The 227,249-nt window shown below is 76.1% G+C and carries 227 protein-coding genes, 2 pseudogenes and 1 riboswitch (2 of these 230 cut by a window edge); of the genes and pseudogenes, 136 read left to right on the forward strand and 93 right to left on the reverse strand.

The window, feature by feature from the left end; translation table 11 throughout:
- Positions 1-166, reverse strand: partial view of a class I SAM-dependent methyltransferase gene (locus JD79_RS14435; protein ID WP_170149211.1) — the beginning only. Its footprint begins 497 nt before the window's first position; the window shows 166 of its 663 coding nt (coding positions 1-166); it begins with the start codon at positions 164-166; the stop codon falls past the left edge of the window.
- A gap of 107 nt (positions 167-273) precedes the next feature.
- Between JD79_RS14435 and JD79_RS14440 the strand changes: the two genes are divergently transcribed.
- On the forward strand, positions 274-1,545 hold the full coding sequence (locus JD79_RS14440) for a polysaccharide biosynthesis protein (RefSeq protein WP_146220455.1): 1,272 nt from the start codon (positions 274-276) through the stop codon (positions 1,543-1,545).
- 14 nt (positions 1,546-1,559) lie between these two features.
- Here JD79_RS14440 and pgl read toward each other — a convergent pair whose 3' ends face one another.
- The 5 genes from pgl to tkt all read right to left on the reverse strand — a co-directional run bounded on the left by pgl (position 1,560) and on the right by tkt (position 8,577).
- Positions 1,560-2,384: a 6-phosphogluconolactonase gene (gene pgl, locus JD79_RS14445; protein WP_110006076.1), complete on the reverse strand. Its 825-nt coding sequence runs from the start codon at positions 2,382-2,384 to the stop codon at positions 1,560-1,562.
- Positions 2,381-3,550, reverse strand: a complete 1,170-nt coding sequence (locus JD79_RS14450) for a glucose-6-phosphate dehydrogenase assembly protein OpcA (protein WP_110006077.1) — start codon at positions 3,548-3,550, stop codon at positions 2,381-2,383. Before JD79_RS14450 ends, pgl begins: the two co-directional genes overlap by 4 nt.
- 31 nt (positions 3,551-3,581) lie before the next feature.
- Entirely contained in the window at positions 3,582-5,099 is a 1,518-nt protein-coding gene (gene zwf / locus JD79_RS14455) for a glucose-6-phosphate dehydrogenase (protein ID WP_110006078.1), read from the reverse strand.
- Between the two features lie 115 nt (positions 5,100-5,214).
- Positions 5,215-6,318 carry a transaldolase gene (tal, locus tag JD79_RS14460; protein WP_110006079.1) on the reverse strand — a complete coding sequence of 368 codons (1,104 nt, stop codon included), beginning with the start codon at positions 6,316-6,318 and terminating at the stop codon, positions 5,215-5,217.
- A gap of 33 nt (positions 6,319-6,351) precedes the next feature.
- Positions 6,352-8,577, reverse strand: coding sequence for a transketolase (gene tkt, locus JD79_RS14465; protein ID WP_110006080.1), 2,226 nt, complete (start codon positions 8,575-8,577; stop codon positions 6,352-6,354).
- A 358-nt stretch (positions 8,578-8,935) separates the two neighbouring features.
- On the opposite strand from tkt, the gene JD79_RS14470 reads away from it, so the two are divergent.
- On the forward strand, positions 8,936-9,850 hold the full coding sequence (locus tag JD79_RS14470) for a heme o synthase (RefSeq protein WP_110006081.1): 915 nt from the start codon (positions 8,936-8,938) through the stop codon (positions 9,848-9,850).
- A gap of 125 nt (positions 9,851-9,975) precedes the next feature.
- Here JD79_RS14470 and JD79_RS14475 read toward each other — a convergent pair whose 3' ends face one another.
- Entirely contained in the window at positions 9,976-10,917 is a 942-nt protein-coding gene (locus JD79_RS14475; protein ID WP_245900104.1) for a COX15/CtaA family protein, read from the reverse strand.
- A 217-nt stretch (positions 10,918-11,134) separates the two neighbouring features.
- Here JD79_RS14475 and JD79_RS14480 point away from each other — a divergent pair, with 217 nt between their 5' ends.
- From JD79_RS14480 to JD79_RS14525, 10 genes are all read left to right on the forward strand, one after another.
- Positions 11,135-13,669 carry an ATP-dependent Clp protease ATP-binding subunit gene (locus JD79_RS14480; protein ID WP_110006082.1) on the forward strand — a complete coding sequence of 845 codons (2,535 nt, stop codon included), beginning with the start codon at positions 11,135-11,137 and terminating at the stop codon, positions 13,667-13,669.
- Between the two features lie 107 nt (positions 13,670-13,776).
- Positions 13,777-14,652, forward strand: a complete 876-nt coding sequence (locus JD79_RS14485) for a helix-turn-helix transcriptional regulator (RefSeq protein WP_110006083.1) — start codon at positions 13,777-13,779, stop codon at positions 14,650-14,652.
- On the forward strand, positions 14,649-16,091 hold the full coding sequence (gene sufB / locus JD79_RS14490) for a Fe-S cluster assembly protein SufB (protein WP_110006084.1): 1,443 nt from the start codon (positions 14,649-14,651) through the stop codon (positions 16,089-16,091). The genes JD79_RS14485 and sufB overlap by 4 nt, the downstream gene beginning before the upstream one ends.
- Entirely contained in the window at positions 16,091-17,425 is a 1,335-nt protein-coding gene (sufD, locus tag JD79_RS14495; RefSeq protein ID WP_110006085.1) for a Fe-S cluster assembly protein SufD, read from the forward strand. Before sufB ends, sufD begins: the two co-directional genes overlap by 1 nt.
- A 3-nt stretch (positions 17,426-17,428) precedes the next feature.
- A complete protein-coding gene (locus JD79_RS14500) occupies positions 17,429-17,782 on the forward strand; it encodes a non-heme iron oxygenase ferredoxin subunit (protein WP_110006086.1) in 354 nt (117 codons plus the stop codon).
- 15 nt (positions 17,783-17,797) lie between these two features.
- Complete coding sequence (gene sufC, locus JD79_RS14505) at positions 17,798-18,571, forward strand: Fe-S cluster assembly ATPase SufC (RefSeq protein ID WP_110006087.1); 774 nt, start codon at positions 17,798-17,800, stop codon at positions 18,569-18,571.
- The gene (locus tag JD79_RS14510; protein WP_110006088.1) at positions 18,568-19,893 is read left to right on the forward strand and encodes a cysteine desulfurase; all 1,326 of its coding nucleotides are present in this window, start codon (positions 18,568-18,570) and stop codon (positions 19,891-19,893) included. Before sufC ends, JD79_RS14510 begins: the two co-directional genes overlap by 4 nt.
- The gene (gene sufU / locus JD79_RS14515; protein WP_110006089.1) at positions 19,893-20,360 is read left to right on the forward strand and encodes a Fe-S cluster assembly sulfur transfer protein SufU; all 468 of its coding nucleotides are present in this window, start codon (positions 19,893-19,895) and stop codon (positions 20,358-20,360) included. The genes JD79_RS14510 and sufU overlap by 1 nt, the downstream gene beginning before the upstream one ends.
- Positions 20,357-20,740 carry a metal-sulfur cluster assembly factor gene (locus tag JD79_RS14520; protein WP_110006090.1) on the forward strand — a complete coding sequence of 128 codons (384 nt, stop codon included), beginning with the start codon at positions 20,357-20,359 and terminating at the stop codon, positions 20,738-20,740. The genes sufU and JD79_RS14520 overlap by 4 nt, the downstream gene beginning before the upstream one ends.
- Positions 20,737-21,363, forward strand: coding sequence for a GNAT family N-acetyltransferase (locus JD79_RS14525; protein ID WP_110006091.1), 627 nt, complete (start codon positions 20,737-20,739; stop codon positions 21,361-21,363). Before JD79_RS14520 ends, JD79_RS14525 begins: the two co-directional genes overlap by 4 nt.
- A gap of 18 nt (positions 21,364-21,381) precedes the next feature.
- On the opposite strand, the gene JD79_RS14530 is transcribed toward JD79_RS14525, so the two are convergent.
- From JD79_RS14530 to JD79_RS14540, 3 genes are all read right to left on the reverse strand, one after another.
- Positions 21,382-22,296, reverse strand: coding sequence for an SCO7613 C-terminal domain-containing membrane protein (locus JD79_RS14530; protein ID WP_110006092.1), 915 nt, complete (start codon positions 22,294-22,296; stop codon positions 21,382-21,384).
- Between the two features lie 56 nt (positions 22,297-22,352).
- Positions 22,353-23,114 carry a hypothetical protein gene (locus JD79_RS14535; protein WP_170149212.1) on the reverse strand — a complete coding sequence of 254 codons (762 nt, stop codon included), beginning with the start codon at positions 23,112-23,114 and terminating at the stop codon, positions 22,353-22,355.
- Positions 23,115-23,252: 138 nt separating this feature from the next.
- Complete coding sequence (locus JD79_RS14540) at positions 23,253-25,097, reverse strand: SCO7613 C-terminal domain-containing membrane protein (protein WP_110006094.1); 1,845 nt, start codon at positions 25,095-25,097, stop codon at positions 23,253-23,255.
- Between the two features lie 404 nt (positions 25,098-25,501).
- Between JD79_RS14540 and JD79_RS14545 the strand changes: the two genes are divergently transcribed.
- The 7 genes from JD79_RS14545 (at position 25,502) to JD79_RS14575 (ending at position 32,052) form a co-directional block, all read left to right on the forward strand.
- A complete protein-coding gene (locus JD79_RS14545; RefSeq protein WP_110006095.1) occupies positions 25,502-27,103 on the forward strand; it encodes an ABC-F family ATP-binding cassette domain-containing protein in 1,602 nt (533 codons plus the stop codon).
- 228 nt (positions 27,104-27,331) lie between these two features.
- On the forward strand, positions 27,332-27,559 hold the full coding sequence (locus JD79_RS14550; RefSeq protein WP_093578674.1) for a helix-turn-helix domain-containing protein: 228 nt from the start codon (positions 27,332-27,334) through the stop codon (positions 27,557-27,559).
- A complete protein-coding gene (locus JD79_RS14555; RefSeq protein WP_110006096.1) occupies positions 27,556-28,329 on the forward strand; it encodes an enoyl-CoA hydratase/isomerase family protein in 774 nt (257 codons plus the stop codon). Before JD79_RS14550 ends, JD79_RS14555 begins: the two co-directional genes overlap by 4 nt.
- A gap of 76 nt (positions 28,330-28,405) precedes the next feature.
- Positions 28,406-30,298: an ABC transporter ATP-binding protein gene (locus JD79_RS14560; RefSeq protein ID WP_110006097.1), complete on the forward strand. Its 1,893-nt coding sequence runs from the start codon at positions 28,406-28,408 to the stop codon at positions 30,296-30,298.
- Between the two features lie 43 nt (positions 30,299-30,341).
- Positions 30,342-30,809, forward strand: a complete 468-nt coding sequence (locus JD79_RS14565) for an SgcJ/EcaC family oxidoreductase (protein ID WP_110006098.1) — start codon at positions 30,342-30,344, stop codon at positions 30,807-30,809.
- Positions 30,806-31,627 carry a sulfurtransferase gene (locus tag JD79_RS14570; protein WP_110006099.1) on the forward strand — a complete coding sequence of 274 codons (822 nt, stop codon included), beginning with the start codon at positions 30,806-30,808 and terminating at the stop codon, positions 31,625-31,627. The genes JD79_RS14565 and JD79_RS14570 overlap by 4 nt, the downstream gene beginning before the upstream one ends.
- Positions 31,628-31,677: 50 nt before the next feature.
- The gene (locus JD79_RS14575) at positions 31,678-32,052 is read left to right on the forward strand and encodes a hypothetical protein (protein WP_110006100.1); all 375 of its coding nucleotides are present in this window, start codon (positions 31,678-31,680) and stop codon (positions 32,050-32,052) included.
- A 2-nt stretch (positions 32,053-32,054) separates the two neighbouring features.
- Here JD79_RS14575 and JD79_RS14580 read toward each other — a convergent pair whose 3' ends face one another.
- From JD79_RS14580 to JD79_RS14590, 3 genes are read right to left on the reverse strand one after another with little or no spacing between them, the layout of a single operon-like run.
- The gene (locus tag JD79_RS14580) at positions 32,055-32,798 is read right to left on the reverse strand and encodes a sirohydrochlorin chelatase (protein WP_110006101.1); all 744 of its coding nucleotides are present in this window, start codon (positions 32,796-32,798) and stop codon (positions 32,055-32,057) included.
- Positions 32,795-33,550, reverse strand: coding sequence for an SDR family oxidoreductase (locus tag JD79_RS14585; RefSeq protein WP_110006102.1), 756 nt, complete (start codon positions 33,548-33,550; stop codon positions 32,795-32,797). The genes JD79_RS14580 and JD79_RS14585 overlap by 4 nt, the downstream gene beginning before the upstream one ends.
- Positions 33,551-33,563: 13 nt before the next feature.
- Positions 33,564-36,428, reverse strand: coding sequence for an aconitate hydratase (locus tag JD79_RS14590; RefSeq protein ID WP_245900105.1), 2,865 nt, complete (start codon positions 36,426-36,428; stop codon positions 33,564-33,566).
- 140 nt (positions 36,429-36,568) lie between these two features.
- Between JD79_RS14590 and JD79_RS14595 the strand changes: the two genes are divergently transcribed.
- The 8 genes from JD79_RS14595 (at position 36,569) to JD79_RS14630 (ending at position 44,958) form a co-directional block, all read left to right on the forward strand.
- Complete coding sequence (locus JD79_RS14595) at positions 36,569-37,327, forward strand: SIR2 family NAD-dependent protein deacylase (RefSeq protein WP_110006104.1); 759 nt, start codon at positions 36,569-36,571, stop codon at positions 37,325-37,327.
- A complete protein-coding gene (locus tag JD79_RS14600; protein ID WP_110006105.1) occupies positions 37,324-37,650 on the forward strand; it encodes a hypothetical protein in 327 nt (108 codons plus the stop codon). Before JD79_RS14595 ends, JD79_RS14600 begins: the two co-directional genes overlap by 4 nt.
- Entirely contained in the window at positions 37,647-38,075 is a 429-nt protein-coding gene (locus JD79_RS14605; protein WP_110006106.1) for a DUF1772 domain-containing protein, read from the forward strand. Before JD79_RS14600 ends, JD79_RS14605 begins: the two co-directional genes overlap by 4 nt.
- A gap of 63 nt (positions 38,076-38,138) precedes the next feature.
- Positions 38,139-39,677, forward strand: a complete 1,539-nt coding sequence (locus tag JD79_RS14610; RefSeq protein WP_110006107.1) for an AMP-binding protein — start codon at positions 38,139-38,141, stop codon at positions 39,675-39,677.
- A 156-nt stretch (positions 39,678-39,833) separates the two neighbouring features.
- Positions 39,834-41,285, forward strand: coding sequence for a C40 family peptidase (locus tag JD79_RS14615; protein ID WP_245900106.1), 1,452 nt, complete (start codon positions 39,834-39,836; stop codon positions 41,283-41,285).
- Positions 41,286-41,607: 322 nt separating this feature from the next.
- The gene (locus tag JD79_RS14620) at positions 41,608-42,951 is read left to right on the forward strand and encodes an AAA family ATPase (protein ID WP_245900107.1); all 1,344 of its coding nucleotides are present in this window, start codon (positions 41,608-41,610) and stop codon (positions 42,949-42,951) included.
- On the forward strand, positions 42,948-43,967 hold the full coding sequence (locus tag JD79_RS14625) for a DUF58 domain-containing protein (RefSeq protein WP_110006108.1): 1,020 nt from the start codon (positions 42,948-42,950) through the stop codon (positions 43,965-43,967). The genes JD79_RS14620 and JD79_RS14625 overlap by 4 nt, the downstream gene beginning before the upstream one ends.
- 31 nt (positions 43,968-43,998) lie before the next feature.
- Positions 43,999-44,958 carry a VWA domain-containing protein gene (locus JD79_RS14630; protein ID WP_110006109.1) on the forward strand — a complete coding sequence of 320 codons (960 nt, stop codon included), beginning with the start codon at positions 43,999-44,001 and terminating at the stop codon, positions 44,956-44,958.
- Positions 44,959-44,998: 40 nt separating this feature from the next.
- Here the strand turns inward: JD79_RS14630 and JD79_RS14635 are convergent, their stop codons facing one another.
- A complete protein-coding gene (locus JD79_RS14635) occupies positions 44,999-45,970 on the reverse strand; it encodes a quinone oxidoreductase family protein (protein WP_110006110.1) in 972 nt (323 codons plus the stop codon).
- A gap of 197 nt (positions 45,971-46,167) precedes the next feature.
- Here JD79_RS14635 and JD79_RS14640 point away from each other — a divergent pair, with 197 nt between their 5' ends.
- A complete protein-coding gene (locus JD79_RS14640) occupies positions 46,168-46,698 on the forward strand; it encodes a hypothetical protein (RefSeq protein ID WP_110006111.1) in 531 nt (176 codons plus the stop codon).
- 317 nt (positions 46,699-47,015) lie between these two features.
- Here JD79_RS14640 and JD79_RS14645 read toward each other — a convergent pair whose 3' ends face one another.
- Positions 47,016-47,171 (reverse strand): Zn-dependent oxidoreductase, encoded by a 156-nt coding sequence (locus JD79_RS14645; protein ID WP_110006112.1) that lies wholly within the window; start codon positions 47,169-47,171, stop codon positions 47,016-47,018.
- Between the two features lie 113 nt (positions 47,172-47,284).
- On the opposite strand from JD79_RS14645, the gene JD79_RS14650 reads away from it, so the two are divergent.
- Positions 47,285-47,803, forward strand: coding sequence for a hemerythrin domain-containing protein (locus JD79_RS14650; protein ID WP_170149213.1), 519 nt, complete (start codon positions 47,285-47,287; stop codon positions 47,801-47,803).
- Between the two features lie 188 nt (positions 47,804-47,991).
- Entirely contained in the window at positions 47,992-49,176 is a 1,185-nt protein-coding gene (locus JD79_RS14655; protein WP_170149214.1) for a polysaccharide deacetylase family protein, read from the forward strand.
- Here the strand turns inward: JD79_RS14655 and JD79_RS22705 are convergent.
- Entirely contained in the window at positions 49,157-49,366 is a 210-nt protein-coding gene (locus JD79_RS22705) for a hypothetical protein (RefSeq protein WP_110006115.1), read from the reverse strand. The two genes, JD79_RS14655 and JD79_RS22705, sit on opposite strands and share 20 nt — an antisense overlap.
- Between JD79_RS22705 and JD79_RS14665 the strand changes: the two genes are divergently transcribed.
- From JD79_RS14665 to JD79_RS14680, 3 genes are all read left to right on the forward strand, one after another.
- On the forward strand, positions 49,365-49,874 hold the full coding sequence (locus JD79_RS14665; protein ID WP_110006116.1) for a GNAT family N-acetyltransferase: 510 nt from the start codon (positions 49,365-49,367) through the stop codon (positions 49,872-49,874). The genes JD79_RS22705 and JD79_RS14665 overlap by 2 nt on opposite strands.
- 266 nt (positions 49,875-50,140) lie before the next feature.
- Positions 50,141-51,043 carry a glycerophosphodiester phosphodiesterase gene (locus tag JD79_RS14670; RefSeq protein WP_211307987.1) on the forward strand — a complete coding sequence of 301 codons (903 nt, stop codon included), beginning with the start codon at positions 50,141-50,143 and terminating at the stop codon, positions 51,041-51,043.
- 405 nt (positions 51,044-51,448) lie between these two features.
- Positions 51,449-52,612, forward strand: a complete 1,164-nt coding sequence (locus JD79_RS14680; protein WP_110006118.1) for an MFS transporter — start codon at positions 51,449-51,451, stop codon at positions 52,610-52,612.
- Between the two features lie 24 nt (positions 52,613-52,636).
- Here JD79_RS14680 and zwf (JD79_RS14685) read toward each other — a convergent pair whose 3' ends face one another.
- The gene (gene zwf, locus JD79_RS14685) at positions 52,637-54,127 is read right to left on the reverse strand and encodes a glucose-6-phosphate dehydrogenase (RefSeq protein ID WP_245900108.1); all 1,491 of its coding nucleotides are present in this window, start codon (positions 54,125-54,127) and stop codon (positions 52,637-52,639) included.
- Positions 54,128-54,186: 59 nt separating this feature from the next.
- On the reverse strand, positions 54,187-54,462 hold the full coding sequence (locus JD79_RS14690; protein WP_211307988.1) for a hypothetical protein: 276 nt from the start codon (positions 54,460-54,462) through the stop codon (positions 54,187-54,189).
- Between the two features lie 28 nt (positions 54,463-54,490).
- Between JD79_RS14690 and JD79_RS23095 the strand changes: the two genes are divergently transcribed.
- Positions 54,491-54,817, forward strand: coding sequence for a hypothetical protein (locus tag JD79_RS23095; protein WP_146220456.1), 327 nt, complete (start codon positions 54,491-54,493; stop codon positions 54,815-54,817).
- A gap of 11 nt (positions 54,818-54,828) precedes the next feature.
- Here the strand turns inward: JD79_RS23095 and JD79_RS14700 are convergent, their stop codons facing one another.
- The 5 genes from JD79_RS14700 to JD79_RS14720 all read right to left on the reverse strand — a co-directional run bounded on the left by JD79_RS14700 (position 54,829) and on the right by JD79_RS14720 (position 58,285).
- Positions 54,829-55,203 (reverse strand): hypothetical protein, encoded by a 375-nt coding sequence (locus JD79_RS14700; protein WP_110006121.1) that lies wholly within the window; start codon positions 55,201-55,203, stop codon positions 54,829-54,831.
- Positions 55,200-55,745, reverse strand: a complete 546-nt coding sequence (locus JD79_RS14705; protein ID WP_110006122.1) for a nucleotide excision repair endonuclease — start codon at positions 55,743-55,745, stop codon at positions 55,200-55,202. The genes JD79_RS14700 and JD79_RS14705 overlap by 4 nt, the downstream gene beginning before the upstream one ends.
- 88 nt (positions 55,746-55,833) lie before the next feature.
- Entirely contained in the window at positions 55,834-56,904 is a 1,071-nt protein-coding gene (locus JD79_RS14710; RefSeq protein ID WP_245900109.1) for a DUF2332 domain-containing protein, read from the reverse strand.
- Between the two features lie 73 nt (positions 56,905-56,977).
- Positions 56,978-57,607 (reverse strand): CHAP domain-containing protein, encoded by a 630-nt coding sequence (locus JD79_RS14715; RefSeq protein WP_110006124.1) that lies wholly within the window; start codon positions 57,605-57,607, stop codon positions 56,978-56,980.
- A 276-nt stretch (positions 57,608-57,883) separates the two neighbouring features.
- Positions 57,884-58,285 (reverse strand): DUF4326 domain-containing protein, encoded by a 402-nt coding sequence (locus JD79_RS14720; protein WP_110006125.1) that lies wholly within the window; start codon positions 58,283-58,285, stop codon positions 57,884-57,886.
- A 167-nt stretch (positions 58,286-58,452) separates the two neighbouring features.
- Between JD79_RS14720 and JD79_RS14725 the strand changes: the two genes are divergently transcribed.
- Positions 58,453-59,598 carry a 3-deoxy-7-phosphoheptulonate synthase gene (locus JD79_RS14725; RefSeq protein ID WP_245900110.1) on the forward strand — a complete coding sequence of 382 codons (1,146 nt, stop codon included), beginning with the start codon at positions 58,453-58,455 and terminating at the stop codon, positions 59,596-59,598.
- Positions 59,599-59,637: 39 nt separating this feature from the next.
- Here JD79_RS14725 and JD79_RS14730 read toward each other — a convergent pair whose 3' ends face one another.
- A complete protein-coding gene (locus JD79_RS14730) occupies positions 59,638-59,868 on the reverse strand; it encodes a hypothetical protein (protein ID WP_110006127.1) in 231 nt (76 codons plus the stop codon).
- Positions 59,869-60,068: 200 nt separating this feature from the next.
- On the opposite strand from JD79_RS14730, the gene JD79_RS14735 reads away from it, so the two are divergent.
- From JD79_RS14735 to JD79_RS14745, 3 genes are read left to right on the forward strand one after another with little or no spacing between them, the layout of a single operon-like run.
- A complete protein-coding gene (locus tag JD79_RS14735; protein WP_110006128.1) occupies positions 60,069-60,566 on the forward strand; it encodes a hypothetical protein in 498 nt (165 codons plus the stop codon).
- Positions 60,563-60,772: a ferredoxin gene (locus JD79_RS14740; protein WP_110006129.1), complete on the forward strand. Its 210-nt coding sequence runs from the start codon at positions 60,563-60,565 to the stop codon at positions 60,770-60,772. Before JD79_RS14735 ends, JD79_RS14740 begins: the two co-directional genes overlap by 4 nt.
- A complete protein-coding gene (locus tag JD79_RS14745; RefSeq protein WP_110006130.1) occupies positions 60,769-62,067 on the forward strand; it encodes a cytochrome P450 in 1,299 nt (432 codons plus the stop codon). Before JD79_RS14740 ends, JD79_RS14745 begins: the two co-directional genes overlap by 4 nt.
- A 3-nt stretch (positions 62,068-62,070) precedes the next feature.
- Here JD79_RS14745 and JD79_RS14750 read toward each other — a convergent pair whose 3' ends face one another.
- Positions 62,071-62,274, reverse strand: coding sequence for a zinc-ribbon domain-containing protein (locus JD79_RS14750; protein ID WP_110006131.1), 204 nt, complete (start codon positions 62,272-62,274; stop codon positions 62,071-62,073).
- A gap of 75 nt (positions 62,275-62,349) precedes the next feature.
- Between JD79_RS14750 and JD79_RS14755 the strand changes: the two genes are divergently transcribed.
- The 5 genes from JD79_RS14755 (at position 62,350) to JD79_RS14775 (ending at position 66,960) form a co-directional block, all read left to right on the forward strand.
- Positions 62,350-63,321, forward strand: a complete 972-nt coding sequence (locus JD79_RS14755; RefSeq protein ID WP_245900111.1) for a patatin-like phospholipase family protein — start codon at positions 62,350-62,352, stop codon at positions 63,319-63,321.
- A 60-nt stretch (positions 63,322-63,381) separates the two neighbouring features.
- Positions 63,382-64,086, forward strand: a complete 705-nt coding sequence (gene fabG, locus JD79_RS14760) for a 3-oxoacyl-[acyl-carrier-protein] reductase (protein WP_110006133.1) — start codon at positions 63,382-63,384, stop codon at positions 64,084-64,086.
- Positions 64,086-64,859, forward strand: a complete 774-nt coding sequence (gene fabI, locus JD79_RS14765; RefSeq protein ID WP_110006134.1) for an enoyl-ACP reductase FabI — start codon at positions 64,086-64,088, stop codon at positions 64,857-64,859. Before fabG (JD79_RS14760) ends, fabI begins: the two co-directional genes overlap by 1 nt.
- A 52-nt stretch (positions 64,860-64,911) precedes the next feature.
- A complete protein-coding gene (locus JD79_RS14770) occupies positions 64,912-66,045 on the forward strand; it encodes a ferrochelatase (protein ID WP_110006135.1) in 1,134 nt (377 codons plus the stop codon).
- Between the two features lie 63 nt (positions 66,046-66,108).
- A complete protein-coding gene (locus JD79_RS14775; RefSeq protein ID WP_110006136.1) occupies positions 66,109-66,960 on the forward strand; it encodes a class I SAM-dependent methyltransferase in 852 nt (283 codons plus the stop codon).
- On the opposite strand, the gene JD79_RS14780 is transcribed toward JD79_RS14775, so the two are convergent.
- Together JD79_RS14780 and JD79_RS14785 are read right to left on the reverse strand one after the other, a co-directional pair.
- A complete protein-coding gene (locus JD79_RS14780; RefSeq protein WP_110006137.1) occupies positions 66,957-67,601 on the reverse strand; it encodes a hemerythrin domain-containing protein in 645 nt (214 codons plus the stop codon). The two genes, JD79_RS14775 and JD79_RS14780, sit on opposite strands and share 4 nt — an antisense overlap.
- 55 nt (positions 67,602-67,656) lie before the next feature.
- Complete coding sequence (locus JD79_RS14785; RefSeq protein WP_110006138.1) at positions 67,657-68,394, reverse strand: hypothetical protein; 738 nt, start codon at positions 68,392-68,394, stop codon at positions 67,657-67,659.
- Positions 68,395-68,489: 95 nt separating this feature from the next.
- Here JD79_RS14785 and JD79_RS14790 point away from each other — a divergent pair, with 95 nt between their 5' ends.
- Together JD79_RS14790 and JD79_RS14795 are read left to right on the forward strand one after the other, a co-directional pair.
- Positions 68,490-68,930 carry an NfeD family protein gene (locus JD79_RS14790; RefSeq protein ID WP_110006139.1) on the forward strand — a complete coding sequence of 147 codons (441 nt, stop codon included), beginning with the start codon at positions 68,490-68,492 and terminating at the stop codon, positions 68,928-68,930.
- A gap of 77 nt (positions 68,931-69,007) precedes the next feature.
- The gene (locus JD79_RS14795) at positions 69,008-70,171 is read left to right on the forward strand and encodes an SPFH domain-containing protein (RefSeq protein ID WP_110006140.1); all 1,164 of its coding nucleotides are present in this window, start codon (positions 69,008-69,010) and stop codon (positions 70,169-70,171) included.
- Between the two features lie 43 nt (positions 70,172-70,214).
- Here the strand turns inward: JD79_RS14795 and JD79_RS14800 are convergent, their stop codons facing one another.
- Together JD79_RS14800 and JD79_RS14805 are read right to left on the reverse strand one after the other, a co-directional pair.
- On the reverse strand, positions 70,215-71,216 hold the full coding sequence (locus JD79_RS14800) for an RNA polymerase sigma factor SigF (protein WP_110006141.1): 1,002 nt from the start codon (positions 71,214-71,216) through the stop codon (positions 70,215-70,217).
- Positions 71,213-71,710, reverse strand: coding sequence for an ATP-binding protein (locus JD79_RS14805; protein ID WP_110006142.1), 498 nt, complete (start codon positions 71,708-71,710; stop codon positions 71,213-71,215). The genes JD79_RS14800 and JD79_RS14805 overlap by 4 nt, the downstream gene beginning before the upstream one ends.
- Positions 71,711-71,950: 240 nt before the next feature.
- Between JD79_RS14805 and JD79_RS14810 the strand changes: the two genes are divergently transcribed.
- Both JD79_RS14810 and JD79_RS14815 read left to right on the forward strand, forming a co-directional pair.
- Positions 71,951-73,810: a SpoIIE family protein phosphatase gene (locus tag JD79_RS14810; protein ID WP_110006143.1), complete on the forward strand. Its 1,860-nt coding sequence runs from the start codon at positions 71,951-71,953 to the stop codon at positions 73,808-73,810.
- Positions 73,811-73,881: 71 nt separating this feature from the next.
- Complete coding sequence (locus tag JD79_RS14815) at positions 73,882-74,892, forward strand: DNA topoisomerase IB (RefSeq protein ID WP_245900112.1); 1,011 nt, start codon at positions 73,882-73,884, stop codon at positions 74,890-74,892.
- Positions 74,893-74,979: 87 nt separating this feature from the next.
- Here JD79_RS14815 and JD79_RS14820 read toward each other — a convergent pair whose 3' ends face one another.
- Positions 74,980-75,378 (reverse strand): STAS domain-containing protein, encoded by a 399-nt coding sequence (locus JD79_RS14820; RefSeq protein WP_110006145.1) that lies wholly within the window; start codon positions 75,376-75,378, stop codon positions 74,980-74,982.
- A gap of 283 nt (positions 75,379-75,661) precedes the next feature.
- Positions 75,662-76,186, reverse strand: a complete 525-nt coding sequence (locus JD79_RS14825; RefSeq protein WP_110006146.1) for a hypothetical protein — start codon at positions 76,184-76,186, stop codon at positions 75,662-75,664.
- A gap of 153 nt (positions 76,187-76,339) precedes the next feature.
- On the opposite strand from JD79_RS14825, the gene JD79_RS14830 reads away from it, so the two are divergent.
- From JD79_RS14830 to JD79_RS14865, 8 genes are all read left to right on the forward strand, one after another.
- Positions 76,340-76,951, forward strand: coding sequence for a DUF1360 domain-containing protein (locus JD79_RS14830; RefSeq protein ID WP_110006147.1), 612 nt, complete (start codon positions 76,340-76,342; stop codon positions 76,949-76,951).
- Between the two features lie 127 nt (positions 76,952-77,078).
- Entirely contained in the window at positions 77,079-78,086 is a 1,008-nt protein-coding gene (ku, locus tag JD79_RS14835) for a non-homologous end joining protein Ku (RefSeq protein WP_110006148.1), read from the forward strand.
- Between the two features lie 3 nt (positions 78,087-78,089).
- Positions 78,090-79,079, forward strand: a complete 990-nt coding sequence (gene ligD, locus JD79_RS14840; RefSeq protein WP_245900113.1) for a non-homologous end-joining DNA ligase — start codon at positions 78,090-78,092, stop codon at positions 79,077-79,079.
- A 10-nt stretch (positions 79,080-79,089) separates the two neighbouring features.
- Positions 79,090-80,007 carry a non-homologous end-joining DNA ligase gene (gene ligD / locus JD79_RS14845; RefSeq protein ID WP_245900114.1) on the forward strand — a complete coding sequence of 306 codons (918 nt, stop codon included), beginning with the start codon at positions 79,090-79,092 and terminating at the stop codon, positions 80,005-80,007.
- A 50-nt stretch (positions 80,008-80,057) separates the two neighbouring features.
- Positions 80,058-80,942 (forward strand): formyltetrahydrofolate deformylase, encoded by an 885-nt coding sequence (gene purU / locus JD79_RS14850; protein WP_110006150.1) that lies wholly within the window; start codon positions 80,058-80,060, stop codon positions 80,940-80,942.
- Positions 80,943-80,999: 57 nt separating this feature from the next.
- Positions 81,000-81,473, forward strand: a complete 474-nt coding sequence (locus JD79_RS14855) for a Fur family transcriptional regulator (RefSeq protein ID WP_110006151.1) — start codon at positions 81,000-81,002, stop codon at positions 81,471-81,473.
- Entirely contained in the window at positions 81,470-83,128 is a 1,659-nt protein-coding gene (locus JD79_RS14860; protein WP_110006152.1) for a catalase, read from the forward strand. The genes JD79_RS14855 and JD79_RS14860 overlap by 4 nt, the downstream gene beginning before the upstream one ends.
- Positions 83,129-83,310: 182 nt before the next feature.
- On the forward strand, positions 83,311-84,630 hold the full coding sequence (locus tag JD79_RS14865) for an MFS transporter (protein ID WP_110007739.1): 1,320 nt from the start codon (positions 83,311-83,313) through the stop codon (positions 84,628-84,630).
- 8 nt (positions 84,631-84,638) lie between these two features.
- On the opposite strand, the gene JD79_RS14870 is transcribed toward JD79_RS14865, so the two are convergent.
- Both JD79_RS14870 and JD79_RS14875 read right to left on the reverse strand, forming a co-directional pair.
- On the reverse strand, positions 84,639-85,586 hold the full coding sequence (locus tag JD79_RS14870; protein WP_110006153.1) for a proteasome assembly chaperone family protein: 948 nt from the start codon (positions 85,584-85,586) through the stop codon (positions 84,639-84,641).
- A 69-nt stretch (positions 85,587-85,655) separates the two neighbouring features.
- Entirely contained in the window at positions 85,656-86,714 is a 1,059-nt protein-coding gene (locus JD79_RS14875) for an AI-2E family transporter (RefSeq protein ID WP_245900115.1), read from the reverse strand.
- Positions 86,715-87,163: 449 nt separating this feature from the next.
- Here JD79_RS14875 and JD79_RS14880 point away from each other — a divergent pair, with 449 nt between their 5' ends.
- The 12 genes from JD79_RS14880 (at position 87,164) to JD79_RS14935 (ending at position 94,794) form a co-directional block, all read left to right on the forward strand.
- Entirely contained in the window at positions 87,164-87,433 is a 270-nt protein-coding gene (locus JD79_RS14880; protein ID WP_110006154.1) for a hypothetical protein, read from the forward strand.
- A gap of 54 nt (positions 87,434-87,487) precedes the next feature.
- Positions 87,488-87,952: a PPOX class F420-dependent oxidoreductase gene (locus JD79_RS14885; protein WP_110006155.1), complete on the forward strand. Its 465-nt coding sequence runs from the start codon at positions 87,488-87,490 to the stop codon at positions 87,950-87,952.
- A 61-nt stretch (positions 87,953-88,013) separates the two neighbouring features.
- Complete coding sequence (locus tag JD79_RS14890; protein WP_146220457.1) at positions 88,014-88,559, forward strand: hypothetical protein; 546 nt, start codon at positions 88,014-88,016, stop codon at positions 88,557-88,559.
- Between the two features lie 70 nt (positions 88,560-88,629).
- On the forward strand, positions 88,630-89,169 hold the full coding sequence (locus JD79_RS14895) for a hypothetical protein (RefSeq protein WP_110006157.1): 540 nt from the start codon (positions 88,630-88,632) through the stop codon (positions 89,167-89,169).
- Between the two features lie 80 nt (positions 89,170-89,249).
- The gene (locus JD79_RS14900; protein WP_110006158.1) at positions 89,250-90,017 is read left to right on the forward strand and encodes a dienelactone hydrolase family protein; all 768 of its coding nucleotides are present in this window, start codon (positions 89,250-89,252) and stop codon (positions 90,015-90,017) included.
- Positions 90,014-90,412 (forward strand): ankyrin repeat domain-containing protein, encoded by a 399-nt coding sequence (locus JD79_RS14905; RefSeq protein WP_110006159.1) that lies wholly within the window; start codon positions 90,014-90,016, stop codon positions 90,410-90,412. The genes JD79_RS14900 and JD79_RS14905 overlap by 4 nt, the downstream gene beginning before the upstream one ends.
- Positions 90,413-90,483: 71 nt before the next feature.
- A complete protein-coding gene (locus JD79_RS14910; RefSeq protein WP_211307989.1) occupies positions 90,484-91,809 on the forward strand; it encodes an AI-2E family transporter in 1,326 nt (441 codons plus the stop codon).
- A 97-nt stretch (positions 91,810-91,906) separates the two neighbouring features.
- Entirely contained in the window at positions 91,907-92,170 is a 264-nt protein-coding gene (locus tag JD79_RS14915) for a hypothetical protein (RefSeq protein WP_110006160.1), read from the forward strand.
- A complete protein-coding gene (locus tag JD79_RS14920) occupies positions 92,167-92,682 on the forward strand; it encodes an ATP-binding protein (protein ID WP_245900116.1) in 516 nt (171 codons plus the stop codon). Before JD79_RS14915 ends, JD79_RS14920 begins: the two co-directional genes overlap by 4 nt.
- A gap of 87 nt (positions 92,683-92,769) precedes the next feature.
- Positions 92,770-93,189 carry a DUF350 domain-containing protein gene (locus JD79_RS14925; protein WP_110006161.1) on the forward strand — a complete coding sequence of 140 codons (420 nt, stop codon included), beginning with the start codon at positions 92,770-92,772 and terminating at the stop codon, positions 93,187-93,189.
- Positions 93,190-93,340: 151 nt separating this feature from the next.
- Positions 93,341-94,102: a 3-oxoacyl-ACP reductase FabG gene (fabG, locus tag JD79_RS14930; RefSeq protein ID WP_110006162.1), complete on the forward strand. Its 762-nt coding sequence runs from the start codon at positions 93,341-93,343 to the stop codon at positions 94,100-94,102.
- Positions 94,103-94,173: 71 nt separating this feature from the next.
- The gene (locus JD79_RS14935) at positions 94,174-94,794 is read left to right on the forward strand and encodes an SGNH/GDSL hydrolase family protein (RefSeq protein WP_245900117.1); all 621 of its coding nucleotides are present in this window, start codon (positions 94,174-94,176) and stop codon (positions 94,792-94,794) included.
- Between the two features lie 21 nt (positions 94,795-94,815).
- Here JD79_RS14935 and JD79_RS14940 read toward each other — a convergent pair whose 3' ends face one another.
- Genes JD79_RS14940 through JD79_RS14950 form a run of 3 tightly spaced genes read right to left on the reverse strand, consistent with a single transcriptional unit; the run spans position 94,816 to position 98,810 of the window.
- Positions 94,816-95,481, reverse strand: a complete 666-nt coding sequence (locus tag JD79_RS14940) for an NADPH-dependent F420 reductase (RefSeq protein WP_110006164.1) — start codon at positions 95,479-95,481, stop codon at positions 94,816-94,818.
- Between the two features lie 28 nt (positions 95,482-95,509).
- On the reverse strand, positions 95,510-98,350 hold the full coding sequence (locus tag JD79_RS14945; RefSeq protein ID WP_110006165.1) for an FAD-binding and (Fe-S)-binding domain-containing protein: 2,841 nt from the start codon (positions 98,348-98,350) through the stop codon (positions 95,510-95,512).
- 55 nt (positions 98,351-98,405) lie between these two features.
- Positions 98,406-98,810 (reverse strand): cupin domain-containing protein, encoded by a 405-nt coding sequence (locus JD79_RS14950; protein ID WP_110006166.1) that lies wholly within the window; start codon positions 98,808-98,810, stop codon positions 98,406-98,408.
- A gap of 215 nt (positions 98,811-99,025) precedes the next feature.
- Between JD79_RS14950 and JD79_RS14955 the strand changes: the two genes are divergently transcribed.
- From JD79_RS14955 to JD79_RS14975, 7 genes and pseudogenes are all read left to right on the forward strand, one after another.
- Complete coding sequence (locus JD79_RS14955; RefSeq protein WP_170149215.1) at positions 99,026-100,435, forward strand: MFS transporter; 1,410 nt, start codon at positions 99,026-99,028, stop codon at positions 100,433-100,435.
- Positions 100,436-100,708: 273 nt separating this feature from the next.
- Positions 100,709-102,040 carry an MFS transporter gene (locus JD79_RS14960; protein ID WP_110006168.1) on the forward strand — a complete coding sequence of 444 codons (1,332 nt, stop codon included), beginning with the start codon at positions 100,709-100,711 and terminating at the stop codon, positions 102,038-102,040.
- 40 nt (positions 102,041-102,080) lie between these two features.
- A complete protein-coding gene (locus JD79_RS22715) occupies positions 102,081-102,242 on the forward strand; it encodes a hypothetical protein (protein WP_170149216.1) in 162 nt (53 codons plus the stop codon).
- 41 nt (positions 102,243-102,283) lie between these two features.
- Positions 102,284-102,967 (forward strand): annotated as a pseudogene (locus JD79_RS23835) (FGGY family carbohydrate kinase); the annotation flags it as partial.
- A 233-nt stretch (positions 102,968-103,200) separates the two neighbouring features.
- On the forward strand, positions 103,201-103,827 hold the full coding sequence (locus JD79_RS23840) for an FGGY-family carbohydrate kinase (RefSeq protein ID WP_245900118.1): 627 nt from the start codon (positions 103,201-103,203) through the stop codon (positions 103,825-103,827).
- A gap of 18 nt (positions 103,828-103,845) precedes the next feature.
- On the forward strand, positions 103,846-105,309 hold the full coding sequence (locus JD79_RS14970; RefSeq protein WP_110006169.1) for a GntP family permease: 1,464 nt from the start codon (positions 103,846-103,848) through the stop codon (positions 105,307-105,309).
- A gap of 101 nt (positions 105,310-105,410) precedes the next feature.
- Complete coding sequence (locus JD79_RS14975; protein WP_110006170.1) at positions 105,411-106,985, forward strand: FMN-binding glutamate synthase family protein; 1,575 nt, start codon at positions 105,411-105,413, stop codon at positions 106,983-106,985.
- A gap of 38 nt (positions 106,986-107,023) precedes the next feature.
- On the opposite strand, the gene JD79_RS22720 is transcribed toward JD79_RS14975, so the two are convergent.
- From JD79_RS22720 to JD79_RS14985, 3 genes are all read right to left on the reverse strand, one after another.
- Positions 107,024-107,194, reverse strand: coding sequence for a hypothetical protein (locus tag JD79_RS22720; RefSeq protein WP_170149217.1), 171 nt, complete (start codon positions 107,192-107,194; stop codon positions 107,024-107,026).
- Positions 107,195-107,278: 84 nt separating this feature from the next.
- Positions 107,279-107,917, reverse strand: coding sequence for an FMN reductase (locus tag JD79_RS14980; protein ID WP_110006171.1), 639 nt, complete (start codon positions 107,915-107,917; stop codon positions 107,279-107,281).
- The gene (locus tag JD79_RS14985) at positions 107,914-109,011 is read right to left on the reverse strand and encodes an LLM class flavin-dependent oxidoreductase (RefSeq protein WP_110006172.1); all 1,098 of its coding nucleotides are present in this window, start codon (positions 109,009-109,011) and stop codon (positions 107,914-107,916) included. The genes JD79_RS14980 and JD79_RS14985 overlap by 4 nt, the downstream gene beginning before the upstream one ends.
- Positions 109,012-109,283: 272 nt before the next feature.
- Between JD79_RS14985 and JD79_RS14990 the strand changes: the two genes are divergently transcribed.
- The 8 genes from JD79_RS14990 (at position 109,284) to JD79_RS15025 (ending at position 116,770) form a co-directional block, all read left to right on the forward strand.
- Positions 109,284-110,177, forward strand: a complete 894-nt coding sequence (locus JD79_RS14990; protein WP_110006173.1) for a DivIVA domain-containing protein — start codon at positions 109,284-109,286, stop codon at positions 110,175-110,177.
- Positions 110,178-110,328: 151 nt separating this feature from the next.
- Positions 110,329-110,488: riboswitch (cyclic di-AMP (ydaO/yuaA leader) on the forward strand.
- A gap of 235 nt (positions 110,489-110,723) precedes the next feature.
- Positions 110,724-111,692, forward strand: coding sequence for an aggregation-promoting factor C-terminal-like domain-containing protein (locus tag JD79_RS24285; protein WP_110006174.1), 969 nt, complete (start codon positions 110,724-110,726; stop codon positions 111,690-111,692).
- Between the two features lie 88 nt (positions 111,693-111,780).
- Entirely contained in the window at positions 111,781-112,425 is a 645-nt protein-coding gene (locus JD79_RS15000) for a class I SAM-dependent methyltransferase (RefSeq protein WP_110006175.1), read from the forward strand.
- Positions 112,426-112,460: 35 nt separating this feature from the next.
- Entirely contained in the window at positions 112,461-113,126 is a 666-nt protein-coding gene (locus JD79_RS15005; protein WP_110006176.1) for a TetR/AcrR family transcriptional regulator, read from the forward strand.
- Positions 113,127-113,200: 74 nt separating this feature from the next.
- Complete coding sequence (locus JD79_RS15010) at positions 113,201-114,721, forward strand: flavin-containing monooxygenase (protein ID WP_110006177.1); 1,521 nt, start codon at positions 113,201-113,203, stop codon at positions 114,719-114,721.
- Positions 114,721-115,563, forward strand: coding sequence for an SDR family NAD(P)-dependent oxidoreductase (locus JD79_RS15015; RefSeq protein ID WP_110006178.1), 843 nt, complete (start codon positions 114,721-114,723; stop codon positions 115,561-115,563). The genes JD79_RS15010 and JD79_RS15015 overlap by 1 nt, the downstream gene beginning before the upstream one ends.
- Positions 115,564-115,579: 16 nt before the next feature.
- Positions 115,580-116,305, forward strand: coding sequence for a DUF72 domain-containing protein (locus tag JD79_RS15020; protein WP_110006179.1), 726 nt, complete (start codon positions 115,580-115,582; stop codon positions 116,303-116,305).
- A 75-nt stretch (positions 116,306-116,380) separates the two neighbouring features.
- Positions 116,381-116,770, forward strand: coding sequence for a hypothetical protein (locus JD79_RS15025; protein ID WP_110006180.1), 390 nt, complete (start codon positions 116,381-116,383; stop codon positions 116,768-116,770).
- On the opposite strand, the gene JD79_RS15030 is transcribed toward JD79_RS15025, so the two are convergent.
- Complete coding sequence (locus tag JD79_RS15030) at positions 116,758-118,041, reverse strand: M18 family aminopeptidase (protein ID WP_110006181.1); 1,284 nt, start codon at positions 118,039-118,041, stop codon at positions 116,758-116,760. The two genes, JD79_RS15025 and JD79_RS15030, sit on opposite strands and share 13 nt — an antisense overlap.
- A gap of 83 nt (positions 118,042-118,124) precedes the next feature.
- Here JD79_RS15030 and argG point away from each other — a divergent pair, with 83 nt between their 5' ends.
- On the forward strand, positions 118,125-119,576 hold the full coding sequence (gene argG, locus JD79_RS15035) for an argininosuccinate synthase (RefSeq protein WP_110006182.1): 1,452 nt from the start codon (positions 118,125-118,127) through the stop codon (positions 119,574-119,576).
- A gap of 883 nt (positions 119,577-120,459) precedes the next feature.
- On the opposite strand, the gene JD79_RS15045 is transcribed toward argG, so the two are convergent.
- Positions 120,460-121,083 (reverse strand): N-acyl homoserine lactonase family protein, encoded by a 624-nt coding sequence (locus JD79_RS15045; RefSeq protein WP_245900119.1) that lies wholly within the window; start codon positions 121,081-121,083, stop codon positions 120,460-120,462.
- A gap of 203 nt (positions 121,084-121,286) precedes the next feature.
- A complete protein-coding gene (locus JD79_RS15050) occupies positions 121,287-121,676 on the reverse strand; it encodes a VOC family protein (RefSeq protein ID WP_110006184.1) in 390 nt (129 codons plus the stop codon).
- A gap of 22 nt (positions 121,677-121,698) precedes the next feature.
- Between JD79_RS15050 and JD79_RS15055 the strand changes: the two genes are divergently transcribed.
- The gene (locus tag JD79_RS15055) at positions 121,699-122,574 is read left to right on the forward strand and encodes a pentapeptide repeat-containing protein (protein WP_245900120.1); all 876 of its coding nucleotides are present in this window, start codon (positions 121,699-121,701) and stop codon (positions 122,572-122,574) included.
- Here the strand turns inward: JD79_RS15055 and JD79_RS15060 are convergent.
- The 4 genes from JD79_RS15060 to JD79_RS15075 are packed head-to-tail and all read right to left on the reverse strand — an operon-like array spanning position 122,519 to position 126,367.
- A complete protein-coding gene (locus JD79_RS15060; RefSeq protein ID WP_110006186.1) occupies positions 122,519-122,953 on the reverse strand; it encodes a hypothetical protein in 435 nt (144 codons plus the stop codon). The two genes, JD79_RS15055 and JD79_RS15060, sit on opposite strands and share 56 nt — an antisense overlap.
- Before the next feature lie 56 nt (positions 122,954-123,009).
- Positions 123,010-123,402, reverse strand: a complete 393-nt coding sequence (locus JD79_RS15065; protein ID WP_110006187.1) for a hypothetical protein — start codon at positions 123,400-123,402, stop codon at positions 123,010-123,012.
- Between the two features lie 10 nt (positions 123,403-123,412).
- Positions 123,413-124,822 (reverse strand): Re/Si-specific NAD(P)(+) transhydrogenase subunit beta, encoded by a 1,410-nt coding sequence (gene pntB, locus JD79_RS15070; protein WP_110006188.1) that lies wholly within the window; start codon positions 124,820-124,822, stop codon positions 123,413-123,415.
- 3 nt (positions 124,823-124,825) lie between these two features.
- Positions 124,826-126,367, reverse strand: a complete 1,542-nt coding sequence (locus JD79_RS15075) for a Re/Si-specific NAD(P)(+) transhydrogenase subunit alpha (protein ID WP_170149220.1) — start codon at positions 126,365-126,367, stop codon at positions 124,826-124,828.
- 288 nt (positions 126,368-126,655) lie between these two features.
- Here JD79_RS15075 and JD79_RS15080 point away from each other — a divergent pair, with 288 nt between their 5' ends.
- Together JD79_RS15080 and JD79_RS15085 are read left to right on the forward strand one after the other, a co-directional pair.
- Complete coding sequence (locus JD79_RS15080; RefSeq protein ID WP_245900121.1) at positions 126,656-128,713, forward strand: putative bifunctional diguanylate cyclase/phosphodiesterase; 2,058 nt, start codon at positions 126,656-126,658, stop codon at positions 128,711-128,713.
- The gene (locus tag JD79_RS15085) at positions 128,710-129,534 is read left to right on the forward strand and encodes an HDOD domain-containing protein (RefSeq protein WP_110006190.1); all 825 of its coding nucleotides are present in this window, start codon (positions 128,710-128,712) and stop codon (positions 129,532-129,534) included. Before JD79_RS15080 ends, JD79_RS15085 begins: the two co-directional genes overlap by 4 nt.
- Positions 129,535-129,648: 114 nt before the next feature.
- Here JD79_RS15085 and JD79_RS15090 read toward each other — a convergent pair whose 3' ends face one another.
- The 3 genes from JD79_RS15090 to JD79_RS15100 all read right to left on the reverse strand — a co-directional run bounded on the left by JD79_RS15090 (position 129,649) and on the right by JD79_RS15100 (position 133,812).
- A complete protein-coding gene (locus tag JD79_RS15090) occupies positions 129,649-130,800 on the reverse strand; it encodes an acyl-CoA dehydrogenase family protein (RefSeq protein WP_110006191.1) in 1,152 nt (383 codons plus the stop codon).
- Positions 130,801-130,807: 7 nt separating this feature from the next.
- Complete coding sequence (locus JD79_RS15095) at positions 130,808-131,983, reverse strand: acyl-CoA dehydrogenase family protein (RefSeq protein ID WP_110006192.1); 1,176 nt, start codon at positions 131,981-131,983, stop codon at positions 130,808-130,810.
- Positions 131,984-132,147: 164 nt separating this feature from the next.
- Complete coding sequence (locus JD79_RS15100) at positions 132,148-133,812, reverse strand: carboxylesterase/lipase family protein (RefSeq protein ID WP_170149221.1); 1,665 nt, start codon at positions 133,810-133,812, stop codon at positions 132,148-132,150.
- Between the two features lie 139 nt (positions 133,813-133,951).
- On the opposite strand from JD79_RS15100, the gene JD79_RS15105 reads away from it, so the two are divergent.
- A complete protein-coding gene (locus JD79_RS15105; protein ID WP_110007744.1) occupies positions 133,952-135,118 on the forward strand; it encodes an MFS transporter in 1,167 nt (388 codons plus the stop codon).
- Positions 135,119-135,143: 25 nt separating this feature from the next.
- Here JD79_RS15105 and JD79_RS15110 read toward each other — a convergent pair whose 3' ends face one another.
- On the reverse strand, positions 135,144-136,196 hold the full coding sequence (locus tag JD79_RS15110) for a DUF3616 domain-containing protein (RefSeq protein WP_245900122.1): 1,053 nt from the start codon (positions 136,194-136,196) through the stop codon (positions 135,144-135,146).
- A 96-nt stretch (positions 136,197-136,292) separates the two neighbouring features.
- Between JD79_RS15110 and JD79_RS15115 the strand changes: the two genes are divergently transcribed.
- Genes JD79_RS15115 through JD79_RS15130 form a run of 4 tightly spaced genes read left to right on the forward strand, consistent with a single transcriptional unit; the run spans position 136,293 to position 140,110 of the window.
- Positions 136,293-136,709, forward strand: coding sequence for a TFIIB-type zinc ribbon-containing protein (locus tag JD79_RS15115; RefSeq protein WP_110006195.1), 417 nt, complete (start codon positions 136,293-136,295; stop codon positions 136,707-136,709).
- Positions 136,710-136,729: 20 nt separating this feature from the next.
- Complete coding sequence (locus JD79_RS15120) at positions 136,730-137,677, forward strand: ribonuclease Z (protein ID WP_110006196.1); 948 nt, start codon at positions 136,730-136,732, stop codon at positions 137,675-137,677.
- A gap of 30 nt (positions 137,678-137,707) precedes the next feature.
- On the forward strand, positions 137,708-139,189 hold the full coding sequence (locus JD79_RS15125) for a mannitol dehydrogenase family protein (RefSeq protein WP_110006197.1): 1,482 nt from the start codon (positions 137,708-137,710) through the stop codon (positions 139,187-139,189).
- 51 nt (positions 139,190-139,240) lie between these two features.
- A complete protein-coding gene (locus JD79_RS15130; RefSeq protein ID WP_245900123.1) occupies positions 139,241-140,110 on the forward strand; it encodes a hypothetical protein in 870 nt (289 codons plus the stop codon).
- Here JD79_RS15130 and JD79_RS15135 read toward each other — a convergent pair.
- Both JD79_RS15135 and JD79_RS15140 read right to left on the reverse strand, forming a co-directional pair.
- Complete coding sequence (locus tag JD79_RS15135) at positions 140,103-141,272, reverse strand: 4-hydroxybenzoate 3-monooxygenase (protein WP_110006198.1); 1,170 nt, start codon at positions 141,270-141,272, stop codon at positions 140,103-140,105. The two genes, JD79_RS15130 and JD79_RS15135, sit on opposite strands and share 8 nt — an antisense overlap.
- A 51-nt stretch (positions 141,273-141,323) precedes the next feature.
- A complete protein-coding gene (locus JD79_RS15140; RefSeq protein WP_245900124.1) occupies positions 141,324-142,067 on the reverse strand; it encodes an IclR family transcriptional regulator in 744 nt (247 codons plus the stop codon).
- A 131-nt stretch (positions 142,068-142,198) separates the two neighbouring features.
- Here JD79_RS15140 and JD79_RS15145 point away from each other — a divergent pair, with 131 nt between their 5' ends.
- Positions 142,199-143,044, forward strand: coding sequence for an acetoacetate decarboxylase family protein (locus JD79_RS15145; RefSeq protein ID WP_110006200.1), 846 nt, complete (start codon positions 142,199-142,201; stop codon positions 143,042-143,044).
- A gap of 19 nt (positions 143,045-143,063) precedes the next feature.
- Here JD79_RS15145 and JD79_RS15150 read toward each other — a convergent pair whose 3' ends face one another.
- Complete coding sequence (locus JD79_RS15150; RefSeq protein WP_170149222.1) at positions 143,064-145,622, reverse strand: ATP-binding protein; 2,559 nt, start codon at positions 145,620-145,622, stop codon at positions 143,064-143,066.
- A gap of 155 nt (positions 145,623-145,777) precedes the next feature.
- Here JD79_RS15150 and JD79_RS15155 point away from each other — a divergent pair, with 155 nt between their 5' ends.
- The 6 genes from JD79_RS15155 (at position 145,778) to pcaC (ending at position 151,570) form a co-directional block, all read left to right on the forward strand.
- Positions 145,778-147,484: an NAD(P)/FAD-dependent oxidoreductase gene (locus tag JD79_RS15155; RefSeq protein WP_110006202.1), complete on the forward strand. Its 1,707-nt coding sequence runs from the start codon at positions 145,778-145,780 to the stop codon at positions 147,482-147,484.
- Positions 147,485-147,553: 69 nt separating this feature from the next.
- Positions 147,554-148,309: a protocatechuate 3,4-dioxygenase subunit beta gene (pcaH, locus tag JD79_RS15160; RefSeq protein ID WP_110006203.1), complete on the forward strand. Its 756-nt coding sequence runs from the start codon at positions 147,554-147,556 to the stop codon at positions 148,307-148,309.
- Positions 148,306-148,956, forward strand: a complete 651-nt coding sequence (gene pcaG, locus JD79_RS15165) for a protocatechuate 3,4-dioxygenase subunit alpha (RefSeq protein ID WP_110006204.1) — start codon at positions 148,306-148,308, stop codon at positions 148,954-148,956. The genes pcaH and pcaG overlap by 4 nt, the downstream gene beginning before the upstream one ends.
- A 114-nt stretch (positions 148,957-149,070) precedes the next feature.
- Positions 149,071-150,399 (forward strand): 3-carboxy-cis,cis-muconate cycloisomerase, encoded by a 1,329-nt coding sequence (gene pcaB, locus JD79_RS15170; RefSeq protein WP_245900125.1) that lies wholly within the window; start codon positions 149,071-149,073, stop codon positions 150,397-150,399.
- The gene (gene pcaD, locus JD79_RS15175; protein WP_110006206.1) at positions 150,396-151,175 is read left to right on the forward strand and encodes a 3-oxoadipate enol-lactonase; all 780 of its coding nucleotides are present in this window, start codon (positions 150,396-150,398) and stop codon (positions 151,173-151,175) included. The genes pcaB and pcaD overlap by 4 nt, the downstream gene beginning before the upstream one ends.
- Entirely contained in the window at positions 151,172-151,570 is a 399-nt protein-coding gene (gene pcaC, locus JD79_RS15180) for a 4-carboxymuconolactone decarboxylase (protein ID WP_211307990.1), read from the forward strand. Before pcaD ends, pcaC begins: the two co-directional genes overlap by 4 nt.
- A gap of 7 nt (positions 151,571-151,577) precedes the next feature.
- On the opposite strand, the gene JD79_RS22255 is transcribed toward pcaC, so the two are convergent.
- Both JD79_RS22255 and JD79_RS15185 read right to left on the reverse strand, forming a co-directional pair.
- Positions 151,578-151,769: a hypothetical protein gene (locus JD79_RS22255; RefSeq protein WP_146220459.1), complete on the reverse strand. Its 192-nt coding sequence runs from the start codon at positions 151,767-151,769 to the stop codon at positions 151,578-151,580.
- Positions 151,770-151,869: 100 nt separating this feature from the next.
- Positions 151,870-153,057: an HNH endonuclease signature motif containing protein gene (locus JD79_RS15185; protein ID WP_110006207.1), complete on the reverse strand. Its 1,188-nt coding sequence runs from the start codon at positions 153,055-153,057 to the stop codon at positions 151,870-151,872.
- Between the two features lie 149 nt (positions 153,058-153,206).
- On the opposite strand from JD79_RS15185, the gene JD79_RS15190 reads away from it, so the two are divergent.
- Complete coding sequence (locus JD79_RS15190) at positions 153,207-154,667, forward strand: benzaldehyde dehydrogenase (RefSeq protein ID WP_110006208.1); 1,461 nt, start codon at positions 153,207-153,209, stop codon at positions 154,665-154,667.
- Here JD79_RS15190 and JD79_RS15195 read toward each other — a convergent pair.
- The 5 genes from JD79_RS15195 to JD79_RS15215 all read right to left on the reverse strand — a co-directional run bounded on the left by JD79_RS15195 (position 154,630) and on the right by JD79_RS15215 (position 159,193).
- Positions 154,630-155,511, reverse strand: a complete 882-nt coding sequence (locus JD79_RS15195; protein WP_211307991.1) for a 5-oxoprolinase subunit C family protein — start codon at positions 155,509-155,511, stop codon at positions 154,630-154,632. The genes JD79_RS15190 and JD79_RS15195 overlap by 38 nt on opposite strands.
- 11 nt (positions 155,512-155,522) lie before the next feature.
- Positions 155,523-156,134 (reverse strand): 5-oxoprolinase subunit B family protein, encoded by a 612-nt coding sequence (locus JD79_RS15200; protein WP_110007747.1) that lies wholly within the window; start codon positions 156,132-156,134, stop codon positions 155,523-155,525.
- The gene (locus JD79_RS15205; RefSeq protein ID WP_245900126.1) at positions 156,134-156,901 is read right to left on the reverse strand and encodes a LamB/YcsF family protein; all 768 of its coding nucleotides are present in this window, start codon (positions 156,899-156,901) and stop codon (positions 156,134-156,136) included. Before JD79_RS15205 ends, JD79_RS15200 begins: the two co-directional genes overlap by 1 nt.
- 16 nt (positions 156,902-156,917) lie before the next feature.
- Positions 156,918-158,174, reverse strand: a complete 1,257-nt coding sequence (locus JD79_RS15210) for an NRAMP family divalent metal transporter (RefSeq protein ID WP_110006211.1) — start codon at positions 158,172-158,174, stop codon at positions 156,918-156,920.
- A gap of 119 nt (positions 158,175-158,293) precedes the next feature.
- Entirely contained in the window at positions 158,294-159,193 is a 900-nt protein-coding gene (locus JD79_RS15215; RefSeq protein ID WP_110006212.1) for an EamA family transporter, read from the reverse strand.
- Positions 159,194-159,283: 90 nt separating this feature from the next.
- Between JD79_RS15215 and JD79_RS23100 the strand changes: the two genes are divergently transcribed.
- Complete coding sequence (locus tag JD79_RS23100; RefSeq protein ID WP_211307992.1) at positions 159,284-159,547, forward strand: hypothetical protein; 264 nt, start codon at positions 159,284-159,286, stop codon at positions 159,545-159,547.
- Positions 159,526-159,789 (forward strand): helix-turn-helix domain-containing protein, encoded by a 264-nt coding sequence (locus JD79_RS23105; RefSeq protein WP_245900127.1) that lies wholly within the window; start codon positions 159,526-159,528, stop codon positions 159,787-159,789. The genes JD79_RS23100 and JD79_RS23105 overlap by 22 nt, the downstream gene beginning before the upstream one ends.
- A gap of 14 nt (positions 159,790-159,803) precedes the next feature.
- Here the strand turns inward: JD79_RS23105 and JD79_RS15225 are convergent, their stop codons facing one another.
- From JD79_RS15225 to JD79_RS15250, 6 genes are all read right to left on the reverse strand, one after another.
- On the reverse strand, positions 159,804-161,288 hold the full coding sequence (locus tag JD79_RS15225; RefSeq protein ID WP_110006213.1) for an amino acid permease: 1,485 nt from the start codon (positions 161,286-161,288) through the stop codon (positions 159,804-159,806).
- Positions 161,289-161,336: 48 nt separating this feature from the next.
- Positions 161,337-162,326, reverse strand: coding sequence for an IS481 family transposase (locus JD79_RS15230; RefSeq protein ID WP_110007748.1), 990 nt, complete (start codon positions 162,324-162,326; stop codon positions 161,337-161,339).
- A 130-nt stretch (positions 162,327-162,456) separates the two neighbouring features.
- On the reverse strand, positions 162,457-163,308 hold the full coding sequence (gene pdxY, locus JD79_RS15235; protein WP_211307994.1) for a pyridoxal kinase PdxY: 852 nt from the start codon (positions 163,306-163,308) through the stop codon (positions 162,457-162,459).
- Complete coding sequence (locus tag JD79_RS15240) at positions 163,302-164,264, reverse strand: Brp/Blh family beta-carotene 15,15'-dioxygenase (RefSeq protein WP_170149223.1); 963 nt, start codon at positions 164,262-164,264, stop codon at positions 163,302-163,304. Before JD79_RS15240 ends, pdxY begins: the two co-directional genes overlap by 7 nt.
- Before the next feature lie 40 nt (positions 164,265-164,304).
- Entirely contained in the window at positions 164,305-165,228 is a 924-nt protein-coding gene (locus JD79_RS15245) for a bacteriorhodopsin (protein WP_245900128.1), read from the reverse strand.
- Between the two features lie 81 nt (positions 165,229-165,309).
- Positions 165,310-165,822, reverse strand: coding sequence for a phage holin family protein (locus JD79_RS15250; RefSeq protein WP_170149224.1), 513 nt, complete (start codon positions 165,820-165,822; stop codon positions 165,310-165,312).
- Positions 165,823-165,988: 166 nt separating this feature from the next.
- Between JD79_RS15250 and JD79_RS23850 the strand changes: the two genes are divergently transcribed.
- Both JD79_RS23850 and JD79_RS15260 read left to right on the forward strand, forming a co-directional pair.
- Positions 165,989-168,430, forward strand: a complete 2,442-nt coding sequence (locus JD79_RS23850) for a molybdopterin oxidoreductase family protein (protein ID WP_110006216.1) — start codon at positions 165,989-165,991, stop codon at positions 168,428-168,430.
- Positions 168,427-168,909, forward strand: coding sequence for a hypothetical protein (locus JD79_RS15260; protein ID WP_110006217.1), 483 nt, complete (start codon positions 168,427-168,429; stop codon positions 168,907-168,909). Before JD79_RS23850 ends, JD79_RS15260 begins: the two co-directional genes overlap by 4 nt.
- Here JD79_RS15260 and JD79_RS22725 read toward each other — a convergent pair.
- From JD79_RS22725 to JD79_RS15275, 3 genes are all read right to left on the reverse strand, one after another.
- A complete protein-coding gene (locus JD79_RS22725; protein WP_170149225.1) occupies positions 168,899-169,045 on the reverse strand; it encodes a hypothetical protein in 147 nt (48 codons plus the stop codon). The genes JD79_RS15260 and JD79_RS22725 overlap by 11 nt on opposite strands.
- Positions 169,046-170,606: 1,561 nt before the next feature.
- Positions 170,607-172,394, reverse strand: a complete 1,788-nt coding sequence (locus JD79_RS15270) for a glycosyltransferase family 2 protein (protein ID WP_110006219.1) — start codon at positions 172,392-172,394, stop codon at positions 170,607-170,609.
- On the reverse strand, positions 172,391-173,644 hold the full coding sequence (locus JD79_RS15275) for a glycosyltransferase (RefSeq protein ID WP_110006220.1): 1,254 nt from the start codon (positions 173,642-173,644) through the stop codon (positions 172,391-172,393). The genes JD79_RS15270 and JD79_RS15275 overlap by 4 nt, the downstream gene beginning before the upstream one ends.
- Positions 173,645-173,750: 106 nt before the next feature.
- Here JD79_RS15275 and JD79_RS15280 point away from each other — a divergent pair, with 106 nt between their 5' ends.
- From JD79_RS15280 to JD79_RS22730, 3 genes are read left to right on the forward strand one after another with little or no spacing between them, the layout of a single operon-like run.
- The gene (locus JD79_RS15280) at positions 173,751-174,812 is read left to right on the forward strand and encodes a glycosyltransferase family 9 protein (RefSeq protein ID WP_110006221.1); all 1,062 of its coding nucleotides are present in this window, start codon (positions 173,751-173,753) and stop codon (positions 174,810-174,812) included.
- The gene (locus JD79_RS15285; protein ID WP_110006222.1) at positions 174,809-175,861 is read left to right on the forward strand and encodes a glycosyltransferase; all 1,053 of its coding nucleotides are present in this window, start codon (positions 174,809-174,811) and stop codon (positions 175,859-175,861) included. Before JD79_RS15280 ends, JD79_RS15285 begins: the two co-directional genes overlap by 4 nt.
- Positions 175,858-176,034 carry a hypothetical protein gene (locus JD79_RS22730; RefSeq protein ID WP_170149226.1) on the forward strand — a complete coding sequence of 59 codons (177 nt, stop codon included), beginning with the start codon at positions 175,858-175,860 and terminating at the stop codon, positions 176,032-176,034. Before JD79_RS15285 ends, JD79_RS22730 begins: the two co-directional genes overlap by 4 nt.
- 55 nt (positions 176,035-176,089) lie before the next feature.
- Here the strand turns inward: JD79_RS22730 and JD79_RS15290 are convergent, their stop codons facing one another.
- The 3 genes from JD79_RS15290 to JD79_RS15300 form a co-directional block, all read right to left on the reverse strand.
- Complete coding sequence (locus tag JD79_RS15290; RefSeq protein WP_110006223.1) at positions 176,090-176,509, reverse strand: rhodanese-like domain-containing protein; 420 nt, start codon at positions 176,507-176,509, stop codon at positions 176,090-176,092.
- Entirely contained in the window at positions 176,506-177,030 is a 525-nt protein-coding gene (locus JD79_RS15295) for a cysteine dioxygenase (protein WP_110006224.1), read from the reverse strand. The genes JD79_RS15290 and JD79_RS15295 overlap by 4 nt, the downstream gene beginning before the upstream one ends.
- 248 nt (positions 177,031-177,278) lie before the next feature.
- On the reverse strand, positions 177,279-178,190 hold the full coding sequence (locus tag JD79_RS15300) for a glycoside hydrolase family protein (protein WP_110006225.1): 912 nt from the start codon (positions 178,188-178,190) through the stop codon (positions 177,279-177,281).
- 77 nt (positions 178,191-178,267) lie between these two features.
- Between JD79_RS15300 and JD79_RS15305 the strand changes: the two genes are divergently transcribed.
- From JD79_RS15305 to JD79_RS15325, 5 genes are all read left to right on the forward strand, one after another.
- Positions 178,268-179,245 carry a sulfotransferase family protein gene (locus tag JD79_RS15305; RefSeq protein ID WP_110006226.1) on the forward strand — a complete coding sequence of 326 codons (978 nt, stop codon included), beginning with the start codon at positions 178,268-178,270 and terminating at the stop codon, positions 179,243-179,245.
- 70 nt (positions 179,246-179,315) lie between these two features.
- On the forward strand, positions 179,316-179,477 hold the full coding sequence (locus JD79_RS23115; protein ID WP_211307995.1) for a hypothetical protein: 162 nt from the start codon (positions 179,316-179,318) through the stop codon (positions 179,475-179,477).
- A gap of 343 nt (positions 179,478-179,820) precedes the next feature.
- The gene (locus JD79_RS15315) at positions 179,821-180,996 is read left to right on the forward strand and encodes an HNH endonuclease signature motif containing protein (protein ID WP_110006227.1); all 1,176 of its coding nucleotides are present in this window, start codon (positions 179,821-179,823) and stop codon (positions 180,994-180,996) included.
- A 301-nt stretch (positions 180,997-181,297) separates the two neighbouring features.
- On the forward strand, positions 181,298-182,719 hold the full coding sequence (locus tag JD79_RS15320) for an NADP-dependent succinic semialdehyde dehydrogenase (protein ID WP_110006228.1): 1,422 nt from the start codon (positions 181,298-181,300) through the stop codon (positions 182,717-182,719).
- Positions 182,720-182,749: 30 nt separating this feature from the next.
- Positions 182,750-183,337: a hypothetical protein gene (locus JD79_RS15325; RefSeq protein ID WP_110006229.1), complete on the forward strand. Its 588-nt coding sequence runs from the start codon at positions 182,750-182,752 to the stop codon at positions 183,335-183,337.
- A gap of 32 nt (positions 183,338-183,369) precedes the next feature.
- Here JD79_RS15325 and JD79_RS15330 read toward each other — a convergent pair whose 3' ends face one another.
- The 4 genes from JD79_RS15330 to JD79_RS15340 form a co-directional block, all read right to left on the reverse strand.
- A complete protein-coding gene (locus JD79_RS15330) occupies positions 183,370-183,729 on the reverse strand; it encodes a hypothetical protein (RefSeq protein ID WP_110006230.1) in 360 nt (119 codons plus the stop codon).
- Between the two features lie 305 nt (positions 183,730-184,034).
- A complete protein-coding gene (locus JD79_RS22735) occupies positions 184,035-184,187 on the reverse strand; it encodes a hypothetical protein (RefSeq protein WP_170149227.1) in 153 nt (50 codons plus the stop codon).
- The gene (locus JD79_RS15335; protein ID WP_110006231.1) at positions 184,184-184,984 is read right to left on the reverse strand and encodes an MEDS domain-containing protein; all 801 of its coding nucleotides are present in this window, start codon (positions 184,982-184,984) and stop codon (positions 184,184-184,186) included. Before JD79_RS15335 ends, JD79_RS22735 begins: the two co-directional genes overlap by 4 nt.
- Entirely contained in the window at positions 184,981-185,724 is a 744-nt protein-coding gene (locus JD79_RS15340; RefSeq protein ID WP_110006232.1) for a GAF and ANTAR domain-containing protein, read from the reverse strand. Before JD79_RS15340 ends, JD79_RS15335 begins: the two co-directional genes overlap by 4 nt.
- A gap of 184 nt (positions 185,725-185,908) precedes the next feature.
- On the opposite strand from JD79_RS15340, the gene JD79_RS15345 reads away from it, so the two are divergent.
- From JD79_RS15345 to mscL, 3 genes are all read left to right on the forward strand, one after another.
- Positions 185,909-187,552, forward strand: a complete 1,644-nt coding sequence (locus tag JD79_RS15345; protein ID WP_146220461.1) for a sensor domain-containing protein — start codon at positions 185,909-185,911, stop codon at positions 187,550-187,552.
- 14 nt (positions 187,553-187,566) lie between these two features.
- Positions 187,567-187,689 (forward strand): GNAT family N-acetyltransferase, encoded by a 123-nt coding sequence (locus tag JD79_RS24290; RefSeq protein WP_281270318.1) that lies wholly within the window; start codon positions 187,567-187,569, stop codon positions 187,687-187,689.
- Positions 187,690-187,794: 105 nt separating this feature from the next.
- Complete coding sequence (gene mscL / locus JD79_RS15350; RefSeq protein WP_110006234.1) at positions 187,795-188,205, forward strand: large conductance mechanosensitive channel protein MscL; 411 nt, start codon at positions 187,795-187,797, stop codon at positions 188,203-188,205.
- Positions 188,206-188,208: 3 nt separating this feature from the next.
- On the opposite strand, the gene JD79_RS15355 is transcribed toward mscL, so the two are convergent.
- Positions 188,209-189,525, reverse strand: a complete 1,317-nt coding sequence (locus JD79_RS15355) for a carboxylesterase family protein (RefSeq protein WP_110006235.1) — start codon at positions 189,523-189,525, stop codon at positions 188,209-188,211.
- The gene (locus JD79_RS15360) at positions 189,522-190,520 is read right to left on the reverse strand and encodes an alpha/beta hydrolase (protein ID WP_110006236.1); all 999 of its coding nucleotides are present in this window, start codon (positions 190,518-190,520) and stop codon (positions 189,522-189,524) included. The genes JD79_RS15355 and JD79_RS15360 overlap by 4 nt, the downstream gene beginning before the upstream one ends.
- Positions 190,521-190,607: 87 nt before the next feature.
- Here JD79_RS15360 and JD79_RS15365 point away from each other — a divergent pair, with 87 nt between their 5' ends.
- Positions 190,608-191,447: an alpha/beta hydrolase gene (locus tag JD79_RS15365; protein ID WP_110006237.1), complete on the forward strand. Its 840-nt coding sequence runs from the start codon at positions 190,608-190,610 to the stop codon at positions 191,445-191,447.
- Positions 191,448-191,558: 111 nt separating this feature from the next.
- Positions 191,559-192,401: an SMP-30/gluconolactonase/LRE family protein gene (locus tag JD79_RS15370; RefSeq protein ID WP_211307996.1), complete on the forward strand. Its 843-nt coding sequence runs from the start codon at positions 191,559-191,561 to the stop codon at positions 192,399-192,401.
- Here JD79_RS15370 and JD79_RS15375 read toward each other — a convergent pair.
- Both JD79_RS15375 and JD79_RS15380 read right to left on the reverse strand, forming a co-directional pair.
- Entirely contained in the window at positions 192,398-194,050 is a 1,653-nt protein-coding gene (locus JD79_RS15375) for a Na+/H+ antiporter (RefSeq protein WP_110006238.1), read from the reverse strand. The genes JD79_RS15370 and JD79_RS15375 overlap by 4 nt on opposite strands.
- Positions 194,051-194,125: 75 nt before the next feature.
- Complete coding sequence (locus JD79_RS15380; protein WP_110006239.1) at positions 194,126-195,115, reverse strand: LLM class flavin-dependent oxidoreductase; 990 nt, start codon at positions 195,113-195,115, stop codon at positions 194,126-194,128.
- A gap of 121 nt (positions 195,116-195,236) precedes the next feature.
- Here JD79_RS15380 and JD79_RS23855 point away from each other — a divergent pair, with 121 nt between their 5' ends.
- Positions 195,237-196,178: a hemerythrin domain-containing protein gene (locus tag JD79_RS23855; RefSeq protein ID WP_245900129.1), complete on the forward strand. Its 942-nt coding sequence runs from the start codon at positions 195,237-195,239 to the stop codon at positions 196,176-196,178.
- A gap of 1,835 nt (positions 196,179-198,013) precedes the next feature.
- Here JD79_RS23855 and JD79_RS23860 read toward each other — a convergent pair.
- Positions 198,014-199,345 (reverse strand): annotated as a pseudogene (locus tag JD79_RS23860) (AfsR/SARP family transcriptional regulator); the annotation flags it as partial.
- 140 nt (positions 199,346-199,485) lie between these two features.
- Between JD79_RS23860 and JD79_RS15410 the strand changes: the two are divergent.
- The gene (locus tag JD79_RS15410) at positions 199,486-200,187 is read left to right on the forward strand and encodes a hemerythrin domain-containing protein (RefSeq protein ID WP_110006241.1); all 702 of its coding nucleotides are present in this window, start codon (positions 199,486-199,488) and stop codon (positions 200,185-200,187) included.
- A gap of 2 nt (positions 200,188-200,189) precedes the next feature.
- Here JD79_RS15410 and JD79_RS24295 read toward each other — a convergent pair whose 3' ends face one another.
- From JD79_RS24295 to JD79_RS22745, 3 genes are all read right to left on the reverse strand, one after another.
- Positions 200,190-203,396: an ATP-binding protein gene (locus tag JD79_RS24295; RefSeq protein WP_110006242.1), complete on the reverse strand. Its 3,207-nt coding sequence runs from the start codon at positions 203,394-203,396 to the stop codon at positions 200,190-200,192.
- A gap of 172 nt (positions 203,397-203,568) precedes the next feature.
- Complete coding sequence (gene mftD, locus JD79_RS15420) at positions 203,569-204,819, reverse strand: pre-mycofactocin synthase MftD (RefSeq protein WP_110006243.1); 1,251 nt, start codon at positions 204,817-204,819, stop codon at positions 203,569-203,571.
- Positions 204,820-204,978: 159 nt separating this feature from the next.
- Entirely contained in the window at positions 204,979-205,122 is a 144-nt protein-coding gene (locus JD79_RS22745) for a hypothetical protein (RefSeq protein WP_170149229.1), read from the reverse strand.
- A 193-nt stretch (positions 205,123-205,315) separates the two neighbouring features.
- On the opposite strand from JD79_RS22745, the gene JD79_RS15425 reads away from it, so the two are divergent.
- The 4 genes from JD79_RS15425 (at position 205,316) to JD79_RS15440 (ending at position 208,498) form a co-directional block, all read left to right on the forward strand.
- Positions 205,316-205,816, forward strand: coding sequence for a winged helix-turn-helix transcriptional regulator (locus JD79_RS15425; RefSeq protein WP_110006244.1), 501 nt, complete (start codon positions 205,316-205,318; stop codon positions 205,814-205,816).
- Positions 205,817-205,928: 112 nt separating this feature from the next.
- Positions 205,929-206,576 carry a dienelactone hydrolase family protein gene (locus JD79_RS15430; protein WP_245900130.1) on the forward strand — a complete coding sequence of 216 codons (648 nt, stop codon included), beginning with the start codon at positions 205,929-205,931 and terminating at the stop codon, positions 206,574-206,576.
- A gap of 10 nt (positions 206,577-206,586) precedes the next feature.
- Positions 206,587-207,675 (forward strand): CaiB/BaiF CoA transferase family protein, encoded by a 1,089-nt coding sequence (locus JD79_RS15435; protein WP_110006245.1) that lies wholly within the window; start codon positions 206,587-206,589, stop codon positions 207,673-207,675.
- 46 nt (positions 207,676-207,721) lie between these two features.
- On the forward strand, positions 207,722-208,498 hold the full coding sequence (locus tag JD79_RS15440; protein ID WP_110006246.1) for a crotonase/enoyl-CoA hydratase family protein: 777 nt from the start codon (positions 207,722-207,724) through the stop codon (positions 208,496-208,498).
- Here the strand turns inward: JD79_RS15440 and JD79_RS15445 are convergent.
- Complete coding sequence (locus JD79_RS15445) at positions 208,495-209,601, reverse strand: LacI family DNA-binding transcriptional regulator (protein ID WP_110006247.1); 1,107 nt, start codon at positions 209,599-209,601, stop codon at positions 208,495-208,497. The genes JD79_RS15440 and JD79_RS15445 overlap by 4 nt on opposite strands.
- Positions 209,602-209,652: 51 nt before the next feature.
- On the opposite strand from JD79_RS15445, the gene JD79_RS15450 reads away from it, so the two are divergent.
- The 4 genes from JD79_RS15450 (at position 209,653) to JD79_RS15465 (ending at position 213,804) form a co-directional block, all read left to right on the forward strand.
- On the forward strand, positions 209,653-211,002 hold the full coding sequence (locus JD79_RS15450) for an MFS transporter (RefSeq protein ID WP_110006248.1): 1,350 nt from the start codon (positions 209,653-209,655) through the stop codon (positions 211,000-211,002).
- Positions 211,003-211,038: 36 nt separating this feature from the next.
- Positions 211,039-212,181: a thiolase family protein gene (locus JD79_RS15455; protein ID WP_110006249.1), complete on the forward strand. Its 1,143-nt coding sequence runs from the start codon at positions 211,039-211,041 to the stop codon at positions 212,179-212,181.
- 122 nt (positions 212,182-212,303) lie between these two features.
- Complete coding sequence (locus JD79_RS15460) at positions 212,304-213,113, forward strand: acyl-CoA thioesterase (RefSeq protein WP_245900131.1); 810 nt, start codon at positions 212,304-212,306, stop codon at positions 213,111-213,113.
- A 91-nt stretch (positions 213,114-213,204) separates the two neighbouring features.
- The gene (locus tag JD79_RS15465) at positions 213,205-213,804 is read left to right on the forward strand and encodes a YceI family protein (RefSeq protein WP_110006250.1); all 600 of its coding nucleotides are present in this window, start codon (positions 213,205-213,207) and stop codon (positions 213,802-213,804) included.
- Between the two features lie 133 nt (positions 213,805-213,937).
- On the opposite strand, the gene JD79_RS15470 is transcribed toward JD79_RS15465, so the two are convergent.
- From JD79_RS15470 to JD79_RS15480, 3 genes are read right to left on the reverse strand one after another with little or no spacing between them, the layout of a single operon-like run.
- Positions 213,938-214,480: a dihydrofolate reductase family protein gene (locus JD79_RS15470; protein WP_110006251.1), complete on the reverse strand. Its 543-nt coding sequence runs from the start codon at positions 214,478-214,480 to the stop codon at positions 213,938-213,940.
- Positions 214,477-215,397 carry a helix-turn-helix domain-containing protein gene (locus tag JD79_RS15475; protein ID WP_211307997.1) on the reverse strand — a complete coding sequence of 307 codons (921 nt, stop codon included), beginning with the start codon at positions 215,395-215,397 and terminating at the stop codon, positions 214,477-214,479. The genes JD79_RS15470 and JD79_RS15475 overlap by 4 nt, the downstream gene beginning before the upstream one ends.
- A gap of 52 nt (positions 215,398-215,449) precedes the next feature.
- On the reverse strand, positions 215,450-216,061 hold the full coding sequence (locus JD79_RS15480) for a TetR/AcrR family transcriptional regulator (RefSeq protein WP_245900132.1): 612 nt from the start codon (positions 216,059-216,061) through the stop codon (positions 215,450-215,452).
- 60 nt (positions 216,062-216,121) lie between these two features.
- Here JD79_RS15480 and JD79_RS15485 point away from each other — a divergent pair, with 60 nt between their 5' ends.
- From JD79_RS15485 to JD79_RS15495, 4 genes are all read left to right on the forward strand, one after another.
- Positions 216,122-216,529, forward strand: a complete 408-nt coding sequence (locus JD79_RS15485; protein ID WP_110006252.1) for a RidA family protein — start codon at positions 216,122-216,124, stop codon at positions 216,527-216,529.
- Between the two features lie 139 nt (positions 216,530-216,668).
- A complete protein-coding gene (locus JD79_RS23870; RefSeq protein ID WP_245900133.1) occupies positions 216,669-217,451 on the forward strand; it encodes an MFS transporter in 783 nt (260 codons plus the stop codon).
- Positions 217,343-218,227, forward strand: a complete 885-nt coding sequence (locus JD79_RS23875; RefSeq protein WP_245900134.1) for an MFS transporter — start codon at positions 217,343-217,345, stop codon at positions 218,225-218,227. The genes JD79_RS23870 and JD79_RS23875 overlap by 109 nt, the downstream gene beginning before the upstream one ends.
- Positions 218,228-218,252: 25 nt before the next feature.
- Entirely contained in the window at positions 218,253-219,131 is an 879-nt protein-coding gene (locus tag JD79_RS15495; protein ID WP_110006253.1) for an NAD(P)-dependent oxidoreductase, read from the forward strand.
- Here the strand turns inward: JD79_RS15495 and JD79_RS15500 are convergent.
- Entirely contained in the window at positions 219,128-220,579 is a 1,452-nt protein-coding gene (locus JD79_RS15500; RefSeq protein WP_110006254.1) for a cation:dicarboxylate symporter family transporter, read from the reverse strand. The genes JD79_RS15495 and JD79_RS15500 overlap by 4 nt on opposite strands.
- A 129-nt stretch (positions 220,580-220,708) precedes the next feature.
- A complete protein-coding gene (locus JD79_RS15505; protein ID WP_146220462.1) occupies positions 220,709-221,416 on the reverse strand; it encodes a GAF and ANTAR domain-containing protein in 708 nt (235 codons plus the stop codon).
- 208 nt (positions 221,417-221,624) lie between these two features.
- On the opposite strand from JD79_RS15505, the gene JD79_RS15510 reads away from it, so the two are divergent.
- On the forward strand, positions 221,625-222,038 hold the full coding sequence (locus tag JD79_RS15510; RefSeq protein WP_110006256.1) for a TIGR03618 family F420-dependent PPOX class oxidoreductase: 414 nt from the start codon (positions 221,625-221,627) through the stop codon (positions 222,036-222,038).
- On the opposite strand, the gene JD79_RS15515 is transcribed toward JD79_RS15510, so the two are convergent.
- Positions 222,035-222,877, reverse strand: a complete 843-nt coding sequence (locus JD79_RS15515) for a helix-turn-helix domain-containing protein (RefSeq protein WP_110006257.1) — start codon at positions 222,875-222,877, stop codon at positions 222,035-222,037. The two genes, JD79_RS15510 and JD79_RS15515, sit on opposite strands and share 4 nt — an antisense overlap.
- A 37-nt stretch (positions 222,878-222,914) precedes the next feature.
- Here JD79_RS15515 and JD79_RS15520 point away from each other — a divergent pair, with 37 nt between their 5' ends.
- Genes JD79_RS15520 through JD79_RS15540 form a run of 5 tightly spaced genes read left to right on the forward strand, consistent with a single transcriptional unit; the run spans position 222,915 to position 226,003 of the window.
- Positions 222,915-223,517, forward strand: coding sequence for a maleylpyruvate isomerase family mycothiol-dependent enzyme (locus JD79_RS15520; protein ID WP_211307998.1), 603 nt, complete (start codon positions 222,915-222,917; stop codon positions 223,515-223,517).
- Positions 223,504-224,388, forward strand: a complete 885-nt coding sequence (locus tag JD79_RS15525; protein WP_245900135.1) for an alpha/beta fold hydrolase — start codon at positions 223,504-223,506, stop codon at positions 224,386-224,388. The genes JD79_RS15520 and JD79_RS15525 overlap by 14 nt, the downstream gene beginning before the upstream one ends.
- An 18-nt stretch (positions 224,389-224,406) precedes the next feature.
- Positions 224,407-225,039 carry a class I SAM-dependent methyltransferase gene (locus tag JD79_RS15530; protein WP_110006258.1) on the forward strand — a complete coding sequence of 211 codons (633 nt, stop codon included), beginning with the start codon at positions 224,407-224,409 and terminating at the stop codon, positions 225,037-225,039.
- A complete protein-coding gene (locus tag JD79_RS15535; protein WP_110006259.1) occupies positions 225,036-225,593 on the forward strand; it encodes a hypothetical protein in 558 nt (185 codons plus the stop codon). The genes JD79_RS15530 and JD79_RS15535 overlap by 4 nt, the downstream gene beginning before the upstream one ends.
- Positions 225,590-226,003 carry a DUF4267 domain-containing protein gene (locus JD79_RS15540; RefSeq protein WP_110006260.1) on the forward strand — a complete coding sequence of 138 codons (414 nt, stop codon included), beginning with the start codon at positions 225,590-225,592 and terminating at the stop codon, positions 226,001-226,003. Before JD79_RS15535 ends, JD79_RS15540 begins: the two co-directional genes overlap by 4 nt.
- Here JD79_RS15540 and JD79_RS15545 read toward each other — a convergent pair.
- Both JD79_RS15545 and JD79_RS15550 read right to left on the reverse strand, forming a co-directional pair.
- Complete coding sequence (locus JD79_RS15545; protein WP_110006261.1) at positions 226,000-226,596, reverse strand: NUDIX hydrolase; 597 nt, start codon at positions 226,594-226,596, stop codon at positions 226,000-226,002. The genes JD79_RS15540 and JD79_RS15545 overlap by 4 nt on opposite strands.
- 14 nt (positions 226,597-226,610) lie before the next feature.
- On the reverse strand, positions 226,611-227,249 hold the 3' portion of the coding sequence (locus JD79_RS15550) for a sporulation protein (protein WP_110006262.1). It continues 141 nt past the right edge of the window; the window shows 639 of its 780 coding nt (coding positions 142-780); the start codon falls outside the window, past its right edge; the stop codon is at positions 226,611-226,613.

The raw sequence follows: 227,249 nt of genomic DNA on the forward strand, positions 1-227,249 counted from the left end.
AGCCGCAGCCCAGGCACAGGACGGTGCCCTCGAGGTCGTCGAGCAGGCTGAGCACCCAGGGGACCGGCAGGACCGACAGGCGCGCGGCGTTGTACGCGCGGATCTTGGGTGCGCTGATGGGATAGTGAGCACGGAGGAGCGCACGAGCCTCCCGTGTTGTGGTCATCCGCACCCTCCGTCGTGTCGCCTGACGCGTTCCAGATCGGTCACGCATGCTCAGGTGGTGCATGACCGCCGTTCTCCAGACCGTCGCCCCTCCACGGGGACGCGCCGATGACGCAGCAAGCGACGCGCGCCCGGGCTGGGCGGCGCCGGCAGACGGGGACCGTGGTCCTCGGCGCCGCGATCTCGGGCCTGGCCACGTATGGCTACCAGGTCGCGGGGGTCCGCGCACTAGGAGAAGAGGCCTACGCGCCGGTGTCGGTGCTGTGGACCGTCCAGTACCTCGTCTTCGCCATCCTGCTCTTCCCGTTCGAGTCGTTCATCGCCGGCGGCCCACCGGGGCGGGCGCGGACCTGTCTGCTGTGGACCGTCGTCCTGGCGCTGGTCACCGGGGCGGGCCTGGCGGCGTCGGCGGGCCGGCTGCCGGGAGGGCCGCTGTTGCTCGGCCTCGGCGGTGTCGCGGTGGTCCTGTCCTACGGGGTCTTCACCATCGGCCGGGGGATCCTCACCGCTCGAGGTGATGCCTACGGCTACGCGGTCGTCACGGCCGGTGAGGCCGTGGTGCGGCTGCTGCTCACCCTCCCGGTCGCCTTCCTGGCCCCGAGCGCGACTGCGGTGGCCTGGCTCCTGTCCTCCGGCCCGCCGGTGGTGATCGGCGCCTTCCTCCTGCTCGGCAGGTTGCGGCGGCCGGTGGGGCCGGAGCCGGGACGGCCGGGTCACGGTGAGACCGGGGTCGACGGCACCAGCGGCGGCGGGGCGCGGCACCTCGTGGCCGGGACCCTGGCCGGGGCGGGCGTCCAGCTCGGCCTGGCCGGCGGGACGGTCCTCGTCCCGCTGCTGGGCGGCGGCGCGCGCGAGGTGACGATCGCCTTCGTCACGCTCACCGCGGCCCGCATGCCGGTGTTCCTCGCCCTGGGCGGCCTGGTGTCCACCCGACTGCCGGCGCTGCTCACCCTGCTGCGTGAGGGCGGGCAGGCCGCCGTCGCCCGGGACGCCCGGCGGACCGCGCTCGTCGTCCTGGGTCTGGCCGCCCTCGCCGCGCCGGTCGGCGCGCTGGTCGGCCCGCCGGTCCTGGCCCTGGTGTTCGGGGCCGGGGTCCGTCCCCCGGCGGGCTTCGTCGCCCTCGTCGCGGCGGGAGTCGTCCTGGCCTCCGGAGCCCTGCTGGTCAACCAGGCCGTGCTGGTCCGCGAGCGGACCCGACGCCTCGTCTCGTCCTGGCTCCTGGCCACGACGGCTGCGGCAGCCGCCCTGTTCGTGCCGGGTGACGCCCTCGTGCGCGTCGGCCTCGCGCTCCTGGCCGGCCAGGTCGTCGGGCTGGCCTGCCTGTGCCTGCCCGACCTGCGCCGACGGTCGGAGCGTCCCCTGGTGGCCTCGGTCCCCTGACGGCCCGCGAGACGTCAGCCGGGCCCGTCGGCCCCCGGCAACCGGCTCGCCGCCGCGGCGTCGAGCAGCCAGCGGGTGGCGCGGCGGCCGCGGGCGCCGGCGGCGGGGACCTCGGTGCGTTCGGCGCCGCCGAGGGCCCGCGCGACGGCCTCCGCCTTGCCCTCGCCGGACACGAGCAGCCAGACCTCCTCGGCGGCGGTGATGGCGGCGAAGCCGAGGCTCACCCGCGTGGGCGGCGGCTTGGGGCAGTCGCGCACCGCGACCACCGTCCGCTCGTCGGTCGCCGCCGGTGAGTCCGGGAAGATCGAGGCCACGTGGCCCTCCGGGCCCATCCCCAGCAGGAGGACGTCGAGGCGGGGGAGCGGACCGTCACCGGAGGCGTCGGACAGCGCACCGGCGTACCAGTCCGCGGCCTCCTCGGGGGTGTCGAACCCGGCGTCGGAGGCGGGGATCGGGTGCACCCGCTCCGGCGGGATCCCCACCCGGTCCAGCAGGGCCCCGCGGGCGCCCTTCTCGTTGCGCTCGTCGTCGTCGCCGGGCACGAAGCGCTCGTCGCCCCACCAGACGTCGACCGCCGTCCAGTCGACGTCCTGACCGGGGGCCGGCTCCTCGGCCAGCCCCGCGACGTGCCGCAGCACCGCCGTGCCGATGCCGCCGCCGGTCAGCACCACCGACGCCGTCCCGTGCACCGCCTGGGCGGCGGCCAGCCGGGCGACGAGGGCGGAGGCCACCGCTCGCGCCAGCATCTCCGCGTCGGGCTCCACCACCACCTGCAGGCCGGGGACGTCGGGCGCCTCCGGCAGTGCCGCGACGATGCGGTCCCCGGGCGGCAGCGTCACCGGACCGCCTCGGACTCGGACTCGGACTCGGTCTCGGGCGCGGTCGGGTCGGGGGTGTCGTGCTCGCCGTGCTCGGCCACCTCGTCGGTCCCCTCGGAGTCCGGGGGCACCGTCGGCGCCTCGCCGTGCGGGCTGCCCGCGCCGACGTCGTCCTTCGCGAAGGGCGCGCCCGTCTGCTCGGCCGGGTCGACCCACACGTGCGCGCGCACCGGAGCGCGGCCGACCAGGCCGCTCAGCCCGGTCGTGGCCTCCAGCGCCTCGGCGTAGGGCTCGTCGGGGTCCAGCCGGCGCAGCTCCTCGCCGAGCAGGTCGCCGAGCGCGCGGTCCGGCAGCGCCATGGTGGCGTCGGGCCGGTAGGGCTGGCTGATCACCGCGCCGCCGCGGCGGTCGGCGTGCACCCGGACCTCCTCGCCCTGGTCCAGCGTCAGCAGCACCGAGTCGATGCCGCTGACCCCGGGGTGCCGGGTGGCCTGCACGACCTCGCTGGAGGTGCCGGTGCGGGAGGCGATCCAGCCGCTGAGCAGCTGTGCGGTGGCCGCGCCGGGGTCGCCCTCGATGCGGGCGCCGAGCACCCGGACGGCGTCGCCCCGGCGGCCGGAGACCGAGTCCAGCGCGGAGGTCAGCGTGGCCCGCCAGCCGGTGGCCCGGGTCCAGGCGAGGTCGGTGTCGCCCGGGGCGTAGTCCTGGGCCCGGGTGCGCAGCGCGGCGAGCTGGTCGGCCGAGGAGGTGCTGTCGGTGATCCGCCGGTCGGCGATGACCGCCAGCGCGTCGGTGGTCAGCTGCCGCGGCGGCTCGGTGTGCCACCAGGTGACCACCGGCGCGTCGGCGGCCAGCAGCGGCAGCACGACCGACTCGGCGTGCAGCGCCAGCCGCCCGTACATGCGCATCACGACCGCCTCGCCGGGGCCCAGCCGCCCGCCGATGGACACCTCGGCGTCCAGCCGCGGCACCGGCGCCTCGATCTGCCGGCGGACGACGACGAGGATCCGGCACGGGTGCTGCTCGGCGGCGACCGTCGCGGCCTCCTCGGCCTCGGCCACGCGCCCCTCGTCGGCGACGACGACCAGGGTCAGCGCGACGCCCGAGAGCACCGCCCCGCCGGTCCGCCGCTGGGCGGCCAGCTCCTTGACCACCGCAGAACCGGTGGTGTCCCACAGCGTCGTCACGGGGTCTCCTCTGCTCGGGTGGGCCGGCCGCTCACGGACGCCGCCACCGGCGCCCCTCGGCGGCCAGCATCTCGTCGGCGGCGCGCGGCCCCCACTCGCCGGCCCGGTACGGGTGCGGCGTGCTGCCGGCCCAGAACTCCTCCAGCGGGTCGATGACCGCCCAGGACGCCTCGACCTCGGCGTTGCGCGGGAACAGGGTCGCGTCGCCGAGCAGGACGTCGAGGAGCAGCCGCTCGTAGGCCTCGGGGCTGGTCTCGGTGAACTGCTCGCCGTAGAGGAAGTCCATGGACACGTCCCGGACCTCCATGACGCTGCCGGGCACCTTCGAGCCGAACTTGAGGGTGACGCCCTCGTCGGGCTGCACGCGCACGACCAGCTGGTTGTTGCCCAGCTCCTCGGTGTCGGTGTCGGCGAAGGGCAGGTGCGGCGCCCGCTTGAACACCAGCGCGATCTCGGTGACCCGGCGGGGCAGCCGTTTGCCGGTGCGCAGGTAGAACGGGACGCCGGCCCAGCGGCGGGTCTCCACGCCGAGCCGGACGGCGGCGAAGGTCTCGGTGTCCGACGCGGGGTCGACACCCTCCTCCTGCCGGTAGCCCTTGGCGCGCTGGCCGGCCAGCCAGCCCTGCTCGTACTGCCCGCGGACGGCGAAGCGGCCCAGGTCCTCGGGCAGCGAGACCGCGCGCAGCACCTTGAGCTTCTCGGTGCGGATCTCGTCGGCCGAGAACTCGACCGGCTCCTCCATCGCGGTGAGCGCCAGCAGCTGCAGCAGGTGGTTCTGCAGCACGTCGCGGGCCGCGCCGGTCTTCTCGTAGAAGCCCGCCCGCCCGCCGATGCCGACGTCCTCGGCCATGGTGATCTGCACCGAGTCGACGTGGTGGCCGTTCCAGACCGGCTCGAACAGCTCGTTGGCGAACCGCAGCGCCATCAGGTTCTGGACGGTCTCCTTGCCCAGGTAGTGGTCGATGCGGAAGACGTCCTGGGCGCTGAACACGGAGTCGACCAGCTCGTTGAGCTCCCGGCTGGAGGCCAGGTCGGTGCCGAAGGGCTTCTCGACGACGACCCGCCGCCACCGGTCGGCCGTGCTCTCCGCCATGCCGGTGCGCTGCATCTGCTTGAGCACGACCGGGAACATCGCCGGTGGGATCGACAGGTAGAACGCCGCGTTGCCGCCGATGCCGTGGCTGCTCTCCAGGTCCGACAGCGCGTTGGCGAGCTCGTCGAAGGCGTTGTCGTCGTCGAAGGAGCCCTGGACGAACCGGACGTTGCCGGCCAGGCGCTCCCACACCTCCTCCCGCCAGGGGGTGCGGGCGGCGTTGCGGGCGGCGTCGCGGGCCAGCTCGGCGAAGTCCTGGTCGCCCCAGTCCCGCCGGGCGAAGCCGAGCAGGGCGAAGTTGGTCGGCAGCAGCCCCCGGTTGGCCAGGTCGTAGACCGCCGGGAGCAGCTTCTTGCGGGCCAGGTCACCGGTGATGCCGAAGACGACCAGGGCGCACGGCTCCGGGACGCGCGGCAGTCGCCGGTCCCGGGGGTCGCGCAGGGGGTTGGGGATCACAGGCCCTCCTCGTGGGGCCGGAGAGCGGACGCTCAGCCGAGGGAGTCGGGCACCCGGCCGGTGCCGGCGGACCGGCCGGCCGGGTGCGTGGTGCGGCAGCGGGTGGACTCCGGCGTCAGGCCTTGTCCTGCAGTTCGCCCTTGACCGAGTCGGTCAGCTCGTCCCACGAGTCGACGAACTTCTTGACGCCCTCGTCCTCGAGCACGCGGAAGACGTCGTCGAGGTCGACCCCGGCGTCGGCGATGGCCTTCATCGTGGCCGCCGCGTCGTCGTAGGTCTTCTGCACCGGGGTGCCGGGGCTGCCGTGGTCGGCGTAGGCCTGCAGGGTCTTCTCCGGCATCGTGTTGACGGTGCCGGGGGCGATGAGCTCGCTGACGTAGAGGGTGTCCGGGTAGGCCGGGTCCTTCACGCCGGTCGAGGCCCACAGCGGCCGCTGCGGGCGGGCGCCCTTGGCCTCCAGCGCCTTCCAGCGGTCGGAGGAGAAGACCTCCTCGTAGGCCTGGTAGGCCAGCTGGGCGTTGGCCAGCGCGGCCTTGCCCTTGAGCTGGTCGGCGCCGGCCTTCTCCAATCGCTTGTCGATCTCGGTGTCCACGCGGGACACGAAGAACGAGGCGACCGAGGCGATCTGGCTCAGGTCGGCACCGGCGTCGTCGGAGAGGCGCTGCTCCAGGCCGGAGAGGTAGGCGTCCATGACGGCGCGGTACCGCTCGAGACTGAAGATCAGGGTGACGTTGACGCTGATCCCGCGGGCGATCGACGTCGTGATCGCCGGCAGGCCGGCCTCGGTGGCCGGGATCTTGATGTAGAGGTTCGGCCGGTCGACCAGCCACCACAGGTGGGCGGCCTCGGCGGCGGTGGCGTCGGTGTCGTGGGCCAGGCCCGGCGCCACCTCCAGCGACACCCGGCCGTCACCGGGCTGCCGCTGCGCCACGGGCGCGAGCAGGTCGCACGCGTCGCGGACGTCGGCGGCGGTGATGGTCCGCAGCGCCTCCTCGACGCTCACCTTCCGGACGGCCATCGCGTGCAGCTGGTCGTCGTAGGAGTCCGACCCGCTGATCGCCGCGGCGAAGATCGTCGGGTTCGTGGTGACGCCGACGACCGACCGCTCGTCGACCAGCGACTGCAGGTTGCCGCTGCGGATGCGGTCGCGCGACAGGTCGTCGAGCCAGACGGCGACGCCGGCCTGCGACAGCTCGGCCAGCTTCTCGTTCTGTGCCATGGTTCTGCCTTCCGTTCGGACGGGGCCGGGGCCTCAGCGGTCGCCGGTCGGGTGGGGGAGGCCGCCGGTGGCTGCTACCGGGCCGGCCGGGACGGCGTTCCCGGAGCGGGCGGCCTCGAGGGACTCGCGGGCGGCGGCGACGACGGCCTCGTCGGTCAGCCCGAACTCCTCGTACAGCACGGAGTACGCCGCGCTCGCGCCGTAGTGGGTCAGCCCGACGATGCGGCCGGCGTCGCCGACGAACTCGCGCCAGCCCATCGGCACGCCCGCCTCGACGCTGACGCGCGCGCGGACCGTGGGCGGCAGGACCTCCTCCTTGTAGGCCTGGTCCTGCTCGGCGAACCACTCGACGCAGGGCACCGACACCACGCGGGTCGGGACGCCGTCGGCCTCGAGCCGCTCGCGGGCGGCCACGGCGATCTGCACCTCCGAGCCGGTGCCCAGCAGGATCACCTCGGGCTGCCCGTTCGAGGCGTCGGCCAGGACGTAGGCACCGCGGGCGGTGCCCTCGGCCGAGCCCATCTGCGCGCGGTCGAAGACCGGCAGGTTCTGCCGCGACAGCAGCAGGCCGGCCGGGCGGTCGTTGTGCTCGAGGACGGTCCGCCAGGCGACGACGACCTCGTTGGCGTCGGCCGGGCGGACGACGTCGAGACCGGGGATGGCGCGCAGCGCGGCGAAGTGCTCGATCGGCTGGTGGGTCGGGCCGTCCTCGCCCAGGCCGATCGAGTCGTGCGTCCACACGTAGGTGACCGGCAGCTGCATGAGCGCGGCCAGGCGGACCGCGCCGCGCATGTAGTCGGAGAAGGTGAGGAAGGTGCCGCCGTAGACGCGGGTGCCGCCGTGCAGCGCGATGCCGTTCATGACCGCGCCCATGGCGTGCTCGCGGACGCCGAAGTGCAGCGTGCGGCCGTACGGCCCGCCGTTCCACATCTTCGTCTGGCGGTTGGCCGGCAGGAACGACGGCTCACCCTCGACGGCGGTGTTGTTGCTCTCCGCCAGGTCGGCCGACCCGCCCCACAGCTCCGGCAGCTGCGGGTAGAGCGCGGCGAGCACCTTGCCCGACGCCTTGCGGGTGGCCACGCCCTTGGGGTCGGCGTCGAAGGTGGGCAGGCCGTCGGCCCAGCCCTCGGGCAGCCGGCGCTCGCCCATGCGGGCCAGCAGGGCCGCGCGCTCGGGCTGCTCGGACTCCCATGCGGAGAAGCGCTCCTGCCACCCGGCGTGGTCCTGCGCGCCCCGGTCCACCACCGAGCGCGCGTGCGCGATGACCTCGTCGGCCACCTCGAAGGTCTTGTCCGGGTCGAAGCCGAGGACCTCCTTGGTGGCGCGCACCTCGTCCTCGCCCAGCGCCGAGCCGTGGGCGGCGCCGGTGTTCTGCTTGTTGGGCGCGGGCCAGCCGATGATCGTCCGCAGCACGATCAGCGAGGGGCGGCCGGTCTCGGCCTTGGCGGCGGCGAACGCGGCGTCGACGGCGGCCAGGTCCTCGCCGTCGTCGACGTGCTGCACGTGCCAGCCGTAGGCCTCGTAGCGCTTGCCGACGTCCTCGGTGAAGGCGACGGTCGTGTCGTCCTCGATGGAGATCTTGTTGTCGTCGTAGACGAGGACGAGGTTGCCCAGCTGCTGGGTGCCGGCCAGGGAGGAGGCCTCGCCGCTGACGCCCTCCTCCAGGTCGCCGTCGGAGGCGAAGGCCCAGATGGTGTGGTCGAAGAGGCTCTCGCCCTCCGGGGCGTCGGGGTCGAGCAGGCCGCGCTCGCGGCGGGCGGCCATGGCCATGCCGACGGCGTTGCCGACGCCCTGGCCGAGCGGGCCGGTCGTCGTCTCCACGCCGGGGGTGTGGTTGACCTCGGGGTGGCCGGGGGTCTTCGAGCCCCACGTGCGCAGCGCCTGCAGGTCCTCGAGCTCCAGGCCGTAGCCGGCGAGGTAGAGCTGCACGTACAGCGTCAGGCTGGAGTGGCCCATGGAGAGCACGAAGCGGTCGCGGGCCACCCAGTTCGGGTCCGCGGGGTCGTGCCGCAGCCACTTGTGGAACAGCAGGTAGGCGGTGGGCGCCATGCTCATCGCGGTGCCGGGGTGGCCGTTGCCGACCTTCTGGACGGCGTCCATGGCCAGCACGCGGGCGGTGTCGATGGCCCGCCGGTCGAGGTCGCCGAAGCCCTCGGGCAGCGTCGGGTGCGGCTGGCGCGGCGAGCCGGTGGGCGAGTCGCTGGCGGCCTCGGCGGGGGCCTCGGACTCCGTGCTCTTCGTGTCGTTGGCCTGGGTCATGGCGGGCGGAACTCCTCGAGGTCGGCCGTGCGCTGGGCCGCCCGGGGGACCGGTGTCCCGTGCTCCCGGGCGGACGGGGAGGTGCGGTGCGGTGGTGCGGCGGCGCAGTGGGTGCGGCTGCGGCCGGAGTCCCCATCGACCCGTGGCCTCCGTCGTCGGCGACGGCCCTACCCGCAGTTCCCGCGGCGTCAACGTGATCAGACCCTAGTCATCCCGAGCCGTCCCCGGCGTGGCCGCGGGCTACAGTGGGGCCGTTCCATCCCCGGTTCGAAGGGACCCCCGTGCTGTCTCCGTGCCCGGTGGCCCCCTGCCGCCCGTGGGTGCGCGCGGCCGCGGCGCTCCGGTGCGAGGCCGTCCGGTGACGGCGCTCTCCGAGCGACCGGCCGTCTCCGCCCGGCGGCTGTCCGGGGTGGTGGGCTCCTACGTCGCGCTGACCAAGCCGAAGCTCGTCGAGCTGCTGCTGGTCACCACGCTGCCGGCGATGATGATGGCGGCCGACGGGTGGCCCTCCTGGCAGCTCGTGGGCGCCACGATGGTCGGCGGGATGTTCGCCGCCGGTGCGGCCAACACCTTCAACTGCTGGTACGACCGGGACATCGACCGGCTGATGTCGCGCACGCGCGACCGGCCGATCCCCTCCGGGGCGGTGTCCCCGCGGGCGGCGCTGGCCTTCGGGCTGGTCCTCGCCGCGGCGTCGCTGACGCTGCTGTGGGTGGCCACCACGCCGCTGGCCACGGCGCTGGCCGCGGTCGCGATCCTGGCCTACTCCGTCGTCTACACGATGGTGCTCAAGCGGCGGACCCGGCACAACACGGTGTTCGGGGCCTTCCCCGGGGCGGCGCCGGTGCTCATCGGGTGGGCGGCGGTGACCGGCTCGCTGGACTGGCCGGCGGTCGCGTTCTTCGCCGTCGTCTTCTGCTGGCAGATGCCGCACTTCTGGGCCCTGGCCAGCCGGTACCGCGAGGACTACGCCCGCGCGGGCGTGCCCATGCTGTCCGTGGTCGCCGGCCCGGCGAGCGTCGGCCGGCAGTCCGTCGCGTGGGCGTGGGCCACCCTCGGCGCCACCCTGCTCATGGGGTCGATCACCCCCGTGCTGAACTGGGCATTCGCCATCGGCGGGGGGCTGCTCGGCGCCTGGTACGTGGCCGAGTCCCACCAGTGGCTCACCCGCATCCGGAACGCCGTCCCCGACCGGCCGATGCGGCTGTTCTCGGTGTCGATCACGCACATGACGCTGCTGTCGATCGCCATCGCCATCGACGTCCTGGTCTGACCCCCCCGCTCCGCCACGCGCCCGGGCCGGCGCCGCTCGTTCGACCTGCGGTCGTCTCCGGGCCGTCGAGGGCGCCCTGGGTCGACGACGGGGGGTGCGCGCCTCGGGGTCCGCGGCCCCGGGCGTCAGCGGGTGGCGGGGACCTGGGTGGCGGGGGCGTCGAGGGGCTGCTCGGTCGCCGGGCCGCGGGCCGACCACACCAGCCGCGCGGTGGCCACGGTGACCAGCACCGCGCCGAGCATGTGCAGCAGCACCAGCACGACCGGCAGGTGCGTGAAGTACTGCACGAACCCGACGACGCCCTGCAGCAACTGGACGACGAGCAGGTCGCGGGCGGCCCGGCGGACGCGGCCGGGGGCGTCGACGGCGTGCAGGGCCACGAGCAGCGCGACGGTCAGCCCGACCAGCAGGAAGACGACGTCGGCGTGCAGCTGGCTGACCGTCTCGGGGTCGAAGCCCATCCGCCCGCCGGAGGGCTGCCCGCTCTCGTCGAGGTCGCCGCTGTGCGGGCCGCTGCCGGTGACGACCGTGCCGAGCAGCAGCACCACCGCGGTGACCGCGGCGATCCCGCCCGCCAGCAGCGCGAGCGGGCGCCGCAGCAGCGGCTGCCCGACGCCGGGCTCGCGGGAGCGCAGCCACAGCACGGTGGAGACGGCGACCAGGACGGTCGAGACGAGGAAGTGGACGGCGACGGTCCACGGGTTGAGCCCGGTCAGCACGGTGACGCCGCCGATCGCGGCCTGGACCGGCACCCCGAGGAACGTCAGCACCGCCAGCGGCCGCAGGTCGCGCCGAGCCGAGCGCCAGACGGCGACGAGCACCGCGATCGCGACCGCGGTGAGCACGAAGGTCAGCAGCCGGTTGCCGAACTCGATGAGGCCGTGCCCGGCCATCTCCGGCGTGGTGACGAAGCTGTCCTCGGTGCACCGCGGCCAGGTGGGGCAGCCCAGGCCCGAGCCGGTCAGCCGGACGACGCCGCCGGTGACCACGATCGCGCCGTTGGCGACCACGTTGGCCAGCGCCAGGCGGGTGATGACGGCGGGGGAGAACGCGGGCAGGACCGGCACGTCCCGATGCTAGCCGCGGCCGGGGCCCTCCCCGGGTTCGCTCAGGGCGGATCACGGGGCGGAAGGCGGCGACGGCGTCCCGCGCTGTAGACGGCGCAGGCGGCCGACGCGCCGTCCTGGTGTCGGGAGGGACTCCCGGGTACCGGAGCACCAGCAGGTGCTCTCCGGGAGACCACCGGAGTCCCACCGACGCCCCGACTTCCCCTGGACGTGAGGAATGACCAGCCCCTTCTTCCCGGGCTCCTACGGCAGCCCGTTCGACGACTTCTTCGCCCGCTACCTGGGCGGCGAGCAGCGCGTGCCGCGGCAGCGCGTGGACATCACCCAGTTCCTGAGCCAGCAGGCCCGCGAGCTGGTCAACGCCGCGGCCCGCCAGGCCGTGGGCGCCGGCAGCGCCGACCTCGACACCGAGCACCTGCTCTGGGCGATGACCGGCGACGAGTCGACCCGGGCCTTCCTGTCCCGCACCGGGCTCGACCCCGAGCGGCTGCGCTCGGGGCTCGAGGAGCAGATGCGGCGCGGTGAGCCGCTCGACGAGGCGCCGTCGCTGACCCCCGCCGCCAAGCGGGCGCTGCTCGACGCCCACCGGGTCTCGCGCGCCCTCGGCTCCACCTACATCGGCCCCGAGCACCTGCTGTTCGCGCTCGCCCTCAACCCCGACTCACCCGGCGGCCGCATCCTGCGCGAGCAGGGCGTCACCCCGGAGGCGCTGCAGCAGGCGGCGGCCGGCGGCGGCGCGCCCGGTGGTGGGCGTCCCGGCGGCGCCGGGCAGCAGTCGAACACCCCGACGCTCGACGAGTTCGGCCGCGACCTCACCGCGATGGCCCGCAACGGCCAGATCGACCCGGTGATCGGCCGCGAGCAGGAGATCGAGCAGACCGTCGAGGTCCTCTCGCGCCGCCGCAAGAACAACCCGGTGCTCATCGGCGAGGCCGGCGTCGGCAAGACCGCCATCGTCGAGGGCATCGCCGCGCAGATCGTCGAGGGCGACGTCCCGGAGACGCTGCGCGGGCGGCGCCTGATCGAGCTCGACCTCACCGGCCTGGTGGCCGGCACCCGGTACCGCGGCGACTTCGAGGAGCGGCTCGGCAAGGTCATGGACGAGATCCGCGAGCACTCCGACGAGGTGATCGTCTTCATCGACGAGCTGCACACCGTGGTCGGCGCGGGCGCGTCCGAGGGCTCCGGCGGCGCGGGCAACATGCTCAAGCCGGCCCTGGCCCGCGGCGAGCTGCACGTCATCGGCGCGACGACGCTCGACGAGTACCGCCGCAACATCGAGAAGGACGCGGCGCTGGAGCGCCGGTTCCAGCCGATCCTGGTGTCCGAGCCCAGCGTGGAGGACACCGTGCAGATCCTCTGCGGCCTGCGCGACCGCTACGAGGCCCACCACCAGGTGCGCTTCACCGACGACGCGGTGCGTGCCGCCGTCGAGCTGTCCGACCGCTACGTCCCCGACCGGCACCTGCCGGACAAGGCGATCGACCTGATCGACCAGGCCGGCGCGCGCGTGCGCCGGCGGGTGAAGACGCCGCCGACGGACCTGCGCGGCCTCGAGCAGGAGGTCGACCGGCTGCAGCGGGAGAAGGACCAGGCCGTGGCCGCCGAGCAGTACGAGCGCGCCTCGGAGCTGCGCGACCAGCTCGCCGCCGCGCAGCAGCGGCTCGAGGAGGCGCGCGGTGGCGGCGGCCAGCCGGGGGTGCCGGAGGTCGGCGTCGAGGACATCGCCGAGGTGGTGTCCCGGCTGACCGGTGTCCCGGTGGCCCAGCTGACGCAGGAGGAGGTGCAGCGCCTGCTGCAGCTCGAGGAGCGCCTGCACGAGCGCGTGGTCGGGCAGGACGACGCCGTCCGGGTGGTCTCCGAGGCGATCCGCCGGTCCCGCGTGGGCCTGGGTGACCCCGACCGGCCGATCGGCAGCTTCCTGTTCCTCGGCCCCACCGGCGTCGGCAAGACCGAGCTGGCCCGGGCGCTGGCCGAGGCGCTGTTCGGCGACTCCGACCGGATGATCCGGCTGGACATGAGCGAGTTCCAGGAGCGGCACACCGTCAGCCGCCTGGTCGGCTCCCCGCCCGGGTACGTCGGCTACGAGGACGCCGGCCAGCTGACCGAGGCGGTCCGCCGCCGGCCCTACTCGGTCGTGCTGCTCGACGAGATCGAGAAGGCGCACCCCGACGTCTTCAACACCCTGCTGCAGGTGCTCGACGACGGCCGGCTCACCGACTCGCAGGGTCGCACGGTCGACTTCACGAACACCGTGCTGATCATGACCAGCAACCTGGGGTCGGAGCTGATCCAGGGCCGCAACGCCCCGCTCGGCTTCGGCACCGGGGACGCCGCCGCGGCCGACGCCGGCCTGCGCGACCGGCTGATGCGGCGGCTGCGCGACTCGTTCCGGCCCGAGTTCCTCAACCGGATCGACGAGATCGTGGTCTTCCAGCAGCTGGAGAGCGAGCAGCTGCAGCAGATCACCCGGCTGCTGCTCGACGAGACCCGCCGGCGGCTCGCGGCCCAGGACATCGCGGTGACCTTCACCGACGAGGCCGTCGCCTGGATCGCCGACCGGGGCTTCGAGCCGCAGTTCGGTGCCCGCCCGCTGCGCCGGGCGATCCAGCGGGAGGTCGACAACCCGCTGGCCCGGCTGCTGCTCGACGGCCGCGTCGGGGCCGGCCGGCACGTCGTCGTCGACGTCCGGGACGGCGCGCTCGACCTCACCGTCGAGGACGCCGCGGAGGCGCTGGCCGGGCAGGCCTGACCTGCGTGGTGATCCCCGTCACCCGGCCCCTGACCTGCGCGGTCAGGGGCCGGGTGACTTAGGGCGGCCTTGGTTGCAGACGTCCCGAAATAGGTCACAATCGTGTTGTGGAAAGCGGCGGGCAGGCGGGGACGGTGCGGGCCGAGGACGTCCGCACCCGTGACCGCGTGACCGCGCTGCTGCTCGAGCACGGCCCGCAGACCGCCAGCGAGCTGGCCGGGCGGCTGGGCGTCAGCCCCGCCGCCGTCCGCCGCCACCTCGACGCCCTCGAGGCGCAGGGGCGGGTCGAGGAGCGCACCACCGCGGGCGCCCAGCGGGGGAGGGGCCGGCCCGCCCGGCACTTCCACCTCACCGACGCCGGCCGCTCCGGCTTCGCCCACGCCTACGACGACCTGGCGCTCACCGCGCTGCGCTACGTCGCGGCCTCCGGCGGTCCCGACGCCGTCCGCGCCGTCGCCCAGGCACAGCTGGCGGGTCTGGAGCAGCGGGCGTCCGACGCCGTCGCCCGGACCACCGGCGCGCCGGTCGAGCGGGCCCGGGCGCTGGCCGAGGCGCTCACGGCCGAGGGTTACGCTGCCTCGGCCTCCGCGATCGCCAGTGGCGGGCAGCTGTGCCAGCACCACTGCCCCGTCGCGCACGTGGCGGCGGAGTTCCCGCAGCTGTGCGAGGCCGAGACGGCGGTGATCGGCCGGCTGGTGGGTACGCACGTGCAGCGGCTGGCGACGATCGCCCACGGCGACGGCGTCTGCACCACCCACATCCCGGGGCCGGCGCACGCCGCTCCTGGGCACCCGCGGCCTCGTCCGGAGGCTCACCCCGAGCGTGCGAGGGGTGAGGGGGACGAGGTCCTTCCTCACATCCGTGTGGGGAACAGAACTCCCCCCGCACGCCCTGTACCAGGTGAGCGAGCAGCGCGGGTCCCGCGCACCGCACCGTCCACCAGCACCACCCCCACGAACGACCGGGAGAGGACGCCCGCATGACCAGCACCCAGCAGCCGGTGACCGGCCAGCCGCTGACGCAGGACGAGCAGATCGAGCAGCTCGGCCGCTACCAGTACGGCTGGGCCGACGCCGACGTGGCCGGGTCCTCCGCCCGCCGCGGCCTGTCCGAGGACGTCGTCCGCGACATCTCGGCGCGCAAGGACGAGCCCGAGTGGATGCTCGAGCGCCGCCTCAAGGCGCTCAGGCTCTTCGACCGCAAGCCCATGCCCGACTGGGGCTCGGACCTCTCCGGCATCGACTTCCAGAACATCAAGTACTTCGTGCGCTCCACCGAGGCCCAGGCGACCTCGTGGGAGGAGCTGCCCGAGGACATCAAGAACACCTACGACAAGCTCGGCATCCCCGAGGCGGAGAAGCAGCGCCTGGTCGCCGGCGTCGCCGCCCAGTACGAGTCCGAGGTCGTCTACCACAAGATCCGCGAGGACCTCGAGGAGCAGGGTGTCGTCTTCCTCGACACCGACACCGCCCTCAAGGAGCACCCGGACCTGTTCCGCGAGTACTTCGGCTCGGTCATCCCGTCCGGCGACAACAAGTTCGCCGCGCTGAACACCGCGGTGTGGTCGGGTGGCTCGTTCATCTACGTGCCGAAGGGCGTGCAGGTCGAGATCCCGCTGCAGGCCTACTTCCGGATCAACACCGAGAACATGGGCCAGTTCGAGCGGACGCTGATCATCGTCGACGAGGGCGCCTACGTGCACTACGTCGAGGGCTGCACCGCGCCGATCTACAAGTCGGACTCGCTGCACTCCGCGGTCGTCGAGATCATCGTCAAGAAGAACGCGCGCTGCCGGTACACGACCATCCAGAACTGGTCGAACAACGTCTACAACCTGGTCACCAAGCGGGCGATCGCCCACGAGGGCGCGACCATGGAGTGGATCGACGGCAACCTCGGCTCCAAGGTCACCATGAAGTACCCGGCGGTCTGGATGACCGGCGAGCACGCCAAGGGCGAGGTCCTGTCCATCGCCTTCGCGGGCGAGGGCCAGCACCAGGACGCCGGCGCCAAGATGGTGCACGCGGCGCCGAACACCTCCTCGACGATCGTGTCGAAGTCGGTGGCGCGCGGCGGCGGCCGGACCTCCTACCGCGGCCTCGTGCAGATCGACGAGGGCGCGCACGGCTCGAAGTCGACGGTCAAGTGCGACGCGCTGCTGGTCGACGCGATCAGCCGGTCGGACACCTACCCCTACGTCGACGTCCGCGAGGACGACGTCGCCATGGGCCACGAGGCGACCGTCTCCCGGGTCAGCGAGGACCAGCTCTTCTACCTCATGAGCCGCGGCCTGTCCGAGGACGAGGCCATGGCGATGGTGGTCCGCGGGTTCGTCGAGCCGATCGCCCGCGAGCTGCCCATGGAGTACGCCCTCGAGCTCAACCGGCTCATCGAGCTGCAGATGGAAGGTGCCGTCGGCTGATGTCGGCAGAGAACACCCCCAGCACCACCGGCCTCACCACCGAGTCGGCCGTCCTCGCCGGCGAGCTGTTCGGCGAGGGCGTCGGCACCCAGGCCGGCCCGCCCGCCGTCCCCGCGGCGGGCACCGGCACGGCCGGGCAGGCCGCCCCGGGCTCGCACTCGCACGGCGGGACCGCCCCGACCGGCTCGCCGGCCGAGCGGTTCACCTCGACCGACCCGGACGCCTTCGGCGTGCCCACCGGCCGCGAGGAGACCTGGCGCTTCACCCCGATGCGCCGGATCCGCCCGCTGCTCGACGGCGCGGCGCCCTCGGGGACGGGGTCCGACGCGCACCTGACGTGGACGACCGACCTGCCCGAGGGCGCCGAGCTCGTCTCCGTCGACGCCGACGACCCGCTGCTCAAGGGGCTGCCCGAGCCGGTCGACCGGCTCGCCGCCCTCGCGCGGCAGCGCAGCGGCGGCGCCGCCGTCGTCCGGATCGCGCCCGAGGCGCGGCTCGACCGCCCGGTCACCCTCGGCCTGGCCGGCACCGGGTCCGAGGACGTCGTGTGGGGCCAGCTGGTCGTGGAGGTCGGGCGGTTCGCCGAGGCGACCGTCGTCCTCGACCACAGCGGCCTGGCCCGCTACGCCGGCGGCGTCGCCGTCGTCGTGGGTGACGGCGCGCAGGTGACCGTCGTGTCCGTCCAGGACTGGGCGCCGGGCGCGGTGCACGGCGGGCAGTTCGACGCCGTCGTCGGCCGCGACGCCAGCTACAAGCAGGTCGTGGTCACCCTCGGCGGCGACCTCGTCCGGCTGGTCAGCAACGTCCAGTACGCCGGTCCCGGCGGGTCGGCGGAGCTGTTCGGCGTCTACTTCTCCGACGAGACGCAGCACCAGGAGCACCGCCTGTGGGTCGACCACGCGGTGCCCAACTGCTCCAGCAACGTGCTCTACAAGGGCGCGCTGCAGGGCGAGGGTGCGCGCACGGTGTGGATCGGCGACGTCCGCATCCGCCCCGCGGCCACCGGCACCGACACCTACGAGCTCAACCGCAACCTGGTGCTCACCGACGGCGCCCGCGCCGACTCGGTCCCCAACCTGGAGATCGAGACCGGCGAGATCGTCGGCGCCGGCCACGCCAGCGCCACCGGCCGGTTCGACGACGAGCAGCTGTTCTACCTCTGCTCGCGCGGCATCGACGCCGAGACCGCCCGCCGCCTGGTGGTGCGCGGCTTCTTCGCCGACGTCGTCTCGCGCATCGGCATCGACGCGCTGCAGGACCGGCTGATGCGCACCATCGAGACGCGTCTCGGTGCGCTGCCGGGCCTCGACGAGCAGCCGGTCGAGGTGGCCTGACCCATGGCCTTCGAGCGGGTCTGCGGCCTGTCGGAGATCCCGGAGAACGGGGCCCTGCGGGTCGAGCTGGCCGACCTCGACGTCGCCGTCGTCCGCTACGAGGGCGAGGTGTACGCCCTGCAGGACCTCTGCTCGCACGCCGAGGTCCCGCTGTCGGAGGGCGACGTCGAGACCCTCGACGGCGCCCCCACCATCGAGTGCTGGCTGCACGGGTCGTGCTTCGACCTGCGCACCGGCGAGCCCACCAACCTGCCGGCCACCGAGCCGGTCGACGTCTACCCCGTGCGCCTGGAGGGGGAGGACGTGCTGGTCGACACCGAGCTCGACGGCCGCCTCCCGCTGGCGTCGGGCAACTGAGGAGCGAGAAGAGAAGTGTCGGTTCTGGAGATCCGCGACCTGCACGTCACGGTCGGCGAGGGCGACGACGCCAAGGAGATCCTCAAGGGCGTCGACCTGACCGTCCGGTCGGGTGAGACCCACGCGATCATGGGCCCCAACGGGTCGGGCAAGTCCACCCTGGCCTACTCGATCGCCGGGCACCCGAAGTACACGATCACCGGCGGCACGGTGACCCTCGACGGCGAGGACGTCCTCGCGATGAGCGTCGACGAGCGCGCCCGCGCCGGCCTGTTCCTCGCCATGCAGTACCCGGTCGAGGTCCCCGGCGTCTCGGTGTCGAACTTCCTGCGCACCGCCGCGACCGCCGTCAAGGGCGAGGCGCCGAAGCTGCGCACCTGGGTCAAGGACGTCCGCACGGAGATGACCGCCCTGGAGATGGACCCGGCGTTCGCCGAGCGCAACGTCAACGAGGGCTTCTCCGGCGGTGAGAAGAAGCGTCACGAGATCCTGCAGATGCGGCTGCTGCAGCCGAAGGTCGCCATCCTCGACGAGACCGACTCCGGCCTCGACGTCGACGCGCTGCGGGTCGTCTCCGAGGGCGTCAACCGCAGCCGCGCGGAGGGTGACGTCGGCGTCCTGCTGATCACCCACTACACGCGGATCCTGCGCTACATCAAGCCGGACTTCGTGCACGTGTTCGTCAACGGCCGCGTCGTCGACGAGGGTGGCCAGGAGCTGGCCGACAAGCTCGAGAACGAGGGCTACGCCGCGTACGTGAAGGACTCGAAGGAGACCGCGACCGCATGACGCAGACCGCCTCGCGTCCTCCGGGGACGCGTGTCCCGCTGCCCCTGGACGTCGAGGCGATCCGGGCGGACTTCCCGATCCTGACGCGCACCGTGCGCGACGGGAAGCGGCTGGTGTACCTCGACTCCGGCGCCACCTCGCAGAAGCCCCGCAGCGTCCTCGACGCCGAGCGCGACTTCTACGAGAACCACAACGCCGCCCCGCACCGCGGCGCCCACCAGCTCGCCGAGGAGGCCACCGGTCTCTACGAGGCGGCCCGGGCGCGGATCGCTGCGTTCATCGGCGGCGCCGTCGAGGAGGTGGTGTTCACCCGCAACACCACCGACGCGATCAACACCGTCGCCTACGCGCTGTCCAACGCCGCCACGGCCAAGGAGCCGTCCTTCCGCCGGTACGCCGTCGGCCAGGGCGACGAGATCGTCGTGACCGAGATGGAGCACCACGCCAACCTGGTGCCCTGGCAGCAGCTGTGCGAGCGCACCGGCGCGACGCTGCGCTGGCTGGGCCTCACCGACGACGGGCGGCTGGACCTCTCCGACCTCGCCACCGTGGTCAACGAGCGCACGAAGCTGGTCGCGGTCACCCAGCAGTCGAACATCCTGGGCACCATCAACCCGCTGGAGCCGATCGTCGCCCGGGCCCGCGAGGTCGGCGCCCTGGTCCTGGTCGACGGCGCCCAGTCGGTGCCGCACCAGCCGGTCGACGTCGCCACGCTCGGCGCGGACTTCCTGGTGTTCTCCGGGCACAAGATGCTCGGGCCCACCGGCGTCGGCGTCCTGTGGGGCCGGTACGAGGTGCTCGACGCGCTGCCGCCGTTCCTCACCGGCGGCTCGATGATCGAGGTCGTGCGGATGGAGGGCAGCACCTTCATGCCGCCGCCGCAGCGCTTCGAGGCCGGGGTGCCGATGACCGCGCAGGTGGTCGGGCTCGGCGCCGCCGTCGCGTACCTGCAGGACCTCGGCATGGACCGGGTGCAGGCGCACGAGGAGGCCCTCACCGGCTACGCCCTCGAGCAGCTGCAGGCCGTCCCCGGCGTCACCGTCATCGGCCCGCCCGACACCGTCGCGCGCGGGGGAGCGGTGTCGTTCACCGTCGAGGGCATCCACCCGCACGACGTCGGCCAGGTCCTCGACGACCTCGGCATCGCCGTGCGCGTGGGGCACCACTGCGCCTGGCCGGTGGTCCGGCGCTACGGCGTCCCGGCCACCACCCGGGCCACGTTCTACGTGCACACCGGCTACGACGACGTCGACGCGCTGGTGGAAGGTGTGCGGGCCGCGCAGCGTTTCTTCGGTGTGACGCCGGAGGAGGCAACCGCCTGATGCAGCTCGAGTCGATGTACCAGGACATCATCCTGGACCACTACCGCAACCCCCACGGCCGCGGCCTGCGGGACCCGTACGAGGCCGAGGTGCACCACGTCAACCCGACCTGCGGGGACGAGGTGACGCTGCGGGTGCACCTGGACGGCGACACGATCGCCGACGTCTCCTACGAGGGCATGGGCTGCTCGATCAGCCAGGCGTCGGTGTCGGCCATGTACGACCTGGTGGTCGGCAGGTCGGTCACCGAGGCGCTCGGCACCGGCGAGCACTTCGTGACGCTGATGCAGAGCAAGGGCGACGCCGCGGTGGCCGAGAAGCTCGAGGACGAGCTCGAGGACGCCGTCGCGTTCGCCGGGGTGTCGAAGTACCCCGCCCGCATCAAGTGCGCGCTGATGAGCTGGATGGCCCTCAAGGACGCCTCCGCCCGCGCGCTGGCAGCCACCCCCACCGGAGGACAGGCATGAGCGAGACCACCGAACCCACGACGGCGGACGAGACCCCGGAGCTGCCGGCCTACAAGTCGGCGCTGCTCGAGGACGTCGAGGAGGCCATGCGCGACGTCGTCGACCCCGAGCTCGGCGTCAACGTCGTCGACCTCGGCCTGGTCTACGGCATCGACGTCGACGACGACAACGTCGCCGTCCTGGACATGACGCTGACCTCGGCGGCCTGCCCGCTGACCGACGTCATCGAGGACCAGGCGCGCCAGGCCCTGACCGGCGGCCCCGGCCCCGGCCTGGTCGACGACATCCGGATCAACTGGGTGTGGATGCCGCCGTGGGGCCCGGACAAGATCACCGACGACGGGCGCGAGCAGCTGCGCGCGCTCGGCTTCCGGGTGTGACGCTGCTCCCCGACCTCCTCGATCGACTGGCCGCCGGGGACGACCCGCCGGCGGACCGCAGCGTGATCGTGCTGCCCGCGCCCTCCGGGGCGCGGGCAGTCGTCGTCGGGGGCAGCGCCTGGCACGTGGTGGCCGCCGACGTCGACCCGTCGTGGGTGGCCGGCCAGGTGGCCCCCGACCCGCTGGCGCTGCCGCTGGGCGCGCGCTTCCTCGCCGCGCTCGCCGACCGGATCGGCGTGGAGCCGGGGGTGGTGGACGCCGTCCTCGTCGCCCCGCCGGCCGCCGGTCCCGGCCTCGACCTCGTGCCCGCCGAGCTGGACCACCCCCGGGTCGCCCGGGCGCTGCTGCACCGCACCGACGTCCGGATCTGGACGACGCCGGACGGCTGCGGGCTGCTCACGCTCGGCCGCGGCGTCGCGGGCCGGTGGGAGGTCAGCGTCGAGGTCGACGCCGCCGCCCGCGGGCGGGGACTGGGCACCGCCCTGGTCGCGGCCGCCCGGTGGCTGGTGCCCGGCGGCGCGCCGCTGTGGGCGCAGGTGGCGCCGGCCAACACCGCCTCGCTGCGTGCCTTCCTGGCGGCGGGCTACCGGCCCGTGGGCGCCGAGTCGCTGTTCGGCGCCTGAGGCCCCTCCGGCCGGGACTCAGCGCATCTCGGCCAGGCGCTCCCCGAACCCGGCGACCGGCCGCAGCTCCCGGCGAGCGCCCAGCCCCAGCAGCCCGGTCCCGACGACGAGCACGGCGGCCAGCGGCAGCGGCAGCGCCGCCACCACGAGCCCGGCCGTGAGCGTGACCGCCGTCACCGCCCCGGTGAGCAGCGCCGCCCGGACCGCCGCGCGGGCGCCCAGCGCCATCGCCGCGGCCGCGGCGAGCAGCACGAGCGCCGGGCGCAGCGCGCCGGGCTGCAGCACCGCGGCGACCGTCGACGGCGCCGCGGCGGTGACCAGCCCCGGGCCCCACGCCGGCCAGGACGGCCCGTCCAGCAGCCGCGGGCCGGCCGCGACGAGCAGCGCGGCCGCCGCCGGCAGGCTCCACGCCTCGACCACCGTCGACCCGGCCAGCGCGGCCGCCGTCCAGCCCGCCGCGCCGAGCTCCGCCGCGCCGGTGCGCCAGGCGGCGGCCGCCTCGGGGGAGTCGTCCCGCCGCCGGGCCAGCAGCGCGCCCCAGCCGCAGGACAGCACGCCCTGGACGGCGAGGTGCAGCGCCAGCGGGGCCCACGCGGCGTCGACCGCGAGCACGACCAGGGCCGCGCCGGCGCAGACGGCACCGACCGTGCCGGTGGGACCGCGCAGGTCGGCCGCCATCCCGGGCCGGGCGGCCAGGGTGGCGGCGAACAGCCCGGTCAGCGCCGCGGCGGCCGCGCCGGGGGAGAGCAGTCCCGCGGGGACCGCCAGCAGCGCCGCCGCGGCGAGGCACCCGGCCGCCGACGGCACGGCGTCGGGCCGCTCGTCGCGCCGGACCGCGGCCACACCGGCCGCGGGCAGGGCCGTGAGGACCAGCAGCGCCACCAGCGCCGGCCAGCGGGCGGCGGCGACCAGCTGGGCGACCGCCAGGACCACGAGGACGATCCCGGCGGCGGAGGCGGCCGGCAGCAGGAGGCCCCGTCGCCAGCCGGTCAGCGTGGCCGAGGCCGTGCTCGCCAGCAGGACGCCGAGCCAGCCGGCGAGGGGCAGCGAGACGGGACCGCCGGTGGACAGCGCCGCACCGACCGCGCCCCCGCCACCGTCCCGGCGACCACGGGCACCAGCCGCGGCGGCCCGAGCAGCGAGCCGACCGCGCGGTCCAGCCGCACCAGCAGCAGTCCCGCCGCGGCGGCGACGGTCAACCCGGCCGACAGCCAGCGGGCCGGGCCCGCGGCGGTGGCGGCGGTCAGCAGCCCCGCGGCGACGCCGGCGACGAGCCACGGCACGGTGGTGAGCAGCGCGACGCGGGCCAGCGGGCGGCGCGCGCCGAGGGGGACCGCGAGCCCGGTCAGCGCGACGGTGAGCAGCAGGACGGTGCGCGGAACCCCGTCGGGCACCAGGGCCAGCGACCGCAGGGCCGCGACCTGCAGCGCGATCCACGCCGCCAGCGGCCAGCTCAGCGGGCAGGGGAGGAGGACCCGGAGGCTGAGCAGGACCCCGGCCACCACCAGCGCCGGCAGCGGACCGGCCCCGAGCGGGGCGTCCCCGACGGCCACGCCGGTCAGCGCGAGGGCGGCGGCCGCGGCCGCGCAGGCCTCCTCGGTGTCGCGCAGCCGTGCGCGCGCCGCCCACGCCGACGCGCACCCGGCGACGAGGGCGGCCAGGAGGACGCCGATCCGGGCGACGTCGCCGGCCAGCCGGGGCCCGGCCAGGGCGGCGGTGACCAGCAGCACGACGCCGACGGTCAGCAGCACCTGCGGCGGCCGGATCCGCGCGGGCAGCGGAGCCGGGTCGGGCGCGGGGCCGGCGGGCCGGCGTAGGGGAGCGGGGGCACCGGCGCGCTCGTCATCGCCGTCCCCCTCACCCGCCCGTCGGGCCCACGCTAGGGGCGGTCAGCGCATCTGCGCGACCCAGGCGACGGCCTCCCGCGCCTGCTGGCGGCGGCGCTCGTAGGTGGCGCCGACGACGAGCAGCAGCAGGCCGGCGGTGGCCAGCGTGACCCAGCGCGGGACCAGCGGGGCGTAGGGCGCCAGCCGGCCCAGCACGACCACCAGCAGCGCAGCGGCCCCGACGACGAAGGGCGCCTGCCGGTGGGTCAGCGTGCCGGCCACGGTGAGCGCCGCGGCCGCCGCGACCACGACCACCAGCCGTGCGGCCGTCGGCTCGACGACCACCACGAGGGCCGACGGCAGGAGGGCCACCGCCAGCCCGGGGCCCTCCGCCGCCCAGGACGCGGCGCCCGCGCGCAGTGCCGGGACGGCCAGCAGCAGCAGTCCCGCGGCCGCCGGGAGCGTGTAGACCTCCGGCGTGCGGATGTCGGCACCCGCCGCGGCGACCCACCCGGCCAGCACGAGGTCGGCCACCGCGAGGACCGCCACCGGCCGCCGTCGCGCGGTCAGGGCGTAACAGCCGGCGGCCGCGCCGACGACCGCGAGGTCGACGGCCACCTGGCCCCACGCAGCGGCGTCCGCGGCGACCCCGCCGGCGACGAGCCCGGCGAGCGTGCCGGGGACCGCCGCGGCGACCTCCTCCGGCGTCCCGGCGCGCAGCGCGGCCACCGCGAAGGCGGCCGCGCCGGTGAGCGCGAGCAGCAGCGCGGCCGGCGCCGGGTCGAGCAGCCGGCCCTCCAGCGCCACCAGCACCGCCAGCCCGGGCGCGCACACCGCCGCCGCGGTGGCGGCGGGACGCACGGCCGGGCGCAGCGCCGCGGCGAGGACGGCAGGCACGGCCGCGGCTCCGACCAGCAGCGCCAGCGGCCCCTCCCGTCCGGTGAGGTCGAGGACCGTGCCGCCCGCGCCGGCGAGGGCGGCGCCCACGGCCAGCACCGCGCACAGGGCGGGCCCGGCCACCCGGGGCGCCGCCGCCGCGGTCAGCAGCACCAGCCCCAGCCCGGCCGCCGCGACCGTGCCGGTGACGCCGAGCCCGGTCAGGGACCCGGCCAGGGCCAGGCCGGCGACGCCCGCCACGACGGCCGCGGCGGTGCGGCCCTCCGGCAGGCGGGGCGCCAGCCGCGGCTCGCGCAGCAGCACCGCCGCTCCGGCCGCCGCCGCGGCCAGGACGGCCGTCGCGCCCCAGCTGTCGACCGCTCCGCCGACCCAGGCCAGCGGCACGCCCAGCAGCACGCCGGCCGCCCCGGTCAGCCCGCCCAGCACCAGGGCCACCGGGTGCAGGAGCCGGCGCAGCACGAGCAGCACGAGGACGTCGAGCAGCGCGGTGCCCAGCAGCACCGCGACCCCGGCGGCGCCGTCGGCGAGGCCGGCCGGCAGCAGCAGCCAGCCGGCGGGTTGCGCGGCGAGCAGCGCGACCAGCGGCCAGGTGACGGTGCTGCGGGTGAGCCGCCCCAGCCCCAGCGCCGCACCGGCGGTGACCGCGCACGACAGTCCTGCCCACAGCCGGCCGGGGACGGTGTCGGCGCCCCACAGGCCGAGCGCGTGCGCGGCGGCGAGGTCGATCACCAGGAGCGCGGCCCCGGCGGCGGCGAGGGCCTCCTCGGTGGCGCGCAGGCCCCGGCGGGCGCTCCAGGCGGAGGTGGCGCAGGCAGCGGCGGTGACGGAGGCCATGACCGCGGCCTGGAAGGTCACGCCCAGCCGGGTCCACGCGACCGCCACGAAGGCGGCGGCCGCGGCGACGACGAGCAGCGCGCCCAGGCCCAGGAGCACCTGCTGGGGGCTGAGCCGCCGGCGCGGTGCCGGCGGGAGCGCGGGCCCGGCCGGAGGAGGCGGGAGGGCGGGGACCACGCGGGCTCCGGCGGCGGAGCCCACGCGGGAGCCGGAGGGGGGACGGGGACCGGCGCGGGACGGGGACCGGCGCGGGACCCCGGGCCGCGGCGCGCAGCGTGGCCACCAGGGCGTCGCGCTCCCGGGCGAACTCGTCGATCGTCGCCCCCATCCGGGCCACCACCGTGGCCGCCTGCGCCACCGCGGGCAGCCCGCAGGTGGCGCAGGAGGCGGGCGCCGGTACGGCCGGCGTCCCGCAGACGGGGCAGGGCAGCCCCCAGGTCGGCGTGCTCATGGGCGGGATCGTGACGTGCGGCCGCCGGGAGCGGAACCGGTCTCGTCCGGACTGGGGACGCAGGGGCTGCTGTGGACGTCACCCGGCAATCCGCTCCGGTTCCGGCCGGGGAGCGCCTACCCTGGGATCAGTGATCACGACGACCGGCCTCGAACTGCGCGCCGGCGCCCGCATCCTCCTCGGCGACGTCAGCCTGCGCGTGCAGCCGGGCGACCGCATCGGTCTGGTCGGGCGCAACGGCGCCGGCAAGACCACCACGCTCACCACGCTCGCCGGTGAGCGCCTGCCGCACGCCGGCAGGGTGGAGGTGACCGGCGAGATCGGCTACCTCCCGCAGGATCCGCGCAGCGGCGACCTGGACGTCTCCGCCAGCGACCGCGTGCTCTCCGGCCGCGGCCTCGACGTCCTCAGGGCCCAGCTGGTCAAGGCGCAGGTCGCCATGGCCGAGCCGGCCGACGACGCCGAGCGCGACCGCGCCGTGCGCCGGTACGGGCGGCTGGAGGACCAGTTCGCCGCACTCGGCGGGTACGCCGCGGAGAGCGACGCCGCCCGCATCTGCACGGCCCTCGGCCTGCCCGACCGGGTCATGGGCCAGCCGCTGCGGACGCTGTCGGGCGGCCAGCGGCGCCGGGTCGAGCTCGCCCGCATCCTGTTCTCCGACGCCGAGACGCTGCTGCTCGACGAGCCCACCAACCACCTCGACGCCGACTCGATCTCCTGGCTCAAGGGCTTCCTCGCCTCCCACAAGGGCGGCCTGGTCGTCATCAGCCACGACGTCGAGCTGCTCGACGCGGTCGTGAACAAGGTCTGGCACCTCGACGCCAACCGCGCCGTCGTCGACGTCTACAACCTCGGCTGGAAGCCCTACCTCCAGCAGCGGGAGACCGACGAGCGTCGCCGCCGGCAGGAGCGGGCCAACACCGAGCGCAAGATCGACGCGCTGACCTCCCAGGCCGACAAGATGCGCGCCAAGGCCACCAAGGCGAAGGCCGCGCAGAGCATGGACAAGCGCGCCGCGCGGCTGGCCGCCGGTCTGGAGGACGTGCGCGTGCAGGACCGGGTCGCCAAGCTGCGGTTCCCGACGCCGGCGCCGTGCGGGCGCACGCCGCTCACCGCCGAGGGCCTGTCCAAGAGCTACGGCTCGCTCGAGGTGTTCACCGACGTCGACCTCGCCGTCGACCGGGGTGCGCGGGTCGTCGTCCTGGGGCTCAACGGGGCCGGGAAGACGACGCTGCTGCGGATGCTGGCCGGCACCGAGGTCCCCGACACCGGCGAGGTGCAGCCGGGCCACGGGCTGCGGATCGGCTACTACGCGCAGGAGCACGAGACGCTCGACCACGACCGCTCGCTGCTGGAGAACATGCGGGCCGCCGCGCCGCAGAGCACCGACACCGAGCTGCGGCGGATCCTCGGCGCCTTCCTGTTCTCCGGCGACGCCGCCGACCAGCGCGCCGGCACGCTGTCCGGCGGTGAGAAGACGCGGCTGGCGATGGCCACGCTGGTCGTCTCCGGCGCCAACGTGCTGCTGCTCGACGAGCCGACCAACAACCTCGACCCGGCCAGCCGCGAGCAGGTCCTCGACGCGCTGCGCACCTACGCGGGCGCGATCGTGCTGGTCACCCACGACGAGGGCGCCGTCCGCGCGCTCGACCCGGACAAGGTGATCCTGCTGCCCGACGGCACCGAGGACGCCTGGAGCGAGGACCTCGCCGACCTCGTCGAGCTGGCGTAGCCCCTCGTCGGCCCGCCGGCCGGCACCGCAGGCGGGCACCGTCCCCGGCTGCGCCGTGCCGCTCCGCGCGACCCACCTGCGATCTTCCCGCTCGCGTGGCCGCGTCGCCCGGGCTGGGTGATCATCGACGCGGGAGGCCGTCGTCATGGGGACGGCGGCACCACGCGAGCCAGCACCCGGTGGGCCGGCGACCCGCGCCGGCGCCCAGGGCTGCGACGGAGGGGAGTCATGGCCGACTCGAGCACGGACCTCGGCAAGGGCAAGCGGATCACCGGAGGGGACCGCACGTCCCTCGCCGATGAGCTGAAGAAGCGCTACGACGGCGGGGAGAGCATCCGGTCGCTGGCCACCTCGACCAACCGCTCCTACGGGTTCGTGCACCGGCTCCTGTCGGAGTCCGGTGCCACCCTCCGCAGTCGTGGCGGGGCCAACCGGAACAGCAAGAAGAGCGCGTGACGGCGGTCGACACCGACGGCTGGGTCCGCACCGGCCGCGACGGCGCCGTCCTGACCGTCACGCTCGACCGTCCCGACCAGCTCAACGCCCAGACGCCGGCGACCTGGGCGGCGCTCAAGGCCGTCGGCGACTCGCTCGACGACGACGTCCGCGTGGTCGTGGTGCGCGGCAGCGGCCGCTCCTTCTCCGCGGGCCTGGACCGCACCCTGTTCAGCGCCGACCCCTCGACGGCGGGCGGCCTCGGCCAGCTCGGGTCGATGCCGGCGGAGCTGGCCCAGGAGCGCATCCGCGAGTACCAGGCCGGGTTCCGCTGGCTGCGCTCGCCGGGCATCGTGTCGGTGGCCGCGGTGCAGGGCCACGCGATCGGGGCCGGTGCGCAGCTGGCGCTGGCCTGCGACCTGCGGGTGATGACCGAGGACGCGTCCCTGCGGCTGCCCGAGGCCACGCTCGGGCTCGTCCCCGACCTCACCGGCACGAGCACCCTGGCGGAGCTGGTCGGCTACGGGCGGGCGATGGAGGTCTGCGTCACCGGCCGGCCGGTGACCGCGGCGGAGGCCCTGACGTGGGGCGTGGCCAACGCCGTCGTCCCGGCCGGGGAGCTCGACGGCGCGGTGGCCACGCTGGTCGCCGCGCTCACCGCTCCGCCGGTGGGCGCGGTCCGCGAGACCGCGGCGCTGGTCCGCTCCGCCGTCCGCAGCTCCCCGGAGGCGCAGGACGCCGCCGAGCGGGCCGCCCAGGCCCGGCGCCTGGCCGAGCTGGCGGGGCGCTGAGCCGACCGGAACAGCGGGGGACCGGTGGCTGTTCTCGTTGCCGCCGGTCCCCGTCTCCGGCTGAGGAGGTCACCGCATGAGCAGCCCCATGACCTCCATGGCGGCGATGCGTTCCTTCCGCCGCGACCCGTCGGTCACCTCGCGTGAGCTGCCGAAGGGCACGGTGCGCCGGATCCTCGGCGTCGCCCGGCCCTACCGGCGCGAGCTGACGGGGTTCCTGCTGCTGGTGGTGGCGTCCTCGGTCATCGGGGTCATCACGCCGCTGCTGGCCGGCGACATCATCAACCGGATCGCCCGCCTCGACGGCACCGCCGGCGGCATCGTCCGCATCGCGCTGCTGATCGCGGGCCTGGCCGTGGTCGACGCCGGCATCTCGGTGGCCACCCGCTGGTACTCCGCGCGCATCGGCGAGGGCGTCATCTACGACCTGCGCGCCCGCGTGTTCGAGCACGTCCAGCGGATGCCGGTCGCGTTCTTCACCCGCACGCAGACCGGCGCGCTGGTCAGCCGCCTGAACAACGACGTCGTCGGCGCGCAGCAGGCGTTCACCTCGACCCTGTCCGGCGTCGTCTCCAACGTCATCGGCCTGGTGCTCACCGCCGGCGTCATGTTCTCGCTGTCGTGGCAGATCACGCTGCTCTCGCTGGTGATGGTGCCGCTGTTCGTGCTGCCCGCCCGCCGCATCGGCAGGCGGCTGCAGGAGATCACCCGGGAGTCCTACGGCCTCAACGCGTCGATGAACGCGACGATGACCGAGCGGTTCAACGTGGCCGGCGCGCTCCTGGTCAAGCTGTTCGGCCGCCCTGCCGCGGAGGCCGAGAGCTTCCGCGGGCGCGCGGCGCGGGTGCGCGACATCGGCGTCCTGTCGGCCATGTACGGCCGCACCTTCTTCACCGCGCTCACGCTGGTGGCGGCGCTGGCCACCGCGCTGGTCTACGGCCTCGGCGGCTGGCTGGCCTTCGACGGGTCGCTGTCGCCGGGCGACGTCGTCGCGCTGGCGCTGCTGCTGTCGCGGCTGTACGGCCCGCTGACGGCGCTGTCCAACGTCCGGGTCGACGTCATGAGCGCCATGGTCAGCTTCGACCGCGTCTTCGAGGTGCTCGACCTGCCGCCGATGATCGCCGAGGCACCCGACGCGGTGCCGCTGCCCGCCGACGACCGGTCCGTCGAGTTCGACTCCGTGTCGTTCAGCTACCCGGCGGCCGCGGACGTGTCGCTGGCGTCGCTGGAGGACGTGTCGCTGCCCGAGCACGGCGGGCCGACGGCGGTGCTGCACGACGTGTCCTTCCGCGTCGAGCCCGGGCAGCTCGTCGCGCTCGTCGGGCACTCCGGTGCCGGCAAGTCGACGATCGTCAACCTCGTGCCGCGGCTCTACGACGTGACCTCGGGGGCCGTGCGGATCGGCGGCGTCGACGTCCGGCAGGCGACGCTGGCCTCGCTGCGCGACACGATCGGCGTCGTCAGCCAGGACGCCCACCTCTTCCACGACACCATCCGCGCGAACCTGCTCTACGCCCGGCCCGAGGCCACCGAGGAGCAGCTGTGGGCGGCGCTGACCGGCGCCCGGATCGCCGCGCTGGTCGCCTCGCTGCCCGACGGGCTGGACACCGTGGTGGGCGACCGCGGCTACCGGCTCTCCGGCGGGGAGAAGCAGCGGCTGGCCATCGCCCGGGTGCTGCTCAAGGCGCCGGGCGTCGTCATCCTCGACGAGGCGACCGCGCACCTCGACAGCGAGTCGGAGGTGGCCGTGCAGCACGCGCTGGACACCGCGCTGGCCGGGCGGACGTCGCTGGTGATCGCGCACCGGCTGTCGACCATCCGCAGCGCCGACCAGATCCTCGTCGTCGACGACGGTCGCATCGTGGAGTCGGGCACTCACGAGGAGTTGCTGGCGCTCGGACGGCGTTACGCCGACCTCTACCGGACCCAGTTCGCCGACGGCGAGCGTCGGACGGTCGGCGCGGCGTAGCAACTAGCGTTCCTCCTGCCCCAGCAGCACCAGGAGGAGCTCCGTGACGTCCGCGCACCCGTACGACGCCCAGATCCGCGCCCTCTACGCCGCCTTCGTCGACGGCTGGAACCGGCGCAGCGGCGCGGCGGTGGCCGCGGTGTTCGCTGACGACGGCGACATGGTCGGCTACGACGGGACGACGGTGAGCGGCCGGCTCTCGATCGCCTCGGACCTGCGGCGCGTGTTCGGCAGCCACCCGACGGCGACCTACGTGGCCGTGGTCCGGTCCGTGCGGGCGATCAGCGACGGCGTGGCCGTGCTGCACGCGCACGCCGGGATGATCCCGCCGGGGGAGGACGACATCGACCCGGGGCTGCACAGCATCCACACGCTGGTCGCCGTCGACGAGGGCGGCGGGCGGTGGAAGACCACGCTCTTCCAGGCGACGCCGGCCGCGTGGCTCGGCCGCCGCGACGCCCGCGACGCCCTCACCCAGGAGCTGCGCGGGCTGCTGACCGCTCCCCGGTGAGCGTGCTGGTCGGTGCCGCGGAGCTGCGGGCGGCGGCTCCCCGGCCGGTGCTGCTCGACGTCCGCTGGGCGCTGGGCGACCCGCACGGGCGGGAGCGGTACCGGGCCGGGCACCTGCCGGGCGCGGTGTTCGCCGACCTGGAGACCGACCTGGCCGCGCCGCCGTCGTCCGCCCAGGGCCGGCACCCGCTGCCGCCGGTGCGGGCGCTGCAGGACGCGGCCCGGCGGTGGGGGATCCGGGCCGGGGACGCGGTGGTCGCCTACGACGCCACCGGCGGGCTGGCCGCCGCGCGGGCGTGGTGGCTGCTGCGCTGGGGCGGGCTGACCGACGTGCGGCTGCTCGACGGCGGGCTGGACGCCTGGGTCGCCGCCGGCGGGGAGCTCGAGACCGGCGAGGTCGTCCCGGAGCCCGGGGATGTCGTGCTGACCGGCGGCGGGATGCCCACGCTCACCGCCGACGAGGCGGCGGCGCTGCCCGCGCGGGGTGGCGTGCTGCTCGACGCGCGGGCCGGCGAGCGCTACCGCGGCGAGGTCGAGCCGGTCGACCCGCGCGCCGGCCACGTGCCCGGCGCGGTCAGCGCGCCGACGACGGAGAACCTGGCCGCCGGCGGGACGTTCCGCCGCGACCTCGCCGACCGGTTCGCCGCGCTCGGGGTGCGGCCCGGGACGGCGGTCGGCGTCTACTGCGGCTCCGGCGTCACCGCCGCGCACGAGGTGGCCGCGCTCGCGCAGGCCGGGATCGACGCGGCGCTGTGGCCGGGGTCGTGGTCGCAGTGGTCGGCCGACCCGTCCCGCCCGGTGGCCACCGGGCCCGGCTGAGCGCTGTCCGCGGTTCGCGCGCGGGAGGTCCCGGTGCCTAGCCTGCCCCCGTGGCGACGTGGGACGAGGTGCGGGCGGCGTGCGCGCCGGTGCTGGCCGACCTCGAGCGCACGCACCCCGGCGGGGCGCGGTTCGAGCGGGACACGGGGGCCTTCCCGGTGCCGGCCGAGGGCTGGCTCCGGGACACCCGGACGGGCACCGGGACCGGCCTCTTCCTCGTCGACGGCACACCGCTCGAGCAGGTCCTCGACGCCACGGAGAAGCTGCAGGAGGCGGCGTTCGACGTCGTGTGGGGCGCCTGGCCGGAGTGTCCCGAGCACCCCCGCGGGCACCCGCTCACCGTCGAGGCGCGCGACGCGGCCGCGGTGTGGGTGTGCGACCGCAGCGGGCGGGTGGTGGCGCGGGTCGGCGAGCTGCCCGGCTGAGCTCAGTCCAACGCGGCGTCGTAGCGGTCGAGCAGGACGGCGGCGATCCGCTCGTCGGGCAGCAGCGGAGCGGTGACGGCGTCGGCGCCGGCCTCGGCCAGCCTGCCGTGGAAGTGCCCGGGCGCCAGCAGGTAGGACGCGACCACCACCCGCTCGGCACCCCCGCGCCGCGCCGCGGCGACCGCGTCGGGCACCGGTGGCTGCGCGGCCGAGCCGTAGCCGGTGGTCACCGGGCCGGCCCAGGAGCGCTGCAGGAGGTCGGCGGTGTCCTCGACGTCGGCTCGCGAGCGCGGGTCGGAGGACCCGGCGGCGGCCAGCACGACGGCGGTCAGCGGGTCGCGCGGGTCGGCGCCGGCCTCGGCCAGCCGGTCGGACAGCACCGCCGCCAGCCGCGGGTCCGGTCCCAGCGGCCGGGCGGCGACGGCGGAGTCGTGCGCGGCCACGGCGCCGGCGATGTCGACGTGCACGTGGTACCCGCCCGAGAGCAGCAGCGGCACCACCACGGCCGGCCGCCCGTCCGCGGCGAGCCCCGCGACGACGTCGACCACCGTGGGCGGCTGCACGTCGACGAAGGCCGCCGTGGTCACCAGGCCCGGCCGCAGCCGGCGCGCGGCCAGCGCGAGCTCGGCCACCAGCCGCCGCCCGGTGGGGTTGCGCGTGCCGTGGGCGCAGGCGACCAGGACGTGGCCCTCGCGCAGGGGCCCGCCGCGAGCCTGCGAGGGGCGGGGGGCGAGGGGGTCCGTCATGGAGTACGGAGGACGCCGCCGTCGACGGCGACCATCGTGCCGGTGACGTAGGACGCGGCGGGGGAGAGCAGGAAGGCGGCGACCCGGCCGAACTCGTCGGGCTCGCCGACCCGCCGCAGCGGGATGCCGGCCTCGGTCCGGGAGCGCGCCTTCGCGGGGTCGCCGGAGGCGGCCTCGATCTCGGTGATGCGGTCGGTGGCGATCGTGCCGGGCATCAGCCCGACCACCCGGATCCCGCGGGGGCCGAGCTCGTCGGCCAGTGCCTTGAGGGTCATGGCCAGGCCCGGGCGCAGGGCGTTGGAGATGGCCAGGTGCCCGATCGGCTGGCGCACCGACGTCGACAGGACCATGCCGATGGCCGCGCCCTCGGACAGGTGCGGCACCAGCGCCCGCAGCAGCCGCAGCGGCCCGAGCAGGACGCTGTCGACGGCGGCCCGCCAGTCCTCCTCGGCCGTCTGCAGCACCGTGCCGGGCGCCGGCCCGCCGACGGAGACGAGGACGCCGTCGACCCGGCCGAGCCGCTCGAGCGCCGTCGTCACCAGGGTGCCGGCCGCGCCGGGGTCGGCGAGGTCGGCCGCCACCCCGGACGCGCCGTCGCCGAGGGCCGCCACGGCCGCGTCGACCGAGGAGGCCGAGCGGGAGCTGACGAGGACGCGCGCCCCGTCGGCGACCAGGGCCCGGGCGGTCGCGAGGCCCAGCCCCCGGCTCGCGCCGGTGAGCAGGTAGCCGCGACCGCCCAGGCCCAGGTCCATGACGCAGCCCCGATCAGGCGGCCGTGCCGCGCAGCGAGCGGAGCACGTACTGCATGATCCCGCCGTTGCGGTAGTAGTTCGCCTCGCCGGGGGTGTCGATCCGGACGCGGGCGTCGAACTCCACGTCCCCCGCCCTCACCTTCACCGTGCGCGGGGTCTCGCCGTCGTTGAGCGCCGTGATCCCGGTGATCGTGAACTCCTCGTCACCGGTCAGGCCGAGCGACTCCCGGTTCTGGCCCTCGGGGAACTGCAGCGGCAGCACGCCCATGCCGATGAGGTTGGAGCGGTGGATCCGCTCGTAGCTCTCGGCGATGACCGCCTTGACGCCCAGCAGCGCCGTCCCCTTGGCCGCCCAGTCGCGCGACGAGCCCGAGCCGTACTCCTTGCCGGCCAGCACGACCAGCGGGATGCCGGCCTCGGCGTAGGCCACGGAGGCGTCGTAGATCGTCGTCGTCTCGCCGGTGAGGTGGTTCTTGGTGACGCCGCCCTCGGTGCCGGGCACCAGCTGGTTGCGCAGCCGGATGTTGGCGAAGGTGCCGCGGATCATGACCTCGTGGTTCCCGCGGCGCGAGCCGTAGGAGTTGAAGTCGCGCCGGTCGACGCCGTGCTCCCGGAGGTACTTCCCGGCCGGGCTGTCGGCCTTGATCGAGCCGGCGGGGGAGATGTGGTCGGTGGTCACCGAGTCCCCGAGCACCGCCAGCGTGCGGGCGCCGGTGATGTCACCGACCGGGGCCGGCTCGGCCGGCATGCCCTCGAAGTACGGGGGACGCCGCACGTAGGTGCTCTGCGGGTCCCACTCGAAGGTGTCGCCGGTCGGGGTCGGCAGCGCCTGCCACTGCTCGGTGCCGGCGAAGACGTCGGCGTAGTCCTTGCTGAACATCTCCGCCGAGACGGCGTGGTCGATGACCCGCTGGACCTCCTGCGGGGACGGCCAGATGTCGCGCAGGAAGACGTCGTTGCCGTCCTCGTCGCGGCCCAGGGGGTCGTTGTTCAGGTCGACGTCCATGGACCCGGCCAGCGCGTAGGCGATGACCAGCGGCGGGGAGGCCAGGTAGTTCATCTTGACGTCGGGGTTGATCCGGCCCTCGAAGTTGCGGTTGCCCGAGAGCACCGAGACGACGGCGAGGTCGGCCTCGTTGACCGCCGCGCTGACCGGCTCGGGGAGCGGGCCGGAGTTGCCGATGCAGGTGGTGCAGCCGTAGCCGACCAGGTAGAAGCCGAGCTTCTCCAGGTACGGGGTGAGCTCGGCCTTCTCGTAGTAGTCCATGACGACCTTGGACCCGGGGGCCAGCGTCGTCTTCACCCACGGCTTGGTGGCCAGGCCGCGCTCGACGGCGTTCTTGGCCAGCAGCGCCGCGCCGATCATCACCTGCGGGTTGGACGTGTTGGTGCACGAGGTGATCGCGGCGATCACGACCGAGCCGTGGTCGACGAACGTCTCGGTGCCGTCCTCCAGGACCACGCGGGTCCGCTTCGACGGGCGGCCGGAGACCGGGTCGTCCTCGTAGTGGTGCGGCTGGCCGGCGCTGCCGTTGCCGCGCTCACTGCCCGGGGCCGAGGTGGCCGGGTCCGAGGCCGGGAAGGACTCCGCCGACGCCTCGTCGACGCGGGACTCGACGCCGTAGGGCTGCTCGTTCTGCGGCACGCCCGGCTTGCGGTCGTCCCCGCCGGTCTCGTCGTCGGAGACGTAGTCGGCGAGTGCGGCGCGGAAGGCGTGCTTGGCGTCGGTGATCGCCACGCGGTCCTGCGGCCGCTTGGGGCCGGCGATCGAGGGGACGACCGTGGCCAGGTCCAGCTCGAGGTACTCGGAGAAGGCCGGCTCGCGGGAGGGGTCGTGCCAGAGGCCCTGCTCCTTGGCGTAGGCCTCGACCAGCGCCACCTGCTCCGGCGAGCGGCCGGTGAGCTGCAGGTAGGTGATGGTCTCCTCGTCGATGGGGAACATGGCCGCGGTGGAGCCGAACTCCGGGCTCATGTTGCCGATCGTGGCGCGGTTGGCCAGCGGGACGGCGGAGACGCCGGCGCCGTAGAACTCGACGAACTTCCCGACGACGCCGTGCTGGCGCAGCATCTCGGTGATCGTCAGGACCAGGTCGGTGGCGGTGGCGCCCTCGGGCAGCTCGCCGGTCAGCTTGAAGCCGACGACGCGCGGGATGAGCATCGACACCGGCTGGCCGAGCATCGCGGCCTCGGCCTCGATGCCGCCGACGCCCCAGCCCAGCACGCCCAGGCCGTTGACCATGGTGGTGTGGCTGTCGGTGCCCACGCAGGTGTCGGGGTAGGCGACGACGCGGTCGCCCTCCTGGCGCGGGAAGACCACGCGGGCCAGGTGCTCGATGTTGACCTGGTGGACGATGCCGGTGCCCGGCGGGACGACCTTGAAGTCGTCGAAGGCGCCCTGGCCCCAGCGCAGGAACTGGTAGCGCTCGCCGTTGCGCTGGTACTCGATCTCGACGTTGCGCTCGAAGCTCTCCGGGGTGCCGAAGACGTCGGCGATGACGGAGTGGTCGATGACCAGCTCGGCCGGGGCGAGCGGGTTGATCTTGTTCGGGTCGCCGCCGAGGTCGGCCATGGCCTCGCGCATGGTGGCCAGGTCGACGATGCAGGGGACGCCGGTGAAGTCCTGCATGACCACGCGGGCCGGGGTGAACTGGATCTCCTGGTCGGGCTCGGCCGACGGGTCCCAGTTCGCGATCGCCCGGATGTGGTCGGCGGTGATGTCCGCGCCGTCCTCGGTGCGCAGCAGGTTCTCGAGCAGGACCTTCAGGCTGAAGGGGAGCTTGTCGGAGCCCTCGACCGCGTCGAGCCGGTAGATGTCGTAGTCGGTGCCCTCGACGCTGAGCGTCGACCGGGCTCCGAAGCTGTCCTTGCTGGCTGCCACTGCTTGCGCCTCACCCTCGAGTGTCCATCGGGCTTGAATGCCACCCTCCATCATCCCAGCCCGCGACGCAGAGGTCCTGGTGAGGCGACCCTTCCCTTCCTCCGTGACGTCGCTCTCACCACCGACCTACGGTGGAGTGCGTGACCGGTGCCGTCCCCGACCCGCTGCCCGAGTGGCTCACCGGCGCCCGGCGGATCGCCGTCCTCAGCGGTGCCGGCGTCTCCACCGACAGCGGCATCCCCGACTACCGCGGCCCGAACGGCGTGTGGACCCGCGACCCCGACGCCGAGAAGCTCGTGACGCTGTCCTACTACGTGGCCGACCCCGCGATCCGGCGGAAGGCGTGGCGCATGCGTGCCGACCTGCGGGCCGGTGACGTCGCCCCGAACGCCGGGCACCGGGCGCTGGTCGGCCTCGAGGCGCAGGGCCGGCTGCGGGCGCTGCTCACCCAGAACGTCGACGGGCTGCACCAGGCCGCGGGCTCCTCGCCGGACCGGGTGCTGGAGCTGCACGGCACCGTGCACGCCGTCGAGTGCCTGTCCTGCGGCGACCGGACGTCGATGGACAGCGCCCTGGCCCGCCTCGACGCCGGCGAGGAGGACCCGGCCTGCCTGGCCTGCGGCGGCATCCTCAAGTCGGCCACGGTGAGCTTCGGCCAGGCGCTGGACGAGCGGGTCCTCGCCGCGGCGGCGGAGGCGGCCGCCGACTGCGACGTCTTCCTCGCCGTCGGGACCTCGCTGGTCGTGTACCCGGTGGCCGGCCTGGTGGAGATCGCCGCCGCGCACGGTGCCCGCGTGGTCATCGTCAACGCCGAGCCCACGCCCTACGACGGGCTGGCCGACCTCGTCGTCCGCGAGCCGATCTCCGACGCGCTGCCACGGCTGCTGGGGACGGCGTGAGCCGCGCCGAGCTGGAGGCCCGCTACCGCGCGCTGGTGCTGCAGGAGCTGCCCGAGCGCGCGCGGGAGGGGCGCTGGGTGGTCACCGCCGACCACTGCTTCGGCCGGATCGTGCTCGACCACGCCGTCGGCGGGCGCTGGTACGACGTCCTCGACCGCCGGCGCTCCCCGGCGTTCGCCCAGCTGTCGGACGAGCAGCTGGCCGGCGCGGTCGCCCTGGCCGAGCGGGTGCTGGCCGAGGGCGACCCGCTGCTGCGCGCGCTGGACGCGCAGAGCCTCGCCTGGCGCGGCAGGCCGCCCAAGCCGGCGACGACGCGGCGGTGACGCTGCTCGTCGTCCACCTGGTGCTGACGGCGGCCTACGCCGGCTTCCAGTGGACGGTGCGCGCCGTCGTCTACCCGCAGTTCGCCCTGGTGCCGGCCGCGGCGTTCCCCGCCTACGAGCGGGCGCACCAGCGGCGGATCCCGCCCGTGGTCGGCCCGCTGTTCGCCGGGCAGGGGATCACCACGCTGTGGCTGCTGGCGGCCCGGCCCGAGGGGGTCCCGCTGCTGCCGGTCTTCGCGGGCGGCGTGTGCCTGGCCGTCGTCCTCGGCGTCACCGGCCTGCTGGCCGTGCCGCTGCACCGGCGGCTGGGGGAGGGCTTCGACGCCCGCGTGCTCGCCCGGCTGCTGCGGGTGGACACCGTCCGCGCGCTCGCGGCCAGCGCCGGGACGGTCGTGGCCGCGTGGCTGCTGCTCGCCAGCGGCTAGCGTGACACCGACCACGTCCAGCGGCTGACCGGGACGCCGGCAGCCCTGCCACCGGGAGCCCGCATGCGCGTGCCCTTGACCACCCGCGACTTCCTCGACCGTGCCGAGCTGGTCTACGGCGACCGGGTCGGTGTCGTCGACGAGCCCGCCCAGCCGGCACCGTCGCTCGGGGAGGTGTCCTACCGCGAGGTGGCCCGCCGCGGCCGCGCGCTGCAGGCGGGGCTCGACGCGCTCGGGGTGGGGGAGGGCGAGCGGATCGCGATCGTCAGCCACAACGCCGCGCGGCTGCTGGAGGTGCTGCTGGCCGTCCCGTCCTCGGGCCGGGTGGCGGTGCCGGTCAACTTCCGGCTCAACCCGGAGGAGGTGTCCTACATCGTCGGGCACTGCGGCGCGAGGGTGCTGCTGGTCGACCCGGAGCTGGAGACCTCGCTCAAGGGCGTGCAGGCCGAGCACCGCTTCGGCACCGGCGAGGAGTACGAGCAGCTGCTCGCCTTCGACGCCGAGCCGCGCGCGTGGGGCGAGCCCGACGAGGACGCCACCGCCACGATCAACTACACCAGCGGGACGACGGCGCGGCCCAAGGGCGTGCAGATGACCCACCGCAACATCTGGGTCAACGCGGTGACCTTCGGCATGCACATGCAGGTCAGCGACCGCGACGTCTACCTGCACACGCTGCCGATGTTCCACTGCAACGGCTGGGGCCTGCCCTACACGATGGCCGGTCTGGGAGCCCGCCAGGTGGTGCTGCGCAAGGTCGACGGCGCGGAGATCCTGCGCCGCGTCGAGCAGCACGGCGTGACGATGATGTCCGGGGCGCCGGCGGTGTGGAACGCCGTCCTCGAGGCCGCCGCCGACTGGGACGGCGAGGTCCCCGGCCGCGACCGGGTGCGGATCGTCGTCGCCGGGGCGCCGCCGCCCTCGCGCACCATCGCCCGCGTCGAGGCCGAGCTCGGCTGGGAGTTCAACCAGATCTACGGCCTCACCGAGACCGCGCCGCTGCTCACCGTCAACCGGCCGCGCGCCGAGTGGGACGACCTCGACCGGGAGGAGCGGGCGAAGCTGCTCTCGCGGGCCGGCGTCCCGGCGCTGGGCACGCGCATCGCCGTCAGCGAGACCGGCGAGGTGCTCGCGCAGGGCAACACCGTGCTCGCCGGCTACTGGGAGAACCCCGACGCCTCGGCCGAGGCCCTGGAGGACGGCTGGTTCCACACCGGCGACGGCGGCAGCCTCGACGAAGGCGGCTACCTGACCATCTCCGACCGCAAGAAGGACGTGATCATCACCGGCGGCGAGAACGTCTCCTCCATCGAGGTCGAGGACGCCGTGTTCAGCCACCCCGCCGTCGCCGAGGTCGCCGTCATCGGCATCCCCGACGACAAGTGGGGGGAGCTGGTGACCGCGCTCGTGGTGCTCGCCGAGGGCCGGACCGCCACCGCCGAGGAGATCATCGCCCACTGCCGGTCGCGGCTGGCCGGCTACAAGGCGCCCAAGCGGGTCGAGTTCCGCGACGAGCTGGCCCGCACCGCCACCGGCAAGATCCAGAAGTTCAAGCTGCGCGAGTCCTTCTGGTCCGGCACCGGCGGCCGCCAGGTGAACTAGCGCCGGCCGACGCCTCCCCCCTCGGGGTGAGGGGGGCCCGTCCACCCCTCCGCAGGTCACCCGGACCGGTCGATCACCGGTCCGGGTGGCGCTCGCACGGGCGCCCGGAGAGCACGCGCCCGGCCCCGACGCCGGCGCGCCGGGAGGGGTCGGCACGTGGGTACGGGTACGCGCACGCGACATCACTGGGCGGTCCGCGCCGCCGGCACGGCGATCGCCGGGCTGGTCCTCCTCGGGCTGACGCCGGGCACCGCCTCGGCCGCCCCCAGCGACGCCGAGATCGCCGCGGCCGAGGCCGCCCGCGACGCGGCCGCCGCCCAGGTGGGCGTGCTCAGCGCCCGGCTGGCCGAGGCCGAGGCCGCCGCCGACGCGGCGCGCCAGGGCGCGCAGATCGCCCTGCAGGACTACGAGCAGCTGCAGGCGGCCTACCAGGCCGCCCGGGCCGCCGCCGACGCCGCCGTCGCCGCCGCCGCGCAGGCCGAGGCCGACGTCGCCGGGGGCGTCGCGCAGGTCGCCGGCTACGCGCGCACCACCTACATCCAGGGCAGCACCGCGCCCGGCGCCACGGCGCTGCTGTCCGCCGACGGTCCGGCCCAGCTGATCGAGCGCGCCGCGCTGCTCGAGGCGGCCGGCACCCACCGCGTCGACGTCGTCACCGAGCTCACCGCGCTGCAGGTGCAGGCCGACCGCACCGAGGAGCAGGCGCAGACCGCGTCCGCCGAGGCCGAGGTGCTGCAGGAGCAGGCCGCCGTCGCGCTGGCCGACGCCCAGGCGCAGGAGAGCTCCGCCCGCGCGCAGACCGCCGCCCTCACCGAGCAGCGCGACGCCGTCGCCGAGCAGGCCGAGGCCGCCGGGCAGCAGGTCGCCGGGATGCAGGCCGAGCAGGACGCCGCCGAGGCCGCCGCCGCGCAGGCCGCCGCCGCCCAGGCCGCCGCCGCACGGGCCGCCGCCGCCCGGCCTGCCGCCCCCGCCCCGGCACCGGCCGCCGCGCCGTCGCGCGGCAGCACGTCCAGCAGCGCGTCCTCGCCGTCGTCGTCCTCGTCGTCGTCCTCGCCGTCGCCGTCGTCGTCCTCGTCGTCGTCGTCCTCGGGCGGCTCGACGTCGTCCTCGCGGGGTTCGACGCCGTCGACCGGCGCGTCCTCCGGCAACCCGGCGCCGCCGCGGGCCACCACGGCCGGCGCACCGTCGGCCTCGGCGGTGCGGACCGCCATCGACGCGGCGCTCTCCCAGCGCGGCGTCCCCTACAGCTGGGGAGGCGGCGGCGCCAACGGGCCGAGCTACGGCATCACCTACCCGGACACCGGCATCCGTGGCTTCGACTGCTCGGGGCTGATGGAGTACGCCTACGCGCGGGCCGGCATCCGGATCGGCGGCACCAGCCGCGACCAGTGGTACCTCAACCGCGGGAAGACCGTGGCGCGGGCGGACCTGCGTGCCGGTGACCTGGTCTTCTGGGGCACCGGCGACGACTACAGGTCCATCTACCACGTGGCCATGTACCTCGGCGACGGCACGGTGGTGCAGGCGCCGCAGAGCGGGGACGTCGTCAGGGTCTCGCCGATGTGGTACGGCAGTGACTACTTCGGTGCCGTGCGCCCGACGGCGTAGCTCGCGGCCGGGGAGTTGGGGCGTCGGGCAGCCACGGGGGGAGCTGCCCGACGCACCGACCACGCTAGCAGTCACGCCCGCGCTGGTGCAGGGGTTGCGCACCCCGGGCGTGCCGTGGTCGCGCGGCGACGGCGCGTCGCCCGGCGCGTCGCGCCGCGAGGCCGCCGCCGGGGCCTCCGGCGTGCCCGCGCGCGCGACGGACGGACTGCCAGCTCCGTGTAGGACACTGGCGGACGGGACGGGCGAGGAGCCCCGTCGCCGGCCTCCCGTGTCGCTGCCGTGACGCGGCCGGAGGCCGAGGACCGGCACGACAGGGAGCCCTGTGACCACCGCCGCCAGCAGCCCGCTCGAGAAGCCCGCCGGCGCCAGTGCCGTGGGCGCCGGCGCGCCGGTCCCGCCCTCGGTGGACGCCGCGCGGCTGGAACGCGCCCTGTTCGAGATCAAGCGGGTCATCGTCGGCCAGGACCGGCTGGTGGAGCGGATGCTGGTCGCCCTGCTCGCCCGCGGCCACGTGCTCCTCGAGGGCGTACCCGGCGTCGCGAAGACCCTCGCGGTCGAGACGCTGGCCCGGGTCGTGGGCGGGAAGTTCGCCCGCCTGCAGTTCACCCCCGACCTCGTGCCCGCCGACATCCTCGGCACCCGCATCTACAAGGCCGGGCAGGACGCCTTCGACACCGAGCTCGGCCCGGTGTTCGCCAACTTCGTGCTCACCGACGAGATCAACCGCGCGCCGGCGAAGGTGCAGTCGGCGCTGCTGGAGGTCATGGCCGAGCGGCAGGTCTCGATCGGCGGCGTCACCCACCGGCTGCCCGACCCGTTCCTCGTGCTGGCCACGCAGAACCCGATCGAGTCCGAGGGCGTCTACCCGCTGCCCGAGGCCCAGCGCGACCGTTTCCTCATGAAGGTGCTCGTGGACTACCCGAGCCCGGAGGAGGAGCGCGAGATCATCTACCGGATGGGTGCCAACCCGCCGGTGGCCGAGACGATCCTCGGCCCCGACGACCTGCGCCGCATGCAGCGCACCGCCTCGCAGGTGTTCGTGCACCACGCGCTGGTCGACTACGTCGTGCGGCTCGTCGTCGCCACCCGGCAGCCGCGCGAGCACGGCATGGACGACGTCGCCTCCTGGGTGTCCTACGGCGCGAGCCCCCGTGCCTCGCTCGGCCTCATCTCGGCCGGCCGCGCGCTGGCGCTGGTCCGCGGCCGCGACTACGTGCTGCCGCAGGACGTCCTCGACGTCACCACCGACGTGCTGCGCCACCGGCTGGTGCTGTCCTACGACGCGCTGGCCGACGGGGTCCCCGCCGACCACGTGGTCAAGCGGATCCTGCAGACGGTGCCGCTGCCGCAGGTCACGCCGCGCCAGCGCTCCGGCGGCTTCGGCCCGGCCGCGCCCGGCGGCCCGCAGGTGCCGCCGCCGGGGGCGCCGCTGTTCGGCCCGCCGCAGGGTCCCTACGGCGCCGGCTTCCCGCCCGTTCCGCAGGCCCCGGGCGGCCTGCCGGGCAACGGCCAGGCTCCGCACGGCCAGGTCCCCAACGGCCAGACCCCGCACGGCCAGGTCCCCAACGGCCAGGCCCCGCACGGCCAGGTCCCCAACGGTCAGGCGCCCCAGGGTCAGCCGGGTCCCGGCGGCAACGGGCACGCCCCGGGGAACCCGCAGGCGTGAGGCTCCGGCGCGGCCGGGCGCGGGCGGGGGAGGACCCCGCCCCGCCCGCGGACGAGCCGGCCCCGGCTCCCACCCCGGTACCGGCCGCGGACCCCGACGGCGCACCGCCGCACTTCGGCGAGGGCCCGGCCGACGTCCTGCTCCAGCGGCTGGAGCTCACCGTCCGCCGGCGGCTCGACGGGCTGCTGCAGGGTGACCACCTGGGCCTGGTGCCGGGCTCGGGCAGCGAGGCCGGCGACTCCCGGACCTACCACCCGGGCGACGACGTCCGGCGCATGGACTGGCCGGTGACCGCGCGCACCCAGGTGCCGCACGTCCGCGAGACGATCGCCGACCGCGAGCTCGAGACCTGGGCGGTGGTCGACCTGTCGGCCAGTCTCGACTTCGGCACCGGCCTGTGCGACAAGCGCGACCTCGCGATCGCCGGGCTCGCCGCGGTCAGCCACCTCACCGTGCACGGCGGCAACCGGCTCGGCGCGGTCGTCACCACCGGCGAGCGGATCGACCGCTACCCGGCGCAGGCGGGGCGGCTGGCCGCCGACCGGCTGCTGCGCGCCGTCGTCGCCACCCCCCGCGCCGCGACCGGGCGCCGCGGTGACCTCGCGGCCGCGCTGGAGACGCTGCGCCGCCCGCCGCGGCGCCGCGGGCTGGTCGTCGTCGTGTCCGACTTCCTCGGCGACCTCGACTGGGAGCGTCCGCTGCGCGGCCTGGGCACCCGGCACGAGCTCTTGGGCATCGAGGTGGTGGACCCACGGGAGCTGGAGCTGCCCGACGTCGGCCCGCTGACCGTCGTCGACCCGGAGTCCGGGCAGACCCTCGAGGTGCCCACCGGCGACCCGCGCTTCCGCGCCCGCTTCGCCGAGGCGGCGGCCGAGCAGCGGCGGGCGATCGCCGCCGGGCTGCGCCGCGCCGGGGCCGGGCACCTGCAGCTGCGGACCGACCGCGACTGGGTGATGGACGTCGTCCGGTTCGTCGCCGACCGCCGGCGTGCCGGCAGCGGCGGGGCGTCCCGGTGAGCACCCCCGGCAGTACGAGAGAGGTCCGCCCGTGAGTTTCCAGTCACCGCTGTGGCTGATCGCGCTCGTCCCCGTCGTCGCGCTGGCGGTGCTCTACGTGGTCCGCCAGCTGCGCCGCCGGGTGTACGCGGCGCGGTTCTCCCAGACCGGGCTGGTGCAGAGCCTGCTGCCCAAGCGGGCCGGCTGGGTGCGGCACGTCGCGTTCGGCCTGACGCTGGCGGCGCTGCTGGGGCTGGTCCTCTCGCTGGCGCAGCCGAGCACCGAGGTGCGGGTGCCACGGGAGACCGCGACCGTCGTCCTGGCCCTGGACGTCTCGCTGTCGATGCAGGCCGAGGACATCGAGCCCAGCCGGTTCGAGGCGATGAAGGACGCCGCCAGCGACTTCGTCGACATCCTGCCGGAGCGGATCAACCTGGGGCTGGTGTCGTTCTCGGGCACCGCGTCGACGCTGGTGGCGCCGACCACCGACCGCGAGCAGGTGCGTGGCGCGATCCAGAACCTGGAGCTGTCGGAGGCGACGGCGATCGGCGAGGCGATCTTCACCTCGCTGACCACCATCGCCACGTTCCAGGCCACGCTCGACGTCGGCGAGGACGAGGCCCTGCCGCCGGCGCGGATCCTGCTGCTGTCCGACGGCTACAACACCGTCGGCCGGGAGAACACGCAGGCGATCGCCGCGGCGCAGGCGGCCCAGGTGCCGGTGTCGACCATCGCGTTCGGCACCGACTACGGGTCGATCGAGATCGGCGGCGAGGTGACGCCGGTGCCGATCGACCGCGACGCGCTGCGGCAGATCGCCGACGAGACCGGCGGCCAGTACAACGAGGCCCGCACCCGCGCCGAGCTGGAGGCCGTCTACGACGACCTCGGCAGCCAGATCGGCTACACGACCGAGCCGCAGGACGTCTCGTACTGGTTCGTGCGGGTGGCCACGCTGCTGCTCGCCTGCGGGCTCGGGCTCGCCGCCTGGCGGCTGCAGCGCCTGTTCTGACCGACCGGGCCGGGGACACACGTGCCCCCGGCCCGGCCGGTCACCGCGTGGGGTCGAGGACGAGCTTGCCGGTGGTGCGGCGGGACAGGATGTCCTGGTGCGCCTCGCGGACGGCGCTCAGCGGGTAGCGGCCGCCGCCGACCGGCTTCAGCGCGCCGTCGGCGACGAGCGGGAGCAGCTCGGTCAGGGCGTCGTCCATCATCGCGGGGCGGCTCATGCAGTGCGCCAGCCAGAAGCCGATCACCGCTCGGCTGGTGCCCATGAGCGCCGGGGCCTGCACCGGCTTCGGCGGGCGGCGGCCGGCCATGCCGTAGAAGGCGACCCGGCCGAAGGGTGCCAGCGCGGAGAACGCGCCGTCGAAGACGTTGCCGCCGGTCATCTCCAGGACGACGTCGACCCGCTTGCCGCCGTTGGCCTCGCGCAGCGCGGCGGCGAACGTCTTCGGGTCGTCGTCGGCGAGGGCGGGGTCGACGCTGGCGTCGGCGCCGAGCTCCTCGGCCAGCGCTCGCTTCTCCGGGCTGGAGGCGGTGGCGATGACCCGCCCGGCGCCCCACCGCTTGGCCAGCTGGACGGCGAGCGAGCCGACCCCGCCGGCGCCGGCGATGACGACGACCGACTCGCCCGCGGCCAGGTGCGCGCTGGTGCGCAGCAGGTGCCAGGCGGTGGCGCCCTGCAGGACGACGGCGAGGGCCTGCTCGTCGGTGACGCCGTCGGGCACCGGCCAGGTCAGCCGCGGGTTCGCGGCCACCTTCTCGGCGTAGCCCCCGCCCTCGACCAGGCCGACGACGCGCTCACCGCCGCCGGCGGGGCGGCCGACGAACTCCGCGCCCGGGATCAGCGGCAGCTGCTGCGGCGCCAGGTAGCTGTCCTCGGTCTGGTGGGTGTCGGCGTAGTTCACGCCGGCGGCACTCACCTCGTAGAGCTGCTGGCCGTCGCCGGGGACGGGGTCGGGGAGGTCGACGACGTCGAGGACCTCGGGGCCGCCGAAGCGGGTGATCTGCACGGCACGCATGAGCTGAGGCTAAGTCCTCCCCTTGTGGCGCCAGGTCGAGCTCCGCAGAGTCGACGGAAGCCGGCGTCGCCGGAAGCTGTCAGGGACGGTCCGCACCGGTCCGGTCCTTGGCCCGCACTGCCCCCTGGTCCCGGAGGCGAAGTGCTAGCGAGAAGGTTTCGACTGGAACCCCGGCGTCTCTGGCCGAATGCCCTGTCATGGACCTTGCTTCGCTGCTGTCCGGCATCGGCAGCCTCGGAATCGGCACCCTCCTCGGGCACTGGCTGTCGGGACGGCGCAGTCGCCAGGACGCGCGCGTCAACGTGATCTCGGCGGTGGCAGACGTCGAGAGGGCTCGCTGGTACTCCACCTCGGTGGACACCATCGATCCCGTCCGCGCGGCCGTCTCGGAGTTGGAGGCGGCCGCCCTCCGGGGGAACATCCCGCGGAAGCCGGTGATGTTGTACGGCGCTCTTGCCATCGCGTCCTGGAGGATCAGCGAAAAGGACTCGAATCACCAACTCTGGGACGAATGGGCGGATGTCGTCACGGACGCCCGTGACCTCGTCAAGACCTTGGTCTGGCAGGACGGGCCGCGGACGAATGACGGTCAGCGAGAGTCGGACGTCCTGTACGACCGCGCACGAGCGGTCACGCGCCGTTCCGTCACCTCCGTCTGGAGCGACAGCTCCGACCTGCGGGCGTTCGAGCAGACGTACAGGGCCGGGAAGGCGACCTCGGTCTCCTGACGTCGCAGAGTCGCGGTCCCGAGCCGGCCACCCCGCACCGACGGTCGTCCCCTCGAGACACCCCCTAGTGTCCGAGGTCTGAAGATCGTTGACCGCGTGGAGGACGATGGGTGGCCTTGACCTCTACGCCGAGGTTTTCCCCGAGCCACAGGACGGGACTGCCCCTACGTGAGTCGACTGGATTCGGTAGGGGCAATCAGTCTGCGTGAGCCGGTCCGAGGCAGACCCCTGCCGGTCACCCCGCCTCGGCCGGCGATCACGCCAACTAAGACCTCCAGGACGCGGGTAGCGGACTCGGCGTCTCCTGCGGCTTGAGGTCAGTTGCAGGACAGCCGGTGGTGGGTATCGGCACGATTGACGCCGGCGGCACTCACCTCGTGGAGCTGCTGGCCGTCGCCGGGGACGGGGTCGGGGAGGTCGACGACGTCGAGGACCTCCGGGCCGCCGGAGCGGGCGATCTGCACGGCACGCACGAGCTGAGGCTGTGGCGTGGGGCCGGCCGACCGTGGACGGCGGCGCCCAGCCCGGGGAGCGCCCCGGCCTGCTCCGCCGGCCTACCTCCCCGCGGTACGGGTAGGTGTCCGACGTGTCCGACTTCGAGATTACCGCCCTCGTCCTGGCCGAGCACGAGGTCTTCCGGCGGGAGTTCTCGGCGCTCGAGGACCTGCCCGGCCCGGAGCTCGCCGCCGCATGGGAGGCGTTGCACGCCAAGCTCGAGGTACACGCCGTCGCCGAGGAGCAGCTGTTCTACCCGCTGCTCGCCCAGGAGGCGGACGGCGAGCAGGAGACGGCGGAGGGTGTGCACGACCACAACGAGATCCGGCACGCCGCGGCCGCCGTCGCAGAGCACGAGGTCGGCAGCGAGGCGTGGTGGGAGGCGGTGCGCCACGCCCGGCAGGTCAACGCCGACCACATGGCCGAGGAGGAGACGGACTTCTTCCCTCCGTTCAAGGATGCCGTCGACGACGAGCAGCGGGAGGCCCTCGGGATGCGCTGGCTGGCGTTCCACGACGAGCACGAGCAGGCCGAGGGGCTGTCCGGCGAGGACGCGGAGGTGGCCGAGGTGGTCGCGACCGAGGTGCCGGAGGGCGACCCGTCCCTCTGAGCACGCCGGCCGTACCCACCTCGACCAGCCGCTGGCCGTCGCCCGTGGCAGGTCCCGAACCGCCGTCGTCTGCTCCGGGGCACCGGGCGACGACGCTGAGGTCCGAACTCGCGCCCCGACGGGATGCGCTCGATCCGTCGTGCTGTCACGCTTCCGCACCACAGCCACGGGGGAACGGAGGAGTGGCCGTGAGTGACTCGTGGGTCCAGCCGACCGGTGCGCGACGACGACGCCCGTGGGGAGTGCTGGCCGCCGCGGTGGCGGCCCTCTGCGCCGGGCAGCTCCTCCTCGGTCCGGTGGCGCGGGCCGCCGCGTGTCCCGAGCCGATCACCACGGTGCTGGACGCCACGCCCGCCACGGCCGACCGCACGGTCGCGCTGACCTTCGACGACGGGCCGCGGCCGGACAGCACGCCCGCCGTCCTGGACGTGCTGCGGGCCAGGGGTGTCACGGCCACGTTCTTCGTGACCGGCAGCAACGCCGCCCGCTACCCGGACCTCGTGCGGCGGATCGTCGCGGAGGGGCACACCATCGGCAACCACACGTGGTCGCACCCGGACCTCAGCGGGTTGTCCCCGGCCGGCCGGGTGGCGGAGATCGAGCGGACGACGCAGGCGATCGTCGACGCGACGGGTACGGCTCCCTGCTTCTTCCGCGGGCCGTACGGCATCCACCGCAGCGCCTCGATCGCCGGCCCGGCCTGGGAGAGGGGCATGTCGGTGGTCGGCTGGACGCTGGACACCCGGGACTGGACCACGCCGGCGGGATGGAGCCCGGCGTTCCAGCAGCAGATCGTCGACGCCGCGACCGCACCGGCCGGCGCCCACCCGATCGTGCTCCTGCACGACGGCGGCGGTGACCGGCAGAACACGGTGGCCGCGCTGGACCCGATCATCTCCGACTACGTCGCTCGCGGACACGTCTTCACCGACCCAGCGGGACGGGGGCCGCGGCAGGGGACGGACGCCGAGGGGAGCGCGGGTGCACCGGTCGGCGACGGCGGAGGCGCCGGCGGGACCCACGTCGTGCAGCCGGGTGACACGCTCAGCTCGATCGCCGCCCGGTACGGCGTGCGCTGGCAGGACCTGCACGCCGCCAACCTGGCCGTCATCGGGCCGGACCCGGGACTCGTGCGGGCGGGGCAGCGGCTCACCGTGCCCGGCGCGGGCGGCTCCGGCGAGGAGAGCACGAACGCGTCGTCGTCGGAGGCTGGGGGGACCAGCTACGTGGTGCGCCCCGGCGACAGCCTCAGCTCGATCGCCGCCCGGTACGGCGTGCGCTGGCAGGACCTGCACGCCGCCAACCTGGCCGTCATCGGACCGGACCCGGGGCTCCTCCGGGCCGGCCAGGAGCTCACCATCCCCGGAGGCTGACCGCACGGGCGGTGGTCGGCCACGGGACGTGGTCCACGCCGTCGAGGGAGGCGGGCAGCTCGTCCTCTCGGCCGGCTCGAGCACCCCGCACCAGGCCGTCGTGCTCGACGGCGGCGTCCTCACCCGTCACCGCCAGTGTCTCCACCCCCGGCTCAGGGCAGTCGCTCGTCTCGGCGGAGGACAGGACCATGGGAACGCCGCACACGGTCGTCGAACCCCTGACGCTCGACCGCGCGGAGGCGCTGGCCGAGGGGGGTGACGCCTTCTCGCGCGTGTCCGGCTACTCGGTGGCCGAGGGCTTCCTCCAGTTCCCCGAGGCCCTCCCCGCGACCGTCCGGGCGCTCCGGGAGGGGATGGACCCCGAGTGGTTCAGTCACCTGGTCATCGACCCCTCGACGGCCACGGTCGTCGGCATGGGCGGCTTCGCCGGTCCACCCACCGACGGAGCGGTCGAGATCGGCTACAGCATCGCTCCGGCCCACCGCGGGCGGGGCCACGCCACCGAGGCCGCCCGCCGGTGGATCGACATCGCCACCGCCCGCGGAGTGACCCTGGTGGTCGCTCACACCCTCGCCGAGGAGAACCCCTCGACGGCGGTCCTCCGGCGTCTGGGGTTCCACCGCACCGCCGAGGTCACGGACCCCGACGCCGGCGCCGTCTGGCGCTGGGAGCTGCCGACCGGCGGGGAGCGCCGGTAGCCCGGAGGACGTGGCCGTGCCGCCGCCCACCACCTCGCGGGGCGGCGTGGGAGCCGTCAGCCCGTCGCGCGCCTGCTCCCGGGCGCGCAGCCGGGCGACCGGTGCAGGTGTCGCGTGGCGGGCGCCGGGTAGTAGGCGCGGTCAGCGGTGGCGGGACGTGTCCTGCCGCCGGACGACGGCGACCCGGTGCTCGCGCCCGGTGCCCGGACCGTTCGAGGAGATCGCGTGTCCCGTACCGGGACCGGTACGGCCGCGGCGAGGGCGTCGTGAGCCTGCCGCCGCGCGCGCCGTCCGAGATCGAGGTCGTGGCGCACCGCGGCGTCTCGGCGGAGGCCCCCGAGCACACCCTCGCCGCCTACCAGCAGGCGCTGGCCCTCGGGGCGGACGCCGTGGAGTGCGACGTCCGGATGACCCGCGACGGCGTGCTGGTGTGCGTGCACGACCGCCGCATCAACCGGACGTCCACGGGCCGCGGTGTGGTGTCGGCGCTGGACCTCGCCGAGCTGGAGCGGCACCGCGTCGTCCACCGGCGCCCCCGGCGTGCCGGGATCCGGGGCCGCCCGTCGCGTCCCGCGGTCACGGACGACGACGTGGAGGCCGACGAGGACGCCGGACGGGTGCTCACCCTGGACCGGCTGCTGGACTACGTGACGGCCTCGCCGGGGCGGGTGCGCCTGGCGATCGAGACCAAGCACCCGACCCGCCACGCCGGGCAGGTCGAGGTGGCCCTGCTGACGAGTCTCCGGAGGTTCGGGCTGCTCTCCGGCGGGCGTCCGCTCGAGTGGTCGGGACGTCCGGCGGTCCGGGTCATGAGCTTCTCGCCGACGGCGCTGCGGCGGGTCCGTGTCCTGGCGCCGGACCTCCCCACCGTGCACCTGGTCCGCCAGGTGCTCCCGCGGTCGCGGTCGCGGTCGCGGTCGCGGCCGCGGCCGGCCCTCCCCGCGGGTACCGCCATCGGCCCGTCCCTCGCGCTGCTGCGCCACGACCCGGGCCTGGTCGCACGACTGCACCGGGCCGGTCTGCAGGTCCACGTGTGGGTCGTCAACCGCCCCCGCGACATGCACTTCGCGTCGTCCCTCGGGGTCGACGCGATCATCACGGACGAGGCCGCGACGCTGCTGCACCACCTGGGACGGGGTGGACCGCGGTCCCTGACGGACACGGGCTGACCGCTCCCGTCCCGGGGGCGGACTCCAGCGCCTCTCGGCGGACTCCGCGGGCGAAGCGCCCCGCGGACAGCCCGTTCTCGATCTGCTCGAGGCTGCGGCCGGTGCCGAACCCGCCGCTGACCTGCAGCGCCCCGGAGACGATCCCCGTGTCGTGGCCGTGGAGCGGTCCCGAGATGGCCGACACCAGGGCCACGACCACGACGGCGCCGGTCAGCCCACCGCCGCCGTCGTGCCCCGCGTCGGTTCCGGTGGGGAGGGACGGAGTGCGGGCCTCGCCCTCGGGCGCGGTGATCGGATCCCCGAGCGGCGTGCGGGGGCGGCGCTCGCCACGTACGGCCGCCGGCGGGGGGCCGCCTGCCGTGGCCGGAGGCCGGTCGTGCAGGCGGCCTCGTATCGTCCTCCGGCATGCGGCCCGCGGCGTCGGTCGACTCGGCCCGGAGCTGGGTCATGGTGGCCGCGGCGTTCGCGGCGGTGTTCGCCTCGTTCGGGATCGCCTACTCCTTCGGCGCCTTCCTGGAGCCGATGGCCGAGGAGTTCGGCGCCGGCCGCGGCGCCACGTCGACGTTCTTCGCCCTGACGTCGCTCACGTACTTCGGCCTCGGCGCCCTCAGCGGCGTCGCGGTGGACCGCTACGGCCCCCGGCGGGTGCTGCTGGTGGGTGCGGTCGCGCTCGGCGCGGGGCTGGCGGCGACCTCGCAGGCGGGCGAGCTGTGGATCGGGCTGGTCACCTACGGCCTGGGCGTCGGCATCGGTGTGGCCTGCGCCTACGTCCCGATGGTGGCCGTCGTCAGCGGCTGGTTCGAGCGGCGGCGCACGCTCGCGATCGGGGTGGCGGTGACCGGGATCGGCCTGGGCACCCTCACCGTCGCGCCGCTGGCCGCCGCGCTGATCGACGCCCTGGGGTGGCGGGACACCCACCTCGTGCTCGGGGCGGCCGGCGCGGCCGTGCTCGTGGTCTGCGCCCTGGTGGTGGCCCCACCGCCGGTGACCCCCGGGCCCGCGGCGCTGACGCTCGGGGAGGCGGTGCGCAACCGGGACTACCGGCGGATCTACCTGGCGTCGGGCCTGCTGTCCGTCGCGCTGTTCGTGCCGTTCGTGCACCTGCCCGGGTACGCGGAGGAGGCCGGCGCCGAGCGGGTCGCGGCGGCGGCGCTGGTGGGGGTGATCGGCGCGGCGAGCACCGCCGGCCGCCTGGTGCTCGGGGTGGTCGCGGCGAGGACGGGGGCGCTGCGCGCCTTCCAGTGGTGCTTCCTGACCATGGGCGCGAGCTTCGCGCTGTGGGCCCTCGACGGCGGGTACGGCGTGCTCGTCACGTTCGCCGTCGTGCTGGGCGTCGGCTACGGGGGCTTCGTCGCCCTCGGCCCGGCCGTCGTCGCCGAGCGCTTCGGCACCACGCGGCTCGGCGGGCTGCTGGGCGTGCTCTACACGAGCGCGGGGATCGGATCGGCGGTGGGCGCTCCGCTCGCCGGCGCGGCGGTCGACGCCACCGGCTCCTACGCCTGGGCCATCGCCGGGTGCCTCGTCCTCGGGTTGGCCGGCTACCTGACCGTGCTCACCGTCGGTCGCTGAGGAGGGGCGCCCCGTCCGGGACGGTCAGGAGGAGTGGCGCCAGCTCCGGCCGTCGCGGGCGATCAGCGAGTCGGCCTCCGGCGGGCCCCACGTGGCCGCCTGGTAGAGCGGGATGGGTCGCTCGTCGGCGGCCCAGTAGCGCATGACCGGGTCGACGATGCGCCAGGACCGCCCGACCTCGTCGGCGCGGATGAACAGGGTGGGATCGCCGATCAGGGCGTCGAGGATGACCCGCTCGTAGGCGTCGGGGGACTGCTCGTCGAAGCTCTCGTAGGAGAAGTCCATGGACGCCTTCTGCACGCGGAAGGCGTGTCCGGGCACCTTGGCGCCGAAGCGAAGGCTCAGCCCCTCGTCGGGCTGCACGCGCACGACCAGGGCGTCGGGCTCCAGCCCCTGCCCCCGTCCGGGGAACAGCGGGAGCTGCGGCGGGCGGCGGAACTCCATGGCCACCTCGGTGAGCCGTGCCGGCAGCCGTTTGCCCGTGCGCACGTAGACCGGCACGCCGGTCCACCGCCAGTTCTGCACCTCCAGCCGCATCGCCACGAAGGTCTCGGTCGCGCTCAGCGGGTCGACGCCGGGCTCGTCGCGGTAGCCGGGCATCAGGTCCTCGCGCGTGCCGCCGCGGGTGTACTGCCCGCGCACCGCGTTCGCCGCGATCTCCGCCTCCTCGTCCAGCGGCTGGATGGCGCGCAGCAGCTTCACCTTCTCGTCGCGGATCGCCTCCGGGTGGAACGAGGTCGGTGGCTCCATGAGGAAGAGCGACAGGACCTGCAGGACGTGGTTCTGGACGATGTCGCGCATGGCGCCGGTGGTCTCGTAGAAGCCGCCGCGCTCGCCGACGCCCAGGGTCTCGGCCACGGTGATCTGCACGTTGTCCACCCACGTGCGGTTCCAGATGGGCTCGAAGATCGAGTTGGCGAACCGCAGCGCGAGCAGGTTCTGCACGGTCTCCTTGGCCAGGTAGTGGTCGATCCGGAAGATCTGCTCCTCCGTGAACGCCGACGACAGCTCCGCGTAGAGCTCCCGGGCGCTGGCCTCGTCCCAGCCGAACGGCTTCTCGACGACCGCGCGGACGAAGCCGTCGCCGGCGGGCACCGACAGCCCGGCCTTGCCCAGGCTCGTCGCGATGGGCCCGAACAGGCGGGGCGGCGTGGCGAGGTAGTACACCCGGTTCCCGGCCGTCCCGTGCCGGTGGTCGCACTCGGCCAGCACCTCGGCCAGGCGCTGGTGGGTGGCCGGGTCGTCGTAGTCGCCGTGGACGTAGCGGGCCGCCGACGTGAGGTCCCGCCAGCGCGGGTGGTCCTCCCCGGACACGCTGCGCCGGCACAGGTCCCCGAACTCGGCGTCGCTCATGGGGGTGCGGGCGACGCCGACCAGCGCGACCTCGGCAGGCAGGGCCCCGTAGCCGGCCAGCCGCTCGAGTGCGGGCAGCAGTTTGCGGGCGGTGAGGTCACCGGAGGCGCCGAAGATCACCAGGACGCACGGCGGGGAGCGGCGGTCGGCATCGACGTTCATCGCTGCGAGCATGCCCCCGTCGGACCACGACCGACAGGTCCCGGGCACCGCCGGTTCCGCTACGCCGTCCGCCGTCCGCCGGCGGGCGAGGGCGACGGCGGGGACCAGGGGAGCACGGCGAGGACGGTGCCCACCGCAGCCGGGCCGGCCGCACCGAGGCCGGAGCCGAGGGTCCGCCCGGCCAGCCCGGAGCCGGCCGCGGTGCCGAGGTCGTACGCCGCGACCGACACCGCCACCCCCAGGGTGGGCGCCACGCCGGCGAACCGGACGGCCAGCGCGGACAGCACCGGGTCGGCGCTGATGCCCACGAGGCCGAGCAGCGCGACGAGCACCACCGTGGGCGCGGCCAGCGGGGACAGCAGGGTGAGGGTCAGCTCCCCAGCGACGCAGGAGCGTCTTGACCGCGCGCCGCTCGTCCATGGCGCGGTGGCTCTCGGCGGCCTGATCGAGCGGCAGCTCCAGGGCGAAGACGCGGTCCGGGTCGATGGCCCGGATGGCCTGCGTCATCGACTCCTGCGTGCCGACGGCCTCGATGACCGGGTGCGCGCCGAGGACGGCGCGGACCTGCGCCTGACCGTCTGCACCGCCGTCCCGGGGTCACCGTCGGAGGACGGCCTCACGCTGCTGGCCAGCCGGGCGGCGTCGGCGGGGGAGGAGCAGGCGGAGGACCGGACGGGCGACCGCGTCTGACCGTCCGTGGCTCAGCCGACGGGCAGCGCGGTCAGCCGTGCGGCCAGGTCGGCGTTGCGACGCAGGAACGGTCCCCACCCGGCCGGCGCACGGGTGCCGGCCGTCGCGCGGGCGCAGGCCTCCTGCTCCCAGCCCCGCACCCGGCCGCGCCGGATGCGCAGCCGCACCAGGACGTCGCCCGTCCAGCCGGTGACGTCCTCGTCGGCCTCCCCACCGGGCGCGGTGACCCGCTGCGGCGCGACCACCCACTCGAGGGCCCCGATCTCCTCCTGGATCCTGGCGGCCGCCTCGTAGGCCTGCGCCCGGGCCGCGGCGTCCCGCCGGGCGGTCAGCGCCGCCAGCGCCGCGGCCACTGCGGCGGGCTCGCGGTCGAGCACGGAGGTCACCGCCGCGGCGAGCTCCGCGACGAGGGTGTCCCGCGCGCCGCGCAGCCGCGCCAGCTCCCGCGCGCCCGCGCTGGGGGCGGGCCGGCGGAGCCGAGCGGGTACACGCGGTCCAGTCCGGAGACCGCCAGCCGCACCTTGCGGCGGCCGAGGTAGGGACCGAAGACACGGACGCCGGGCGCCGGCCGGTGCTCGGGGACGACGGCGAGGCCCGGCGCCTCCGGAGAGGGGTCCAGCCGGATGCCGACGGGGACCTCCAGGCCGCCGGCGATCCGGTTCCACGGGGGGAGCGACCGCTCGAGCAGGTTGCGCTCGGCCCACGCCGCCTCGTGGGCGGAGTCGCAGACCAGCGCCTCGATCCGGGCGACCCGCGCCACCATCTGCCGCAGGTGGCGACGGTCGCGCAGGTCGCCCCAGTAGGAGCCGACGCGGCGGCGCAGCTCCCCGGCGCGGCCGACGTAGAGCACGCGGTCGGCGTCGTCCCGGAAGCGGTACACGCCGGGAGCCGCCGGCAGCGCGGCGACGGCGTCCGGTCGGGCGGTCACGCCTCCATCGTGCGCACCCCGCCTCCACGGGGGCGGCGCCGCGCCCCACGCGCCCCGGGCGCCACACCGGCCCCGCCCCGGGAGGGCGTCAGGCGCCGGCCAGCCAGGCCAGCAGGCGGCCCCGGGACCAGCAGCGGCCGACGGCCTCGGCGTGCAGGGTCGAGTGCCCGGACACCACCACCCCGACGATGCTGTGCCCCGACGCGCGGCGGTCGCCCAGCGTCGGGACGGCCGGCGCCACGCCGACCCCCTCCGCGGACACCCACGCCACCGGCCGGCCGGTCGCCGCCTCGTCGAGGCGCTGCAGGAGGCGCAGCCGGCTCGCGGGCTCCGACCGCGATAGCGCCCACGTCGTCGTGACGACGGGCAGGGCGCCGGCGGGCACCCGGGCGAGGGCGTCGGGCAGCACCTCGACGGCGTCGCCCCGCAGCAGCAGGGGAGGGGCCGTCGCCGCCAGCGCCATCTCCGCGTCGAGCCGCGCGCGCTCCTCCGGCCGGTCCGGCGGCAGGCAGGCGCGCAGCCACCGGGCGTCGTCCGGATCGGTGACGTCCAGCGGGTCGACGTCGACCACGATCCGGGTGACCACCTCGGGCACCGCCCGCTCCGGGACGGGCCGGGCGCCCACGGTGGCGCACGAGTGCTGCACGGGGGACGACGGGTCGCCCAGCGTCGGGCCGTCGCCGTAGGTGATGCCGACGCGGTCGACGGTGAGGTCGAGACCGGCCGGACAGCCGACGGCCACCAGCCCGACCGCGTCCGCGCCGGCCCGGCGCGCCGCCTCGGCGATCGCCGGGTACAGCACGGCGCAGCGTCCGGTCTCGTCGGGACGCGGCCGCCGGGAGGCGGCGGTCGCCGCGACCGCCTCGGCCATCCGGACCAGCGTGTCGACCGCCGCGCCGGCGGCGGCGTCGCCGTCCGCCGCGGCGTAGGCCGCGGCGAGCGCCGGGGCGCGCCCGGCGAGGGCGAGGTCGTGCAGCGCGGCGAGGACCAACGCGGGCTGCCGCCGGCGCGCCGGCACCGCCGCGAGGGCGCGCAGTGCCTCGTCGGACTGCCCGAGGGCGACGGCGACGCGCCCGTGCAGCGGGGAGGTCCCGGCGGCCTCGCCCTGCCCGAACCGCCGGTACACCTCGGCGAGGGAGCGGCTCCTGCCTCCGGTCACGGCGCCTCCTGCGGTCGGTCGGGGGACCCCGACCATCCCAGGCCGCCGGGGGCCGGATCCGGACCGCTGCGCGTCAGCCTCCGGTGTCCGGGCCCGCCGCGGCGGCCGCCCCGGGCCGCCCCGCGCGCGCGGACGGTGCCGCCGCGTCCCCGGGGAGCCCGACGTAGAGGTACCGCGGCGCGCGGGTGACCCTCTCGTGGAAGGTGCCGTCCTCGCCGTCGTACTCGCTGACCAGGACCGATCCGTTCGGCAGGACGTCCTGGACCACCGCGACGTGGCCGTAGCCGCCGGCCTCCCGGGCCGCTCCCCAGGGCGCGCCCCACGGTGCCTCGGGGGAGCGCTCCCCCGGGTTCCACTGGGCGATGCTGCCGACGGCCGGCGTGGACCGGACGGGGAAGCCGGCCGCGAGCGCGGCGTCGTCCCAGCTCCCGGCGGAGGTGAACAGCCCGTTCCCCGCCGGTCCGCGGGTGAGCAGGCCGAAGGGCACCCCTCGTGCGTTGAGGTACCAGGCCGCGTACGAGGTGCACTGCCGCGCGACGAAGCCCCACGGGTCGAGCGCCAGGCCCCGGTCGGTCGCCAGCGGGTAGACGCCTCCCGGCGGGCCCGGTCGCAGGTGGTGGCCGCGGGCGTCGGCCGTGGGGAGCCCGTGGCACCAGGCGGCGGCGAGGACGAGGAGGAGGACCGCGAGCCGCGCGACGACCACGGGTCGGGTCCGCAGGCCGCCGGGACGGGGCGGCGCGGTGAGGCGCGGACGCAGCGGTGCGAGCGGGATGGGGACCTCCCGACTGTCCCGGCCGGGACCGACGGTCCCGCCCGGACCGGCGCGGCGCCGGGGAGCGGGGCCGGGGTCGGATCCGGGTCGTCAGGACGACAGGGCGCGGCGTCTCGGCCGTCCTTGGACCCCTGACCGCGCCGTGGACGGATACCCCGCGCGCGGGAGCGCACACCCGCCCGCGGGCGGGGCCGGTGGAGCGCCGTGCTACCGCAGGACGGGTGCCCGGTTCGCCATCTCGAGGAGCACGTCGGCGTGGCACGGCTCGTCGACCGGGCACCAGCACGCCAGGTCCCGGCCGGCGAGCAGCAGGCGGGCCTGCCCGGCGTGGGCGCTCCCCGCCCACCGGCGGTACCACGCGACGGCGGTGGCCCGGTCGGGACAGCGGACCACGCGGACGCCGTCGTCGTGGACACCGGGCTCGCGGGAGGTGGGCAGGGGCCAGCCGGTGCCGTCCTCGCCGTCGTCGTCACAGCCGGCCGGCCACATGTAGGTCCCGCCGACCCGGAACGGGTTGCCCCAGCGCGACGGCCGGGCGACGACGACGGTGCCGGGCGGCTTGCGCCAGCCGCGGGCCCGGGACAGCTGCACGCGCCGCGGTGTCCTCATGCGCCGATGCTGCTCCCGGGGTGTGACAGGACCGGCCCGGCGCTCCCGGCACACTGGGCGGGCCGGGCCGACGTCCGGCGCGCACCGAGGAGGCCCCCATCCCCACCGACCAGATCCTGGACGAGGCCGCGCGGGTCGCCGACCTGCTGCTCGAGGTCCAGACCCGGGTGAACGCCCAGATCGACGACACGCTCTCGGACCTGCTGCCCGGCGTCCGCCGGCAGCTCGGCCTCGCGCCGGACGGCGACGTCGACCTGTCCGGCCTGGTCAACGCCCGGATCACCGGCCTGAGCGTCGTCGTCACCCCGGCGGCGGTCGCGACCGTGGTGCCGCTGTCCGCGGCGTCGGCCGCCACGACCGGAGCCGCCCGCCGCGCCGTCACCCGGATCCTCACCGGCGACGACGACCGCCTCGTCGTGATCGCCGGCCCCTGCTCGATCCACGACCCGGCCGCGGCGCTGGAGTACGCCGCCTTCCTGGCCCGCATGCGGGAGCGGCACGGCGGTGACCTCGAGATCCTCATGCGCACCTACACCGAGAAGCCGCGCACCGAGGTCGACTGGAAGGGCTTCGCCTACGACCCGTTCCTCGACGGGTCCAGCCGGATCAGCGTCGGGCTCGTGGCCACCCGCATGCTCATGGCCCGCATCACCGACCTCGGCGTGCCGGTCGCGGCCGAGCCGCTGAACGCCCTCACGCCGCAGTACGTCAACGGCCTGGTCACCTACAACGGCGTCGGTGCCCGCAACGTCACCGACCAGACGGCGCGCGAGCGGGTGTCGGGCTTCTCGTCGGTCGTCGGCTTCAAGAACTCGCCCGAGGGCAGCATCGACGCCGCGATCTCGGCGGTGCTCACCGCGCGGGCGCCGCACGAGTTCCTCGGCGTCGACGCCCACGGCGTGTCCGCGCAGCTGTCGACCACCGGCAACGACACCGGCCACGTCATCCTCCGCGGCGCCAAGGACGGCCCCAACTACTCCGCCGCGCACGTGGCGGAGACCAGGCGGAGGCTCGCGGCGCGCGGGCTGCCCGAGGTCGTCGTCGTCGACGCCTCGCACGGCAACAGCCTCAAGGACCACCGCCGCCAGCCCGGCGTCGTGCGCGACCTGGCCGGGCAGGTCGCCGGCGGGGAGTCCGCGATCCGCGGGGTGATGATCGAGAGCCACCTCGTCGCGGGCCGGCAGGACCTCGACCAGCGGCACCCCGAGCGGCTGGAGTACGGCCTGAGCGTCACCGACTCCTGCGTCGACCCGGCCACCACCGAGGACATGCTGGCCGAGCTGGCCGGGGCGGTGCGCGCCCGCCGCGGCTGAGGCCCCGCGCCTCCGCCGGGAGCCCCGTCCCGCCAGGGGTCAGGGGCGGGGGAGCCCGACCACGACCTCGCGGTGCCGCTCCGGCGTGCCCGCCGGGCCGGGGTCAGTGCCGGGCAGGTGTCCCACCGTCCGCCACTGACCCGGTGCCCAGGCCCGCAGGAGGAGGCCGTCCTCCGACAGGGCGACGAGCGAGCCGCCCTCCGTGGTCAGGAGGTCGGCCTCGACCACCTCGTCACGGCCCTCCGGAATCCGCACCGTCCAGATCGGCATGCATGCTCCCCCAGTCGGGACGCCGCTCCCCGGCGCCCGGTCCCTGCACGCAAGCGGGGGCGCCGGGAGGCGTCAACCGCCTCCGGGCGCGTCCTCGCTCTGTGTGGACGGAACGGTTCCGAGCGGAATGGCGGTGCCGGGCCGCCCGACCGGCCCGCACCCCTTGACGAGGGGAACCGGACCGCTGTCCGATCCGTGACGTGGGTCGCACCCGGGCTTCGACCGCGGCGGACACGCGCGAGCGGCTGCCGCGGACCGCCGACGTCCTCGCCCGCCGGGGTTCCGCGGGCACCGGCGTGCCCGACCTCGTGGAGGCCGCCGGACCGGGCGACGGCGCCCTCCCCGCGCACTCCGGCTCGCGCGCGACCCTGCCCGCCGACGCCCCGTGGGTGCACCGCCGGCGGCTGGTCGCCGTCCGCCGCGACGACGACGTCGTCCCGCTGGTCCGCGCCCCCGTGCAGGAGCGCGCCGCGTGGCTCGCCGACACGGTGCGCCGCGGCCGGGCCGACGGCGGGATCGACGCCGCGCCGTCGCCGCACGCCGTCGCCCACCTGTGCCTCTTGCTCGCCGCCGGGACCGCGCTCGTCGGTCCCGACGTGGACCCGGTCGACGACGCGGAGTGGACGGCACTCGTCGCCCGCCCCGTCGCCGGCCTCGCGCCCGCCCGCACCGCCGACGCCCCGGGGAGCCGTCCATGAGGATCTCGATCGACCCGTCGCTGTGCCAGGGGCACGGCCGCTGCTACGACCTCGCGCCGGACCTCTTCGGCGCCGACGACGAGGGCTACGCGACCCTCCTCGCCCCGGGCGGGCAGGTGCCGGCCGACCTCGAGGACGACGCCCACCTCGCCGCCGACAACTGCCCCGAGTCCGCGGTGCTCGTGTTCGAGGAGGCCGCGCGGTGACCGTCGACGGCCGCTCGTTCTCCGACGCGGACACGCTGCGCTCGGACCCCGCCCTCGGCACGTTCAGCGAGGTGCGCAGCGGTCCCGTCACCGACTGGGCCACCGACTTCTCGCACACCGAGGAGGAGTGGGCGCAGGGCGCCATCGGCATCTGGGACGACCTGCGGCAGCGGTGCCCGGTCGCGCACACCGAGCGCTTCGGCGGGGCGTGGCTGCCGACCCGTTACGAGGACGTCGCCGCGGTCGCCTACGACACCGACCACTTCTCCTCGCGGGCGATCATCGCGGGCAACTTCCGGCCGCCGCGCGACCTCGCGCCCGTCGGCGGCGCCCCGCCGATCTCCTCGGACCCGCCGTTCCACCACGACGCCCGCAAGCTCCTGCTGCCGGCGTTCACCAAGAGCGCGGTGAGCCGGCAGGAGGAGGGCACCCGCGCGTTCTGCGCCTCGCTGGTCGACGGGTTCGCCGGCCGGGACGTCGTCGACGCGGCCGCCGACTACGCCCAGCACGTCCCGGTGCGGGTCATCGCCGACGTGCTCGGGTTCCCACCCGGGGACGGGCCGCAGTTCGCCCGCTTCGTCGAGAACGCGCTGGAGGGCATCGACCTGCCGCCCGAGGAGCGCCTCGCGCGCAGCAGCCACCTGTTCGAGTACCTGCTCGACCAGATCCGCGACCACCTCCAGCACCCCCGCCAGGACCTGACCAGCTACCTGCTCGAGGCCGAGCTGTACGGCCGCAAGCTCGAGCCCGCGCACGTCGCCGGCACCATGGCGCTGCTGCTCATCGCCGGGATCGACACCACCTGGAGCGCGATCGGCGCCTCGCTGTGGCACCTGGCCGGGCACCCGGAGGACCGGCGCCGGCTGGTCGCCGAGCCAGGGCTGCGACCCACCGCGGTCGAGGAGTTCCTGCGGGCCTACGCCCCGGTGACCATGGCGCGGCTGGTCACGGAGGACGTCACCTGGCGCGGCGTGCAGATGAAGGCCGAGGACTGGGTGCTGCTGAGCTTCCCGGCGGCCAACCGCGACCCCGCGCAGTTCGAGCGGGCCGACGAGGTGCTCATCGACCGCAAGGTCAACCGGCACGCCGCCTTCGGCCTGGGCATCCACCGCTGCGTCGGGTCGCACCTGGCGCGGATGGAGCTGCGGGTGGCGCTCGACGTCTGGCTGGACCGGGTGCCGGAGTTCACCCTCGCCGACCCCGCAGCGGTGCGGTGGTCGACCGGCCAGATCCGCGGCCCGCGGGCGCTGCCCCTGCGGATCGGTGCGGCGACCCTCGACGCGCTGCCGGGGTGAGCCTCAGACCTCGACGGCGGTGCCGCAGACGCCGCAGACCTCCAGCCGGTGGCGTCCCCACCGGGCGAGCGGCACGAAGAACACCGTGAACTGGCGGAACTGGCGGATCCGCGCCCACTGGGTGGTGTTGCCGCACCGCGGGCAGGTGCGGACCTCCCCGGGGCCCAGGTGCTGCTGCTTGGTGCCGAACCCGAAGAGGAGGAACATCCCGGGAGCCTAGGGGCAGGGCGGCCGGGGCGCGCCGGGCCGGACCGGGCATGGCAGGCTCGGACCGTGGTCCGGGTGGGTCTGGTGCTGGGTGGGGGCGGCGTCGTCGGGCAGGCGTACCACGCCGGCGTGCTGGCGGTGCTGCAGCACGACACGGGGTTCGACGCCCGGACCGCCGACGTCGTCGTCGGCACCTCCGCGGGGTCGATCACCGGCACCCTGCTGCGGGCCGGCGTCTCCCCGGAGGACCTGGCGGCGTGGACGGTCAAGGCCCCGCTGTCCGGCGAGGGCGACGTCCTGGAGACGCTGGCCGCCACCGACGTCCCCGAGCTCGCCCCGTTCAAGCCGCTGTCGGTGTTCCGCCGGCCGATGCGGCTGCCCGGCCCGCCGCTGGTGGCGCGGGCGCTGGCCCGGCCGTGGCGGTTCCGCCCGCTGGCCGCCGGCATGACGCTGCTGGCCCCCGGCCGGCACGACATCGTGTCCCAGCTCGGCGCCCTCCGCGAGGTCGAGGGGCCCACCTGGCCCGAGCGCGACCTGTGGATCACGACGGTGCGCCGGCGGGACGGGCGCCGCGTCGTCTTCGGCCGGCCGGGGGCGCCGCCGGCGCCGGTCCACCTGGCCGTCGCCGCCTCGTGCGCCGTGCCGGGGTACTTCGCGCCGGTCCGGATCGGGCGGCACACCTACGTCGACGGCGGCGTGCACTCGGCCACCAACGCCGCCGTGCTGCGCAGCGCGGGCGTCGGCCTCGCCGTCGTCGTGGCCCCGATGAGCGGGTCGCCGGGCTGGCGTCAGGACTTCACGGCGGCGATGCGCCGCCACTCACAGCGGCAGATGGACCGGGAGGTCCGCGCGCTGCGGGCGGCCGGGATCCGCACCGTCACCTTCACGCCCGGTGCCGCCGAGCAGCAGGTCATGGGCGCGGACATGATGTCGCGCGACCGCGTCGAGGAGGTCCTGCAGCAGTCGTTCCTGCAGGCCGGTGTCCACGCCGCGACCCCCGAGGTGGCCGCGGTGCTGCGGGAGGCGGCCGACCGCGGCCAGGTGTGACCGGCGTCCAGCGACTAGGTTCGGCACCGGACGACGTCGCCGGGAGCCAGGGGGTCGAGCGTGGGCAGGTCGGTGCTGGTGACCGGCGGCAACCGGGGGATCGGGCTGGCCATCGCCCGCTCCTTCGCCGAGCAGGGTGACGCGGTGGCGGTCACGCACCGCGGCAGCGGCGCCCCCGAGGGGTTGTTCGGCGTGCAGTGCGACGTCACCGACGCCGACGCCGTCGACCGCGCGTTCACCGAGGTCGAGGAGCACCAGGGCCCGGTCGAGGTGCTGGTGAGCAACGCCGGCATCACCCGCGACGGGCTGCTCATGCGGATGAAGGAGGACGACTTCACCGACGTCCTCGACGCCAACCTCACCGCCGCCTACCGGGTCGCCCGGCGCGCGGCGCCGAAGATGGTCCGCGCGCGGAAGGGCCGCATGGTCTTCGTCAGCTCGGTCGTCGGGCTGCTCGGCTCGGCCGGCCAGACCAACTACGCGGCGAGCAAGGCCGGCCTGGTCGGGCTCGCCCGCTCGATCGCCCGCGAGCTCGGCAGCCGCAACGTCACCGCGAACGTCGTCGCGCCGGGGTTCGTGCGCACCGACATGACCGCGGAGCTGCCGGAGAAGCGGCAGCAGGAGATCCTCGGGCAGGTGCCGCTGGGCCGGTACGCCGAGGCAGACGAGATCGCCGCCGTCGTCCGCTTCCTGGCGAGCGACGCGGCCGGCTACGTCACCGGGGCGGTCGTCCCGGTCGACGGCGGACTGGGGATGGGGCACTGATGAGCGGGATCCTCGAGGGCAAGAAGGTCCTCGTCACCGGCGTGCTGACCGAGGCGTCGATCGCCTTCGCCACCGCGCGGATCGCCCAGGAGCAGGGCGCCACCGTCGTCCTGTCCAACTTCGGGCGGGCGCTGTCGCTGTGCCAGCGGATCGCCAAGCGGCTGCCGCAGGAGGCGCCGGTCGTCGAGCTCGACGTCACCGACACCGAGCACCTGGCCACGCTGGCCGACCGGCTGCGCGAGCACGTCGGCGACTCCCTCGACGGCGTCGTCCACTCCATCGGCTTCGCGCCGCAGGAGGCGATGGGGGAGGGCTTCCCCGAGGTCGCCTGGGAGCACGCGGCGACGGCGTTCCAGGTGTCGTCCTGGTCCTACGCCTCGCTCGCCCAGGCCTGCCGGCCGCTGCTGGCCAACCCGTCCTCGGTCGTCGGGCTGACCTTCGACGCCTCCGTCGCCTGGCCGGTCTACGGCTGGATGGGCGCGGCCAAGGCCGCCCTGGAGTCCGTCAGCCGCTACGTGGCCCGCGAGCTCGGCCCCGAGGGCGTGCGGTCCAACATCGTCGCGGCCGGGCCGCTGCGCAGCATGGCGATGAAGTCGATCCCCGGCAGCGCCCAGTTCGAGGAGGCCTGGGAGGGCCGCGCCCCGCTGGGCTGGTCGGTCACCGACACCGAGCCCGCCGGCAAGGCCGTCGTCGCCCTGCTGTCGGACTGGTTCCCCGCCACCACCGGCGAGATCGTGCACGTCGACGGCGGCTTCCACGCCGTGGGCGTCTGACGGCCGTCGGCGTGACCGCATCCGTTCCCGCACCACCCCGAGAAGAGAGTCCGTGCCCCGCGCCACCGTCGACCTGAACCCCGGCCAGCGTCCCGACGAGGACCCGTCGCTGGCCGTCCGCAACAACGGGGGGACGCCGCCGGCCGCGGTCCCCGCCCCGGCCGGCCGCCGCGAGGCGCTGCTGGTGCTCTCCTTCGGCGGCCCCCGCGGGCACGACGACGTCATGCCGTTCCTCGAGAACGTCACCCGCGGCCGCGGTGTCCCGCGCGAGCGGCTGCTCGACGTCGCCGAGCACTACCACCACTTCGGCGGCGTGAGCCCGATCAACGAGCAGAACGAGGCGCTGGTCGCCGCGATCGGGGCCGACCTCGCCGCGCACGGGATCGACCTGCCGGTCTACTGGGGCAACCGCAACTGGGACCCCTACGTCGAGGACGTCTGGCAGCAGATGGCCGACGACGGCATCGAGCACGTCTACGTGCTGGCCACCTCCGCCTACGCCTCCTACTCCGGCTGCCGGCAGTACCACGAGGACGTCGCGCGGGCCCGGATCGCCGTGTCGTCGCCCGGCCGCCCGGGGGGCCCGACGGCGGAGAAGCTGCCGCACTACTTCGACACCCCCGGCTTCGTGCGGGCCAACGCCGACGCCCTCGCCGCCGCGCTCGCCCGGCTGCCCGAGGAGCACCGCGCCACCGCCCGCCTCGTCGCCACGGCGCACTCCATCCCCGACGCCATGGCCGCCGTCGCCGGGCCCGACGGGCACGCCTACGAGACCGAGCTCATGGCCGCGGCGCGGGCCGTCGTCGACGCCGTCGAGCCGGGGCGGGAGTTCGACCTGGTCTGGCAGAGCCGCAGCGGCCCGCCGTCGGTGCCGTGGCTGGAGCCCGACGTCAACGACCACCTGCGCGCGCTGTCCGGGAACGGGGAGACGGCGGTCGTGGTGTTCCCGATCGGGTTCGTCAGCGACCACCTGGAGGTGGTCTGGGACCTCGACAACGAGGCCGAGGAGACCGCCGCCGAGCTCGGGCTCGTCTTCGTCCGCGCCGGGACGGCGGGCACCCACCCGGCGTTCGTGGCGATGGTCCGCGAGCTGCTGCAGGAGCGCCGCGCGGGCGCGGAGCCGCGCCTGGGCACCGCCTGCCCGGCGGCCTGCTGCTTCGTGCAGCGCCCCGCCGCACCCCGTTGACCCGCCGCGGTCCACGCGAGTAGACCCTCGGGTCATCGGGGGCCGGACGAGGGACGGTGGACCGTGCTCGCTCCCGTCGACGTGGACCCCGGCAACGCCGGGCAGCTCGGCGCCTGGGACGGCGCCCAGGGCGCCTTCTGGGCGGCGCAGGCCGACCGCTTCGACCGGGCGGTGGCCCGCTACGACGCCCCGTTCCTGGCCGCCGCCGGCCTGCGCCCCGACGACCGCGTCCTCGACGTCGGCTGCGGCACCGGCCGGAGCACGCGCGACGCCGCCCGGGTCGCGGTCCGCGGGTCGGCCCTCGGCGTGGACCTGTCCGCGGCGATGCTCGAGGTCGCCCGGCGGCGCGCGGCCGACGAGGGCCTGGCCCACGTCCGCTTCGAGCAGGCCGACGCCCAGGTCGCACACTTCCCGCCCGAGGGGTTCGACGTCGCCGTCAGCCGCACCGGCGCGATGTTCTTCGCCGACCCGGTCGCCGCGCTGGCCAACGTGGGCCGGGCTCTGGTGCCCGGCGGCCGGCTGGTCCTGCTGGTGTGGCAGGCGCTCGAGGACAACGAGTGGATGACCGAGATCCTGGGAGCCCTCGCCGCCGGGCGCCCGCTGCCGGCACCGCCCCCGGGCGCGCCGGGCCCGTTCTCCCTGGCCGACCCCGCGCGGATCCGGGCGGTGCTCACCGCCGCGGGTCACCGTCAGGTGGAGGTCGAGGGTCGGGCCGAGCCGGAGTGGTTCGGCGCCGACCCCGACGACGCCCTGACGTTCGTGCTCGGCCTGGCCGGCTGGATGCTCGACGGCCTCGACGACGACGCCCGGGCCCGCGCGGTGGCCGACCTGCGGCGCCGGCTCGAGGCGCACGCCGGCCCGGACGGGGTCGAGTTCGGCTCCGCCGCCTGGCTGGTCACCGCGCGCCGCGGCTAGCTGCGGACCCGCTCCCGCCACACCGGCGCGACGTCGCGGGTGTAGCGGCGGCCGAAGACGCGGGCGAGCACGACGGTCACCGGCGCCGGCACGGTGCCCCGCAGCGCCGCCCGGTCGTCCTCGCTGATCCCGTCGGTGAGCCAGGCGAAGAACGAGCCGGCGTCGCCGGGGGAGCGGTGGCGCAGCTTGCCGGTCACCGCCTTCCACTCGGCGCTGCCCTCGTGCTGCCGCAGCAGCGGCTCGAGGGCGTCCTCCTCGTGGTCGAGGTGCGCGCCCACCACCTCCCGGGTGCGCTCCACGCTGGCCCGGGCGGCCGCCGCGTCGTCGGCCGAGCCGGTCCGGGCGAGCGTGCCGAGGGCGTCGGCGGTGCCGGCGAGCGCGGCCGACATCGCGGCGTGCTCGTCCTCCATCTCGCCGAGCAGGTCCCGGCCCACGCCGGTGGCCTCGAGGAAGGGCCACACGTGGGCGTCCTCGCCCTCGTGGTGGTGGGTGAGCTCGCGGTGGAGGTTGGCGAAGGCCCGCTCGAGCTCGCGGCCGCGGTCCCGGTCGCCGTCGCGCCACGGGTGGAGGGCGGCGGACAGCCGGGCGAGGTCGCGGCGCACGGCGTTGTGGATCAGGCCGTTCATGGTCGGCGCTGTCATGCCGCGGGACCGTAGCCCCGGCGGTCCCCCGGCGGGGAGCCCGACGGCGCGGCGGCTACCGCGGGACGGCGTTGCAGGCGGCGACGGTCGCCTCGCGGACGGCGGTGGCCAGCGGGCGCAGCGCCTCGTCGCGGGCGGCGGCCTGGGAGTGGGTGACCGCGCCGCCGGGGGCGTCGGTGAGCGCCAGGTCGAGGACGCGCGCCAGCCGCTGCGCCCGGGCGAGCACCGACAGCGCCAGCGGGTCGGTGTCCGGCGGCAGGCCCGGCGCGCGGGCGCTGCCGAGCCCGGCCAGCAGCGCCGGCACCTCGGGGTTCCAGCGGGCGAGGTCCAGCGCAGCGAGGGTGCGCGCGGCGTCGCCGACGGCGAGGTCCAGCGCCCCGGACACCTGGCGCAGCGAGCCCTCGACCGGCGGCGGCGCGGGCGGCAGCCCGGTGAGGTCGACCGCCGTCCACGCGGTCACCTCGGGGCCGAGGTCCTCGGGCACCAGCGCGACGGCGTCGCCGACCGCCGCCTGCCCCGCCTCCAGCGCCAGCGCGGCCAGGCCCGGCGCCCGCGGCAGCCCGCGGACGTCGCCCGGTACCGGGAGCACGAGCCGCAGCCGCCGCTCGCCCAGGCCACGCAGCGCGGTCAGCGCCCACCCGAGGGGAACGGCGTCGGAGGTGCCGGGCAGGCCCGTCACGCGGTGCGCGCGGTCGTCGGTCAGCGCGTCGAGCGCGGCGTCGTAGGAGGTGCGGCCGGACAGCCACGCGGTGGCCCAGACGGCGAACCGGCCGGCGGAGAGGTCGTGGAGCACCTCGCGAGGCTACGTCGAGCGGGCACGTCGGGCGGCCGGGGCGAACGGGTCCGCCGAGCCCCCGGCGCGGGGCCGTCGTCTGGGAGACTGGCGGCATGGCAGCGTGGGTGGTCTGGCTGGTCGCCTCCGGCCTGTTCGTCGCCGGCGAGCTGGCCAGCCTCGACCTGGTGCTGCTCATGTTCGCCGGCGGGGCGCTCGGCGGGGCGGTCGTGGCGCTCCTGGGGGGCTCGTTCGCCTTCCAGGTGGTGGCCTTCATCGCCGTCTCGGTGTTCCTCGTGGCCAGCGTGCGGCCCGCGGCGAAGGCGCACCTGGAGAACCGGACGCCGCGGCACGTCGACGGCGTGCAGGCGCTCATCGGCCGGACCGCCACGGTGACCCGCGAGGTCGGCCGGTCCGGTGGCCGCATCCGGGTGGGCGCCGACGAGTGGACCGCGCGCACCGACTACGGCGACAGCAGCTTCGCGGTCGGCAGCACGGTGCGCATCCTCCAGGTCGACGGCGCCACCGCCGTCGTCGGCGAGGCCCTCGAGCTCTGAACGCCGCGCCGGGGACGTGACCGCGGCGGCGTCCGGGTGGAGGATCACCAGCGGGACCCGAGCCGAGGAGCGCCACCGTGACACCTGCCCTGATCGCGCTCGTCGTCGTCGCCCTGCTGGTGGTGGTCGTCGTCGCGCGGAGCGTGACGATCGTGCCGCAGGCCCAGGCCAAGGTGGTGGAGCGGCTCGGTCGTTACAGCCGCACCCTCTCGCCGGGCCTGTCGCTGCTGGTGCCCTTCATCGACCGGGTGCGCGCGAGCGTCGACCTCCGCGAGCAGGTCATCTCGTTCCCGCCGCAGCCGGTGATCACCGCCGACAACCTGCAGGTCGGCATCGACACCGTCGTCTACTTCCAGGTCACCGACCCGCGGCTGGCCGTCTACGGCATCGCGAACTACATCACCGGCATGGAGCAGCTGACCACGACGACGCTGCGCAACGTCGTCGGCGGGCTCAACCTCGAGCAGTCGCTCACCGGGCGCGACGGCATCAACAGCCAGCTGCGCGAGGTCCTCGACGGCACCACCGGGCCGTGGGGCCTGCGGGTGGCGCGGGTGGAGATCAAGGCGATCGAGCCGCCGCCGTCGATCCGCGACTCGATGGAGAAGCAGCTGCGCGCCGACCGCGACAAGCGCGCCACCATCCTCACCGCCGAGGGCCAGCGGCAGGCCGCGATCACCTCGGCCGAGGGGCAGAAGGCCTCGGCGATCCTCTCGGCCGAGGGCCGCAAGCAGGCGGCGATCCTCGAGGCGGAGGCCGAGCGGCAGAGCCGCATCCTGCGCGCCGAGGGCGAGCGCGCGGCCCTGTTCCTCCAGGCGCAGGGGCAGGCCAAGTCGATCGAGACGGTGTTCCAGGCGATCCACGACGGCCGGCCCGACCAGGGGCTGCTGGCCTACCAGTACCTGCAGACGCTGCCGAAGATCGCGCAGGGCGACGCCAACAAGATGTGGATCGTCCCCAGCGAGTTCAGCAAGGCCCTCGAGGGGCTCGGCCGGCTCGGCGGGGCCGACGGCGAGCGGTCCTTCCTCGACGTCCCGGCCCCGGCCGACGCCGCGGCGCCGGCCGCCGGGATCGACACCAGCGGCTGGTTCGAGTCCCAGCTGCCCCCGGCGGCCGAGCAGCCCGAGGCGAAGATCGAGCTGCGCAGCATCACCGACGACGAGCCGGCGCTGCCGCTCGCCCCGCCGCTGCCCCAGGTGACCGCCGAGCTGCAGCAGCAGAACGGCCAGCCGCCGGCCTGACCGGCGGCCGCGGGCCGGCCCGTGCGGCGCGACCCGGGACCGCTCAGTCCTTGAGCAGGCCCTCGCGGAGCTTGGCCAGCGTCTGGCTGAGCAGCCGGGACACGTGCATCTGGGAGATGCCGATGTCGGCGGCGATCTGCGACTGGGTCATGTTCCCGAAGAACCGCAGGATGAGGATGCGGCGCTCGCGGGCCGGGATGGTGGCCAGCAGCGGCTGCAGCGACTCGCGGTACTCCACGCCCTCCAGCGCCGCGTCCTCCTCGCCGAGGGTGGCCGCCAGCGTCGGGGAGTCGTCCTCGCCGGAGAGCCGCTCGTCGAGCGAGCTGCTGCGGTAGGCGTTGGCCACCGCCAGGCCCTCGAGGACCTCCTCGCGCGGGATGCCCAGGTGCTCGGCCAGCTCCGACGGCGTCGGCGCGCGGCCGTTCTTCTGCGCCAGCTCACCGACCGCGGCGTTCAGCGACAGGTGCAGCTCCTGCAGCCGCCGCGGCACCCGCACCGACCAGCCCTGGTCGCGGAAGTGACGCTTGATCTCCCCGGTGATCGTGGGGACGGCGAAGGAGAGGAACTCCACGCCGCGGTTCGGGTCGAACCGGTCGATCGCGGCGATCAGCCCGAGCGTGCCGACCTGCAGCAGGTCGTCGAACGGCTCGCCGCGGTTGCTGAACCGCCGGGCGAAGTGCCGGACGAGGGGCAGGTGCTCCTCGACGAGGACCTCGCGCAGCCGCTCGCGCCGCGGGTCGTCCTTCGCCAGCGTCGCCAGCTCGGCGAACAGCGGTGCGGTCCGCTCCGCGCGGCGCCGGTTGTCCGAGACCGGCGGGGTGTCCGGGGTGGGAGCCGTCCCCTCCGCCGGGGTCTCCTCGGCGTCGGACTCCTCGTCCGCCGCGTCCTCGGGCTCGGTGTCCTCGGGCTCGGTGTCCTCGGTGTCCGCGTCCACCTCGTCCGTCTCCACCGCGTCGTCGGCGCCCGGGGCAGGGGCGGGCCGGGACGGTTCGTCGTGCAGGGCGTCCTCCTCGACGGCCCGGGAGCCGGCTGCCGCCGGTGTCACGGGGCCACCGAGAGGTCGCTGCCCGCGGAGCCGACGAGCTGCTCCGGCCGGTGGCCGGGCAGGTACTTGTCCATGGAGATGACGGCGACCGCGCTGTCGGTGCCGTCGCCGGCGGGGACGTCGCGCTGGGTGGCGGGCCGGCCGTCGACGTTGTCGGCGAGGGTCGCCAGCACCGCCCAGCCGAAGCCGTCGCGGGGGACCTCGGTGCCCGGGGCGGTGGGGACCCAGGCGTCGATGTGCAGACCCGCGCGGGTGGTGCCGAAGACGACCGTCAGCGGCGCGTCGCCCAGGGCGATCGCCGCGAGCGTCGCGCAGGCCTCGTCCACGGCCAGGCGCAGGTCCTCGACCGAGTCGAGGTCGTAGTCCATGCGGATCGCCAGGTCACCGGCCATCGCCCGCACCGCGGGGAGCTGGGTCGGCGTGGTGGGCACGCGCAGTTCCAGTCGTTCGGCGCGCCGCCCGTCCTGGGCGAGGGCACCCCTCGTGTCCGCCATCGGTCGTCCGCTCCTCATCCGTCCGGCCGCGGCGCGGTCCCCGGGGGGTCCGGACCGCGGCGCCCGACGACCCATCCTGCCCGTCGTCCGCTCCGCGCCGCGCACGGGGGCGGGTCCGCGGGGGCGGGCCGTGCACCAGCACGCCTCGCTACCCGCTGCGCCGGGCCAGCCAAACCGCGCTCGCGGGTGTCGTCACCCGCGGTTGCCGGGGTCGGGGCCCTGTGGTCTGTTGGTCCCCGGATGAACGCCAGCCAGGGCAGCCTGCCACCGGGGCCCCGTCCCGCCGAGGACGAGGGCCCCGCGGCACTGGTCGCCGCGCTCGAGGAGGCCCCCTCGGCCCTGTGGTTCGTGGCCGGTCCGGACGCGCACACCGTGTGGGCCAACGCCCGTGCCCGCGCCCTCGGGCCCACCCCGCACGACCTGCCCGTCGTCGGCGGCCGGCCGGTGGCCGACGTCGTCGCGCAGGTGCTGCGCACCGGCCGCCCCGAGGTGCTCTCCGGCGTCCTGGCCGCGGACGGCCCGTCGGTCACCGTGGCCGTGCGGCCGCTGGCCTCCGGCAGCGACCCGGGCGCGGTGCTGGTCTTCGAGAGCGGGGAGGACGAGTACGCCGCCCGGGGCGCCGACGCCGGCGGCACCGGGGACGTGGTCGGGGAGGCGCAGCACTCGCTCCTGCCGCCGTCCCTCCCGCTGCTGCCCGACGTCCGGCTGTCGGGCAGCTACCACCCGGCCAGCTCCGGCCGCGCCGCCGGCGGTGACTGGTACGACGCCGTACCGCTGGGCCACGGCCGGCTGGCGCTGGTCATCGGCGACGCCGTCGGCCACGGCGTGCCGGCCGCCGGCGCGATGAGCCGGCTGCGCGGGGCGGTGCGCTCGAGCGCGCTGCGCGACCCCGCCCCGGCCGCGGTGATGGCCGCCCTCGACGACTTCGCCGTCCAGATGGAGGACGTGCAGGGCGCCTCGGTCTTCTACGTGGTCCTCGACGCGGCCACCGGGAGCCTGACCTACGCCACGGCCGGCCACCCGTCGCCGCTGCTGGTGCGGGCCGACGGCGGGACCGCCTACCTGCCGGTCACCGCCCGGCCCCCGCTCGGGACGGTGCGCGGCGCGGCGACGCCGGTGGCCACCGCCCGGCTCGAGCCCGGCGCCACCCTCGTCCTCTACTCCGACGGGGCGGTCACCGCCTCCGGCCCTCCGCCGTCCGCGGGCCTGGGCCGGCTCACCGCCGTCGCGCGCGACACCCTCGCCGACCCCGAGGCGCTCGACGGCGAGGCCGTGGCCGGGCTGGCCGCCGCGATCGCCGGCCGCCTGCTCACCGAGGCGGGCCGCCCCGACGACGTCGCCGTCCTCGTCGCGCACCGCCGCGCGCGGTCGGTGGAGCCGTTGCGGCTGGACCTCCTCGCGGTGCCTCCGTCGCTGCCGGCGGTGCGCCGCCGCCTGGGCGCCTGGCTCACCGCGCTGGGAATGGGCGAGCAGGACCGCGTCGGCGTGATGGTCGCGGTGGGGGAGGCCTGCGCCAACGCCGCGGAGCACGCCTACCGCGACACCGAGCCCGGGCCCATGCAGGTCACCGCCGCGGTCGACGTCGACGGCGTCCTCACCGTGACCGTGCACGACGAGGGCACCTGGCGCCCGCCGGACCGCGACCCCGGCGACCGCGGCCGCGGGCTGCTGATCATGCGCCAGCTCGTCGACGGCATGGTCGTGCGCGGCGAGCACGGCACGACGGTCACGCTGCGCACCCGGCTGCGGCAGACGCCCGACGCGGAGCCCGAGCACCCGGTGGGCGGCACGGGCGCGACCGTCGTCGTCGACCGCGACGGCGGCAGCCCGGTGGTGCGCGCCGGCGGGGACGTGGACATGGTCGCCGCCGAGCAGCTGCGCATCCGGCTGCTCGAGGCCAGCCACGGCGGCACCGTCCGGGTGGAGCTCGACCTCACCGCGGTCACGCTGTTCAGCAGCGCGGCGGTGCGGGTGGTGCTCGCCGTCGCCGCGATCGCCGAGGCCGAGGGCTGGCGGCTGGTGGTGCACGCGCCCGACGGCGGCGTCACCCGGCACATCCTCGAGGTCAGCGGCCTGCAGCGGCTCGTCGAGCTGCGCTGAGCCGACGCCCCGGGGACGGGGGCACCCGCCCGATCCGTTTACCGGGCCCGTCCGGTGCCCATCCACGGTGCGTGAGACTCCGGCGCAGCAACGTGCACGGGCCCGGCTGGACCCGGCGCCGGGCCGGTCGCGGCTTCTCCTACCGTGACGAGACCGGCCAGCTGATCAGGGACGCCGACCGGCTGGACCGGATCCGGTCGATCGCGATCCCGCCGGCCTGGCAGGACGTGTGGATCTGCCCGTGGCCCAACGGCCACATCCAGGCCACCGGCCTCGACGCCGCCGGCCGCCGCCAGTACCGCTACCACGACGCCTGGCGGGCCCGGCGCGACGCGGAGAAGCACGAGCGGGTGCTCGCCATCGCCTCCGAGCTGCCCGAGGTCCGCGAGCAGGTGGCCGCCGCGCTGCGCACCCGCGGGCTCAACCGCGAGCGGGTGCTCGCCTGCGCCCTGCGGCTGCTGGACCTGGGCACCTTCCGGATCGGCAGCGAGGAGTACGCCGAGGAGAACGGCACCTACGGCCTGGCCACCCTGCGCCGTGAGCACGTCACGGTGCGCGGCGAGCGGACGTTCTTCCGGTACACCGCCAAGGGCGGCATCGAGCGGGAGGTCGAGATCACCGACCGGCCGACGGCGACCGTCGTCCGGCACCTGCTCGAGCGCCCCGACGACGCCGGGGACGAGCTGCTGGCCTACCAGCTCGACGACGGCACCTGGCACGACGTGACCAGCGACGAGATCAACGCCTACCTCAAGGAGGTCAGCGGCGCGGAGATCACCGCCAAGGACTTCCGGACGTGGAACGCCACGGTGATGATGGCCGCCGCGCTCGCCGAGCAGCCGCCGCCGCGCAGCCGCACCGCGCGGAACAAGACGATCCGGGCGGCCTACGTGCGGGTGTCCGAGCAGCTCGGCAACACCCCGGCGGTGTGCAAGGCCAGCTACGTGGACCCGCGGGTGGTCGACCGCTACGAGCACGGCGAGACCGTGGCGGAGGCGCTGGCCGACGTCGCCACGGCCGAGGACGACCGCGAGGCGCAGAAGGTGCTCGAGCAGGCGGTGTGCAGGCTCCTGTCCGCCTAGGTCGGCCCGCCTGCAGGGGGGAACGGGGCCCGCACAGCGACGAGGCCCCGCCGGAGCGGGGCCTCGTCGGTAGTGGTGGTGCGGGGGTCAGCGAGCGCTGCCGTCCACGATCGTGAACAGGTCGATCAGGCCGGTGACCTCCAGCGGGCGGGTGACCGCCCGGGTGGTGGCGACCAGGCGCAGCTCGACGTCGCGGGACTTCGCCGACTTCTGGGTCTCGACCAGCACGGCGAGGCCGGCGGAGCCCAGGAACTGGACGCCGGACAGGTCGATGACCAGCTCACGGGGCTGCTGCTCGAGCTGGGTGTCCAGCGAGGAGCGCAGCACCGGGGCGGTGAAGGTGTCGACCTCGCCGACGACCGTCACCGTGACCGCGCCGTCCTCACCGGTGGAGGTCGAGAGCGTGATCACGTCGTCGAAGGGTGCCTCCGTGCCCTCGGTGGACACGTCGTGCTGCCCCCCGGCGGGCAGGTCGGATGCGGTCACGGACGCAGCTCCTCTCAGTGGCCACGCCGAGTGGAGCGGCCACCGGTCAATCTACCGCCGTGCGCGCCGGGGGTGTCTGGCCCCCGGGCGGGCCGGCTGTCGTGGGAGCACGCCGGAGGCGGTCGGCCGACCGGCGCGCGCGGCTGCCTGCTCAACCGCATTTACAACGTAGACAACCGAGTGGCCGCACGCCAACCAGCCCGGGCGGCGGCGGGGCGGCGGCCACCCGGGCGGGGGAGGTCGAGGAGGCGGGGGGCCGGTCGGCTCGCCGCGACGACGGCCCTCAGGTCCCCTCGACGACGTGCATGGCGCCCTCCTCGGGCCCCTCGCCGGCCACCGGGGCGTCGGCGAACGCCTCGACGTCGTCCCCCGTGCGGTTGGTGCCCGAGTCGCTGAGCGCGTCGGTGTCCTGGTCCTGGTCGAGCTGCGCGAACGCGCGGGACGGGTCCTCGGCCGGGCGCACGCCGGGGTCGTCGTCGGGGATCTCCTCCTCCAGGCGCTGCGTCAGCGACTCGCCCTCCTGCTGCTCGCGCGCCGTCGTCCCGAAGTCGACGGGCCGGTGGTCCTCCCGGTCGCCCGGCTCGGGGGCGAACTGCGGGTCCTCGGAGCGCTGCATGGTGGGGAAGTCGTCCTGCGAGACGTCCGGAACGCCGTTGTCCTCCGGGAACACGTCACGGGCGGTCTGGCCCTGCGAGCCCGGCGCCCCGCCCTCGTGGACCCCGGTCAGGCCACGCTCGTCGTCGGGGAAGTCGGCGTCGTTCTGCGCGCCGTGCAGCGCGCTCGTGCTGGTCGGGTCGGCCTCGGTCATCGGGTTCCTCTCCTCGGGCCGCCGGGAGGGGTGCCCCGGCGGCGGACTGCCCTCCCGCCTACCCGCCTCCTCGGGAGCCATGCGGGCCGGTTCGTGACGTGACGGGTCGCGCAGGGCGGCATGGCGCACCGGCCCGCCGGGTAGCGGAGGCGCATGGCGATCCAGGACGAGGTGGCGCGCATCGGGCAACCGGTCCGCCGCTGGGCGAGCGAGCAGGCACGCGGCTACGACGGCGGGCAGGGCCGCCCCCTGGGCGGGTTCCTGGGCGCCATGAGCGTCTACAGCACCGCGGTGGCCGCCGGCGCCGCGGCGGTGCGCGCCTCCGGCCGCGAGCTGCCGACCCGCATCCCGCTCGGCGACGCGGTGCTGCTCACCGTCGGCACCTTCCGGCTGGCCCGGCGGATCGCCAAGGACCCGGTGACCAGCCCGCTGCGCGCGCCGTTCGCCCGCTTCCAGGGCGCCTCCGGCGAGGCGGAGCTGGCCGAGGACCTGCGCGTCGAGCACGGCTGGAAGCACGCCGTCGGGGAACTGGTCACCTGCCCGTTCTGCCTCGCCCAGTGGGTGGGCACGGCCTTCGTGTTCTCCTACGTCGCCGCGCCGCGGGCCACCCGGCTGGCCGCGCTGACCATGACGATGGTGGCCGGCTCCGACGTCCTCCAGTTCGCCTACGACGCGCTGCAGACGAGCGTCACCGGCGGGGGCGACGAGCCCGGCGACGAGGACGGCGACGACGACCAGGCCGGCCGGCACGCCGAGCAGGACTGACAGCAGGACGCCCGCTTCCCCCGGGCGGAGGAGACCGGCGGCATCCGTGCTGCTGAGGGGGCCGACCCGCACCTATCCTGCGGGCCGGCCGTCCCGCGGTCGCGGAGCCCGGGGAAGGGGAGTGGACATGCGCTCGATCTGGCGCGGCGCGGTCTCGTTCGGCCTGGTCAGCATCGGGGTGAAGCTCTACACCGCGACCGAGGACAAGGACGTCCGCTTCCACCAGGTGCACGCCGTCGACGGCGGGCGGGTGAAGTACAAGCGGGTGTGCTCGATCGACGGCGAGGAGGTCGAGTACGGCGACATCGCCAAGGGCTTCGAGCTGCCCGACGGCCAGCTGGTGATCCTCACCGACGACGACCTCGCCGAGCTGCCCCTGGCCACGCGGCGCGAGATCGAGGTCCTGCAGTTCGTGGACCAGGCCGACATCGACCCGATCCAGTTCGAGAAGACCTACTACCTCGAGCCCGACGGCCCGGCCACGCGCCCGTACGTCCTGCTGCGCGACGCCCTGCAGAACACCGGCCGGGTCGCGATCACCAAGATCGCGCTGCGGCAGCGGGAGTCGCTGGCGGCGATGCGCGTCCGGGACGGCGTCCTGGTGCTGCACACCATGCGCTGGCCCGACGAGATCCGCCGTCCCGACTTCGGCTTCCTCGACGAGGACGTGTCCGTCCGGCCGCAGGAGCTGCAGATGGCCGAGGCGCTGATCACCTCGATGGCCGCCGACTTCGACCCCACGGAGTTCACCGACGACTACCGCGAGGCGATGACCTCGCTGCTCGAGGCCAAGCAGACCGGCGGCGAGGTGCAGCCGGTCCCCGAGACCGCCGACCCGGGCGCGGCCGTCGTCGACCTGATGAGCGCCCTGCGGCGCAGCGTCGAGCGGGCCCGCGGCGGTGCCGCCGCCGACGAGGACGCCGACGAGGACGAGGCGCCCGCGCGACCGGTCAGGAAGGCCCCGGCGAAGAAGGCCGCCGCGAAGAAGGCCCCCGCGAAGCGGGCCGCCGCGGCGCGGGACACGCCCGCCGACGAGGAGGCACCCGCCCGCCCTCGCGCGCGCAAGGTCACCGCGGCGGAGAAGGCACCGGCCGCGAAGGAGCCGGCCAAGCGGGCGTCCCGCCGCAGCGCCTGACCGGTGCCGCCCGTCCCGCTCCCCGGGCCGCCGGTGCCGGCGCCGATGCTCGCCGTCGCCGGCGAGCTGCCACCCGAGGCCGACGACGCGGCGTGGGGCTACGAGTTCAAGTGGGACGGCGTCCGTGCGCTGGCCGCGGTGCGCGACGGGCGGCTCGGACTGTGGGCGCGCAGCGGCACCGACATCGGCGACCGTTATCCCGAACTCGGTCGCCTACCGGGGGTCCTGGCGCGCGCCGACGCCGTCCTCGACGGCGAGGTGGTGGCCCTCGACCGGCTGGGCCGCCCGGACTTCGGGCTGCTGCAGAACCGCATGCACCGCACCGGCGGCCCCGAGGCCGCCCGGCTCGCGGCGGCCGTCCCGGTCACCTACCTGGTGTTCGACCTGCTCGTCGACGGCGGCCGCAGCCTCCTCGACCTGCCCTACGAGCAGCGGCGCGAGCGGCTCGACGCGCTCGGCCCGGAGGGGCACCGCTGGGTCGCCACGCCGTGGTTCCGCGGCGGTGGCGCCGACGTGCACGCGGCCAGCCGGGACAACGGGCTCGAAGGTGTGGTCGCCAAGCGGCTGGACTCGGCCTACCGGCCGGGCGTGCGCGCGCCGGAGTGGCGGAAGGTCAAGCACGTCCGCACGCAGAGCGTCGTCGTCGGCGGGTGGCGGCCGGGCAAGGGGCGGCGGGCGGGGGGAGTGGGCTCGCTGCTCGTCGGCGTCCACGACGACGAGGGCCGGCTGGTCTACGCCGGGCACGTGGGCACCGGGTTCACCGACGCCGCGCTCCGCGAGCTCGGCGGCCTGCTCACCCCCCGCCGCGGAACGCCCTTCGACGGCGGCGTGCCGCGCGACGTCGCCCGGGACGCGCGGTGGGCCGAGCCGGACCTCGTCGGCGAGGTGGCCTTCGCCGCGTGGACCGCCGACGGCCGGATGCGCCACCCTGCGTGGCGGGGGCTGCGCGAGGACGTCGACGCCGACGACGTCGTCGTGGAGTGGTCCCCGTGAGGGGGACGCGGTGAGGCAGCGGGTGCGGGTCGAGGGCCGGCAGCTGTCGGTGTCCAACCTCGAGAAGGTGCTGTTCCCCGAGGTCTCGTTCACCAAGGCCGCGGTCATCGACTACTACGTGCGGATCGCGCCGGTGCTGCTGCCGCACCTGTCCGGCCGGCCGGTCACCTTCACCCGCTGGCCCGACGGTGTCGAGGGGCAGGCGTTCTACGAGAAGAACAGCGCCCGGCACGCGCCGGACTGGGTGCGCAAGGTGACCGTGCCCAGCCCCGGCAGCTCGAAGGACCGGGAGGTGCTGGAGATGGTGGTCCTGGAGACCGTCGCCGACCTCGCGTGGGCGGCCAACCTGGCGGCGCTGGAGCTGCACGTGCCGCAGTGGCAGGTGGGCAGCAGGCTGCAGCCGACGCTGCCCGACCTGCTCGTCCTCGACCTCGACCCCGGCCCGGACGCCGGCATCCGCGAGTGCTGCGACGTGGCCGAGCGGCTGCGAGTGCGGCTGGTCGACGACGGGCTGGACCCGGTGGTGAAGACGTCGGGCTCCAAGGGCGTGCAGGTCTACGCGCCCATCCGGGTCACCGACCGCGAGCACCCCAGCCGCTACGCGAAGGCGCTGGCCCAGGAGCTGTCGGCCGAGACGCCCGACCGCGTCGTCTGGCGGATGGAGAAGGTGCTGCGGCCGGGCAAGGTGCTCATCGACTGGAGCCAGAACAACCCGGCCAAGACCACGGTCGCGCCCTACTCCCTGCGCGCCCGCCCCGACGCCCCGGTCTCGACGCCGATCGGCTGGGACGAGGTGGACGCCGTCCGCGGCGGCGCCGACCCCGGCGAGCTGCGGTTCCGCACCGAGGAGGTGCTGGCCCGGGTGGAGGAGTACGGCGACCTGTTCGACGTCGCCGACCGCACCCGCGCCCGCCTGCCCTCCCTCTGAGGAAGGACCCCTGGGCGGCAGGAACGGCCGTCTCTGCCACGATTCGAGCCGTGTCCGCCGCCCCGCTCGCGCACGACCCCGCCTCTCCCGACCTCGGGCGACTGGTGGTCCGCTGCCCGGACCGGCCGGGGATCGTCGCGGTGCTCTCCCGGCTCCTGGCCGACGTCGGCGCCAACATCACCGAGTCGCAGCAGCACTCCTCCGACCCCACCGGCGGCGTGTTCACGCTGCGGCTGGAGTTCGTCCTGCCGGGTCTGACCACCCGCCGCCGGCAGCTGGAGGGCGCGCTGGAGCTGCTGGCGGCCCAGTGGGACCTGACCTGGCGGCTGACCGAGGCCGCGCGCCGGCCACGGCTGGCGGTGTTCGTGAGCAGGACCGACCACGTGCTGCAGGAGCTGCTCTACCGCGTGCGCGCCGGTGACCTGCGCGCCGACATCACCGCCGTCGTCTCCAACCACCCCGACCTCGAGCCGGTGGCGACGGCGGCCGGCGTGCCGTTCCACCACGTGCCGGTCACCCCGGAGACCAAGGCCGAGGCGGAGGCACGGGCCCTGGAGCTGGTCGGCGACGTCGACCTGGTGGTGCTCGCCCGCTACATGCAGATCGTCTCCGCCGACTTCTGCGGCCGCTTCCCGGAGCGGCTGATCAACATCCACCACAGCTTCCTGCCGGCCTTCGTCGGGGCCAACCCGTACCGGGCCGCGCACGACCGCGGGGTCAAGCTGATCGGGGCGACGGCGCACTACGTGACCGCCGACCTCGACGCCGGCCCGATCATCGAGCAGGAGGTGGCGCGGGTCGACCACCGCGCCACGGTGGAGGACATGCGCCGCATCGGCCGCTACGTCGAGCGCCAGGTGCTCGCCCAGGCCGTGACCTGGCACGTGGAGGAGCGGGTCGTCGTCGAGGGCGACCGCACCATCGTCTTCGCCTAGCGGCCCCCGCGTGTCTTGATTTGACTGGGTCAAGACAAGCGGGTTGAGTGGGAGTCGATGGAGACGACGTGGGCGCCCCGGCTGCGCGCGGCCGGGTTGCGGGTCACGCGGCCCCGGCTCGCCGTCCTCGACGCCCTCGCCGACCATCCCCACGCCGACGCGGACACGCTGGTCACGGTGGCCCGCGAGGCGCACCCCACGATCTCGCCGCAGGCCGTCTACGGCGTGCTCAAGGCGCTGGTCGCCGTCGGTCTGGCCCGCAGGGTCGAGCCCGCCGGCGCGCCCGCCCTGTACGAGGTCCGCGTGGGGGACAACCACCACCACCTGGTCTGCCGCTCCTGCGGTGTGGTCGTAGACGTCGACTGCACCGTCGGGACGGCTCCGTGCCTGACCCCCTCGGACACGGCGGGTTTCGTCGTGGACGAGGCGGAGGTCGTCTTCTGGGGCCTGTGCCGCGACTGTCGGGCACGGACGCCGGAGCGCGCCGCTCAGGTCCTTCAGCACCACAATCGAGGAGGAGCACACGCATGACCGATGTCGCATCGCAGGGTCCGGCACCGAGCGAGGCCGACCGCCCGGTCCTGACCAACCGTCAGGGCCACCCGGTCTACGACAACCAGAACCAGCGGACGGTGGGGGCCCGCGGCCCGGCCACGCTGGAGAACTACCAGTTCCTCGAGAAGATCAGCCACTTCGACCGCGAGCGCATCCCCGAGCGCGTCGTGCACGCCCGTGGCGTGACCGCCTACGGCTACTTCGAGGCCGACGGCACCGTCGGCGACGAGCCGATCGCGCGGTACACCCGCGCGGGGCTGTTCCAGGAGAAGGGCAAGCGCACCGACGTCGCGCTGCGGTTCTCCACCGTGGCCGGTGGCCGGGACTCCTCGGAGATGGCCCGCGACCCCCGCGGCTTCGCGGTGAAGTTCTACACCGAGGAGGGCAACTGGGACCTCGTCGGCAACAACCTCGGCGTCTTCTTCATCCGCGACGCCATCAAGTTCCCGGACTTCATCCACTCCCAGAAGCCGGACCCGGTCACCTTCGAGGCCAGCGTCGCCGAGCGGGCCTTCGACTTCTTCAGCCAGACCCCCGAGGCCATGCACATGGTGATGCTCGTCTTCAGCCCCCGCGGGCTGCCGGCGTCGTACCGGACCATGCAGGGCTTCGGCGTGAACACCTACAAGTGGGTCAACGCGCAGGGTGAGACCAAGCTGGTCAAGTACCACTGGCTGCCCAAGCAGGGCGTGAAGTCCTACACCGCCGAGGACGCCGCCAAGATCCAGGCGCAGACCCTCGGCGCCCACACCAAGGACCTCTACGACTCCATCGCGGCCGGCGACTTCCCCTCGTGGGAGCTGCACGTCCAGCTGATGGACGACCACGAGCACCCCGAGCTGGACTTCGACCCCCTGGACGACACCAAGGTGTGGCCGGAGGAGGTCTTCCCGCTCCGCAAGGTCGGCACGATGACGCTGGACCGGATGCCCGAGGACTTCTTCGCGGAGAACGAGCAGATCTCCTTCGGCACCGGTGTGCTGGTCGACGGGCTGGACTTCTCCGACGACAAGATGCTGGTCGGCCGGACGTTCTCCTACTCCGACACCCAGCGCTACCGGGTGGGCCCGAACTACCTCCAGCTGCCGGTCAACCGGCCGAAGGCGCGGGTCGCCACCAACCAGCAGGGTGGCCAGATGTCCTACGGCCGCGACGACGTGGGCACCAACCCGCACGTCAACTACGAGCCCTCGATCACCGGCGGCCTGCGCGAGGCGCAGTACCCGACCCACGACGAGCAGGGCCCGGAGATCGTCGGCCGGCTCACCCGCAAGCGGATCCCGCGCACGAACGACTACGCGCAGGCCGGCGAGCGCTACCTGCTCTCCGACCAGTGGGAGAAGGACGACCTGGTCACCAACCTGGTCGGTGCCCTCCAGCAGTGCCGCCGCGAGATCCAGGAGCGGATGGTCTGGCACTTCTTCATGGTCGAGGACGAGCTGGGCCAGCGGGTCGGCGATGCCCTGGGCATCTCCGCGGACGACGTCCGCGGCCTGCCGCCGCTGCAGACGCAGACCCTCAGCGAGGAGGAGCAGCAGCGCGCCGCCAACCTGGGCAAGAACGGGCCGCGGGACGTCAGCGGGCACGTGATGACCCACTGCGTCCCCAACGAGCGGGTCGTCGTCGCCTGACGTCCCCTCGACGCTGACACGGCGGGCCGCGACCGGGATCCCCGGTCGCGGCCCGTCGCCGTCTGCGGGTGCTCCCGGTTCCTTCCGCTGGGCGGGAGCCGAGTGGGGGAGGGCGGCGGGCACTCCTACCGTCGGACGACCCGTGCCCCGCTCCTGCTGATGCCCTCGCCGTGGAGGACCCGATGAGCTCGATCCCGACGCGTGCCCAGGCCCCGGGTGGTGCCGCCGTCCGCGCCGCCGGCTGGGTGGCTCCGCTGTGCTGGATCGCCGTGCTGCTCGACGGCTTCGACCTCGTCGTCGTCCCGACGACGCTCCAGGGGTTGTCCGACGACTGGGGACTGACCGCCGGCGGCGGCAGCGCACTGATCACCGTCGGCCTGGTCGGCATGATGGTCGGGGCACTGAGCATCGGCACGCTCACCGACCTCCTGGGCCGGCGCAAGGCGCTCATCGCCGCGGTGGTCACGTTCTCCCTGCTGACGCTGCTGTGCGCGTTCGCCCCCAACCCGGTCGTGTTCGGGGCGCTGCGCTTCCTCGCCGGCCTCGGCCTCGGCGGGTGCCTGCCGACGGCGATCGCGATGGTCAACGAGTTCAGCCGCGGCGCCCGCGGCGGCCGGGCGACGACCACGATGATGACCGGCTACCACGTCGGCGCCGTGGCCACCTCGGCGCTGGGCATCCTCGTCGTCGAGTCGCTGGGCTGGCGCTGGATGTACGTGATCGGCGCACTGCCGGCGCTGGTGCTCGTCCCGCTCATGCTGCGGCACCTGCCCGAGTCCGCCGCCTACCTCGCCTCGCACGGCCGCCGTGCCGAGGCCGAGGAGCTGGCCCGCCGCTACGGCCTCGAGCTCGAGGAGCCGGCCACGACGGTCGACCCGCACGCCGGCCGGGCGAGCGCCGGGGGTGCCGCGGCGACCCTCGCGACGCTGTTCCGCGGCGGCTACCTGCGCAACACCCTGGCGATCGGCGTCACGTCGTTCATGGGCCTGCTGCTGGTCTACGGCCTGAACAACTGGCTGCCGGGGATCATGCGCGAGGCCGGCTACGACCTCGGCGCCCAGCTGGCCTTCCTCACCGTGCTCAACCTCGGCGCGATCGCCGGCCTGCTGGTGGCCGGCGCGGTCGCCGACCGGATCGGCCCGCGGCCGGCCGGGATCGCCTGGTTCGGCGTCGCCGCCGTCCTGCTGGCGCTGCTGTCCATCCGGCTGCCGCTGGTGGGCATCTACCTGATGGTCTTCCTCACCGGCTGCTTCGTCTTCAGCGCGCAGGTGCTGGTGTACGCCCTGGTGAGCAGGAACCACCCGCCGCAGGTGCGCGGTACCGCGCTCGGCTGGTCGGCCGGTGCCGGCCGGATCGGTGCCATCGTCGGGCCCATCGTCGCCGGTCTGCTCGTCGGTGCCGGCGTGGCCTTCCCGTGGGGCTTCTACATGTTCGCCGCGGTCGGCCTGCTCGGCGCCGCCGCCCTGGCGGTCACCCGGGCGTCAGGCCGTCCCGCGGCCTGAGGGCGGCGTCACTCCCGGCGACGGTCCTGCTCGGCGAGGAAGCGCTCGAACTCCGCGCCGAGCTCGTCGCCGCTGGGGACCTCCCCGACGTCGCCGAGCAGGTCGCTGCCCTCGCGGGCGGCGGTGAACTGGTCGTACTGCTGCTCCAGCGCGGCGACCACCGCGGTGTTGTCGGCGGAGCGGGCGATCTGCTCGTCGACCTCGGTGCGGTGCTGCTGGGCGGCCTCCCGCAGCGTCTCGGTGGGCAGCAGCAGCCCGGTGAGCCGGCCCAGGTGCTCGAGCAGGGTGAGCGTGGCGGCCGGGTAGGTCGCCTGGGCGAGGTAGTGCGGCACGTGCGCGGCGACGCCCAGGGCGTCCACGCCGGCCTCGCCGAGCCGCAGCTCGAGCAGCGCCGACGCGCTGCCGGGGACGCGCAGCTCACCCCAGTACACGGGGTAGGACTCGATGAGCTGCCGGCGCGTGGCGTGCGCGGTGACGGTGACCGGCCGGGTGTGCGGCACCGGCATGGGGATCGCCTGCAGCGCCACGACCGAGGTCACGCCGAGCCGCTCGACGAGCCCGGCGACGGCGGCGACGAAGCCCTCCCACCGGTAGTCCGGCTCGGGCCCGGTCAGCACGAGGAACGGCTCACCGGAGTCGTCCTCCACCGCCGACAGCAGGATCTCCGGCGCGGCGAAGTCCTCGTACCGGTCGCCGTTGAACGACATCCGGGGACGCCGGGCGCGGTAGTCGACCAGCAGGTCGGCGTCGAACCGGGCGATCGTGCGGTGCGGCAGCGTGGCCAGCAGGTGGGCGGTGGCCAGCGCGGAGGAGGACGCGGCGTCGAAGTCGCCGGAGAGGGCGTGCACCAGCACCAGGCCGCGCCGGTCGGCGCCTCGCGTCACCGCCTGCTCGGCGGCGAGGAAGGGATCGGCCTCGGGGGTGAGCTCGACGAGCTCCTCCGGTCGCTGCGCCACGGTGGGCCTCCTGCTGGTCGGACGTCACCCCGAGCAGCGACGCCGGACCCGCCGGCATTCCCGCGGAGGTCAGCCAGGGGTGCCCGATGCGCGGGTGAGGACGGCGCCCTCGTCGTCCCCGCTGACCCGGGTGTGCGTGCCGTCGCCGGCCACCTCGGGGTGCCGGCCGTCGAAGACGTCGCGCGTGTACCGGTAGACGACCGCGATCAGCGCGGCCACCGGGACGCTGAGGAAGGCGCCGATGATCCCGGCGAGGCTGCTGCCGGCGGTGACGGCGAGGATGACCACCGCGGAGTGCAGGTTGAAGCCCCGGCCCTGGATGATCGGCTGCAGGACGTTGCCCTCGATCTGCTGCACCAGCAGCACGATCCCGAAGATGATCAGCGCGACCGTGAAGCCCTCGTCGACCAGCGCGATCAGCACGGCGAAGGCGCCGGCGACGAAGGCGCCGATGATCGGGATGAACGCGCCGAAGAACGTCAGCACGGCCAGCGGGATCACCAGCGGGACGTCGAAGATCCACAGCCCGATGCCGATGAACAGGGCGTCGACGAACCCGACCAGCGCCTGCTGCTTGATGAACTCCGACAGGGTCGACCAGGTCTTCTGCGACAGGGCGGCCACGTGCGGCGCGGCCCTCGGCCCGGTCTGGGCGGCCAGCCACGGCACCCAGCGGGGGCCGTCCTTGATGAAGAAGAACGCCAGCAGCAGGGCCAGGAGGAGGTTGAGCAGGCCGTTGCCGACGGCGGTCGCCCCGGTGGCGGCGTAGCCCGCGATGTTGGAGGCGTTGGACTGCACCGAGTTGATCGCCTGGTCGACGTACCGGCCGATCTGCTCCTGGTCCAGGTTGAACGGCGGGCCCTGCAGCCACTGCTGCACCTGTTCCAGGCCGTCGGCGGCCTGGTCGGCGAGCTCGGTGACCTGGTCGGCCACCTGCGGCGCGATGACCGCGATCAGCCCGCCGAGCAGGCCGAGGAACGCCAGCAGCACGACCGCCGCGGCGAGGGCCGGGGGCCAGCCGTGCCGGCGCAGGAAGCGCGTCGGCGGCCACAGCACCGTGGCGAACAGCAGCCCGAGGATGACCGGCAGCAGGACGACCCAGAGCTTCCCGAACACCCAGCCGAGCACGACGAGACCGGCGCTGATGAGCAGCAGCTGGGCCGAGGCGATCGCGAGGGCGCGGCTGGCCGAGCGGGCGCGCTCGCCGCGCTGCCAGCCGGGGCCGGGGCGACGGTGGCGTCGTGGTCGGCGCCGCGCGGGTCGCCGGGGCCGCCCTCGCCGGTGAGCGCGGGAGCGGGTCCGCCACCGGAGTCGGGCGGGAGGCCCGTACCGGCGTGCGCCGCCGCGCGGGGGCCGGCCGCGGCGCTGCTGCCACCGGCGGCACCGGTGCCCGCGGGGGCGCCGCCACCGGCAGGGACGTCGTCCCGGCGTCCGGGCAGGCGGAACCTCATGCCGACATCGCACCACGGATCACGGCACTCCACCGTCCGGGCGCAGGTGCCCGGGTCAGGAGCCCGGGCACGGGGTAGGGCGCGGGTGCCGGGGACCCCGCCCCGGCCCGACCAGGAGGTCCCGACGTGTCCGAGGTCCCACAGCCGGTCACCGACAACAGCGTCAAGGTGCGTCAGCTGTCGCACTACCAGTTCAGCTGGATCGCCGGGGAGCCCGGCAAGCCAGGCACGTACACCCTGCAGCTCGTCCTCGACCAGGGCGCGTGGGAGGAGATCCTCACCCTCGACCCGGACGACGCCGACAACCTGCAGGACCTGCTCGCCAACACCGAGACGGTGCACTACGACATCGACCGCCGGGTGCTGATGTTCGGCGTGACGAAGACCGGCTCCTGACCGCCGGCACGGCCCCGGCGCCCGGCGGACGGGGGCGCCGCTAGCGTCGGGGTCGTGCCCAGGACCGCCAGAGCCGACCGGGTCGAGCGCGCCGAGCTGCTCGACTTCCTCCGCCCCCGGCACCGCGCGGTGCTGCTGACCCGCCGCCGCGAGGGTGGCGTGCAGCTGTCGCCGGTGACCTACGGCGTCGACGCCGAGGGGCGGGTCGTCGTCTCCACCTATCCGCAGCGCGCCAAGGTGCGCAACGCCCGCCGCGACCCCGCCGTCTCGCTGTGCGTCCTGTCCGACGAGTTCGACGACGCGTGGGTGCAGGTGGACGGCCGCGCCGAGGTGCTCGACCTGCCCGAGGCGCTGGAGCCGCTGGTCGAGTACTTCCGGTCCATCAGCGGCGAGCACCCCGACTGGGACGAGTACCGCGCCGCGATGGCCCGGCAGGGCAAGTCGCTGCTGCGGATCACGGTCGAGGCCTGGGGTCCGGTGGCCACCGGCGGCTTCCCGCCGGAGCTCGCGCAGACCTGAGCGGCACGCCGGGCAAGCCCAGGAGCTTGCACGCGGCCCGGCCGGCCGCGACGCTGCGCGCGTGCCCCTGGCCCTCGCCTGCGCCCCGCGGGCCGCGGGCGCCGTCGCGGGAGGACCACCGGCGGTGCTCGGGTCCCGGGCGCGGCCGGTCGGCGAGGGCTGGGTCGCCGTCGTCGACGACGCCGCCGCGGCCGTCGACGCCGTCGTCGCGCTGGTGCGCGCGGGTGGCCTCCGGATCGGGGTGGGCGCGGCGCCGACCGGTCCGGACGACGCCCCGGTGACGCTGGCCGCGCGCCGCGCACTGGAGGCCGCCGGGCGCCGCCCGGCGCGGCTGGCGGTGCGCGGGACCGACCCCGAGGCGGCCGCCGACGCCCAGGCGGTGCTCACCGCCCTCGCCGTCCTCCTCGCCCGGCGCAGTGCCGCGGCGTGGGCGGCCGTCGACCTGGTCGCCGCCGGGGTGACCCGGGCCGCGGCCGCCGCGGCGCTCGGCGTCTCGCGGCAGGCGGTCGCCCAGCGGCTGGCCGCGGCCTCCTGGGACCTCGAGCGGGAGCTGCGGCCCACCGCGGCCCGGCTGCTCGACCGCGCCGCCGGCCGGACGCCCGGTTAGGGGACACCCCCGCGCGGCGTGATCACCGCACGCGGGAGGATGCGGTGGTCCCGCTCCCCAGGAGGCTCCCGTGTCCGAACCCGTGCAGCCGCGGCGCAACGCCGAGCTCCTCGGCGTCTACGTCAACGACCACCTGGCCTCGGCCACCGGCGGCATCGAGCTGGTCTGCCGGATGATCGGCGTGCACCGCGGCTCGCGCTGGGAGGCGCCGCTGGTGCAGCTGCTCGACGAGCTGCGCGACGAGAAGTCCTCGCTGCTCGCCACGGCGCGGGCGCTGGGCGTCCCCGTGCGCCAGTACAAGCAGCTCGGCGTGTGGCTGGCCGAGAAGGTCACCCGCGCCAAGCTGAACGGGCGGTTCCTCTCGCGCTCGCCGCTGTCGGACCTCGTCGAGTTCGAGTTCCTCGCCTCGGGGGTGCGCGCCAAGCGCAGCGGCTTCGAGACCCTGCGGATCGTGGCGGAGGTCGACGACCGCCTCGACAAGCCCGAGCTCGACCGGCTCATCGACCAGGCGCACCGCCAGTACGAGTGGCTCACCGACGCCCGCCGCGACGTCGCCGCCGACGTCTTCGGCGGCCGGGCGCGGGCCGCGGAGCGCACCGGGGGTCACTGAGCACCGGGTCGCCGAGCACCGGGTCGCCGAGCACCGGGGTCGTCGAGCAGCGCCGCAGACGGGCTGGTAGCACTGCGGGCATGTGCCACGACCCCGCCAGCCGCCCGCCCGCACCGCCGCGCACCGGCGCGGTGGGCGAGACCGGGCAGACCGTCCTCACCGCGGCCGACGGCACGCAGTTCTCCGCCGCCTACGCACTGCCCGCCGACGTCGCCGCCGCGACCGCCGGGGTGGTCGTCCTGCCCGACATCCGCGGCCTGCACCCCTACTACGTGGCGCTGGCCGAGCGGTTCGCCGAGGCCGGCGTCCCCGCCGTCGCGCTCGACTGGTTCGGGCGCACCGCCGGTCCCGCCGAGGGCGGCACCCGCGACGCCGGCTTCGACTGGCAGGCCCACGTCCCGCAGACGACCCCCGAGGGCGTCGACGCCGACCTCACCGCCGCGATCGCCGAGCTGCGTCGGCGCACCCGACCGGAGCTGCCGGTGGTGACGGTCGGCTTCTGCTTCGGCGGCAGCCACTCCTGGCGGCAGGCCGGCGGCGACCTCGACGTCGCCGCCTGCGCCGGGTTCTACGGCCGCCCGGCGATGGTCGGCGACGCCGCCGCCCGCGCCTCCCGCCCGACGCTGGTGCTGATCGCGGGCGCCGACGCCGCGACACCCGTCGAGGACCAGCTCGCCCTGGCCGAGACCATGCGCGGGGGCGGAGCCGACGTCACCACCGCCGTCTACGACGGCGCGCCGCACTCCTTCTTCGACCGGGCCGCGCCGGAGTGGGAGGACGCCTGCCAGGACGCGTGGCGCCGCCTGCTCGACCTCGTCGACCGGGTCGGCGGCGGGGCGGCGTCGTGAGCGAGCCGATCGACCCCGGCGTCCTCGAGCTGGCCCGGCGGGTCTTCGACCTCGCCCGCTCCGGGCAGACCGAGGAGCTCGCCGCCTACGTCGACGCCGGCGTGCCGGTCGACCTGACCAACGAGAAGGGCGACACGCTGCTCATCCTGGCCGCCTACCACGACCACCCGGAGACGGTCGCCGCGCTGCTGGCCCGCGGCGCCGACTCCGGGCGGGCCAACGACCGGGGGCAGACGGCGTTGGCCGCGGCGGTGTTCCGCCGCTCGCAGGCCGGGGTGCGGATCCTGCTCGACGCCGGTGCCGACCCCGACGCCGGCGGGCCCAGCGCCCGCGAGACCGCGGCGTTCTTCGACCTGCCGGAGATGACCGCGCTGCTCGACCGCGGCGTGGGCTGAGGCTCCCACCGGGAGCAGCCCCGGCGTGACACCCTGGTGTGCCACGTCACCGAACGGGGGGAGGGACGTCCATGGTCGCGCAGTCGCAGCTGCCCGGCCCGGCTGCGGACCGGCCGCAGTCCGGGGCCTCCCGGCTGGTCCCGCCGCCGGAGGCGACCGAGCTGGCCGGCGACCTGTCCGTGGACGACGTCGTCGGCGCCCTCCGCCCCGGCGGCGAGCCGGACGGGGACCCGGCCCCGGAGCCGGCCGCCCTGGCCGGCAGCCGGGTGCTGCCGCGCTGGCTGCTGATGCTCGTCGGTGCCGCCGCCGCGACGATCGCCATCGCCGGGGTGCGCGAGATCGCGTGGCTGATCGCGCCGGTGATGCTGGCCCTCGTCGTCGTCGTGGCGCTCATGCCGGTGCAGCGCTGGCTGCTGCGCCACCACGTGCCGCGCTGGGCGGCGGCCACCGTGCTGCTGGTGCTCGTCTGGGGCGTGCTGCTCGGGCTGGGCTCGCTGCTGGTGGTGGCGATCGCCCAGTTCGCCGTCCTGCTGCCCGACTACGCGCCGCAGTTCGCCGTCCTGCTCGACGACACCGTCCGACGGCTCGACGAGGCCGGGCTGTCCTCCACGCAGATCGAGAACCTCGTCGACCGGTTCGACTACGGCCAGCTCGTCGGCGTGGCCACCGGCCTGCTCGCCCGGGTCACCGACACCGCCTCGACGCTGGTCCTCCTGCTCTCCGCGATGGTCTTCCTGGCCATCGAGTCCGGCGGGTTCGGCCGGCGGCTGGCGCTCGTCGCCGAGGAGCGGCCGCACCTGCCGATCGCACTGGGCCTGTTCGCCCGCGGCACGCGGAGCTACCTGCTGGTCAGCACGGTCTTCGGCGCGATCGTGGCCGTGGGGGACACCGTCGCGCTCGCGATCCTCGACGTGCCGCTGCCGGTGCTGTGGGGCCTGCTGTCGTTCATCACCAACTACGTGCCCAACATCGGCTTCGTGCTCGGCGTCATCCCGCCGGCGCTGCTCGGCCTGCTCGACGGCGGCTGGACCGAGTTCTGGGTGATCCTCGGCGTCTACGCGCTGCTCAACTTCGTCGTCCAGACGCTCATCCAGCCGCGCTTCGTCGGCGACTCGGTCGGCCTGTCGATGACGGTCACCTTCCTCGCCCTGCTGTTCTGGGGCTGGGTGCTGGGCGCGCTGGGCGCGCTGCTGGCCATCCCGCTGACGCTGCTGGTCAAGGCGCTGCTGGTCGACGTCGACCCGCGCGGGCACTGGCTCGACGCCCTCCTGCGGGAGGAGCCACGGCCCCCGCGGACCAGCCGTGCCCGCAAGCGCGCGCACGACCGCCGGGCCGCGCTCGCGTCGGTGCGGTCCCTGCACCCGCACTGGCCCTCGAGGCGCGGATCCCCGGACTGACCTGCGCAGACAGGCTCCCGGCACGGAATGTCGGACCCCAGGAGGACGTTGATCAGTAGTCGGGCACGGTGCCCGGCAGCACCCCTGAGGAGGACCCGTGAAGGGCGATCGCATCGAGGTCGTGATCGACGCCGGCGGCACGACCCGCACGTACGAGATCGAGGCCACCCGCGCCGGGCGGCGCGTCGACGTGAGCCACGGCCGCGGGGTCGTGGAGGTCGTCGAGAGCACCCGCGGCGGCACCCCGGTCCGCACCGCGCGGTTCATGTCCGGCCGCGTGCTCGCGCTGGTCGAGCACCCCGCGTCCCGCGTGGGGATGGACGACGACGAGCCGGTGACGGCGCTGCGCCGCACGGCATGAGCACGGACCTCCCCGTCCCCCGCCACCCGCACGCCCGTGGCGGGCTCCCGCGGGGAGGCCGGGACAGCGGGACCGACCCGGCCGGGGCCCCCGAGCTGGTGGTCATGGTCGGCCTGCAGGGTGCGGGCAAGTCGACGTGGGTGCAGCGGCACCTGGCCGCCACGCACGCCGTGGTCAGCAAGGACCACTGGCCCCGCGCCCGCCGGCGGGAGGCCCGCCAGCAGCGGGTCGTCGCCGGGCTGCTCGCGGGCGGGCGCAGCGTCGTCGTCGACAACACGAACCCCTCGCCGGAGGAGCGCGCGCCGCTCGTGGTCGCGGCCCGCGCCGCCGGTGTCCCGGTGCGCGCGGTGTGGGTGGACACCCCGCTGGAGCAGTGTCTGGCCCGCAACGACGCCCGCGAGGGCCACGCCCGCGTGCCCCTGGTCGGCGTCCTGGCCGCGCGGTCGCGGTTCCGCCCTCCGACGGAGGACGAGGGGTTCGAACGGGTCGACGTCGTCCGCCCCGGGAGCTGACGACGCGGGGCGCCCTGTGCGGTCCTGGGAGCCGGTGCGGTAGACACTGCACGCCCGTCCGCCCCAGCCCCTCCCGGAGGTCCCCTCGTGCTGGCCAGCATCGGCTACGCCGTCGCCTACACCGCCGTCGGCCTCGTGCTGCTGGCCGTCGGCTACCTCGCCCTCGACCTGCTGACGCCCGGCCACCTGGGCCGGCGCATCTACGAGGACCGGTCGGTGAGCGCGGCGATCGTGCTGTCGGCGGGCTTCCTCGCCCAGGGCGCGATCATCTTCACCACGATCTGGACCAACGCCACCTCCGGGTTCGGCCAGGCGCTGCTCTACACCGTGGTGTTCGGCGTGCTGGGCGTCCTGCTGCAGGCGGTCGCGTTCCTCGCCCTCGACCTGCTCACGCCGGGGAAGATGGGCGCCCTCGTCACCGAGGTCGGCTTCCACCCCGCGAGCCTGGTCAGCGCCGCGGCCCAGCTGTCGGTGGCCGCGATCATCGTCGCCTCGATCTGGCCCTGATCTGCGGTCCGGCGGGGCCGCCGGAGGAACGCCCGGGGCCCGACGTAACGTGTCCGGCGCAGCGTGGGCTACCCGCCGGTACCTCCCGGTGGGCGGCCCCGGACCGGACGGCCGGCGACGACGCCGCCCCACCCCAGCGAGAGGAACTCCCATGAGCGAGGCAACCCCCCGCGTCGCCATCGTGACCGGCGCCGCGCGCGGCATCGGCGCCGCGACGGCGCAGCGGCTGGCCGCCGACGGGTACGCCGTGGCCGTGCTCGACCTCGACGAGGCGAACACCAAGGAGACCGTGCAGGCCATCGAGGCCGCCGGCGGCACGGCGCTCGGCGTGGGTGCCGACGTCAGCGACGCCGAGCAGGTGCAGGCCGCCGTCGACCGGGTCGCCGCCGAGCTCGGCGCGCCCGTCGTGCTCGTCAACAACGCCGGCGTCACCCGCGACAACATGCTGTTCAAGATGACCGAGGTCGACTGGGACGTCGTCATGAACGTGCACCTGCGCGGTGCCTTCCTCATGAGCCGGGCCTGCCAGAAGTACATGGTCGACGCCGGGTTCGGCCGGATCGTCAACCTCTCGAGCGTCTCGGCGCTGGGCAACCGCGGCCAGGCCAACTACGCCACCGCCAAGGCCGGCCTGCAGGGCTTCACCAAGACCCTGGCCATCGAGCTCGGCAAGTTCGGCGTCACCGCCAACGCCATCGCCCCCGGCTTCATCCAGACCGAGATGACCAGGGCGACCGCGGAGCGCATGGGCATCGCCTTCGACGACTTCATCAAGGGCGCCGCCTCGCAGATCCCGGTGGCCCGCGTCGGCCAGCCCGAGGACATCGCCCACCTCGTGTCGTTCTTCGTCAGCGAGGGCGCCGGCTTCGTGTCCGGCCAGGTCGTCTACGCCGCAGGCGGCCCGCGCGCGTAAGCGCAGCCCCTGAGACGTACCGCATGCCGGCCGGCGGGCACAGCGCCCCGCCGGCCGGCGTTGCACCGGTCGTGACCGACCCGATCCGCCTCGTCGTCCTCGGTGACTCGATCGCGTACGGCAGCGGTGCCGCCCGCGTCGAGGACGGCCTCGGCCCGCGGCTGGCGCAGGTCCTGCGCAGCGAGGGCATCGACACCGACCTCACCGTGCTGGCCGTGCCCGGCGCGGTCTCCCGCGACCTCGCCGCCCAGGTGCGCCGGGCAGCCCCGCTGGGCGCCGACCTCGCCGTCGTGGTGATCGGCGCCAACGACCTCGCCCGCTTCCTCCCCGCCGACGCCGCGACCGCCGCGCTCGGCGCCGCCGTCCGGGACCTGCAGGCCGCCGGCACCGACGTCGTCGTGGTCCCCGCACCGGACATGTCCAGCGTGCCGTTCGTGCCGCCGGCGCTGCGGCCGGTCGTGCGGGCCGCGTGCGCGCTGCTGCAGCAGCGCCAGGCCGAGGTCGCCGTCGCGCACGGTGCCACCGTCGCCGCGGTGTCGGCCGAGGTGGGCGCCGCGTTCGGCCGCGACCCGTCGCTGTTCTCCGCCGACCGGTTCCACCCCTCGTCGGCCGGCTACGCGCGGATCGCCGCGGCGCTGGCCCCCACCGTGCTGGCCGCCGCCCGCGACCGCCGGGACCGCCGGGCCGCCTGAGCGACCCGGCGGCCCCGCCGCTCACACGTCGCGGTAGCGCCTGGCCGCGGCGAGCGCCGCGGTGAGCCCGCCGGCGTCGAGGTCGGCGCCGTAGCCGGGGGTGTCGCGCTGGATGCGCCAGCCCTCGGCCAGCGGGCCGAGGTCGACGACGTCGAAGCCGAGCTCGTCGATGAACGAGGCCACCGTCTCCTTGGCCGACGCGTCGTCGCCGGCGATCGCCAGCGCCCGCCGGTTCGGCGTCCCCGGCGGGGTCCGGCGGGCGGTGATGTCCGCGGCGAGGATGTGGTTGAACGCCTTGACCACGCGCGAGGTGGGCAGGTGGTCCTGCAGCAGCTCGGCGGTCGTCGTCGTCTCGTCGTCGAGGGCCGCGATGTGCCCGTCGCGCTGCGGGTAGTAGTTGTTGGTGTCGATGACGACCTTGCCGGCCAGCGGCTCGACCGGGACGTCGTCGACCGCCTTGAGCGGCACGGTGACCACGACCAGGTCACCCGCGGCACCGGCCTCGGCGGCCGTGGCCGCCCGGACGGTGCCCTTCCGCGACGGGCGGTCGCCGAGGGCGTCGACGAGACCGGCGAGGGTCTCGGGGCCGCGGGAGTTGGAGAGCACGACGTCGTAGCCGATGTCGCCGGCTGCCTGCGCGAGCGCCGTGCCGATGTGGCCGGCGCCGATGATGCCGAGAGTGGTCATGCCCCGCGGCAACGCGCCGGCCGGCGGCTCATTCCCGGTCCAGCGCGTCGGCCAGGAGCTCGGCGAGGTGCCGCCCCGGCCGGTCGGCCAGCTGGTCGAGCTGCGTGCGGCAGGAGAACCCGTCGGCCAGGACGACCGCGTCCGGGCCGGCCTCCCGGACGGCGGGCAGCAGCTGCTGCTCGGCGATCGCCACCGACACCTCGTGGTGGCCGCGCTCGACGCCCCAGTTGCCCGCCAGCCCGCAGCAGCCGCCGAGCCGGGTGACCGTCGCGCCGGCGCTGCGCAGCAGCCGCTCGTCGGTCGCCCAGCCCATCACCGCGTGGTGGTGGCAGTGCGGCTGCGCGACCACCTCGACGCCGGCCAGCGACGGCGGCGTCCAGCCCTCGGTGGCGGTGAGCAGCTCGGCGAGCGTCCGCGTCCCGGCGGCGACCCGTGCAGCGGCCGGGTCGTCGAGCAGCTCGACGGCGTCGCTGCGCAGCGCCGCGGTGCACGAGGGCTCCACGCCCACGATCGGGATGCCCGCGTCGGCCAGCGGCGCCAGCTCGTGCACGGTGTCGCCGAGGATGCGCCGCGCGGTGTCGAGCTGCCCGGTCGTCGTCCAGGTCAGGCCGCAGCAGGTGTCGTCGCCGGGCACCTGCACCGAGTAGCCCGCCGCCTCGAGCACCCGCGCCGCGGCCAGGGCGACCTGCGGGGCGAAGTGGTCGGTGAACGAGTCCACCCAGAGCGCCACCGGGGCCCCGTTCCCGGGGCGCGCCGTCCACTGCTGCCGGAAGGTGCGCGGTGCGAAGGCGGGCAGCGAGCGCCGCCGGTCCACGCCGGCGCCCCACTTCGCCACCCGCCCGCCGAACCGCGAGCGCATCACCGCGTTGACCAGCCGCGGCGCCCGCGCCGCGAGGTCGGACCACATCGGCAGCCTGCCCAGCGTGTAGTGCGACAGCGGCCGGATCCGGCGGCGGTAGCTCTGGTGCAGCACCTCGGACTTGTAGCTGGCCATGTCCACGCCGGTCGGGCAGTCGCGGGAGCAGCCCTTGCACGACAGGCACAGGTCCAGCGCCTCGTGCACCTCCGGCGAGCGCCAGTCCCGCACCGGGCCGCCGGGGGCGAGCATCTCCTGCAGGACCCGGGCCCGGCCGCGCGTGGAGTCCTTCTCCTCGCGGGTGGCCGGGTACGAGGGGCACATCACCGCGACGCCCGACGGCTCGGCCCGGCACTTGCCGACGCCGGTGCAGCGGTGCACGGCGTTGGAGAAGTCGCCGCCGTCGTGCCGGTAGAGCAGGGCCAGGGTGGGCGAGTCGCTGCGGCGCAGCCGCGGCGCCGCGGCGACCCGGACGTCGTCGTCGAGGCGGGCCGGGCGCACCAGCACGCCGGGGTTGAGCACGTCGTCGGGGTCGAACAGGCCCTTGACCCGCGCGAACAGGTCGAGCGCGGCGGGGGAGTACATGCTGCTGAGCAGCTCGCTGCGGGCGCGGCCGTCGCCGTGCTCGCCCGACACCGACCCCCCGTAGCGGGCGACCAGCCGGGCGGCGTCCTCCACGAAGGCGCGGTAGGCGGCCCGGCCGCGGTCGGGCTCGCGGCCGAACGGGAAGTCGATGCGCACGTGCACGCAGCCGTCGCCGAAGTGCCCGTACGGCACGCCCTGCAGCCCGTGCCCGTCGAGCAGCGCGTCGAACTCGCGCAGGTAGGCGCCCAGCGAGGTCACCGGGACCGCGGCGTCCTCCCAGCCGGCGTGCGCGGGCCGGCCGTCGGAGGTGCGCGCGGCCAGCCCGGCGCCGTCCTCGCGGATCCGCCAGATCGCCGCGGCGTGCGCGACGTCGGTGACCACCGTGCTGTCCAGCGCCCCGGCGTCGGCGACCACGGCCGCGCCCTTGGCCTGCACCTCGGCGACGGTGTCGCCGGTCAGCTCCACGATCAGCCAGCCGGCGCCCTTCGGCAGGTCGGGCACGACGGCGGCCGGCACGTCGCGCAGCCGCTGCACGATCCGCTCGTCGAGGCCCTCGACGGCGGTCGGCCCGTGCCGCAGCAGCCCCGGGGTGGCGTCGGCAGCCTCGGCCATCGACGGGTAGCCGAGCACGACCAGCCCGCGGTACGGCGCGTCGGCGACCAGCCGCACGGTGGCGCCGAGGACGACGGCCAGCGTCCCCTCGCTGCCGACCAGCGCGCGGGCGACGTCGAAGCCGTGCTCGGGCAGCAGGTGCTCCAGCGAGTAGCCCGACACCTGCCGGCCGAACGTGCCGAGCTCGGTGCGGATGGTGGCGAGCTCGCCGGCGACGAGGGTGCGCAGGTCGTCGAGGCCGGGGGCCGCGGACCCGGAGGCCAACCGCAGCCGCTGCCCGGAGCCGGTGACGACGTCGAGGCCCACCACGTTGTCCGACGTGCGGCCGTAGCCCAGCGCCCGCGAGCCGCAGGCGTTGTTGCCGATCATCCCGCCGATCGTGCAGCGGTTGGACGTGCTCGGGTCGGGGCCGAAGCGCAGCCCGGCCGGCCGGGCCGCCGCCTGCAGCGCGGCCTGCACGACGCCGGGGTCGACGACGGCGGTGCGCGTCTCGGCGTCGACGGAGTGCACCCGGTGCAGGTACCGGCTGGTGTCGACGACGACGCCGGTGCCCACGGCGTTCCCGGCGATCGAGGTGCCCGCGCCGCGCATGGTCAGCGGCACGCCGAGGTCGCGGCAGACCTCCAGGGCGGCGACCACCTCGTCGGCGGCGCGCGGGCGGACGACGGCGCGCGGCAGCACGCGGTAGAGCGAGCCGTCGGAGGAGTACAGCGCGCGGGCGAGGCCCGAGTCGTCGACGTCGGCGATCCCGGCCCGGCGCAGGGCGGCGGTGACCTCGGCGGTGTCCTGGGTGCTCCGGGTGTCGACGGTGCTCACCGGCCCAGTGTCCCCGGTGCCGTCCCGGATCGGGCGGACGGCACCGGGGGAGGGGTCAGTCCTCGGTGGGCGGCTCGTCCTGGCCGGACTCCTCCGCCTCGTCGGCCTCCTCCTTGGTGTGGTGCACCGCGCCGTCGGCGTGCTCCGGCGGGCCGTAGACGGTGTAGAGCACCAGCGGGTTCGGCCCGGTGTTGAGGAAGTTGTGCTTGGTGCCGGCCGGGACGACGACGAGGTCGCCCTGGGCCACCTTCTTCGTGGCGCCGCCGACCTTCGCCTCCCCGACCCCGCTGACGAAGGTGAGGATCTGGTCGATGTCCTCGTGGACCTCCTCGCCGATCTCCCCGCCCGGCGGGATGGTCATGACGACGAGCTGCGTGTTCTTCCCCGTCCACAGGACCCGGCGGAAGTCGGGGCTCTCCTCGGCGACGGTCGCGATGGTGAAGTGGATGACGGACGCCATGGGCGGCGCTCCTCCCTGTCTGGTGGCACCCGGACGGTGCTCCTCGGACTGGCCTTGCCCCTGAGCCGCGCCGCCCATGCCTGCCTGCCATGCCCGCTTGCCATGCCTGCCTGCCATGCCTGCCTGCCCGCCGGGGTGGTGCGCCGGCACCGGCTCCTGCTAGCGTCGGCTCCCCTCGGTTGGACAGTCCAACCGACCTGCTGCTGGGAGCGCGGATGTCCCGCTCGGTCACGTCCCGGAACGACGCCGCCCCCGCCGCGGGCACCCCTGCCGCCCTGCAGCGGCGGACGCTGGCCGTCGTCGCGGCCAGCACCCTGGTCGTCCTCGCCGCCTTCGTCACCCCGCTGGCCACCTCCGTCGCGACGGCGACCGACCTGGGCACCGGCGCGGGCGGGCAGGCGTGGCTGCTGTCGGCGATGAGCGTCGGGCTGGCCGCGGCGCTGCTGGTCACCGGCGCGGCCGCCGACGACCTGGGCCGCCGGCGGGTGTTCACCGCGGGTCTCGTGCTGCTGGCCGCCGGCGCCGCGCTGACGGCCGCCGCGGACTCCACCGGGGTCTTCGTCGCCGGCCGGCTCGTCGAGGGCGTGGGCGGAGCCGCGGTCCTCGCCTGCTCGCTCGGCCTGATCGCGCAGGTCTTCCCGCTGGGGCCCGCGCGCGCCCGGGCGGCGGCCGTGTGGGGCGCCGCCCTCGGGGCGGGCACCGGCGTCGGCGGCCTGGCCGCGGTGGTCCTCGACGGCGAGACCGGCTGGCGCGCCACGCACGCGGTCACCGCCGTCGTCACGCTGCTGCTGGCGGTCGCGGCGCGGCTGCTGCTGCCGCACGCCCCGCCGGGACGCCGTCCGCGGGTCGACGTCCCCGGGCCGGTGCTGCTCGTGGCCGCGGTGTGCTGCCTGCTCGTCGGGCTGGTGGCCACCCGGACCGGCGCGGGGACCGGCACCGTCGTCGGCCTGATCGCCGGCGGCGTCGTGCTGGCGGCCGCCTTCGTCCTCGCCGAGAGCCGCGTGCGCGCGCCGATGGTCGACCTCGGGCTGTTCCGCGTGCGGGGGTTCGTCGCCGCGACGCTCGGCGCGCTGGTCACCGGCGCGGCCACCGTCGGGCTGATGTCGTTCCTGGCCACCGTGCTGCAGCGCGCCCTGGGCGAGAGCCTGCTGGCGGTGACGGTGCTCGTGCTGGTGTGGTCGGCGGTGGCGACGGCGACGTCGGTGGGGCTGCGCTGGCTGCCGGCGATCGACGGGCGGGTGCTGCTGGCCGGCGGCTTGGCGGTGTCGGCGGCGGGGCTGGCCGCGCTCGCCGTCCTCGACACCGGGAGCCGGGCCCTGTCCCTGCTGCCCGGGCTGGTCGTCCTCGGCGTCGGCTACGGGGCGGCCAACGCCGCGCTCGGCCGGGAGGCGGTGGCGCACGTGCCGGCGGAGCGGGCGGGCATGGGCAGCGGGGCGAACAACACCGCCCGCTACCTCGGCGCCGCCGTCGGCGTCACCCTCGTCGTCCTGCTGGTGACCGCGGCCGCGCCCACCGGCACCGCGGCCGGGCTGCTCGCCGGGTGGGACGCCGCCGCGTTCGCCGGTGCCGGGCTCAGCGCGGCCGGCGCGCTGGCGGTGCTGGCACTGCGGCCGGCCCGCCGCTGACGGCCGCTCGGGGACGACGGTCGGACACCCGGCCCCCGCGGGCGGTGCCGGAGATCGTCGTCGCCCGGTAGCCCGTGGCGGCCGTGCAGGCGGCCAGCGCGAGGAGGTTGCGCACCCGGCGGTGGGCGTCCCCGGTCAGGTCCTCCGGTGGGACCGGTGCTGCGGCCACCCGGTGGTGCCAGGGCGGGGGTCCCGGTCCGTGGCGCGCGGCCGCGTGAGGCGACTCACGGGCGACGCGGGAACAAGCGGCGGGCGGTTGCTGTCGTCCACCAGGTGACGCCTCCGACCGACGCCCGCACCCCGCTGCGCGCCTACGCCGTGTGGCTCACCGCGCTCGCCGCCTACGTCGTCGCCGTCTTCCACCGGGCCTCGCTGGGGGTGGCCGGGGTGGAGGCGCAGGAGCGGTTCTCCGCCGGCGCCTCGGCGATCTCGCTGTTCCTGGTGCTGCAGCTGGCCGTGTACGCCGGCCTGCAGGTGCCCGTGGGCGTGGCGCTGGACCGCTTCGGGTCCCGCAGGCTCGTGCTCGCCGGCGGCCTGACGATGGCCGCCGGCCAGCTGGTCCTCGCGCTGGCCACCGACGTCCCCACCGCCGTCGCCGCCCGCGTGCTGGTGGGTGCCGGCGACGCGATGACGTTCATCAGCGTGCTGCGGGTCGTGGGCTTCTGGTTCCCCGGCCGCACCGTCCCGCTGATCACCCAGCTCACCGGCATCCTCGGCCAGGTCGGGCAGATCCTGGCCGCCTATCCGCTGGTCGCGCTGCTGCACGCCGCCGGCTGGCGGGACACCTTCCTCGGCGCCGCCGCGGTGGGCGTGCTCGTCGTCGTCCTGGTGCTCACCACGCTGCGCGACGCCCCGCCCGGTGTGCCCACCGCGCCGCCCGCGGGGATGGCCGAGGTCCGGCGCAACCTGCTGCTGACCTGGCGGGAGTCCGGCACCCGGATCGGCCTCTACACGCACCTGGTCACCCAGTTCTCCGGCACGGTGTTCGCGCTGCTGTGGGGCTATCCCTTCCTCGTCGTCGGCCAGGGACTGTCGCCGGCGACGGCGGCCGGGCTGCTCACGCTGCTCGTCGTCGTGGGCATGGGGGTCGGGCCCGCGCTGGGCCGGTTGTGCGGGCGCTGGCCGCTGCGCCGCTCGGTGCTCGTCCTGTCGATCCTGGCGCTGACCGCCGGCACGTGGACCGTCGTCCTGCTGTGGCCCGGGCGGGCGCCGCTGTGGCTGCTCGTGTGGCTGGTCGTCGTCCTCGGCACCAACGGACCGGGCTCGATGATCGGCTTCGACTTCGCCCGCACCTGGAACCCGGCCGAGCGGCAGGGCAGCGCCAGCGGCGTGGTCAACGTCGGCGGGTTCGTCGCCTCGCTGCTGACCATCCTCGCCATCGGCGCGGTGCTCGACGTCCTCACGCCCGGCGCCTCGACCGACTACGACCTGGGCGCCTTCCGCGCCGCGTTCGCCGTCCAGTACGTGTTCTGGGCGATCGGCCTGGTCGGCGTGCTCCGGCACCGCCGGGCGCTGCGCGCGCGGCTGGCGCGCGACGGCGTCGTCCTCGCGCCGCTGGTCACCGCCGTGAGCGCCCGGCTGCGGGGCGGGTCCGCCTACCGCTGACCCGTCGCCCCCGGCGTCCGACGTACGCCGGGCGGTCGCCGTGGACGCCTACCGCCCGGTCGCCTGGATCGACTTCGCGGTGCCGGCGGTCGGCGCCACCGCGGCCCGCACCGGGCTGCTGGTGGTCGCGGTCTCCACCGACCTCGACCGGATCCTCGCGATCCCCGCGCTGCCGCGCCGGGCCGCGGCCGCCTCCGGCTGACCGCTCGCGCCGCCGGTACCGGTCCGGGCAGGATCCCCGGCATGGACGTCGTGGTCGGGCTGGACAGCGGGACGACGGCGACCAAGGCGGTCACCGCGGGCACCGACGGGCGGGTCCGCGACCTGGTCAGCGTCGGCTACCCGCTGTCGGTGCCGGCCCCGGGCCGCGCCGAGCTGGACGCGCAGCGCCTGGCCGGTGCCGCCGTCGAGGCCCTGGCCGCCGTCTCGGCCGCCGCCCGCCAGCGCGGCGACCGGGTGGTCGGGATCTGCCTGTCGGCCGCGATGCACGGCCTGGTCCCCATGGACGACGACGGCCGTCCGCTCGGCCCGCTCGTGACCTGGGCCGACGACCGCGCCGCGGGGTTCGCCGAGGCCCTGCGCGCCGACGGCCGGGCCGGTGGCCTGCACGCCCGCACCGGGACGCCGGTGCACCCGATGTCGCCGCTGCTCAAGCTCGCCTCGCTGCGGGCCGAGGACCCCGACCGCCTGGCGTCGGTGCCGCGCTGGGGCGGGGTCAAGGAGCTCGTGGTGTCGGCGCTGCGCGGCGGGCCGCAGGTGCTCGACCGCTCCTGCGCCTCGTCGACCGGGCTGTACGGCATCCGCAGCGGCGCCTGGGACGCCGAGGCGCTGCACGTGGCCGGCGTCCGCCCCGAGCAGCTGGGCGAGGTGCTGCCGACGACGACGGTGCTGGAGGGCCTGCGCCCCGACGTCGTCGCGGCCACCGGGCTGCCCGCGGACACACCCCTGGTCCTCGGCGCCTCCGACGGCGTGCTGGCCAACCTCGGCATCGGCGCGGTCCGCCCCGAGGTCGCCGCCGTCTCACTGGGCACCAGCGGCGCGATGCGGGTCGTCGTCCCGGCGCCGACGGTCGACCCCGCGAACCGGCTGTTCTGCTACGCGCTCACCGACGACCACTGGGTGGTCGGCGGTGCGGTCAACAACGGCGGCTCGGTGGTGCGGTGGGCGGCGCAGGCCCTCGCCGGCGGGGAGGGACTGACGGGGGAGGACGCCGACGACCTCGACGCCCGGCTGCTCGAGGAGGCCGCGGGCGTCCCGCCGGCAGCGCGGGGCTGCTGTGCCTGCCCTACCTGCTGGGGGAGCGGGCGCCGTGGTGGCGCTCCGGCCTGCGCGGCGCCTACGTCGGGCTGCGCCGCGAGCACCGCCGCGGGCACCTGGTGCGCGCCGCCGTCGAGGGCGTCTGCCAGCAGCTGGCGCTGGTCCGCGACGCGTTCTCGGCCACCGGCCTGCCGGTGCGCGAGGTGCGCGCCACCGGCGGCGCGGTCGCCTCCTCGCTGTGGGTGCGGACGCTGGCCGCGGCGCTGGACCTGCCGGTGCGGGTGGCCGACTCACCCGAGGGCACCGGCCTGGGCGCGTGCCTGCTCGGCCTGCACGCCCTGGGCGCGCTGCCCGACCTCGACGAGGCGACGGCACTGGTCGGCGTCTCCGACCCCGTCGAGCCCGACCCCGCGGCCGCCGGCCTCTACCGCCGGATGCGCCCGCTGGTCGAGCAGTCGGCCCGCGCGCTGGCCGACGTCCTCACCACCCTCGACGCACTCGACGACACCCCGTCGGACAACCCCGCCTGACCCCCTGGAGGATCCGCCGTGCCCGAGGTCGAACCGGCGCTGGGCGCCGGCCCGCTGCTCGTCATCGCCGCCGTGGCGGTGGGCGTCCTGCTGTTCCTCATCATGAAGCTGAAGCTGCACGCCTTCCTGGCGCTGATCCTCGTCAGCCTGCTGGTGGCGCTGGCGACGCAGATCCCGCTCGAGGACGTCGTCACCACGCTGACCACCGGCTTCGGCGGCACGCTGGCCAACGTCGCGCTGCTCGTGGGGCTGGGCGCGATGCTCGGCCGGCTGCTCGAGCACAGCGGCGGCGCCCAGGTGCTCGCCGACACCCTCATCGGCCGCTTCGGCGAGAAGCGCGCCCCGCTGGCCCTCGGCGTGGCCGCGCTGCTGTTCGGCTTCCCGATCTTCTTCGACGCCGGGCTCGTGGTCTTCCTGCCGATCGTGTTCACCGTCGCGCGCCGGCTGGGCGGCTCGCTGCTCACGTACGGGCTGCCGACGGCCGGCGCCTTCGCGGTGATGCACGCCTTCGTGCCGCCGCACCCCGGGCCGGTCGCCGCGGCCGAGCTCGTCGGGGCCGACATCGGGCTGGTCCTGGTGTTCGGGCTGCTCATCGGCCTGCCCACCTGGTACCTGGGCGGCTACCTGTTCGGTCTCTGGGCCGGCCGCCGCTACGACGTCGCGGTCCCGCCGTCGGAGGAGGACGACGTGCCGTCGACCCCGGAGGCCCCCGAGGGGACCGTGGCCGGCACGGCACCGGGGACGGCGGACGCCTCCGGAGGCCGCCGCACGGAGACGGTCACGCGGCCGGCGCCTCCCGGGTTCGGCACCGTGCTGGGCATCCTGCTGCTGCCCCTGGTGCTGATCTTCCTCAACACCGGGCTGACCACGCTGGCCACCGCGGGCGCGCTGGAGGAGTCCTCGTTCGTCGTGCGGGCCGGTCAGCTGCTCGGGGCCACCCCCGTCGCGCTGCTGGTCACCGTGCTGGTGGCGATGGTGGTGCTGGGTCGCCGTCGCGGGGAGAGCGGCGCCGAGGTGGAGTCGATCGTCAACAGCGCCCTGGGCCCGGTCTGCGCGATCATCCTGATCACCGGCGCCGGCGGCATGTTCGGCGGCGTGCTGCGCGCGAGCGGCATCGGCGAGGCGCTGGCCGACGTCCTCGGCGACATCGGCCTGCCGGTGATCGTGGCCGCGTTCGTCATCTCCGTGGTGCTGCGGGTCGCCCAGGGGTCGGCGACGGTCGCCCTCACCACCACCGCCGGCCTGATCGCGCCGGTCGTGGAGGCCACCGACGGCCTGTCCTCGATCGACCTGGCCCTGATCGTCATCGCGATCGCCGGCGGCGCGACGGTGCTCTCCCACGTCAACGACTCGGGGTTCTGGCTGGTCAGCCGGTTCTTCCAGATGGACGAGAAGACGACGCTGAAGACCTGGACGGTCATGGAGACGCTGCTCGGGACCATCGGGTTCGTGCTCGCATTTGTGCTGAGCCTCTTCCTGTAGCACCGCCGTCCGCGATCCCGCGCCCGTCCGGGACGCGGACGGCGCCGTTCCGGGCCACGATGACGACCCGGACCGGGGGCAGCAGCGGAGAGGGGTTCGTCATGAGGGGTGCGGCGCGGGCCGCGGTGGCCGGGCTGGGGGCGGTGGCGGCGGTGGCCGCCCGGGACCTGGTGCAGCGGGAGCACACCCTGCTGCGCAACTTCCCGGTGCTGGGCCACGCCCGCTACCTGCTGGAGTCGATCGGCCCGGAGCTGCGGCAGTACCTGGTGGCCGGCAACAACGAGGAACGCCCCTTCACCCGCGACCAGCGGCGCTGGGTGTACGCCTCGGCCAAGGGCGAGAACAACTACTTCGGCTTCGGCACCGACAACGACCTCGAGTACACGGCCGGCTACCCGGTCATCAACCACCGCACGTTCGGCCGGGCCGTCCCGCCGTCGCACCCGCACTCGGCCGCCGACGTGGCGCTGCCCTCGGCGAAGGTCCTCGGCGGCCCCCGGGGCCGGGCGCGGGCGTTCCGGCCGGCGTCGGCGGTCAACGTGTCGGCGATGAGCTTCGGCTCGCTGTCCGGAGCCGCCGTCGAGGCGCTCAACCGCGGCGCGGCGCTGGCGGGGTGCCTGCACAACACCGGCGAGGGCGGCCTGTCGGTGCACCACCGGCACGGCGGGGAGCTGGTGTTCCAGATCGGCACCGCGTACTTCGGCTGCCGCGACGAGGCCGGCCGCTTCGACCTCGACCGGCTCACGGACCTCGTGGCCGGCGCGCCGGTGCGGGCGCTGGAGGTCAAGCTCAGCCAGGGCGCCAAGCCCGGCCTCGGCGGCGTGCTGCCGGCGGCGAAGGTGTCGGCCGAGATCGCCGCGGCGCGCGGGGTGCCGGAGGGCGTGGACTGCGTCAGCCCGTCGCGGCACGCGGAGTTCAGCGACGTCGACAGCCTGCTCGACTGGGTGGAGCTGCTCGCCGCCGAGACCGGCCTGCCGGTGGGCATCAAGTCCGCCGTCGGCGACATGCGGTTCTGGGAAGAGCTCACCGAGCTGATGGCGACCACCGGCCGGGGCGTGGACTTCGTGACCGTCGACGGCGGCGAGGGCGGCACGGGCGCCGCGCCGCTGATCTTCACCGACTCGGTGTCCCTGCCCTTCCAGCTCGGCTTCGCCCGGGTGTACTCCGCCTTCGCCCGCCGCGGCCTGGCCGAGCAGGTCACGTTCGTCGGCGGCGGCAAGCTCGGCCTGCCCGACAACGCGGTCGTGGCCTTCGCGCTCGGCTGCGACATGGTCAACATCGCCCGCGAGGCGATGCTGGCGATCGGGTGCATCCAGGCGCAGAAGTGCCACACCGACACCTGCCCGACCGGCGTCGCCACGCAGAACGCCTGGCTGGCGCACGGGCTGGACCCGGCCCTGAAGTCCGTGCGGCTGGCCAACTACGTGGCCACGCTGCGCCGCGACCTGCTCAAGGTGGCCGAGGCGTGCGGCGTCGAGCACCCGGGGCTGATCGACACCGGCTCGGTCGAGGTGCTGACCGGGCGGACGGCGTCGACCCCGCTCGGGGAGGTCTACGGGTACGAGCCGGACTGGGGGCTGCCCTCGGCCGCCGACCGGGCCGAGATCGTCCGCATCATGACCGCCGACGCGCCCCAGGGCGGCTCGGCGACCCCGTCGGAGGACGCGGTCGGCTGACGACCCCGGGCGGGGGACCGCCCGGGGGCGCCGGCACCTCAGGCGGCGTCCGGTCCGGCGGCGATCCGGAGGGCGGCGGGCCGGCCGACCACGACCACCGGCCCGCCGCAGTTCCAGCACAGCGGGTCGGCGCTCCCGCGCTCACGGGCGTCCTGACCGCCCACCTCGCACGGCGCGCACGTCCAGATGACCTCGATCCGGTGTTCCACCGATGGCTCCCCGGTTCTCCCTCCGCGGCCACCGGCTGTTCGATGCCGGCGGGTGGGTACCCCGCTCGCCGCCGCCGAACCGGGTCAGGCCTCGCCGCGGAGGAGCTGCTCGAAGGAGGGGACGTCGGTGAACGGGTCGGCCGGGCGGGCCGACGCGGGCCGGCCGGTGACGACGTCGGCCAGCTCGCCGGCGGCGCGGGTGATCCGCCGGCCCAGCTCCAGGCTGGTGCCGGCGCTGCCGGTGCCGTCACCGCCGGCCCAGTCCTCGCTCGCCGCGAACACCGCCGTCGGCACGGGCACCGCACGCAGGTGGCTGAACAGCGGCCGCATCGCGTGCTCGAGCACCAGCGAGTGCCGGGCGGTGCCCGCGGTGGCGGCCATCAGCACCGGCTTGCCGGTGAGCGCGTCCTTCTCCAGCACGTCGACGAAGGACTTGAACAGGCCGCTGTAGGAGGCGGTGAACACCGGGGTGACGGCGATGAGCGCGTCCGCGCCGGTGACCGTCTCCACCGCCGCGCGCAGCGCCGCGTTCGGGAAGCCGGTGACGAAGGCGTCGGCGACGTCGCGGGCGTGCTCGCGCAGCTCGACGACCTCGACGGTGGCGTCCTCGCCCCGCTCGCGCAGGGCGGCCACGGTCGCCGCCGTCAGCCGGTCGGCCAGCAGCCGCGTCGACGACGGGACCGACAGGCCGGCGCTGAGGACGGCCAGGGTGCGGGTGGTCACGCGGAGACCTCCTCCGGGCTCTGCCGCCGCGCGGCGACGCGTGCGGCGTGGGTGGGGGCGTCGGGGACGTGCGCCGGCTTGAGCGCGGCGAACTCCCTGCGCAGCACCGGCACGACCTCCTCGCCGAGGACGTCGAGCTGCTCGAGCACGGTCTTCAGCGGCAGGCCGGCGTGGTCGACGAGGAACAGCTGGCGCTGGTAGTCGCCGACGTAGTCGCGGAAGCCGAGGGTGCGCTCGATGACCTGCTGCGGGCTGCCGACGGTCAGCGGCGTCTCGCGGGAGAAGTCCTCGAGCGAGGGCCCGTGGCCGTACACCGGCGCGTTGTCGAAGTAAGGGCGGAACTCCTCGACGGCGTCCTGGGAGTTCTTCCGCACGAACACCTGCCCGCCCAGGCCGACGATCGCCTGGTCGGCGCTGCCGTGGCCGTGGTGCTCGAAGCGCGAGCGGTAGAACTCCACCATCCGCTGGGTGTGCTCCTTGGGCCAGAAGATGTGGTTGGAGAAGAACCCGTCGCCGTAGTAGGCGGCCTGCTCGGCGATCTGCGGGGAGCGGATCGAGCCGTGCCAGACGAACGGCGCGACGCCGTCCAGCGGCCGCGGGGTCGAGGTGAAGCCCTGCAGCGGGGTGCGGAACCGGCCGGACCAGTCGACGACGTCCTCCTCCCACAGCCGGCGCAGCAGCGCGTAGTTCTCCACGGCGAGCGGGATGCCGTTGCGGATGTCCTGGCCGAACCAGGGGTAGACCGGGCCGGTGTTGCCGCGGCCGAGCATCAGGTCGACGCGGCCGCCGGCGAGGTGCTGCAGCATCGCGTAGTCCTCGGCGATCTTCACCGGGTCGTTGGTGGTGATCAGCGTGGTCGACGTCGACAGCTGCAGCGTCCGCGTCTGCGCCGCGACGTAGGCCAGCGTGGTGGTGGGGGAGGACGAGAAGAACGGCGGGTTGTGGTGCTCGCCCAGCGCGAAGACGTCGAGCCCGACCTCCTCGGCCTTCCTCGCGATGGTGAGGACGGCCTGGATCCGCTCCGCCTCGCTCGGCGTGCGGCCGGTCGTCGGGTCGGTCGTGATGTCGCTGACCGTGAAGATCCCGAACTGCATCTCGTCTCCAAGTGATTGAGAGCTCAACTGCTGTCCGGCGCAACCGTACCGGTGCCCTCGTTGTTCCCCGGCCGTCGTTACCTCCCCGATACCGGGTGACTGCGGGCGGTGACCGGACCGGCACGGCCGGGTCGTCCCACTCCGCACGCGCCCGAGCACGCCGGAGCGCCGGGGCGGAGCGCGGGGCGGGATGGGAGATTGTGATCACTCCCGACGGTCCGGACCGGGCCGGCGGGGGTCCGGATCGGACGGCGCACCGAGGGGGAACCGGGATGTCGCAGCGGGCAGGGGTCACGACGGGGGACGGCGGGACGGCGGGGACGGGCGGTCCGCCCGCGTCGGGCCGGCCGAGCGGGCTCGACGGCCTGCTGGGGACCGGGCCGGTGTTCACCGGCGCGGTCCGCGGCTACGACCGCACGCAGGTCGACGACTACGTGTCGTGGGCCGAGACCGAGATGCTGGTCCTGCGCCGCGAGAACGACCACCTGCTCAGTCGCTACGCCGCGGCCTCGACCGAGGTGCAGAACGCCCGCCGGCGGCTGGCCCAGCTGGTCCGCGAGCGGCAGTCCCTGCCCGGCCCCGAGGACGCCCTCGCGCTGGTGCGCCGGGCGGAGCAGGAGGCCGCCGCGCTGACCGCGGCCGCCGAGGAGGAGGCCGCACGGGTCCGCGCCGAGGCCCGCACGGAGGCCGCGGCGCGGCTGTCCGGGGTGGCCGAGATGCGGGAGGCGGTGAGGGCGCTGCGCGAGCAGACCCGCAGCGAGGCCGCCGCGGTGCTCGAGGCGGCCCGCCGCGAGGCCGCCGAGCTGGGGCGCGCGGCCGCGGCCGAGCGCGATCGGCTGGACCGGGAGGCCGCCGAGGCGCGCGCCCGGGCCGACGACGAGGCACGCGAGCGCCGGCGCCTCGCGGAGGCCGAGCTGCAGCCGCTGCGCGACGAGCGCGACGAGGCCCGCGACTGGCTCCGCCGGCTGACCGGCCAGATCGACCAGGCGCTGGCGGTGGTCGCCGGGGTGCTCCCCGACGACGTCCCCGTCCTCGCCGACAAGCGCGAGGCCGTCCGCGCCGAGGAGGCCGCCGGACCGTTCGGTGGGACCTCGCGGCCGGCCGACGTGTCCGAGGTGACACCGCTGCACGGGCCCGGCCGCACCGAGGTGGCCGCGGCCTCCTGACCAGGAGGAACGGCACGGCAGGTCCGGCGACCGCGCCGGCCGCACCAGCCGTCACGGCGGTCCCGCGCGCCCCGGGAGTTGTCACGAACCGGTAACGCCCGTACGGTGACCGGCGTCCGGCTGGTCGTCTGGTCCCCGTCCCGGGGAGCTCGGCCGGACGCCGCCGAGTCGTGTCCGTCCCGCGGACGCGAGCCGGGGACCCACCGCAGTCCTGGGGTGAATCGCGCCCGCCGAGCCGCGCTCGGTGCCGCGTAGGGCTCCTTCCCGCCCGAACCCGTCAGCTAACTCGGTAGGCGGCTCACGGAAGAACGGAGAGCCTCCGCACACCCCGCCTCCGGGCCCCCGCGGCCCGCAGGTGCAGCCGTCCGCGCGCCTCGCGCACCTCCGCGTCGTCCCGACGCCGGCTCGCCCCTGCCCGCCGCACCGGTGACGCCCTCCGCGCCGCCGGGGACCCGCCAGACGCGACACCCGTAGACCGCGCCGCGTGCGCACGCCCGGACCCGGGCGGCTGCCGCGCGCACTCTCCCTCGGAGCACCCACCCCCTCATGTCCCGCCGCACTCCCGACGCGCCCGCGACCGTCGAGCTCGCCGCCACCCCCGCCGACGCCGTCGACACCGCCACCGCCGAGACCCGCGAGCTGTCCGCCCTGGGCGGCGATCCCGCCGAGGTCCCCGCTCCCCGCGCCCGCCGCCGTTCCCGCCTCGGCCGCGCGCCGCTCGGCCACCGCCGCCCGGCCCTGCTGCTCGGTGCCGCCGCCGCCGGCGCCCTGGTCGTCGGCCTCGTCTCGACGGGCGGCCCCGCCGCCTCCGCCGGGACCGACACCGTGAGCGCCTCGGTGAGCGTCGCCGAGCAGCTGGGCATCCCCCAGCAGCCGGCCGCCGAGCGGGCCCCCGAGCCGGCCGACCTCGCCCCGCTGGAGGACGTCGCCGCCTCCCGCAGCGATCGCAGCGCCGCCGAGGCCAGCGCCGCCCAGGCCCAGGCCGCCGCGGACCAGGCCGAGCTCGACCGCCGCGCCGCCGAGGAGGCCGCCCGCGTCGCCGCCGAGCAGGAGGCCGCCCGCATCGCCGCCGAGCAGGAGGCCGCCCGGGTCGCCGCCGAGCAGCAGGCCGCCGCCGAGGCGCAGGCCGCCGCCGAGGCGCAGGCCGCCGCCGAGCGGGAGGCCGCCGCGGCGGCTGCGGCTCCGGCGCCCGCCGCCAGCAGCTCCTCGAGCTCCAGCTCCGCCCCGCGCGGCTCGTTCAAGGACTACGCGCTGAGCAAGGTCGGCAGCGCCGAGCAGTTCAGCTGCCTCGAGAGCCTGTGGGGCAAGGAGAGCGGCTGGAACCCCAACGCGCAGAACCCGACCAGCACCGCGTACGGGATCGCGCAGTTCCTCGACTCGACCTGGGCGAGCACCGGCATCGCCAAGACCTCCGACGGCTACCGCCAGATCGACGCCGGCCTGATCTACATCGACGAGCGCTACGGCTCGCCGTGCGGGGCGTGGGCGCACTCGCAGGCCACCGGCTGGTACTAGGAGGACCCTCCTGCCCCCGCGCCGCGCTCCGGCTCGGCGCGGGACCCTGCAGGAGAGCCGTTCCGGCACGACGCCGGGGGGAGGGCCGATGACCGTGCGGGTGGTGCCCGCGGGCTTCGTCCGCGCGCACACCCAGGTGCGCCGGCCCTCGCTCGTCCCCGAGGTCCGGCTGCACGTGGCCGACGACGTCGTCGCGCTGTGGGAGGCGATGGAGACCGCGGCCGGCGGCGCGGGGGAGGAGCCGCCGTTCTGGGCGGCGGCCTGGCCCGGCGGGCAGGCCCTGGCCCGCTGCCTGCTCGACGGGCCCGCGACGGTCGCCGGCCGCACGGTGCTCGACCTCGGCTCGGGCAGCGGCCTGGTGGCGATCGCCGCCGTCCTCGCCGGCGCCCGCCGGGTGCTGGCCAGCGACGTCGACCCCTTCTCGCGGACGGCGGTGGCCGTCAACGCCGGCCTCAACGGCGTCCGGGGGATCAGCGTCACCGGCGACGTGCTCGACCGCGAGCCGCCCGCCGTCGACCTCGTCGTCGCCGGGGACGTCTGCTACGACCGGGAGATGACCGGGCGGGTGCTGCCCTTCCTCGACCGGGCGCGGGCGCGCGGCTGCGAGGTGCTGGTGGGCGATCCCGGCCGGCCGTACCTCCCGCACGAGCGCCTGGAGCCGGCGGCCGTGTACGAGGTGCCGGAGACCGAGGGGCCGGGCGTGCGCCGCACCACGGTCTGGCGGCTGCCCTGACGCCGGGGGGCCCGGCGCTGGGTAGGGTCGCCGCCGTGGCCGCACCGCTCCCCGCCCCACCGGGCGGCAGCCGGGGGCGGCGGGCGCGCCGGCCCTCGGGCGACGACCGTGAGCGCGCCATCCTCGCCACCGCCGAGGACCTGCTGGAACAGCGGCCGCTGGCCGACATCTCCGTCGACGACCTGGCCCGCGGCGCCGGCATCTCCCGGCCCACCTTCTACTTCTACTTCCCGTCCAAGGACGCGGTCGTCCTGGCGCTGCTCGACCGGGTGGTCGAGGAGGCGCACGCGTCGCGCTCGGCGGCGCTGCGGCGGGCCGGCGACGACGTCCGCGCGAGCTGGCGTGCCGCCCTCGAGGCGGTCCGCAGCACGTTCGCCGCCCACCCGGCGGTCGTCTCCGCCGTCGCCTCGCTGCTGGCCACCAGCGCCGAGGTGCGGGGGCTGTGGTCGACCGTGATGGACGGCTTCGTCGAGGACACCGCGGCGGCCATCGAGGCCGAGCGCGCCCGCGGCGCCGCGCCGGACGGGCCGCCCGCCCGCGACCTCGCCGTCGCGCTCAACTGGATGAACGAGCGGGTCATCCACGTCACCTACGCCGGGCAGACGCCCGCGCTCCCCCCGGAGGACCTGGTCGACGTCCTGCTCACCGTCTGGCTGCGCACCGTCTACGGAACCGACAGGCCGGGCACCACGACCCGTTGACCGACGCGCCGTCGAACGACTCGACACCGTGTCGAGTACCGTGGTCGGGGTCACCCCCGCCGACAGGGAGAGCCATGACGCAGTCCGTCCCCACGGAGACCACCACCCGGCACGTCGACGTGCTGATCGTCGGCGCGGGCCTGTCCGGGATCGGCGCGGCCTGCCACCTGCAGCGCGAGCTGCCGGGCAGGACGTACGCCGTCCTCGAGGCCCGCGAGGCCATCGGCGGCACCTGGGACCTGTTCCGCTACCCGGGTGTGCGCTCGGACTCCGACATGTTCACCCTGGGCTACTCGTTCCGGCCGTGGTCGCAGCCGCAGGCCATCGCCGACGGCGCCTCGATCCGCGAGTACGTCCGCGACACCGCCCGCGATTACGGCGTCGACGAGCACATCCGCTTCGGCACCCGCGTCGTCTCCGCCGCGTGGTCCACCGCGGACTCGCTGTGGACGGTCACCGCCGAGCGCACCGGGACCGGCGAGACCGAGACGTGGACCTGCTCGTGGCTGTCGGTCTGCTCCGGGTACTACCGCTACGACCAGGGCTACCGCCCCGAGTTCCCCGGCGAGGAGCGCTTCGGCGGCCGGATCGTGCACCCGCAGCACTGGCCCGAGGACCTCGACTTCGCCGGCAAGCGCGTCGTCGTCATCGGCAGCGGCGCCACCGCGGTCACGCTCGTGCCGAGCATGGCCGAGCAGGCCGCGCACGTGACGATGCTGCAGCGCACGCCCACCTACGTCGTCAGCCTGCCCGGCCGCGACGCGCTGGCCGAGAAGCTGCGCCGGCGGCTGCCCGACCGCGTCGTCTACCCGGTGGTGCGGTGGAAGAACGTGCTGGTGTCGATGGCGTCCTACCAGCTCAGCCGGCGCAGGCCCGAGGTCATGAAGCGGGTGCTGGCCAAGGCCGCGGCCAAGCAGGTGCCCGCCGACCTCGACGTCGCCACCCACTTCGCGCCGCCCTACGACCCGTGGGACCAGCGGCTGTGCGTCGTCCCCGACGGCGACCTGTTCCGCGAGCTGCGCCGGGGGACGGCCTCGATCGTCACCGACCGCATCGCCACCTTCGACGAGACCGGCATCCTGCTCGAGTCGGGGCAGCACCTCGACGCCGACGTCGTCGTCACCGCGACCGGGCTGAACCTGCTGCCGATCGGCGGGATGACGCTGACCGTCGACGGCGAGGCCGTGGACCTGTCGAAGACCGTCTCCTACAAGGGCTTCATGGTCTCCGGCGTGCCCAACTTCGCCATGACCATCGGGTACACGAACGCCTCGTGGACGCTGAAGGCCGACCTCGTCGCCCGCTACGTCTGCCGGCTGCTGGCCCACCTGGACCGCAACGGCTACGCCGCCGCCACCCCGCTCGCTCCCGCCGAGGGCGGGGTCGAGCCGTTCATCGGGCTGTCGGCGGGCTACGTGCGGCGCAGCCTCACCGCGCTGCCGCAGCAGGGCGCGCGGGCGCCGTGGAGGCTGTACCAGAACTACATCCGCGACGTGCTGCTCATGCGGCGCGGCCCGGTCGAGGACGAGGGCATCCGGTTCACCCGCCCGGTCCGCGAGCGCGCCGGGGTCACGGCCGGGGAGAGGGCGGCCTGATGCGGCCGTTCGACTTCACCGGCACCGCCGTCGTCACCGGCGCGGCCAGCGGCATCGGCGCGGCGCTCGCCCCGCTGCTGGCCGCGCGCGGGATGGACCTGGTGCTGCTCGACCGCGACGCCGAGCGGCTCGACGGCGTCGTCGCGTCGCTGCGCTCGGCCACCCCGGCCCGGTCGGTCGATCCCGTCGTCGCCGACCTCGCCGACGCCGCGCAGCTGCGCGAGGCCACCGACCGGATCGTCGTCGACTCCCCGGGGACGACGCTGCTGGTGAACAACGCCGGCGTGGCGCTGGGCGGGCGGTTCGACCAGGTGACCCTCGAGGAGTTCGAGTGGGTCATGGACGTCAACTTCCGCGCCGCCGTCCGGCTCACCCACGCCCTGCTGCCCACGCTCAGGGCCCACCCCGGCGCGCACCTGGTCAACGTCTCGAGCCTGTTCGGGCTCATGGCGCCGGCCGGGCAGGCGGCCTACTCGTCGAGCAAGTTCGCCGTCCGCGGGTTCACCGAGGCGCTGCGCCACGAGCTGGCCGAGGACGGCGTCGGCGTCACCAGCGTGCACCCCGGCGGCATCGCCACCCGGATCGCCGAGACCGCCCGCGTCGCCAGCGGGGTGGACGCCGCGGAGGCCGCGCAGGGCAAGGCGGAGTTCGCCAAGCTGCTGCGCTACCCGGCCGACCGCGCCGCGCAGCGGATCGTCGAGGCCGTCGAGAGGCGCCGGCCGCGGCTGCTCATCGGGGCCAGCGCCGTCGTCCCGGACGTCCTCGTGCGCCTGGCGCCCGGTTCGTACGGCAAGGTCCTCGCCGCCGCCACCCGGCTGGCGGGCCTGCGGCGCGGGGCCTGACCCCGGGCGGCGGGCGGTGGCCATCCACGTCGGCACGTCCGGCTGGAGCTACGACCACTGGGACGGCGTCCTCTACCCGCCGGGGACGCCGTCCCGGGACCGGCTGGCCCACTACGTGCGCCGGTTCGGCACCGTCGAGCTCAACGCCAGCTTCTACCGCTGGCCCCGCACCGCGACCTTCGCCGGCTGGCGCCGGCGCCTGCCCGAGGGGTTCGCGCTGTCGGTCAAGGCCCCGCGCGGGCTGACCCACGCCAAGCGGCTCTACGCGCCCGAGGCGTGGGTCGAGCGGATCGCCGGCGCCTGGCACGAGCTGGGGCCGAGGCGGGCCGTGCTGCTCGTGCAGCTGCACCCGGCGGCGGCCCGCGACGACGCCCGGCTCGACCACTTCCTGTCCGTCCTGCCCGACTGGGTGCGGGTGGCCGTCGAGTTCCGCCACCCCAGCTGGCACGACGACGCGGTGTTCGCCCTGCTGGAGCGGCACGGCGCGGCCTACTGCGTGATGAGCGGCGCCGGGCTGCCGTGCGTGCTGCGGGCGACGGCGCCGTTCGTCTACGTCCGGTTGCACGGCCCCGACCCCGAGCACCTCTACGCCGGCTCCTATCCCGACACCGACCTGCGCTGGTGGGCCGACCGCATCGGCGAGTGGACGGCGCAGGGGCGCGACGTGTTCGCCTACTTCAACAACGACGGGTACGGCCACGCCGTCCGCAACGCGGAGACGCTGCGCGCCCTCGTCGGCTGAGCGGAGGCGGCCCGCGGGCGCGAGACTGTCCGCGGGTCCCGCCGACCGCGGCGGGCGGTGCCGGGGGAGGCGCGCGTGAGCGAGTCGGAGGACAGGCCGCGCGACGGCGGTCTGGTGGCGCGGTCGGTCGAGGAGTTCGTCGCGCAGCTGCGCGGGTTCACCGACCGGGCGACCCGGCTGGCGGCCGGCGCCGTCCCGTCGGGGCTGTCGCTGCCGCGGCTGCCGTCCCCGCCGGGCGCGATGTCGGCGGCGCAGGTCCGCTCGATCGCGGCGTCGGTCAAGGCCCAGCGGCAGCTGATCGAGGGCCTGGTCGGCCAGCTGCAGGCCTTCGACGAGCAGCTCGCCGTCTTCGAGCGGATCCTCGACCCGCTGGTCGAGTGGAGCTCGACCTGGGCGCGGCTGGAGGAGTCCTTCGCCGACGTCGTCCGCCGCTCGCCGACCGACCCCGGTCCTCAGGACTCGTAGCAGGCGGTCAGCGCGGCCGCCATGAGCGGCACGTCGAGCGCCGAGGCCAGCTCCCGGCAGGAGTGCATGGCCAGCATCGGCGCGCCGACGTCGACCGTGGCCAGACCCATCCGGGTGGCGGTCAGCGGGCCGATCGTCGAGCCGCAGGGCAGGTCGGCGCGGGAGACGAAGTACTGGACCGGCACCCCGGCCTCGGCGCACCGCTCGGCGAACCAGCCGCCGGTGACCGCGTCGGTGGCGTAGGCCTGGTTGGCGTTGACCTTCACCACCGGGCCGCCGCCGAGCTGCGGGGCGTGGGCGGGCTCGTGCCGGTCGTAGCGGGTCGGGTGGACGGCGTGCGCCATGTCCGACGACACCAGCCGGGACCGCGCGATCGTGCGGGCGGGCGCCTCGGGGTCGCCCGGGTCGGTGACCGCGACCAGCCGGCGGACGACGTCCTCGAGGAAGCTGCCGCGGGCTCCCGACATCGAGCCGCTGCCCACCTCCTCGTGGTCGTTGGCGACCAGCACCTGCGTGCGCGTCCCGGGCGCCGCGGCGACGAGCGCGGTCACCCCGGCGTGGCAGCTGCCCAGGTTGTCCAGCCGCGGTGCGGCGATCCACGTGCCGTCGGCGCCGGTGGTGCCCGCGGGCTGGGTGTCGGCCAGCACCAGGTCGGCGCCGACGACGTCGCCGGCCGGCACCCCGGCCGCCTCGGCCACCGCCTCGGTCAGCCCCGGCTCGGTGCCCAGGTCGCGCGACCACACCGGGACCAGGTGCCGCTGCGGGTCGAGGGTCAGCCCCTCCCGCACGCCCCGGTCGAGGTGGATCGCCAGCGACGGCAGCCGCAGCGGGGCGCCGTCGAGCCGGACCAGCGCGGTGCCGCCGCCGCGCAGCGCCACCCGCCCGGCGACCGTCAGCTCCCGGTCCAGCCAGGTGTGCCACAGCCCGCCGCCGTAGGGCTCGACGCCGACCAGCCGGTAGCCGGCCTGCCGGACGTCGGACCGGGGCCGGACGCGGAAGGTGGGGGAGTCGGTGTGCGCGCCCACGAGCCGCATCCCGGCCTCGGCGAGCGGCGCGCTGCCCAGCCGGAACGCGACCAGGCTGCCGGAGCGCACCACGACGTGGGCCGCGCCGGGGGAGAGCGTCCAGGCGTCGGTCTCGGCCAGCTCGGTGAAGCCGGCGGCGGTCAGCCGGCGGGCGAGCTCGGCCACGGCGTGGGACGGCGAGGGGGAGGCGTCGACGAACGCGCGCAGGTCGTCGCCCGGGGAGAGGCCGGTGGAGAGGTCGGGCACCGGGCGATCTTCCCTCGTCGCCGTCGGCCGCTCGCGGACCCCCGGCGGTGAATGGTCATGCGTCGTCGTGCATAATCTTCCTCGTGTCCAAGGTGCTCACGTCCCTGCCCGTCGGTGAACGCGTCGGGATCGCCTTCTCCGGCGGTCTCGACACCTCCGTGGCGGTCGCCTGGATGCGCGACAAGGGTGCGGTGCCCTGCACCTACACGGCCGACATCGGCCAGTACGACGAGCCCGACATCGACTCGGTGCCCGGCCGGGCCGCCGCCTACGGCGCCGAGATCGCCCGCCTGGTCGACTGCCGGGAGGCGCTGGTCGAGGAGGGCCTGGCGGCCCTGACCTGCGGCGCCTTCCACATCCGGTCCGGCGGGCGCAGCTACTTCAACACGACGCCGCTGGGCCGCGCGGTCACCGGCACCCTGCTGGTGCGCGCGATGCTCGAGGACGACGTCCAGATCTGGGGCGACGGCTCGACGTTCAAGGGCAACGACATCGAGCGCTTCTACCGGTACGGCCTGCTGGCCAACCCGTCGCTGCGGATCTACAAGCCGTGGCTGGACGCGCAGTTCGTCGAGGAGCTCGGCGGGCGCCGGGAGATGTCGGAGTGGCTGACCGCCCACGGCCTGCCCTACCGGGACAGCGCGGAGAAGGCCTACTCCACGGACGCCAACATCTGGGGCGCCACCCACGAGGCCAAGCGCCTCGAGCACCTCGACGCGAGCATCGAGATCGTCGAGCCGATCATGGGCGTCCGGTTCTGGGACCCCGCCGTCGAGATCGCGACCGAGGACGTGACCATCGGCTTCGCCAACGGGCGCCCGGTGTCGGTCAACGGCAAGGAGTACGCCTCCGCCGTCGACCTGGTGCTCGAGGTGAACGCGATCGGTGGCCGGCACGGCCTGGGCATGTCCGACCAGATCGAGAACCGGGTCATCGAGGCCAAGAGCCGCGGCATCTACGAGGCGCCGGGCATGGCGCTGCTGCACGCGGCCTACGAGCGGCTGGTCAACGCCATCCACAACGAGGACACCCTCGCGACCTACCACACCGAGGGCCGGCGGCTGGGCCGGCTCATGTACGAGGGCCGGTGGCTCGACCCCCAGGCGCTCATGCTGCGGGAGTCCCTGCAGCGGTGGGTCGGCATGGCGGTCACCGGCGAGGTCACCCTGCGGCTGCGCCGCGGGGAGGACTGGTCGCTGCTCGACACCACCGGCCCGGCGTTCAGCTACCACCCGGACAAGCTGTCGATGGAGCGCACCGACGACCCCGCGTTCGGCCCGACGGACCGGATCGGCCAGCTGACCATGCGCAACCTCGACATCGCCGACTCCCGCGCCAAGCTCGAGCAGTACGCCGCACTGGGCATGGTCGGCGGCGGAGGGGAGACCGCGGTGATCGGTGCCGCGCAGGCGGCGGCCACCGGGCTCATCGACGGCATGACCGAGGGCGGCGCCGAGGCGATCGCCGGCCGCGCCGTCGCCGGGGTCGACGACGAGGCGCTCGACCGCGCCGCCATGGAGTCGGGCAACGACTGAGGCCGGTCCGGGCGGTGGCGACGGCCGTCGCGGTCCTCCGGCCCGCGGTCGGCGCGGCATCGCGCACGGCGGCTGCCCGGGGCGGGAGCCGGACGGTGACGCTCCGGTGACGAGGGCGGCCGAGCATCGACGTGCCGGTCCGAGCCGCCGTCGCCCGGCCGACGTGGCACCCACCGCACGACCGCGGGATCCTGGACCGGTCGGTCCCGGGAGGTCCGTCATGCCGGGTTCCACGCTGACCGGCTCCATGGCCGCGAACCGGGACCTGCGCTCGGCCGCGCTCGTCGCTGACGGCCGGGTCCTGGTGGCGGGCGGGCGGGACGCGCAGGGCAGGCCGCACCTCACCGCGGACGTCGACGACCCCGGTCGGGCCAGTGGACCCCCACCGGGTCCCTCCACCGGTCCCACCAGCACGGGCTCCTCGTCGCCACGCCGGACGGAGCCGCCCTCATCGGCGGGGACGAGCCGGGGCAGGACACGGTCCTGGAGACCTGGAGCCCGGCCACGGAGCAGCGGACCACGACGATCATGCCGCCCTCCATGTCCCGGGTCGACGGTGCCTGGAGCAGCGGCGACCGGCTGCTGGTGCTGTGCACCCCCGAGGCGCTGCTCGACGACATGGAGTTCCGCGCCGTCGACCTCGGCACGGGCCGGGTCCACGGGCTGCCGTCGCCGAACACCGCCCACACGGCCCCGCACGGGCCACGTCGCCCTGACCCTGGCCGACGGCAGGGTGCTGGTCATCGACGGCGCCGGGGACGGGAGCTGCGAGCTCTACGCCTGAGCGTCCGGCTCGTCACCCGGGAGCACCCCGGCCCCTCCTCCCGCGCTCCGGGGTGTGGCAGCCGTCGGAGCGGCCGCTCGGGGACACCCGGGGAGTGCCTCAGCCGCGGCGGCGTCGCCACGGCTCGTGCCCGTGCGTGAGCCAGACCAGCTCGGGGTCCATGGCCCGCACCAGGAGCTGGCCTTCGGTGTGGGGCTCGTCCAGCTCGCCGGACCAGACCGCCACGTCGCCGGCGACGACGACGGGGCGCCCCCCGGTCTCGACGACGACCACCTGCGTGCCGGGTGTGTGGCCCGGCGCCGGGACGAGCCGGAGCCCGGGGAGCAGTTCGAGCTCGCCGTCGACCGGCACGTACCGCACGCCGGGCGCCTCGACCCACTCGCGGACGGTGTAGTCGTCCTGGCTGCGCGCGTCCTCGAGCTCGCGACGCTGGACGTAGGTCGGCCTGCCGGCGAAGAGGTGGTTGCCGCCGCAGTGGTCGAAGTGCAGGTGGGTGTTGACGACGACGTCGATGCCGGCGAGGTCGACGCCCTGCTCGCTCAGTGGCCGGAGGCGGGGATCCATGTCGGCCACCGCCGGGTGCAGCTCCGTCAGGCCGGTGTCGACCAGCACGCGTGCGTCCGGGTGGTCGATGACGTGGACGTAGACCGGCATCCGCTCGCCCTCGGCGAGCAGGTCGGCGACGAGGACCGGCGTGATGGTGGTCGGAGCGGAGGCGGTCACCGTCCACCCACCGGCGCGGTGGTGGTCGAGAGGAGGGGCATGACGAGCTCCTTCGCGGGTGGTCGGGCCGGCGCGGCCCGCCCGGCAGGTCGGTGGTCGCCCAGCAGACGGGTGCCGGGAAGTCGCGCTCCTGCGTAGACGGTGCGAGCCGCCGTGACTCATCGGTGCGGCCAGCGACCCGGAGCAGGGGACGGCCCCCGCGGTCACAGGGGACGGACGTCGGTGCGCAGCGGATGGCCCGCGGGGACCTCGACGAGCACCAGCGAGACGCCGTCGGGGTCCTCGACGGTCGCCTCGTGGAGCCCCCACGGCTGCAGCCGCGGCTCCGCGACGACGGGGACGCCGGCCGCGGCCAGCCGGGCGACCTCCGCGGCCAGGTCGCGCACCTGCACCCACAGCGCCAGGCCGCGCGGGCGCTCGGCGGCGTGGCCGGAGACCTCGAGCAGGCCGTTGCCGAGGAAGAACACCAGGCCGCGGTGCTCCGGCGGCCCGAACTCCCGGTGGACGGCCAGCCCGAGGACGTCGCGGTAGAAGGCGTGGGAGCGGTCCGCGTCGGTGGGCCGCAGCAGGATCCGGCTGCTCAGGACGTCCACGGACCCCGCATACCCTCGATCGGTGACCTCTCCCGTGCTCGCCGGCCGGCGCCGGGACCTGACCGCCGACTGCTCGTCCTGCGCCGGGCTGTGCTGCGTGCTGCCCGCCTTCGCCGCGTCGGCCGACTTCGCGATCGACAAGCCGGCCGGGCGGGCCTGCGTCCACCTCACCGGGGACGCCCGCTGCGGCATCCACGCCGACCTGCGGCAGCGCGGGTTCCCCGGGTGCACGGTCTTCGACTGCTTCGGCGCCGGCCAGCGGCTGGTCGCGGTCGCGGCGGTCGAGCGGCCGGCCGCCGACCCCGGCGTGGCCGCCGCCTTCCCCGTCCTGCGGCAGCTGCACGAGCTGCTCTGGTACCTCACGGAGGCCACCGCCCTGCCGCTGCCCGCCGCGCTGCGCGGCGAGGTCGCCGCGGCGCTCGACCGCACCGAGCGGCTGGCCGCCGGGGCGCCGGAGGAGCTGGCCGCCGTCGACGCCGCCGCGGTCCGCGCCGACGCCGGCGAGCTGCTCGGCCGGGTCAGCGAGACCGCCCGCGCGGGCCGGCGCGGCCGCGGCCGGGACCGGCGCGGCGCCGACCTGGTGGGCGCGGACCTGCGCCGGGCCGACCTGCGCGGGGTCAGCCTGCGCGGCGCCTACCTGATCGGCGCGGACCTGCGCGGCGCCGACCTCACCGCCACCGACCTGCTCGGCGCAGACCTGCGCGCGGCCGACCTGCGCGGCGCCGACCTCTCCGCCGCGCTGTTCCTCACCCGACCGCAGGTGGCCGCGGCCCGCGGCGACGGCGGCACCCGCCTGCCCGCCGCGCTCGGGCGCCCGGCGCCCTGGCCGGCCGGGGTCCCGGTCAGAGGGAGTCGTCCCCGTCCTCGGGGCGGCCGCGGCGGCGCAGCAGGCCGGTGACCCCGGCGACTCGCGACTGCGCCTGACGGATCGTCGCGATCATCGGCATGAGGTCGTCGTCGATGGTGCGGATGATGTCGGGCACCTTCTCCACCGCGGGGTCGTCGAGCACCCGGCCGACCCGCTCGAGCCCGGGCTTGAGCGCCCGCACCGGCTCCTCCAGCTCGCCGACCAGGCTCTCCAGCCGCTCGGCGGTGCGCTGCGCCGACGAGATGGCCGACGTCGCGGTCGACGTCGCGCTGATCAGCTCCCGCACGGCGGAGTTGAGCTCGGTGAGGGTGCGGGGCAGCTGGGCCAGCGCCTCGGTCTGCGCCTGCAGGGCGGTCAGCAGCTCGGTGAAGCCGGGGATGCGGGGCATGCCGAGGCGGAAGGGGTCCACGCCCGCAACCGTCGCGCCCCCGCCGTCCGCACCGCAACCGCAGGCACCCGGACGGCTCAGCCCGGCAGCACCTCGCGCCACCGCTTCCCGGCAGCCCGCCCGCTGCGGACGTCGGCGAGACCGCGCAGGGCGTCCATGTCCTGCCAGGTGCCGCTGAGCAGCCCGAAGACGCCGACGCCGGTGGCGAGCATCGACGGGTGCGGTGCGGGCATCCCGTTGGGCCGGACGAAGGTCACCTTCCACCGCTGCCCGGCCGCGGTAAGCTTCAGCCCGCCGCCGAACCACCACCACGGCCACGAGACGTCGGTGACCTGCGACAGGGGGACGTCGAACACCGGGGTGTCGCTGACGAAGGTCAGCCCGCCCTGCGCGGTGGCCAGGTAGCCCGGCACGTTGCGCAGCCCGCCGATCAGCCAGGCGGGACTCACCAGTGCGGAGCTCGGGTTCACGGTGCGCTCCTCACAGTGCCCTCAGGATGTCCTCGACCCGCTCGCGCGCGTCGCCGAACAGCATCCGGGTGTTCTCCCGGAAGAACAGCGGGTTCTGCACGCCGGCGTAGCCGGTGCTCATCGACCGCTTGAACACGACGACGTGCTCGGCCTCCCACACGTGCAGCACCGGCATGCCGGCGATCGGGCTGGCGGGGTCCTCGGCGGCGGAGGGGTTCACCGTGTCGTTGGCGCCGATGACGAGCACGACGGACGTCGTGGCGAAGTCGTCGTTGATCTCGTCCATCTCCAGGACCACGTCGTAGGGCACCTTCGCCTCGGCCAGCAGCACGTTCATGTGCCCGGGCAGCCGGCCGGCCACCGGGTGGATGCCGAAGCGGACCTCGACGCCCTTGTCGGTGAGCGTGCGGGTGAGGTCGGCGACGGCGGACTGCGCGTGCGCCACCGCCATCCCGTAGCCGGGGGTGATGACGACGCTGTCGGCCTCGCGCAGCAGCTGCGCGACCTCCTCGGCGGTGATCTCGGTGTGCTCGCCGTCGACGTCGCCGGAGGACGCGGTGCTGCCCTCGTTGCCGAAGCCGCCGGCGATCACCGAGAGGAAGGAGCGGTTCATCGCCTGGCACATGATGTAGCTGAGGTAGGCACCCGAGGACCCGACCAGCGCGCCGGTGATGATCAGCAGGTCGTTGTCGAGCAGGAAGCCCGAGGCCGCGGCCGCCCAGCCGGAGTAGCTGTTGAGCATCGAGACGACGACCGGCATGTCGCCGCCGCCGATGGAGGCGACCAGGTGCCAGCCCAGCGCCAGCGCCAGCACCGTCAGCCCGGCCAGCACGCCCAGGCCCGGCGAGACGACGAAGACGACGGTCAGCGCCGCGAAGGCCACCAGCGCGCCGACGTTGAGCGCGTTCTTCCCCGGCAGCACCAGGGGGTTGCTCCTGATCCGCCCCGACAGCTTGAGGAACGCGACGATCGAGCCGGTGACGGTGACCGCGCCGATGAAGACGCCGATCGCCACCTCGGCGGAGTGGATGCCGACCGGCAGCCCGAGCTCCTCGGCCTCGCCCGCGGGGGCGCCCTCCACCGACAGGTAGCCGTTCCAGCCGACGAGGACGGCGGCCAGGCCGACGAAGCTGTGCAGCAGCGCGATGAGCTCGGGCATGCCGGTCATCTCGACGATGCGCGCCCGCCACAGGCCGATCGCGGCACCGAGCACCATCGCGACGACGATCAGCCCGACCGACAGCGCGTCGCCGTCGCGCCAGGCCAGCCCGATGGTGGCGACGAGCGCGACGGCCATGCCCGCCATGCCGTAGGCGTTGCCGGTCTTGGCCGTCTCGTGCTTCGACAGGCCGGCGAGGCTCAGCACGAACAGCAGGCCGGCGACGATGTAGGCCGCGGACGCGGCGGTGGTGGCGGTCATCGCTCAGGCCCTCCGGAACATGCCGAGCATGCGGCGGGTCACGGCGAAGCCGCCGAACACGTTGATGCTGGCCAGCAGCACGGCGAGGAAGGCCAGCACCGTGACCACCGTGCTGACGTGCCCGAGCTGCAGCAGGGCGCCGACCACGATGATCCCGGAGATCGCGTTGGTGACGCTCATCAGCGGGGTGTGCAGCGCGTGGTGCACGTGCCCGATCACGTAGAAGCCGACGACGACGGCGAGCGCGAAGACCGTCAGGTTGCCGATGAGCTGGCCCGGCGAGAACGCGGCCAGCAGGAACAGCAGCGCGGCGGCGAGGCCCACCAGCGCGACCCGCCGTCCGGGCGGCGCCTGCCTCGCGACCGGCGGGGCAGCGGAGCCGGCGGGGAGCGGCGGCTCCCGGCGCGGCCGAGACGGCCACCGGCGGCGGGGCCAGAGCACCTCGCCGTCCCGGGTGACGGTCATCGCCCGCTGGACGACGTCGTCCGTGTCGAGGACCAGCTGCCCGTCCTTGCCGGGGGTCAGCAGCTTGAGCAGGTTCACCAGGTTGGTGGCGAACAGCTGGCTGGCCTGCGCCGGCAGCCGGGCGGGCAGGTCGGTGTAGCCGATGATCGTGACGCCGTTCGGGGTCACGACCACCTCGTCGGGCACGGAGCCCGCGACGTTGCCGCCCTGCGCGGCGGCCATGTCCACGACCACCGAGCCCGGCCGCATGCTCGCCACCATCTCCTCGGTGAGCAGCCGCGGCGCCGGGCGGCCGGGGACGAGCGCGGTGGTGATCACCACGTCGACGTCGCGGGCCTGCTCGGCGTACATGACCGCGGCGCGGGCGTTGAAGCTCTCGCTGGTCACCGAGGCGTAACCGGTGCCGCCACCGGCGGCCTGCTCCTCCTCGTCGGCCGGGACGCCGACGTACTCCCCGCCCAGCGAGCGCACCTGCTCGGCGACCTCGGGCCGCACGTCGGTGGCGCGCACGATCGCCCCGAGGCTGCTGGCCGCACCGATGGCGGCCAGCCCCGCCACACCGGCGCCGGCGACGAAGACCTTGGCCGGCGGCACCTTGCCGGCCGCGGTGACCTGGCCGGTGAAGAACCGGCCGAAGGCGTGCGCGGCCTCGATCACCGCGCGGTAGCCGGCGATGTTGGCCATCGACGACAGCACGTCCAGCGACTGCGCCCGGGAGATGCGGGGGACGGCGTCCATGGCCAGCGCCGTGACGCCGCGGGCGGCCAGGACCTGCACCAGGTCCGGCGAGAGCGCCGGGGCCAGCAGGCTCACCAGGACCGCCCCGGGGCGCAGGCAGCCGACCTCGTCGGCCGTCGGTGCGTTGACGTGCAGCACGACGTCGGCGCCCCAGGCGTCGGCCGCCGACCCCATCCGCGCGCCGGCGGCGACGTAGGCCTCGTCGGGGAAGCTGGCCGCCTCCCCGGCTCCGGACTGGACGAGGACCTCGTGGCCGAGGGCGCACAGCTGGCCGACGCTCGCGGGGGTCGCGGCGACCCGCGTCTCGTTCCGCCGGGTCTCTGCGGGCACACCGATGAGCACGCGCACTCCAACGACAGCTCGGGCCGGCGACGTTGCCGGCGGGGCCTGGGTGGTGCAGCAGGGGACACGGACGGCACTTCCCCGGTGCTGCATCGTGACAGGCGCACCCGGCATCCCCCGCACCCCGGGACCCGATCGTGACGCGGATCGCAGGCCCGCGACCCCACCCGGGCGGGTGAGCGGTGGGCGCCACCGGCTCCACTCCGCCCGGCGGCGTGCCGAGGTTGCCCAGGTGTCCCCGTCCGGGGCGCCGAGCGACGCCGTGCCGAACGACGCAGGAGGATGCCCGTGCCCGCCAGCCCCACCGCGACGGCCCACGCCGCGAGCGTGTCGCCCGAGGTGCTGGCGGCGGTGTTCTCGGTGGCGGCCGGGGACGAGGGACCCGCACTGCTCGTGGCCGAGACGATCGGGGACACACCCCGGGTGACCTGGGCCAACGAGGGCGCCGTCCGGCTGTTCGGCTCCGCCGGCGGGGACGTCCGCGGCCTGCCGGTGGCCGCGCTGGTCCCCAGCCTGGCCGCCGGTGAGCTGGCCGTGCTGCTGCGCCGCGGGCGCCCCTCCCGCCTGGCCCTGCCGGTCCGGACGGCCGGCGGGCTGGTCGACGCCGTCGTGCGGTCGACCCCCGCGCCGTCCGGGACCGCCTGGACGCTGACGGTCGTGCCCGGGGCCGGTGCGCCCGACCGGGTGTCCCGGGCGACCGCCGACGCCGCCGAGCGGCGCTTCGCCACGCTCACCGAGCGCTCGCCGATCCCGACGCTGCTGTCGGAGCAGGGCATGCGGCTGGCGCACGTGAACGACGCCTTCTGCCGGCTGGCCGGGCGGCCGGCCGCGGACCTGCTGGGCACCGGCTGGACGCGCACCGTGCACGTGGACGACCTGGGCGCCGTGGTCGAGGTCGTGGCCGCCGCGCTCGAGGGGGAGGACGGCGAGGTCCGGGCCCGCCTGGTGCGCGCCGACGGCACCGAGCGGGCCACCGTCCTGCGTTTCGGGCACGTCTTCACCCCCGGCGTGGGGTCCGGCTTCCTCGGCACGGTCGAGGACGTCACCGAGCGGCTCGCCTTCGAGGCGCGGCTGGCCTTCCAGGCCTCGCACGACCCGCTGACCGGGCTGCCCAACCGCACCCTGCTCGACTCCCACCTCACCACCCGCTTCTCCGCCGGTGGGCGGCTGGCCTGCCTGTTCCTCGACCTCGACGACTTCAAGGTCGTCAACGACTCGCTCGGCCACGAGGCCGGCGACGAGCTCCTGGTGGAGGTGGCCGGCCGGCTGCGCGCGACGGTGCGGCCCGGGGACCTCGTCACCCGGTTCGGCGGGGACGAGTTCGTCGTCGTCTGCGAGGACGTCGACGAGGCCGACGCCGCGGCGCTGGCCGAGCGGATCGTCGCCGCGCTCGCGGTGCCGGTGCACCTGGCCGGGGTGCGGTTCCGGCCGCACGCCAGCGTGGGCGTCACCGTGCAGGCGCCCGAGCACGCCGACGCCGCCGACCTGGTACGCGACTGCGACATCGCCATGTACCAGGCCAAGGCCTGCGGCAAGGGACGGGTGCGCGTGCTCGACCGCTCCGGTCGCGCGGAGGCCCGGGACAAGCTGCGGCTGGTCGCCGACCTGCGCGACGCGATCGAGCGGCGGGCGATCACCCTGCACTACCAGCCGATCGTGTCGGCGGCGGACGGGTCGCTGGAGGCGGTCGAGGCCCTCGCCCGGTGGACCCACCCGCAGCGCGGGCGCATCAGCCCGGAGGTGTTCGTGCCGCTCGCCGAGGAGAGCGGGCTGATCGGGCCGCTCGGCCTGCTCGTCCTCGACGAGGCCTGCCGTCAGGTCGTCGAGTGGGACCGCGTGCTCGGGGCGGCCGCGCCGCCCCGGGTCAACGTCAACGTCTCGGCCCTGCAGCTCGGCGGCGGCCTGCGCGCCGAGGTGGTCGCCGCCCTGCAGCGGCACGGCCTCGCCCCGGCCCGGCTGTCCGTCGAGATCACCGAGTCCGCCCTCATGACGGACCCCGCGGCCGCCCGGAGCGTGCTGCAGGAGCTGCGTGACCTCGGCGTCGCCGTGGCGATCGACGACTTCGGCACCGGCTACTCCTCGCTGGCCTACCTGCGGCACCTCCCGGTCGACTGCCTGAAGGTGGACCGCTCGTTCGTCGCCGAGCTCGCCGAGGGCCACCCGCAGATCGCCACCGCCGTCATCGCGCTCGCCCGCAGCCTCGGGCTGTCCACCGTGGCCGAGGGCGTGGCCACCCCCGCCCTGGCCGCCGCGCTCACCGAGCTGGGCGCCACCTACCTGCAGGGCTTCTCGCTGGCGGTGCCGATGGACGGCGCCGCCACCGCCGCCTGGGCCGGTGCCCGGTGACCGCGCTGTCCCTCGGGGCGCCGCCGGCGGTCGACCTCGACCGGCTCCTGGCGGGGATCGACACCCTCGCCGCGCAGCGCCCGGTCGCCGCGCAGGTGGTGGCGGTGGCCAACGCCGAGGACGCCAGCGCCCGCACCCTCGCCGGGGTGCTCGCCGCCGACGTCGCGCTCGCCGGCCGCGTCATGAAGCTGGCCAACTCGGCGTACTTCGGCATGAGCGGGCGGGCGACGACGCTGCAGTTCGCCGTCACCGTCATCGGCTTCACCGCCGTGCGGACCATGGCCACGGTCGCCCTCACCTGCCTCGACGACGAGTCACAGCTGCCCGAGGGGTTCTGGGAGAGCACCACCGCCGTCGCGCTGGCCGCCTCGACCCTCGCCCCGCGCTTCGGCGCCCGGTCCCAGGACGCCCTGTGCCTCGGGCTGCTGGCGCAGGTCGGGGTGGCGCTGCTGCACGCCGACGACCAGGGCGGCTACCGGGAGCTGGCCGCCGCGCACCGCCCGTTCCGCACCCGGCGGGCCGCCGAGGTGCGCCGCTACGGCATCTCGGCGCTGCGGTTGTCCGCCGTCGCGCTGGGCCAGTGGGGCTTCCCGCCGGCCATGGTGGCGCCACTGGCCGCCGTCGACGACCCCACCTCCGCCGACGGCGCGCTGCTGCGGGTCGCCTTCGAGGTCGGGGCCCGGGTCACCGACCCGGCGCACACGCCGGAGCCGGTGGCGCGCCTCAGCCGCGGGCTGCTGGGCGAGGAGGCCGTGGCCGCGGTCGTCGACCAGGTCCGCGAGGCGGCCGACGACCTGCGCCGCGCCGTCGTGGGCGACTAGACACGGCAGCGGCCGGCGCCCCCGCGAGGGGACGCCGGCCGCTGACACGTGTCGCCTGGCCTGCCTGCAGGGTCCCGCCGCGAGCTCGCGAGCGGTGGGGGGGCAGGGAGGTCCTCACCCCGTGTAGGGCGCACCCAGCGGGTCGACCGTCGGGTAGCTGTCGACCGTCGCCGCGAGCCGGTCGGCGGCCCAGTCGCCGTCGCCGAGCAGGTGGTCGATCGCGGTCAGCCGGCTGGTGTAGTGCCCGACCGAGTACTCCGCGGTGACGCCGATGCCACCGTGCAGCTGGATGGCCTCCTTGCCGACGTGCCGGCCGGCGCGGCTGGTCTGCAGCCGGGCGCGGACGGCGGCCGTGACGACGTCGCCACCGGTGTCGGCCACCATGCTGGCCCACAGCGCGGTGCTGCGGGCCAGCTCCAGGGACACGTACATGTCCGCCGCGCGGAAGGTCAGCGCCTGGAACCGGTTGAGCGTGACGCCGAACTGCTTGCGGGTCTTCAGGTACTCCGCGGTGGTCTTCAGCGCGGTGTCCATCGCCCCGACGGCCTCGGCGCTGTAGGCGATCCGGGCCAGGGCCTGCGCCCGCTCGACGTCGGCACTGCGGTCGGCGGTGCCCTCGCCGAGCAGCTCGGCCGGGGTGCCGTCGAGGGTGACGTTGGCCGCGCGGCCGCCGTCGTGGGTGCGGTAGCCGGTGCGGGTCAGGCCCTCGGCGTCGCCCTGGACGAGGAACAGCGCCGTGCCGCCGTCGGTGACCGCGCTGACCACGAGGACGTCGGCGCGGGCGCCGTTCGGCACCGGCTCCTTGACGCCGCTCAGCCGCCAGGTGCCGCCGTCCTGCGTGGCGGTGACGCCGGCCGCCGACGTGCTCCACCGGGCGGCGGGCTCGGCGTGCGCGAGGGCGAGCACGCTGCCGCCCTCGGCCAGCGGCCCGAGGACCGCCGCCCGCTGCGCGGCGGTGCCCACCGCGGAGACCAGGCCGCCGGCGAGGACGACGGCCTCGACGAAGGGCTCGGGCGCCAGCACCCGGCCCACCTCCTCGGCGACGACGGCCACCTCGATCGGGCCGGCGCCCATGCCGCCGTCCTCCTCGGCGAAGGGCAGGCCGAGCACGCCCATCTCGGCCAGCCGGGCCCAGGTCTTCTCGTCGAAGCCGGGGTCGGTGGCGGTGACGCGGCGGCGCTGCTCGCTGTCGGAGTAGGCGCGGCCCAGGAGGCCGGCGACGGCCTCGCGCAGGTCGTTCTGCTCGCTGTCGTAGGTGAAGTCCACTGCTAGCTCACAGCCCCAGGATCGTGCCGGCGATGATGGTCCGTTGGACCTCGTTGCTGCCCCCGTAGATGGAGACCTTGCGGTAGTTCAGGTACTCCGGCGTGGCCACCCGGGCCCACTGGGGCACCTGCGAGCCGCCGTCGGCGAAGGACGCGACCGACAGCGGGCCGGCGATGTCGACCAGCAGCTCGGTGGCGGCCTGCTGCAGCTCCGAGCCGCGCAGCTTGAGCACCGACGAGGCCGGGTGCGGCTTGCCGTCGGCGGAGTTGGCCACCACGCGCAGCGCGGTCAGCTCCAGTGCCAGCAGCTCGTTCTCCAGCTCGGCGATCCGCGCGGTCAGGCGGGGGTCCTCCGACAGCGGGCGACCGTCGACGACGACCTCGCGGGCGTGCGTCTTGGCCTGCGAGATCAGCTTCTTGGTGGCGCCGACGCGGGCGATGCCCACGCGCTCGTTGCCGAGGAGGAACTTGGCGTAGTCCCAGCCGCGGTTCTCCTCGCCGATGAGGTTCTCGGCGGGGACGCGGACGTCCTCGAAGAAGACCTCGTTGACCTCGTGGCCGCCGTCGATCAGCTGGATCGGCCGCAGCGTGACGCCCGGGGTGTCCATCGGGAAGACCAGCATGGAGATGCCGCGCTGCTTCTTCTCGGCGGTCGGGTCGGTGCGGACCAGGCAGAAGATCCAGTCGGCGTACTGGCCGAGGGTGGTCCACGTCTTCTGGCCGTTGACCACCCAGTCGTCGCCGTCGCGGACGGCGGTGGTGCGCAGGGAGGCGAGGTCGGAGCCGGCGTCGGGCTCGGAGAAGCCCTGGCACCACCAGATCTCCAGGCTCGCCGTCTTCGGCAGGAAGCGCTCCTTCTGCTCCTGGTTGCCGAAGGACGCGATGACCGGGCCGATCATGCTGGCGTTGAAGGCCAGCGGCTCGGGCACGTTGGCCAGCTGCATCTCCTCGCGCCAGATGTGGCGCTGCAGCGGCGTCCAGTCCTTGCCGCCCCACTCGACCGGCCAGTGCGGCACGGCCAGCCCGGCGTCGTTGAGCACCCGCTGGGCCTGTACGTACTGGTCGCGGGTCAGGTGCCGGTGGGCCGCGATCGTGTCGCGGATCTCCTGCGGCACCTGGGTGGTGAAGAAGGTGCGCATCTCATCCCGGAAGGCCTCCATCTCCGGGGAAAGCTGCAACCGCATGGGACCTCTCTCCTGACGGCGCTGTGACGCCGTCTCGACGTGTTCCCCGACGATCCCACATCTGTTACCGATCAGTAGATGCGGCTCGTCGGCGGGGCGGGCGGGCGTGGCCGGGCCCCGGACGGCGGCACGGTGGCACCGCCGCCCGGGGCCCGGGGGACTGCTCAGGCGGCCGCGGAGGTCGCCCAGAACGCGCAGTCGGCGTCCGCGGCGACGTCGACCGGCCCGACGCCGCCGTCGGAGGCGACGTCGAGGCCCTGGACGTCGGACGGGTCGGAGTAGCGGTGCCAGGCCGGCACCCCGCGCCCGTTCGGGTTGCCGGTGGCGGCGAAGTTCGTCCAGTACCGGACCATCGTCGTCGCCAGCTCCTGCTGCTCGGCGGTCAGCGGGGCGCCGAACAGGTCCGGGAACAGGTACGGCAGCTCGCTGGCGTGCTCGGCGTCCTCGGGGTAGCCCGGGTAGGGGAAGTCGAGCAGCTTGGGAGCCGTCTCGTCCCGGAACTGGTAGGCGTAGACCCGGTCGGCCCGGCGTCGCTCGGCGAGCGTCTCGTAGGCGTCCACGTGCGAGCAGGTGGACAGCGCGCTGCCCGCGTCGCTGTTGATCTCGGCGAGGGCCCGCAGCGGGGACGGGTAGGCGTCGGCCGGGTAGAGCGCCAGCACCTCGTCGGCGCGGTCGCCGTACCGGGCCGCGATCTCGGCCTCGTACTGCTCCACGGTCAGGGTCGGCGAGGGGGTCGCGCCCGTGGAGCGCAGCGGCGTGATCGGCGTGAACAGGGTGTTCTCGTCGCTGAGGTTGCCGTGCACCACCGGCACCCCCGCGGCGGCGCCCGAGGCGATCGCGTCGGCGGGCTGGACGGGCAGGGACGAGCCGCCGACGACGAACGAGCCGCCTACGGCCGGCCACCTCGCCAGCAGGGTCGCGACGTCCGCGTCCTGCAGGCAGGCGACCTGGGCGGCGCCCCGGGCGGTGCACCCGACCTGGGCGGCCACGCGCTCGCCGACGACCTCTGCCTCGTCGAGCGTGGCGTAGTCGGCGGTGCAGCTGTAGCTCTGCGCGATGGCCTTGTCGAACAGGCCCCGGGCGGTGGGCGAGGCGAGCTGGGCGCACACCGAGGACCCGCCGGCCGACTCGCCGAAGATCGTCACGTTGCGGGGGTCGCCGCCGAACGCGGCCACGTTGCGCTCCACCCAGCGCAGGGCGGCCTGCTGGTCGAGCAGGCCGGCGCTGCCGGACCCGACCGCGCCGAGGTCGGCGGACAGGTCGTCCTCGGCGAGGAAGCCGAACGGGCCGAGCCGGTAGTTGATCGTCACGACGACGACGTCACCCTCGAGGGCCAGCTTGCCGGCGTCGTAGCGGTCGCCGCTGCCGGTCCGCCACGAGCCGCCGTGGATCCACACCATGACCGGGAGGTCCGTGCGGCGGGTGTCCAGGCCGGACGGCGTGGTGACGTTGAGGTAGAGGCAGTCCTCGTCCACCGACGAGGTGGGGTTGGTGGCCGACGCCACCTGCGGGCAGGGACTGCCGGGCGCCGTCGCGGAGCGGACGCCCTGCCACGGCTGCACCGGTGCCGGTGGCCGGAACCTCAGGTCGCCCACGGGCGGCGCGGCGAACGGGATGCCTTGGAACAGGCGGTAGTCGCCGGGCCTCGAGCCCTGCACGGCACCCTCGGCGGTCTGGACGACGAGTGGCGCGCGGTCGCGCGGACCGCCGCCGGACCCGGGATGGGCAGCGGCCGGGGCGGCCGTGGCGAGGGCGCCCGCGGTGAGCGCGGCGCCGGTGAGGACGGCGAGCAGTGACCTGCGCAGCCGACGGGGGACGGAGTGGGGCACGTGACCTCCAGCGTTCCGGCCCGGCACGACGGTGTGACCCGGGCCACGGACGGCTGGGACAGTAACCCGCGGTGTTTCACGATCACCACCGGCCCCCCGGGGTCCGGCGGCACGGCACGCGGCGGAGCAGGATGGCCCCGTGCCGGCCGCCCCGCCCGGCGGCCGGCTGCTGCTGGCGGCCGTCCTGCTGACCGCGCTCAACCTCCGCGCCGCGATCGCCGCGGTCGGCCCCGTGCTGGCGGAGGTCCGGGCCGACCTCGGCCTGTCCGCGGCCGCCGCCGGGCTGCTGACCACGCTGCCGGTGCTCTGCTTCGCGGTGCTCGCGCCGGCCTGCGCCGCCCTCGGCCGCCGGGCCGGCCCCGGGGCCGCCGTCCTCGGGTCGCTGGTGCTGCTCGCGCTCGCCCAGGGGCTGCGGGTCCTCGACGGCTCCCCGGTGCTGCTGGCCGGCACGTTCCTCGCCGGCGCCGCGATGACGGTGGGCAACGTGCTGCTGCCGGCCGTCGTGAAGGGGTTCGGGCCCCGGGCGGGCACCGTGACCGGCCTCTACACCGCCGCGCTCGTGGCCGGGGCCGCCGCCGGGGCCGCGTTCACCGCCCCGCTGGCGGCCGTGCTCGGCTGGCGGGGCGCGCTGGCCGCGGAGGGGGTGCTGGCCCTCGTCGCCGCGGGCGTGTGGGCCGCCGCCGCCCGGGGCGCCGTCACCACCGGCCCGGCCCCGGCGGCCGCCGTCTCCGACGGCTCGCTGTGGCGGTCCCCGGTCGCCTGGGCCGTGACCGCGGTGCAGGCGCTGCACTCCACGCTCTACTTCTCGCTCACCGCGTGGCTGCCCACGCTGCTGGCCGACCGCGCCGGCACCGACGCGGCCACCGGCTCGGTGGCCGCGTCGGTGTACCAGGTGCTCGGCATCGCCGGGAGCCTGCTGGTGCCCGCCGTGCTCGCCCGCCGCTGCGGGCAGGCCGGGCTGGCGCTCGGGGTCGCCGCGCTGTGGGCCGTGCCGGTCGCCGGGCTGCTCGTGGCCCCCGGCGCGTGGCCGGCGTGGGCGGCGGTGGGCGGGCTGGCGCAGGGGGCGGGGATCGCCTTCGCGGTCACCCTCGTGGTCCTGCGCGCCGCCGACGGGGCGGCCGCCGCCCGGCTCTCGGGCATGAGCCAGCTGGTCGGCTACGGCGTCGGCGCCCTCGGTCCGGTCGCCGTCGGCGCGCTGTCGGAGGCCACCGGCGGCTGGACGGTGCCGCTGCTGCTCCTGCTGGCCCTCGGCCTCGGCCTGGCGGCCGCCGGGACGTCCGCCGCCCGGCCGGTCGAGGTGCGCTGAGCCCCGCCGGTCCGGGCAGGCGGGCTCAGGGCAGCCGGACGACGTCGGCGAGCACGCCGCCGTCGTCGGTGAGCCGCCCGGGTGCCGGGCTGTCGTAGACGACCAGCAGCCGGCCGTCCTCCGCCGGGCCGAGCAGGCCGATGCCCTCGGCGTGGTCGTCGCCGTCGCCGAAGGGCAGGGACAGCTCACGGGTGAGCAGGTCACCGCGGACGACGGTCGGCTCCTCCGCCGCGCAGGCGCCGTGCCACCGGTAGACGTACACCGGCCCGTCGAGGTCCATCGTCGGCCCGGCGAGCACCAGCAGGTCCTCGCCCTGCGGGCACAGGTCCCGCACGCCGAGACCGGCCAGCCGCAGCACGTGCTTGCGGTAGCGGCGGCCGTCGGGGAACCGCCGCAGGCGCAGCCGCGCGGGATCGCGCCGGTCGACCTCGGGCCGCAGCTCCAGCACCACCGCCCAGCCGCGCAGCACCGGCCCCCGCAGGCCGAGGTACACCCGCTCCCCGGACACGGCGATGCCCTCGACGTCGAGGCCGTTGTCCTTGCCGGGGATGGGCAGGAACGGCCCGAGGTGCTCGTCGTCGGCGAGCAGGTCGCGCAGGTCCTTGCCGCGGGCGCCGAAGACGGCGGCGCTGCGCGTGCCGTCGTCCTTGACCAGGGTGGGCAGCCCGTCGACGTCGGCCACCGGGAGGCGCACCAGCACCTGCCGGCGTGGTTGGCCGGTCACCCTCGCCAGGCGGCGCAGCGCGCGGTCGCCGTCGTGCTCCTCGCGGATGCGGCGCCGCCGCAGGCTGTGCGACCCGACCGCCCACAGCGCGTCGCCGGTGCGGGCGAGGCCCTCGATGTCGGCCTCCTCCTCGACCCCCGGGCCGGTGCCGCCGGGCAGGGGCACGAGGTCGGGGAGGGAGAAGCTGGTCTGGTCGCCGTAGCAGGTGGGCCGGTCGGGGTCGTCGGCGACGAGCCGCTCGATCGTCGCGGTCTCGTCGCCGGCGACCCAGAGCACCGGCCCGTCGCTGCGGACGGCCGAGAGGTTGGTGTGGGTGGCGCTCGCCCGGGCGGCCGTGCCGAACCGGAGGGTCACCGTGCGCTCTGTGGTCGTCGGCTCTGTGCTCACGGCCGGGCACCCTGGCACGAGGTCGGCGTCTCCGGGGGACTCCGGAGCGTCGTACCGTGCGGCATGGATCTCGTCTGTCCCAAGTGCCAGGGCGCCATGCGCACCTACGAGCGCAACGGTGTCCACGTCGACCAGTGCAGCGAGTGCCGGGGGATCTTCCTCGACCGCGGGGAGCTCGAGCGGCTCGTCGACGCCGAGAACTCCTGGCACGGCGCCCCCGCGGCCGCGCACCCCGGAGGCCAGCACCCCGGAGGCCAGCACGCGCAGCAGCCGCCCCAGCAGTACGGCGCCCAGCAGCAGTACGGCGCACCGCAGCAGCACGGTGCCCAGTACCCGGCCGCCGGCGGCGCGGGGCTCGGCGCCGTCGTCAACGAGGTGCTCGGCGCGGTGCGCGGCTCGTCGCACTCGTCGTCGCACGGGTCGTACGGCTCGCACGGCAAGAAGCGCAAGGAGTCCTTCCTGTCCGACCTGTTCGGCTGAGGACCCCGTAGCGTCGGGGCGTGGGGGCGCGCGAGCTGGTCGTGCTCGGCACGGCCAGCCAGGCGCCCACCCGCACCCGCAACCACAACGGCTACCTGCTGCGGTGGGACGGCCGGGGCTTCCTGTTCGACCCCGGCGAGGGCACGCAGCGGCAGATGCTGCTGGCCGGGGTGCCGAGCAGCGCCGTGCACCGGGTGCTCCTCAGCCACTTCCACGGCGACCACTGCCTGGGCCTGCCCGGCGTGGTGCAGCGGATGTCGCTGGACGGCGTCGCGCACCCGGTGGTGGCGCACTACCCGGCGTCGGGGCAGGTGTTCTTCGACCGGCTGCGGCACGCCACGCCGTTCGCCGACCTCGCCGACGTCCGGGAGGAGCCGGTGTCGACCGACGGTCCGCTCGCCGAGGACCCGGCCGGCCTGCTCGAGGCGCGCCGGCTCAGCCACCCGGTCGAGTCCTTCGGCTACCGGCTGACCGAGCCCGACGGCGTGCGGATGCTGCCCGGCCGGCTCGCCGCCGCCGGGGTCTCCGGGCCGGACGTCGGCCGGCTGCAGCGGGAGGGCGCGCTGCGGTCGGGGGAGCGGACGGTGCGGCTCGCCGACGTCAGCGCGCCGCGGCGCGGCCAGCGGTTCGCCTTCGTCATGGACACCCGCATGTGCGACGGCGTCCCCGCGCTGGCCGACGGCGCCGACCTGCTGGTCGTGGAGTCGACGTTCCTGCACGGGGACCGGGCGCTCGCCGAGCGCTACGGCCACCTCACCGCGCGGCAGGCCGCCCGGGTGGCCGCGGAGGCGGGGGTGCGGACCCTGGTGCTCACCCACTTCTCGCAGCGCCACCCCGACGCGCGGGCCTTCGAGGACGAGGCGCGGGCGGAGTTCGGCGGCGACCTCGTCGTCGCGGCCGACCTGCAGCGGGTGCCGGTGCCCCCGCGGGCCGACGCTCCCGCGGGTGACCGCGGCCGGGACGGGTAGGGCGGGGACCGCACCCGAGGAGGCCCGCCGATGCCCCGGCTCGACGCGACGACGCTGCCCACGCTGAGCCCGTCGGTGTGGACGCCGCGCTACGACCGGGCGGCGGTGGGCGTCGGCATCGTGCACCTCGGCGTCGGGGGGTTCCACCGGTCGCACGAGGCGGTGTACGTGGACCGGCTGCTGGAGTCGGGGCAGGCGCAGGACTGGGGCATCTGCGGCGTCGGCGTGCTGCCCTCCGACCGCCGGATGGCCGAGGTCATGGCGGCGCAGGACTGCCTGTACACCCTCGTCGTCAAGCACCCCGACGGCTTCCTCGACGCCCGCGTCGTCGGCTCGGTCGTCGAGTACCTGCTCGCGCCCGACGACCCCGACGCGGTGGTCGAGAAGATGGCCGCGCCGGGCACCCGCGTCGTCTCGCTCACCGTGACCGAGGGCGGCTACAACACCTCGCCCGACACCGGCGCCTTCGACACCGCCGCGCCCGACGTCGTCGCCGACCTGCAGCCGGGCGCGGCGCCGCGGACGACGTTCGGCCTGGTCACCGAGGCCCTCGTCCGCCGGCGCGAGCGGGGGCTGGCGCCCTTCGCCGTCGTCTCCTGCGACAACATCCCCGGCAACGGGCACCTCGCGAGGGCCGCGTTCGGCGCCTTCGCCGCGCTGCGCGACCCGGGGCTGGGGGAGTGGGTGGCGGCCGAGGTGCCCTTCCCCGACTCCATGGTCGACCGGATCACCCCCGTCACCACCGACGACGACCGCGCCGACCTGGCCCGCCGCTTCGGCGTCGAGGACGCCTGGCCGGTGGTCTGCGAGCCGTACACGCAGTGGGTCCTCGAGGACGCGTTCCCCGGCGGCCGGCCGCCGCTGGAGGACGTCGGCGTGCAGCTCGTCGGCGACGTCGCGCCCTACGAGCTGATGAAGCTGCGGCTGCTCAACGCCGGCCACCAGGTGCTGGGCCACCTCGGCCGGCTGGCCGGCCACACGTACGTGCACGAGGCCAGCCAGGACCCGCTGTTCCGCGAGTTCCTCCTCGGCTACCTCGACGAGGAGGCGACGCCGACCCTGCCGCCGGTGCCCGGCATCGACCTGCGCCGCTACCGCGCCGACCTCGTGGGCCGCTTCGCCAACCCCGCGATCCGCGACACCCTGGCCCGGCTGTGCGAGAACGCCTCCGACCGCATCCCGCAGTTCCTGCTGCCGGTGCTGCGCGCCGACCTGGCGGCGGGACGCGAGATCCGCCGGTCGGTCGCCGTCCTGGCCGGGTGGGCGCGTACCGCCGAGGGGACCGACGACACCGGGCGCCCGGTCGAGCTCTCCGACCCCCGGCGCGACGCGCTGCTGGCGCGGGCCCGGGACGCCGACCCGCTGGCGTTCCTCCGGGAGCGCGACGTCTTCGGCGACCTGGCCGAGGACCCGCGGGTGGCCGCCGCCTTCACGCAGACGCTGACCTCCCTGCGGCAGCGGGGGACCCGCGCCACGGTCGAGGACCTCGTGCGCGGCCGTCGGGCGCGCTGAGCGACCCCGGTCCTGCGGACGCGGCGGTGCGCGCCGGGTACAACGGTGGCCGTGTTCGGAGGCACGGGGTTCGGAGGCGCGGGGTTCGGCGGCGCGGGGTTCGAGGCCGACTGGTTCGGCCTGCTGGGGCGAGAGGTCCTCCGCGAGCGGCGGGCGGCGCTGATCGCCGAGGCCTGCGCCTGGAGCGTGGGACTGTCCGACCGGCCGCACCACCTGCGGCGGCGCGGCCGGCTGGTGGCCACCGGCTCCACGATCGGCGACCGCGCCGCGACCGGTCAGGCGCTGTCGGGCGAGGAGGACGGTCGCATCGAGCTCGGCGACGCCCGCCCCGGCAGCTTCCAGGACGCGCTCAACGCCGTCGACGCCGACGGCACCGTCTTCGCCGACCGGTTCGACCGCGAGGTCGTCGAGCCGTTCGTGCACGAGACCTGCCTGCTGGCCGCCGAGCGCGCCCGCCGCACCCGGCCGGGGCAGTGGGCCGAGCTGCTCGACGACCTGGGCGAGGACCCCGACGACGCCGAGCCGGCCGACGTCGTCCGGGCCGGGGAGTGGGAGGGGCCGCTGCGCCTGGAGGCCGAGCACCTGGTGCTCGCGGCGCTGGGTGGCACGCCGCTGCTGGAGGTCGAGTCCGAGGGGCTGCCCCTGTCGCTGGTCCGCGCCGCCGAGGCCGCCACCCGTGCCGCGGCCGCGCCGGCGCTCGCGGAGCCCGAGCCGGACGAGGGGCTGGCCGGCGCGCTGTTCCTCGCGCTGGCCGCCGTCCGGGAGGCCGACCTGCCCTCCCCGGTGCCGCCGGCCGACGCCCGGGCGCTGGTGGCCGCCCTGCTCGGGCAGGGGTTGGAGCCCGCGGAGGTCGCCGGTGTGCTGCCGCACCTGCCGCTGGCCCCCGGCACCGCCGACCGGGTGGCGGCGCTGCTCAGCTGAAGGGCAGGCCGGTGTAGTTCTCCGCCAGCTCGCGGGCGGCGGCCTCCGAGGTGCACACCCGGCGCAGCTGCGACAGCTGCAGCTCGGCGTCGAAGGGGTCGCCGGTGGTGTGCAGCATCGAGGTCATCCACCAGGAGAAGTGGGTGGCCCGCCAGACCCGCTGCAGCGCCGTGTCGGAGTAGGCGTCGACGAGGTCGGTCTCCTTGTCCTGCAGCAGCCGCACCAGCGCCCGGGAGAGCAGGACGACGTCGGCGACGGCGAGGTTGAGCCCCTTGGCGCCGGTGGGCGGCACGATGTGCGCGGCGTCGCCGGCGAGGAAGAGCCGGCCGCGGCGCATCGGGGCGCTGACGAACGACCGCATCGGCAGGACCGACTTCTCGATCACCGGCCCCGTGCTGATCTCCCAGCCCTCGTGCGCGAACCGGGTGGCCAGGCCCGCCCAGATGCGGTCGTCGGACCAGTCCTCGATCTTCTCCGCCGGGTCGACCTGCAGGTACAGCCGCGACACGCTCGGTGAGCGCATCGAGTACAGCGCGAAGCCCTCGGGGTGCCAGGCGTAGATCAGCTCGTCGGTGGCCGGCGCGGCCTCGGCGAGGATGCCCAGCCACGCGTAGGGATAGGTGCGCTCCCACAGCTGCTGGCGGGTGCCCTCGGCGACGACGGCGCGCGACGGGCCGTGGAAGCCGTCGGTGCCGGCGACGACGTCGCACTCGAGCACCTGCGGGGTGCCCTCCGCGTCGGTGAAGCGGATCCGCGGGCCGTCGGTGTCGACGTCCTCGATCGCGACGTCGGAGACGTCGAAGTGCAGCGGCGGGCCGCCGGCGAGCTGGGCGGCGACGAGGTCCTTGACCACCTCGGTCTGGCCGTAGACCCAGACCCGGCGGCCGCACAGCTCGGGGAAGTCGAGCTGGTGGCGCACACCGGGGTACTGCAGGTACACGCCGCGGTGCTCCAGGCCCTCGCGGTGCAGCCGGTCGCCCATGCCGGCCTCGGTGAGGACGTCGACGGTGCCCTGCTCGAGGATGCCGGCGCGGATGCGCGCCTCGACGTAGTCCCGCGAGCGGTTCTCCACCACCACCGAGTCGATCCCCTGCAGGGCCAGCAGCCGTGACAGCAGCAGGCCGGCCGGGCCGGCGCCGATGATCCCCACCTGGGTGCGCATGCGGCCGAGTGTGACCCCGGCTACGCGCCCGGGGACACCACGGCCTCCCGGTCAGCGGAAGTGGGCCGCCCGGGCCAGCGCCCGCCCGATGCCGCGGGCGGCGACCTCGAGCACCGGCACCAGGCGCGGGAGGTCGCGCCGGTGGCTGGGGACGACGATGCCCAGCGCCGCGGCGACGACGGTGCCCCCTCCCCGCTCCACCCGCACCGGGACCGCGACCGACAGCGTGCCCAGCGACATCTCCTCCGCGGTGCGCGCCCAGCCACGGCGGCGCACCTCGGTGAGCTCGCGGCGCAGCCGGGCGGGCTCGACGACGGTGTGCCGGGTGGCGCGGGCCGGCGCGGCCAGGGCCTCGGCGACGACGTCGTCGGGCGCCGCGGCCAGCAGCACCTTGCCGACGCCGGTGGCGTGCAGCGGCAGCCGGCTGCCCACCTGGCTGACCACCGGCACCGACTCGCGGCCGGAGATGCGCTCGACGTAGAGCGCCGAGAGCCCGTCGCGGACGGCGAGGTGCACGGTGTCGCGCGTGGCGGTGTGCACGTCGAGCAGGAACGGGGCGGCCACCTGGCGCAGCTCCAGCGAGACGGGTGCCAGCAGCCCCAGGTCCCAGAGCCGGCGGCCGATCTCGTAGCGCCCGTCGGCGCGGCGGGCCAGCGCCCCCCACTCGGTGAGCTCGGCCAGCAGGCGGTGGGCGGTGGTGAGCGGGGTGCCCGACCGCTCGGCGATCTCGGTGAGGGTCAGCCGGGGGGCGCTCGCGTCGAAGGCGTCGAGGACGGCGAGCGCGCGGGAGGTCACCGATCGTCCCCGCTCCGTCGCGCCACCGGCCATGCGCGCAGTCTCCCACCCAGCGGAAGCCGCCGGGACCTCGGACCCTGCCGCCGCCGGCGCCGGGCCGCTGGACTGGACGCCGACCCGGAGGGGGAGCGATGACCGAGCCCGTGCGGCTGCCGCTGGCCTACCACGACACGGCGGTCGCCTGCTCCTACCACCTGGCCTCCGCCGCGGCGGTGGCCGCGCTGCTGCCCCGCGACCGGGGCCGTCCGCTGCTGCGGCCGCTGCCCGGTCCGGGGGGCCGCACGGTGGTGGCGGTGCACGCCCTCCGCCACCGCACGGTGACCTGGACCGGCACCGATGGCGGCACGCACCGGCTGGCGCCCTACGGCGAGGTCGGCGTGACGGCCGGTGTGCTCGCCGGCCCGGGTGCCCGCCGGGGTGGCCGGCCGGCGACCGGCGGCTTCGTGCTGCAGCTGCCGGTGACCTCCCGCGAGGCCCGCGACCTCGGCCGCGACGCGTGGGGCCTGCCCAAGTGGCTGGCCGACATGGACTTCCTCGACGCGCCCGGCAGCCAGCGCGTGCGGCTCGGCGAGGACGGCACGGAGGTGCTCGTCCACACCGTGCGCGCCGGCGGCCCGGCGCTGCGCGGCACCCGGGCCCGTCGGCTGTGGTCGGTGTGCGGCGGGCGGCTGCTGGAGACGACGACCCCGGTGCTCGCCCGGTGGCAGGCCCACCCCGGCCCCGGCGGCGCCGAGCTGGTGCTCGGCGGGCACCCGGTGGCCGACGCCCTGCGCCGGATCGGCCTGTCCCCGGTGCCGCTGGCCGCCTTCCGGGCCGTCGAGCACCGGAGCACCCTGCCCGCGGGCCGGCCGCTCGGGGACGCCGACGCCGCGCCGGGTGCGGGCCACCCCGGGCGGGACGCGGAGTTCGGGCGGTTCACCGTGGCGCACCCGGGGACCGCGCCGCTGTCGCAGTACGCGGAGCCCGCCGCCGTGTGACCCGCCGTCCGGGTCGCCGTCAGGCGAGCGCCTCGTCCAGGGCGGCCCAGGGGCCGAGCGCGGCGCCCGCCGCCCGCGCCCGCCGCTCCTCCTCCTCGCCCATCGCGGCGCGCAGCGCCTCGCGCAGCCGGTCGGCCAGCGCCTGCTGCGGCGACCAGCGCGCCACCCCGAGGCCGGCGCGGGCGGCGTCGGCGGCGCCGGCGAACCGGGCGGCCGCGGCGTCGCGGCCCTCGGCGAGCGCCAGCGCGGCGAGCGCCTCGAGGCAGGAGGCCACGCCCTCCAGGTCGCGGGTGCGCCGGTGCCGGGCCGCGGCCTCCTCCAGCCGGGCACGCGCCCGCGGCAGGTCGCCGGCCAGCAGCGCGGCGAGGGCGAGGGAGTCGGTGAGCAGCGCGGCCAGCTGGTCGTCGGCGGCGGCGAGGGCGAGGTCACGCGCCTCGCCGGCGACCCGCTCGGCGGCCTCGAGGTCCCCGCCGGCCAGCGCCACCGCCGTGCGCAGCATCCCGCTGAACGCGGCCGACCAGCCGTCCCCGCTGCGGCGCAGGTGCGCGAGGCCCTCGTCGAGCAGCGTGGCGACGTCGGGGTCGCCCGGCGTCAGGGTCATCGCCCGCGCGCCCAGGCCGTGACCCAGCAGCCAGGCGTCGTCGCGCCGCCGGGCGTCCTCGACGACGCCGTCGAGCAGGGGGACGGCGAGGGCGGGGGAGCCGCGGGCGATCCGCAGCGAGGCCCGGGCCCAGGCCAGCCGGCCGGCGAGGTCGGGCGGCAGCGCGGCGGCCGACGGCAGCTCCGCGGTCCGCTCGGCGAGGTCGGCCATCTCCGGCAGCAGGCCGTGCGCCCACCACCAGCGGACCAGCGGCGCGGTCAGCCGCACCGCCAGCTCGGCGCGGTCGGTGGCCACCGCCCAGCGCAGCGCGGCCCGCAGGTCGGCGGTCTCGGCGTCCAGCCGGGCCCGCCACAGCCGCGCCGCCGGGCCGGCCAGCCCGGCACCGGCCTCGGCGCCCAGGCCGGCCAGGTGCTGCGCCCAGCGGGTGCGGGTCGCCTCCTCCTCGCCGCGCTCGCGCAGCCGCTCGGCCGCGAACGCGCGCACCAGCTCGAGCATGCGGAAGCGCGGCTCGCCGTCGCCGGTGTCGGTGGGGGAGACCAGGCTGTGCCCGACCAGCGACGACAGCGTCTCCAGGACGTCGAGGTCCCCGCCGTCGGCGCCCACGGCCTCGGCGGTGTCGAGGGTGCAGCCGTCGGCGCACACCGACAGCCGGGCCAGCAGCGCCCGGCCGCGCTCGTCGAGCAGGTCGTGGCTCCAGGCGATCGTGGTCCGCAGCGTGCGCTGGCGGTCGGGGACGTCGACGTCGGGGTCGCCCATGTCGAGCGCACCGCCCAGCGCGCGGTCGAGGCGGGCCAGCAGCAGCCGGGGCGGGAGCGTGCGCACGCGGGCGGCGGCCAGCTCCACCGCCAGCGGCAGGCCGTCGAGCCGGCGGACCACCTCCGCCACCGGGCCGGCGGTGGCGGCGGTGAGCCGGAACGCCGGGTCGGCCTGCTGCGCGCGGGCCACGAACAGCTGCACCGCAGGGGCCTCCGCGGCGCCGTCCGCGCCGGCGGCCGGCGTCCCGAGCGGCTCGATGGGCACGTCGTGCTCGCCGCGCAGCCGCAGCACGGTGCGGCTGGTCACCAGCAGCTGGGTGCGCGGGCAGCGGGCCAGCAGGACCGCCAGGTCCGGCGCGGCCGCCGCCACCTGCTCGAGGTTGTCGACGACCACGAGCGCCGAGCGGCCGGCCAGCCGGTCGGCGATCTGCTCGAGCACCGGGCGGCTGCCCTCGGAGGACACCCCGACCGCCTCGGCGACGGCGGCGGGGACGTCGGCGGGGTCGCGGACCCCGGCGAGGTCGACGAACCACGTCCCGTCCCGGCCGGGCGCGACCGCCGCGGCCGCGGCCAGTGCCAGCCGGGTCTTGCCGATGCCGCCCGGGCCGGTGAGCACCACCAGCTGCACGGCCGGGTCGCCCAGCAGGCCGGTGACGGTGGCCAGCTCCGCGGTGCGGTCGACCATCGGCGTGGGCGGCGTCGGGAGCCAGCCGGCGGCCAGCCCGGGCGGCGCCGCGGCGGGCCGGGCGAAGCGCTCGCTCAGCAGCACGGCGAGGTCGTCGGCGACCCGCTCGGCCAGCTCGGCCGGATCGCGGTACGGGGTGGTCGACACCCCGCCCTCGGCCTGCACCCGCTCCAGCAGCCGGGCCAGGCGGGGGTCGCGGTCGGGCGCGGGCGTGCGGACGTAGAGCAGCCGCGGCATGCCCGCCGACAGGTCGATCTCGTCCTCCAGGCCCGAGACGGTCATGTCCGGGCCGACCCAGCCGTAGCGGTCGCCGTAGATGCCGACGAAGACCTCGCTCTGCGCCAGGTAGGCGCGGTAGAGGTCCCGAGGGGGGTGCGGGCGCGCCCCGAGCTCGAACATGACGGGGGTCAGCCGCAGCCGGGCGACGGCGTCGCGGACCGCGCGGCGCTCGGCGGCCAGCTCCTCGAGCGTGGAGGAGACGAAGACCCGCAGCCGCCGGTCCGGCGTCGCGATGGCCTCCGTCGCCGGTGCGGTCACGTGCACCTCCCGCCCGCCGACGGGCGCGCCGCCCGTCCGGGTCGCCGACGAGGCGGAGTCTAGGGACGGCGGCGGCGTCCCGTAACCCGGTGACAGCGGTCCCGAGGCGGTGGTTGCATGGCACCGCACGGGGACGCGCGCACCCGGAGACCGTCGTGCACCTCGCCCAGGACCACCCCGGAACCGGCCCCGCGGCGCTGGTCGTCGTCGCCCGCGACGACGGCGTCCGGGGGGCCACCACCCGCGAGCTCGACCGCCGGTACGGCTGCGACTACCGCGTCGTCTCCGGCGCCTGTCCCGAGGACGTCGACGCGGCGCTGCACGGCGCGGGCGACCCCGCCGTCGCGGTGCTGCTGGGTTGCCTGGGTGACGCCGACCCCGACGGCCTGGACGTGCTGCGCACCTGCCACGCGAGGCACCCCGGCGCGGCCGCCGTCGCACTGGTCCGGTGGGGCGCCTTCGAGACCGCCCGGCCGATCTTCGAGGCGATCACCGTCGGCCAGCTCGACCGCTGGGTGTACGCCCCGCAGGGGCGTGCCGACGAGGAGTTCCACCGGTCGGTCACCGAGGTCCTCGACGAGTGGTCCTCCCGGCAGGGCGGCGGGTTCGAGGCGGTCCGGGTCGTCGGTGACCGCTGGGACCCGCACGCCCAGCACCTGCGCGACCAGCTGACCCGCAACCGCATCCCGACGGGCTTCTACGAGGCCGGCTCGTCCGACGGCCGGGCGGTGCTCGCCGACCTCGGACTCGAGCGGCCGCGGCTGCCGGTCGTCGTCGTCCGCTTCAAGCCCGAGCAGACCGTGCTGCAGGCGCCCACCGACCTCGAGGTGGCCGAGGCGTTCGGCCTGTTCGACCCGCTGGACCCCGACGCCGTGCACGACGTCGTCGTGGTGGGTGCCGGGCCGGCGGGGCTGGGCGCGAGCGTCTACGCCGCCTCCGAGGGCCTGGACACGCTGCAGCTGGAGTGCGAGGCGGTGGGCGGGCAGGCCGGCACCAGCTCGCTGATCCGCAACTACCTCGGGTTCCCCACCGGCGTCAGCGGCAGCCGGCTGGCGTTCTCGGCCTACCAGCAGGCGTGGGCGTTCGGCACCCGCTTCTCCTTCATGCGCACCGCCGCCTCCCTCCGCACCGAGGACGGCCTGCACCGGGTCTCCCTCGGCGACGGCTCGGAGGTGCAGGCGCGGACCGTGGTCGTCGCCACCGGGGCGGCCTGGCGGCGGATCGGCGTGCCGGAGCTGGAGGCCTTCACCGGCCGCGGAGTCTTCTACGGCGCGGCGGTGAGCGAGGCGCCGGCGATGGCCGGCCGGCACGTGTTCGTCGTCGGCGGCGGCAACTCCGCCGGGCAGGCAGCGGTGTACCTCTCCCGCTACGCGGCGAAGGTGTCGCTGCTGGTCCGCCGGGCGTCGCTGACGGAGACGATGTCGGACTACCTCATCCGCGAGCTCGTCGCGCTGCCGCGGGTCGAGATCCGGTACCGCGTGCAGGTGGTCGGGGGCCGGGGCAGCGACGTCCTGGAGACCGTCGTCCTGCGCGACCTCGACACCGGCGCGGAGACCGAGGAGCCGGGGATGCTCTTCGTGATGATCGGCAGCGAGCCGCGCACCGACTGGCTCGCCGGGACGCTGGCCCGCGACCGGTGGGGCTTCCTGCTCACCGGGGCCGCGCTGACCGGCGACGGCGTCGCGCCTCCCTGGCCGCTGGACCGGCCGCCGGCGCTGCTGGAGACGTCGACACCGGGGGTGTTCGCGGCCGGTGACGTGCGCCAGGGCTCGGTAAAGCGGGTGGCCTCGGCGGTGGGGGAGGGCGCGCTGGCGGTGACGCTGGTGCACGCGCACCTGGCCTCGCTCGCCGCTGACCGGTGACCGGCGTCCTTCCACCCAGCGGGACCGCCGGCTTGGGGCGCCTCGGCGGACCGCCGTAGCTTCCGGGACATGACCGGGACCACACCCGTGCCGCCTCCGCCGGGTCTGCACCTGCCGCGCTACCTCCGCGAGGAGGCCGCCGCCCGGACGCCGGTCGCCCACCCCGACTACCGCAGCACCGCGCTGCGGGCGCCCCTGCGCACGCCGGTCGACCTGCCGCACCGGCTGACCGAGGTCACCGGTCCGGTGCTCGGCGAGGACCGCGTGCAGCCCACCGACGCCGACCTGACCTGGCGCAACGGCGGCGAGGCGATCGGCCAGCGGATCCTCGTGTACGGGCGGGTGCTCGACAGCGACGGCCGCGCGGTGCCGGGCGCGCTGGTCGAGGTGTGGCAGGCCAACGCGTCGGGTCGCTACCGCCACGTCGTGGACAACTGGCCGGCGCCGCTGGACCCGCACTTCGACGGGCTGGGCCGGGTGGTCACCGACGCCCTCGGCCGCTACGAGTTCATGACGATCAAGCCCGGCGCGTACCCGTGGGGCAACCACCACAACGCGTGGCGGCCGGCGCACATCCACTTCAGCCTCTTCGGCCGGGCGTTCACCCAGCGCCTGGTCACCCAGATGTACTTCCCGGACGACCCGCTGTTCGGGCAGGACCCGATCTACAACGCCATCCCGCCCGCGGCGCGCCACCGCGCGGTCAGCCGGTACTCCCTCGACCGGACCCAGGACAACTGGGCGCTGGCCTTCGAGTGGGACATCGTCCTGCGCGGCACGGACCAGACCCCCTTCGAGACCGAGGACGACGGAGACGTGGCGTGAGCAGCAACCCGCTGGAGGTCCCGCCGGACCCGGCCGCTCCCTTCCAGCCGCGCTCCGGGCAGCGCGGCACCGGTTTCCTCACCGGGCCGCTGCGGCTGGGCACCACCCCGAGCGCGACCGTCGGGCCGTACCTGGCCATCGGCCTGACCTGGGACGACGGGATCTGGGCCGCGGCCGAGGGCACGGCGGGCGGCATCTGGATCCGCGGCAGCGTGTTCGACGGCAACGGCGACGTCGTCCCCGACGCGATGGTCGAGACCTGGCAGGCCGACCCCGACGGCGGGTTCCCCTCGCCCGAGGACCCGCGCGGCGCGGCGACCTACCCCGGCTTCCGCGGCTACGCCCGCGCCCAGACCCTCAGCGGCGGGTTCGAGGTGTTCACCCTCAAGCCCGGCCGGGTGCCCGACGGCGAGGGCGGGCTGCAGGCGCCGCACGTCGACGTCTCCGTCTTCGCCCGCGGCCTGCTCGACCGCGTGGTCACCCGCGTCTACTTCGCCGACGAGGCCGAGGCCAACGCCTCCGACGTCGTCCTGCAGGGGCTGCCGGAGGACCGCCGCGAGACGCTGCTGGCCACGCCCACGGACGACGGCTACCGCTTCGACGTGCACCTGCAGGGGGACCGCGAGACGGTCTTCTTCGCCGTCTGAGCGCGGTGCCGTCCGGATGCGGTGCCGTCCGGATGCGGTGCCGTCCGGATGCGGTGCCGTCCGGATGCGGTGCCGTCCGAGCGGGCACCCGCGCCCGCCGGTAGGAAGGACGACGTGACAGGTCTGTTCGCCGGCACCTTCGCCCGCGGCGGTGCGGCGGCGGCCGTCTCCGACGACGCCTGGATTCGCGCGCTGCTCGAGGTCGAGGCCGCCCTCGCCCGCGCCGCGGCCGCGGTGGGCCTGGTGCCCGCGACGGCGGCCGACGCGGTGACGGCGGCCTGCGCCGACCCGTCGCGGCTGGACCTCGCGACCGTCGTCGCCCGCGCCGCCGACGCCGGCAACCCGGTGCCGCCGCTGGTGCGCTCGCTGCAGGACGCCGTGGGGGAGCGCGACGCCGTCGCCGTGCACGTGGGCGCCACCAGCCAGGACGTCGTCGACACCGCGCTGGTGCTGCTCGCCCGGCGGGCGGTGGCCGAGGTCGACGCCGACCTCGCCGCGGCCGCCGGCGTCTGCGCCGCGCTCGCGCGGACCCACCGCGACGACGTGGTCATGGGCCGCACGCTGATGCAGCAGGCGCTGCCGACGACCTTCGGGCTCAAGGCGGCCGGCTGGCTGGCGGGTCTGGACGGGGCGCGGCTGCGGCTGGCCGAGGTCGTGGCCACGCTGCCGGTGCAGTACGGCGGCGCGGTGGGGACGCTCGCGGCGTCGTCGGGTGCCGGGACGGCGGTGCGCGCGGCGCTGGCCGCGGAGCTCGGCCTGGTGGCGACCGCCGTCCCCTGGTCCACCGTGCGGCTGCCGGTGGCCGACCTGGCGGGCGCGCTCGGTGCCGCGGCGGGGGTGGTGGCGACGGTCGCCGTCGACGTGGTGCTGCTGGCCCAGTCGGAGGTGGCCGAGGTCGCCGAGGTGGGCGAGGGACGCGGGGGGTCCTCCGCGATGCCCCACAAGCAGAACCCGGTCGCGGCGATCTCGGCGCGCGCCTGCGCCCGGCGGGCACCGGGGCTGGTGGCGACCCTGCTGGGTGCCATGGAACAGGAGCACGAGCGGGCGGCCGGGGCGTGGCACAGCGAGTGGCCCACGCTGACCGGCCTGCTGAGCACGGTGGGCTCGGCGTGCTCGTGGCTGGCCGAGAGCCTGCGGGGGTTGCGGCCCGACGTCGGCCGGATGGCGGACACGGTGGCCGCGGCGGGCGAGGGGGCGCTGGCCGGGGCGCTGGCCGAGGCGCTGACGCCGTCGCTGGGCCGGGGTGCGGCGCACGACGCGGCCGCCGAGGCGACCCGGCGCGCGCGTGACACGGGCCGGTCGCTGGCCGAGGTGGTCGCCACCCGGACCGACGTGGACGTCGCCGCGGTGCTGGCCGCGGCCACCCCGGACCTGGGGGAGGCCGGCGCGCAGGTGGACGCGGCGCTGGCCGAGCACGAGCAGCTGGTGGAAGGGGCACCGTGACCGCGGTCGAGGTCAGCTACACCGAGGACGGGCCGGCCGGCGCGCCGGTCGTCGTCCTGTCCAACTCGCTGGGCGCGACCCGCGGGATGTGGGACCCGCAGGTGCCGGCGCTGGCCGAGCGCTACCGGGTGGTCACCTACGACACCCGCGGGCACGGGGAGTCGCCGGCACCGGCCGGGCCGTACACGGTCGACGACCTCGTCGACGACGTGCTCGCGCTGCTCGACCGGCTCGGTGTGCGGACGGCCCACGTGGCCGGGCTGTCGCTGGGCGGGATGACGGCGATGCGGCTGGCCGCGCGCGAGCCCTCGCGGGTGGGCCGCCTGGCACTGCTGGCGACCTCGGCGAGGCCCGACCCGCAGGGGTTCCTCGACCGGGCGGTGCAGGCCCGCTCGGGCGGGACCGCGCCCCTGGCGCCGGCGATCGTGGGCCGGTGGCTCACGCCGGGGTACGCGGCGGCGCACCCGGACCTCGTGGCCCGCCTGGAGGCGATGATCGCCGGCGCCGACGACGAGGGGTACGCGTCCTGCTGCGAGGCGGTGGGGCACTTCGACGCCCGCGCGGACCTGGCGCGGATCACCGCACCGACGCTGGTGGTCTCGGGAGCCGAGGACCCCGCGCTGCCGCCGCCGCACCAGCAGCTCGTCGCCGACGGGATCCCGGGGGCGACCCTGGTGTCGATCAGCCCGGGCGCGCACCTGCCCAACCTGGAGCGGCCGCTGGAGGTCACCGGGGCGCTGCTGGCGCACCTCGACGCCGCGGGGAGCCACGCGTGAGCGAGGACCTCGGCACGGACGACGCCCGCCGTTCTGCCGGCATGCGCACCCGGCGCGAGGTGCTCGGCGACGCGTGGGTGGACCGGGCGGTGGCGAACACGACGCCGTTCACCGAGGGGTTCCAGGACTTCATCACCCGCGTGGCGTGGGGGGACGTCTGGCAGCGGCCCGGCCTCGAGCGGCGGGAGCGCAGCATCGCCACGCTGTCGATCTGCATCGCGCTGCGGCACTGGGACGAGTTCGCGCTGCACGTGCGCGCCGCGGTGCACAACGGCCTGACCGACGCGGAGATCGGTGAGGTGATCCAGCACGCGGCCGTCTACGCCGGGGTGCCGGCCGCCAACCACGCGTTCAAGGTCGCCGGGCCGGTCCTCGAGGAGCTGCGCGCCGGCTGAGCCGGTCTCACCGTGGCTCGGCGGGCTCCCGGGGGCTGGGCACCAGCGCCACGCTGAGCGAGGTCACCAGGCCGACGAGCACCGTGGCGCTGACGTCGTCGTCCAGCCAGAACAGCAGGGCGGCGGCGCCCAGGCCGACGAGGACGGCGAGCACCAGCCGCCGTCGCACACCGTCCCAGTACGTCTCCCCGTCTCCCATGCCGCAGGACGCTAGGCGGGTCGTTCTGCCCGTCCCCGGTCCATCGGGCACGTGCCGCAATGCTCCCAGGGCGGCGCGGCGCGTCGCCTCCGGACCGCAGTCACCCGACTGCTCGAGCAGCGGGGCGCAGCAGCGGTGCCGGGGTGGTGATCTCGGTGCCGTCGGGTCGCCAGGTGTGCCATCGGCCGTCGGGTGGTCTTTCGACGCGGAAGCCGTGGTGGACCTTGGTGTGGTGGCGTTCGCACAACAGTGCTGAGTTCTCGAGGCTGGTCTCGCCGCCGTCGATCCAGTGGACCAGGTGGTGGACGTCGCACCACCAGGTCGGTGCTCGGCAGCCGGCGAACACGCAGCCCCCGTCGCGCAGTTCGGCCGCGCGGCGCAGGTGGCGGTCGGCGAGGCGGTGGGCGCGGCCCAGGTCGAGCGGGGCGCCGTCGGGGCCGAAGACGACGCGGCTCACGGCGCCGTCGCAGGCCAGCCAGCGGGCGCGGGCGGCGGAGATCACGGTGCCCGAGCCCAGGGTGGCGGTGCCCTGGCCGGTGGCGGGGTCGGCGAGGTCGTCGAGGTCGATGCGGACCGCGACGTGCGGCTTGACCGTCCGCAGCGTAGGCAGGCCGCCGGCGGCCAGCGCGTTGTCGCACAGCTGCACCAGGGCGTCGGCCTGCCGCTGGGCGCGGGTGCGCTCGTCACCGGCGGGCCGGTCGGCCTGGGTGAAGGACTCCAGCGCGACCTGGAACTTCTCACCACCCACGGCGTCCAGGCAGCCGTGGAGGGTGCGGGACCCGTCGGCGTGGGTGACCACCGTCAGCGACCGGCCCTCGGTGGGGTCGGGTTCGGGACCGTCGGGGTCGAGGTCGTCGCAGTAGCGCTGCACCACCGTCACCAGGTCGGTGTGCGGCTGCTCGACCGCGACCCCGGTGACCACCGCGTCGATCACCGCCAGCTCCACCCCCTGCTCCGCGGCTGCCGTCAGCCGCGCCGGCGTCACCGCGCGCGCGGTGACCGCGACCTGCTCGGCCGAGACCAGGCCGGCGTCGTGCGCCTCGGCGAGGGCGGGCAGGTGCGCCAGCGCCCGCCCGCTGCGCACCACCCGCGACGCCTCGGCCGCCGACAGCCGGCAGTGCCCGCGCAGCCAGGAGGCCATCGACGTCAGGCCGTCCCGCTCGGGCGCCTGGGACAGCTCCGCCGCCCGGACCCGGCGGGCCAGGGCGGCGTCGATCCGGTTGCGCTCGGCGACCAGCGCGGCGACGTCGTCGAGGACGTCTCCGTTCCCCAGATCGCTCGAACACACGTACGAAGTTTACGACCGCAGGTCCCCCACCGCGACCGGTATCCCCAGGTCAGGAGCTTGTCCATGGATCCGGACGACCCCTTGCGCGGGCGCGCTCACCCACCCTGCACGAGGATCGCGGCAGGGACACACCGACGAGAGGGAACGACGTGGCACTCCTGGACGACGGCGCGTGGCAGGGCAGGGTCTGGACCGGCAGCTGGACCGAGGGGTCCGGCGGCACGTACGACGCGGTGGAGCCGGCCACCGGCGACGTCATCGCACCGGTGGGCAGGGCGACCCCCGAGGACGTGCGGGCGGCCGCCGAGCGGGCCGCGGAGGCGCAGCGCGCGTGGGCCGCGGCGCCCTTCGAGGAGCGGGCCCGCGTCCTGCGCCGCGCCGGCCAGGTGCTCGAGGACAACGCCGACGAGATCAAGGGCTGGCTGGCGCGGGAGTCGGGCGCGATCCAGCCGTTCGGCGACTTCCAGGTCCACACCAGCGCGCAGGAGTGCTACGAGGCCTCCGCGCTGCCCAGCCACCCCTACGGCGAGCTGCTGCGCTCCGGCGCGCCCCGCCTGAGCTTCGCCCGCCGCGTCCCGGCCGGCGTCGTCGGCGTCATCGCGCCGTTCAACGTGCCCACGATCCTGGCCATCCGCGCGATCGCCCCGGCGCTGGCGCTGGGCAACGCGGTCGTCCTCAAGCCCGACCCGCGCACCGCCATCTCCGGTGGCGCGGTGTTCGCGCGGGTCTTCGAGGAGGCCGGGCTCCCGGCCGGCGTGTTCCAGGTGCTGCCCGGCGGCGCCGACGTCGGCGAGGCGCTGGTCACCGCACCGCAGGTGCGGGTCATCGCGTTCACCGGCTCCACGAAGGCCGGCCGCATCGTCGGCGCGCTGGCCGGCCAGCACCTCAAGCGGGCGCACCTCGAGCTCGGCGGCAACTCCGCGCTCATCGTGCTGCCCGACGTCGACGTCACCGCCGCGGCCAGCGTCGGCGCCTGGGGCACCTTCAGCCACCAGGGCCAGATCTGCATGGCCACCAGCCGGCACCTGGTGCACGAGTCGATCGCCGAGGAGTACGCGGCGGTCCTGACCGAGAAGGTGGAGAAGCTGCCGGTCGGCGACCCCTTCCGCGAGCAGGTCGCCCTCGGCCCGCTCATCGACGCCGGCCAGCGCGACCGGGTGCACGGGCTGGTCACCGCCAGCGTCGAGAAGGGCGCCACGGTGCGCACCGGCGGCACCTTCGAGGGTCTGTTCTACCGGCCGACCGTCCTCGGCGGCGTCGCCATCGACCACCCGGCCTACCAGGAGGAGATCTTCGGCCCGGTCGCCCCGGTGACGCCGTTCTCCAGCCTCGACGAGGTCGCCGCCCTCGCCGCCGGCACCGAGTACGGCCTGAGCCTCGGCATCCTCACCCGCGACGTCTACGCCGGCCTCGAGCTGGCCGAGCGGATCCCGAGCGGCCTGGTGCACATCAACGACCAGACCGTCAACGACGAGGCGGTGGCGCCCTTCGGCGGCGTCGGCGCCTCGGGCACCGGATCCCGGCACGGCGGCCCGCAGGCCAACATCGAGGCGTTCACCGAGACGCAGTGGGTCACCGTGCGCGGCGACCTGCCGGCGTACCCGTTCTGAGCCGCAGGGCCTGGCCGGGGCGCAGCTGCGCGCAGCGGTCGACGTCGTCGTCGGCCACGTAGCCGGCCACCGGATAGCCGCCGGTCACCGGCGCGTCGGCGAGGAAGAGCACCGGCGCGCCGGACGGCGGCACCTGCAGCGCGCCCCGGACGAGCCCCTCGCTGGGGAGCTCGCCGGACTCCCGGCGCTCCAGGCGCGGGCCGTCCAGGCGCAGGCCGACGCGGTTGCTCTCGGCGGTGACCGTCCAGGCCGCCGACCCGAGCACGTCCAGCGCGGCGGGGGTGAGCCAGTCGGCGCGGGGGCCGGGCAGCAGCCGCACGGTCACCTCGCCGCCGGGCGGGTCGGGCACCGGGGCGACGTCGACGCCGGGCACGTCGCCGGTGGGCGGGCCGACCGGCAGCACGTCACCGGGCCGCAGCGCCGGGGGGCCGAGGCCGGCCAGCAGGTCGGTGGAGCGGGAGCCGAGCACCGGCTCGACGGCGATCCCCCCGCGGACGGCGAGGTAGGTGCGCAGGCCGGCGGGCGGCGTCCCGAGCGCGAGGGTGCCGCCCGCGCGCAGCAGGCCCGGGGCGTCGTGCACCCCCGACCCCGGGCACCGTGCGCCCGTGGTGACCACCAGCAGGTCGGCCTCCGCCCGCAGCACCAGCCCGCCGAGCGTCGCCTCGAGCACCGCCGCGCCCGGCTCGTTCCCCACCAGCCGGTTGGCCAGTGCGGCCGACGCGCGGTCGCAGGCGCCCGAGCGGCCCACCCCGACGCCGGCCAGCCCGGGGCGGCCGAGGTCCTGCACGGTGGTCAGCGGGCCGGGGGCCACGACGGTCAGACCGCCACCGACACCCCCGCTCACGACACCCCCGCTCACGACACCGCCACGAAGCGCACGCGCACCCCCGGTCGCAGCAGCGCCGCCGGGTCGCGGGACAGGTCGAACACCGCGACGTCGGTGCGCCCGACCAGCTGCCAGCCGCCCGGCGACTCCCGCGGGTACACGCCGGTGAACCCGCCGGCCAGCGCGACCGAGCCGGCCGGCACCCGGGTGCGCGGCGACGGGCGGCGCGGCACGTCCCAGGTGCCGTCGGCCGGCGTCAGGTACCCGAACCCGGGCGCGAACCCGGAGAACGCGACGGTCCACTCCGTGCCGGCGTGCCGCCGCACCACCTCCGCGGGGTCCACGCCCAGGTGCGCGGCGACGTCGCCGAGGTCCTCGCCGTCGTAGACGACCGGCACCTCGACCTGTTCCGCGCCGACCCGGCGCCCGGGCCGGGGCACCGTCCGCCGGACCGCCGCCTCGACGGCGTCCAGCGTGGTCTGCGCGGGGTCGGTCACCACCAGCACCGTGCGTGCCGCCGGCACGAGGTCCACGACGCCGGGCGGCCGGTCCTCCTCCAGCGCCGCGTAGAGGTCGAGGACCTCGTCGAGGTCCGCGAGCTCCACCAGCAGGGCGGTGGAGCCGCTGGGCAGCACCCGCATCACGGTGCGAAGGGGACGAGCTCGACCCCCGCCTCGCCCAGCGCGGTCCGCACCCGCCGCGCGATGTCCACCGCGCCGGGGGTGTCGCCGTGCACGCAGATCGACCGCGGTGCCAGCTGCAGTGAGCCGCCGTCGACGTCGGCGATCGGCTCCCCGGTCGCCATCGCGACGCAGCGGCGCGCGATCTCGTCGGCGTCGTGCAGCACCGCGCCGGGCAGCCGGCGGGACACCAGCGTCCCCTCCGGCGTGTAGGCCCGGTCGGCGAACGCCTCGGCCACGACGGTCAGGCCGGCCTCGGCCGCCAGCCGCAGCCACGCCGACCCGGGCAGCCCGAGCACCGGCAGCGTGCGGTCGTACTCGACGACGGCGCGCACCACGGCTGCCGCCTGCTCCTCGTGGGCGACGATCGCGTTGTACAGCGCCCCGTGCGGCTTGACGTAGCGGACGCGGGTGCCGGCCACGCGGGCGAACGCCTCCAGCGCGCCGACCTGGTAGAGGACGTCCTGGGTCAGGGCGTCGGGCTCGACGTCGACGAACCGGCGTCCGAAGCCCGCGAGGTCGCGGTAGCCCACCTGTGCGCCGACGGCGACGCCGGCCGCCGCGGCGCGGTCGCACACCCGGCGCAGGATGACCGGGTCGCCGGCGTGGAAGCCGCAGGCGACGTTGGCGCTGGTGACCACGCCGAGCAGGGCGTCGTCGTCGCCGAGGGTCCACTGGCCGAAGCCCTCGCCGAGGTCGGAGTTGAGGTCCATCGAGAGAGGGGACACGGGCGGTGGTCCTCGCCTAGGAGAACAGTTCGACGACCGGGCGGACGGAGTTGACCGCGAGGTAGATCGTCCCGAGCCAGGCCACCCAGCCGACCACGAGCAGCCAGCGCGGGTACCGGTAGCCGCCGAGCAGGTCGGTCCGCCGGGTGGCCACCCACAGCAGGACGGCGATGCCGATCGGCAGCAGCAGGCCGTTGAAGGCGCCGGCGAAGACCAGCAGCGTGGTGGGCGCCGCCCCGGCGAGCAGGTACGCCAGCGTGGTGACGGCGATGAAGCCGACCACCAGCAGGGTGCGGGTGCGGTCGCTGGTGCGGGTCCGCGACGTCACGAAGGACACCGACGTGTACGAGGCGCCGATGACGCTGGTGATCGACGCCGCCCAGAGCACGATGCCGAACACCCGCAGGCCCACCTCCCCGGCGGCGATCTCGAACGCCGAGGCGGCCTGGTTCTCCGGGTCCAGCGACGCCCCGCCGGCCACGACGCCGAGGATGGCGAGGAACAGGACGACCCGCATGATCCCGGTGACGACGATCCCGGTGACCGAGCCGCGGGTGATGTCCCGGACGTGGCCGGGACCGGTGACGCCGGAGTCAAGCAGCCGGTGCGCCCCCGCGTAGACGATGTAACCGCCGATGGTGCCGCCGACGAGCGTGGTGATCGCCAGGACGTCGATCCGGTCGGGCAGGACGACGTTGCGCAGCGCCGTCCCCACCGGCGGGCCGGACGTGACCGCGATGTAGGCGGTCAGCAGGATCATCGCCAGCCCGAGGACGACGACGATCCGGTCGACGGCGACGCCCGCCCGCTTGCTGAGGAACACGGCGATGGCCACGAGCGCCGACAGCGCGCCGCCGATCTTGGGTTCCAGGCCGAACATCGCGTCGGTGCCGAGGCCCGCCCCGCTCACGTTGCCCACGTTGAAGACCAGGCCGCCGATGACCAGAAAGGCGGCCATGACCCAGCCGAGGCCGGGCAGGACGAGGTTGCCCAGCTCCTGCGCCCGCCGCCCGGAGACGCCGACGACCCGCCAGACGTTCAGCTGCAGCGCGATGTCGATGAGGATCGAGACGGCGATCGCGAAGGCGAAGGCGGCGCCGAGCTGGACGGTGAACGTCGTCGTCTGGGTGATGAAGCCGGGCCCGATGGCCGAGGTGGCCATGAGGAACATCGCGCCCAGGACGGTCGAGCGGGTGCTCGCCGACATGCGCCCGCCGGTCGGCGCTGCCGGCTCGTCGGTGGCGACGGGACGGTGGGCCGGGGGGTGCGACATCGGCGCTCCGGGACGTCGGCGGACCGGGGCGGGCGCTGCTGCCCGCCGTCCCGGACGCTAGCCAGGCCGCCGGCCGGCGGCAACGCGGAGCGGCCGGTCGGGTTCCTGCTCCCCGGCGGTCAGCGGCCGCGCTGGGCGACGACGACGCTCCCCAGCGCCAGGACCACCCCCGCCAGCTGCACCGGTCCGAGCGACTGCCCCAGCAGCGCCCAGCCGGCGGCCGCGGCGACCACCGGGGAGAGCAGCCCCAGGAAGCTCACCCGGTCGGCGGGCAGCAGGCCGATCCCGCGCAGCCACAGCACGTAGGCCAGCGCGGTGTTGACCACGGCCAGGTACAGGAAGCCGCCCACCTGGCCCGGCGTCACCGTCGCCGGCAGGCCCTCGACGGCCAGGGCCAGCGGGAGCAGCAGCACGCCGCCCGCGGCGAGCTGCCAGCCGGTGAAGGCCAGCACCGGGACGGGCCGGCCCCACCGCTTGGTGAGCACCACACCGGTGCCCATGCAGGCGGTGGCCACCAGCCCGGCGAGGACGCCGAGCGGGTCGAGCCGGGCAGAGTCGGTGAGCACCACGAGCGCGACCCCGGCCACCCCCGTGGCGCCGAGGACGAACGTGCGCAGCCGCAGCGGCTGGCCGAGCAGCGGCAGGGCGAGCGCGGCCACCACCAGGGGCTGCACCGCTCCGAGCACCGCGGCGACCCCGCCGGGCAGGCGGTAGGCGGCGACGAACAGCAGGGCGAAGAAGGCGCCGATGTTGAGCGTGCCGAGCACCGCCGCCTTCCACCACCACGCGCCGCGGGGCAGCACGCGGCCGGCCGCCACGAGGAGCAGCCCGGCGGGCAGCGCCCGCACCGTCGCGGCCAGCAGCGGGCGGTCGGGCGGCAGCCACTCGGTGGTGACCACGTACGTCGTCCCCCAGGTGGCGGGGGCGACGGCGGTGAGCGCGGTCAGCGTCCAGAGGGCCCGGCGACGGCGCGGCGCCCGGGGGACGACGGCCGCCGGTGCCTGGATCGTGGTGGCCATGACGGCTCCGTCCCTCGATGGCATATATCTCGATCTCAAGATACTTGGTAGCGAGTATCTGTCAACCGTGAGACGTGCGAGGATCGCCGTGTGACCGACCGGGACGGCGTGGACGAGATCGTCGCGCAGTGGGCGCGGGAGCGCCCCGACCTCGACACCACGGCGATGGCCGTCTTCGGCCGGGTGTACCGCACCGCCCGGCTGGTGGGGGACGCGCAGGAGCGGTGCTACGCCCGCTTCGGCATCACCCGGGCCGACTTCGACGTCCTCGCGACGCTGCGCCGGGCCGGGGGCCCGACGGCCTCTCGCCGGGCCGGCTCACCGGGGCCCTCATGCTCAGCAGCGGGGGGATGACCAGCCGGCTGGACCGGCTGGAGCGGGCCGGGCACCTGGTGCGCACCGCGGACCCGGCCGACCGGCGTGCGCTGCTGGTGCGGCTCACCGACGCCGGCCGGGCGCTGGTCGACGAGGCCGTGACCGCCGGGCTGGCCGAGCAGCAGCGCCTGCTGGGCGGGATGTCACCGGCCGCCGTGCGGCGGCTCGACGACCTGCTGCGCGACCTGCTCGCCTCCGTCGAGGAGCGGGCCGGCGACTGAGGGCACCGGCCCGCTCAGCGCACGCGAGTGCCCGTCCCGGCAGCCGCCCGGCCGATCCGCGAGTTCCGGTAGCCGTAGACCGCGTAGATGAGCAGCCCGATCGCGAGCCAGGCCAGGAAGCGCAGCCAGGTCTCGATGCTCAGGTTGAGCATCAGGTACAGGCAGGCGAGCGCGGACACCAGCGGCAGCACCGGGGACAGCGGCACCCGGAACGGCCGCTCGAGCTCGGGCCGGGTGCGCCGCAGCACGACCACGGCGACCGACACCAGCAGGAAGGCGAACAGCGTGCCGATGCTCACCAGGTCGGCCAGCGTCCCCAGCGGGACGAACGTCGCCAGCACCAGCACCAGGCCCGCGAACAGCAGGGTGACCCGCACCGGGGTGCCGGTGCGGGGGCTGACCCGGGCCACCGCCGGCGGCAGCAGGCCGTCGCGGCCCATGGCGAAGCCGATCCGGCCGATGGTGATCAGGTCGACCAGGATCACCGAGGTCAGGCCCGCCACCGCCGCGATCGACACCAGCGACGACGCCCAGCCCAGCCCCACCTGGTCGAACGCGTCGGCGATCGGCGCCCCCTCGTCGATGTCGCGGTACTCCACCATCCCGACGACCACGAACGCGACGCCGACGTAGAGGGCGGTCGCCAGCCCCAGGGTGCCGAGCAGCCCGAGCGGCACGTCGCGCGCCGGGCGCCGGGTCTCCTCGGAGAGGTTCGCGACCGCCTCGAAGCCGGTGTAGGCGAAGAAGACGACGGCGGCCGCGGTCAGCACGCCGCCGACGCCGAAGGCGACCGGCTCGAGCCCGGCGACCACCTCGATGAGCGGCCGGGTCAGCCCGCTGCCGCCCTCGGCCGGCTCTCCGGGCGGGACGAACGGCGTGAGGTTGGCGCCGCGCACGAACCACGCCCCGGCGACGACGACGAACACGCAGACGGCCACCTTGACCACCACGAGCACGCCGGTGACCCGCGCCGACTCCCGGATGCCCAGCACCGCCACGAGGGTCAGCACCACGACGATCGCGGCCGCCCCGAGGTTCACCGTCGACGTCTCGCCGAACAGGGACGGCGGCAGGTCGAGGAGGTTGCCCACGTAGCCCGACCAGCCGCGGGCCACCACCGCCGCCCCGAGCGCGAACTCGAGGAACAGGTCCCAGCCGATGACCCAGGCCACCACCTCGCCGGCCGTCGCGTAGGCGTAGGTGTAGGCGCTGCCCGCCGTCGGCACCGCGGAGGCGAGCTCGGCGTAGCAGAGCGCGGCGAGCAGGGCGACCAGGCCGGCGACGGCGAAGGAGACCACCACCGCCGGCCCCGCGCTCTGCTTGGCCGTGACGCCGGTGAGCGTGAAGATCCCGGTGCCGATCACGATGCCGATGCCGAAGCCGACGAGGTGCCGGGCCGACAGCCGCCTGCGCAGGTGCCCGGTGTCCCGGGGGGACTCCACGCCCTCCCCGGTGTCCGCGTGCACGGCCTCGACGGACTTCGTCCGGAACAGGTCCACGCGGGGACGCTAGGTCCGGCAGGGCGTACCCGCCTGTTCAGACCTCCCCTAGATGTACTGACCGGGCAGGTTGGTCAGGCGGCTGATGGGTGGATGGCCGCCGATGCCGGTGTGGGGCCGGTGGTGGTTGTAGGCGTGTAGCCAAGCAGGAAAGGCCGCGCGGCGGTCGGCTTCGCTGGTGAACAGCTGGGCGAAGGCCCATTCGCTGGTCATGGTGCGGTTGAACCGTTCGACCTTGCCGTTGGTCTGTGGCCGGTAGGGCCGGGTGCGCTTGGCCGTGATGCTCAACTCGGCGCAGGCGGTGGCCCAGTCGCGGCTGCGGTAGCAGCCGCCGTTGTCGGTCAGCACCCGGCGGGCGGTCACGCCGCGGGCGGCGAACCAGGCCACCGCTTGGTGCAGCACGGCGGCGGCGGTGGGACCGGTCTCGTCCTCGCAGATCTCGGCGTAGGCGGTCCGGGAGTGGTCGTCGAGAACGACGTGGATGAAGCCGTGGCCCATCAGCGGATTGCGATAGCGGTTGCGGGCGCGGCCGCCATCGTGGTGCCGGTTGGCCTTGCCGGCCTGCTGACCCAGGAAGCGCCAGCCGCCGCCGGCGGGGATGTTGCCCAGCTTCTTCACATCGGCGTGCAGCAGATCGCCGGGCGCTTCGCGTTCGTAGCGGACGACGACCTGCTCGCGCCGCTCAAGACGGGACAACCGGTTCATGCCGCAGCGGCGCAGCACCGCTCCGGCGGTCGAGGGCGCGACTCCGGTCTCGGCGGCCAGTCGGACCGCGCCCCAGCGCTTGCGCAGCCGCAGCGACACGATGCGCTTCGTCGTCGCCGGATCAGTCTTGCCCGGACTGGTGCGCGGCCGGCTGGAGCGATCGACCATGCCAGCCTTGCCCAGGCTTCGATACCGCTCGGCCCAACGGTCGGCAGTCTTCCAGGCCACGCCGAAGAACTCCGCAGCCCGACTCTTGGGCCAGTTCTCCTCCACCACCAGCCGGGCCAATCGCAGACGCTGGCGTGGGGTCAAGACGGCGTTAGCGTGGAGCACGAGGACCTCCGGGTGCGTGTCGTGGTCGCCTTCAGCAGCTCCACTCCACGTCCGGAGGTCCTCCTCCACAAGAACCTTCAGTCAGATCTCGTGGTCACGCGCACTCGACCAACGTCTCCGGTCAGTACACCTAGACCTCCTCGACCGGGAAGCTCCGCGACGGCGACACGAACTCGTCCTGGGCGGCGACCAGCAGGATCTCCCGCGAGCCGGCCTCCTCGGTGCGCCGCAGCAGGCCCCACACGCTGGCCGCGGCCCGGCCGAGCGCCTCGCCGGCCGAGCGGGTGTCGAGCCAGTGCGCGAGGAACAGCGCGGCGATCGCGTCGCCGGCGCCGTTGACCGACACCGACAGCCGCGGCGTGCGGACCCGGAAGTGCCGGCCGCCCTCGGAGGCGAGCAGGTCGACCGCGTCGTCGGGGGTGTCCTCGGCCACCAGCGACGTCGTCAGCACCACCCGCGGCCCGAGCGCCTGCACGGCGGCGACCGCGTCCTGCACCTCGGCGAGGGTCCGCGTCGTCGTCTGCGCGAGCAGGTCGAGCTCGTAGTGGTTCGGCGTCACGACGTCGGCCGCGGGCACGGCGACCTCGCGCATGAGCTCCTCGATGCCGGGGCGCACGAACACGCCCCGGCCGACGTCGCCGATCACGGGGTCGCAGCAGTAGACGGCGTCGGGGTTGGCCGCGCGCACCCGCCCGACCGTGCCGACGACGGCGTGGCCGATGTCGGCGGAGCCGAGGTAGCCGGACAGGACGGCGTCGGCGGTGCCGAGGACACCGCGGTCGGCGATGCCGTCGACGACCTCCTCGACGGCCTGCCCGTCGAACACCCGGCCGGTCCACGCGCCGTAGCCGGTGTGGTTGGAGAACTGCACGGTGTGCACCGGCCACACCTCGACGCCGAGGCGCTGCAGCGGGAAGACGGCCGAGGAGTTGCCCACGTGCCCGTAGGCGACGTGCGACTGGATCGAGAGGACGTTCACCACGGCCGTACACGCTGCCATGCCGCCGGCCCGCGCCCGGCGGGGGCGTCCCCCTCGGCGCGGTCCAGCCAGGCGACGACGAGCGCGTGCGGGAGCGTGAGCGCCGCCAGCAGCGGCAGGCCGGCGGCGAGGAACCCGCGCCAGCCGTCCGCGGCCGACCACACCCACGCCAGGACGGCGAGGACGGCGGCGGTCGGCAGCGCGGCGGCCAGGGCGAAGCGGCGCAGCGGCGCGGCGAGCCGTCCGGCGGCGGGGTCGGCGTCGCCGGCCGGGTCCGCGGCGAGCACCCGCGCGACGTGCCGCACCGCGTGCCAGCAGCCGAACCAGACCCCGAACGCGGCGAGCGGCGGGACCACCAGGACGAGCACCAGCAGGACGGCGACCTCCGCGGCCTCCAGCCACCGGCCGGACAGCAGCCGCTCGGCCGCCAGCGCCGCGGCCGCCGGCAGGACGACCGCCAGCACGGTGACGGGGACGGCCGCCGGCAGGGTGCCCGCCCCGGGGACGACGGCGGCGAGCACCGGCGCGGCGTCGTCGGCACCCCGGGCGAGGGGGACGAGCAGGACCAGCCCGCCGAGGACCAGCGACGCGGTGGCCTGGCGCTGGACCGGCCGGCCGGCGCGCAGGTCGGCGAAGGCGGTCTCCCCGGTGCCGAAGTGCCAGACGGAGAGGGCGACGAACACCAGCAGCGCGGGTCCGGGAGCGGCCCGGAACGCCAGCCAGGCGAGCACCGCGACGACGGCGTAGCCGAGGGCGAACAGCGCCGTGCCCGGCGGCCGCCGGCCCAGCCGGCGCGCGGGGACCAGGTGGTCGACGGCGCCGTGCGGCAGGCCGAGCAGCAGGCCCGCGACCAGCGGCACCCAGGCGAGGTCGCCCCAGCCGACGGTCGGCTCCACGGCGACCACCGCGACGACGGCGGCCAGCGACAGCGCCGTCGCGACCCGGGCAGCCGCCGCCACGGGGCCGGCCGGCCGGTGCCGGGGACCGGTCGGGACCACGTCAGCCCCGGCCGGACGCCGTCCGGGTGGCCTCGGCCCGGTGCCCGTCCCGGTGGTCGCGGAGCTCGGGGAGCACGCCGTCGCTCTCGTGCACGTTGCTGATCCAGACCGGCTCGGGGTGGGTGTCCTCACCGGCCCGCACGTCCTCGGCGGTCCGCAGCAGGGCCACCTTGTGGACCAGCAGGCCGAAGCCGACCTTGGCGACGACGTCGGCGGCGGAGTACGCGACCTGCACCGTCGCGAACCAGGCGGGCGTGACGTCGGCGAAGACGGGGATCGCGTACACCAGCGGGTACACGCCGAAGCTGGCCAGCAGCACGATCGTGGCGTTGCGCAGGCTCACCCCCGCCTCGCGCCCCATGTGCGGGAGCGAGGCGCGCACGGCACCGGCGAGCGCCACGTACAGGTAGGCGAAGAACGCGGTGCTGACCAGCCCCCAGACCACGAGCGCGGTGCGGTCGCGGCCGTCGGCGACCAGCTGGGCGCCGACGTAGCCGGTGAGGATCATGAGGAAGGCCGCGGCCGTGGTGGTGGCCCGCAGGTTCCGGGCCCGCTTCCCGGTCAGCGAGCAGACCGCGAGCAGCTCGACGGTCAGCAGCGGAACGGTGACCGCCCAGTCGGGATACCGGGTCGATCCGGTGAACCGGGCCTCGGCGTCGGGCTCGTACAGGCCGCCGTTCAGGGTGAAGCCGCTCTCCCACGTGACGAACAGGACCAGGTAGCTGACCGTCGCGACCGCCGCGAGGCACAGGCCCGCGTGCATCGCCGGCCGGTAGCGCCGGCCCACCTCCTGCCGGCTGGCCCAGGTGTAGAGGAAGTAGGCGAACAGGGCGAAGCCCGCCGCCATGAGCGCGAAGTGCACCAGGTCGTAGAGGCCCAGTGACATCGTCTGCAGCTCGGGGGTCGGCGTGTCGACCACGTCCACGGGAGGCTCCTGCGGGGGACGGAGGGGATCCCGGCCGGTGCGGGAGGGGCTCCTGCTCGACCCCGGCGTCGCGCTACCCGGTCACGCGCGATCGAACCCGAGCGCCGCCGCGCGGCACGATCCGGCCCGGGTGGCAGGCCTGCGTGCCGCCGGTGGACGTGCCGCCTCCTCGCGGTCAGCCGGACGGGGTCGCCGGGCCGGTGGCGGTGGTCGCCGCCCGGACGTCCTCGCGGACGCTGGCCACCGTCCGTTCCGGCACCAGGGACCCGGCGCGGCGCAGCTCCTGGCGCGCGGTGGAGGCCAGGGCGGCGGCGCCCCGCCGTAGAGCAGCGTCGCCACGGCCGCGGCGGCCGGCGGGGGGAGCCGGCGCTCGAGCAACCGCACCAGCAGCGCGCTCGACGTCCCGACCGCCAGGACGCCGAGTCCCGCCGCACCACCGAGCAGCGCGGCGGCCCGCCCGGCCCGCCGCGCCTTCGCCGTCAGCTCGGCCCGGGCCTGCGCCAGCTCGTCCCGCACGAGGGTGGTGACGTCGTCGGTCAGCGACTGCAGGAGGTCGGCGGTCGAGGCGCTCGCCGGCGGGGTGCTCTCGGTCATCGGTCCTCGCAGGTGCTCGGGTCGGACGGGCCCGGTCGGCTCGCGCGTGGTCGGGCTACCCCCGCGGCCAGGGGCCAACCGGTCCGCCGCCGTGGGCCTCGGCAGTTTGGGAACCCGTCCCCGCGGAGACGGACGGGCGGGGGCCCGATCGACGGAGGGACGGGGGATGGCGCGCATCGACCGCATCGCCGAGCCGTGGGGCACACGGACGCCGTACGGGCCGGGGGAGGCCTGGCCGGTGCGGGTGGACACCTTCCTCGCCGACGGCCTGACCGAGGACGACGTCGACCGCTGGGTGACGTCGGCGACGATCCTGCACAGCAACGGCGACGGCCTGGACATCGCCGTCAAGGACGGCCGCATCGTCGGCGTCCGCGGCCGTGCCGAGGACCGGGTCAACCACGGCCGGCTGGACCCCAAGGACCTCTACGGCTGGCAGGCGAACAACTCACCCGACCGGCTCACCCGGCCGCTGGTCCGCCGCGACGGCGAGCTGGTCGAGACCGACTGGGACACCGCGATGGACGCCGTCGCCGGACGCTGCCGCGAGCTGCTCGACGAGCAGGGGCCCAGCGCGGTCGGCTTCTACACGACCGGCCAGCTGTTCCTCGAGGAGTACTACACCCTCGGCCTGATCGCCCACGGCGGCATCCGCACCAACCACGTCGACGGCAACACCCGGCTGTGCACCGCCACCGCCGCCGCGGCGCTCAAGGAGACCTTCGGCTGCGACGGCCAGCCGGGCAGCTACACCGACGTCGACTCCGCCGACGTCATCGCGCTGTTCGGGCACAACGTGGCCGAGACGCAGTCGGTGCTGTGGGCCCGGGTGCTGGACCGGCTGGCCGGCCCCCACCCGCCGCGGATCGTCTGCGTCGACCCGCGCGAGACGGCCGTGGCGCGTGCCGCCACCGTGCACCTGGCACCGCGGCCGGGCACCAACGTCGTGCTGATGAACGCGCTGCTGCACGAGATCGTGGCCAACGGCTGGGTCGACCGGGCCTACGTCGACGCGCACACCGTGGGGTTCGACGAGCTCGAGGAGCGGTTGCGCGACTACCCGCCCGAGGTCGCCGAGCAGGTGTGCGACGTCCCGGCCGCGCAGGTCCGCGAGGCCGCGCGCGTGCTGGGCTCCGCGCAGCGGCTGCTGTCCACCGTGCTGCAGGGCTTCTACCAGTCCCACCAGGCCACCGCGGCCGCCGTGCAGGTCAACAACCTCAACCTGGTCCGCGGCATGCTCGGCAAGCCCGGCTGCGGGATCCTGCAGATGAACGGCCAGCCCACCGCGGAGAACACGCGCGAGGCCGGGGCCGACGGCGACCTCGCCGGCTTCCGCAACTGGTCCAACGACGCCCAGGTCGCCGACCTCGCCCGGGTGTGGAACCTCGACCCGTTCGACATCCCCCACCACTCGCCGCCCACCCACGCGATGCAGATGTTCCGGCACGCCGAGGAGGGGTCGCTGCGGTTCCTGTACGTGACGGCGACCAACCCGGCGGTGTCGCTGCCCGAGCTGGGCCGGATCCGCTCGATCCTGGCGCAGGAGCGGCTGTTCCTCGTCGTCCAGGACCTCTTCCTGACCGAGACCGCGCAGCTGGCCGACGTCGTCCTGCCCGCCGCCACGTGGGGCGAGAAGACCGGGACCTTCACCAACGTCGACCGGACCGTGCACCTGTCGGAGAAGGCCGTCGACCCGCCGGGGGAGGCGCGGTCGGACCTCGACATCCTGATCGACCTCGCCCGCCGGCTGGACCTGCGCGACAAGGACGGCGCACCGCTGGTGAAGTGGTCCGATCCCGAGGGCGCCTTCGAGGGCTGGAAGGAGTGCAGCCGCGGCCGACCCTGCGACTACAGCGGCCTGTCCTACGCGAGGCTGCGCGAGCGCAACGGGATCCAGTGGCCGGTCACCGAGGACGCACCCGAGGGCACCGAGCGGCTCTACGTCGACGGCCGGTTCTACGCGCAGCCCGACTACTGCGAGAGCTACGGCCGCGACATGGTCACCGGCGCCCCGCTCGACGACGTCGAGTACAAGGCGCTCAATCCCGACGGGAAGGCAGTGCTCAAGGCCGCCGAGTACCTGCCACCGCACGAGCTGCCGGGTCAGGAGTTCCCCTTCCAGCTGATCACCGGCCGGACGCTCTACCACTTCCACACCCGCACCAAGACCGGTCGTGCGCCGCAGCTGCGGGCGGCGGCACCGGAGGTGTGGCTGGAGATGGCCGCCTCCGACGCCGCCGACCGCGGCTGGGGCGAGGGCGACCTGCTGGAGGTGACCACCCCGCGCGGCCGGGTCGAGGCCCGGCTGCGGATCAGCGGCATCCGGCCCGGGGTGCTGTTCCTGCCCTTCCACTACGGCTGGTGGGACGACCCGGACGCCCTCGAGCGCGGGCGCGCCGCCAACGAGCTCACCCCCACCGACTGGGACCCCGTGTCGAAGCAGCCGATCTTCAAGACGGCAGCCGCGGCGGTGGCCCGGCTGGCCGCCTCCGACGGCGTCCCGTCCCGGGCGCCGACGACGACCGCGTCCCGGCCGGTCGTCGCGGACGTGCCGCCCACCCGCGGCGGCGACGTGGCGCTCGTCACCGAGCGGGAGGGGACCCGGTGAAGCTGGGACTGGCGATCGAGGAGCTGCACCGGTCCGAGACGCACCTCGCGCGGACCCTGCTGGCCGTGTCGGACCGGCACGCGGCCGACCACGAGATCTTCCACGTGGCGCGGGACATCGCCGGCTGGTCGCGGCGGCACGTCACCGAGCTGGCGCGGATCGGCCGCGACTTCGACGTGGAACTCGACCCGGAGCCGCCGGAGGACCGCGGCGTCCTGGAGAGGATCCGGCAGACGGCGTCGGACCTGCTCGGCCGCCGGCCCGAGCCCGGACTGCTGCTGCTCGCCGACCTGCGGCACGTGCACCGCGAGGCGGCCGGCGTCTCGATGGACTGGGAACTGCTCGCCCAGGCCGCGCAGGGCGCCAGGAAGCGGGAGCTGTTCGAGCTGGCGAGGCGCTCCCACCCCGACACGCTGCGGCAGATGCGGTGGGCCAACGCCCAGCTCAAGGAGTCCGCGACCCAGGTCCTCACGAGCTGAGCGCGTGACCGTGGTCGTCGCTCTCGGGGTCGACGTCGCGGAGGCAGTGCGTCCCGGCGTGCCGGGTGACGTCGAGGCGCAGGGTGCCGCCGAGCACCAGCACCACGACCCGGACCAGGACGAGGCCGACCGCCACCGACGGTCGGCATCCCGCCGCGGATCCCGGGCGGCGAGGGTGCAGGAGGAGGCCCCGGGCGGAGTCGTGCTCCGGTCCCGATCGGGGGCAGAGCACGACCGCGCGGTCAGTGCCGCTGCGGTCGAGGGGGTCGACGTCGTCGGCCCTCGCTGCGGGTCCGAGCCGCCCGTCCCGGCGTGTCGCGGTGCGCGGCACGGACCGACTTGTCGCGGAACGGGAACGGCGGGATCCTCCGATCACACCACGCCCGGTGGTCCCGGGTGTGGCGGGGTCCAGAGGAGGGCCGCCATGTGGTGGGCAGTCGTCAGCGTCGTCGGCTTCGTCCTGGTGACCGGGCTGGTCACCGCGATGGCACGGAGGAACACCGCCCGGTGGGAGCGCGACCACCGGGCCGCCCAGGCCGCCGCGAGAGCGCGGGTGGCCACCGCCCGCAGCGGCTGGGTCGCCGCGCTCGGCCACCACGTCCACGGACACCGGGCGCACGGGGACGCGGCGGACGGGCACCGCCCGCACCTGCACCTCCCGCACGTGCACCTGCCGGCCGGCCTCGTCGCCCGGCTGCCGCACCCCCACGTGCACCTGCCGCACGTGCACCTCCCGCAGGTGCACCTCCCGCAGGTGCACCTGCCCTGGCGGTCCCGGCCCCCGAGGAGCTCGAGGAGCCGCCGCGGGCGGGTGCCGACGCGGGGTCGTGACCTCCCGCGGGTGCTAGCCCGCGGAGGGGAACGGCAGCTGCTCCAGCCCCGGGTCCCGGGGTGCGGGGCCGCCCGCCGGCCGCGCCGCGCGGCCTGCCCGTCCGGCGCGCCGTCGCCTCGCGCTCGGTGCTGCGCCGCTCGTGCCGGGCGCGTGCCTCGGCGAGACCGGGCGCGTCCAGGCCGTCGGCGGTGAGCCGGCAGGCGCCGATCCGCATCCACCGCGTCGCGCCGCCGTCGTCCCGGACGCCGACGAGCAGGCCGCGGTCGTGCCGCCGCAGGAGCAGCGCGGCGCCGCGGACGCCGGCCTCGGTGGCCGCCGCCACCTCGGCGCCGGGACCGTAGAGCCAGGTGACCGCGGGGGTCTCGCGGCGCAGCCGGTCGTCGCGCTCCCGCCAGGCGGTGTCGGTCAGCGGGGCGAGCTGCACCTCGAGGACGCCGACGCCGGCCACCGCCACGTGCAGGCCGGGGCGCCCGTCCGGCTCGGGCCTGCGGACCACCCGCGGCCGGTGACCCTGTCCGGTGAGCCAGGCGGTCAGGGGACGGCGGTAGCGCAGCGGGTCGTAGGCGCCGGCGGCCGCGGACCCGCGCCGGGCGTGGGCGCACGACGCGGGCCCGACGTGCCGGAAGGAGGGCAGGGGCCCGGAGGCGATCTCGAGCCGGCCGCCGCAGCCGCCGGCCTCCCGCGCGCACCAGAACCCCCGCGGGCCTGCTCCCCGAGCAGCCGCGCGGCGGACTCCTCGCGGGGCAGCTCGACCGCGGCCGTCCCGTCCGGCCCGTCGGTCACCGCCCACCTGAGCTCCCCACCGGTCACGGACGCGACGGTAGGAGGGGGGTGCGACAGTCCCCCTCCGGCGCGGGGAGGCGGCTCAGCGGGCGATCGAGCGGAACAGCTCGACGAGGCGGTCGGCGTGCGCGTCGAAGACGTGCCGCTCGCGGGCGGCCATCGCCGCGGCGTGCCCCCGGCGCCCGGCGAGCTCCGCGGCCAGGACGTCGGCGACGTCGTCGGCCGAGCGGTAGAGCAGCCCCGTCCCGTCCTCCCGCAGCACCCGCTCCACCGACACGACCGAGCCGGGGTTGGCCTGCTGCAGCAGCGGCAGCCCGGCGGCGAGCAGCACCGGCAGCCGGGCGGGGGAGTTGAGGTCGTCCCAGGAGGCCCGGCGCAGGTCGCCGCCGTTGACCGAGTCGAAGCGGTGCAGCCACCCGGCGTCGTACCGCGACAGCTCGCGCACCCAGTCCTCCGGACCGACGGCGGGGTGCACGTGCACGAACCCCGGCGCGCGGGCCAGCGCCTCGTCGAGCCAGCCGGTCCAGGACCCCTTCGGCCCGGGCGCGCGCACCTGCCCGTAGAGGTGGGTGTGCACGCCGCGGCCGGCCAGCGCGAGCACCCAGTCCAGGTCCAGCCCCGAGGGCCGGCCGACCACGGCGGCGTGCGGCTGCCCGTCGGCGTCGGACAGCCGGGGCGAGCGCGGGGCGGCCAGCCACTCGCGCTTGGGCAGGTCGCCGTCGAGGACGCCGAGGCGCGCGGGGTCGACCCGGCCCGACAGCGCCAGGGCGAACCAGTCGCGCTCCTCCTCGGTGGCCAGCAGGACGGCGTCGGCACCGCACACCAGGTCGGCCAGCAGCGGCCACTCGCCGCGGACGACGCTGCGCTGCGGCGCCTCCTTGAAGTGCCAGACGAACGGCAGGTCCGGGAACGCCTGCCGCACCGCGTGCGCGAACGGCACCGCCCGCCAGTTCAGCTGTGCCCAGACGACGTCGGGGGCCAGCGCCGCCACCTCCTCGCGCCAGCGGTCGCGGTCGAGGTCGGGGACGGAGCCGAAGGGCAGCGGCCCGACCGTGGCGTCGCCGAGCGCGTGGTCGGTCCACAGGCCGGTGAGGGAGTGCCCGCGCTCGGCCAGCGCCAGCACCCGTTCGGGGTTGAACGCGAGTTCGCCGACGACGAGCACCCGCAGCCCGTCCGGCGACGGCGGGTGCGCGCGGTCGCGGAACCGCGCGTAGCGGGCCACCTCGTCGGTCTCCCCGCCGTCGGTCGAGGCGAAGCGCAGGGGCTGCGCCACCCGGTAGCGGGTGCGGAACACGTTGAGGCCGCCGTCGAAGGACTCCCGGATCGCCCGCGACCGCTGCCCGGGGTGCCGCGTCCACCCGCAGGTGACCCGGCCGGTGCCGGTGGCCGTCCCGCGGGCGGCCACCCGCGACCACATCAGCCGGTCGAGGTCGTCGGTCTCGAGCTCGGCGCGCTCGGTCCACCGGTCCCCGGTGCGCCGGTGCGCCACCTGCACGAGCTGGGCGTAGGGCGTCCCGGCCGGCTGGTCGAGCTCGGCGCGGGCCAGCACCACGGCGACGTCGTCGAGGGCACGCAGCAGCGTGGTCAGGTGCGCGGGGTACCAGACGTCGTCGGCCGGCAGGTACGCGACGACCGGCGCGGTGGTCTCGTCGAGCCCGCGGTTGAGCGCCGCGCCGAGGCCGCGGTTGTCGCCGGTGCGCACCAGCCGCACCCGCGGGTCGGCCGGGACGGCGACCGGCTCGCGCGACCCGTCGTCGACGACCACCGCCTCCCACGCCGTCTCCTCCTGCGCGAACAGGGACTCCAGCGCCCGCGGCAGGTAGGCCGCCTGGTCGTGCACCGGCACGAGGACGGCGACCCGGGGCGTCACGCCGCGGGCTCGAGGTCGCTGCGCAGGCCGAGCAGCTGCTCGTAGACCGCCGCCACCCGCGCCGACAGCGCCGGCCACGCGTAGTGCGCCGAGCGGGCCCGGGCACCGGCGGCCAGCCGCGCGCGCAGCGCGGGGTCCGCGGTCAGCCGGTCGAGCGCGGCGGCGAGCGCGTCGACGTCGCCGGGCGGCACGAGCAGCCCGGTGACCCCGTCGCGGACCACCTCGGGGATCCCGCCGACGTCGCTGGCGACCACCGGCAGGCCCGCGGCCATCGCCTCGGTGAGCACCGAGCCCATCTCCTCGTAGGCCGAGGGCAGCACCAGCACGTCGAGGGAGGCCAGCACCGCCGGCACCCGGGCGTGCTCGACGAAGCCGGCCAGGGTGGTGCGGCCGGCGGCCGGACCGACGGCGGCGAGACGCTCGACCAGCGCCCGGTCGGGGCCGTCGCCGACCACGACGAGCGACGCGGACTCCCGCATCCGCCCGAACGCCTCGACCAGCCGGTCGGGCCGCTTCTGCGGCGCCAGGCGCCCGACGTAGCCGATCCGCGGCCGGGCGACGCCCGGGAAGACGTCGCCGGTGTGGCCGGCGAACAGCGTGGGGTCGAAGCCGGACGGGATGGTCGACACCCGGCCGGCGGGGACGCCGTCGCCGCGGACGGCCGCGGCGGTCCGCGCGGTCAGGACGACGACGGCGTCGGCGCGCCGCAGCGTGCTCCGCTCGATCCACCCGCCGAGCGCCCGCATCAGCCGCACCCGGGGGCCGCGGCCGGTGAGCGTGTGCCCGACGCTGCAGTGCAGGGTGACGACGAGCGGGCAGCCGTGCACGCGGGCGGCGAGCCGGGCCAGCGGCAGCGTGGCGAGGTCCTCGCCCTGGTGGGCGTGCACGACGTCGACCGGGCCGCGGCGGCCGGCGCGCAGCACGGCCGGCAGCCCCGCGAGCGCCCACAGCTGGCGGAGGCGGGGGACCGGCAGCCCGGTGCGGTGCACGCGGGCGCCGTCGCCGAGGGGGGTGGTGCCGCGGGGGCCGGCCAGCCGGGCGGTCACCACCGTCTGCCGCGTGCCGTGGGCGTCGAGGCAGCGGGTGAGCGAGGCCGTGTGGTTCTGCATCCCGCCGATGGGGTCGAACCGCGCCGTCCGGGGGTCCAGTTCGCCGGCCAGCGCGCCCGGCCGTGCGCGACCGGTCGCCGCGGGGGGTTCGAAGACGCTGCACAGGCGCAGCACGTGCAGGTCGGCGGCGGGGCGGGACACGCAGGGGACCTCCGGGTCTGGGCGGCAGGACACGTAGTGCACCACGAGTGGGGTCCGCACGTGAGTTGGGCGTTATGCAGTTGCCGCGCCGGGGCAGGAGGCGCGGGTGATCCCGCTGCCGCTCGCCGACCCCGCCGTCCGCCGACTGGCGCTGGTCCGGCTGCGGGTGGGCCTCGGCGACCTGCTGTGCACCGTGCCCGCGCTGCACCGGCTGCGCGCCGCGCGGCCCGACGTCGAGGTGACGCTGGTGACCTTCGGCCGCATGGCGCCGGTCGTCGAGCGGCTCGGCGTGCCGGTGGCGCTGCTGCCCTTCCCCGGCGCCGAGGGGATCCCCGACGGGCCGGTCGACGCCGCGGGCTGGGCGCCGTTCACCGCCGCCGCCAGGGAGCGCGGCCTCGACCTCGCGCTGCAGGCCTACGGCGACCGCCCCGCCGCCAACCGGGTGACCGCCGCGCTCGGCGCCCGGCTCACCGGCGGGTTCGCCCCGACCGGCTGGGACCCGCCGCCCGGCACCGAGGCGCTGCACCTGCGCTATCCGCTGGCCCTGCACGAGGCGGCGCGGCACGTGGCGCTGCTCGAGCACCTGGGGCTGCCGCCCGGCGGCGAGGCCCGCATGGACTTCCCGCTGACCGCCGCCGACGAGGCCGAGCACGCCGCCACGCTGGCGGCCGCCGGCCTGCGGCCGGGCCGCTACGCCGTCCTGCACCCCGGTGCCTCGGCGCCCACCCGCCGCTGGCCGGTCGCGCGCTACGCCGCGGTCGGCGACGCGCTGGCCGCCGAGGGCCTGCACGTCGTCGTCACCGGGGTGCCCGCCGAGCGGGACATCTCCGCGCGCGTCGTCGCCGCGATGCGCGCCCCGGCCGTCGACCTCACCGGCGCCACCAGCCTCGGCGGGCTGGCCGCGCTGCTGCGCGACGGCGCGGTGCTCGTGGGCAACGACACCGGCTCGGCGCACCTGGCCGCCGCCGTCGGGGCCCGCAGCGTCACCGTCTTCCTGCCCGGCGACCCGGTCCGGTGGGCGCATCCCGGCCCGCGGCACCGCGCGCTCACCCCGACGGTGGCCTGCGCGCCGTGCCCGCACCTGGCCTGCCCCATCGAGTTCCGGTGCGCGCAGACGGTGGAGCCCGCCGCGGTGGCCGGCGCGGCGCTCGAGCTGGCCGCCTCGTGAGGGTCTCCTTCGTCTCCGACTCCGACGCCTGGGGCGGGGCCGAGGTGTGGCTGTCGCACCACCTGCGCCGCGCGGCCGCGTGCGGCGCGACGGCGTCACTGGTGTGCGCCGAGCCGGTGGCGGAGGGGTTCGCGCGCTCCGACGTCGACCGCGCCGTCGTCCCGCTGACCCGGCACACCGCGGCCGCGCCGGCCACCCGCGCGGCGCTGGCGGCGCAGCGGCCCGACGTCGTGGTGGTCAACCTCGTCGACCCCGCGTCCAACGCCGCCGCCGTCGACGCCGCCCTGGAGGTGGCGCCCACCGCCGGCGTGCTGCACCTGGTGGGGGACACCCGCACCGGGGCCGAGCGGGCCGCGCTGTCCGCCCGCTACCGGCGGCTGGCCGCGGTGCTCAGCCCGTCGGAGCAGGGCCGCGCGCAGGTGGTCGCCGACCTCGGCGTCGACCCGGCGCGGGCGCACGTGGTGCCCAACGGCGTCGACGTCCCGCCCGACCCCGCCGGCCCGGCCGGCCGCGCGGTCCCGCGGATCGGCGCGTTCGGCCGGCTGACCGCGCAGAAGGGCTTCGACGTGCTGCTCGAGGCGCTGCGCCGGCTGGACCTGCCGTTCGAGGCCGTCATCGGCGGCGCGGGCCGCGACGGCGAAGCGCTGCGGGCGGCGGCCGCGGGCCTGCCGGTGACCTTCCCCGGCTGGGTCGCCGACGCCCGCGCCTTCCTCGCCGGCCTCGACCTGTTCGTGCTGTCCTCGCGGGTGGAGGCCCTGCCGCTGGTGCTGCTGGAGGCGATGGCCGAGGGGCTGCCCTGCGTGGCCACCGACGTCGGCGACGTGCGGCGCGCGCTGGGGGAGGACGCCGTCGTCGTCCCGGTCGAGGACGCCGGCGCGCTGGCGTCCGCCCTGCGCGGCCTGCTCGCCGACCCCGCCGCGCGCGCCGACCTGGGCCGGCGGGCGCGGGCCCGCGCCGAGCGCTCGCTCGGCGCGGACCTCATGGCCCGGCGCACCTTCGCCGTCCTCGCCGGCGTGGCGGCGGGCGCAGCGGGTACCGCCGCCCCATGAGCAAGAACAACGACGCCGACGCCCAGCGTGCCGCCGCCCGTGAGGCCAAGAAGCAGGGGATGTCGCCGAGCGAGGCCGGGGTGACCACCGGCGCCTCGAAGCAGACCAGCCACGTCCGCAAGGGCGACGACCGCCACGAGCACTCCAGCGCCCAGGGCAAGAGCAAGAGCTGACAGGGGCCGGGGACGGCGGCCTCCCTCCGTCGGAGGCCGCCGTCCCCGTCCCGGCTCAGGCGGCGGGACCGCCGGTGGTGGGCAGGCCGTCGGCCACCCAGGCCCGGTGCCCGCCGATGACGTCGCTGGCCCCGGCCAGCCCCAGGGAGCGCAGCGCGTCGGCGGCCAGGCTGGACGTGTAGCCCTCCTGGCACAGCACGACGACGTCGACGTTGTAGCCGGTGGCCTGCGGCAGCCGCGCGTCGCTCTCCGGGTCGAACCGCCACTCCAGGTGGTTGCGCTCGACGACGACCGCGCCGGGCACCTCGCCCTCCGCCTCGCGCTGCGACTGCGGCCGGATGTCGACGAGCACCGCGCCCCGGGCGACCCGCTCCGCGGCCTGCGCGGGGGTCACCCGGGTGATCCGCGAGCGGGCCTCCTCCAGCAGCTGGTCGACGCTCCTCGCCCCCGGCGGGCGGGGTCCGGGCCCGCTCACCAGTCCACGCCGGCCTGCTCGGTGCCGGTGCGCAGCAGGGTGCCGGCCTCGAGGCGGTAGCTGTTCATCAGGGACAGGCGCGGGGTGTAGGCGTGCACGCTCACGGCGGGCAGCGTCCCCCGGTTGGTCACGCGGTGCACGTGGTGCGGGCCGAACGGGCGGACCCGGCCGGCCCACAGCTCCGTGGCGGCCTCGCGGACGGTGCCGGGGCGGCCGCCGACGACGTCCTCGGTGAGGACCCCGCCGACGACGGCGAAGGCGCCCGCGGAGCCGCCGTGGTCGTGCAGCGGGGTGCCCTGGCCGGGCAGCCAGGTCAGCAGCCACACCTGGGCGGCGGCGAGGTCGTCGTGCAGGGCGGGGTCGACGAGGTCGGCGGCCTCCTCGGGAGGCAGCAGGCCGGTCCAGCGGCTGCTCTCGCGGTACTGGACGCGGGGCAGCCACTCGTCGGAGGCGGCGAGCAGCGCGGCGGCGAGGGCGGTGGCCGAGGTGGTGCGGGCGGCAGGGGACAGCAGGGAGGTCATGAGGGGGTCTCCGGTGTGCGGGCGCGCGGGAGCCCGTGCTGGGGCGGCGCGGAGTGGGCGGTGTCCGGGCGGTCAGCCGGCCGGACACAGCGCGCTGGCGACCCGCAGCAGGTCCACGGCGGACCGGCGGGTGAGCGTCAGGGCGGGTGCCACGGGGCCATGTGACCCCGGCGCGGGGATCTGTGTCAAGTCGACCGGAACGGTGCGGTTTACTCGGTCGGGTGGACGACGGACGGGCCGGACGGCTCTCAGGCGGGCAGCAGGACGGTGCGCAGCTCGTGCGCGCCGTCGGCGCGCGTCGCCTCGTAGTACCAGCGGGCCCCGCCGCCGGGCAGCGCGACGACGTCGGCGTAGCGCAGCCCGTGCGGCGCGTGGGGGCTCTGCAGGTACGGGCCGTCCGCCGCGGCGCGGAACCCGCCCGCGCCGTCGGACTCGGCGAGCCCGGTGCGCTCCTCCCAGTTCTCCTCCGCGGTGGCCCGGCCGTCGTAGAGCGCCCAGCTGCGCCCGCCGTCGAGGACGACCGCGCTGAACCGCACGCCGCGGGCGTCCCAGCCGCCGTCGGTGCCGGCCAGCGCGGTGCCGCGCCAGGTCCAGGTGACGCCGTCGGGGCTGGTGGCGTGCTCGGTGGTCATGCGGTCGGTGGCACCGGGGTCGTCGAGCGGGTGCACCGAGGCCCACAGGTGCCACTGGCCGCCGTCCCGGCGGACCACCGGGTCCTTCGGGGCGGTGGTGGCGCTGCCGGGCAGGACGGTGCGCGGCTCGGCGGTGGCGAGGTCCTCGACGGTCGCCGCCTCGAGCAGGTCCACCCGCCAGTGCTTGGTCCCCGGCGTCGCGCAGCTGACGTAGAGCCGCCAGCGGCCCTCCGGGGTGTGCACCAGCGCGGGGCGCTCCAGCGACTCGGCGCCGAAGCGGTCCTTGCCGACCGCGACGACCGGCTCGAACCGCACGCCGTCGTCGGAGCGGGCCACCACGTTGCCGAAGCCGCGACCCTCGCCGACGGGACGCCGCAGCCGGTAGGCCAGCCACCACGTGCCGTCGACGAGCTGTGCCGACGGCCCGCCGGCCCACGAGCCCGGGCGCGGGTCCTCCGGCTCGACGACGACCGTCGCGTCCGACCAGAAGCGGTCGGGCGCCGGGGGGCGGGGCGCGGACGCGGTCACGCGGCGGCTCCGTTCGGAGGAGGGGACGAGGCTCCCCGTGTGTACACCGCGGCCCGTCCGGGGCAGGGAGGGGACCGATGAGCACCGACGCCGACCGGCTGCCGCAGTTCGTCGTGGCCGGCGCGCCGAAGGCCGGGACGACGGCGCTGCACGCCGCGCTCGCCACCCACCCGGGGCTGTACCTGTCGCCGGTCAAGGAGCCGAAGTACTACCTGACCGACGGCCGCCCACCGCCGCGCGCGGGACAGCGCGGCCCCGGTGACGCGCACAGCGCCCGGGAGTGGATCTGGCGCCGCGAGGACTACCTGCGGCTGTTCGACGGCGCCCCGCCCGGCACCGTCCGGGGGGAGAGCACGCCGTTCTACCTCCACGACCGCGCCGCGCAGCGCCGGCTGGCCGCCGACGTCCCCGGGATCCGGGTCATCGCGATCGTCCGGGACCCGGTGGACCGCGCGTGGTCGAACTGGGTGCACCTGCGCGCCGACGGCCTGGAGCCCGAGGCCGACTTCGCCACGGCCGTGTCGCTGGAGGAGCGGCGGGTCGCCGACGGGTGGGCGCCGTTCTGGCACTACCGCGGCCTCGGGCGCTACGGCGAGCAGCTGCGCGACCTGTACGCGGTGCTGCCGCGGTCGCAGGTCCTGCTGCTGCGCTACCGGCAGCTGGTCGACACCCCGCGCGCGACGCTCGACCGGGTCAGCGACTTCCTCGGCGTCGAGCCGGGGGTCGCGCACACGGTCGCGCCGGAGAACGTCAAGCCCCACGTGGCCGACACGGCGCGGTACCGGGCGCTGTCACGGGTCGCCCGCGCCGGTGCGGCCCTGGGGGCGTACGCGCCGCCGCAGGTGTGGCGGCAGGTGTCGCGGCCGCTGCTCGCGGCCCTGCACGCCGGTCGCACGCCGCGGCCGCCCCTGCCGGTCGAGGTGCGGCGCGCGGTGCTCGCGCCACTGCTGCCCGACATCGCGCTGCTCGAGGAGCTCACCGGCGAGTCCTTCGACGACTGGCGCCGCGACACCGGCCGCGGCGACTTCCGCTCCCGCCGTCCCGTTCAGGCCTGAGTCAGCGCTGCACCCGGTAGGTGAGGTGTGTGCACACGGGTGAGGCCTCGACGGCGGTCCGCGTGAGCCGGTGCCGGCCGACGCCGGCGAACAGCGGCGTGCCGGTGCCGAGCACCTCGTCCGCCAGGTGCAGGCGCAGCTCGTCGAGCAGCCCGCGGCGAGGCGGTGGTGCTCCGGCGGGCTGCTGGTGACGACGAAGAACGGCGGGCGGGCGTCGACGGCGGCGCCGTAGCCCATGCCGTCGCTCCAGCCGCGGTCGACGTCGTCGAACGTCCGCCGGCCCATGAGCACGGCGCCGGAGGCCGCGGCGTGCCGCTCGAGGACGCCCCGGTCGGCGGGGTGGTCGCTGGCGAGCGCCCAGGCGTGCAGGGCCTCGACGCCGTCGTCCGTGCCGGTCACGAAGCCGTCGAGGGAGACGGTGATGCCGCCGATGACGAGGGTCATGCGGGGGTGACCCCGTCCGACCTGCCGACTCATCGGGAGGGCGGGTCCGGAGCCGTCGCGGATCCTGTGGACAGGGCCCTGACCTGGGGATACAGGTCGCGCGGGCCTTCTCACAGCGGTAGAGTTCGCACATGTGTTCGAGTGATCTGGGGAGCGGGGATGTCCTCGCCGACGTCGCCGCACTCGTCGCCGAGCGCAACCGGATCGACGCCGCCCTGGCTCGCCGGGTGCGCGCGGCGGAGCTGTCGCAGGCGCCCGAGCGCGACGGCCTGCGGTCGATGACCTCGTGGCTGCGCGGGCACTGCCGGCTCTCGGCGGCCGAGGCGTCGCGGGTGGTGCGCAGCGGGCGGGCGCTGGCGCACCTGCCCGCCCTCGCCGAGGCGCACGACGCCGGCCTGGTGTCCGCCGAGCAGGTCGCTGCCGCCGCCCGGGCGGTGACGCCGGCGCGGCTGGCGGCAGCGGCGGAGCAGGGGGTGGAGCTGGCGGTGATCGACGCGGTGGTCACCGGGGTCGCGGTCGAGCAGCCGTACGGCGACCTGGTGACGGTGGTGCAGCGCTACTGCGACGACCTCGACCCCGACGGCCCCGAACCCGACCCCACCGAGGGCCGCTCGCTGACGCTGGCCAGGCACGCCGACGGCAGCCTGTCGATCCGCGGCGAGCTCGATGCCGTCGGCGGCGAGCGGCTGCAGGCGGCACTGGAGGCCCACGTGCAGGCCGACCGGCCCGCCGGGGACGAGCGCACCCGCGCGCAGCGGCTGGGTGACGCCCTGGTGCAGCTGTGCGACAACGTCCTCGCCGCCGGCGGCCTGCCCACCCTGCGCGGGCACAGGCCGCAGGTCGCCGTGGTGGTGAAGCTGGAGGACCTGGCCGATCCGGCCACCGGGCGGGGCGCCGCCGAGATGGGCTTCGGTGCGGTCATCTCCGCCGCCCGCGCCCGGTGGCTGGCCTGCGACGGCGCCGTGAGCCGGGTGGTGTTCGGCCCCGACGGCGCGCCGCTGGACCTCGGCCGGGCCCACCGCCTCGCCGACCGCCACCTGCGCCGCGCGGCCGAACTGCGCGACGGGGGCTGCGTGTTCACCGGCTGTTCCGCGCCCACGCACTGGTGCGACGTCCACCACCTCGTCCACTGGATCGACGGCGGCGACACCAGCCTCGAGAACTCGGCGCTGTTGTGCGAACGGCACCACACCAAGGTCCACCACGGCTTCCGCGTCGAACGACAACCCGACGGCCGATGGCACACCTGGCGACCCGACGGCACCCAGATCACCACCCCGGCACCGCTACTGGCACCGGTCGCATGACCGCGTCTCGGGCTCAGCCGGGGACGGCCAACCCTGCGCGCCCTGACGCCGTGCCGAGCAGCGGGCCCGCGACCTGCTCCGCGAGGTCCACCGCGGACTGGGCGCCGGTGCCAACGCCCGCCGCGACCGACACCACAGGCGCGGACCGGTGCAGGTCGCCACCGGACGGGCCGGCACCTGTGGCCCCCACGGACGCCGGGTCGTCGCCGGTCGGGAGAGCGCGGGTGACCGGCGGCCGGCCGGGTAGGGCCTCCTCCCGGAGAGGCGTGCAGCCCCGCGCGCCGAGACGGGAGGGACCGACATGGCCATCGCCACCATCAACCCGGCCACCGGCGAGACGCTGAAGACCTACGAGCCGCTGTCGGACGAGGTCCTCGACGAGAAGATCGGCCGGGCCGCCGACGCCTTCCGCAGCTACCGGCTGACCAGCCCCGAGGAGCGGGTCGGCTGGCTGCGCGCCGCCGCTGACGTCCTCGAGGCCGACACCGACGCCGTCGCCGAGCTCATGGTCACCGAGATGGGCAAGACGCTGGCCGCCGCGAAGGCGGAGGCCGGCAAGTGCGTCAAGGCGCTGCGCTACTACGCCGAGCACGGCCCGGCGATGCTCGAGCCGAAGCCCGCCGACGCCGGTGCGGTCGGGGCCGAGCAGGCCTTCCTCGTCCACCAGCCGATCGGCGTCGTGCTGGCGATCATGCCGTGGAACTTCCCGCTCTGGCAGGCCATGCGCTTCGCCGCCCCCGCGCTCATGGCCGGCAACGTCGGCCTGCTCAAGCACGCGAGCAACGTGCCGCAGACCGCGCTGTACATGGAGGAGCTGTTCCGCAAGGCCGGCTTCCCCGCCGACGTCTTCCAGACCCTGCTCATCGGCTCCTCGACCATCGAGCGGGTGCTGCGCGACGAACGCGTCGCCGCCGCCACCCTCACCGGCAGTGCCCCGGCCGGGCAGTCGGTGGCCGCCATCGCCGGCGACGTGCTCAAGAAGACGGTCCTCGAGCTCGGGGGCAGCGACCCGTTCATCGTCATGCCCTCGGCCGACCTCGACCGCGCCGCCGAGGTGGCCGTCACCGCCCGCTGCCAGAACAACGGGCAGAGCTGCATCGCCGCGAAGCGGTTCTTCGTGCACACCGACGTCGCCGAGGAGTTCACCCGGCTGTTCGCCGAGAAGCTCGACGCGCTGACCGTCGGCGACCCCATGGACGAGGGCACGAAGGTCGGCCCGCTGGCCACCGAGTCGGGCCGGGAGGACGTCGAGAGGTACGTGCAGGACGCCGTCGACAAGGGCGCCACCGTCGTCACCGGTGGCAGGCGCCCCGACCGGCCGGGCTGGTACTACGAGCCGACCCTGCTCACCGGCATCACGCCGGAGATGGACCTCTACGACGAGGAGGTCTTCGGCCCGGTGGCCGCGCTGTGGACGGTCGACACCCTCGAGGAGGCCATCGACATCGCCAACAGCCACCCCTACGGCCTGGGCGCGAACCTGTGGAGCGAGGACGAGCAGGAGCGCTCGACCTTCATCCGAGACGTGCAGTCGGGCATGGCGTTCGTCAACGGGATGGTCACCAGCTACCCCGAGCTGCCCTTCGGTGGCGTCAAGCAGAGCGGCTACGGCCGCGAGCTCACCGACCTCGGCATGTACGAGTTCACGAACGCCAAGACGGTGTGGATCGGCCCGCGCAGCAGCCGGCAGGCCGAGGGCGACACGGCCACCGCGTCGGAGTAGGCCCGCACCCCGCGGGTACGCCCGGGGACCATGACGACGACCACGGACAACCACTTCCTCGCTCAGGCGGTGCACGACCTCGGCACCGCACTGTGGTTCGGCGGGTCGGTGATGGGCATCGCCGGCGTGAACAAGTCCGGCGCCGACCTGACCTCCGGCCTCGACAAGGTCCGGGTGGCCAGCTCCGCCTGGAGCCGGTTCTCGCCGGCGCAGTGGGGCGGGATCGCCGCCACGCTGGGCACCGGGCTGCAGCTGACCTCGTCCAACAAGGGCCGGCTGGCCCTGCAGCAGGGCTACGGGCGGGTGGGCGCGGTCAAGGCGGCGCTGACCGTGGCCGGCGCGGGCGCCACCGCCTTCGCCGCCTACTCCGGGGCGAAGATCGGCAAGCTCGCCGAGCAGGCGGCGAGCAGCGGGGGAGGCCTCGACGTCAAGGACGCGACGCTGCCCTCGGCAGGCACCCCGCCGGAGATCAAGAAGTGGCAGGCCCGGCAGCGGTTCACCCAGGCCGCCGTCCCCGCGCTGGCCGGCGGTGTCATCGTGTGCAACGCCTGGCTGGTGCAGGCCTACCGCCCGGTGTCCACCGTCAAGGGCCTGCTCGGGAAGGTGCTGCCCCTCTGAGCGTGTCCGGCCGAGCGCAGCCCGGCCCCGGCTCAGCCCGGGGCCGGGCACCCGCCGTCGGCGACCAGCCGGACCCAGCCGTCCCCGGGGGCCTCGAGCCGCACCGCGGTGACGGCCGCCGCCGCGACCCCCAGCCGGTCGCCGCCGGCCACCCAGCCGCCCACCTGGACCTCCAGGCCGGTGCCGTCGGCGAGCAGCCGCACGGGCCGCGGACGCACGTGCCTGCCGGACCCCGCCAGGTCGGCGGCCAGCACCTCCGACAACAGCAGGAGCAGCTCGTCGACCACGGCCGGCGGCCAGCCCTCCGCCTCCCCGGCCGCCCGCACCCACGCCCGCGCCGGCTGCGGCCGCCGCGGGTCGGCCAGGCCCTCCCGGGCCGCTCCCTCGGTCATCGTGCGACCACCCCCCGTGTGCAACGAGGTGCCCGCCGGCGAGGTGCGTGACACGCCTGCACGGAGCTCAGGCGCGGTCGGGGTCCAGCGCCCGCACCAGGACGCGGCTACCCGTCCCCTCCGGCAGCACGGCCAGGCGGACCGCGGGGGAGCCTCCTCGGCCGGCCACAGCATCAGCAGCCGGCGGTCGGCGGGCTCCGTGTGCACCGGACGGCCTCGTGCAGCACGAGCACCAGCTCCTCGCGACTGGTCCAGCCCGGCCGCGGGCGGGCACGCGTGCCACCAGCGCCGAGGTGGCGGCCGGCCTACGCGTCGGCCAGCGCCTCCGGCGGCTCGGCCAGCGCCTCCGGCGTCTCGACCAGTGTCCGCTGCGGGGCGAGGGCGACCGCACCGGCCAGCCGCCCGCGCCCGGTGGGGAACGCGCACCGGTGCACCGGCGCGGCGTCCCCGGCGGTCACCGGACGGCACCCTCGGCGGAGTCGTCGGGCGGGGCGTCGACGAGGTCGACCGTGCGGTCGGGGTGCCGCTCGGCGAGCAGGCGCACCAGCCGGGCGGTCAGCCGGGAGGCGCCGACCAGCGTGAGCCCCGGCGGCCCGGCGGCGGCGGCCACCAGCGAGTCGGCGGCGCCGACGTCGAGGAAGCGCAGTTCGGTGACGTCCCAGGAGGCGGGACGGCCGCCGCCGGCCAGCGTCGCCTGCAGCACCGCCCGCAGCGCGTCGGCGTTGCCCGAGTCCAGCTCGCCGGCCAGGCACAGCAGCTCGCCGCGGCGGGTGAGCCGGAAGACGCCGTCGTCGTACACCGCAGCCACGTCGACCTCCGTGTCGTGGAGAGCGGTGAGCTCCTCGTGCTGCCCGGGTTCGAGCAGGGAGCGGAAGTAGGGGCAGAGCACGGTGAACGGGTACTCCGCGGCCAGCGGGGCGACGGCGGCCTCGAAGGCGTTGACGCCGGGGGTGGTGATCGCCCCGGAGAACCGGACCCCGGCCCAGCCCTCGGCCAGCGCGCCCTCGACCGCGTCGACCAGCCGGGCGGGATCCGGCGGCACGAGCCGCACCGCCGTCGTCGCCGAGGGCTCCCAACCCGGCTCGACGACACCCGTGCGGCGCAGCCGGGACCAGAGCCGCTGCTCCCGCCCGTCGAGGCCGGCCAGCAGGACGCACTCGCCGCGCCGCACGCCCTCGGCGACGAAGTCGCCGACGACCTGCGTGTGCGCCTCCTCGCTGTCGAGGACGGTGAAGGCGTGCCCGCCGCGGCTCATCGGGGCCCCTCCGGCGGCGCGTCGGGAGGAGGTGCCTCGCCGGTCTCGGTCACCAGCGCCGCGATGTCGCGCACCTTGCGGCGGGCGTCGTGCGAGGCGCGGACGAGGATGCCGAACGCGGCGTCGGCGGTGATCCGGTAACGCTCCATGAGGACTCCCTTGGCCTGGCCGATGACGTCGCGACTGGCGAGGGCGACGGTCAGGTGCTGTGTCCGCTGCAGCGTGCGCAGCGCCAGCGCGGCGTGCCCGGCCACCGGAACGAGGGCGTCCGGGTCCGGCCCCGCAGCCGGGCCGGTTCCGTACACCGACAGCGTGCCGACCACCTCCCGCCCGGTGTCCAGCGGCAGGCAGGTCACCCGCCGCACCCGCGCGGTGGCGGCGGGTCCCGCGAGGGCGGGCCAGCGCGGGTCCCGGCCGAGGTCGGCGCTGCCCGACGACGTGCCGGTGAGCGCGGCGGTCAGCGGCCCGGTGTCCAGGCGGACCTGGACGGCGTCGAGCCCGGCGGCCGGCCCGGCGCTGCCGGCCGGCGCGAGGGGCATCCGCCCGGGCCCGAGCAGGGTCACCGCCACGCTGCAGGACGAGGGGAGCACGGCGGCGAGGTCGCCGGCGACGGTGCGTGCCGCCGCGGCGGCGTCCCCGGCCGCGTGCCACCGCCGGGCGGCGTCGAGCAGCCACCCGCCGCCGGGGTCGGGGTCGGACCAGGCGGCGGGGACGGTCGGGATCGTGGCCGCAGACCGCACCGCGACACCTCCAGCCGGGCGGGGCCCGGGGTCGGCAGGCCCCGTCGTCCGGCGTCTCGAACAGCGGGCACCGTGCTGCCATCGTGCCACCCGATCGGGCGACGCGCCGAGGGTCGACCCCGGAGAGTGAGTCAGCGCACACCGCAGGCTCAAGGACCGGGTGTCCCGCGCCGATCCGCAGGAGGTGACCACCGCCCCGAGAACGCCGGCCGAGCGCGCGGACGTCCTGTCCTCGCTGCTGCGCCTGCCCCACGCCGTGCTGGCCGCGATCGCCACCGACGGCGTGCTGCTCCCCATGCCCCCTTCGGTCGGCATCCCGCCGGAGCGGGCCATGCCCCTGCCGGGCGACCGCGCGACCTTCCTCGAGGCCGTCGTCCCCGCCGACGCGATGACCGTCGTCACCGCATGGGAGCGCGCGCGCACCCACGGCGTCGGCCTGGCCACGGTGCACGGCCGCCGCGATCCGGAGGTGCCGCTGTCGCTGACCTTCGTCGACGTCCGCGAGGCCCACGGGGTGTTCATCGGAGCCCTCGAGGTCCTCGACGCCGCCGCCTCCGAGCGCGGGCCGGCGCCCCTGACCGGCCTGGAGGTGTCCCGGCGACCGCGTACGGCGACGGTGCGCAAGACCGCGCTGGCGGTGATCACCGAGATCGACGAGCGGACCACCCGGATGCTGGGCTGGACGGCCGGGGAGATGGTCGGGCAGCGCTCCTCGGCGTTCGTCCACCCCGACGACCAGGAGCGGGCGATCGCGAACTGGCTGGAGCTGCTCTCCCGGCAGGAGTCCCAGCGGGTCCGCCTGCGGCACCGCCGCTCCGACGGCTCGTGGGCGTGGCTGGAGCTGGAGAACCAGTACGTGCCGGCCGACGACCCGGCCGACGCCGTGGTCGTCACGCAGATGAGCGACGTGTCCGACGAGATGGCCGCGCACGAGGCGCTCCGGCAGCAGGAGAGCCTGCTGCGCCGGCTGACCGAGGCGCTGCCGCAGGGCATCCTGCAGCTCGCCGCCGACCGCGCGGTCGTGCACGCCAACTCCCGGCTGCCGGTGCTGCTGGGCCTGCCCGCCGTCCGCGGGTGGGCCGACCTCGCCGCCGTCGCCGACGAGGCCGGCCGCGGTGCGCTGGAGGCGGCGCTGTCACGGGCGCTCGGCGACGGCGAGGACACCGTGCTCGAGGTGGGGATCCGCACCCCCACCGGCGAGACGCGGGTGTGCGCGGTCAGCCTGGTGGCCCTCGGCGACCGCGAGGGCGCCCCTGGCGCGCTGGTCTGCGTCTCCGACGTCACCGACGGCGCCCGCATGCGCGAGGAGCTCACCGCCAGGGCGACCTACGACCCGCTCACCGGCTGCCACAACCGCGCCTCGACCATGGCCCTGCTGGAGGCCGCGCTCGCCGAGCCCGGCGGCCGCCCGACCACGGTGGTCTTCGTCGACCTCGACGAGTTCAAGCCGGTCAACGACACCCTCGGCCACCACGCCGGCGACGAGCTGCTGGTGACCACGGCGCAGCGGCTGGCCGGGGTGCTGCGCGAGGACGACGTCGTCGGCCGCCTCGGCGGCGACGAGTTCCTCGTGGTCAGCCGCGGCGTCGACGGCCCGGACGCCACCGCGCTCGGTGCCCGGATCCGGGCGGCGCTGTCGGTCCCGGCCGAGATCTCCGCGGGCGCGGTGCGGCTGCGGGCCAGCCTCGGCGTGGCGGTGAGCGAGCCCGGACTCGACGGCGCGGCGCTCACCAAACGGGCCGACCAGGCGATGTACGCGTCCAAGGAGGGCCGCCGCGGCGAGCCGGTGCTGTGGACGGCGGACCTCGGGGCGCCTGCCCTGGTCTGACCGGTGACCGTCCGGTGGCCGGCGTCGCCCTGCCCGACGAGGCCAGCCTCGGCCTGCACCGGGCCCTGGGGTCCGAGCCGGCCGGCGCCCACCGCCGGGTGGGCGTCGAGGACGGCGCGTGGCACGACGTCCCCTGACTGCAGCGCGACCTGGGTCCCGGTCCCCGGGGCACCCCCGCCGAGCCGCGCTGACGCCCGCGCGGCCCTACGCTTCCGGCCGTCGGATCGGACGGGGAGGGGCACGTGCGCGGACTGCTGACCAACTTCAGGAACTTCGCCTTCTCCGGCAGCCTGGTCGACCTCGCCGTCGGCCTGGCGATCGGGGCGGCCTTCGCCACGGTGGTCGAGTCGCTGGTCGGCGACGTCATCCTGCCGCTGGTGGCGGCGGTCTTCGGCCAGCCGGACTTCGACGCCCTCGTGCTGACGGTCAACGGCTCACAGATCCGCTACGGGTCGTTCCTCACCGCGTTCGTGTCCTTCCTGCTGCTCGCGGTGACGATCATGTTCCTCGTGCAGGCCATCCGCCGGGCCACCGGGCGGGAGACCGCCGGTGCCCAGGGGAACCGGGAGTGCGACCACTGCAAGAGCTTCATCCCGGTCGACGCGTCGGTGTGCATGTTCTGCACGCGCGACGTCGAGCCGGTCGTCCCGTGAGGGTCAGCCCCCGCTGACCTGCAGGAACGGCGCCGGAGCCGCCTCGCCGGTGCGGGCGAAGCCGGCCCACACCCGCCGGACGTCCCGGCCGCCGGCGACGACGTCGTCCCACGGGATGCCGGCCAGCAGCGGCGAGTCCTCCCAGGTGGACCGGTGGGGGAACAGCAGCGGCAGGTCGACGGCGTGCGCGCCGGTGAGGGCGCCGGTGCCGAAGGAGAGCACGTAGTGCCACGCCCGGCCGCCGGACACGCGGTGCCGGCGGGCGAACCGCTCGGCGTCGCGGGCGTAGATGCGGCGGGTCAGCGCCCGGACCAGCGGTTCCACGAGGACCCGGCCGACGACGGGGGCACGGGCCAGCCGCGCCGCCGGCGGCAGCAGCGCGACGAACAGCGCGACCTCGCGGCTGTTCGTGCCGACCAGCAGGTCGACCTCCGGCGCGGTGCGGGCCCAGGCGTCCGCGAGGGCGTCCTCGGCCGGCAGCGGCGGGAAGCCGTACTGCGTGCCGAACGGCATGGCCGCGTTCAGCCCGTACCGCCGCGCCCGCGCGGCGACCCGCGCCTGGGCGGCGACCACCGCGTCGACCGGCGCCGCCGGGTCCAGGGACCGGGCCTCCTCGGCCATCGCGGCGCTCATGCGCGCGCGCCCGCGGGACAGCCCGAGCGGGGCGCTGGACACGATCGCGCGGCGGAACAGCCCGCGGGCGCCGTCGGCCGCCAGGAGGTGCGCGATCGCGTCACCGCCGGCGGACTCCCCGAACAGCGTCACGCTGCCGGGGTCGCCGCCGAAGGCCGCGACGTTCTCCCGCACCCAGCGCAGGGCCTGCAGCAGGTCGAGCAGGCCGAGGTTGGCCGGCCGCCCGCCCCGGCCGCCGAGGAAGCCGAGCACGCCGAGCCGGTAGGTCACGGCGACGACGACCACGCGCTGCTCGCGCACCAGCGCGGCGGGGTCGTAGGCCGGCGCGTCGCCGGCGCCGCTGACGTACGAGCCGCCGTGCACCCACACCATCACGGGCAGCCGGTCCCCGGGAGCGGTCCCCTCGGGGACGGTCACCGACAGCCGCAGGCAGTCCTCGTCGGCGACGAGCTCGCCCATCGGGTCGGTGACCATCTCCTCGAGTTCCGGCGCCGGCGGCTGCGGGCAGGCGGGCGCCCACGAGGTCGCCGCCACGACGCCGCCGGCCGGGGGCTCGGGGACCGGCGGGGCGAACCGCTCCGCCCGCGCGTAGCGGATGCCGGTGGCCCGCACGACGCCGTCGGAGCGCCAGCCGGTGAACGTCCCCGCGGGCGCCGCGAAGCGGGGCTCGGTGGCCTGCTGCGTCACGCCGCGCGGCTCCGGACCGCGGCGCCGAGCGCGTCGACGAGGCGCTGCCGGAACGCCCGCATCGACGCCACCGTCGTCTGCAGCTCCAGTTCGGCGGCGTGGTACATGCCCGGCTCGACGTGCAGCTCGGCCGGGACGCCGGCCGCCTGCAGGCGCCGGGCGTAGGCGACGTCCTCGTCGTGGAACAGGTCGAGGTCACCGACGCCGATCCACGCCGGCGGCAGGCCGGACAGGTCCAGACGGCGGGCGGGGACGGCGTACGGACGCGGCTCGTCGGCACGCGGCGGGTGCCCGAGGTAGGCGGTCCAGGCCCAGCGGTTGGACCGCGGCGTCCACACCAGCCGGCCGCGGGCCGAGGTGCCGGGGCGCAGCACCGTGCGGTCGTCGAGCATCGGGTAGACCAGCAGCTGGAAGGCGACCGGCACGCCCTCGTCGGTGGCCCGCTGGGCCAGCGCGGCGGCCAGCCCGCCGCCCGCGCTCGCCCCGCCGACGGCGATCCGCGCCGGGTCGACGCCGAGGTCGCCGGCCCGGGCGTGCAGGTCGCGCAGCGCGGCGGCGAGGTCGTCGAGGGCAGCGGGGAACGGGTGCTCGGGCGCCAGCCGGTACCGGGCGCTGACGACGACGATCCCCAGGTCGCGCGCCACCCGGCTGGCCAGCTCGTGGTCACCCTCGGGCCGGCCGAGGACCGTGCCGCCGCCGTGGACCCACAGCAGCGCGCCGCCGGTGCGCTCGGCCGGCTCGTACACGAAGACGTCCTGCCCCCCGGGGACGTCGGACCGGGTGACGCGCACGCCGGCCACCGGCTCGGTGACCCGCGCGCCGAACAGCCGCCGGCCGAGCCGCAGCTCGAGCGGGGAGCCGATCGACAGCGGCAGCCACAGGTCGGGCTGCCGCAGCTCGGGCGCGACGGCCGCGACCGTGCGGGCGCGGCGGACGACGGCGGCGGCGAGGCCCGCGAGGACCGCCAGGGTGGCTGCGGAGCGGGGCGTGGTCACCGGACGGACCGTATCCCGGAGGGGGGCGGCCCCCGCGCGCGCGTGAGGACTACGGTCCGTCCGGCATCGGATCGAGCGGGAGGTCACGTGACGTCAGCGGTGCGGCACGGCCAGGGCACGCTGCCCTCGGGGCAGTACTGGCAGGGCTGGGCGGTGCCCGACCCGGTCGGCGTCGTCGTGCTCGTCCACGGCGTGCACGAGCACGGCGGCCGGTACGCGCACGTCGCCGAGCGGCTCGGCGCCGCCGGGTACGCCTCCTACGCCCCCGACCACCCCGGGCACGGCCGCTCGCCCGGCCGGCGCGGCAACATCGGCAGCCTGGCCGCCGCCGTCGACGGCGTCGCGCAGACCGCCCGCGCGGCCGCCGACCGGCACCCCGGCGTCCCGCTGTTCGTCTACGGCCACAGCCTCGGCGGGCTGGTCGCCCTGCAGTACCTCACCGGCGAGCCGCACGAGCGGGTGGCCGGCGGCGTCGTCTCCGCGCCGGCCCTGGACACCAGCACCGCCAACCCGGTGCAGCGGGTGGTCGCGCCGCTGCTGTCCCGCCTCGCCCCGGACCTCGGCGTGCTCACCCTCGACGCCGAGACGATCAGCCGCGACCCCGAGGTGGTCGCCGCCTACCGCACCGACCCGCTCAACCACACCGGGAAGATGGTCGCCCGCACCGGCACCGAGCTGATGGTCGGCGCCGCGGGCATGCCGGCCCGGCTGCGCGGGCTGCGCCTCCCGCTGCTGGTGCTGCACGGCGGTGACGACCGGCTCATGCCGCCCTCGGCCAGCGAGGTCGTCCGGCAGCACGCGGGGTCGGAGGACCTCACCGTCCGCATCTGGGACGGCCTGTTCCACGAGCCGCACAACGAGCCGGAGAAGGACCTCGTCCTCGACGACGTCGTCGCCTGGCTCGACGCGCACCGCCCGACCGGCTGAGACGGCACGGGTGCCCCGGGCGCTGCCCGGCGGACCGCGCCGCGCGACCGGCGGCCCGCACGGCCGGACGCGCTCCCGGCCCCGGGCCGCCGGGCTCCTACGCTGCCCGCCGTGGACGCGACGACGACGACGCTGGCCGCCGACCTCGGCTTCCCCGAGGGGCCGCGCTGGCACGAGGGCCGGCTGGTGTTCTCCGACTTCCACGACCGGCGGGTGCGCTCGCTGACCCCCGACGGCGAGCCGGCCACCGTGCTCGACCTCGACGACGCCCCGTCCGGGCTGGGCTGGACGCCCGAGGGGACGCTGCTGGTCGTCGCCATGACGCGGCGGGCGCTGCTGGAGGTGACCGACGCCGGGCCGGTGGTGCGCGCCGACCTCACCGGCCTGACCCGCTCGCGTGCCAACGACCTGGTGGTCGACGCCGCGGGGCGCGCCTACGTCAGCAGCTTCGGCTTCGACCTCGTCGGCGGCGCGCCCGTCGAGCCGACCGGGCTGGTGCGGGTGGACCCCGACGGCACCGCGTCCGTCGTCGCCGGGGACCTGCGGTTCCCCAACGGCATGGCGCTCACCGACGACGGCCGCACCCTCGTCGTCGCCGAGACGTACGGCGCCCGGCTCACCGCGTTCGACGTCGCCGGCGACGGCTCGCTGTCGGGCCGCCGGGTGTTCGCCGAGACGCCGGGGCTCGCGCCCGACGGCATCTGCCTCGACGCCGAGGGCTCGGTCTGGTTCGCCACGGCGCGCACGCCCGAGGTGCTGCGCGTGCGCGAGGGCGGCGAGGTCACCGGGCGGGTCGCCGTCGGGTCCGGGTCGCTGTCCTACGCCTGCACGCTGGGCGGGGAGGACGGGCGCACGCTGTTCGCCTGCACCGCGCCCACCTGGGCCGAGGGCGGCCCGCGGGCGGGCCGGATCGAGGTCGCGACGGTCGACGTCCCCCGCGCCGGCCGCCCCTAGGCCGGGCGCGCCGGGAGCAGGTGCTCCTGGTGGTCGAGCTCGCGCTCGAGGGTGCGCAGGCCCTCGTCGGGCAGCCGGCCGAGGTCGCGCCAGCGCAGCAGCTCGTCGCGCTCGGCGTCGATGACCGCGCGGCGCACCCGCAGCGCCGCCTCGTACTGCGGCGACATCGGCACCTCGCCCTCGGCGTCCTCGAGCACCTCCAGCCGCCGCCGGTAGCGGTCCAGCCGGGTGCTCAGCGCGGCGCGGATCGACTCGATGGCGGCGTCGTCGACGTGGTCGTGCCGCTCGGCCTGCAGCTCGTCGAGCCGGGTCAGGCCCGCCTCGACGGCGGCCATCCGCGCCTGGTTGCGCAGCCGGGCGGCGTCGGCGGCGTCGGCCCGCAGGCCCAGCCGGCGCACCAGCGGCGCGAAGGTGGCGCCCTGCCCGACCAGGGTGACCAGCACGGCGAGGAAGGCGCAGAACAGCAGCAGGTCCCGGTCGGGGAAGGGCTCGCCGCTGTCGGTGACCAGCGGGATGGTGAAGACGGCGGCCAGGCTGATGACCCCGCGGGTGCCGGCCCAGCTGAGCACGGTGATCTCCCGGCCGGACAGCTGCCGGGCGGGGGTGCTCGGGTCGTCGTCCTCGTCGGCGGCCGGGGCGCCGCTGAGCCGCACGTGCAGCGCCTGCGGCGCGTGCTCGGTGAGCCACAGCCACAGCGGCCGGACCAGCAGCACCGAGCCCACGGTGATCAGCGAGGCGACGACCACCGTCGACGGCGCGTAGGAGCCCAGGCCGCTGATGACGGCGGGCAGCTGCTGGCCGATGAGCAGGAACACCAGGCCCTCGAGCAGGAAGTCGACCAGCCGCCAGGACGCGTCGGTCTGCAGCCGGGTGGCGCCCGAGGTCCAGTAGGGCGCGTTGTGCGCGATGACCAGGCCGGCGACGACCACGGCCAGCACCCCGGAGACGTGCACCGACTCGGCCAGCAGGTAGGCCACGAACGGCGTCGCCAGGGAGATCGCGTTGGACGACAGCGGGTCGCTGCGCAGCCGGCGCAGCGGGCGGACGCCGTAGGCGACGGCCAGCCCGGCCGCCACGCCGCCGGCCGCGGCCGTCGCGAACGAGCCGAGCGCCGACCAGGTGGAGAACCCGTCGCCGCGCGCCGCGGTGACCGCGACGGTGAGCAGGGTCAGCGCGGTCGCGTCGTTGAGCAGGCCCTCGCCCTGGATGAGCGTGATCAGCCGCGGCGGCAGCCCGACCCGGCGGCCGATGGCGAGCGCGGCCACCGGGTCCGGCGGGGCGACGGCGGCGCCCAGCGCGATGCCCGCGGCGAGGGTGGCGCCGGGCACCCACAGCGCGAAGCCGGCCCCGATGACCAGCGCGGTGACCAGCACGAGCAGCACCGAGAGGCTGACGACGGTGCGGATGTTGGCGCGGATGGCGATGAGCGAGGAGTCCAGCGCCGCGCTGTAGAGGAGCGGCGGCAGCAGGACGCTGAGGACGATGTCGGGGTCGAGCGTGAGGTTCGGGCCGGGCAGCAGCCCGTAGACCAGCCCGGCCACGGTGAGCAGCGCCGCCGCGGGCAGGCCGGTGCGGCCCGCCAGCCAGCGGGCCGCCACGATCACCGCGACCGCGGCCAGGACGAGCAGGATGACGGTCTCGGCGTGCACCCGCGCATCCTCCCCGAGCGCGGCGGGCCCCTCACCCCGACGCCCCGGGTGGGCCTGCGTGGCGCCGTCGGCCGGTCAGGCGGCGACGGACTCCATCGCCTCGGCGGTCAGCGTGACCGAGCGCAGCCGGGCCTCGGTGGTGGGCGCCTGGTGGGCCACGATCAGCTCGTCGGCGTCGGCGAGGCGGGCGAAGTCGGTGAGCGCCTCGCGCACCTCGGCGGGCGTGCCGGCGGCGGTGTGGGTGAGCATCCCGTCGACGTGCCGGCCGGCGCCCGAGGACAGCAGCAGGTCCGCGGCGTCGTCGTCGAGGTCGCGGCCCTGGCCGAACAGCCCCACGGCCAGCCGGCGGCGGGTGGTCTCCAGCGCCTCGCGGGCCGCCTCGGTCGTGTCCGCGGCGATCGCGTTGACCCCGGCGATGACGTAGGGGGCGTCGAGCTGCTCGGAGGGGCGGAAGTCGCGCCGGTAGGCGGCCACCGCGGGCTCGAGCAGCTGCGGCGCGAAGTGCGAGGCGAAGGCGTAGGGCAGGCCCAGCGCCGCGGCGAGGCCGGCGCCGAACATCGACGAGCCCAGCACGTACAGCGGCACGTGCGCCCCGCGGCCGGGGACCGCCTGCACGCCGGGCACCCGGGAGTTGCCGGTGAGGTAGCCCTGCAGCTCCAGGACGTCCTGCGGGAAGCGCTCGGCCGAGGCGGGGTCGCGGCGCAGCGCGTACATCGTGTTCTGGTCCGAGCCGGGCGCACGGCCCAGGCCGAGGTCGATGCGGCCGGGGTACATCGCCTCCAGCGTGCCGAACTGCTCGGCGATCGTGAGGGGCGAGTGGTTGGGCAGCATGACGCCGCCGGCGCCGAGCCGGATCGTCGAGGTGTGCGCACCCACGTGGGCGATCAGCACGCTGGTGGCCGACGACGCGATCGCCGGCATGTTGTGGTGCTCGGCGTACCAGACCCGCGTGTAGCCGGCCTCCTCCGCGCTCCGCGCCAGGGCGACGCTGGCGGCGATGCTGCTGCCGTACGTCTCCCCCCGGGCGACGGGGGCGAGGTCGAGCACGGACAGCGGGATGCGCATGGGGGAGCTCCTGGAGGACGGGGGTGCGTACCTGCGGCAACACGCGGAGCGCCCTGGTCCTTCCGGCGCCGCGGTAGTGGGCCGCAAGTCACCGGCAACCGGTGCGGGGGAGGGTCGCACCGTGACCGCACCCCTGCCCTTCCCCGTCACGCCGCGCCGGCCCGGCGACCCGGAGGCCGACGTCGCCCGCCTGGCACTGGCGCACCGCGCGCTGCGCGACGGCTGCCGGCTGCTGGCCGACGTCGCGGAGGAGGCGGCCGCGGGCGCGGTCTGGTCGCCCGAGCGGCGACGGGCGGTGCTGGGCTTCGGCCGGGCCGTGCTGCGGGAGGTGCGGGCGCACACCGCGCGGGAGGACGCCGTCCTGTGGCCGGTGGTCGCCGCCTGCGCCGGCGCGCACGGCGTGGACCTGGAGCCGCTCACCGAGGACCACGCCGTCCTGCGCGGGCTGCTCGTCCGGGCCGGCACGGCGCTGGCGGGGTCCGCCGCCGATCCGGCCGCCGCCCCCGCGCTGGCCGCCGTCCTCCGGGAGCTCGCCGTCGTGTTCGACGAGCACGTCGAGGAGGAGGAGCGCGAGGTGTTCCCCGTGCTGCGCCGGTGCGTCTCGGTGCGCGACCTCGCCCGCTACGAGGCCGTCTGCGCGCGCGGGTCCGGGCTGCGGCAGGCGGCCTTCGCGCTGGCGTGGACGGCCGACGCCTGCCGCACGCCGGCCGAGCGGGCCGGGCTGCTGGCCGCGACGCCCCGCCGCTGCGGGTGCTCCTCCGTGCCGCCGGGCCGCGCTGGCGGCGCCGCCGCGACCTCGTCTCCGGCCGCCCCGGGAGTCGATGACGCCACGAAGGCCCCTCCCGGGGCCCTGAGCGCTCCGAAGGCCGCTCAGGCGAGGGCGGCGCGGGCGGCGGCGAGCCAGCCGGGGTGCCCGGTGCGCTCGGCGACGGCGACCGCGACCGCGCGGTGCGCCTCGGCCGCCTCCCGGTCGCCGCGCGCCGCGGCCAGGCGGGCGAGCAGCGTCGCCGTCGGGCCGAAGGCCATGAGGGCGGTCTCGGTCCCGCAGACGCCGTCCCGGTAGGGGAGCAGCTCGGCCTCGGCCTCGGCCATCCGCGCGGGATCGCCGAGGGCCAGCCCCACCTCGCCCCGCACGAACTCGAAGAACGGCGTGAACAGGTCGCGCACCGGCCGGGCGTGCGCCGGGCACCGCGACCGCGCCTCGTCCGCCCGCCCGGCCAGCACCAGGGTCAGCGCCCAGGTCTCGGTGGAGATCTCGGGCGAGATCGGGACCATGGCGGCGATCTCCTCGGGCGCGACCGGCTGCGCCTCCGGGCTCCCGAGCTGCAGGCCGAGCTGGGTGTGCAGCCGCAGCGCCCGCGTGATCTCGGGGTAGTAGCCGGCCTCCAGGAGGGCCTGCTCGGCGACGTCGTAGGCGGCCTCCGCCTCGGCCACCCGACCCGCGACGGCGGCGCGCATGCCGACGTAGCAGCGCGCGATGCCGTGCAGCAGCGGCAGCCCGTAGGCCGAGGACAGGCGCTCGGCCTCCGCGGCGTGCGTGTCGGCGGCGTCGAGGTCGAGCACCGCGCAGGTGTCCTGCAGGAGCATCAGCCGCGCCACCGCCTCGAACAGGCCGAAGCCCTCCCGCCGGGCGAGGTCGAGCAGCTCGGTGCCCAGCGCCGTCGCCTCGCTGCGGTCGGGCCCGCCCACCGCGTGGAACTGCCGGGCCGCCAGCGCGTGGGCCAGGGCGAGCGGGTCCCCGCCGAGCCGGCCCTCGCCCACCGCCTGCGCCGACGCCTCGACGGCCCGCGCCTCGTGCCGCTCCTCGAGCTCGGTGGCGAGCAGCGCGAGCAGCCGGGTCCGCTGCGGGTCCCCGGCCGGCAGGGCGGTGATCGCGGACTCGGTGCGCGCGACGAAGCGGTCGTCGACCGGGTCGACCCAGGTCTTCCAGAAGGTCGGCGCGTCCGAGGAGAGCAGGACCGCCGCGGTCAGCTCCGCGGGGACGTCGTCGGGCAGCACCGCCAGGGCGCGCGTGCGCAGCGCGCGGGCCTCGCCGACGGCCCCGGCCAGCACGGTGGCGTGCGCCTGCTCGGCCAGCAGCCGGGCGAGGCCGGCCGCGTCGCCGGGCCGGGCGGCCGCGGTGGCCTCGGCCGCCCGGCGCCACATGACCGCGGCGTCGGCGTGCGCGAACCGGCGCCCGGCCAGCTCGGCGGCGGCCTGGGCCCAGCGGGCGGCCGCGGCGGCCGAGCCGGGACCGGCGGCGGCGGTGTGGTGGGCCAGGGCGGTGACGTCGTCGGGACGCAGCCGCTCCAGGACGGCGGCCACCCGCCCGTGCAGCCGGGTCCGCCGCAGGGACGAGAGGTCCCCGTAGAGGATGTCGCGCACCAGCGCGTGCACGAAGCGCAGCCGCCCGGGCCCCGGCTCGACCAGCAGGCCGCTGACCAGCGCCGTCTCCAGCGCCTCGACCAGCGCGTCCTCGTCCTCCTCGGTGCCGCCGCCGGCCGGCGCCGCGGCGGCCAGCAGCACCTCGGCGTCGACGTCGCGGCCGACGACGGCGGCCAGCTTGAGCAGGGTGCCGGTGCGGGCGGGCAGGACGGCCAGGCGGTGGCGGACGACGTCGCGCACGGTGCCGGGCACGGCGTCGACGTCGGCACCGGAGTCGACCAGCCGCAGCAGCTCGCGGACGTAGAACGGGTTGCCGTCGGCGCGGGCGGCGATCGCGGCGCGGGTGCGGCCGTCGACCGGGGTGAGCGCCCAGTCCTCGACCAGCGCGTCGACGGCGGCGGGGTCCAGGCCGCGCAGCCGCAGGCCGACGGGGGAGCGGCGGGCGAGGGCGGCCAGGACGTCGGCCAGCCCGGCGCTCTCCTCCGGCCGGTGGCCGGCCACGAGCAGCACCCGGCAGCCGGCCAGGGCCGGCAGCAGGTCCAGCAGCAGGGCGGTGGTCTCGCGGTCGGCGCGGTGCAGGTCGTCGACGGTCACCAGCAGGGGCGTCCGGGCGGCGACGGCGGCCAGCCACCCGGCGACGGCGCGGTGCAGGCGGAAGCGGTTGCCCAGGGGGTCGCCACCGGTCTCGGGCGGGGCGTCGTCGGTGAGCAGCGCCGCGAGCGCGGCGGGGTCGGCCGGCGGGGTGGTGGCGGCGAGCGCGCGCAGGGCGGCCGCCCACGGCCAGCCGGGCGGGGCGCCGTCGGTCTCCGGGCACGACACCGCCAGCGTCGTCCAGCCGCGGGCGGCGTGCTCGGCACGCAGGTGGTCGAGCACCGTGGTCTTGCCGCTGCCGGCCTCGCCGGCGAGCAGCGCGACCTCCAGCGAGCCGGCGGCGGCGCGGTCGGCGGCGGCGCGCAGCGCGGCCAGCTCCGCCTCGCGGCCGACCGGCCGGGGCACCTCCGGCATGACGGGCGCGGCCGGCGTCGCGGGCACTGCCGGCTCCGGAGCGGGGCGGCCGACCGCCGGTGCCGGCCCGCGCGCCGGCAGCAGGGAGGGCGCCTGGGCGAGCACGGCCTCCTCCAGCGCGCGCAGCTCGGGGCCGGGGTCGACGCCGAGCTCGTCGGCCAGCCGCGCGCGGACCTCGCGCAGCGCGCCGAGGGCCTCGCCCTGGCGGCCGGCGCGGTAGAGACCGAGGGCGAGCAGCCGCCAGCCCTCCTCGCGCAGCGGGTGCTCGGCGACGTGCGCGCGCAGCTGGGGCAGCGGATCGCGGCCGCCGGGGGCGTCGAGGGCGACCGCGGCGCGCCGCTCGACCGCGGTCAGCCGCAGCTCGTCGAGGCGGGCGGCCTCGGGGGCGGCCCACGGTTCGTCGGCGTACTCGGCGTAGGCCGGCCCGCGCCAGAGGTCGATGGCGTCGGTGTACCGCTGCCGCGCCGCGGCCGGGTCGGTGGCCGCGAGCCGGTCGCCCTCGTCGAGCAGCCGCAGCGCCAGCAGGACGTCGACGGCGTCGTCGGCCGGGCGCAGCGCGTAGCCCGGGGGGACGGTGACCAGCAGCCGGGCCGGCGTGCGCGGGGCGCGGCCAGGCTCGAGCACGCGGCGCAGGTGGCTCACGTGCGCCTGCAGGGTCCCGAGCGCGTCGGCCGGGGAGGCACCCCGCCACAGGTCGGCCACCAGCAGCTCGGCGGGGACGACGTGGCCACCCGCGACCAGCAGGCGGGCGACGACCGAGCGCTGCCGACGGCCACCGAGGTCGAGCGCGACGCCGTCACGGACGGCGGTCACCTCGCCCAACACCCGGAACCCGACCGTTCCGGCACCCGCTGTATCCATGGCGGCGGAAGCATAGGTCGGCGGAGGCCCGCGCGCCGAGGGCGTGTGGCAGGTGCCACACGCAGCGGTCACGTCCGGGTCACGCGCCGTGCCATGCGGCTCGCAAGCCACCGCCAACCGCCCCGGTGCACGGTCCCGGCATGACCTCGACCACCCCCGCCCTGCCCTTCCCCGTCTCCCCGCGCCGCCCCGGTGACCCCGAGCCGGACCTGTTCGGCTTCTCCCTCGTGCACCGCGCGCTGCGCTCGGGCTGCCGCCTGCTGGCCGACGCGGTCACCGCCGTCGCCGCCGGTGACCCGTGCCCGCCGGAGCGGCAGCGCGCCGTCGTCCGGTTCGGCGAGGCGGTCCTGCACGAGGTGCACGTGCACCACTCCCGCGAGGACGACGTCCTGTGGCCGGTGATCGTGGCCTCGGCCGGCGACGCGGTGGACCTCCGCCCGCTGTCGGACGACCACACCGCGCTGCAGGGCGTCCTCGACCGCGCCGACAGCGCGCTGGCCCGTTTCGCCGAGGGCGGTCCCGCGCAGGCCGGGCCGCTGACCGCTGTCCTCACCGAGCTAGCCGACGAGCTCGACGAGCACATCGAGGAGGAGGAGCGGGAGGTGTTCCCGGTGATGCGGCGGTTCGTGTCGAAGGGCGACTTCACCCGGGTCGAGACGCGCTTCCGCAAGGGCACCAGCCCGCGGCACATGGTCTTCGTGCTGCCGTGGATCGTCGACTCGTGCCGCACGCCAGCCGAGACCGCCCGGCTGTTCGCCGGGGCCCCGGCGCCGCTGCGGTGGGTGCTGCGCGCCGTGCAGCCGGGCTGGATCCGCCGCCGCGACCTCGTGCGCGGCGCCTGAGCTCAGTCCAGGGCGCCGCGGGCGGCGGCCAGCCAGCCGGGGTTGCCGGTGCGCTCGGCGAGCGCGACGGCCACCCGCTGGTGGGCCGCCGCCGCGGCGGCGTCGCCCCGCGCGGCGGCCAGCCGGGCCAGCAGGGTCGCCGTCGGGCCGAGCGCCACCGACGCCGACTCCGCGGCGCACACGTCCGCCGCCCACGGCGCCAGCTCCGCCTCCGCCTCGGCCATGCGCTCGGCGTCACCGAGGGCCAGCCCGACGACGCCGCGGAAGTACTGGAACACCTGCGTGTAGGGGTCGCGGCCATAGCGCGGCCGGCCCGGGCCCAGCGCCCGGGCCTCCTCCACCCGCCCGTCCAGGACCAGGGTGAGCGCGATGCTCTCCCGCAGGTCGTCGGGTGCGGCCGACAGCACGCTCTCGACGTCGGCCCGCGTCACCGGCGGCGTCCCCGCGCCGGTGCCCGAGGCCTGCATGCACAGCAGCCCGACGACCCGCACCGACTCCGCGACGGCGGGGTACCAGCCGGCGGCCAGCAGCAGCTCGACGGCGTCGGCGTAGGCGCGGTCGGCCTCGGCGGCGCGGCCGTCGCAGGCCAGCCGCATGGCCCGGTACGCGCGCGCGATGCCGTGCAGCAGGCGCAGCCCGTGCCGCTCGGCCAGGGCCTCGGCGGAGGTGGCCTGCGCGTCGGCGGCGGGCAGGTCGAAGCGGGCGCAGGCGTCCTGCAGCAGCACCAGCCGGGCGACCGCCTCGAAGACGCCGAACCCGGACTCGCGGGCCAGCCCGAGCAGGTCGGTGCCCAGCGCGGCGCGCTCGTCGGGCGCGGAGTCGCGGTGGGTGTGCACCGCGCGGGCGGCCAGGGCGTGCGCACGGGCCAGCGGGTCGCCGGTCCGCCGCGCCGCCTCGACGGCCGCGCGGGACACCGGCGCCGCGCGGGCGTCGAAGCGCTCCTCGAGCTCGGTGGCGAGCAGCGCCAGCAGCCGGGGGCGCAGCGGGTCGTCGTCGCCGAGGCCGGCCAGGAGGGTCTCGGTGCGGGCGACGAAGCGGTCGTCGACCGGATCGACCCGCGGGTTCCAGAACGTCGGGACGTCCGAGGAGAGCAGCACCGCCGCGGTCAGCTCCGCCGGCGCGTCCTCGGGGAGCGCGGTCAGGGCGCGGGTGCGCAGCGCGCGGGCCTCGCCGCTGGCGCCGGCCAGCGCGGTGGCGTGCGCCTGGGCGGCCAGCAGCCGGGCCCGGCCCGCGCCGTCACCCGGCCGGGCGGTGGCGGCCGCCTCGGCCGCGCGGCCCCACATGACCGCGGCGTCGGCGTGCGCGAAGCGCCGCTCGGCCAGCTCGGCGGCGGCCTGCGCCCAGCGGGCGGCCGCGGTGGCCGCGCCGGGGCCGGCCGCGGCGGTGTGGTGGGCCAGCGCGGTCACGTCGTCGGGACGCAGCCGCTCGAGCACGGCGGCCACCCGCCCGTGCAGCCGCGTGCGCCGCAGCGAGGACAGGTCCTCGTAGACGGTGTCGCGCACCAGCGCGTGCACGAACCGCAGCCGCCCCGGACCGGGCTCCACGAGCAGGCCGGAGACCAGCGCCGCCTCCAGCGCCTCGACGGCGGCCTCCTCGTCGTCGGCCCCGTCCGGTGCGGCCGCGGCCAGCAGCACGTCCGCGTCGACGTCGCGGCCGACGACGGCGGCCAGCTTCAGCAGCGTGCCGGTGCGGGCGGGCAGGACGGCCAGCCGGTGGCGGACGACGTCGCGCACCGTCCCGGGCACCGCGGCCACCTCCGCGCCGGTGCCCACCAGCCGCACGAGCTCGCGGACGTGGAACGGGTTGCCGTCGGCCCGCTCGGCGATGGCGGCCCGGGTGCGGCCGTCGAGCGGCGTCACCGCCCAGCGCGCCACCAGCGCGTCGACGGACCGGCGGTCCAGGCCGCCCAGCCGCAGCGTCACCGGTGAGCGGCGGGCGAGCGCCGCCAGGACGTCGGCGAGGGAGGCGCTCTCCTCGGGGCGGTGCCCGGCGACGAGCAGCACGCGGGACCCGGCGAGGGCGGGCAGGGCGTCGAGCAGGAGCGCGGTGGTCTCGCGGTCGGCGCGGTGCAGGTCGTCGACGGTCACCAGGAGCGGCGCCGCCGCGGCCACGGCCGCCAGCCACCCCGCCACCGCCCGGTGCAGCCGGAACCGGTCACCGGCCGGGTCGCCCCCCGTCGGCGCCGGGACGTCGTCGGTGAGCAGCGCCGCGAGGGCGGCCGGGTCGGCGGGCGGGTGGCGATCGGCGAGCGCGCGCAGGCCGGCGGCCCAGGGCCAGCCGGGCGGGGCGCCGTCGGTCTCCGGGCACGACACCGCCAGCGTCGTCCAGCCCCGGGAGCCCAGGTCCTCCCGGAGCGAGTCGAGCACCGTGGTCTTCCCGCTGCCGGCCTCGCCGGCGAGCAGCACCACCTCCACCGCGCCGGCGGCCGCGCGGCCGGCCGCCTCGTCGAGGGCGGTCAGCTCGGCGTCCCGCCCGACCGGCCGGGGGGCGGTGACCGGCGGGGGAGCGGGCTCGGGGCGCGGGACCACGGGGGCCGGCGCACGCGCCGGGAAGAGGTGCGGCGCCTGCGCCAGGACGTCGTCCTCCAGGGCGCGCAGCTCCGGGCCGGGGTCGACGCCGAGCTCGTCGGCCAGCCGGGCCCGCACCTCGCGCAGCGCGCCGAGGGCCTCGCCCTGGCGGCCGGCGCGGTAGAGGCCGAGGGCGAGCAGCCGCCAGCCCTCCTCGCGCAGCGGGTGCTCGGCGACGTGCGCGCGCAGCAGCGGGAGCGGGTCCCGCCCGCCGGGGGCGTCGAGGGCGACCGCCGCCCGCCGCTCGACCGCGGTCAGCCGCAGCTCGTCGAGGCGGGCGGCCTCGGGGGCGGCCCACGGCTCGTCGCGGTACTCCGCGTAGGCCGGCCCACGCCACAGGTCGATCGCGGCGCCGTACCGCTTGCGCGCCGCGGCCGGGTCGGTCGCGGCCAGCCGGTCACCCTCGTCCAGGAGACGCACCGCCTCGAGCACGTCCACGGCGTCCTCGGCCGGGCGCAGCGCGTAGCCCGGCGGCACCGTGACCAGCAGCCGGGCCGGCGTGCGCGGGGCGCGGCCCGGCTCCAGCACGCGGCGCAGGTGGCTGACGTGCGCCTGCAGCGCGCCCATCGCGTCGGCCGGCGCGGCGCCGCGCCACAGGTCGGCGACGAGCACCTCCGCGGGGACCATCAGCCCCCCGGCCACGAGCAGCCGGGCGACGACCGAGCGCTGCCGCCGCCCACCGAGGTCGAGCGGAGCCCCGTCGCGGTCGGCCCGACGTCCCCCAGGACACGGAACCGGGCGGTCTCGGCACTCATGACGGCGGCAGCCTACGTCCGCCGGCCCCGCCGGCCGGCCCCCGCGACCGGGCCCGTGCCTACGCGCTGCGGCTGCGGCGGTTGCGCGCGGGGACCGACCCGACGGACTCGACCGGCGCGTCGGGGCCCTCGACGCCCAGGCGCCGCTCGAAGCCCGGCGGGACGACGAGGTCGTCCCGGGAGAGGTCGGCGGCCGAGTCGCGGGCCAGGCCGGTCAGCGCCGAGCCGAGGCCGTCGCGGAGCAGGTCGAGGACGTTCTCCACCCCCGCCTGGCCGTTGGCGGCGAGACCCCAGAGGTAGGCGCGGCCGATCATGACCGCCTTCGCGCCCAGCGCCAGGGACTTGGCCACGTCGGAGCCGCGGCGGATGCCGCCGTCGAGCAGCACCTCGACGGAGTCGCCGACCGCCTCGGCGATCGCCGGCAGCGCGCGGATGGAGGCGGGGGTGCCGTCGAGGTTGTTGCCGCCGTGGTTGGAGACGGAGATGGCGGTGACGCCGGCGTCGACGGCGCGGCGGGCGTCGTCGACGCGCATGACGCCCTTGAGCATGAACGGCCGGTCCGCACCCCACAGGTCGCGCAGCCAGGCGACGTCCTCCCAGGTCGGCATGGGGGAGTTCATCCAGTCGCCGTAGGCGCCGAAGAACGTGGGCGCCGGGTCGCCGGGGGTGGCGACCATGTTGGGGACGGTGAGGTCGGGCAGCTTCCTCGTGCGGGCGAACTGCAGCAGCCAGCGGGGCCGGAGCGCGACCTGCGGCGCGTAGCGGCGGACCGCCTCGAAGTCGATCTTCTGCGGGATGAAGGGGGAGCCCCAGTCACGGCCGTAGGCGAAGGACCAGTCCAGCGTGGCGATCAGGCCGGCCGCGCCGGCGGCGCGGGCCCGCTCGACCTTGGCCGCCATCACGTCGCGGTCGCCGACCCAGTACAGCTGGAAGAAGGTCTTCGGGTTGGCGGCGATGACCTCCTCCATCGGCTTGCTGGCCATCGAGGACAGGCCCATCGCCACGCCGCGGGCGGCGGCGGCCCGGGCGACGGCGACCTCGCCGTCGGGGTGCACGGCCTGCACGCCGGTGGGGCTGATCAGCACCGGCATCGAGACGTCCTGGCCCATCACCGTGGTGGCCATCTCGCGCCTGTTCGACAGGCCCGCGGTGTGCGGGGCGAAGCCCAGCTCGTCGAAGGCCCGGATGTTGTCGTCGACGGTCAGGCCCTTGTCCGACCCGGCCACCAGGGCGCCGTAGACGCCCTTGGGCAGCCGGCGCTGCGCGCGCCGCTGGGCCTCGGCCACCGTCTCGAACCACGCGTTCGCCACGAGCGTCTCCGTTCATCCGTCCCGCCGGGCCGACCCCGGTGGCACTCAGTGCCACCCTAACGGCCGGGTGTGGTGCACACCACCGCCCGGGAACGAGGCAGCCCCGCGGCCGGGGGCCACGGGGCTGTCGGGGAGTGCCGGGCGGGCCCGGCGGGCTGCTCAGAAGCGGGCGGCCAGCGCGGCGATCTCGTGCGCCGACTCCTGCGTCGGGGCGGTGGCCAGGGCGCGCTGCAGCTCGCGCTCGTCGCGGCGGCGGGCGCGGGCGGTGCGGGCGGTGGCCAGGGCGGTGCTCAGGCGGGTCATGTCGGGTCCCTCTCAGGCGGCGTCACGTCCGTGACGGTCCACGGCGGCGGCCACCTCCGGTCGTCACCGGCGGGCCCGTGGGTGCGGCGCCGGTCACATGGATCCCGGCTCCGACCTGCTGGGTCTGCATGTCCAACCATCCTCCCGTCCGCACGGTTCGTCAAGTGAACCCAGCGTGACCTAGGCTGCATCCGTGACGGCCGCCACACCGCCCCCCGACTACGACCGTGCCCGCTGCTCCGTCGCCGGCACGCTCGCCGTGGTGGGGGAGAAGTGGAGCCTGCTGGTGCTGCGCGAGGCGTTCCTCGGCGTCCGGCGCTTCGCCGACCTGCAGTGCGCGCTCGGCGCGCCCAAGGCCGTGCTCACCGACCGGCTGAACTCGCTGGTCGCCCAGGACCTGCTCGCCCGCGTGCCCTACCGCGACGAGGGCGCCCGCCAGCGGCACGAGTACCGGCTCACCGAGCGCGGCCGCGACCTCTATCCCGCGCTGGTCGCCCTCATGCAGTGGGGCGACCGGTGGCTGGCCGCCGACGGCGTCGCACCCCTGGAGCTCACCCACCGCGGCTGCGGCGCGCCGGTCACCCTGGGCCTGCGCTGCGGTGCCGGGCACGAGGTCGGGGGCCCGCGCGAGGTGGTGGTGACGCCGGCCGGGCGTGGGACGGCCGGGGAGACGCCCGGCACACCCGCGGGCTAGCGTCGGCGGCGCCTGCGCTGCCGCTGCGACCCGGGAGGCCGTCCTGCCCACCATCGGAGTCCCCGGCGGCGCGAGCGCGCCGGAGCTGTCCGCCCACCTCGCCGTCCCGCCGGTGGGGGAGGGGCCCTGGCCCGGCGTCGTCGTCGTCCACGAGGTCTTCGGCCTGACCGACGACGTGCGGCAGCACGCCGACCGGCTGGCCGCGGCGGGCTACCTCGCCGTCGCGCCGGACCTGTTCACCGCCGGCGGCGTGGTGCGCTGCCTGCGCTCGACGTTCCGGGCGCTCAGCCGCGGGGAGGGGCCGGCCTTCGGCGACCTGGAGGCGGCCCGCCGGTTCCTCACCGACCGGGACGACTGCACGGGCCGGGTCGGGGTCCTCGGGTTCTGCATGGGCGGGAAGTTCGCGCTGCTCGGCGCCACCCGCGGGTTCGACGTCGCCGCGCCCAACTACGGCCCGCTGCCGGCCGACGCCGAGCGGGTGCTCGCCGGCGCCTGCCCGGTGGTGGGCAGCTACGGCCGCCGCGACGTCGCGCTGCGCGGCGCCGCGCAGCGGCTGGACCGGGTGCTCACCGACCTCGGCGTGGAGCACGACGTCAAGGAGTACCCGGACGCCGGGCACTCGTTCCTCAACCGGCACAACGCCGGGCCGTTCACGGCGCTGGAGAGGGTGGTCGGCCTCGACTACCACGAGCCGTCGGCCGAGGACGCCTGGGCGCGCATCCTCCGCTTCCTCGACCGGCACCTGCGGAGCGCGGCGTGAGCGGGGGCCGCTGACCGGCCTGCGGGTGGTCGAGCTCGGCGGCATCGGGCCGGGCCCGCACGCGGCGATGGTCCTGGCCGACCTCGGCGCCGACGTCGTCCGGGTGGAGCGGCCCTCCGGCGGGCTGTCGCTGGGCGGGACCGCCCGCGACGTCGTGCTGCGCGGCCGGCGCTCGCTCGCCCTCGACGTCAAGACGCCCGGGGGCCGCGACCTGGTGCTGGGCCTGGCGGAGCGGGCCGACGTGTTCCTCGACGTCTTCCGCCCCGGCGTGGCCGAGCGGCTGGGGATCGGGCCCGACGCCTGCCTGCAGCGCGCGCCCGGGCTGGTCTACGCGCGGATGACCGGGTGGGGGCAGGACGGGCCGTGGGCCGACCGGGTCGGCCACGACGTCAACTACCTGGGGCTGACCGGCACGCTCGCCGCGCTCGGCCGCCCCGGCGAGGTGCCCCGCCCCCCGCTGAACCTGGTCGCCGACTACGGCGGCGGGTCGATGCTGGTGCTCGTCGGCGTCCTCGCCGCGCTGCACGAGCGGTCCCGCTCGGGCCGTGGGCAGGTGGTCGACGCCGCGATGGTCGACGGCGTCGCGCTGATCTCGCAGATGCTGTGGTCGATGCGCGGCATGGGCCTGTGGTCGGACCGGCCGGGCACCAACGTGCTCGACGGCGGCGCGCCCTACTACGACGTCTACGCCTGCGCCGACGGCCGCTTCGTCGCCGTCGGGGCGCTGGAGCCGCAGTTCTACGCGGCACTGCTCGAGGGGCTCGGGCTGGCCGGGGACGACCTGCCGGCGCAGACCGACCCGCGCGGCTGGCCGCGGCTGCGGGAGCTGTTCACCGCGGCGTTCGCCGCCCAGCCGCGGGAGCACTGGGAGCGCGTCTTCGACGGCACGGACGCCTGCGTCACGCCGGTCCTGACGGCCGACGAGGCGGCGGCGCACCCGCACCTGGCCGCCCGCGGCACGCTCGTGGACGTCGACGGCGTCCGGCAGGCCGCCCCGGCCCCGCGGTTCTCCCGCACGCCGGCGGGCCCGCCCGCCCCGGCGCCGGACGGCCCGGCCGACGCCGCCGCCGTCCTGGAGGAGTGGTCGCGCCCCCGATGACGGGGACGCACGAGCCGCGGTCCGCCGCGGAGGAGGAGGCCCACCCGTGACCGAGCCGAACACGGAGTCCGTGCTGGTCGAGCGCCGCGGCGCCGTCCAGGTGATCACCATCAACCGGCCCGGGGCCAAGAACGCCCTCGACGGCGCGGTGGCGCAGGGCGTCGCCGCGGCCGTCGACGAGCTCGACGCGTCCGACGACCTGCGCGCGGGCGTGCTCACCGGCGCCGGCGGCACCTTCTCCGCCGGCATGGACCTCAAGGCGTTCCTGCGCGGCGAGCGGCCCTCCATCGAGGGCCGCGGGCTGTGCGGGATCACCCAGACGCCGCCGCGCAAGCCGCTGCTGGCCGCCGTCGAGGGGTGGGCGCTGGCCGGCGGGTTCGAGCTCGTCCTCGCCTGCGACCTCGTCGTCGCCGGGCGGTCGGCGCGCTTCGGCGTGCCCGAGGTGTCCCGCTCGCTGATCGCCGCCGGCGGCGCCGCGCTGTTCCTGCCGCGGCGGGTGCCCCACGCCGTCGCCATGGAGATGCTGCTGACCGGGCAGCCCGTCGACGCCGAGCGGGCGGCCGCCGTCGGGCTGGTCAACCGGGTCGTCGACGAGGGCGGGGCGCTCGAGGCGGCCGTGGCCCTGGCGGAGGTGATCGCCGCGAACGGCCCGCTGGCGGTGGCGGTGACCAAGCAGATCGCCCGCAGCACCGCCGACTGGACCACCGAGGAGGCGTGGGCGAGGCAGCAGCCGCTGATCGAGCCGGTCTTCTCCTCGGAGGACGCCCGCGAGGGCGCGACCGCCTTCGCCGAGCGCCGCAAGCCCGTCTGGCGGGGGCGCTAGGACGCCGGGGCCGGGCCGGTCGTCGTCCGGACGACCAGCCCGGCCGGCAGCGGGACCGGCGGCGGGGCGGGCCGGCCGGCCAGCAGGTCCAGCAGCGCCTGACCGGCCACCCGGCCCTTCTCGCGGGTGGGCTGGCGGACGGTGGTGAGGCCGAGCCCCGCGGCGGTGGCCGCGTCGTCGAAGCCGGCGACCGACAGGTCCGCGGGCACCCGCAGGCCGAGCCGGGCCGCCGCCCGCAGCGCGCCCTCGGCCAGCCGGTCGCTCAGGCACAGCAGCGCCGTGGGCCGCGGGTGGGTGGCGAGGACGGCGAGCGCGCCCGCCTCGCCGACCGCGGGCGTGCTGTCGGGGCCGTGGAACACCGGGACCGCCGCCCAGTCGAGGCCGGCGCGCCCGGCCGCGTCGCGGTAGCCGGCCAGCCGGTCGCGGGTGACGGCGTAGGTGGCGCCCGCCTGGGCGCGCTCGTCGACCAGCCCGGGGGTGATCGGGTCGCCGTGCATGCCGAAGGAGACGACCGCCGGCCGCCGGTGCCCCAGGTCGAGCAGGTGTGCCGCCACGGCTGCCGCGGCCGCGCGGTCGTCGACGCCCACCCACGGCGCCGCCGGGGCGCCGAGCGCGGCCAGCCGGTCCGGCCGCGGCTGGTCGACGACGACGAGCGGGAGGCCGCGGGCGACCGCCGCCGCGAGCAGCGGGTCGTCGTCGCCCACCGAGGAGACGACCAGCCCGTCGACGACGGCGTCGCTCACCGCGGCCAGGCGCCGCGCGGGGTCGGCCGAGCCGGGCACGAGCAGCAGCCCGGAGCCGGCCGGCTCGGCCGCCGACGCGACCCCGGCGAGCAGCGCGACGGCCACCGGGTCGTCGAAGGCGTAGGACAGCCCGTTGTCGTAGGCGACGCCGATCGCGCCGACGCGGCCGCGCCGCAGCCCCGCGGCGAGCGGGTTGGGCCCGGGGTAGCCGAGCCGGCGGGCGGCGGCCAGGACGCGCTCGCGCAGGGCGGCCGAGAGCTGGTCGGGCCGGGAGAACGCGTTGGACACCGTCTTGGCCGAGACGCCGACCTCCGCCGCCACCTCCTGCAGGGTCACCGGGCGGGGGCGGTCGGGCGGCACGGGCGCATCCTCCCGTGCTTCATCGATGAAGAAGGGGGTACCCCGGACGGCATGACGCCGGTCGTCCCGCTCTGCGCGGTGCAGTTCGTCGACGTCCTGGGCACCACGCTGGTCGTCGCGGCGCTGCCGACGATGCTGGCCGACCTGGGCGCACCGGCGTCGGCGGCCACCCTGGTGGTGACCGTCTACGCGGTCCTCTTCGGGGCGCTGCTGGTGCTCGCCGCGCGCCTCGGCGACCGCTACGGGCACGCGCGGGTCCTGGCGCTCGGGCTGGCCGGCTTCGGCGCGGCGTCCCTGGCGGCGGCGCTCGCGCCGTCGGTCGGGGTGCTCGTGGCCGCCCGCGGCGCCCTCGGTGCGGCGGCCGCGCTGTCGGTGCCCACCGCGCTGCGCCTGCTGACCGCCGCCACGGAGGAGGGAGGGCAGCGGCGGCGGGCGCTCGCGGCGTGGAGCGCCTCCGGGGCGGCGGCCGGCGCGAGCGGGCTGGTCCTCGGCGGCGTGGTCACCGACCTGGCCGGGTGGCGGCTGCTGTTCTGGGTCAACCTGCCGCTGGCGGTGCTGCTGGCACTCGCCGTGCGCCGGACCGCGCCGCCCACCCCGCGCGAGCGCGGCGCGTCCCTGGACCTGGCGGGCGCGGCGGTGCTCGTGGCCGCCGTGGCGGCGGTCGTGGCGGGCGCGTCGCTGCTCGAGGACGGCGCCCACCGGACCCCCGGCGCCGGGCTGCTCCTGGCCGGGCTCGCCGCCGCCGCGGCCCTGCCCGCCGTCGAGCGCCGGGCCCGCGACCCGCTGCTGCCCCGTGCCGCCGTCGGGCACCCGGGGCTGCGCCGCGGCGTGCTCGCCTCGGCGGCCAACACCGCGACGACGAGCTCGGCCGTCACGGTGGCCACGCTGCACCTGCAGGGGAGCGAGGGGCTCGGTGCGACGGCCACCGGCCTGGCGCTGCTGCCCTTCAGCCTGTGCGTCGTCGCCGGCGCGGCCCTGGCGGCGCGGGTCATGCGGTCGGCGTCGGCGCGGGTCACCGCCGCCGCGGGCCTGGCCGTCATCGCCGCCGGCACCGCGGCGCTGCTGGGCGCGGGACTCGGTCCGGGGGTGGTGTCGGCCGGGGCGGCCGTCTCGGGGCTGGGCATCGGGCTGTCGTCGGTGGCCGCCACGGCGCTGGGCACCGACGTCGCCGCGGAGCTGCAGGGCACCGCGGCCGGCGTGCTCAACACCGCCGCCCAGCTCGGCACCGCGCTGGGCGTCGCCGCCGTGCTGCTCGTCGTCCGGCTGAGCGAGGGGACGGCGCTGCCGCTGGCCGGCGCGGGGCTGGGGTGGCTGGCCGCCGCGGTGCTGGCCGCCGTCGCCGCGGGCCTGCTGCTGCGGCGTCCCGCCCGGGCTGCCGTCCCCGCCAGGAACGCGGGTTAGTGTGCCGGGAACCACACCTGGTCGAGGGGAGCAGACATGCGTGACGCGGTGATCGTCGAGGCGGTGCGCACGCCCGTGGGCAAGCGCAACGGCGGGCTGTCGGGGGTGCACCCGGTGGACCTGTCGGCGCACGTGCTGACCTCGCTGGCCGAGCGGGCCGGCATCGACCCGGCGCAGATCGAGGACGTCATCTGGGGCTGCGTCTCCCAGGTCGGCGAGCAGACGTTCGACATCGCGCGCACCGCCGCGCTGGCCGCGGGCTGGCCGGAGACGGTGACCGGCGTGACCGTCGACCGCCAGTGCGGGTCCTCGCAGCAGTCCGTGCACTTCGCCGCGGCCGGGCTGGTCTCGGGCCAGTACGACGTCGTGGTCGCCGGCGGTGTCGAGTCGATGTCGCGGGTGCCCATGGGGACCGCCCGCAAGGACGCCGACCCGTTCGGCACCCGGTTCGCCGAGCGCTACGCCGGCGCGAAGATCAACCAGGGGCTGGGCGCGGAGACGATCGCCGAGCGCTGGGGCCTGTCCCGCCAGCAGTGCGACGAGTTCTCGGTCGCCTCGCACGAGAAGGCCGCCGCCGCCCGCGCCGAGGGCCGCTTCGACGCCCAGATCGCGCCGGTGACCACGCCCGACGGCACCGTCGTCAGCCAGGACGAGGGCATCCGCGAGTCCACGGTGGAGAAGCTCGGCACGCTCAAGACCGCGTTCCGCGAGGACGGCGTCATCACCGCCGGCAACTCCTCGCAGATCTCCGACGGCTCCGCCGCACTGCTGATGACGACGTCGGAGAAGGCCGCCGAGCTGGGGCTCACGCCGATCGCCCGGGTGCACACCGCCGTCCTGGCCGGCAGCGACCCCGTGGTCATGCTCACCGCCCCGATCCCGGCCACGCAGAAGGCGCTGCAGCGCTCGGGGCTGTCGATCGACGAGATCGGCGCCTTCGAGGTCAACGAGGCCTTCGCCCCCGTGCCGCTGGCCTGGCTGGCCGACATCGGGGCCGACGCCAAGGCGCTCAACCCCAACGGCGGCGCCATCGCCCTCGGCCACCCGCTCGGCGGCTCCGGCGCGCGGATCATGACCACGCTCGTGCACCACATGCGCGACAACGGCATCCGCTACGGCCTGCAGACCATGTGCGAGGGCGGCGGCCAGGCCAACGCCACCATCCTCGAGCTCCTCTAGCCCCCGGCCCCGTGCAGGGTCCTGCCGCGAGCTCGCGAGCGGCGGGGGCACGGGGGTCCTCACCCCCCGGCGCCCGGGGCCGCCCGCAGGGGCGGCCCCGGGCGCCGTTACGTTCGGCGGTCGTGAGCGCCACCGCGGGGGACCCCACGCTGCTCGACGTGCTGACGCTCGAGGAGGTCGACCGCGACCTCTACCGCAGCACGCTGGTGTTCAGCGACCCGTTCCCGCTCTACGGGGGTCAGGTCGCCGCCCAGGCGCTGCTCGCGGCCGGTCGCACGGTGGCGCCCGACCGGCTGCCGCACTCGCTGCACGGCTACTTCCTCCGCAGCGGCGACGCGGCCCGGCCCACGGTCTTCCGCGTCGACCGCGACCGCGACGGCGGCTCGTTCTCCGCGCGCCGGGTGGTGGCGGTGCAGGGCGGCGAGGTCGTGCTGTCGATGTCGGCGTCGTTCCAGGCGCCGACCCCCGGACCCGACGTCCAGGTCGCGCCGGCCCCGGGCGCGGAGGACCCGGCCGGCTGCGAGCCGTTCACGCTGCCGCGGCTGTTCACCATGGAGGGGCGCACACCCTCCCAGCCGTGGCCGCAGGCGAGCATGCCCACGCGCTTCTGGTCCCGGTCGACCGTCGCGCTGCCCGAGGACCCGCTGGTGCACGCGTGCGCGCTGACCTACCTGTCCGACATCGGCACCGGGCTGTCGGCGCTGCCGGAGGACGAGGCCGCGCCCGGCCCGACGCTGGACCACGCGGTGTGGTTCCACCGGCCGGCCCGGCTCGACGCCTGGGTGCTCATGGACCTCGTCCCGCACACGGTCTCCGGCGGGCGGGGCTGGTACACCGGCTCGGTCACCACCCGCGACGGCGTGCTGGCCGCGAGCCTGACCCAGGAGACGCTGTTCCGGCCCGGCCGCAACCCCTTCCGGCCGGGCCGCTGAGCCGGACGGGACGGCTGCGCGGGAGCCCGGCGGGAGCCTCGTCGGCCTGATCGGCCAGGATGGGGGCCCTGCGAGGGGGAAGGACGGACACGTGGCGAAGCACCGGGCACCCGAGGGAAGCCCCACCGACTTCGACGCGGCGACGGTCGCACTGGCCGACGTCTCGGGCGACTACACCATCGACGTGGCGCACACCCGGATCGGCATCCGGGCGCGGCACGCGATGGTGACGACGGTCCGCGGCGCGTTCACCGACTTCGCCGGCGAGGCACACCTGGACACGCAGGAGCCCGAGGCGAGCAGCGTGTCGATCCGGATCCGCACGGCGAGCATCGACACCGGGCAGGCCGACCGGGACGCGCACCTGCGCTCCCCGGACTTCCTCGACGTCGAGCGCTTCCCGGAGATGGTGTTCGCCTCCACCGAGGTCGAGCAGGTCGACGAGGACACCTACGAGGTGACCGGCGACCTCACGATCCGCGACGTCACCCGGCCGGTGACCGTCGAGTTCACCCTGACCGGCTCGGCGAAGGACCCGTTCGGCAACACCCGGGTGGGCTTCGAGGGCGCGCTGGCCATCAAGCGCAGCGAGTGGGGCCTGGTGTGGAACACCCCGCTCGACACCGGTGGCGTGCTGGTCAGCGACCGCATCCAGGTGGAGTTCGACGTCTCGGTGATCCGCAGCGCCTGACGCCGCCCCGTCCGGCGGTCGCCCTGTCGGCGGATCGGCACGTCGGCACGTCGGCACGTCGGCACGTCGGCACGTCGGCACGTCGAGGTGTCGCCCCGTCGAGGTGTCGACATGCCGACGGGACGGTCCGCGCTCAGCCGGGGCGGACGACGTCGTAGCGCACGACGGTGAACTCGCCGTTCTGTGCCACCTCGCGGGTCACCAGCTCCACGTGCGTCGGCAGCAGCGGCATCCCGGCGCCCAGGGTGACCGGGGCGATCGACACGACGACCTCGTCGAGCAGCCCCGCGTCGGCGAACTGCGCGGCCACCGGCCCGCCCCCGACGATCCAGACGTCGAGGTCCCCGGCGGCGGCGACCAGCTCGGCGTGCAGCGCCCGCAGGTCCGCGGGGGAGTCCGCGGCGGTGAACCGGATGTCGCGGCCCTCGTAGGGCCGCAGCGCGCGGTGGGTGAGCACCCAGGCCGGCTGGTCGTAGCTCCAGTCCGCGCCCTGCCGCTGCACCCACTCGTAGGTCGAGGAGCCCATGACCAGCGAGCCGACGGTCTTCTCGAACGCCTGGTAGCCCATCGCCCCCTCCGGGTCGGCCTCGCGCGAGAGCAGCCAGTCCAGCGAGTGCCCGGGGCCGGCGATGAAGCCGTCGAGCGTGGTGGCGGTGTAGTAGACGGTGCGGGTCATCGTTCCCTCCGGGAGAGCCACTCGATGGGGTCGCCGGTGTCGACCTCGACGCCGGCCTCGCGCAGCCAGTGCCGGGCCAGCAGCCGGCGGTGCGCGGAGAAGGTGAGGACGTGGGCGACGACGCTGCCGAGGACGAAGCTCTCCGGCGGCTCGCAGAGCGCGTCGACCAGCCGGTCGCCCCAGGCGCCGCGGCGGCCGATCTCCCGGACGGCGGCCAGCCAGCGCGGCGCGACGGCGTCGTGCCGGTCGAGCAGCGCGGCCGGGTCGTCGGCGCCGCGGACGGGGGCGTCGCCGCCCTCGAGGGAGGCCACCCACACCTCCGTCGTCCAGACGAGGGTGTCCAGGAGGGCGGCCAGCGTCTCCTCGGCGCCGTCCCAGGGCAGCACCGACAGGCCCGGCGCCCGCACCCGCCGGTACTCCCCGGCGGGCAGGCCCTTCGCGAGCTCCAGCAGGGCGCGGGTGTCCTCGACGCCGTGGTGCACCAGCAGCGCGGTGACCTCGTCACCGCCGCGGCGGGCCGGCTCGTCGGACACCCACAGCGACGAGGGCGGGTGGAAGTGGATGCCGTTGGGCGCGGGCAGCCAGTGGGCGTCCCGGCTGCCGCCGGGGGCCGTCGAGGAGGGACTGCGGCCGTAGGCGCGGGCGAACGCCCGGCTGAACCCCTCGACCGACTCGTAGCCGGCGGCGAAGGCGGCGTCGGTGACGCTGGCGCCCTGCCGGAGCTGCCAGGCGGCGCGCTCCAGCACCACCCGGCGGCGCAGCGCGACCGGTGACTCCCCGGCGCCGCCGGACACCTGCCGGCTGAAGTGGAACGGCGAGGCGTAGGCGTCCCCGGCCATGTCCGAGAGGGTCCGGTTGTCCTCGTCGAGGACGGCGTCGAGCAGTTCGCGGAGGCGGTCGCGGCCGGGAGGCGTCACACGAGCAGTCTGGCGATCCCGCGGCCTCCCGCGCCCGACCGTTCTTGCGCCGTCAGCCGGCCGCCCACGCGCCCTCCACCGAGGCCCGGCAGCGGCCGGCGTCGTCACCGGCGGCGGTCAGCAGGGCCACGGTCGTGCCGGTGGCCAGGGGCGCGAGGACGTCGGCGGGCAGCACGCCCTGCACGACCAGGGACACCAGCCCGTGCCCGGCGGCCCAGACCTGGGTGGCCAGCGTGCGCGGGTCGGTGCCGGGGTCCAGCCGGCCCTCGTCGCGCGCCCGTGCCGCCGCGTCCACCAGCCGGTCGAACGCGGCGTCGGCGGCCGCCTCGTCGGTGAGGTCGGCGCGGGCGTCGAACATCGCACGGTAGAGCTCCGGGTGCTCCAGCGCGCTGCGGGCGTAGGCCACGCCGAGGGCGGCGAGGTCGTGCACCGCGTCGTCGGTCCGGGGGACCGCCGCCAGCCGGGCGGCCAGGCGGGTGAAGCCCTCCTGCCGCACGGCGCTCCACAGGCCGGGCATCCCGCCGAAGTGCGTGTAGACGGCCATGGTCGAGGCGCCGGTGCCCTCCACCAGCGCGCGCAGGGTCACCGGCTCGCGGGCGGCGAGCATCCGGGCCGCCCGCTCGACGAGGAGCAGGCGGACCGCGGGATCGGGTCGTCGGGGCACTGGACCATTGTGCCATAGCAACGCTATGCTTCAACCCCACCCCACACCGGAGGAGCCGTCATGACCGTCGACCTGATCGACCCGCCCGGCCTGCCCGTCCCCGGCGTCTACCGCCAGGTGGCCGTCGCCCGCGGCAGCCGCACCGTCTACCTCGCCGGCCAGGTGGCCCGCACCGCCGCGGGCGAGCCCGTCGGGGCCGGCGACCTCGCGGCGCAGGCCGAGCAGGCGTTCCTCAACGTGGCGACGGCGCTGGAGGCCGCCGGCGGCACGTTCGACGACGTCGCCAAGCTCGTGCTCTACGTCGTCGACTGGAGTCCCGAGAAGCTGGGGGCGCTCGGCGAGGGGGTGGGCCGGGCCGCGCGACGGCTGGGCCGCGACCTGACCCGGCCGGTCACGCTCCTCCCGGTGGCCGCGCTCGCCGAGCCGGACCTGCTCATCGAGGTCGACGCCACCGCGGTCCTGGACTGACCGTCACCGGCACGGGTGCGTGTCGGTGGTGCGCGACCGGGTAGGACGGTCCGGCGCGGCCGGCCGGACGGCGACCGCGCCCCCGGCGGGGCGGGACCCCGCGCCGGGCGCCCGCTGCACCACCGGAAGAGGCTCCCCCGTGCCGCCACGCGCATCGACCGACGCCGCCCCGAGCTCGCTGCAGGCGCAGTCGGCCGCCGAGGAGTACCGCCCCGACCCAAAGCGGTGGAGCGCGCTGTCGGTCACCCTCGTCGTCGGCTTCATGAGCCTGCTCGACGTCAGCATCGTGTCGGTGGCGCTGCCCTCCCTGCAGCGCGACCTCGGCGCCACCCCGGCGACCGTGCAGTGGGTGGTGTCGGGCTACGCGCTCACCTTCGGGCTGATGCTGGTGCCCGCGGGCCGGCTCGGTGACGCCTTCGGCCGGCGGCGGCTGTTCCTCCTCGGGCTGGCCGGCTTCGTGCTCTCCAGCGCCGCGGCGGGGGCAGCGCCGTCGGTGGCCTGGCTCGTCGCCGCGCGGCTGGTGCAGGGGCTGGCCGCCGGGTGCCTGGCGCCGCAGAACTCCGCGCTGATCCAGCAGCTGTTCCGCGGCGGCGAGCGCGGGCGGGCGTTCGGGCTCTTCGGCGCCACCGTCGGCATCTCGACCGCCGTCGGCCCCGTCGTCGGCGGCGCGATCCTCGGTCTCGCCGACGGTCCCGGCGGCTGGCGGTGGCTGTTCTACGTCAACGTGCCGATCGGCGTCGTGGCGTTCCTCCTCGCCCTGCGGCTGCTGCCCCGCGGCGGGGCGGCGGGCGCGGGCGGATCGACGTCGTCGGGGTGCTGCTGCTCGGCGCCGGCGCCCTGGCCGTGCTCTTCCCGCTGGTGCAGGCGGAGTCCGGCGGGCTGGCGCAGCTGTGGTGGCTGTTCGTCGTCGGCGCGGTCCTGATCGGGGTCTTCTTCGCCTGGGAGCGGAGGGTGGTGGCCCGCGACGGGCAGCCGGTGTTCGACCCGCGGCTGGTCACGCAGACCCGCGGCTACGGCATCGGCGCGGCGCTCGGCACCGTCTACTTCGTCGGCTTCAGCGGCATCTGGCTGGTGTTCGCGCTCTTCTTCCAGACCGGGTTGGGCTACACCCCGCTGCAGTCGGGGCTGGCCGTGACGCCGTTCGCGCTCGGGTCGGCGTCGGCGGCCGTCGTCGCCGGGCGGCTGGTCGAGCGGTACGGGCGCCGGCTCACCGTGCTGGGCCTGGCCGGCGTCGTCGTCGGGCTCGCCGCCGCGGCCGTGGTCCTGCTGCTGGTGCCGCCGTCGGCCGCCGGGTGGGCGATCGCGCCGGCGCTGCTCGTGGGCGGCATCGGCGGCGGGTTCGTCATCTCGCCCAACATCACCATGACCCTGCGCGACGTGCCGGTGTCGATGGCCGGCTCGGCCGGCGGCGGCCTGCAGACGGCGCAGCGCTTCGGCGCGGCCATCGGCACCGCCGCGCTGCCGGGCCTGTTCTACCTCGTCCTGTCGGCGACCGGCGAGGACTACCCGGCCGCGGCGGCCACGGGGCTCGCCGTGTCGGTGCTCGGCGCCGTGGCCGCGCTGGTGCTCGGCGTGGTCGACCTGCGCCGCAACCGCGCCGAGGACGCCGGGCACGGAGCCGGCGACGGCGGCCCGGTCCCCGGCGGGCGGCACGGTCCCGACGGCGTCCACGCCCACGGCCACGCCTGGCACCACTGAGCCGGCGGACGACGAGGAGGACGGCATGCCAGGACCGACGGTGGCGGTGCTCGGCACCGGGACGATGGGCGCGGGGATGGTCACCGCGCTGCGGCGGGCGGACCTGCCCGTGCGGGCGTGGAACCGCGACCCCGCCAAGGCGCAGGCGCTCACCGGCACCGGCGCGGAGGCGTTCGGGTCCCCCGCCGGAGCGGCCGAGGGTGCCGACGTCGTCCTCACCATGCTGCTCGACGCCGACGCGGTGGTCGACGTCGTCCGGCAGGCCGCCCCCGCCGCCGGGACGACGTGGCTGCAGACCTCCACGGTCGGCGTCGAGGGCGCCGACCGCACGGTGGAGACCGCCCGCGAGCTGGCTCTGGTGCTCGTCGACTGCCCGGTCCTCGGGACGAAGGAGCCCGCCGCGAAGGGCGCGCTGACCCTGCTGGCCAGCGGACCCGAGGACGCCCGCGAACGGCTGGCGCCGGTGTTCGACGCGCTCGGCTCGAAGACGCTGTGGCTGGGCGAGGCGGGCGCCGGCAGCCGGCTCAAGCTCGCCTGCAACTCGTGGCTGTTCATGCTCACCGCCGGCACCGCGCAGGCGATCGCGCTGGCCCGCGCCCTCGGCCAGGACCCGCGGTCCTTCCTCGACGCCATCGAGGGCGGCCCGGTCGACTCCGCCTACGCCCACCTCAAGGGCGCCCTGATGCTGGCCGGCGACTACCCGCCGAGCTTCGGGCTGTCCGGCGCGGCCAAGGACGCCCGGCTGATCCGCGCGGCGCTGCAGGCCGGCGGGGTCTCCGACCGGCTCACCGCCGCGGTGCTCGAGACCATGGAGGCCGCCGCCGACCGGGTGGGCGATCCCTCTGCGGTGGACATGGCGGCGGTCGTCCAGGGCCTCGAGCAGGGGCCCGGCCGGCGCGGCTAGCGCTTCGAGCTCTCGGCCAGCGTGCGCAGCGCGTCGTCGGCGTCCCGCTGGCCGGGGCCGGCGCTCGTGGCGTCGGCCGGCAGCCCGGCGCCGCCGCCGTGGTCGTCGAGCATGCGCGCCTCGTCGAACGGAGCCCGCCCCGACAGCGCCGCCTCGAGCTGGTCGCGGTCGAGCTGCCGGGTCCACGTGGCCACCAGCACGGTGGCCACCGCGTTGCCGGCGAAGTTGGTCAGCGCCCGCGCCTCGGACATGAACCGGTCGATGCCCACGATCAGGCCGACGCCGTCGAGCAGCTCCGGCCGGTGCGCCGACAGGCCGCCGGCGAGGGTGGCCAGGCCCGCACCGGTGACCCCGGCAGCGCCCTTCGAGGCGATGATCATGAACGCGAGCAGGCCGAGCTGCTCACCGATCGACAGCGGGTCGCCCAGGGCCTCGGCGATGAATAGCGAGGCCATGGTCAGGTAGATGGCGGTGCCGTCGAGGTTGAACGAGTAGCCGGTCGGCACCACGATGCCGGCGACCGACTGGCTCACGCCCGCGTGCTCCATCTTGGCGATCAGCCGCGGCAGCGCCGTCTCCGACGACGACGTCGACAGGATCAGCAGGAACTCCCGGCCGAGGTACCTCAGCAGCCGGAAGACGTTGAGCTTGGCCACCAGCCGCAGGATCAGCCCGAGGACGACGAACACGAACAGCGCGCAGGTGACGTAGAAGCCGATCATGATCACCGCGAGGCTCTTGAGCGCGTCGACTCCGGTCTCGCCCACCACCGCGGCGATCGCGCCGAACGCGCCGATCGGCGCCACCCACATGACCATCGCGAGGATCCGGAAGACCAGCTTCTGGAAGTGCCCGATGCCGCGCAGGATCGGCTCCCCGGACGCGCCCATCGCCTGGATGGCGAAGCCGGCCAGCAGCGCCACGAGCAGCGCCTGCAGCACCGAGCCGTCGGTGAGCGCGGAGACCAGCGTCTCCGGGATGAGGCCCAGCAGGAAGTCGACCGTGCCGCCGCTCTCCTCGGCGGTCTCGGCCAGCTCCGACCCCCGGCCGCGCAGCTCCTCGGACAGCTCCAGGCCGTCGCCGGGGTGCAGCAGGTTGCCGACCACCAGGCCGATGGCCAGCGCCACGGTGGACATGAGCAGGAAGTAGCCCAGCGTCAGGCCGCCGATCCGGCCCACCGCCGCGGCCTTCCGGACCGCGCCGATGCCCAGCACGATCGTGCAGAAGATGACCGGGGCGATGAGCATCCGGATCAGCCCGACGAAGGCGTCGCCCAGCCACTTCAACGAGGTCGCGAACCCGGGGAACAGCAGGCCGACGGCGATGCCGAGCGCCACCGCGACGATCACGGCGATGTAGAGCCAGTGGGTGCGGTCGCGGCGCTGACGCGGGGTCGGCTGGTCGCCGTCGGACGGGGCGGTACCCCCGCCTGGGGACTGCGAGGGCATGGCTGCTCCAGGGCGAGGAGGAGGACGGCGGTCGCACCACGGTGGGCCGCCCCCGGGTGACGCGCAACACGGGACGGTGGTGGTCCCCGACCGGGATCCCGGCCCGCAGGAGGTGCTGCGCGGGCGCGGTCAGCCGGGCGGGAACTCGCCGGTCCGTACCAGGTCGGCGGCCAGGTCGCGCACCTCGGTGTCGGTCTGGTCCGACACCCGGGTCAACGCGTCGAAGGCCTGGTCCGCGGTCAGCTCGAAGCGCTCCATCAGGACGCCCTTCGCCTGGTCGATGACCGCCCGCGACTCCAGTGACACCTGCAGGTGCTCGGTCAGCTGCAGCGCCCGCGCGTGCAGCAGGGAGTCGGCCACGGGGACGACGGCGTGGCGGGAGAACCGCTCCGCGCGCGCCCGGGTCCGCGCCTCCGGTGCGAGGGAGGAGTGCACGTAGAGGTCGAACCCGCCCAGCACCGGTCCCCGGGAGGGGAAGGGCGTCGACACGACGCCGCGCCGGCCGGCCGCCGCGGCGGATCGGGCGAGGTCCGGCCACCGCCGGTCGGTCTCGGAGTCCTCGACGACGACCATCCGGCCGGTGGTCGCCGCCTCCAAGCACGGGCCGGTCCCGGTGCGGTACTGCACGCCGTCGAGTTCGGCCGCCACCGGTGAGCTGGTCGACACGGTGCTCCCGCCCTCGGACCCGACGACGGTGACCGACAGCGCCGGCTGTCCGCCGAGCACCTCCGCCGCGAGGTCGGCGACCTGCTCCATCACGAGGGGCAGCGGCCGCTGCGCCGGCACGAGTCCGAGGTCGAGGAGGGCGGCCGGGAGCCGGTCGTCCGCGGGGTTCACGAGAGTCACTCCGAGCGGGCGGTGCCGGCGCGGGAGCCGGCTGCGGACGTCGGGGTCCTGGTGGTTGCAGGACCCGCGGACGGCGGGGGACGAGCCCCGCGGCACGCCGGCTGTGTGACGCGCGGGTCCAGGACACCGACACGCCCGAGCGGGTCCGGTGGGGCGCCGGCGGGCGTGCCCGCGCCGGGACCCGGGTAGGGCCCGCGCCGTGGCAGACACCCAGGACGGCCCCGAGCTCCACCCGGTCACCCGCGAGCTGGCGGAGGGCGCGAACTACGCGGCGATCAGCACCCTGCTGCCCAGCGGGCGCATCCAGACGCAGTACATCTGGGTGGGCACCGACGGGCAGCGGCTCTACGTCAACACCGAGACCGGACGGCGCAAGTTCGAGAACCTCCAGCGCGACGCGCGGGTCACCCTCGCCATCCGCGACGAGCAGGACCCCTACCGCTACGCCGAGGTGCGGGGCCGGGTGGCCGCGACGACGACCGGGCCGGAGGCGCGGGCGCAGATCGACGAGCTGTCGCAGAAGTACGACGGCCGGCCCTATCCGGCCGAGAACATCAAGACGGAGCGGGTCACCGTCTGGATCGAGCCCGAGCGGCAGACGACGGCCGGCTAGTCCCCGCCGTACCGGGCGGCGAACCCACCCGGCGTCATCCCGGTGACCCGGGCGAAGTCGCGGGTCAGGTGCGGCTGGTCGGCGTAGCCGAGGTCGGCGGCGACCTGGGCGGCCGTCGCCGTGCGGTTACGCAGCCGCTCGGCGGCCTCCTGCAGCCGGCGCCGCTGCACCAGCCACTTCGGGGACAGTCCCAGCCGGCGCGAGGCCAGCCGCTGCAGCGCGCGCTCGGACAGCCCGGTCTCGGCGCACAGCTGGTCGACCCGGGTGAGGTCCGGCCGCGACTCCACCAGGGCCACGAGCCGGTCGACGAGCCGCCCCTCGTCGTCGACCGGGAGGAACGGCCGCAGGGCGTCGTCGTAGGCGGCCGTCGCGGCGGCGTGCGCGGCGGGGGAGTGCGGGTCGCCGGCCATCGCCGCGCGCACGCGCTCGGTGAGCCGGGCGCCGTCGTCGCCCAGGACCTCGCCGACGTCGACGGCGCGGTCGGTGAACGCCGACACCGGCCCGCCCGCCACGAGCGCACCGGCCGCCGGGGTGAGCATGACGCCGACCGCCCAGCCCTCGCCGGTGAGCGTCGTCGTCGACAGCCCGGAGACGACGCCGTAGAAGCGGGCGTAGTCCGGCGTGACGACGACGAGGCAGACCGGGTACTGCAGCACCCGCTGGGCGGCCTCCTGGCCCGGTGGCACCGACCACACCGGGATCCACGTGCGCTGCACCAGCGCGGCCAGCGGGCCCGTCGTCTCGTAGCGGTACATGACGTGCGAGGCGTCGCGCGGGTCCCGCAGGTGCGCCCGCCCGATCGTGTCGCGGCGGTGCACGGGGGTGCTGTCGGGTTCCATCAAGACACCAGGTTGCCGCATCGCCGACGCTGCCGGCATGAACGCCACCAGCACCCCGATCGCCACCGACTACGCCGCCGTGCTCGAGCCGCTGCTGGCCGTCGTCGACGCCGTGCCCGCCTCCGGCTGGGACGCCGCCACGCCGTGCGAGGACTGGACCGCCCGCGGCGTCGTCACGCACCTGGTCGACACCCAGCGCGAGTTCCTCACCGGCCGCGGCGTCGACCTGGGCCCCGCGCCCGACGTCGCCGCCGACCCGGCCGCCGCGCTGCGGGCGCACGCCGGCCGGGTGCTCGCCGCCGTGTCCGACCCGGCCGTGGCCGACGAGCCCTACGACGGCTTCTTCGGCCCGACGACGGTGGGGGAGACCCTCGCGCAGTTCTACGTCTGGGACATGGTCGTGCACCGCTGGGACCTCGCCCGCGCCACCGGCCAGGACGCCGGGCTCGCGGGGCCGAGCTCGACCGCATCGAGTCCGGCGCCCGCAGCTGGGGTGACGCCCTCTACATGGAGGGCATCTGCCGCCCCGCCGTCGAGGTGCCCGCCGACGCCGGCCGGGAGGAGCGGGTGCTCGCCCTGCTCGGCCGGCAGGCCTGACTTCCCGCGCGGCCGGGTAGCCCGGCGGCGTGCACACCAGTGACTCCGCCGACGGGCCCCGCGAGGGGCGGCTGCAGCTGCGCGACGGCCGCACGATGGCCTACGCCGAGTGGGGGGACCCCGACGGCCGGCCGGTGCTCGGCTGCCACGGCTCGCCGAGCTCGCGGTTCGAGCGGCACGTCGACGACGCCGGCGCCTACCGCCGCTGGGGCGTGCGGCTGGTGGTGCCCGACCGCCCCGGCTTCGGCCGCTCGGACCCGCAGCCGGGCCGGCGGGTGACCGACTGGCCCGGCGACGTCGCCCAGCTGCTCGACTCCCTCGGCATCGACCGCTTCGCCGCCCTGTCGCTGTCCGGCGGGGCGGCGTACGCGCTGGCCTGCGCGCACGCGATGCCCGACCGGGTGACCGGGGTGGGGATCCTCGGCGGCGCCCCGCCGCCGGACGTCCCGTGGCCGTGGCCGGGCTGGCTGCCGACGTCGGTGCGCGCGGCCGTGCACCGGCCCTCCCCGGCGACGGCGGCGCTGCTGCGGCCGGTGTTCGCGCCGCTGACCGTGCGCCCGCAGCTGCTGCCGCGCTACCTGCAGCTGCGGCTCAACCCCGCCGACCGGCGCGTGCTCGGCCGCCCCGCCGTCCGGCGGGTGATGGCCCGCGCCTTCAGCGAGGGGATGCGCCAGGGCGTCGCGGCCCTCGCCGACGACCGGGCGCTGCTGTTCCGGCCGTGGGGGTTCCCGGTGGGCGAGGTGCGCCAGCACGTCGACGTCTGGCACGGCACGCAGGACTGGCAGGTGCCCGTGGCGCTGGGCCGGGTGCTGGCGGGGATGCTGCCCGACGCCACGGCGCACTGGTTCGCCGGCGAGGGCCACTTCCTCGTCTTCGACCACGCCCGCGACGTCTACGGTGCACTCGCCGCGTGAGTGGGTAGCGCCGCGGACATGCCTCCCGACCAGCGCGGTGGCCGCACCGTGCCGCCCACCTACGTCGACGCCAACCGCCTCTGGGTCGACTCCCGGATCCGCTACGAGATCGGCCTGCGGGTCGAGGGCGCGATCCTGCAGCGGCTGGGGGCCCACGGGCAGCGCGCCGTCGAGATCGGCACCGGCCGCCGCGGCCTGGGCACCCGCGTCGCCGTCGAGCGGCTCGGCGCCACCGACGTGACCGCGTTCGACCTCTACCCGGCCACCGTCGGCCGCGCCCGGATCGCCTGCGCCGACCTCGGCGAGCGGGTCGCCTTCCGGGTCGGGGACGCCACCGCGCTCCCGGTCGACGACGCGAGCGTCGACCTCGTCGTCGACTTCCACGCGCTGCACCACATCGCCGACTGGCGGGCCGCCGTCGCCGAGGCCGCGCGGGTGCTGCGCCCGGGCGGGCAGCTGGCGCTGACGGAGATGACCGCCCGCTTCGTCGACGCGCCGCTGCTCCGCGCGGTCTCCCGCCACCCGGCCGACCGCTTCTCCACCGGGGAGCTGCTCGCCGAGCTGCGCGCGCACGGTCTGGAGGTGCCGGCCGGGCGGCTGCGGCGGGCGGCGGGCGACCGGTGGATCCAGGCCGTCGCCACCCGCACGTGACGGTCGCCGGGATCGTCCGCCGGAGCCTGGCGCTGCTGCGCCGCCACGCCGGGCGGGTCTACGCCGTCTCGCTGGCGGTCACGCTGGTCAACACCGTCCCCGACGTCCTGCGCCAGCTGCTCGTCTACCGCGACCCGAGCCTCGCCCACGCGGTGGGAGTCGACGTCGTCGGGTTCACCACCGGCCTGATCGCCCAGCTGTGGCTGACCGGCGCGCTCACCGAGCTGCCCGGCACCGGCCGGGTGCGGCCGGGCGGCGCGCTGGGCCGGGGGACGGCGACCGCGCTGCGGGCGGTGCGGACCTCGCCCGCCGCGGTGCTCGCCGGGGTGGTCCTCGGCGGGGCGGTGTCGGCACTGCTGACCGTGCCGGCGTCGGTGGCCGCGCTCGGGCTCGAGCGGGTGGTCGGGCCGCTGGACGCGCCGTCGGCCGGGGCCTTCACCGTCGCCACGGTCAGCGACGTCGTGGCCAGCGCGGTCACGCTGCCGTTCCTGGCGGTCGTGCTGGTGCTCACGGCGGGTTCGACCAGGCACCTCGCGGGCAAGGGCAGCGCGTGAGCAGCGTCGGAAGCAGCGTCGGGAGCAGCGTCGGGAGCAGGGACTGGGACGTCACCCGCAAGACGGTCGGGTCACTGTCCATCTGGATCGGGACGGCGGCGCTGTTCGCGCCCCGGTGGGTCGCCGGCGCGCTGGGCGTGCGGCCCGACGCGGCGCAGGGCGACGTGGCGCTCCCGCTGCTGGTGCGCCTCGGCGCGGCCCGCAACATCGCGATGGGCGCGGCGCTGCTGGTCACCCCGGCGCCGCAGGCCAGGCGCACCACCGAGGTGACGCTGCTGCTCACCGGCCTGGACGCCGCGGCGGTGTGGACCTCCCGCGCCGAGGGCGACGTGGCGGCGAGGAGCGCGGCGCTGTCGGGCATCGTGCTGGCGCTGGCCTCCTACGGCGCCGCCCGCTGGCACCGCCGCTAGCGCCAGGCGAAGACCGGCTGCTCCAGGTGGGCGACGCGGGTGTGCAGCCCGCGGCAGGCGACCTGGCAGAACTGGTGCACGACCGCCGCGGTCGGGGCGTGCACCCAGCCGCCGAGCAGCGGCAGCCGGATGACCGGCGCGTCGGACTCGGGGATCGCCACCAGGACCGGGTCGACGTCGAGGTCGGTCAGCGGCACCCGGTACACCGCGGCCACCTCCGCCTCGGCCGGGCGCAGCTCCCCGGCGTCGCCGGCCCACACGACCACCGGGGTCATCACGTAGCCGGAGCGGGTCACGTAGTCGTCGAGCAGCCCCAGGACGTCGTCCGGGCCGCGCTCGAGGCCGACCTCCTCGGTGAGCTCGCGCAGCGCCGCCCGCACCGCGGTCTCGCCCGGGTCGAGCCGGCCGCCGGGCAGCGCCCACTGCCCGGCGTGCGCCCGCAGCCGGGCCGCGCGCCGGGTCACCAGCAGCGCCGGCCCGCCCGGCTCCTGGGTCACACAGACGGCGACGGCGGCCTGGCGCAGCTCGGGACGGTCGGCCGCGCGACGCGGGAGGTCCCGCAGCCGCGCGGCCGCCGTGGCCCGGTCGAGCACTCGGGCGGAGGTGGTCAGAGCCAGCCGCGCCGGGCGCCCAGCTGGCGCACCGCCGCGTCGAGCTGCGCGGCCACCGCCGAGACGTCGGTGTCGGAGTGGGCGAAGTGCAGCCGGCCGCCGACGTCGCGGCCCTCGGTGAGCAGCCCGCCGCGCCGGTCGACCTCGAGCACGACCTCCACGCCGTGCGGACCGGCCAGGAACGTCACCTCCAGCTCGTTGACCCGCCCGCGCAGGGACGACGGCGGCGTGAACTCGACCTCCTGGTAGAAGGGCAGGTCGCTGCCGGCCAGCCGGCCCTTCTCGACGTCGGCGCCGCGGAAGCCGAAGCCCAGGCCGGTGAGGGCCTGGATGACGGTGCGCTGCACCGGCAGCGGTACGACGGTGACCGTGTCGAGGTCACCGGGGTCGGCGCCGCCGGGGATGTCGACCCTGGTGCGCAGGCCGATCCGGACGCCCCGCAGCGTCCACCCGTCGAGCGTGGTGAAGGGGCACTGCCAGGGCACGGGGAAGCTGAAGGGGATCGCCGCCCGCGCGCCGGCCTCGATCCGGCCGGCGCCGGCGATCACCGCGGTGCCGAAGGTGACGTCCTCCCGCCACTCGTGGTCGCCGCTCTCCACCTCGACGGTGGCCTGCAGCGACACCCGGAGCTCGTT

Source organism: Geodermatophilus normandii (genome assembly GCF_003182485.1).
Lineage (GTDB): Bacteria > Actinomycetota > Actinomycetes > Mycobacteriales > Geodermatophilaceae > Geodermatophilus > Geodermatophilus normandii.

Coding starts and splice junctions, on each gene's coding strand:
- JD79_RS14440 (WP_146220455.1), top strand. CDS start 274: ATGACGCAGCAAGCGACGCGCGCCCGGGCTGGGCGGCGCCGGCAGACG.
- tal (WP_110006079.1), bottom strand. CDS start 6,318: ATGGCACAGAACGAGAAGCTGGCCGAGCTGTCGCAGGCCGGCGTCGCC.
- tkt (WP_110006080.1), bottom strand. CDS start 8,577: ATGACCCAGGCCAACGACACGAAGAGCACGGAGTCCGAGGCCCCCGCC.
- JD79_RS14480 (WP_110006082.1), top strand. CDS start 11,135: ATGACCAGCCCCTTCTTCCCGGGCTCCTACGGCAGCCCGTTCGACGAC.
- sufB (WP_110006084.1), top strand. CDS start 14,649: ATGACCAGCACCCAGCAGCCGGTGACCGGCCAGCCGCTGACGCAGGAC.
- sufD (WP_110006085.1), top strand. CDS start 16,091: ATGTCGGCAGAGAACACCCCCAGCACCACCGGCCTCACCACCGAGTCG.
- JD79_RS14500 (WP_110006086.1), top strand. CDS start 17,429: ATGGCCTTCGAGCGGGTCTGCGGCCTGTCGGAGATCCCGGAGAACGGG.
- JD79_RS14510 (WP_110006088.1), top strand. CDS start 18,568: ATGACGCAGACCGCCTCGCGTCCTCCGGGGACGCGTGTCCCGCTGCCC.
- sufU (WP_110006089.1), top strand. CDS start 19,893: ATGCAGCTCGAGTCGATGTACCAGGACATCATCCTGGACCACTACCGC.
- JD79_RS14520 (WP_110006090.1), top strand. CDS start 20,357: ATGAGCGAGACCACCGAACCCACGACGGCGGACGAGACCCCGGAGCTG.
- JD79_RS14550 (WP_093578674.1), top strand. CDS start 27,332: ATGGCCGACTCGAGCACGGACCTCGGCAAGGGCAAGCGGATCACCGGA.
- JD79_RS14560 (WP_110006097.1), top strand. CDS start 28,406: ATGAGCAGCCCCATGACCTCCATGGCGGCGATGCGTTCCTTCCGCCGC.
- JD79_RS14580 (WP_110006101.1), bottom strand. CDS start 32,798: ATGACGGACCCCCTCGCCCCCCGCCCCTCGCAGGCTCGCGGCGGGCCC.
- JD79_RS14585 (WP_110006102.1), bottom strand. CDS start 33,550: ATGGACCTGGGCCTGGGCGGTCGCGGCTACCTGCTCACCGGCGCGAGC.
- JD79_RS14610 (WP_110006107.1), top strand. CDS start 38,139: ATGCGCGTGCCCTTGACCACCCGCGACTTCCTCGACCGTGCCGAGCTG.
- JD79_RS14635 (WP_110006110.1), bottom strand. CDS start 45,970: ATGCGTGCCGTGCAGATCACCCGCTTCGGCGGCCCCGAGGTCCTCGAC.
- JD79_RS14640 (WP_110006111.1), top strand. CDS start 46,168: ATGGACCTTGCTTCGCTGCTGTCCGGCATCGGCAGCCTCGGAATCGGC.
- JD79_RS14665 (WP_110006116.1), top strand. CDS start 49,365: ATGGGAACGCCGCACACGGTCGTCGAACCCCTGACGCTCGACCGCGCG.
- JD79_RS22705 (WP_110006115.1), bottom strand. CDS start 49,366: ATGGTCCTGTCCTCCGCCGAGACGAGCGACTGCCCTGAGCCGGGGGTG.
- JD79_RS14680 (WP_110006118.1), top strand. CDS start 51,449: ATGCGGCCCGCGGCGTCGGTCGACTCGGCCCGGAGCTGGGTCATGGTG.
- zwf (WP_245900108.1), bottom strand. CDS start 54,127: ATGAACGTCGATGCCGACCGCCGCTCCCCGCCGTGCGTCCTGGTGATC.
- JD79_RS14720 (WP_110006125.1), bottom strand. CDS start 58,285: ATGAGGACACCGCGGCGCGTGCAGCTGTCCCGGGCCCGCGGCTGGCGC.
- JD79_RS14730 (WP_110006127.1), bottom strand. CDS start 59,868: ATGCCGATCTGGACGGTGCGGATTCCGGAGGGCCGTGACGAGGTGGTC.
- JD79_RS14740 (WP_110006129.1), top strand. CDS start 60,563: ATGAGGATCTCGATCGACCCGTCGCTGTGCCAGGGGCACGGCCGCTGC.
- JD79_RS14750 (WP_110006131.1), bottom strand. CDS start 62,274: ATGTTCCTCCTCTTCGGGTTCGGCACCAAGCAGCAGCACCTGGGCCCC.
- fabI (WP_110006134.1), top strand. CDS start 64,086: ATGAGCGGGATCCTCGAGGGCAAGAAGGTCCTCGTCACCGGCGTGCTG.
- JD79_RS14780 (WP_110006137.1), bottom strand. CDS start 67,601: ATGACAGCGCCGACCATGAACGGCCTGATCCACAACGCCGTGCGCCGC.
- JD79_RS14790 (WP_110006139.1), top strand. CDS start 68,490: ATGGCAGCGTGGGTGGTCTGGCTGGTCGCCTCCGGCCTGTTCGTCGCC.
- JD79_RS14805 (WP_110006142.1), bottom strand. CDS start 71,710: ATGGCGGACACGAGGGGTGCCCTCGCCCAGGACGGGCGGCGCGCCGAA.
- JD79_RS14810 (WP_110006143.1), top strand. CDS start 71,951: ATGAACGCCAGCCAGGGCAGCCTGCCACCGGGGCCCCGTCCCGCCGAG.
- JD79_RS14825 (WP_110006146.1), bottom strand. CDS start 76,186: ATGACCGAGGCCGACCCGACCAGCACGAGCGCGCTGCACGGCGCGCAG.
- JD79_RS14830 (WP_110006147.1), top strand. CDS start 76,340: ATGGCGATCCAGGACGAGGTGGCGCGCATCGGGCAACCGGTCCGCCGC.
- ku (WP_110006148.1), top strand. CDS start 77,079: ATGCGCTCGATCTGGCGCGGCGCGGTCTCGTTCGGCCTGGTCAGCATC.
- JD79_RS14855 (WP_110006151.1), top strand. CDS start 81,000: ATGGAGACGACGTGGGCGCCCCGGCTGCGCGCGGCCGGGTTGCGGGTC.
- JD79_RS14860 (WP_110006152.1), top strand. CDS start 81,470: ATGACCGATGTCGCATCGCAGGGTCCGGCACCGAGCGAGGCCGACCGC.
- JD79_RS14865 (WP_110007739.1), top strand. CDS start 83,311: ATGAGCTCGATCCCGACGCGTGCCCAGGCCCCGGGTGGTGCCGCCGTC.
- JD79_RS14900 (WP_110006158.1), top strand. CDS start 89,250: ATGTGCCACGACCCCGCCAGCCGCCCGCCCGCACCGCCGCGCACCGGC.
- JD79_RS14910 (WP_211307989.1), top strand. CDS start 90,484: ATGGTCGCGCAGTCGCAGCTGCCCGGCCCGGCTGCGGACCGGCCGCAG.
- JD79_RS14920 (WP_245900116.1), top strand. CDS start 92,167: ATGAGCACGGACCTCCCCGTCCCCCGCCACCCGCACGCCCGTGGCGGG.
- fabG (WP_110006162.1), top strand. CDS start 93,341: ATGAGCGAGGCAACCCCCCGCGTCGCCATCGTGACCGGCGCCGCGCGC.
- JD79_RS14940 (WP_110006164.1), bottom strand. CDS start 95,481: ATGACCACTCTCGGCATCATCGGCGCCGGCCACATCGGCACGGCGCTC.
- JD79_RS14950 (WP_110006166.1), bottom strand. CDS start 98,810: ATGGCGTCCGTCATCCACTTCACCATCGCGACCGTCGCCGAGGAGAGC.
- JD79_RS14955 (WP_170149215.1), top strand. CDS start 99,026: ATGTCCCGCTCGGTCACGTCCCGGAACGACGCCGCCCCCGCCGCGGGC.
- JD79_RS14975 (WP_110006170.1), top strand. CDS start 105,411: ATGAGGGGTGCGGCGCGGGCCGCGGTGGCCGGGCTGGGGGCGGTGGCG.
- JD79_RS14985 (WP_110006172.1), bottom strand. CDS start 109,011: ATGCAGTTCGGGATCTTCACGGTCAGCGACATCACGACCGACCCGACG.
- JD79_RS14990 (WP_110006173.1), top strand. CDS start 109,284: ATGTCGCAGCGGGCAGGGGTCACGACGGGGGACGGCGGGACGGCGGGG.
- JD79_RS24285 (WP_110006174.1), top strand. CDS start 110,724: ATGTCCCGCCGCACTCCCGACGCGCCCGCGACCGTCGAGCTCGCCGCC.
- JD79_RS15000 (WP_110006175.1), top strand. CDS start 111,781: ATGACCGTGCGGGTGGTGCCCGCGGGCTTCGTCCGCGCGCACACCCAG.
- JD79_RS15010 (WP_110006177.1), top strand. CDS start 113,201: ATGACGCAGTCCGTCCCCACGGAGACCACCACCCGGCACGTCGACGTG.
- JD79_RS15015 (WP_110006178.1), top strand. CDS start 114,721: ATGCGGCCGTTCGACTTCACCGGCACCGCCGTCGTCACCGGCGCGGCC.
- pntB (WP_110006188.1), bottom strand. CDS start 124,822: ATGACCGCCACCACCGCCGCGTCCGCGGCCTACATCGTCGCCGGCCTG.
- JD79_RS15095 (WP_110006192.1), bottom strand. CDS start 131,983: ATGCGGTTGCAGCTTTCCCCGGAGATGGAGGCCTTCCGGGATGAGATG.
- JD79_RS15115 (WP_110006195.1), top strand. CDS start 136,293: ATGGATCTCGTCTGTCCCAAGTGCCAGGGCGCCATGCGCACCTACGAG.
- JD79_RS15125 (WP_110006197.1), top strand. CDS start 137,708: ATGCCCCGGCTCGACGCGACGACGCTGCCCACGCTGAGCCCGTCGGTG.
- JD79_RS15135 (WP_110006198.1), bottom strand. CDS start 141,272: ATGCGCACCCAGGTGGGGATCATCGGCGCCGGCCCGGCCGGCCTGCTG.
- JD79_RS15145 (WP_110006200.1), top strand. CDS start 142,199: ATGACCGAGCCCGTGCGGCTGCCGCTGGCCTACCACGACACGGCGGTC.
- pcaH (WP_110006203.1), top strand. CDS start 147,554: ATGACCGGGACCACACCCGTGCCGCCTCCGCCGGGTCTGCACCTGCCG.
- JD79_RS22255 (WP_146220459.1), bottom strand. CDS start 151,769: ATGGGAGACGGGGAGACGTACTGGGACGGTGTGCGACGGCGGCTGGTG.
- JD79_RS15200 (WP_110007747.1), bottom strand. CDS start 156,134: ATGCGGGTGCTGCCCAGCGGCTCCACCGCCCTGCTGGTGGAGCTCGCG.
- JD79_RS15210 (WP_110006211.1), bottom strand. CDS start 158,174: ATGTCGCACCCCCCGGCCCACCGTCCCGTCGCCACCGACGAGCCGGCA.
- JD79_RS15215 (WP_110006212.1), bottom strand. CDS start 159,193: ATGGCCACCACGATCCAGGCACCGGCGGCCGTCGTCCCCCGGGCGCCG.
- JD79_RS23105 (WP_245900127.1), top strand. CDS start 159,526: ATGCTCAGCAGCGGGGGGATGACCAGCCGGCTGGACCGGCTGGAGCGG.
- JD79_RS15250 (WP_170149224.1), bottom strand. CDS start 165,822: ATGACCGAGAGCACCCCGCCGGCGAGCGCCTCGACCGCCGACCTCCTG.
- JD79_RS23850 (WP_110006216.1), top strand. CDS start 165,989: ATGGCGCGCATCGACCGCATCGCCGAGCCGTGGGGCACACGGACGCCG.
- JD79_RS22730 (WP_170149226.1), top strand. CDS start 175,858: ATGAGCAAGAACAACGACGCCGACGCCCAGCGTGCCGCCGCCCGTGAG.
- JD79_RS15295 (WP_110006224.1), bottom strand. CDS start 177,030: ATGACCTCCCTGCTGTCCCCTGCCGCCCGCACCACCTCGGCCACCGCC.
- JD79_RS15305 (WP_110006226.1), top strand. CDS start 178,268: ATGAGCACCGACGCCGACCGGCTGCCGCAGTTCGTCGTGGCCGGCGCG.
- JD79_RS15315 (WP_110006227.1), top strand. CDS start 179,821: ATGTGTTCGAGTGATCTGGGGAGCGGGGATGTCCTCGCCGACGTCGCC.
- JD79_RS15320 (WP_110006228.1), top strand. CDS start 181,298: ATGGCCATCGCCACCATCAACCCGGCCACCGGCGAGACGCTGAAGACC.
- JD79_RS15325 (WP_110006229.1), top strand. CDS start 182,750: ATGACGACGACCACGGACAACCACTTCCTCGCTCAGGCGGTGCACGAC.
- JD79_RS15330 (WP_110006230.1), bottom strand. CDS start 183,729: ATGACCGAGGGAGCGGCCCGGGAGGGCCTGGCCGACCCGCGGCGGCCG.
- JD79_RS15335 (WP_110006231.1), bottom strand. CDS start 184,984: ATGAGCCGCGGCGGGCACGCCTTCACCGTCCTCGACAGCGAGGAGGCG.
- JD79_RS15380 (WP_110006239.1), bottom strand. CDS start 195,115: ATGCGCATCCCGCTGTCCGTGCTCGACCTCGCCCCCGTCGCCCGGGGG.
- JD79_RS15410 (WP_110006241.1), top strand. CDS start 199,486: ATGACCTCGACCACCCCCGCCCTGCCCTTCCCCGTCTCCCCGCGCCGC.
- JD79_RS22745 (WP_170149229.1), bottom strand. CDS start 205,122: ATGACCCGCCTGAGCACCGCCCTGGCCACCGCCCGCACCGCCCGCGCC.
- JD79_RS15450 (WP_110006248.1), top strand. CDS start 209,653: ATGACGCCGGTCGTCCCGCTCTGCGCGGTGCAGTTCGTCGACGTCCTG.
- JD79_RS15455 (WP_110006249.1), top strand. CDS start 211,039: ATGCGTGACGCGGTGATCGTCGAGGCGGTGCGCACGCCCGTGGGCAAG.
- JD79_RS15470 (WP_110006251.1), bottom strand. CDS start 214,480: ATGACCCGCACCGTCTACTACACCGCCACCACGCTCGACGGCTTCATC.
- JD79_RS15485 (WP_110006252.1), top strand. CDS start 216,122: ATGACCGTCGACCTGATCGACCCGCCCGGCCTGCCCGTCCCCGGCGTC.
- JD79_RS15495 (WP_110006253.1), top strand. CDS start 218,253: ATGCCAGGACCGACGGTGGCGGTGCTCGGCACCGGGACGATGGGCGCG.
- JD79_RS15500 (WP_110006254.1), bottom strand. CDS start 220,579: ATGCCCTCGCAGTCCCCAGGCGGGGGTACCGCCCCGTCCGACGGCGAC.
- JD79_RS15515 (WP_110006257.1), bottom strand. CDS start 222,877: ATGGAACCCGACAGCACCCCCGTGCACCGCCGCGACACGATCGGGCGG.
- JD79_RS15520 (WP_211307998.1), top strand. CDS start 222,915: ATGAACGCCACCAGCACCCCGATCGCCACCGACTACGCCGCCGTGCTC.
- JD79_RS15530 (WP_110006258.1), top strand. CDS start 224,407: ATGCCTCCCGACCAGCGCGGTGGCCGCACCGTGCCGCCCACCTACGTC.